The organism is Planctomonas deserti, assembly GCF_003067705.1.
Classification (GTDB): Bacteria; Actinomycetota; Actinomycetes; order Actinomycetales; family Microbacteriaceae; genus Planctomonas; species Planctomonas deserti.
Window position 1 is genome coordinate 627,013 of sequence record NZ_QANL01000001.1, and the last position, 225,416, is coordinate 852,428.

210 protein-coding genes and 1 tRNA gene (1 of these 211 running past the window's edge) are annotated in these 225,416 nt (G+C 71.9%); 98 read left to right on the forward strand and 113 right to left on the reverse strand.

What is annotated here, in order from left to right; genetic code table 11:
• Positions 1–30 precede the first annotated feature (30 nt).
• The 11 genes from DAI20_RS02860 (at position 31) to DAI20_RS02910 (ending at position 11,877) form a co-directional block, all read left to right on the forward strand.
• Positions 31–1,491 (forward strand): HNH endonuclease signature motif containing protein, encoded by a 1,461-nt coding sequence (locus DAI20_RS02860; protein WP_159084889.1) that lies wholly within the window; start codon positions 31–33, stop codon positions 1,489–1,491.
• Positions 1,492–2,407: 916 nt separating this feature from the next.
• Positions 2,408–2,647: a Flp family type IVb pilin gene (locus DAI20_RS02865; protein WP_108249049.1), complete on the forward strand. Its 240-nt coding sequence runs from the start codon at positions 2,408–2,410 to the stop codon at positions 2,645–2,647.
• Between the two features lie 161 nt (positions 2,648–2,808).
• Complete coding sequence (locus tag DAI20_RS02870; RefSeq protein WP_240605833.1) at positions 2,809–3,180, forward strand: TadE/TadG family type IV pilus assembly protein; 372 nt, start codon at positions 2,809–2,811, stop codon at positions 3,178–3,180.
• Positions 3,168–4,163, forward strand: a complete 996-nt coding sequence (locus DAI20_RS02875; protein ID WP_108249051.1) for a pilus assembly protein TadG-related protein — start codon at positions 3,168–3,170, stop codon at positions 4,161–4,163. The genes DAI20_RS02870 and DAI20_RS02875 overlap by 13 nt, the downstream gene beginning before the upstream one ends.
• A 9-nt stretch (positions 4,164–4,172) precedes the next feature.
• On the forward strand, positions 4,173–4,901 hold the full coding sequence (gene cpaB / locus DAI20_RS02880) for a Flp pilus assembly protein CpaB (RefSeq protein WP_108249052.1): 729 nt from the start codon (positions 4,173–4,175) through the stop codon (positions 4,899–4,901).
• Positions 4,898–6,091, forward strand: coding sequence for a CpaE/TadZ family protein (locus tag DAI20_RS02885; protein ID WP_108249053.1), 1,194 nt, complete (start codon positions 4,898–4,900; stop codon positions 6,089–6,091). Before cpaB ends, DAI20_RS02885 begins: the two co-directional genes overlap by 4 nt.
• Positions 6,088–7,596 (forward strand): TadA family conjugal transfer-associated ATPase, encoded by a 1,509-nt coding sequence (locus tag DAI20_RS02890; RefSeq protein WP_108249054.1) that lies wholly within the window; start codon positions 6,088–6,090, stop codon positions 7,594–7,596. The genes DAI20_RS02885 and DAI20_RS02890 overlap by 4 nt, the downstream gene beginning before the upstream one ends.
• On the forward strand, positions 7,584–8,525 hold the full coding sequence (locus DAI20_RS02895; RefSeq protein ID WP_240605834.1) for a type II secretion system F family protein: 942 nt from the start codon (positions 7,584–7,586) through the stop codon (positions 8,523–8,525). The genes DAI20_RS02890 and DAI20_RS02895 overlap by 13 nt, the downstream gene beginning before the upstream one ends.
• Positions 8,526–8,574: 49 nt before the next feature.
• Positions 8,575–9,453, forward strand: a complete 879-nt coding sequence (locus tag DAI20_RS02900; RefSeq protein WP_240605835.1) for a type II secretion system F family protein — start codon at positions 8,575–8,577, stop codon at positions 9,451–9,453.
• Between the two features lie 184 nt (positions 9,454–9,637).
• The gene (locus DAI20_RS02905) at positions 9,638–11,386 is read left to right on the forward strand and encodes a glycoside hydrolase family 15 protein (protein ID WP_240605923.1); all 1,749 of its coding nucleotides are present in this window, start codon (positions 9,638–9,640) and stop codon (positions 11,384–11,386) included.
• The gene (locus DAI20_RS02910; RefSeq protein WP_108249057.1) at positions 11,383–11,877 is read left to right on the forward strand and encodes a GrpB family protein; all 495 of its coding nucleotides are present in this window, start codon (positions 11,383–11,385) and stop codon (positions 11,875–11,877) included. Before DAI20_RS02905 ends, DAI20_RS02910 begins: the two co-directional genes overlap by 4 nt.
• A 46-nt stretch (positions 11,878–11,923) precedes the next feature.
• Here the strand turns inward: DAI20_RS02910 and DAI20_RS02915 are convergent, their stop codons facing one another.
• Positions 11,924–12,715: an SDR family oxidoreductase gene (locus DAI20_RS02915; RefSeq protein ID WP_205781369.1), complete on the reverse strand. Its 792-nt coding sequence runs from the start codon at positions 12,713–12,715 to the stop codon at positions 11,924–11,926.
• Between the two features lie 204 nt (positions 12,716–12,919).
• Here DAI20_RS02915 and DAI20_RS02920 point away from each other — a divergent pair, with 204 nt between their 5' ends.
• Positions 12,920–13,258: a YciI family protein gene (locus DAI20_RS02920; RefSeq protein ID WP_108249059.1), complete on the forward strand. Its 339-nt coding sequence runs from the start codon at positions 12,920–12,922 to the stop codon at positions 13,256–13,258.
• A 340-nt stretch (positions 13,259–13,598) separates the two neighbouring features.
• On the opposite strand, the gene DAI20_RS02925 is transcribed toward DAI20_RS02920, so the two are convergent.
• The gene (locus DAI20_RS02925) at positions 13,599–14,405 is read right to left on the reverse strand and encodes a sulfurtransferase (protein WP_108249060.1); all 807 of its coding nucleotides are present in this window, start codon (positions 14,403–14,405) and stop codon (positions 13,599–13,601) included.
• 69 nt (positions 14,406–14,474) lie between these two features.
• On the opposite strand from DAI20_RS02925, the gene DAI20_RS02930 reads away from it, so the two are divergent.
• Together DAI20_RS02930 and DAI20_RS02935 are read left to right on the forward strand one after the other, a co-directional pair.
• Positions 14,475–15,347: an exodeoxyribonuclease III gene (locus DAI20_RS02930; protein WP_108249061.1), complete on the forward strand. Its 873-nt coding sequence runs from the start codon at positions 14,475–14,477 to the stop codon at positions 15,345–15,347.
• Positions 15,348–15,388: 41 nt separating this feature from the next.
• A complete protein-coding gene (locus DAI20_RS02935; RefSeq protein WP_108249062.1) occupies positions 15,389–15,841 on the forward strand; it encodes a hypothetical protein in 453 nt (150 codons plus the stop codon).
• A gap of 35 nt (positions 15,842–15,876) precedes the next feature.
• Here DAI20_RS02935 and DAI20_RS02940 read toward each other — a convergent pair whose 3' ends face one another.
• The 3 genes from DAI20_RS02940 to DAI20_RS02950 form a co-directional block, all read right to left on the reverse strand.
• A complete protein-coding gene (locus tag DAI20_RS02940) occupies positions 15,877–16,548 on the reverse strand; it encodes a DUF6766 family protein (RefSeq protein ID WP_108249063.1) in 672 nt (223 codons plus the stop codon).
• Between the two features lie 172 nt (positions 16,549–16,720).
• Entirely contained in the window at positions 16,721–17,158 is a 438-nt protein-coding gene (locus tag DAI20_RS02945) for a hypothetical protein (protein ID WP_108249064.1), read from the reverse strand.
• A 45-nt stretch (positions 17,159–17,203) separates the two neighbouring features.
• A complete protein-coding gene (locus tag DAI20_RS02950) occupies positions 17,204–18,130 on the reverse strand; it encodes an AEC family transporter (protein ID WP_108249065.1) in 927 nt (308 codons plus the stop codon).
• Positions 18,131–18,275: 145 nt separating this feature from the next.
• Between DAI20_RS02950 and DAI20_RS02955 the strand changes: the two genes are divergently transcribed.
• The 7 genes from DAI20_RS02955 (at position 18,276) to DAI20_RS02985 (ending at position 24,676) form a co-directional block, all read left to right on the forward strand.
• A complete protein-coding gene (locus DAI20_RS02955; protein ID WP_108249066.1) occupies positions 18,276–19,091 on the forward strand; it encodes an alpha/beta fold hydrolase in 816 nt (271 codons plus the stop codon).
• Positions 19,092–19,107: 16 nt separating this feature from the next.
• Positions 19,108–19,869 carry an SGNH/GDSL hydrolase family protein gene (locus DAI20_RS02960; protein ID WP_108249067.1) on the forward strand — a complete coding sequence of 254 codons (762 nt, stop codon included), beginning with the start codon at positions 19,108–19,110 and terminating at the stop codon, positions 19,867–19,869.
• A gap of 153 nt (positions 19,870–20,022) precedes the next feature.
• Complete coding sequence (locus DAI20_RS02965) at positions 20,023–20,295, forward strand: hypothetical protein (RefSeq protein ID WP_108249068.1); 273 nt, start codon at positions 20,023–20,025, stop codon at positions 20,293–20,295.
• 135 nt (positions 20,296–20,430) lie between these two features.
• A complete protein-coding gene (locus tag DAI20_RS02970) occupies positions 20,431–21,840 on the forward strand; it encodes a DUF6421 family protein (RefSeq protein ID WP_108249069.1) in 1,410 nt (469 codons plus the stop codon).
• Entirely contained in the window at positions 21,837–22,484 is a 648-nt protein-coding gene (locus tag DAI20_RS02975; RefSeq protein ID WP_108249070.1) for an SDR family NAD(P)-dependent oxidoreductase, read from the forward strand. The genes DAI20_RS02970 and DAI20_RS02975 overlap by 4 nt, the downstream gene beginning before the upstream one ends.
• Before the next feature lie 43 nt (positions 22,485–22,527).
• Positions 22,528–23,619 (forward strand): threonine aldolase family protein, encoded by a 1,092-nt coding sequence (locus tag DAI20_RS02980; RefSeq protein ID WP_108249071.1) that lies wholly within the window; start codon positions 22,528–22,530, stop codon positions 23,617–23,619.
• A gap of 226 nt (positions 23,620–23,845) precedes the next feature.
• Entirely contained in the window at positions 23,846–24,676 is an 831-nt protein-coding gene (locus DAI20_RS02985; protein ID WP_108249072.1) for an oxidoreductase, read from the forward strand.
• Between the two features lie 72 nt (positions 24,677–24,748).
• Here DAI20_RS02985 and DAI20_RS02990 read toward each other — a convergent pair whose 3' ends face one another.
• Positions 24,749–26,911 (reverse strand): ATP-dependent Clp protease ATP-binding subunit, encoded by a 2,163-nt coding sequence (locus tag DAI20_RS02990; RefSeq protein WP_108249073.1) that lies wholly within the window; start codon positions 26,909–26,911, stop codon positions 24,749–24,751.
• A 254-nt stretch (positions 26,912–27,165) separates the two neighbouring features.
• Between DAI20_RS02990 and DAI20_RS02995 the strand changes: the two genes are divergently transcribed.
• Positions 27,166–27,918: a spermidine synthase gene (locus tag DAI20_RS02995; protein WP_108249074.1), complete on the forward strand. Its 753-nt coding sequence runs from the start codon at positions 27,166–27,168 to the stop codon at positions 27,916–27,918.
• A gap of 229 nt (positions 27,919–28,147) precedes the next feature.
• Here the strand turns inward: DAI20_RS02995 and DAI20_RS03000 are convergent, their stop codons facing one another.
• The 7 genes from DAI20_RS03000 to DAI20_RS03030 all read right to left on the reverse strand — a co-directional run bounded on the left by DAI20_RS03000 (position 28,148) and on the right by DAI20_RS03030 (position 37,416).
• Entirely contained in the window at positions 28,148–29,539 is a 1,392-nt protein-coding gene (locus tag DAI20_RS03000) for an LLM class flavin-dependent oxidoreductase (protein WP_108249075.1), read from the reverse strand.
• Positions 29,540–29,992: 453 nt separating this feature from the next.
• Positions 29,993–31,771, reverse strand: coding sequence for a DUF4832 domain-containing protein (locus DAI20_RS03005; protein ID WP_108249076.1), 1,779 nt, complete (start codon positions 31,769–31,771; stop codon positions 29,993–29,995).
• Positions 31,772–31,790: 19 nt separating this feature from the next.
• A complete protein-coding gene (locus DAI20_RS03010; RefSeq protein ID WP_240605836.1) occupies positions 31,791–32,720 on the reverse strand; it encodes a carbohydrate ABC transporter permease in 930 nt (309 codons plus the stop codon).
• The gene (locus DAI20_RS03015; RefSeq protein WP_159084890.1) at positions 32,713–33,585 is read right to left on the reverse strand and encodes a carbohydrate ABC transporter permease; all 873 of its coding nucleotides are present in this window, start codon (positions 33,583–33,585) and stop codon (positions 32,713–32,715) included. Before DAI20_RS03015 ends, DAI20_RS03010 begins: the two co-directional genes overlap by 8 nt.
• 129 nt (positions 33,586–33,714) lie before the next feature.
• On the reverse strand, positions 33,715–35,025 hold the full coding sequence (locus DAI20_RS03020; protein ID WP_108249078.1) for an ABC transporter substrate-binding protein: 1,311 nt from the start codon (positions 35,023–35,025) through the stop codon (positions 33,715–33,717).
• A complete protein-coding gene (locus tag DAI20_RS03025) occupies positions 35,022–36,242 on the reverse strand; it encodes a Gfo/Idh/MocA family protein (protein ID WP_108249698.1) in 1,221 nt (406 codons plus the stop codon). Before DAI20_RS03025 ends, DAI20_RS03020 begins: the two co-directional genes overlap by 4 nt.
• Before the next feature lie 379 nt (positions 36,243–36,621).
• Positions 36,622–37,416 (reverse strand): DeoR/GlpR family DNA-binding transcription regulator, encoded by a 795-nt coding sequence (locus DAI20_RS03030; protein ID WP_108249079.1) that lies wholly within the window; start codon positions 37,414–37,416, stop codon positions 36,622–36,624.
• Between the two features lie 144 nt (positions 37,417–37,560).
• On the opposite strand from DAI20_RS03030, the gene DAI20_RS03035 reads away from it, so the two are divergent.
• The 5 genes from DAI20_RS03035 to DAI20_RS03055 are packed head-to-tail and all read left to right on the forward strand — an operon-like array spanning position 37,561 to position 42,266.
• A complete protein-coding gene (locus DAI20_RS03035; RefSeq protein ID WP_108249080.1) occupies positions 37,561–38,439 on the forward strand; it encodes an SIS domain-containing protein in 879 nt (292 codons plus the stop codon).
• On the forward strand, positions 38,436–39,347 hold the full coding sequence (locus tag DAI20_RS03040; protein WP_205781328.1) for an ROK family protein: 912 nt from the start codon (positions 38,436–38,438) through the stop codon (positions 39,345–39,347). Before DAI20_RS03035 ends, DAI20_RS03040 begins: the two co-directional genes overlap by 4 nt.
• Positions 39,344–40,492: an N-acetylglucosamine-6-phosphate deacetylase gene (locus DAI20_RS03045; RefSeq protein WP_240605838.1), complete on the forward strand. Its 1,149-nt coding sequence runs from the start codon at positions 39,344–39,346 to the stop codon at positions 40,490–40,492. Before DAI20_RS03040 ends, DAI20_RS03045 begins: the two co-directional genes overlap by 4 nt.
• Positions 40,480–41,430 carry a 1-phosphofructokinase family hexose kinase gene (locus DAI20_RS03050; RefSeq protein ID WP_108249081.1) on the forward strand — a complete coding sequence of 317 codons (951 nt, stop codon included), beginning with the start codon at positions 40,480–40,482 and terminating at the stop codon, positions 41,428–41,430. Before DAI20_RS03045 ends, DAI20_RS03050 begins: the two co-directional genes overlap by 13 nt.
• 2 nt (positions 41,431–41,432) lie before the next feature.
• Positions 41,433–42,266 (forward strand): class II fructose-bisphosphate aldolase, encoded by an 834-nt coding sequence (locus tag DAI20_RS03055; protein ID WP_108249082.1) that lies wholly within the window; start codon positions 41,433–41,435, stop codon positions 42,264–42,266.
• A gap of 184 nt (positions 42,267–42,450) precedes the next feature.
• On the opposite strand, the gene DAI20_RS03060 is transcribed toward DAI20_RS03055, so the two are convergent.
• The 5 genes from DAI20_RS03060 to dnaK form a co-directional block, all read right to left on the reverse strand.
• Positions 42,451–43,221 carry a hypothetical protein gene (locus tag DAI20_RS03060; protein ID WP_108249083.1) on the reverse strand — a complete coding sequence of 257 codons (771 nt, stop codon included), beginning with the start codon at positions 43,219–43,221 and terminating at the stop codon, positions 42,451–42,453.
• A gap of 88 nt (positions 43,222–43,309) precedes the next feature.
• Positions 43,310–43,729 carry a heat shock protein transcriptional repressor HspR gene (locus DAI20_RS03065; protein WP_108249701.1) on the reverse strand — a complete coding sequence of 140 codons (420 nt, stop codon included), beginning with the start codon at positions 43,727–43,729 and terminating at the stop codon, positions 43,310–43,312.
• A 38-nt stretch (positions 43,730–43,767) separates the two neighbouring features.
• Positions 43,768–44,772, reverse strand: a complete 1,005-nt coding sequence (locus DAI20_RS03070) for a DnaJ C-terminal domain-containing protein (protein ID WP_108249084.1) — start codon at positions 44,770–44,772, stop codon at positions 43,768–43,770.
• The gene (locus tag DAI20_RS03075) at positions 44,765–45,391 is read right to left on the reverse strand and encodes a nucleotide exchange factor GrpE (protein WP_108249085.1); all 627 of its coding nucleotides are present in this window, start codon (positions 45,389–45,391) and stop codon (positions 44,765–44,767) included. The genes DAI20_RS03070 and DAI20_RS03075 overlap by 8 nt, the downstream gene beginning before the upstream one ends.
• Positions 45,392–45,393: 2 nt before the next feature.
• Positions 45,394–47,265 (reverse strand): molecular chaperone DnaK, encoded by a 1,872-nt coding sequence (dnaK, locus tag DAI20_RS03080; RefSeq protein ID WP_108249086.1) that lies wholly within the window; start codon positions 47,263–47,265, stop codon positions 45,394–45,396.
• A gap of 215 nt (positions 47,266–47,480) precedes the next feature.
• On the opposite strand from dnaK, the gene DAI20_RS03085 reads away from it, so the two are divergent.
• Positions 47,481–48,254, forward strand: coding sequence for an isocitrate lyase/PEP mutase family protein (locus DAI20_RS03085; RefSeq protein ID WP_108249087.1), 774 nt, complete (start codon positions 47,481–47,483; stop codon positions 48,252–48,254).
• 308 nt (positions 48,255–48,562) lie between these two features.
• Here the strand turns inward: DAI20_RS03085 and DAI20_RS03090 are convergent, their stop codons facing one another.
• From DAI20_RS03090 to DAI20_RS03100, 3 genes are all read right to left on the reverse strand, one after another.
• Complete coding sequence (locus DAI20_RS03090; protein ID WP_108249088.1) at positions 48,563–49,570, reverse strand: class I mannose-6-phosphate isomerase; 1,008 nt, start codon at positions 49,568–49,570, stop codon at positions 48,563–48,565.
• A gap of 263 nt (positions 49,571–49,833) precedes the next feature.
• Entirely contained in the window at positions 49,834–50,415 is a 582-nt protein-coding gene (locus DAI20_RS03095) for a TetR/AcrR family transcriptional regulator (protein WP_108249089.1), read from the reverse strand.
• Positions 50,408–51,214 carry an alpha/beta fold hydrolase gene (locus DAI20_RS03100; RefSeq protein ID WP_240605839.1) on the reverse strand — a complete coding sequence of 269 codons (807 nt, stop codon included), beginning with the start codon at positions 51,212–51,214 and terminating at the stop codon, positions 50,408–50,410. The genes DAI20_RS03095 and DAI20_RS03100 overlap by 8 nt, the downstream gene beginning before the upstream one ends.
• Before the next feature lie 80 nt (positions 51,215–51,294).
• On the opposite strand from DAI20_RS03100, the gene DAI20_RS03105 reads away from it, so the two are divergent.
• Complete coding sequence (locus DAI20_RS03105) at positions 51,295–52,707, forward strand: MFS transporter (protein ID WP_108249703.1); 1,413 nt, start codon at positions 51,295–51,297, stop codon at positions 52,705–52,707.
• 72 nt (positions 52,708–52,779) lie between these two features.
• Positions 52,780–53,229 (forward strand): winged helix DNA-binding protein, encoded by a 450-nt coding sequence (locus tag DAI20_RS03110; RefSeq protein WP_108249090.1) that lies wholly within the window; start codon positions 52,780–52,782, stop codon positions 53,227–53,229.
• Between the two features lie 294 nt (positions 53,230–53,523).
• Here DAI20_RS03110 and DAI20_RS03115 read toward each other — a convergent pair whose 3' ends face one another.
• The 10 genes from DAI20_RS03115 to DAI20_RS03160 all read right to left on the reverse strand — a co-directional run bounded on the left by DAI20_RS03115 (position 53,524) and on the right by DAI20_RS03160 (position 65,707).
• The gene (locus DAI20_RS03115) at positions 53,524–54,525 is read right to left on the reverse strand and encodes an LLM class flavin-dependent oxidoreductase (RefSeq protein ID WP_108249091.1); all 1,002 of its coding nucleotides are present in this window, start codon (positions 54,523–54,525) and stop codon (positions 53,524–53,526) included.
• Between the two features lie 68 nt (positions 54,526–54,593).
• Entirely contained in the window at positions 54,594–55,643 is a 1,050-nt protein-coding gene (locus DAI20_RS03120; RefSeq protein ID WP_108249092.1) for an NADPH:quinone reductase, read from the reverse strand.
• 189 nt (positions 55,644–55,832) lie between these two features.
• On the reverse strand, positions 55,833–56,975 hold the full coding sequence (locus DAI20_RS03125; RefSeq protein ID WP_108249093.1) for an FAD-dependent oxidoreductase: 1,143 nt from the start codon (positions 56,973–56,975) through the stop codon (positions 55,833–55,835).
• The gene (locus DAI20_RS03130; protein WP_108249704.1) at positions 56,972–58,525 is read right to left on the reverse strand and encodes a GMC family oxidoreductase; all 1,554 of its coding nucleotides are present in this window, start codon (positions 58,523–58,525) and stop codon (positions 56,972–56,974) included. Before DAI20_RS03130 ends, DAI20_RS03125 begins: the two co-directional genes overlap by 4 nt.
• Positions 58,501–60,606, reverse strand: coding sequence for a primary-amine oxidase (locus DAI20_RS03135; RefSeq protein WP_108249094.1), 2,106 nt, complete (start codon positions 60,604–60,606; stop codon positions 58,501–58,503). Before DAI20_RS03135 ends, DAI20_RS03130 begins: the two co-directional genes overlap by 25 nt.
• On the reverse strand, positions 60,603–62,090 hold the full coding sequence (locus tag DAI20_RS03140; protein ID WP_108249095.1) for an aldehyde dehydrogenase: 1,488 nt from the start codon (positions 62,088–62,090) through the stop codon (positions 60,603–60,605). The genes DAI20_RS03135 and DAI20_RS03140 overlap by 4 nt, the downstream gene beginning before the upstream one ends.
• Positions 62,087–63,280 (reverse strand): M20 family metallopeptidase, encoded by a 1,194-nt coding sequence (locus tag DAI20_RS03145; RefSeq protein ID WP_240605840.1) that lies wholly within the window; start codon positions 63,278–63,280, stop codon positions 62,087–62,089. Before DAI20_RS03145 ends, DAI20_RS03140 begins: the two co-directional genes overlap by 4 nt.
• Positions 63,280–63,954, reverse strand: a complete 675-nt coding sequence (locus DAI20_RS03150) for a DUF1028 domain-containing protein (RefSeq protein ID WP_108249096.1) — start codon at positions 63,952–63,954, stop codon at positions 63,280–63,282. Before DAI20_RS03150 ends, DAI20_RS03145 begins: the two co-directional genes overlap by 1 nt.
• On the reverse strand, positions 63,951–64,391 hold the full coding sequence (locus tag DAI20_RS03155) for a RidA family protein (protein WP_108249097.1): 441 nt from the start codon (positions 64,389–64,391) through the stop codon (positions 63,951–63,953). The genes DAI20_RS03150 and DAI20_RS03155 overlap by 4 nt, the downstream gene beginning before the upstream one ends.
• 8 nt (positions 64,392–64,399) lie before the next feature.
• The gene (locus DAI20_RS03160; protein ID WP_108249098.1) at positions 64,400–65,707 is read right to left on the reverse strand and encodes a flavin-containing monooxygenase; all 1,308 of its coding nucleotides are present in this window, start codon (positions 65,705–65,707) and stop codon (positions 64,400–64,402) included.
• A gap of 164 nt (positions 65,708–65,871) precedes the next feature.
• On the opposite strand from DAI20_RS03160, the gene DAI20_RS03165 reads away from it, so the two are divergent.
• Positions 65,872–67,023 (forward strand): LysR substrate-binding domain-containing protein, encoded by a 1,152-nt coding sequence (locus DAI20_RS03165; RefSeq protein ID WP_108249099.1) that lies wholly within the window; start codon positions 65,872–65,874, stop codon positions 67,021–67,023.
• Here DAI20_RS03165 and DAI20_RS03170 read toward each other — a convergent pair.
• A complete protein-coding gene (locus DAI20_RS03170; protein ID WP_108249100.1) occupies positions 67,008–68,642 on the reverse strand; it encodes an amidohydrolase in 1,635 nt (544 codons plus the stop codon). The genes DAI20_RS03165 and DAI20_RS03170 overlap by 16 nt on opposite strands.
• 377 nt (positions 68,643–69,019) lie before the next feature.
• Here DAI20_RS03170 and DAI20_RS03175 point away from each other — a divergent pair, with 377 nt between their 5' ends.
• The 4 genes from DAI20_RS03175 (at position 69,020) to DAI20_RS03190 (ending at position 72,513) form a co-directional block, all read left to right on the forward strand.
• A complete protein-coding gene (locus DAI20_RS03175) occupies positions 69,020–70,033 on the forward strand; it encodes an ABC transporter substrate-binding protein (RefSeq protein ID WP_159084891.1) in 1,014 nt (337 codons plus the stop codon).
• A gap of 11 nt (positions 70,034–70,044) precedes the next feature.
• Positions 70,045–70,899 carry an ABC transporter permease gene (locus DAI20_RS03180; protein WP_108249706.1) on the forward strand — a complete coding sequence of 285 codons (855 nt, stop codon included), beginning with the start codon at positions 70,045–70,047 and terminating at the stop codon, positions 70,897–70,899.
• On the forward strand, positions 70,896–71,663 hold the full coding sequence (locus DAI20_RS03185; protein WP_108249102.1) for an ABC transporter ATP-binding protein: 768 nt from the start codon (positions 70,896–70,898) through the stop codon (positions 71,661–71,663). The genes DAI20_RS03180 and DAI20_RS03185 overlap by 4 nt, the downstream gene beginning before the upstream one ends.
• 292 nt (positions 71,664–71,955) lie before the next feature.
• On the forward strand, positions 71,956–72,513 hold the full coding sequence (locus DAI20_RS03190; RefSeq protein WP_159084892.1) for a thermonuclease family protein: 558 nt from the start codon (positions 71,956–71,958) through the stop codon (positions 72,511–72,513).
• A gap of 257 nt (positions 72,514–72,770) precedes the next feature.
• Here DAI20_RS03190 and DAI20_RS03195 read toward each other — a convergent pair whose 3' ends face one another.
• Positions 72,771–73,817 carry an aldo/keto reductase gene (locus DAI20_RS03195; protein ID WP_108249104.1) on the reverse strand — a complete coding sequence of 349 codons (1,047 nt, stop codon included), beginning with the start codon at positions 73,815–73,817 and terminating at the stop codon, positions 72,771–72,773.
• 368 nt (positions 73,818–74,185) lie between these two features.
• Between DAI20_RS03195 and DAI20_RS03200 the strand changes: the two genes are divergently transcribed.
• A complete protein-coding gene (locus DAI20_RS03200) occupies positions 74,186–75,154 on the forward strand; it encodes an SDR family NAD(P)-dependent oxidoreductase (protein ID WP_159084893.1) in 969 nt (322 codons plus the stop codon).
• Positions 75,155–75,270: 116 nt separating this feature from the next.
• On the opposite strand, the gene DAI20_RS18385 is transcribed toward DAI20_RS03200, so the two are convergent.
• From DAI20_RS18385 to DAI20_RS03240, 8 genes are all read right to left on the reverse strand, one after another.
• Positions 75,271–75,882 carry a hypothetical protein gene (locus DAI20_RS18385; protein WP_159084894.1) on the reverse strand — a complete coding sequence of 204 codons (612 nt, stop codon included), beginning with the start codon at positions 75,880–75,882 and terminating at the stop codon, positions 75,271–75,273.
• Positions 75,883–76,289: 407 nt separating this feature from the next.
• Entirely contained in the window at positions 76,290–77,465 is a 1,176-nt protein-coding gene (locus DAI20_RS03210; RefSeq protein ID WP_108249107.1) for a zinc-dependent alcohol dehydrogenase, read from the reverse strand.
• A 63-nt stretch (positions 77,466–77,528) separates the two neighbouring features.
• The gene (locus DAI20_RS03215; protein WP_108249108.1) at positions 77,529–78,533 is read right to left on the reverse strand and encodes a prenyltransferase; all 1,005 of its coding nucleotides are present in this window, start codon (positions 78,531–78,533) and stop codon (positions 77,529–77,531) included.
• Positions 78,526–78,891 (reverse strand): lycopene cyclase domain-containing protein, encoded by a 366-nt coding sequence (locus DAI20_RS03220; RefSeq protein ID WP_108249109.1) that lies wholly within the window; start codon positions 78,889–78,891, stop codon positions 78,526–78,528. The genes DAI20_RS03215 and DAI20_RS03220 overlap by 8 nt, the downstream gene beginning before the upstream one ends.
• The gene (locus DAI20_RS03225; protein WP_108249110.1) at positions 78,888–79,232 is read right to left on the reverse strand and encodes a lycopene cyclase domain-containing protein; all 345 of its coding nucleotides are present in this window, start codon (positions 79,230–79,232) and stop codon (positions 78,888–78,890) included. The genes DAI20_RS03220 and DAI20_RS03225 overlap by 4 nt, the downstream gene beginning before the upstream one ends.
• Entirely contained in the window at positions 79,232–80,848 is a 1,617-nt protein-coding gene (gene crtI, locus DAI20_RS03230) for a phytoene desaturase family protein (protein WP_240605925.1), read from the reverse strand. Before crtI ends, DAI20_RS03225 begins: the two co-directional genes overlap by 1 nt.
• An 80-nt stretch (positions 80,849–80,928) precedes the next feature.
• Positions 80,929–82,017, reverse strand: coding sequence for a phytoene/squalene synthase family protein (locus tag DAI20_RS03235; protein ID WP_108249111.1), 1,089 nt, complete (start codon positions 82,015–82,017; stop codon positions 80,929–80,931).
• A complete protein-coding gene (locus DAI20_RS03240) occupies positions 82,017–83,087 on the reverse strand; it encodes a polyprenyl synthetase family protein (protein ID WP_240605841.1) in 1,071 nt (356 codons plus the stop codon). Before DAI20_RS03240 ends, DAI20_RS03235 begins: the two co-directional genes overlap by 1 nt.
• Before the next feature lie 54 nt (positions 83,088–83,141).
• Between DAI20_RS03240 and idi the strand changes: the two genes are divergently transcribed.
• Positions 83,142–83,678, forward strand: a complete 537-nt coding sequence (gene idi, locus DAI20_RS03245) for an isopentenyl-diphosphate Delta-isomerase (RefSeq protein ID WP_108249112.1) — start codon at positions 83,142–83,144, stop codon at positions 83,676–83,678.
• A 338-nt stretch (positions 83,679–84,016) separates the two neighbouring features.
• Here idi and DAI20_RS03250 read toward each other — a convergent pair whose 3' ends face one another.
• On the reverse strand, positions 84,017–84,814 hold the full coding sequence (locus DAI20_RS03250) for an SDR family NAD(P)-dependent oxidoreductase (protein WP_108249113.1): 798 nt from the start codon (positions 84,812–84,814) through the stop codon (positions 84,017–84,019).
• Between the two features lie 78 nt (positions 84,815–84,892).
• On the opposite strand from DAI20_RS03250, the gene DAI20_RS03255 reads away from it, so the two are divergent.
• Complete coding sequence (locus DAI20_RS03255) at positions 84,893–85,618, forward strand: SDR family oxidoreductase (RefSeq protein WP_108249114.1); 726 nt, start codon at positions 84,893–84,895, stop codon at positions 85,616–85,618.
• A 241-nt stretch (positions 85,619–85,859) separates the two neighbouring features.
• Here DAI20_RS03255 and dcd read toward each other — a convergent pair whose 3' ends face one another.
• Entirely contained in the window at positions 85,860–86,465 is a 606-nt protein-coding gene (gene dcd, locus DAI20_RS03260) for a dCTP deaminase (protein ID WP_108249115.1), read from the reverse strand.
• A gap of 43 nt (positions 86,466–86,508) precedes the next feature.
• Between dcd and DAI20_RS03265 the strand changes: the two genes are divergently transcribed.
• Positions 86,509–86,579: transfer RNA gene (locus DAI20_RS03265), tRNA-Gly, on the forward strand.
• 346 nt (positions 86,580–86,925) lie between these two features.
• Here the strand turns inward: DAI20_RS03265 and DAI20_RS03270 are convergent.
• From DAI20_RS03270 to DAI20_RS03295, 6 genes are read right to left on the reverse strand one after another with little or no spacing between them, the layout of a single operon-like run.
• On the reverse strand, positions 86,926–87,468 hold the full coding sequence (locus tag DAI20_RS03270) for a histidine phosphatase family protein (protein ID WP_159084895.1): 543 nt from the start codon (positions 87,466–87,468) through the stop codon (positions 86,926–86,928).
• A complete protein-coding gene (locus DAI20_RS03275) occupies positions 87,465–88,526 on the reverse strand; it encodes an ABC transporter ATP-binding protein (RefSeq protein WP_108249117.1) in 1,062 nt (353 codons plus the stop codon). The genes DAI20_RS03270 and DAI20_RS03275 overlap by 4 nt, the downstream gene beginning before the upstream one ends.
• A gap of 10 nt (positions 88,527–88,536) precedes the next feature.
• On the reverse strand, positions 88,537–90,219 hold the full coding sequence (locus tag DAI20_RS03280) for an ABC transporter permease (RefSeq protein ID WP_108249709.1): 1,683 nt from the start codon (positions 90,217–90,219) through the stop codon (positions 88,537–88,539).
• 8 nt (positions 90,220–90,227) lie between these two features.
• A complete protein-coding gene (locus DAI20_RS03285; protein ID WP_108249118.1) occupies positions 90,228–91,277 on the reverse strand; it encodes an ABC transporter substrate-binding protein in 1,050 nt (349 codons plus the stop codon).
• Positions 91,278–91,327: 50 nt separating this feature from the next.
• Complete coding sequence (locus DAI20_RS03290; RefSeq protein ID WP_108249119.1) at positions 91,328–92,149, reverse strand: metallophosphoesterase family protein; 822 nt, start codon at positions 92,147–92,149, stop codon at positions 91,328–91,330.
• On the reverse strand, positions 92,146–92,910 hold the full coding sequence (locus DAI20_RS03295; RefSeq protein ID WP_108249120.1) for a tyrosine-protein phosphatase: 765 nt from the start codon (positions 92,908–92,910) through the stop codon (positions 92,146–92,148). The genes DAI20_RS03290 and DAI20_RS03295 overlap by 4 nt, the downstream gene beginning before the upstream one ends.
• Before the next feature lie 396 nt (positions 92,911–93,306).
• On the opposite strand from DAI20_RS03295, the gene DAI20_RS19045 reads away from it, so the two are divergent.
• Entirely contained in the window at positions 93,307–93,441 is a 135-nt protein-coding gene (locus DAI20_RS19045) for a hypothetical protein (RefSeq protein ID WP_306766453.1), read from the forward strand.
• Between the two features lie 210 nt (positions 93,442–93,651).
• A complete protein-coding gene (locus tag DAI20_RS03305) occupies positions 93,652–94,548 on the forward strand; it encodes a DUF808 domain-containing protein (RefSeq protein WP_108249122.1) in 897 nt (298 codons plus the stop codon).
• Between the two features lie 77 nt (positions 94,549–94,625).
• Here DAI20_RS03305 and DAI20_RS03310 read toward each other — a convergent pair whose 3' ends face one another.
• The 3 genes from DAI20_RS03310 to DAI20_RS03320 are packed head-to-tail and all read right to left on the reverse strand — an operon-like array spanning position 94,626 to position 100,742.
• Complete coding sequence (locus tag DAI20_RS03310) at positions 94,626–95,456, reverse strand: MurR/RpiR family transcriptional regulator (RefSeq protein WP_108249123.1); 831 nt, start codon at positions 95,454–95,456, stop codon at positions 94,626–94,628.
• 19 nt (positions 95,457–95,475) lie between these two features.
• A complete protein-coding gene (locus DAI20_RS03315; protein ID WP_240605842.1) occupies positions 95,476–96,792 on the reverse strand; it encodes a M1 family metallopeptidase in 1,317 nt (438 codons plus the stop codon).
• Entirely contained in the window at positions 96,789–100,742 is a 3,954-nt protein-coding gene (locus DAI20_RS03320) for a Pls/PosA family non-ribosomal peptide synthetase (RefSeq protein WP_108249125.1), read from the reverse strand. Before DAI20_RS03320 ends, DAI20_RS03315 begins: the two co-directional genes overlap by 4 nt.
• 416 nt (positions 100,743–101,158) lie before the next feature.
• Here DAI20_RS03320 and DAI20_RS03325 point away from each other — a divergent pair, with 416 nt between their 5' ends.
• The 10 genes from DAI20_RS03325 (at position 101,159) to DAI20_RS03365 (ending at position 110,699) form a co-directional block, all read left to right on the forward strand.
• Entirely contained in the window at positions 101,159–102,292 is a 1,134-nt protein-coding gene (locus DAI20_RS03325) for an ABC transporter substrate-binding protein (RefSeq protein ID WP_108249710.1), read from the forward strand.
• A gap of 74 nt (positions 102,293–102,366) precedes the next feature.
• Positions 102,367–103,212 (forward strand): ABC transporter permease, encoded by an 846-nt coding sequence (locus DAI20_RS03330; RefSeq protein WP_108249711.1) that lies wholly within the window; start codon positions 102,367–102,369, stop codon positions 103,210–103,212.
• Positions 103,209–104,081 carry an ABC transporter permease gene (locus tag DAI20_RS03335; RefSeq protein WP_108249126.1) on the forward strand — a complete coding sequence of 291 codons (873 nt, stop codon included), beginning with the start codon at positions 103,209–103,211 and terminating at the stop codon, positions 104,079–104,081. The genes DAI20_RS03330 and DAI20_RS03335 overlap by 4 nt, the downstream gene beginning before the upstream one ends.
• A complete protein-coding gene (locus tag DAI20_RS03340; RefSeq protein ID WP_108249127.1) occupies positions 104,078–105,163 on the forward strand; it encodes an ABC transporter ATP-binding protein in 1,086 nt (361 codons plus the stop codon). Before DAI20_RS03335 ends, DAI20_RS03340 begins: the two co-directional genes overlap by 4 nt.
• A 332-nt stretch (positions 105,164–105,495) precedes the next feature.
• A complete protein-coding gene (locus DAI20_RS18390) occupies positions 105,496–105,765 on the forward strand; it encodes a hypothetical protein (RefSeq protein ID WP_159084896.1) in 270 nt (89 codons plus the stop codon).
• 275 nt (positions 105,766–106,040) lie between these two features.
• The gene (locus DAI20_RS03350) at positions 106,041–106,628 is read left to right on the forward strand and encodes a helix-turn-helix domain-containing protein (RefSeq protein ID WP_108249128.1); all 588 of its coding nucleotides are present in this window, start codon (positions 106,041–106,043) and stop codon (positions 106,626–106,628) included.
• Between the two features lie 8 nt (positions 106,629–106,636).
• Positions 106,637–107,368 (forward strand): B3/B4 domain-containing protein, encoded by a 732-nt coding sequence (locus tag DAI20_RS03355; protein WP_108249129.1) that lies wholly within the window; start codon positions 106,637–106,639, stop codon positions 107,366–107,368.
• Positions 107,369–107,595: 227 nt separating this feature from the next.
• On the forward strand, positions 107,596–108,237 hold the full coding sequence (locus tag DAI20_RS18395; protein ID WP_159084897.1) for a biliverdin-producing heme oxygenase: 642 nt from the start codon (positions 107,596–107,598) through the stop codon (positions 108,235–108,237).
• Complete coding sequence (locus tag DAI20_RS03360; RefSeq protein WP_159084898.1) at positions 108,234–110,231, forward strand: bifunctional diguanylate cyclase/phosphodiesterase; 1,998 nt, start codon at positions 108,234–108,236, stop codon at positions 110,229–110,231. The genes DAI20_RS18395 and DAI20_RS03360 overlap by 4 nt, the downstream gene beginning before the upstream one ends.
• A 186-nt stretch (positions 110,232–110,417) precedes the next feature.
• Complete coding sequence (locus DAI20_RS03365) at positions 110,418–110,699, forward strand: hypothetical protein (RefSeq protein ID WP_108249131.1); 282 nt, start codon at positions 110,418–110,420, stop codon at positions 110,697–110,699.
• A 78-nt stretch (positions 110,700–110,777) separates the two neighbouring features.
• Here DAI20_RS03365 and DAI20_RS03370 read toward each other — a convergent pair whose 3' ends face one another.
• From DAI20_RS03370 to DAI20_RS19130, 4 genes are all read right to left on the reverse strand, one after another.
• Positions 110,778–111,125 (reverse strand): DUF7882 family protein, encoded by a 348-nt coding sequence (locus DAI20_RS03370; RefSeq protein ID WP_108249132.1) that lies wholly within the window; start codon positions 111,123–111,125, stop codon positions 110,778–110,780.
• Between the two features lie 88 nt (positions 111,126–111,213).
• A complete protein-coding gene (locus DAI20_RS03375) occupies positions 111,214–112,083 on the reverse strand; it encodes a VOC family protein (RefSeq protein ID WP_240605843.1) in 870 nt (289 codons plus the stop codon).
• 64 nt (positions 112,084–112,147) lie between these two features.
• Entirely contained in the window at positions 112,148–112,909 is a 762-nt protein-coding gene (locus DAI20_RS03380) for a GTP cyclohydrolase II (protein WP_108249133.1), read from the reverse strand.
• 174 nt (positions 112,910–113,083) lie between these two features.
• Positions 113,084–113,248, reverse strand: coding sequence for a hypothetical protein (locus DAI20_RS19130; RefSeq protein ID WP_438501971.1), 165 nt, complete (start codon positions 113,246–113,248; stop codon positions 113,084–113,086).
• Positions 113,249–113,278: 30 nt separating this feature from the next.
• Here DAI20_RS19130 and DAI20_RS03385 point away from each other — a divergent pair, with 30 nt between their 5' ends.
• Together DAI20_RS03385 and DAI20_RS03390 are read left to right on the forward strand one after the other, a co-directional pair.
• Positions 113,279–115,216, forward strand: a complete 1,938-nt coding sequence (locus DAI20_RS03385) for a heavy metal translocating P-type ATPase (RefSeq protein ID WP_438501972.1) — start codon at positions 113,279–113,281, stop codon at positions 115,214–115,216.
• 48 nt (positions 115,217–115,264) lie between these two features.
• Positions 115,265–115,825, forward strand: coding sequence for a hypothetical protein (locus DAI20_RS03390; protein WP_108249135.1), 561 nt, complete (start codon positions 115,265–115,267; stop codon positions 115,823–115,825).
• 460 nt (positions 115,826–116,285) lie between these two features.
• On the opposite strand, the gene DAI20_RS03395 is transcribed toward DAI20_RS03390, so the two are convergent.
• The 3 genes from DAI20_RS03395 to DAI20_RS03405 all read right to left on the reverse strand — a co-directional run bounded on the left by DAI20_RS03395 (position 116,286) and on the right by DAI20_RS03405 (position 118,263).
• Positions 116,286–116,468 (reverse strand): antitoxin, encoded by a 183-nt coding sequence (locus DAI20_RS03395; protein WP_108249136.1) that lies wholly within the window; start codon positions 116,466–116,468, stop codon positions 116,286–116,288.
• Between the two features lie 78 nt (positions 116,469–116,546).
• Positions 116,547–117,650 carry a zinc-ribbon domain-containing protein gene (locus tag DAI20_RS03400; RefSeq protein WP_108249137.1) on the reverse strand — a complete coding sequence of 368 codons (1,104 nt, stop codon included), beginning with the start codon at positions 117,648–117,650 and terminating at the stop codon, positions 116,547–116,549.
• A 55-nt stretch (positions 117,651–117,705) separates the two neighbouring features.
• Positions 117,706–118,263 carry a TetR family transcriptional regulator gene (locus DAI20_RS03405; protein WP_168927658.1) on the reverse strand — a complete coding sequence of 186 codons (558 nt, stop codon included), beginning with the start codon at positions 118,261–118,263 and terminating at the stop codon, positions 117,706–117,708.
• A 76-nt stretch (positions 118,264–118,339) separates the two neighbouring features.
• On the opposite strand from DAI20_RS03405, the gene DAI20_RS03410 reads away from it, so the two are divergent.
• Positions 118,340–119,404 carry an SDR family NAD(P)-dependent oxidoreductase gene (locus DAI20_RS03410; protein WP_240605844.1) on the forward strand — a complete coding sequence of 355 codons (1,065 nt, stop codon included), beginning with the start codon at positions 118,340–118,342 and terminating at the stop codon, positions 119,402–119,404.
• A gap of 51 nt (positions 119,405–119,455) precedes the next feature.
• Here the strand turns inward: DAI20_RS03410 and DAI20_RS03415 are convergent, their stop codons facing one another.
• Together DAI20_RS03415 and DAI20_RS03420 are read right to left on the reverse strand one after the other, a co-directional pair.
• Positions 119,456–120,613, reverse strand: a complete 1,158-nt coding sequence (locus tag DAI20_RS03415; RefSeq protein WP_159084899.1) for a low temperature requirement protein A — start codon at positions 120,611–120,613, stop codon at positions 119,456–119,458.
• Between the two features lie 213 nt (positions 120,614–120,826).
• Positions 120,827–121,894, reverse strand: a complete 1,068-nt coding sequence (locus DAI20_RS03420; protein ID WP_240605845.1) for an NAD(P)-dependent alcohol dehydrogenase — start codon at positions 121,892–121,894, stop codon at positions 120,827–120,829.
• A 120-nt stretch (positions 121,895–122,014) separates the two neighbouring features.
• On the opposite strand from DAI20_RS03420, the gene DAI20_RS03425 reads away from it, so the two are divergent.
• The 3 genes from DAI20_RS03425 (at position 122,015) to DAI20_RS03430 (ending at position 124,618) form a co-directional block, all read left to right on the forward strand.
• The gene (locus DAI20_RS03425; protein ID WP_108249139.1) at positions 122,015–122,716 is read left to right on the forward strand and encodes a TetR/AcrR family transcriptional regulator C-terminal domain-containing protein; all 702 of its coding nucleotides are present in this window, start codon (positions 122,015–122,017) and stop codon (positions 122,714–122,716) included.
• Between the two features lie 186 nt (positions 122,717–122,902).
• The gene (locus tag DAI20_RS19050; protein ID WP_306766454.1) at positions 122,903–123,034 is read left to right on the forward strand and encodes a hypothetical protein; all 132 of its coding nucleotides are present in this window, start codon (positions 122,903–122,905) and stop codon (positions 123,032–123,034) included.
• A 192-nt stretch (positions 123,035–123,226) separates the two neighbouring features.
• On the forward strand, positions 123,227–124,618 hold the full coding sequence (locus tag DAI20_RS03430; protein WP_108249140.1) for an HNH endonuclease signature motif containing protein: 1,392 nt from the start codon (positions 123,227–123,229) through the stop codon (positions 124,616–124,618).
• A 115-nt stretch (positions 124,619–124,733) separates the two neighbouring features.
• On the opposite strand, the gene DAI20_RS03435 is transcribed toward DAI20_RS03430, so the two are convergent.
• Entirely contained in the window at positions 124,734–125,273 is a 540-nt protein-coding gene (locus DAI20_RS03435; RefSeq protein WP_108249141.1) for a TetR/AcrR family transcriptional regulator, read from the reverse strand.
• 69 nt (positions 125,274–125,342) lie between these two features.
• On the opposite strand from DAI20_RS03435, the gene DAI20_RS03440 reads away from it, so the two are divergent.
• From DAI20_RS03440 to DAI20_RS03450, 3 genes are all read left to right on the forward strand, one after another.
• The gene (locus tag DAI20_RS03440) at positions 125,343–126,431 is read left to right on the forward strand and encodes an FAD-dependent monooxygenase (RefSeq protein ID WP_108249142.1); all 1,089 of its coding nucleotides are present in this window, start codon (positions 125,343–125,345) and stop codon (positions 126,429–126,431) included.
• Positions 126,432–126,549: 118 nt separating this feature from the next.
• A complete protein-coding gene (locus DAI20_RS03445; protein WP_108249143.1) occupies positions 126,550–128,025 on the forward strand; it encodes a mannitol dehydrogenase family protein in 1,476 nt (491 codons plus the stop codon).
• Positions 128,026–128,258: 233 nt separating this feature from the next.
• A complete protein-coding gene (locus DAI20_RS03450) occupies positions 128,259–129,494 on the forward strand; it encodes a PP2C family protein-serine/threonine phosphatase (protein WP_159084900.1) in 1,236 nt (411 codons plus the stop codon).
• A 75-nt stretch (positions 129,495–129,569) separates the two neighbouring features.
• Here DAI20_RS03450 and DAI20_RS03455 read toward each other — a convergent pair whose 3' ends face one another.
• The 7 genes from DAI20_RS03455 to nirD all read right to left on the reverse strand — a co-directional run bounded on the left by DAI20_RS03455 (position 129,570) and on the right by nirD (position 137,773).
• Positions 129,570–130,610 carry a LacI family DNA-binding transcriptional regulator gene (locus DAI20_RS03455; protein ID WP_240605846.1) on the reverse strand — a complete coding sequence of 347 codons (1,041 nt, stop codon included), beginning with the start codon at positions 130,608–130,610 and terminating at the stop codon, positions 129,570–129,572.
• 87 nt (positions 130,611–130,697) lie between these two features.
• Positions 130,698–131,540, reverse strand: a complete 843-nt coding sequence (locus tag DAI20_RS03460) for a carbohydrate ABC transporter permease (RefSeq protein WP_108249145.1) — start codon at positions 131,538–131,540, stop codon at positions 130,698–130,700.
• Positions 131,537–132,484, reverse strand: coding sequence for a carbohydrate ABC transporter permease (locus DAI20_RS03465; RefSeq protein ID WP_108249146.1), 948 nt, complete (start codon positions 132,482–132,484; stop codon positions 131,537–131,539). Before DAI20_RS03465 ends, DAI20_RS03460 begins: the two co-directional genes overlap by 4 nt.
• 57 nt (positions 132,485–132,541) lie before the next feature.
• Positions 132,542–133,819, reverse strand: a complete 1,278-nt coding sequence (locus DAI20_RS03470; protein WP_108249147.1) for an ABC transporter substrate-binding protein — start codon at positions 133,817–133,819, stop codon at positions 132,542–132,544.
• 165 nt (positions 133,820–133,984) lie between these two features.
• On the reverse strand, positions 133,985–135,901 hold the full coding sequence (locus DAI20_RS03475; RefSeq protein ID WP_108249717.1) for a glycoside hydrolase family 127 protein: 1,917 nt from the start codon (positions 135,899–135,901) through the stop codon (positions 133,985–133,987).
• A 706-nt stretch (positions 135,902–136,607) separates the two neighbouring features.
• Entirely contained in the window at positions 136,608–137,408 is an 801-nt protein-coding gene (locus tag DAI20_RS03480) for a sirohydrochlorin chelatase (RefSeq protein ID WP_306766455.1), read from the reverse strand.
• A complete protein-coding gene (gene nirD / locus DAI20_RS03485) occupies positions 137,405–137,773 on the reverse strand; it encodes a nitrite reductase small subunit NirD (RefSeq protein ID WP_108249148.1) in 369 nt (122 codons plus the stop codon). Before nirD ends, DAI20_RS03480 begins: the two co-directional genes overlap by 4 nt.
• Positions 137,774–137,995: 222 nt before the next feature.
• On the opposite strand from nirD, the gene nirB reads away from it, so the two are divergent.
• The 3 genes from nirB to DAI20_RS03500 are packed head-to-tail and all read left to right on the forward strand — an operon-like array spanning position 137,996 to position 142,541.
• Positions 137,996–140,623 (forward strand): nitrite reductase large subunit NirB, encoded by a 2,628-nt coding sequence (nirB, locus tag DAI20_RS03490; protein WP_108249149.1) that lies wholly within the window; start codon positions 137,996–137,998, stop codon positions 140,621–140,623.
• Entirely contained in the window at positions 140,620–141,408 is a 789-nt protein-coding gene (gene cobA, locus DAI20_RS03495; RefSeq protein WP_108249150.1) for a uroporphyrinogen-III C-methyltransferase, read from the forward strand. Before nirB ends, cobA begins: the two co-directional genes overlap by 4 nt.
• Positions 141,405–142,541, forward strand: a complete 1,137-nt coding sequence (locus DAI20_RS03500; RefSeq protein WP_108249151.1) for a uroporphyrinogen-III synthase — start codon at positions 141,405–141,407, stop codon at positions 142,539–142,541. Before cobA ends, DAI20_RS03500 begins: the two co-directional genes overlap by 4 nt.
• Here the strand turns inward: DAI20_RS03500 and DAI20_RS03505 are convergent.
• The 5 genes from DAI20_RS03505 to DAI20_RS03525 are packed head-to-tail and all read right to left on the reverse strand — an operon-like array spanning position 142,538 to position 147,695.
• Positions 142,538–143,317 (reverse strand): ABC transporter ATP-binding protein, encoded by a 780-nt coding sequence (locus DAI20_RS03505; protein ID WP_108249152.1) that lies wholly within the window; start codon positions 143,315–143,317, stop codon positions 142,538–142,540. The two genes, DAI20_RS03500 and DAI20_RS03505, sit on opposite strands and share 4 nt — an antisense overlap.
• Positions 143,314–144,177 carry an ABC transporter ATP-binding protein gene (locus tag DAI20_RS03510; RefSeq protein WP_168927666.1) on the reverse strand — a complete coding sequence of 288 codons (864 nt, stop codon included), beginning with the start codon at positions 144,175–144,177 and terminating at the stop codon, positions 143,314–143,316. Before DAI20_RS03510 ends, DAI20_RS03505 begins: the two co-directional genes overlap by 4 nt.
• On the reverse strand, positions 144,174–145,049 hold the full coding sequence (locus DAI20_RS03515; protein WP_240605848.1) for an ABC transporter permease: 876 nt from the start codon (positions 145,047–145,049) through the stop codon (positions 144,174–144,176). The genes DAI20_RS03510 and DAI20_RS03515 overlap by 4 nt, the downstream gene beginning before the upstream one ends.
• Entirely contained in the window at positions 145,046–146,119 is a 1,074-nt protein-coding gene (locus DAI20_RS03520) for an ABC transporter permease (protein WP_240605849.1), read from the reverse strand. The genes DAI20_RS03515 and DAI20_RS03520 overlap by 4 nt, the downstream gene beginning before the upstream one ends.
• Positions 146,106–147,695, reverse strand: a complete 1,590-nt coding sequence (locus DAI20_RS03525; RefSeq protein ID WP_205781331.1) for an ABC transporter substrate-binding protein — start codon at positions 147,693–147,695, stop codon at positions 146,106–146,108. Before DAI20_RS03525 ends, DAI20_RS03520 begins: the two co-directional genes overlap by 14 nt.
• Before the next feature lie 175 nt (positions 147,696–147,870).
• On the opposite strand from DAI20_RS03525, the gene DAI20_RS03530 reads away from it, so the two are divergent.
• Positions 147,871–148,455: an Lrp/AsnC family transcriptional regulator gene (locus DAI20_RS03530; RefSeq protein WP_159084901.1), complete on the forward strand. Its 585-nt coding sequence runs from the start codon at positions 147,871–147,873 to the stop codon at positions 148,453–148,455.
• Here DAI20_RS03530 and DAI20_RS03535 read toward each other — a convergent pair.
• Both DAI20_RS03535 and DAI20_RS03540 read right to left on the reverse strand, forming a co-directional pair.
• The gene (locus tag DAI20_RS03535) at positions 148,424–148,801 is read right to left on the reverse strand and encodes an avidin-fold protein (RefSeq protein ID WP_240605850.1); all 378 of its coding nucleotides are present in this window, start codon (positions 148,799–148,801) and stop codon (positions 148,424–148,426) included. The two genes, DAI20_RS03530 and DAI20_RS03535, sit on opposite strands and share 32 nt — an antisense overlap.
• Before the next feature lie 113 nt (positions 148,802–148,914).
• Complete coding sequence (locus DAI20_RS03540) at positions 148,915–149,760, reverse strand: formate/nitrite transporter family protein (RefSeq protein ID WP_108249154.1); 846 nt, start codon at positions 149,758–149,760, stop codon at positions 148,915–148,917.
• Positions 149,761–149,969: 209 nt separating this feature from the next.
• Between DAI20_RS03540 and DAI20_RS03545 the strand changes: the two genes are divergently transcribed.
• Both DAI20_RS03545 and DAI20_RS03550 read left to right on the forward strand, forming a co-directional pair.
• Complete coding sequence (locus DAI20_RS03545) at positions 149,970–152,852, forward strand: helix-turn-helix transcriptional regulator (protein WP_108249155.1); 2,883 nt, start codon at positions 149,970–149,972, stop codon at positions 152,850–152,852.
• Positions 152,853–152,959: 107 nt separating this feature from the next.
• Positions 152,960–155,368 carry a PEP/pyruvate-binding domain-containing protein gene (locus tag DAI20_RS03550; RefSeq protein ID WP_108249156.1) on the forward strand — a complete coding sequence of 803 codons (2,409 nt, stop codon included), beginning with the start codon at positions 152,960–152,962 and terminating at the stop codon, positions 155,366–155,368.
• 28 nt (positions 155,369–155,396) lie between these two features.
• On the opposite strand, the gene DAI20_RS03555 is transcribed toward DAI20_RS03550, so the two are convergent.
• A complete protein-coding gene (locus tag DAI20_RS03555) occupies positions 155,397–157,049 on the reverse strand; it encodes a xylulokinase (protein WP_108249157.1) in 1,653 nt (550 codons plus the stop codon).
• 106 nt (positions 157,050–157,155) lie between these two features.
• Between DAI20_RS03555 and DAI20_RS03560 the strand changes: the two genes are divergently transcribed.
• Positions 157,156–157,803, forward strand: coding sequence for a dienelactone hydrolase family protein (locus DAI20_RS03560; RefSeq protein ID WP_108249158.1), 648 nt, complete (start codon positions 157,156–157,158; stop codon positions 157,801–157,803).
• 61 nt (positions 157,804–157,864) lie between these two features.
• Here DAI20_RS03560 and DAI20_RS03565 read toward each other — a convergent pair whose 3' ends face one another.
• Both DAI20_RS03565 and DAI20_RS03570 read right to left on the reverse strand, forming a co-directional pair.
• Positions 157,865–158,863, reverse strand: coding sequence for a M56 family metallopeptidase (locus DAI20_RS03565; protein ID WP_108249159.1), 999 nt, complete (start codon positions 158,861–158,863; stop codon positions 157,865–157,867).
• Between the two features lie 11 nt (positions 158,864–158,874).
• On the reverse strand, positions 158,875–159,231 hold the full coding sequence (locus DAI20_RS03570; RefSeq protein ID WP_108249160.1) for a BlaI/MecI/CopY family transcriptional regulator: 357 nt from the start codon (positions 159,229–159,231) through the stop codon (positions 158,875–158,877).
• Between the two features lie 139 nt (positions 159,232–159,370).
• Here DAI20_RS03570 and DAI20_RS03575 point away from each other — a divergent pair, with 139 nt between their 5' ends.
• From DAI20_RS03575 to DAI20_RS03605, 7 genes are all read left to right on the forward strand, one after another.
• Positions 159,371–160,936 (forward strand): cytochrome ubiquinol oxidase subunit I, encoded by a 1,566-nt coding sequence (locus tag DAI20_RS03575; RefSeq protein ID WP_108249161.1) that lies wholly within the window; start codon positions 159,371–159,373, stop codon positions 160,934–160,936.
• A gap of 37 nt (positions 160,937–160,973) precedes the next feature.
• Positions 160,974–162,020 (forward strand): cytochrome d ubiquinol oxidase subunit II, encoded by a 1,047-nt coding sequence (gene cydB / locus DAI20_RS03580; RefSeq protein ID WP_108249162.1) that lies wholly within the window; start codon positions 160,974–160,976, stop codon positions 162,018–162,020.
• Positions 162,017–165,544 (forward strand): thiol reductant ABC exporter subunit CydD, encoded by a 3,528-nt coding sequence (cydD, locus tag DAI20_RS03585; RefSeq protein WP_240605851.1) that lies wholly within the window; start codon positions 162,017–162,019, stop codon positions 165,542–165,544. Before cydB ends, cydD begins: the two co-directional genes overlap by 4 nt.
• A gap of 9 nt (positions 165,545–165,553) precedes the next feature.
• Positions 165,554–166,234: a FadR/GntR family transcriptional regulator gene (locus DAI20_RS03590; RefSeq protein ID WP_108249163.1), complete on the forward strand. Its 681-nt coding sequence runs from the start codon at positions 165,554–165,556 to the stop codon at positions 166,232–166,234.
• A gap of 317 nt (positions 166,235–166,551) precedes the next feature.
• Positions 166,552–167,568: a ribokinase gene (locus tag DAI20_RS03595; RefSeq protein WP_108249725.1), complete on the forward strand. Its 1,017-nt coding sequence runs from the start codon at positions 166,552–166,554 to the stop codon at positions 167,566–167,568.
• Positions 167,565–167,969, forward strand: coding sequence for a D-ribose pyranase (gene rbsD, locus DAI20_RS03600; RefSeq protein ID WP_108249164.1), 405 nt, complete (start codon positions 167,565–167,567; stop codon positions 167,967–167,969). Before DAI20_RS03595 ends, rbsD begins: the two co-directional genes overlap by 4 nt.
• 8 nt (positions 167,970–167,977) lie before the next feature.
• Positions 167,978–168,778 (forward strand): GntR family transcriptional regulator, encoded by an 801-nt coding sequence (locus tag DAI20_RS03605; RefSeq protein ID WP_240605852.1) that lies wholly within the window; start codon positions 167,978–167,980, stop codon positions 168,776–168,778.
• 7 nt (positions 168,779–168,785) lie between these two features.
• On the opposite strand, the gene DAI20_RS03610 is transcribed toward DAI20_RS03605, so the two are convergent.
• A complete protein-coding gene (locus tag DAI20_RS03610) occupies positions 168,786–170,297 on the reverse strand; it encodes a flavin-containing monooxygenase (RefSeq protein ID WP_108249166.1) in 1,512 nt (503 codons plus the stop codon).
• A gap of 305 nt (positions 170,298–170,602) precedes the next feature.
• On the opposite strand from DAI20_RS03610, the gene DAI20_RS03615 reads away from it, so the two are divergent.
• The 6 genes from DAI20_RS03615 to DAI20_RS03640 are packed head-to-tail and all read left to right on the forward strand — an operon-like array spanning position 170,603 to position 176,284.
• Positions 170,603–171,220 (forward strand): glucose-6-phosphate isomerase family protein, encoded by a 618-nt coding sequence (locus DAI20_RS03615; RefSeq protein ID WP_108249167.1) that lies wholly within the window; start codon positions 170,603–170,605, stop codon positions 171,218–171,220.
• Entirely contained in the window at positions 171,217–172,716 is a 1,500-nt protein-coding gene (gene xylB / locus DAI20_RS03620) for a xylulokinase (protein ID WP_108249168.1), read from the forward strand. The genes DAI20_RS03615 and xylB overlap by 4 nt, the downstream gene beginning before the upstream one ends.
• Positions 172,716–173,690: an NAD(P)-dependent oxidoreductase gene (locus DAI20_RS03625; RefSeq protein ID WP_108249169.1), complete on the forward strand. Its 975-nt coding sequence runs from the start codon at positions 172,716–172,718 to the stop codon at positions 173,688–173,690. The genes xylB and DAI20_RS03625 overlap by 1 nt, the downstream gene beginning before the upstream one ends.
• Positions 173,687–174,349, forward strand: coding sequence for a bifunctional 4-hydroxy-2-oxoglutarate aldolase/2-dehydro-3-deoxy-phosphogluconate aldolase (locus tag DAI20_RS03630; protein WP_108249170.1), 663 nt, complete (start codon positions 173,687–173,689; stop codon positions 174,347–174,349). Before DAI20_RS03625 ends, DAI20_RS03630 begins: the two co-directional genes overlap by 4 nt.
• Positions 174,346–175,290 (forward strand): shikimate dehydrogenase family protein, encoded by a 945-nt coding sequence (locus DAI20_RS03635; RefSeq protein ID WP_205781332.1) that lies wholly within the window; start codon positions 174,346–174,348, stop codon positions 175,288–175,290. Before DAI20_RS03630 ends, DAI20_RS03635 begins: the two co-directional genes overlap by 4 nt.
• A 31-nt stretch (positions 175,291–175,321) precedes the next feature.
• Positions 175,322–176,284 (forward strand): phosphotriesterase family protein, encoded by a 963-nt coding sequence (locus DAI20_RS03640; protein WP_108249172.1) that lies wholly within the window; start codon positions 175,322–175,324, stop codon positions 176,282–176,284.
• Positions 176,285–176,306: 22 nt separating this feature from the next.
• Here the strand turns inward: DAI20_RS03640 and DAI20_RS03645 are convergent, their stop codons facing one another.
• Both DAI20_RS03645 and DAI20_RS03650 read right to left on the reverse strand, forming a co-directional pair.
• Positions 176,307–177,200, reverse strand: coding sequence for a 5-oxoprolinase subunit C family protein (locus DAI20_RS03645; protein WP_108249173.1), 894 nt, complete (start codon positions 177,198–177,200; stop codon positions 176,307–176,309).
• Positions 177,197–177,856, reverse strand: a complete 660-nt coding sequence (locus DAI20_RS03650; RefSeq protein WP_108249174.1) for a 5-oxoprolinase subunit B family protein — start codon at positions 177,854–177,856, stop codon at positions 177,197–177,199. The genes DAI20_RS03645 and DAI20_RS03650 overlap by 4 nt, the downstream gene beginning before the upstream one ends.
• A gap of 63 nt (positions 177,857–177,919) precedes the next feature.
• Between DAI20_RS03650 and DAI20_RS03655 the strand changes: the two genes are divergently transcribed.
• On the forward strand, positions 177,920–178,963 hold the full coding sequence (locus DAI20_RS03655; protein WP_108249175.1) for an NAD(P)-dependent alcohol dehydrogenase: 1,044 nt from the start codon (positions 177,920–177,922) through the stop codon (positions 178,961–178,963).
• A 118-nt stretch (positions 178,964–179,081) separates the two neighbouring features.
• On the opposite strand, the gene DAI20_RS03660 is transcribed toward DAI20_RS03655, so the two are convergent.
• The 3 genes from DAI20_RS03660 to DAI20_RS03670 all read right to left on the reverse strand — a co-directional run bounded on the left by DAI20_RS03660 (position 179,082) and on the right by DAI20_RS03670 (position 182,828).
• On the reverse strand, positions 179,082–180,080 hold the full coding sequence (locus DAI20_RS03660) for an ABC transporter substrate-binding protein (protein WP_108249176.1): 999 nt from the start codon (positions 180,078–180,080) through the stop codon (positions 179,082–179,084).
• A 211-nt stretch (positions 180,081–180,291) separates the two neighbouring features.
• The gene (locus DAI20_RS03665) at positions 180,292–181,314 is read right to left on the reverse strand and encodes an ABC transporter permease (protein ID WP_108249177.1); all 1,023 of its coding nucleotides are present in this window, start codon (positions 181,312–181,314) and stop codon (positions 180,292–180,294) included.
• Positions 181,311–182,828, reverse strand: a complete 1,518-nt coding sequence (locus tag DAI20_RS03670) for a sugar ABC transporter ATP-binding protein (protein ID WP_168927667.1) — start codon at positions 182,826–182,828, stop codon at positions 181,311–181,313. The genes DAI20_RS03665 and DAI20_RS03670 overlap by 4 nt, the downstream gene beginning before the upstream one ends.
• A 220-nt stretch (positions 182,829–183,048) precedes the next feature.
• Between DAI20_RS03670 and DAI20_RS03675 the strand changes: the two genes are divergently transcribed.
• Positions 183,049–183,918, forward strand: coding sequence for a sugar phosphate isomerase/epimerase family protein (locus tag DAI20_RS03675; RefSeq protein ID WP_108249179.1), 870 nt, complete (start codon positions 183,049–183,051; stop codon positions 183,916–183,918).
• Positions 183,919–183,940: 22 nt separating this feature from the next.
• Here the strand turns inward: DAI20_RS03675 and DAI20_RS03680 are convergent, their stop codons facing one another.
• From DAI20_RS03680 to DAI20_RS03690, 3 genes are all read right to left on the reverse strand, one after another.
• Complete coding sequence (locus DAI20_RS03680) at positions 183,941–184,351, reverse strand: RbsD/FucU family protein (RefSeq protein WP_108249180.1); 411 nt, start codon at positions 184,349–184,351, stop codon at positions 183,941–183,943.
• A gap of 71 nt (positions 184,352–184,422) precedes the next feature.
• Positions 184,423–185,415 carry an aldo/keto reductase gene (locus tag DAI20_RS03685; RefSeq protein WP_108249181.1) on the reverse strand — a complete coding sequence of 331 codons (993 nt, stop codon included), beginning with the start codon at positions 185,413–185,415 and terminating at the stop codon, positions 184,423–184,425.
• On the reverse strand, positions 185,408–186,694 hold the full coding sequence (locus DAI20_RS03690; protein ID WP_108249182.1) for an L-fuconate dehydratase: 1,287 nt from the start codon (positions 186,692–186,694) through the stop codon (positions 185,408–185,410). Before DAI20_RS03690 ends, DAI20_RS03685 begins: the two co-directional genes overlap by 8 nt.
• A gap of 190 nt (positions 186,695–186,884) precedes the next feature.
• On the opposite strand from DAI20_RS03690, the gene DAI20_RS03695 reads away from it, so the two are divergent.
• A complete protein-coding gene (locus tag DAI20_RS03695; protein ID WP_108249183.1) occupies positions 186,885–187,745 on the forward strand; it encodes a fumarylacetoacetate hydrolase family protein in 861 nt (286 codons plus the stop codon).
• Positions 187,742–188,518: an SDR family NAD(P)-dependent oxidoreductase gene (locus DAI20_RS03700; protein ID WP_108249184.1), complete on the forward strand. Its 777-nt coding sequence runs from the start codon at positions 187,742–187,744 to the stop codon at positions 188,516–188,518. Before DAI20_RS03695 ends, DAI20_RS03700 begins: the two co-directional genes overlap by 4 nt.
• A 149-nt stretch (positions 188,519–188,667) precedes the next feature.
• On the opposite strand, the gene DAI20_RS03705 is transcribed toward DAI20_RS03700, so the two are convergent.
• Complete coding sequence (locus DAI20_RS03705) at positions 188,668–190,311, reverse strand: FAD-dependent monooxygenase (RefSeq protein ID WP_205781333.1); 1,644 nt, start codon at positions 190,309–190,311, stop codon at positions 188,668–188,670.
• 177 nt (positions 190,312–190,488) lie between these two features.
• Here DAI20_RS03705 and DAI20_RS03710 point away from each other — a divergent pair, with 177 nt between their 5' ends.
• The 3 genes from DAI20_RS03710 to DAI20_RS03720 all read left to right on the forward strand — a co-directional run bounded on the left by DAI20_RS03710 (position 190,489) and on the right by DAI20_RS03720 (position 191,982).
• A complete protein-coding gene (locus DAI20_RS03710; RefSeq protein ID WP_108249185.1) occupies positions 190,489–191,190 on the forward strand; it encodes an SOS response-associated peptidase in 702 nt (233 codons plus the stop codon).
• A 74-nt stretch (positions 191,191–191,264) separates the two neighbouring features.
• Positions 191,265–191,534 (forward strand): hypothetical protein, encoded by a 270-nt coding sequence (locus DAI20_RS03715; protein WP_108249186.1) that lies wholly within the window; start codon positions 191,265–191,267, stop codon positions 191,532–191,534.
• A gap of 28 nt (positions 191,535–191,562) precedes the next feature.
• Positions 191,563–191,982: a GNAT family acetyltransferase gene (locus tag DAI20_RS03720; RefSeq protein WP_108249187.1), complete on the forward strand. Its 420-nt coding sequence runs from the start codon at positions 191,563–191,565 to the stop codon at positions 191,980–191,982.
• 91 nt (positions 191,983–192,073) lie between these two features.
• Here the strand turns inward: DAI20_RS03720 and DAI20_RS03725 are convergent, their stop codons facing one another.
• Both DAI20_RS03725 and DAI20_RS03730 read right to left on the reverse strand, forming a co-directional pair.
• Positions 192,074–194,842: a glycoside hydrolase family 3 protein gene (locus DAI20_RS03725; RefSeq protein ID WP_108249188.1), complete on the reverse strand. Its 2,769-nt coding sequence runs from the start codon at positions 194,840–194,842 to the stop codon at positions 192,074–192,076.
• Positions 194,843–195,172: 330 nt separating this feature from the next.
• On the reverse strand, positions 195,173–195,691 hold the full coding sequence (locus DAI20_RS03730) for a DinB family protein (RefSeq protein ID WP_108249189.1): 519 nt from the start codon (positions 195,689–195,691) through the stop codon (positions 195,173–195,175).
• Between the two features lie 200 nt (positions 195,692–195,891).
• Here DAI20_RS03730 and DAI20_RS03735 point away from each other — a divergent pair, with 200 nt between their 5' ends.
• Both DAI20_RS03735 and DAI20_RS03740 read left to right on the forward strand, forming a co-directional pair.
• Positions 195,892–196,329 carry a DUF4383 domain-containing protein gene (locus DAI20_RS03735; RefSeq protein ID WP_108249727.1) on the forward strand — a complete coding sequence of 146 codons (438 nt, stop codon included), beginning with the start codon at positions 195,892–195,894 and terminating at the stop codon, positions 196,327–196,329.
• A gap of 103 nt (positions 196,330–196,432) precedes the next feature.
• Entirely contained in the window at positions 196,433–196,990 is a 558-nt protein-coding gene (locus tag DAI20_RS03740) for a hypothetical protein (RefSeq protein WP_108249190.1), read from the forward strand.
• Positions 196,991–197,102: 112 nt separating this feature from the next.
• Here DAI20_RS03740 and DAI20_RS03745 read toward each other — a convergent pair whose 3' ends face one another.
• A complete protein-coding gene (locus DAI20_RS03745) occupies positions 197,103–198,446 on the reverse strand; it encodes an ATP-dependent DNA helicase (RefSeq protein ID WP_108249191.1) in 1,344 nt (447 codons plus the stop codon).
• 146 nt (positions 198,447–198,592) lie between these two features.
• Between DAI20_RS03745 and DAI20_RS03750 the strand changes: the two genes are divergently transcribed.
• Complete coding sequence (locus tag DAI20_RS03750) at positions 198,593–199,612, forward strand: hypothetical protein (RefSeq protein ID WP_108249192.1); 1,020 nt, start codon at positions 198,593–198,595, stop codon at positions 199,610–199,612.
• A gap of 89 nt (positions 199,613–199,701) precedes the next feature.
• Here DAI20_RS03750 and DAI20_RS03755 read toward each other — a convergent pair whose 3' ends face one another.
• From DAI20_RS03755 to DAI20_RS03825, 15 genes are all read right to left on the reverse strand, one after another.
• Positions 199,702–201,669, reverse strand: a complete 1,968-nt coding sequence (locus tag DAI20_RS03755; protein ID WP_108249193.1) for a bifunctional copper resistance protein CopD/cytochrome c oxidase assembly protein — start codon at positions 201,667–201,669, stop codon at positions 199,702–199,704.
• Positions 201,670–201,925: 256 nt separating this feature from the next.
• Positions 201,926–202,213 (reverse strand): HU family DNA-binding protein, encoded by a 288-nt coding sequence (locus tag DAI20_RS03760; protein ID WP_108249194.1) that lies wholly within the window; start codon positions 202,211–202,213, stop codon positions 201,926–201,928.
• A gap of 105 nt (positions 202,214–202,318) precedes the next feature.
• Entirely contained in the window at positions 202,319–202,624 is a 306-nt protein-coding gene (gene rpsN / locus DAI20_RS03765; protein WP_108249195.1) for a 30S ribosomal protein S14, read from the reverse strand.
• Between the two features lie 2 nt (positions 202,625–202,626).
• Positions 202,627–202,794, reverse strand: coding sequence for a 50S ribosomal protein L33 (gene rpmG / locus DAI20_RS03770; protein WP_108249196.1), 168 nt, complete (start codon positions 202,792–202,794; stop codon positions 202,627–202,629).
• A complete protein-coding gene (gene rpmB, locus DAI20_RS03775; RefSeq protein ID WP_108249197.1) occupies positions 202,794–203,030 on the reverse strand; it encodes a 50S ribosomal protein L28 in 237 nt (78 codons plus the stop codon). The genes rpmG and rpmB overlap by 1 nt, the downstream gene beginning before the upstream one ends.
• A gap of 132 nt (positions 203,031–203,162) precedes the next feature.
• Positions 203,163–204,905 (reverse strand): BCCT family transporter, encoded by a 1,743-nt coding sequence (locus DAI20_RS03780; RefSeq protein ID WP_438501979.1) that lies wholly within the window; start codon positions 204,903–204,905, stop codon positions 203,163–203,165.
• A gap of 512 nt (positions 204,906–205,417) precedes the next feature.
• Complete coding sequence (locus DAI20_RS03785) at positions 205,418–205,816, reverse strand: Fur family transcriptional regulator (RefSeq protein ID WP_108249729.1); 399 nt, start codon at positions 205,814–205,816, stop codon at positions 205,418–205,420.
• Positions 205,813–206,613, reverse strand: a complete 801-nt coding sequence (locus DAI20_RS03790; protein WP_108249198.1) for a metal ABC transporter permease — start codon at positions 206,611–206,613, stop codon at positions 205,813–205,815. The genes DAI20_RS03785 and DAI20_RS03790 overlap by 4 nt, the downstream gene beginning before the upstream one ends.
• The gene (locus DAI20_RS03795; RefSeq protein ID WP_108249199.1) at positions 206,613–207,482 is read right to left on the reverse strand and encodes a metal ABC transporter permease; all 870 of its coding nucleotides are present in this window, start codon (positions 207,480–207,482) and stop codon (positions 206,613–206,615) included. The genes DAI20_RS03790 and DAI20_RS03795 overlap by 1 nt, the downstream gene beginning before the upstream one ends.
• The gene (locus tag DAI20_RS03800) at positions 207,472–208,236 is read right to left on the reverse strand and encodes a metal ABC transporter ATP-binding protein (RefSeq protein ID WP_108249200.1); all 765 of its coding nucleotides are present in this window, start codon (positions 208,234–208,236) and stop codon (positions 207,472–207,474) included. Before DAI20_RS03800 ends, DAI20_RS03795 begins: the two co-directional genes overlap by 11 nt.
• A complete protein-coding gene (locus DAI20_RS03805; protein WP_108249201.1) occupies positions 208,233–209,336 on the reverse strand; it encodes a metal ABC transporter substrate-binding protein in 1,104 nt (367 codons plus the stop codon). Before DAI20_RS03805 ends, DAI20_RS03800 begins: the two co-directional genes overlap by 4 nt.
• A 74-nt stretch (positions 209,337–209,410) precedes the next feature.
• Positions 209,411–210,895: a dihydrolipoamide acetyltransferase family protein gene (locus tag DAI20_RS03810; protein ID WP_108249202.1), complete on the reverse strand. Its 1,485-nt coding sequence runs from the start codon at positions 210,893–210,895 to the stop codon at positions 209,411–209,413.
• Positions 210,896–210,945: 50 nt separating this feature from the next.
• Positions 210,946–211,911 (reverse strand): alpha-ketoacid dehydrogenase subunit beta, encoded by a 966-nt coding sequence (locus DAI20_RS03815; protein ID WP_108249730.1) that lies wholly within the window; start codon positions 211,909–211,911, stop codon positions 210,946–210,948.
• A 107-nt stretch (positions 211,912–212,018) separates the two neighbouring features.
• Entirely contained in the window at positions 212,019–213,155 is a 1,137-nt protein-coding gene (locus tag DAI20_RS03820) for a thiamine pyrophosphate-dependent dehydrogenase E1 component subunit alpha (protein WP_108249203.1), read from the reverse strand.
• Positions 213,156–213,164: 9 nt separating this feature from the next.
• Entirely contained in the window at positions 213,165–214,268 is a 1,104-nt protein-coding gene (locus DAI20_RS03825) for a histidinol-phosphate transaminase (protein WP_240605854.1), read from the reverse strand.
• Positions 214,269–214,343: 75 nt separating this feature from the next.
• Between DAI20_RS03825 and DAI20_RS03830 the strand changes: the two genes are divergently transcribed.
• The gene (locus tag DAI20_RS03830; protein ID WP_108249205.1) at positions 214,344–214,745 is read left to right on the forward strand and encodes a phage holin family protein; all 402 of its coding nucleotides are present in this window, start codon (positions 214,344–214,346) and stop codon (positions 214,743–214,745) included.
• Complete coding sequence (locus tag DAI20_RS19135; protein ID WP_438501980.1) at positions 214,655–215,050, forward strand: pentapeptide repeat-containing protein; 396 nt, start codon at positions 214,655–214,657, stop codon at positions 215,048–215,050. Before DAI20_RS03830 ends, DAI20_RS19135 begins: the two co-directional genes overlap by 91 nt.
• Before the next feature lie 1,381 nt (positions 215,051–216,431).
• Here the strand turns inward: DAI20_RS19135 and DAI20_RS03840 are convergent.
• Positions 216,432–216,704: a hypothetical protein gene (locus DAI20_RS03840; RefSeq protein ID WP_108249207.1), complete on the reverse strand. Its 273-nt coding sequence runs from the start codon at positions 216,702–216,704 to the stop codon at positions 216,432–216,434.
• Positions 216,705–217,205: 501 nt separating this feature from the next.
• On the opposite strand from DAI20_RS03840, the gene purB reads away from it, so the two are divergent.
• Positions 217,206–218,591 carry an adenylosuccinate lyase gene (purB, locus tag DAI20_RS03845; protein WP_108249208.1) on the forward strand — a complete coding sequence of 462 codons (1,386 nt, stop codon included), beginning with the start codon at positions 217,206–217,208 and terminating at the stop codon, positions 218,589–218,591.
• Positions 218,592–218,686: 95 nt separating this feature from the next.
• Here the strand turns inward: purB and DAI20_RS03850 are convergent, their stop codons facing one another.
• The 5 genes from DAI20_RS03850 to DAI20_RS03870 all read right to left on the reverse strand — a co-directional run bounded on the left by DAI20_RS03850 (position 218,687) and on the right by DAI20_RS03870 (position 221,725).
• A complete protein-coding gene (locus DAI20_RS03850) occupies positions 218,687–218,965 on the reverse strand; it encodes a hypothetical protein (RefSeq protein ID WP_108249209.1) in 279 nt (92 codons plus the stop codon).
• A 2-nt stretch (positions 218,966–218,967) separates the two neighbouring features.
• The gene (locus DAI20_RS03855) at positions 218,968–219,591 is read right to left on the reverse strand and encodes a hypothetical protein (RefSeq protein ID WP_240605855.1); all 624 of its coding nucleotides are present in this window, start codon (positions 219,589–219,591) and stop codon (positions 218,968–218,970) included.
• A 153-nt stretch (positions 219,592–219,744) separates the two neighbouring features.
• Entirely contained in the window at positions 219,745–220,491 is a 747-nt protein-coding gene (locus DAI20_RS03860; RefSeq protein WP_108249211.1) for an anti-sigma factor family protein, read from the reverse strand.
• Positions 220,488–220,994, reverse strand: coding sequence for a sigma-70 family RNA polymerase sigma factor (locus tag DAI20_RS03865; protein ID WP_108249212.1), 507 nt, complete (start codon positions 220,992–220,994; stop codon positions 220,488–220,490). The genes DAI20_RS03860 and DAI20_RS03865 overlap by 4 nt, the downstream gene beginning before the upstream one ends.
• A 38-nt stretch (positions 220,995–221,032) precedes the next feature.
• On the reverse strand, positions 221,033–221,725 hold the full coding sequence (locus DAI20_RS03870) for a YceI family protein (RefSeq protein ID WP_108249213.1): 693 nt from the start codon (positions 221,723–221,725) through the stop codon (positions 221,033–221,035).
• Between the two features lie 244 nt (positions 221,726–221,969).
• On the opposite strand from DAI20_RS03870, the gene DAI20_RS03875 reads away from it, so the two are divergent.
• The 5 genes from DAI20_RS03875 to DAI20_RS18400 all read left to right on the forward strand — a co-directional run.
• The gene (locus DAI20_RS03875; RefSeq protein WP_108249214.1) at positions 221,970–222,500 is read left to right on the forward strand and encodes a COG4315 family predicted lipoprotein; all 531 of its coding nucleotides are present in this window, start codon (positions 221,970–221,972) and stop codon (positions 222,498–222,500) included.
• 122 nt (positions 222,501–222,622) lie between these two features.
• The gene (locus tag DAI20_RS03880) at positions 222,623–223,942 is read left to right on the forward strand and encodes an APC family permease (RefSeq protein WP_108249215.1); all 1,320 of its coding nucleotides are present in this window, start codon (positions 222,623–222,625) and stop codon (positions 223,940–223,942) included.
• Between the two features lie 2 nt (positions 223,943–223,944).
• Complete coding sequence (locus tag DAI20_RS03885) at positions 223,945–224,880, forward strand: NAD(P)/FAD-dependent oxidoreductase (RefSeq protein WP_240605856.1); 936 nt, start codon at positions 223,945–223,947, stop codon at positions 224,878–224,880.
• A gap of 9 nt (positions 224,881–224,889) precedes the next feature.
• A complete protein-coding gene (locus tag DAI20_RS03890; RefSeq protein WP_108249216.1) occupies positions 224,890–225,219 on the forward strand; it encodes an NIPSNAP family protein in 330 nt (109 codons plus the stop codon).
• A gap of 38 nt (positions 225,220–225,257) precedes the next feature.
• Positions 225,258–225,416 carry the 5' portion of a hypothetical protein gene (locus DAI20_RS18400; protein ID WP_159084902.1) on the forward strand. Its footprint extends 438 nt past the window's final position, so 159 of the gene's 597 nt are visible here — the first part of the coding sequence; it begins with the start codon at positions 225,258–225,260; its stop codon lies off the right edge, out of view.

Below are 225,416 nucleotides of genomic sequence, written 5' to 3' on the forward strand. Positions count from 1 at the left end.
AGAAACTTTCGACGTGCTAGAATGTGTGCTATGGCAACCCCGGCAGCGACGCTCCTCCGCACAGCGGACACCGTCGCGCGCCTGGGCGATTCCCCAGCAGCATTCACGCTCCTGCCGAAGCAGGACCTCCTCGACGCGCTGCACGCCATCTCCGACCTCCGACAGTCCTGCGACACCTTCTCCGCCTGGATCGCCGGCGAGTTGAATCGCCGCTCGGTGCCTGACCTCGGCTCAGCAGGGTTGGCGCAGCAGGAGGGTTACCGCACACCGCAGGCCATGGTGGAAGCGATCACCGGGACGACCAAGGGCGGTGCCGTCGCGATCGTGGAGGTGGGCAAGATGCTCGCCGAGACCGACGCCGTGGAGACCCTGCAGCGCGAGCACCCGGAGCTTCCCGCCCCTCCAACCCCGTGGCAGGCGCCGATCGCGCACGCGGTCACTGACGGAAAGGTGTCGATCGCGCAGGCGGACGCCATCCGAGCCGGCCTTGGGTTGCCGACGGACGCGGTGCCGGCCGAGGCCCTGTCGGAGGTGGCGCGAGAGCTGCTGGATGATGCGGCAACCCTCACGGCCGGTCAGTTGCACCGCCGAGCGAGGCAACTGCGCGACGACCTGAACGACACCGAAGTCGCCGACCGCGAGAAGGCACAACTCGACCAGCAGCACCTGAAGGCGTGGAAGCGCCCCGACGGCATGGTTGAGGGCAAGTTTCTCTACGCACCCGAACCGGGCGCCTTTCTCCTGTCGGTTCTGGATGAGTTGACGAATCCCCGGCGCGGGGGCCCTCGGTTCGTGAAGGAGGAGGACCGCGCCCGGATCGATGCGATCGTCAACGACCTGCGGTCAACCGAGCGCCTGGCCGCCGACGGGTTCCTCGAGCTGCTCCGCATCGGCGCCGACGCCGATCCCGGACAGGTCTTCGGAACGCGGCGGCCGGCGGTCCGGGTGATTGTCACGAAGGAGACGCTGGAATCCGGCGACGGCCACGGGTCGATCCAGGACACCGGCGAGGCCGTGAGCATCGCGACCATCCGCCGCGAGATCCGCTCGACGGGAACGGTCGCGGTGGTCCTGGACGACGACGGCCAATGCGTCAACGTCGGACGCGAACAGCGCCTCTTCACCGCACGGCAGCGCATCGGACTCGCGGTGAGGGATGGCGGCTGCATGTGGCCCGGCTGCGACCGACCACCGTCCTGGTGCGAAGCCCACCACATCAACCAGTGGAAACGCGACCACGGCAAGACCGACATCGCCGACGGCGTCCTGCTCTGCAAGCACCACCATCTGCTCCTTCACAACAACGGCTGGGACATCCGCCGAATCGGTGGCCGGTACCTGCTGCTCCCGCCGAGGTCGATTAGTCCAAATCGCGAGGCGCGGCACCTGGCGACGAAGAGCCGAGCGGTCCAGGAATGGGACGCCCGCCGACAGCGCCTCCGGACGCACGACCGAGACCGCTCCCCAGAACCGACTCCACCCAGCGGTTGATCCCCACGGTCCCTGAGCCTGTCGAAGGGACGCGACGGACACGGGACACCTTAGGTCGCTTCGACAAGCTCAGCGACCGTGTACGGAACGCACGCGGTCCTGGCGGCCGCACCGCCTGCATCCCGTCGCTGCTCGCGAAGCTCTCGGCAACGACCACCGCAGACCGACGGCACCACCTCGGTCCCTGAGCCCGTCGAAGGGACGCGACCTCGTCTCACGTCGCTTCGACAAGCTCAGCGACCGTGGACGGAACGCACGCCGACCTTGACGGCCGCACCATCCGAATCCCGTCGCTGCTCGCGAAGCTCTCGGCAACGACCACCGCAGACCGACGGCACCGCGTCGGTCCCTGAGCCCGTCGAAGGGACGACGCGCCTCACGGCGCTTCGACAGGCTCAGCGACCGTGTACGGAACGCCCGCGCTTCCCGGCGACCGCACCATCCGCATTCCGTCCGTGCTCGCGAAGCTCTCGGGAGCGACCACCGCAGATCGACCGCGCCACTCCGGTCCCTGAGCCTGTCGAAGGGACGCGACCGACACGGGGCGCCTCACGTCGCTTCGACAACCTCAGCGACCGTGAACGGAACGCCCGTCACCTCGGCGGCCGCACCGTCCGCATTCCGTCGTTGCTGGCAATGCCCCCCGGTACAGGCAGCGCGAAGCAGCGGCACCACCTCGCGCAAGGGCGCGGGGGCGGGTGAAAGGCCCCAGTTGGTGGGGCATCGGGGGGCGGTGAGCCCGAAAATCGGGGGCTTCAGGCACCCACCCCCCGAATACGGGCGTAGGAGGGCCGAGGGGCCGCTCCTAGTGTTACCAGCGTCGGCGCGACGCTCATCGGGGGATCAGCTTCTTATGGCGCGGCGACGGTGTTTCACCACTTTCTCTTTTCGCTTCCACTAGTCGAAGGATCTCTTCATGCTGCCTCTTTTCGTCACCCTTCAGTCCTACGTCGCCTCCGCGCGCAACCGCCTCTCCCGTGAGGAGACCGGCGCGACCGCGGTCGAGTACGGCCTGATCATCGGCCTCATCGCCGTCGCGATCATCGTCACGCTCGTCACCCTCGGCCCGCAGATCGCCGGCATGTTCACCAGCCTCAGCACCGAGATCGACCAGATCCCGGCCACGGGCGCCTCCACCGCTCCCACCACGCCGTAGCTCACCCGGGCCGCTCGTCGGCCAACCCAGCACCACCTAGCGGGCGGCGGTGTCGCGGCATCCCTCGCGGGATCCGCGGCACCGCCCCATCTTTTCCGCCGGCACACGTCCGGCTCCAGCACGAAACGCCAGCAGCACCGTCGGGGGACACCATGCGCAGGATGCGATCGGAACGCGGAGCCGTTGCCGTCGAGTTCGCCCTCGTGCTGCCCCTCCTCGTGGCCATGCTGCTCGGCATCATGGAGTTCGGCCTGATGTACAACGGCCAGGTGTCCGTGACCAACGCGGCGCGCGAGACCGCCCGCACGATGGCCGTCACCAACGACCCCGCGGCGGCACGCAACGCCGCCCGGGCCGCAACGCCCGGGCTCAACCCCGGCCTCACGAACGCCGAGATCCGGATCACGCCCGCCACCTGCACGCCGGGTGCGACGGCGCGCATCACCATCTCGCACCCGTTCGGCTCAGTCACCAAGTTCTTCGGCCCAGGCGTCACCCTCACCGGAAGGGCGGCCATGCGATGCGGCGGCTAATCACCCGCGCGAGGCGCGACGAGCGCGGCGCCGTGTCCGTCGTCGTGGCGGTGAGCATGGTCGCGCTGCTCGGCTTCGTGGCGATCACCGTCGACATCGGAGCCCTGTACGCAGAACGGGCCGAGCTCCAGAACGGAGCGGACGCCGCGGCCCTCGCGGTTGCTCAGGAATGCGCCGCGGCCAAGACCTGCACGAGCACCACGGCCGGCGCGCCATGGCTTACGAGCGCCGATACGACGGCCCGGTCCCTCGCCAACGCGAACGCGGTCGACGACGCCACGAACATCTCCTCCGTCACCTCCCCTGCCCCGGGATCGGTGCGGATAACGACCGGCACACGGGACGGCAGCAGCGGCGCGGGTGCCCTCGCCTACACCTTCGCCCCGATCCTCGGCATCGACACCGCCAACCCCACCGCCACCGCCACCGCGGCCTGGGGGAGCCCGGCCGCCGGCCCGGCCATGCTGCCGCTCGCCTTCGCCCCCTGCGAGTTCGCGCAGGGCAACGGCATCCGCGTCTTCCGCACCCACGGGGACCCGACGTGTTCGAGCACGAGCCCGTCCGGCCAAGTGCTGCCCGGCGGCTTCAGCTGGCTCGCCCACCCGAGCGGCACCTGCGCCGTCCGCGTCGACATCGCGGTCAACGCTCCCCTTCCAAGCGACAGCGGAAACGACTTCCCCGCCGGCTGCTCCGCCGTACTCAATTCGACCGCGATCGGGAAGACGCTGCTCCTCCCGGTGTACGTCGACAAGGGCGGCACCGGAAACAACGGCTGGTACAAGATCCGCGGCTGGGCCGCCTTCGAGCTGCTCGGCTGGAACTTCTCCGGCACCAGCCTCAACAACACCGCCTATACGAACGCGAAGTGCACCGGCAACTGCCGTGGCCTGATCGGCCGGTTCGTGAAGTACGTCTCGCTCGACGACCGATTCACCCGCGGCGGCCCCGACCTCGGCGCCTCCCTCGTCTCTCTCACCAAGTAGGACATCGCAATGAAGGTACGGATACTCGCAGGCCTCGCCGCCCTCGTCCTCGCCATCGCCGGCACCGCCGTGCTGGTCGGGTACGTCAAGGGCGCCGACGCGCGCGCGCGGCAGGGCGCGGCCATGTCCGAGGTCTTCGTCGTCTCGGCCGACGTGCCCGCCGGCACGCCGGGCGAGCAGCTCGGCGAGTATCTCGCCCGCAAGAAGGTGCCCGCGACCGACGTGACTCCCGGCGGGGTCACCGACCTCGGCACCCTGGCCGGCCGCGTCGCCGCTACGGCCCTGCTGCCCGGCGAGCAGCTGCTCGATGCGCGGTTCGTCGACCCGGCGTCGCTCGAGACGCCGGGCACCGTCGCGGCGCCGGAGGGCATGCACGAGGTGACCGTACAGCTCGGCCCCGACCGCGTGGTCGGCGGCCAGCTCACAGCGGGCGACACCGTCGGCGTCTTCGTGTCCTTCGACTCGGGCACCCCCAGCGGCGGGCCCGAGACCCACCTGCTGTTCCACAAGGTCCTCATCACCACCATCCAGGGCGCGCCGGTCGTCGACGAGACGGCCGCCGCCGGCGTCCCTCCCGTACCCGCCGGCTCCATGCTCGTCACTTTCGCCCAGTCGCCCGCCGACGCCGAGAAGACCGTGTTCGCGGCCCAGTTCGGCACCATCTGGCTCTCGAAGGAGAGCGCGGATGCGGACGAGGACGGCACCCGCGTCGTCACACAGAACGGATTCTTCTCATGAGCCGCTTCGTCCTCATCACCGACGACCCCGCCTTCGAGCAGCGCACCCGCGACGCCGTGGGCGGCGGCATCCGCGGCGAGCTGGTCGTGCGGCGCGACGTGCAGCTGCCCGAGGCGCCCGAGTGGATCCTCGACCAGGACGCCCGCGAGACCTGCGACGTGCTCGTGTTCGGTCCCGGCGTTCCGCTCGCGCAGGCCATGCGCCTCGCCGCGGTCTTCGACGTACAGCTGCCCGCGATCAGCCTCGTGCTGGCCGCGCCCGCCGACCCCGACCTCGCCCTCAGCGCGATGCGCTCCGGCGTGCGCGACATCGTGGACCCCGCGGCGAGCGTCGAGGACATCCGGGTGCTGCTCGAGCGCGCGGGCCAGGCCGCCGAGAACCGCCGCCGGAAGCCCGCCGACGACCAGGCGCCCGGCGCCGGTTCCGGCCGGATCATCACGGTCGCGTCGCCGAAGGGCGGCGTCGGCAAGACCACCATCGCCACCAATCTCGCCGTCGGCCTGGGGCGGCTCGCCCCGATGTCCACCGTGATCGTCGACCTGGACACGCAGTTCGGCGACGTGGCGACCGCGCTCGCGCTGCAGCCGGAGCACACGCTCGCGCAGGCGGTCAGCGGCGCCGCCGCGCAGGACCCGCTCGTCCTGAAGGCGTTCCTGACCGTGCACTCGAGTTCGATCTACGCGCTCTGCGCCCCGCACACGCCCGCCGAGGGCGACTCGATCACGGGCGAGCACGTCACGCGCCTGCTGACCCAGCTGGCGAGCGCGTTCACGTACGTCGTCGTCGACACGGCGCCCGGCCTCGGCGAGCAGACCCTCGCCGCCCTCGAGAAGGCGACGGATGCGGTGCTCGTCTGCGGCATGGACGTGTCGAGCGTCCGCGGCCTCCGCAAGGAGATCGAGGTGCTCAGCGAGTTGGGGCTGCTGCCGGAGAACCACCCGGTCGCGGTGAACCTCGCCGACAACGCGAGCGGCATCACGATCCGCGACATCGAGGCGACCGTCCGGAGGCCCGTCGACGTGGTCATCCCGCGCACCCGCGCCGCCGCGTACGCCACCAACAAGGGCGAGCCGGTGCTGATCGACAAGCCCCGCGACGGGGCGTCGCGCGCGCTCAAGGAGCTCATCACCTTCTTCGACCCGTCCGCTCCGGATCGGCGGCGCACCCACCGCAGGGCGGTGCTCCGATGAAGCTGTCCGAGCGGATCTCCGTCGCGCGCGGCGAGGCCCCGGCGGCCGCCGCCGTGGCGCCCGCCGCCTCCGCTGCTCCCGCGGGTGCGCCGGCCGCGCCGCGCCAGTCCGCCGTGACCGCGCTCCCCTCGATCTCCGCCGCGAGCCCTGCCTCCCCGGCAGCGGGTGCGGCACACGCCACCGCCGCCGCCGCGGTGCCGCACTCCTCGCAGTCCTCGGACGCGCTCTCCGGCCTGAAGCAGCGCGTGGGCGAGACCCTGTTCGAGCGCATGGGCGCCCGCGTGAACGACCCGAACCTCGGCGAGGGCGACCTGCTCGCGTCGGCGCGGGACATCCTCGCCGAGATCGTCGAGTCCGAGCGCGTGCCCCTCAGCTCAGAGGAGCGACAGCGCCTCGTGAAGGAGATCGGCGACGACGTGCTGGGCTACGGCCCGCTGCAGCCGCTCCTCGAGGACCCTGCGGTGACCGAGATCATGGTCAACGGGCCGGACTCCATCTTCATCGAGCGGAAGGGCCGGCTCACGCTGAGCGGCGCCCGCTTCCGCTCCGAGGACCACCTTCGCCAGGTCATCGAGAAGATCGTGACCCGGGTCGGTCGGCGCATCGACGAGTCGTCGCCGCTCGTGGATGCGCGGCTGGAGGACGGCTCTCGCGTGAACGCCGTCATCCCGCCCCTCGCGGTCAACGGCTCCTCGCTCACGATCCGCAAGTTCGCCGCCGACCCGCTGAAAGCGAGCGACCTCGTGGCGTTCGGCTCGATCTCCCCCGAGATGGCCGAGCTGCTCGACGCGTGCGTCAAGGCGCACCTCAACATCATCGTCTCCGGTGGCACCGGCACGGGCAAGACAACCCTGCTCAACGTGCTCTCCTCCTTCATCCCCGCCGGCGAGCGCATCATCACCATCGAGGATGCGGTGGAGCTGCAGCTGCAGCAGGACCACGTCGTGCGGCTCGAGAGCCGCCCCGCGAACATCGAGGGCAAGGGCGAGATCACGATCCGCGACCTGCTGAAGAACTCACTGCGGATGCGGCCCGACCGCATCGTCGTGGGCGAGTGCCGCAGCGGCGAGGCGCTCGACATGCTGCAGGCCATGAACACCGGCCACGACGGCTCGCTCTCCACCGTGCACGCGAACTCTCCGCGCGACGCGGTCTCCCGCCTCGAGACCCTCGTGCTCATGGCGGGCATGGACCTGCCGCTCCGGGCCATCCGGGAGCAGATCTCGTCCGCGGTCGACGTCATCGTGCAGCTCACCCGGCTGCGCGACGGGACCCGGCGCGTGACGCACGTCACCGAGGTCCACGGCATGGAGGGCGAGATCGTCACCCTGCAGGACGTGTTCGTGTTCGACTACGCGGCGGGCGTCGACGCCGACGGCCGGTTCCTCGGCAAGCCGCGCCCCACGGGCGTGCGGCCGCGGTTCACCGACCGGTTCGACGACCTCGGCATCACCCTCTCCCCGCGCGTCTTCGAGGTCGAGGGGAGCCGCACGTGGAACCCGTGACCCTCGTCGCCGGCCTGGTGCTGTGCTACCTCGCCCTCGCGCTGCTGACGGCCGCCGCGTTCGCGCCCGCCGTGCCGCGTCTCCCGCTGGACCGCCGGCGCCCGGATGTGGCGGCGCCGGACTCCGGGGTCAGCCGCTTCGCCAGCGCCACGACCGGCGCCGTGGCCGGCGCCCTGGCGTCGCGCCGGTGGGACCGCGCGCTGGCCTCCGCCCTCGACCAGGCCGGGGTGCGGAAGTCCCCCGCCGAGTTCGTCGTGCTCACCGCGTCGGCCGGTGCGGTCAACGTCCTCGTCGGGGTGCTGCTCGGCTCGCCCGGCCTCGCCCTCCTGCTCGCCCTGGCGACGCCGCTCGGCGCCGTGCTGCTGCTGCGGCTGCTCAAGGGCAGGCGCCAGCGGCAGTTCGCGGATCAGCTCGACGACACGCTCCAGCTCGTCGCTGGCGGCCTGCGCGCCGGGCACAGCCTGCTCCGCGCCGTCGACGCCGTGTCCCACGAGGCCGAGTCGCCCACCCGCGAGGAGTTCGCGCGCATCGTGAACGAGACCCGGCTGGGGCGTGACCTGAACGACGCGCTCGAAAACGTGGCCGCGCGCATGAAGAGCGAGGACTTCAGCTGGGTCGCCCAGGCGATCGGCATCCACCGCGAGGTGGGCGGCGACCTCGCCGAGGTGCTTGACCAGGTCGGCGCCACCATCCGCGAGCGCAACCAGCTGCGCCGCCAGGTGCAGGCGCTGAGCTCCGAGGGCAAGATGTCCGCCTACGTGCTCATGGCGCTGCCGTTCGTCGTCACGGGGATCCTGGCCATCACCAGCCCGACCTACATCGCCCAGTTCGGCCAGAGCCCGCTGGGCTTCGCGCTGATCGGCGTCGCCGTCGTCATGCTCACCGTCGGCGCCCTCTGGCTGCGCAAGGTCGTCAGCTTCTCGTTCTGACGCCGGCCCGTCGCCGCGCCCGCCCCCGACCCTCGACCCTGGAGATCCCGTGCCCCTGTACGTGCTGCTCGCCGCCGCCTGTGCCGCGCTCTCGATCCCGCTGCTCACGGTAGCGATGGTGGGCGGCGATCGTCGCGGCCAGCGGCGCATCCGGCAGAACCTCGCCGCGGGCCTCACCGCGCAGGGCGCCGGCCCCGCCGCCACGCAGAACCGGAACCTCCTTGCCCTGCTCGAGCGGCTGACCCTGCCGGCCAACCGGGCGAAGCTCGAGCGGCTGCACGCGCTCGCCGGCCGCCCCGCCGCGTGGTCGATGCGCCGCGTGCTTCTCGCCAAGCCGGCGCTCGCGATCGGCGTCGGCCTGTTCGGCCTCCTCCTGCTCGGCGCGCGGCCGGGCGGCCCGCTGCTCCTGCTCGTCGTCGCGGTCGTCGTGCTCGCGTACTTCGTGCCCGACCTGCTGCTCTACAGCCGCGGCATCGAGCGCCAAGCCGCCATCACGCTCGCCCTCCCGGACACGCTCGACCAGATGATGATCGCCGTCGAGGCGGGCCTGGGCTTCGAGGCGGCGATGAGCCGCGCCGGATCCAACGGCAAGGGCCCGCTCGCCGAGGAGCTCATCCGCACCCTGCAGGACATGCGCGTCGGGCTGTCCCGGCGAGACGCCTACCTGGCGCTCAGCGAGCGCACGAGCGTGCCCGACCTTCGAGCGTTCGTCCGCGCGGTCGTTCAGGCCGACGCGTACGGCATCTCGATCGCCGCCGTGCTGCGCACCCAGGCGAAGGAGATGCGCCTGAAGCGCCGACAGCGCGCGGAGGAGAAGGCCCTGCAGATCCCGGTGAAGGTGCTCTTCCCGCTCATGCTCTGCATCCTGCCGACGCTGTTCATCGCGGTGCTCGGCCCCACCGTCATCACCGTGACCACCTCCTTCTGAGGCTCCCGGGCCCCTCAGCTCGCTCAGAGCCCGCACACCGGGGCGCGGTTAGGTTGGAGGGGCGCCGCGCGCGACCGGCCGCGCCGCGGAGGGAGCACGCGTGACCAGGACGAACGCCCCGGCCGAACGACTCGCGGCCGACGAGCGCGGCGGATCGCTCTCCCGCACCGACGGGTACGCCGACCTGCGCGGCTACGCCGGCATCGGCGACGGACGCACCGTCGCCCTCGTCGCGCGCGACGGCAGCATCGACTGGTTCCCCATCCCCAGCCTCGACTCCCCGCCCGTCTTCGCGGCCCTGCTCGACGCCGAGCAGGGCGGCCGCATCACGATGGCGCCGACGGAGGAGTTCACGAGCACGCGCGAGTACGTGCCGGGCACGAACGTGCTCCGGACCACGTTCACGACGGATTCCGGAGTCGTCACGGTCACGGACGCCCTGGTCACCGGCGTCGCCGGCCGCCTGCCCTGGGCCGAGCTCGCCCGGCGCGTCGACGGCATCTCGGGCCGGGTCGAGATGGCCTGGTCGGTCGAGCCCGGTCAGGTGCTGCGCACGGTCATGCCCTGGGTGTCCGACACGCCGCACGGCGCCGTCATGCGGGTCGACGGGGTGACCCTCGCCCTCACCGGGTTCGAGCACGGGCCGCACGAGCCCGGAACGCACTCCCTCGCCGGCTCGTTCACGACGAGCGAGGGCTCGCGCTCCCTGGTGTGCGTCTCGGGAACGCTCCGGGAGCCCATCCACCTGCCGAACCCGTGGAACGTGGACCGCGGCATCGACCGCACCATCCGCAACTGGGGCGCCTGGTCCGAGGAGTTCTCCTTCGACGGCCCGTGGGCGGATGCCGTGCAGCGCAGCGCCCTCGCGCTGAAGCTGCTCATCCACAGCCCGAACGGCTCCATCGCGGCCGCGGCAACGACGTCGCTGCCCGAGGCGGTGGACGGGTCGAAGAACTGGGACTACCGGTACGCCTGGGTGCGCGACGTCGCCTACACGCTGCAGGCCCTCATCCGGTTCGGGCTGCGCGAGGAGACGCAGTCGGCCGTGTCCTGGCTGCTCAGCACCATCCGGCTGCACGGCCCGTCGCTGCAGGTGTTCTACGGGCTGGACGGCTCCCTGCCCGACGGCGCCCAGTATCCGGACGTGCCCGGCTGGCGCGGCAAGGGCCCGGTCGTGGTGGGCAACGATGCGCGGAACCAGCGGCAGCTGGGACCCTACGGCGACCTCTTCGACGTGATGCGGCTGTACGTGGGCCAGGGCAACGTGCTCGACACCGAGACCGCCAGGCTGCTGGCGAGCGTCGCCGATCAGGCCTGCGACGACTGGCAGAAGCCCGACGCGGGCATGTGGGAGCTCGAGACGGAGCGGCACTACACCTCGTCCAAGCTCGGCTGCTGGCAGGCGCTCGACTGCGCGGTGCAGCTCGCCAAGGAGGGCCAGATCCCCGGCGACCCCCGCCGCTGGGAGGTCGAGCGCGACGACATCGCGGCGTGGGTGCACGAGCACGGCTGGTCGGAAGAGCGGCAGAGCTACGTCATGTATCCCGGGTCCGACGCCCTCGACGCGTCGATCCTGTTGCACGCGCCCAGCGGATTCGACCGGGGCGAGCGCATGTCGAAGACCATCGACGCACTCGTCGCCGAGCTCGGCCGCGGTCCCCTGCTGTATCGCTACAGCGGCATGCAGAACGAGGAGGCGACCTTCGTCGCCTGCGGCTTCTGGGTCGCGGCGGCGCTCGCCTGCGTCGGACGCAGGGACGAGGCGAAGGCCGCGATGGACGAGCTCGTCGCGCTCGGCAACGACGTTGGCCTGTACGCCGAGATGATGGACGCGGACGACCTCTCGTTCGCCGGCAACCTGCCCCAGGGGCTCAGCCACCTCGCCCTCATGTACACCGCCATCCTCATCGGCGAGTTGGACGGCGAGGAGTGACCGAGGGGCTGCGGGCCTCCGACGACCTCCTCCCCTGGGCGGAGCGCATCCTGGCGGAGCAGCGGGACGCGCTGCGCGCCGCGGGCGTGCCGGGCGATCTCGTGCTCGTGGGCGGGAGCAGCGTGCCCGGCGCGCTGACCCGCGGCGACGTCGACCTGCACCTGCGCGTGGCGGCGGCGGATTTCGCCGCGGCGGTCGACGCGCTGCGGCGGACCCACACCATCGTGCATCCCGAGATCTGGGGCCCGACGCTGGCCGCCTTCGAGGCGGTCGACACGGCACTGCCGACCGGGATCGCCGTCACGCCGGTGGGGTCCGAGCACGACCTCCGCTTTCACCGCACCTGGGAGCTGCTGCGCGCCGACCCGGCCCTCGTCGAGGAGTACAACGCGGCGAAGCTGGCGGACGACGGGCCGGCCGGCGAGGGGTACGAGGACCGCAAGTCGGCGTTCTTCGACCGGGTGCTACGACTGTGGCCCGGGGCCGACTGACCCCGGGCCACGATCGTGGCGTCGCAGAACGGCGCCACCGCCTCGGCTAGAGGATCGGCTTGCCGCCCGTGACGGCGATGCGGGCGCCGGAGACGTAGCTCGCCTCGTCGCTCGCCAGCATCACGTAGACGGGGGCGAGCTCGGCTGGCTGACCGGCGCGGCCCATGGGCACCTGCTCGCCGAAGCTCGCCACCTTCTCCTCGGGCATCGTCGCCGGGATGAGCGGCGTCCAGATCGGTCCCGGAGCCACGCTGTTGGCACGGATGCCCTTCTCGGCCAGCATCTGCGCGAGCGACCCGGTCATGTTGGCGATGGCCGCCTTCGTGGCCGCGTACGGCAGCAGGTCCGGCGTCGGGGTGTCCGACTGCACGGAGCTCGAGCCGATGATGGATGCGCCCGGCTGCATGTGCGGCACGGCGGCCTTCACGAGGTGGAAGTAGGCGCTGAGGTTCACGGCGAGGGTGTAGTCCCACTCCTCGTCCGGGATCTCGTCGAGCGACTGGCGGCTCATCTGGAACGCCGCGTTGCTGACCAGGATGTCGATCTTGCCGAACTCCTTCACCGCGGTCGCGATGATCTCGCGGCAGTGCGCCGGGTCGGACAGGTCGCCGGACACGAGCACGGCCTTGCGGCCCGCGGCCTCGACCAGCGCCCGGGCCTCCTCGGCGTCCTCGTGCTCGTTCAGGTAGCTGATCAGCACGTCCGCGCCCTCTCGGGCGTAGGCGATGGCAACCGCCTTGCCGATGCCGCTGTCCGCGCCGGTGATGACGGCGGCCTTGCCCTCGAGGCGGCCGGAGCCCTTGTAGCTCTCCTCGCCGTGGTCGGGCTTCGGGGTCATCTCCTGCTCGCTGCCGGGAACGTCCTGTTGCTGGGGGGGCTGCTGAGTCACCGCATTCTCCTTCGATTCCGTACCGGGGCTTTCCCGCCTGTCGACGCTACGCCGGGACATTTCCGTTCGTGCGATGTCGAAAAGGGCTTGCGCCGATCGACGTATTGGTGAACGGGACGACATCCTGTTCACGAACCGATCGAGGAGGACCGGATGAAGTTTCTGTTGCTGGTGTGCACCGACCCGGAGGGCGAGGAGTACTCGCCCGAAGGCGACAACATCCAGGAGTGGGCGAGCGAAGGGCAGGAGCGCGGGCTGCTCGGCGAGGGCAACCGGCTGCGCCCGCCCGAGCACGCCAAGACCATCCGCAAGCGGGGCGGGAAGGTGATCGTGACGGACGGCCCGTTCGCCGAGACGAAGGAGTGGATCGCCGGCTTCGACGTGCTCGACTGCGCCTCGTTGGAGGAGGCGGTGGACTTTGCGTCCCGGCACCCGATGGCTCGGTTCGGGCGCCTCGAGGTGCGCGCGGTCTGGCCCCTCGGCGAGGACTAGCCGCCCCCGGTCGCTGAGTCCGCACGGTCGCTGGGCCTGCACGGTCGCTGAGCTCGCACGGTCGCTGAGCCTGTCGAAGCGCGTTGCGTCCCTTCGACGAGCTCAGGGACCGTAGGGACGGCTCGTCGAAGCGACGTCGCGTCCCTTCGACAAGCTCAGGGACCATGGGGACGGCTCAGGGACCGAGGGGACGGCCTGTCGAAGCGCGTTGCGTCCCTTCGACAAGCTCAGGGACCGTAGGGACGGCTCGTCGAAGCACGTTGCGTCCCTTCGACAAGCTCAGGGACCGTGGGGACGGCTCAGGGACCGTGGGGACGGCTCGGGACCGTGCCGCCGGGCGTCAGCCCAGTTCGGCCGGGCGATCCGTCGCGCCGTACTCCGACCAGGAGCCGGGGTAGAGCCGTCCCCGGCCGAGGCCGGCGTGCTCGAGCGTGAGGAGCGCGTGGCAGGCCGTGATGCCGGATCCGCAGTACGACACGACGCCCTCGGCGTCGCTCACCCCGACCGCCTCGAACCGCGCCCGCAACTCGTCGACGGGAAGGAGGCGGCCGTCGGTTCCGAGGTTCTCGCGGGTGGGGGCGCTGCGGGCGCCGGGGATGTGCCCGGGCCTCGGGTCCGCGGGGTTCGGCTCGCCGCGGTAGCGCTCGGCGGGCCGCGCGTCGAGCACGATGTTCCCGGCGTCGGCGGCGTCGTCCATCGTGGCGAGCCGGTCCTCGGGCCAGGGGCGCACGGAGAAGCCGCCCAGCTGCCACGTCGGCTCCGCGGTCTCGAGCTCGCCGTCGAAGGCCTGGATTCCGCCGTCGAGCAGGGCCGCCCGCCGGCCGGTGACGCGGAGCATCCAGACGAGGCGCGCGGCGATCACGCCACCGGCGTCGTCGTACGCGATCACCGTGTCGTCGTCGGAGATGCCGAGCGCCGCCATGCCGCGCGAGAACTGGTCGGGCGACGGGAGCGGATGCCTTCCCCCGCCGTTTCCCGGGGGGCCCGAGAGCCAGCGGTCGAGGTCCACGAAACGGGCGCCCGGGAGGTGGCCGCGCTCGTACTCGGCGCGGCCGGGCCGCCCGTCGAGGTACCAGCGCACGTCGGCGATCACGACCTCGCCGAGGTGTTCACGCAGCCAGACGGTGTCCACGACCGGAGGAATCATGAGGCAAGCGTAGGGCGCGGGCGGGCCCCGGCGACGGACGGGCGACACGTGCGAACTACCATGGGGGGCATGCGTGTCGCCACCTGGAACGTCAACTCCATCCGTAGCAGGGCGGCACGTGTCGTCGATTGGATGCTGCGCGACGACGTGGACGTGCTGGCCATGCAGGAGATCAAGTGCAAGCCGGAGCAGTTCCCGCTCGACCAGTTCCACGCCGCGGGCTACGAGGTGGAGCTGCACGGCTTCAGCCAGTGGAACGGCGTGGCGATCGCGAGCCGGCTGCCCATGGAGAACGTGCGCGTCGGGTTCCCGCACATGCCGGGCTTCGGCGTGGTGAAGCCCACCGCCGCCATGCCCGCGAGCGCGTTCGCACTCGACGAGAGCGGCCTGCCGCTCGAGGCCCGTGCCATCGGCGCAACGGTCAACGGCATCGACCTGTGGAGCCTGTACGTGCCCAACGGCCGGGAGCTGGGCGACCCCCACTACGACTACAAGCTGAACTGGCTCGCCCGGCTGCTCGACTCGGCGCAGGAGACGCTGAGCGCCACCCCGGACCTCCCGCTCGCCCTGATGGGCGACTGGAACATCGCGCCGCTCGACGAGGACGTCTGGGACATGGGCGCGTTCCAGGGGTCCACGCACGTCTCCGAACCGGAGCGCGCCGCGTTCCGCGCGTTCGAGACGATCGGCATGCGCGACGTCGTGCGCGACGCCGGCGTGCCCGGCTACACCTACTGGGACTACAAGCAGCTGCGCTTCCCGCGCAACGAGGGGATGCGGATCGACTTCATCCTCGGCTCGCCCGCCTTCGCCCGGCTCGTCACCGGTGCCCACATCGAGCGCAACGAGCGCAAGGGCGACGCCCCGAGCGACCACGTGCCGGTGGTCGTCGACCTCGACGTCGAGACCGAGCTCGACGACGACCGCCCCATGATCTTCTGATCGCCGCATCCGGCGCACCGCACCTCGAACAGGGTTCCAGCATGAGCGACATCCACGACCTCACCGGCCGACCGGGCAAGGACGGCGCCTTCCCGCGCGCCAGGGAGCCGAAGCGCCGCGCCCCGCTCGACCGCCGGGAGCTGCGGAACGCGGTCCTCGCGATGGTGGCGGGCGCCCTCGGCACGGGCATCCTGAGCGCGCTCGCTCTGCTGCTCCTGCTCGTCCAGGACGCGTGCACCATCTCCCGGACCGACTGCAGCGGCGGGATGTTCGTCGGCGGGTTCTTCCTCGCCCTCCTGATCCCGCCCCTCATCGCCGTCGCCGGCTTCGTCACGACAGCCGTGCTCCTGCAGCGGCGGCGGCCCCGCCCCTGGCGGATACCGCTCCTCGCGCTGGCCGCGTCCGCCGTGGTGTGGCTCGTCGGCGCGATCATCTGCTTCCTGAGCGTGCCGGGGTACGGCGTCGGCACCTGGCTCGGCAGCATCTTCCGCTGACGCTTGGGCCGCGCCGCCACCGCCCGGTCGCGCACTCAGGACTCGGTGCCGGTCTCCTCGTGCGGCGCGCCCACGGGCTTCGACTCCGGTGACCCGCGCTGGCGCAGGTACACCGAGAACACGGCCATGCTGCCGACCGCCAGGAACTCCGACTGCCAGTTCTGCAGCGTGCGGCTCCAGAAGTCCGGCGACACCGCGTACTCCGCCCAGGTGACCGGCGCCTCGAGCGAGGCGAGCTGCTCCTCGTTGAAGGACACCTGACCGGCGATCGACTGCGCGAGCCAGGACAGCACGAAGACGGCCAGCATCACGGCGACCAGGGAGTTCGAGTAGAGCGTGCGTCGCAGCCCTCCTGTGCGCGCCCAGGCGGGTGAGTCCGGGCGGGCGAATTCGCCGACCTGCGCGTCCTCGTCCGATCCGGGTCCCTCGTTGCCCGGCTCCTTCGACTCGGTCGAGCCCCTCTGCACGAACCAGACGGTGAGGAGGATGTAGAGCGCGAACTGCAGGTACTCCGACTGCCAGTTCTCCGCGACGTCGACGGCGAAGTTCGACGAGGTGACGTAGCTCAGCAGGGTCACCTCGGTGAGCCCGTCGCTCACCTGCTGCTCGTTGTAGACCGCGAAGCCCGTGAGGGCCTGCCCGGCGAGCGCGATGAGGAACAGCACGCCGAAGATGGTGCTGAGCGCGTGATCGCGGAGCCCCCTCATCGGTGCAGCACCCCGATCGTGATCACGTAGGCGAGGCCGAGCACGATGAATGTGAGCCAGGTGGTGAAGACGGCCCGCATCTCAGCCCCGCCGCGCTCTCAGCAGCCGGATCAGGCCGAGGGCGATAACCGCCACGAAGACGACATGCCACAGGTTGACCACCGTTCGCATCTCAGCCGCCCTTCACGGTGCAGTCGTATGGGCGCTCCGGCCGCGGCTCGCAGCCCGCGGCGGTGACCCGCCAGCCGCGCACGTCACCGTCCCCGTCGCCCACGAGGAAGAGGGTGTCGTTGTCCAGCTCCACGATCGCGCCCCGACCGAACGCCTCGGCGCGGAGGCCCTGCCCGCCGGAGGGAAGGCCCAGCTGAAGGACGGCGGCGTCGCAGGAGGTGTCCTCGCTCGACTCGATCTCCTCGACCGTGCCCGGAGCGAGCATTGCGCAGGCCTCCGTCGCGTTGCCCGCGTCGAGTGCCGCGGCGAACGCGACCGCCACGCCCTCGGCGGACGGCGCGTCGGGAGCCAGCGACGAGCAGCCGGCCAGCGCGGACGCGGCGACCGCCGCCAGCGCGACCAGTGCCGGTGATCCTCCCCGTCGGTACCCGTGGAACATGCGAAGACGCTACTCCGGCGCGCTTTTCGCGGCGCCGCCCGCCGATCAGCGCGGGGCGAGCAGGGCGGCGATGACGAGCAGCACCGGCACGGAGGCGACCGTCGAGAGCAGCACGGCGTCCCGGGCGATCACGACTCCGCGCTCGTAGCGGGCGGCGAAGTTGTAGATGTTCTGCGCGGTGGGCAGGGCGGCGAGCACCGTCGCCGCGAACACCTGCTCCGCGTCGAGCGCGAACACGAAGTGCGCGAAGACGTAGGCGATCACGGGCATGACGATCGACTTCAGCACGACCGCCGTGAGCACGTCCTTCCGGCCCGATCCGGCCTCGAGGGGCCGCTGGCCGTGCAGGCTCATGCCGAATGCCATGAGCACGAGCGGGATGGCCGCCCCGCCGATGAGCTCGAACGGCTCGAAGAACGCGTCCGGCAGGGGGATCCCCGTGAGCGCCACCAGGACGCCGAGGAGCGACGCGATGATCATCGGATTGCGCAGCGGCTGGGTGAGGAACCCCATCACCGACGCCTTGCCGCGCGTCGCCGTGTCGAGCGTCGTCAGGGTGATCGGGGCGAGCACCAGCAGCTGCAGCAGGAGCACGGGCGCGACGTACTGCGGGTCGCCGAGCACGTAGATGGCGACGGGGAGGCCGATGTTGTTGGCGTTCACGTAGCAGGCTGCGGCCGCGCCCACCGTGGTCTCCGGCACCGCGCGGCGGAACAGGAGCCGCGAGGCGAGCACGTACAGCAGGGCGGTGATCGCGACCGATATGGCGGCGCCGAGCAGGAACGCGGAGAACACGACGTGCAGGTCGGCCCGAGCGAGCACGGTGAACAGCAGGGCGGGCGTCGCGACGAAGAAGGCGAGCCGGTTCATCACGTACTGCGCGTTCGGGCCGGCGATGCCGAAGCGCCCGACGAGGAAGCCGACCAGGATGACGAAGCCGATGATGCCGAAGCCGATCAGCACTCCGGACATGGCTTTCTCCAGAGCGTTCGGCGGACGGCGGTACCCCCACTCTAGGAGACGATGCCGCACCGACCGGTTCGCGCCGGAACCGTGACCGGCCCGCCGCGTGCCGACGTCCGCGCGAGCGCCGCGGGCTGTCCCCTACGCTGTGGCCATGCCCACGCTCGACGTCGCAGGCGCCACCCTCTACTACGAGACCCACGGCCATGTGTCGGCGCCCGCGCTCCTGCTGATCCACGCGGGCGTCGCCTCGCTGCGCATGTGGGATGCGATCGTGCCGTCCCTCGAGGGGGATCACCATGTGATCCGCTTCGACACCCGGGGCTTCGGCGGCACCCGCACGGCCGACGGGCCGTACTCCGATCGCGACGACGCTCGGGCGCTGCTCGATCACCTCGGCGTGGCGGAGGCCACCGTGGTCGGCAACTCCCGTGGCGGCCGGATCGCCCTCGACCTCGCGCTCGAGACCCCCGAGCGGGTCTCCGGCCTCGTGCTGGTGGACGCCGCGATCGGCGGCTTCCCCGAGGTCGCGCTCACCGACGCGGAGCGGGAGCTCGCCGAGCGGATGGACGAGGCCGAGGACGAGCGCGACTGGCTGCGCCTCGCCGACCTCGAGGTGGAGTTCTGGTGCGTCGGCCCGGGGCGATCGGGCGACGACGTGGATCCGGCGTTCCTCCGCCTCGCCCACGAGCTGAACCGCGCCAATGCCGCGCACGCGACCGAGCAGCCCTCGCCCGTGCCCCTCGAGCCGCCCGCGTACGGCAGGCTCGGCGAACTCGACTTCCCCGCCCTCGTGACCGTCGGGGCCTTCGACGCCTCCCCCGCGCTCCGCTGGTTCGAGTACGCGCGGGACGGCATCCCGGGCGCCGAGCACGAGGTCTTCCCCGGCTCCGCGCACCTGCCGAGCCTCGAACAACCCGCGGAGTTCTCGGCGAGGCTGCGCGAGTGGCTCGGACTGCACGGGCTGTGAGGGGAGGGAGCGGCGAGTGACGAATGACACGGGCTTCCGGACGCGGGTGGCGTTGAGCTCCTGGCAGCGCGCCATCGTGCGCCCCCTCGTGTCGCTGTTCTACGGCGGCACGCTGCCGACCCGGCTCAGCTGGAGCACGGCCCCGGACGAGCCGGCGGGAGTGGTTCCGGGACCGGATCCCGATCGCGTGCTCGTCATCGGCGGGATCGCGGGGGCCGGGGTCGGCGTGCGCTCGCACAAGCTCGGCGTCGCCAGCACGCTCTCGCAGGCGCTCAGCCGCGCGAGCGGGCGGGGGGCCGAGTGGCGGAACGTCCCCATAGGCATGGGTCGCGTCGGGCAAACCGCGGCCGCCCTGCAGGAGCGCGTGGATCTGCGCCGGTACGACGTCATCGTCTTCTTCCCCGGGGTCTACGAGGCCCTGCACCTGTCGAGTCCCACCCGCTGGGCGCGCGAGTACGAGTCCGTGCTCCAGCACCTCACGGAGCACGCCGCCTCGGATGCGACGATCGTGACCTCCCCCGTGCCGCACGTGTCCGACCGCGTCAAGGTGCCCGCCATCATCCGCGCCTTCGTGCGCGAGCACACGCGGGTCCTCAACCTCGGGGCGGAGCGGATCGCCGCGCAGTACCCGGGTGTCGTGTTCACGGCGATGCCGGCGATCGACGCGCGGATGATGGCCGGCGACCTCTTCAGCTACGCGAAGCTCTACCGCATCTGGGGCAGCCACCTGGCCGCCCTGGTCGTCGAGGAGCGGGGTCTGCACACCGGACGGCAGTGAGCGCCGACACTCCGTCGATGCGGACCGGTTCCCGTCCATAATCCCTGATCGGCGCGGCGTCAAGCCTCTGTGTCGGTGGGTGCGAGCAGGATGGAATGGACTCAGTCGCGGTGTCGCTCGATGCTCCGACGCCCCCTCCAGAAAAGAAGCACCATGGACTCCGACATCTTCCGCACCCCGGCACTGCTGACCGACGTCGCCCTTGTCGCCCTCTCCCCGTCGGAGTGGCGCGTGACCAACCGGCGCATCGACGACGGCGACCCCTCAGGCCTCATCGGCTTCATCGAGCGCACGGGCGACGCGTACGAGGTGCTCCGGCTCGGATCGCCCCTCGACCGCTCCCGCTTCCCCACGCTCGAGGCGGCGCGTGCGGCGTTCGTGGGCGGTCCCGCATCGCGGGCGAACACGTCCAACCGCGCGGCATAGTTCCTCGGCGAAGAAACCGCGCGTCGAGCGGCGAAACGGCGCACCGATTCGCCGCGAACGGCAACAAAGCTGCGGATAGCCGTCGTTAGGCTCAGGGACGACCTGTCCCACGAGCACAACGATCGGAGGTTTCCCATGTCGCAGTCGACCGCCCAGGCCATTGTCGGAGAACCCGAGGTCCTCGAGGACGTGGCCGCCTCCCCGGCCTGGCTCGCTCTCAAGGCGGCGGCCACCGTGATGCAGGGCCTGCAGGCCGCCGACGGCTCGGTGCCGGACGCCGCCGATCACGGGCGTGCCGCCGAGCTCGTGGACGAGATCATCGTCGCCGTGCGTGGCCTCGCGCCCACGTTCCCCCACGACGCGGACTACCTCGACGCGCTCGTGGTCGACTTCGAGCGCTGGGCGGCGAGCGGGTTCGGGGTGCCCGACTTCCTCGACTCGCTCCAGGCCTTCCAGCCTCAGCTGCTGCGCGTCGACGGCCTGCGCCACCTCGTCGTGTTCCCGATGTTCACCCAGAACGGCAGCACGAGCCGCCACGTCGAGGCCGTGCTCGTCGAGGTCGTCTGGCCCGAGTTCGTCGCGGACCTCGAGCGCGGGGAGTACTCGAACGGCATGTTCGTGCCCGTGCGCTTCCTTGACTTCACGCCCGGCTACGACTCCAACTCCGCGGTGCTGTTCCCCGAGACCGTCGCGATGCGCGAGATCCCCTCGTTCACCTGGGGCGCGATCTTCGCCGACCGCGAGGCCGCCCGGTTCCGCCGCGTCGTGCGCGCGGCCGCGGACATCACCAAGCTCGACCTGCCCGAGGCCGCCGCGCGACTGCTCGACGACCAGGAACTCACGGAGCGCACCTTCGTGATGTGGGATCTCATCCACGACCGCACCCACATGCGCGGGGACCTGCCCTTCGATCCGTTCATGATCAAGCAGCGGATGCCGTTCTTCCTGTACTCGCTCGAGGAGCTGCGCTGCGACCTGACGGCCTTCCGCGAGTCGGTGCGGCTGGAGCGCGAGCTCTCGGCGGTTCCCGAGGACGAGCGCACGGACGAGCAGCGGGCGATCCTCGAGCACGCGCCGCTCGTGCAGTACGCGGTGATCTTCGACCGGATCTTCCGCTTCGCCATCACAGGCAGCCGCGTGCGCAACTACGACGGCCTCGGCGGGCAGCTGCTGTTCGCCTGGCTGCACCAGCACCACGTGCTGCACTGGACCGACACGCGCCTGACGATCGACTGGCCGGAGGTCGCCGACGTGGTCGTCGCCCTCGGGCGCGAGATCGAGGAGCTCTACTGGCGCTCCATCGACCGGCCGAAGACCGCGCACTGGCTCGCCGCCTACGCGCTCGTCGCCGGAACGCTTACGCCGCACCCCGCGTCCACGTGGGCCAAGGGCGTGGACGCGCTGCCGGTCGACGGTCCGCCCAAGGGGCTGACCGACCTCGTGCATCCGGACGAGTTCCCGCTCTCGATGTTCTACGAGGCGCTGGCCAAGAAGATGGGCGACACCATCGCGTCGACGTCCGGTATCACCGGCGCCGCCCCGTGAGCTCCGGGGTCGCCGGTCGGGTCGTCGTGATCGCCGGTGCGTCGAGCGCCGCGGGCCGGGCCGTCGCGGCGGCCCTGACCGCCGCCGGGGCGCGGGTGATCGCCGTCGGGTCGGATGCCGGGCGGCTCGCGGAGGTCGAGGCCGCGCGGCGCGAGGTGTGCGACCTGCGCGACTTCGATGCCGTGCTCGAGCTGGCCGAGCGCATCCGCGGCGAGGAGGGCGGGATCGACGGTCTCGTGCACCTCGTCGGTGGCTGGCGCGGCGGCAACGGTCTCGCCGGCCAGACCGACGACGACTGGGACTTCCTGCACGAGCGCATCCTCACGACGCTCCGGAACACGACGCGCGCCTTCGCAGACGACCTCGCGGCGTCCGAGGCGGGCCGGCTCGCCATCGTCTCCTCCACCGCGGCCCAGCGGCCCTACCCCGGCGGCGCGAACTACGCCACGGCGAAGCTCGCGGCCGAGACGTGGCTGCGGGCGGTCGATCGCGGATTCAGCAAGAGCGGCTCGCCGGCGCGCTCGACGATCTTCGTGGTCTCGACGCTCAACGGCCGCGAGGGGCTGCTCGCGGACGCCGTCGTGGGGCTGTGGTCGGAACTGCCGCAGCAGCGCATCGTGCTCGACGAGGGGCGCGGAGCGTGACCGCGGCACACGCGAGCGGACGCTCGGATGGGAGACTGAACCGGTGACCGACGCTCTGCAGACCCGCTCCCTCCGCCTCCACGACCCCGAGTACCGCGGCTTCGCCTCGGACAACTACGCGGGCGTGCATCCCGAGGTGCTCGAGGCCGTCGCAGCGGCGAACGGCGGGCACCAGGTCTCCTACGGCGAGGACGTCTACACCGAGCACCTGCACGAGGTGTTCGCCCAGCACTTCGGCGCCGGCGTGCAGGTCTTTCCGGTGTTCAACGGCACCGGCGCCAACGTGACGGCACTGCAGTCGATGCTCCCCCGCTGGGGAGCCGTCGTGTGCGCGCGCACGGCCCACATCAACACGGACGAGAACGGCGCGCCCGAGCGCATCGGCGGGCTGAAGCTGCTGCACGTTGAGACGCCGGACGGCAAGCTCACGCCCGGGCTCATCGACCAGGAGGCGTGGGGCTGGGGCGACGAGCACCGCGCCCAGCCGCTCGCGGTGAGCATCACGCAGACGACCGAGCTCGGCACGGCGTACTCGGCCGACGAGATCCGGGCCATCGCGGACCACGTGCACGAGCGGGGCATGCTGCTGCACATGGACGGCGCGCGCATCTCGAACGCCGCGGCCGCGCTCGACGCACCGTTCGGAGCCTTCACCACGGACGCGGGCGTCGACCTGCTGAGCTTCGGCGGCACGAAGAACGGCCTCCTGTTCGGCGAGGCCATCGTCGTGCTCAACCCGGCCGCGAGCGACGGGCTGCACTACCTCCGCAAGATGAACATGCAGCTCGCGTCGAAGATGCGGTTCGTGTCGGCGCAGCTCATCGCGCTGCTCTCCCCCGGCGCCGACGGGGAGCCGCTGTACCTGAGCTCCGCACGACATGCCAACGCGATGGCGCAGCGCCTGCGCGCGTCGCTCGAGGGCCTCGACGGCATCGAGTTCACCCAGGAGACGCAGTCGAACGGCGTGTTCGCGATCCTGCCGCCCGGGGTCGCGGACCGGCTCCGGCGGTCGTTCCGGTTCTACGACTGGGACGCGGCCCGCCGCGAGGTGCGCTGGATGTGCGCGTTCGACACGACGGAGGCCGACATCGACGCCTTCGCGGCCGCGGTGAAGGCGGAGCTCGCGGCCCTCTAGCCGCGGCGCACCCGCGGCCCGTCAACACGGGTCCCTGAACCTGTCGACACGTCCCTGAGCCTGCCCCTGCCCCTGCCCAGGCAGGAGGATTCTGCCCAGCTAAAAGCTGCGCACGAACCTTCTGCCTGGGCAGGAGCGTGGTGGGTCATCCATCCCGCAGGCCGCGCGCGGGGGCCGATCCTCGTACGGTGAGGGGACGGCACTTCACGAGGAAGCGGGAACACCCATGACCACCTGGCTCATCACCGGCTGCTCCACCGGACTCGGGCGCGCGCTCGCGGAGGCCGTGCTCGAGCACGGCGACAACGCGGTCGTGACCGCGCGCGACGTGTCGACCGTGCAGGACATCGCCGACGCGCACCCGGACTCGGCGCTGGCCGTCGCCCTCGACGTGACCGACGACGGCCAGGTCGCCGCCGCGGTCGCAGCGGCCGAGGAGCGTTTCGGCGCCGTCGACGTGCTGGTGAACAACGCCGGCTACGGCTATCGCGCCGCCGTCGAGGAGGGCGAGGACACCGCCGTGCAGCGGCTCTTCGACACGCACCTGTACGGCAGCGTCCGCACGATCAAGGCGGTGCTGCCCGGGATGCGCGCCCGCGGCTCCGGCACGATCGTGAACCTCTCGTCCATCGGCGCGCGCATCTCCCCCGAGGGCTCCGGCTACTACGCGGCGGTGAAGGCGGCGATCGAGTCGCTCACGCTGTCCCTGCGCAAGGAGGTCGCCCCACTCGGCATCACGGCCATGGTCGTGGAGCCCGGCGGATTCCGCACCGACTTCGCCGGGCGGTCGCTCACCCAGTCGGCCGAGCCCATCGCCGACTACGCGGACACCGCCGGGAAGCGCCGCAAGGAGAACGACACCGCGCACGGCACGCAAAAGGGCGACCCCGCGAAGGCGGCGGCCGCCCTGATCCGGGTCGTCGAGTCCGACGACGCGCCCTACATGCTGCTGCTCGGCAACGACGCGTCCGACGGCTTCCGCGCCGCCCTCGACGCGCTCCGCACCGAGGTCGACGCCTGGGAGTCCGTCAGCCGCAGCACCGACTTCGACGACTGATCGGGTGCAATGCGAAGCGCCCCGGGAGGAACCCGGGGCGCTTCGTTCGGCACGGGACACCCGGCGCGGCGGCTAGTCGACGAGCAGGGGCTCGAGGCGCGAGACCGTGAGGGTCTGGCCGTCCTCCGCCATGTCCACCCGGGCGGTGTCGCCGTCGTGGATCTCGCCCGCGAGCAGGGCGTTCGCGAGCCGGTCGTCGATCTCGTGCTGCATCAGGCGGCGCAGCGGCCGCGCCCCGTACACCGGGTCGTAGCCGCGCTCCGCGAGCCAACGCCTGGCGCTCGGCGTGACCGCAAGCTCGAGCCGGCGCTCGCCCAGGCGGCGGGTGAGCCGGTCGATGTAGAGCTCGACGATCTGGCCGAGGTCCTCCTCCGTGAGCGCCGAGAAGACGACGATGTCGTCGAGCCGGTTCACGAACTCGGGCTTGAACGCCTGCCGCACGAGCGCCTGCACCGCCTGCTCCTTCTGGTCGACCGTGGTGGTCGGGTCGACGAGCAGGTGCGAGCCGAGGTTCGAGGTGAGCACGAGGATCGTGTTGCGGAAGTCCACGGTGCGTCCCTGGCCGTCGGTGAGCCGGCCGTCGTCGAGCACCTGCAGCAGCACGTCGAAGACCTCCGGGTGCGCCTTCTCGACCTCGTCGAGCAGGATCACCGAGTACGGGCGCCGGCGCACGGCCTCGGTCAGCTGACCGCCCTGCTCGTAGCCGATGTATCCGGGGGGAGCGCCAACGAGGCGGGAGACCGAGAACTTCTCGCCGTACTCGCTCATGTCGATGCGGACCATGGCCTTCTCGTCGTCGAACAGGAACTCGGCGAGCGCCTTCGCGAGCTCCGTCTTGCCGACGCCGGTGGGCCCGAGGAAGAGGAAGGACCCGGTGGGCCGGTCGGGGTCGGAGAGTCCCGCCCGCGAGCGGCGCACCGCATCCGACACCGCCTTGACCGCCTTCCGCTGCCCGATGAGCCGCTTGCCGAGCTCGGCCTCGAGGTGCAGCAGCTTCTCGCTCTCGCCCCGGGTGAGCCGGTCGACCGGGATGCCGGTCCAGGCCGCGACGACGGACGCGATGTCCTCGTCGGTCACCTGGTCGTTCACCATGCGCGGCCCGTGCTCAGCCTGCTCCGCCTCCGCGAGGCTGCGCTCGATGCCGGGGATGGTCTCGTAGTTGAGCTTCGAGGCATCCTGGTAGCGGCCCTCGCGCATCGCCCGGTCGAGCTGGATGCGCGCCTCGTTGAGCTGCGTCTTCAGGTCGCCGACGCTGTTCAGCGACGACTTCTCCGCCTGCCAGCGCGCCTCGAGCTCGTCGAGCGCGGACTGGCGCTCGGCCATCGTGTCGCGCAGCTTCGCGAGCCGCTCGCGCGACGCGTCGTCCTTCTCCTTCTTGAGCGCGAGCTCCTCGAGCCGCATGCGGTCGAGGGCGCGCTTCAGCTCGTCGATCTCGACCGGCGAGGAGTCGATCTCCATCTTGAGCCGACTCGCGGCCTCGTCGATGAGGTCGATCGCCTTGTCCGGCAGCTGGCGGGCCGGAATGTAGCGGTTCGACAGCGCGGCGGCCGCGACGAGCGCGGAGTCCGCGATGGTGACCTTGTGGTGCGCCTCGTAGCGCTCCTTGAGGCCGCGCAGGATCGCGATGGTGTCCTCGACGGACGGCTCGCCGACGTAGACCTGCTGGAAGCGGCGCTCGAGAGCGGCATCCTTCTCGATGTACTCGCGGTACTCGTTGAGGGTGGTGGCGCCGATGAGGCGCAGCTCGCCGCGCGCGAGCATCGGCTTCAGCATGTTCGACGCCGCGACGGATCCCTCGCCGCCGCCCGCGCCCATCAGGGTGTGCAGCTCGTCGATGAACGTGATGACGCGGCCGTCGGAGTCGTTGATCTCCTTCAGCACGGCCTTCAGCCGCTCCTCGAACTCGCCGCGGTACTTGGCCCCGGCCACGAGGGCGGCGAGGTCGAGCGAGACGAGCTCCTTGCCCTTCAGGGAGTCGGCGACGTCGCCCGCGACGATGCGCTGCGCGAGCCCCTCGACGACGGCGGTCTTGCCGACGCCGGGCTCGCCGATGAGCACGGGGTTGTTCTTCGTGCGGCGCGTCAGCACCTGGCTGATGCGGCGGATCTCCGCGTCCCGGCCGATCACCGGGTCGAGCTTGCCGCTCCTCGCCACCTCGGTGAGGTTGACGCCGTACTGCTCCAGAGCGCTCTTCGAGTCCTCGCTGGTCGCCGGTGCACCCTGCATGTTTGCCATACTCGTTCGTCTCCTTGAGTTCCAAGAGTTGAGTCGATCTGACTCAAGTTTACGCCGCTTGCCTGTGCACCTCCAGTCCGCGCCGGCTCCCGGCCCTGCGAGTTCGCCCAAGGCGGACGCGGGAGGGGTGTGCGGGGGTTCCACGGCGCGTCCTAGGTGCGGCCCGGTGTCGGCCGGGCAGACGGCGGTAGCGTGGCGGGCTGGGCGGCGCGCTCGGCGGGCAGCGCGGGGCGGGAGGGCGGTAGCGTGGCGGGGTGATCGCCATCGAGCCGGACGAGTTCGTGGCGGGCGCGTACACCGTGAGCGTGAACGGGCACCTGCAGTCGCACGTGAACCTCGCCGATCCCGCGGACCTCTTCTTCGACTACGTGCGCAGGATGGGAGCCGTGCTCGACGCCGTCGCCGACCCCGGACAGCCGCTCACCGCCGTGCACCTCGGCGCCGGCGGGCTGACCCTGCCCCGCTACCTTGAGGCGACGCGGCCGGGATCCCGGCAGTACGTCATCGAGCACCGACCCGGACTCGTCGCGGAGGTGTTGGCCCGCCTGCCACTGCCCGCGGGTGCTCGCGTGACGCCGATGACCGGGGACGCCGGATCCGCCGCGACCCTGCTGCCCGCGGACGTCGTCGGCGCGGCCGACGTCGTGGTGAGCGACACCTACAGCGGCTCTCCGACCGCCGCCCGGCTGCGGTCGCCCGGGTACTACGGCTCGCTGCGATCCCTGCTCGCGCCCCGCGGCGTGCTGCTCGTGAACGTGCCCGTCGACGGCGACCCGCGCCCGGCCCGGGAGCAGGCCGCGATCCTCGAGGACGCCGGATTCGGCTCGGTCGCGCTGCTCACGGCGTCCGACGTGCTCGGCGGCGGCGAGGGCAACGTCGTGCTCGCCGCATCCCCGTCGCCCGACGTGCTCGCCGGCGACCGGCTCGCCCGCCTCCGCGCGGCCGGTCCGCATCCGGCGGCCGTCCTGGCGGGCGGTGAGCTCCGCGCCTGGGCCCGCCCCGCCTGATCCGGCGCGCTGGCGGCCGCACCTGATCCGCCGCACCTGATCGGCCGCGCCTGATCCGCCGCGCCGGCGGCCGCCCCTCGCCCGGGCGCTCCGTGCGCCCGCGCCACCACCGCCCCTGCCCAGGCAGAAGGATCGTGCGCAGCTTTGAAACTGGGCAGGATCCTCGTGCCTGGGCAGGGGCGGGATGGTGTCTCGGGCGGAGCGGGCGGGTCCGGTTGATCCGCGCGCGCTAGGCGGGGACCGCGCCCGCCCGGGCGCCGACGCGGTAGCGGGCGCCGCGGTGGTCGTCCGGCAGGCGGTCGCCGTTGCCGTGCAGCTTGTGGCGCAGGGTGCCCTCGACGTACTCGGTGGGGTACGCGCCACGGGCCTGGAGCGCGGGCACGACGAACTCGACGATGTCCTCGAACGTGCCCGGCGTGATGGCGTAGGCGAGGTTGAAGCCGTCGACGTCCGTCTCGTCCACCCACTCCTGCAGCTGATCCGCGACCTGCTCGCCCGAGCCCACGATGTGCGGGCCCATCCCGCCGACGCCGGCCCACGACGCGATGTCGCGTACGGTCCATTCCTTGCCGTCCGCCGCCGCCTGCTGGAACGCCTCGACCATCGACTGGATCGCGTTGCTCTTCACGTTGCCGATCGGCTCGTCGAGGTCGTACTGGGAGAGGTCGATGCCCATCCAGCCGGACATGAGCACCAGTCCGCCCTCGGTGCTGGCGTAGGAGGCGTAGTCCTCGTACTTGGCCTGCGCCTCCTCGGGGGTCGCGTCGGTAACGACGGTCATGAGCGTGTAGATGCGGGCCGCGTACCGGTCGCGGCCGGCGGCCTCGAGCGCATCCCGGATCTTTTTCACCGTCGCCTTGAGCAGCGTCTTCGTGGGCGACGCCACGAAGATCGCCTCGGCGTTCTCGGCCGCGAACGCGATGCCGCGCGAGGATGCGCCGGCCTGGAAGATCACGGGCGAGCGCTGCGGCGACGGCTCGGACACGTGGATGCCCGGCACGTCGAAGTGCTTGCCGTGGTGCTCGATGTGGTGCACCTTGTCCGGGTCGGTGAAGACCCCGGCCTCGCGGTCGCGCACGACCGCGTCGTCCTCCCACGAGCCCTCCCACAGCTTGTAGGTGACCTCGAGGTACTCGTCGGCGTGGTCGTAGCGATCGTCGTGCTCGAGCTGGTCCGCGGCGCCCATGTTGCGCGCGGCGGACGGCAGGTACCCGGTGACGACGTTCCAGCCGACGCGGCCGTTCGTCAGGTGGTCGAGCGTCGACATGCGCCGGGCGAAGGGGTACGGGTGCTCGTAGGCGGTGCCCGCCGTGATCCCGAAGCCGAGGTGCTCCGTGACGTAGGCCATCGCGGAGACCAGCAGCATCGGGTCGTTGACCGGCGTCTGCGTGCCCTGGCGGATGGTCGCGCGGTCGTCGCCGCCGTACACGTCGTACGTGCCGAGCACGTCGGCGATGAACAGGCCGTCGAACACGCCGCGCTCGAGCAGCTGGGCGAGCTCGGTCCAGTAGCGGAGGTCCTTGTAGCGCCAGGACTGGTCCTGCGGGTGACGCCACAGGCCGGGCGACTGGTGTCCGACGCAGTTCATGTCGAAGGCGTTGAGGCGGATCTGACGGGTCATGTGCGGTTCCTTCGCTGGGGTCGTACCAGCATCCGGATCCCCCGCGGACCCCGCAATGCACCCGCGTCACGCGGCGTCATCCGCGCCCGGGGGTGGGGGGGGTGAGGCGGGGGTGGGAGAGCGGCGGGGAGACGCAACTCAGCAAGTCCGCCCAGGCCCCTCGCGCAACTCAGCAAATCCGCCACGCCCGCACGCGCAACTGAGCAAATCCGCCCCGACAACTCGCGCAATTCAGCAGATTCCGGCCGAAACGCGGGCAGGTGGGCGCTTCCAACGGCGTGTCGCGTCAGATCTGCTGAATTGCGTTGAGGGCGTCATGCGGAGGGGAGGATGCGGAACCGCCGTGCCGGGGCAGGACTGGCGGGACGGGGACCTGCGGGCGGGAACGGCGGAACCCGGCGCCCTCAGGAGGGGGCGCCGGGCTCCGGTCGTGTTGCGGGATCCGCGGTCCGGCTACTCCATGAGGGAGGCGCGGCGGCGCAGCACCCGGCGGACCGCGACCAGCCCGAGACCGAGGAGCAACGCCGATCCTGCTGCGATGCCGCCGGCCAGCGTGCTCGCACCGTTGGATCCGGTGTAGGCGAGGTCCGTCGGACCGCCGTCGTCCGTCGCACCGCCGCCGTCGTCGGAGTCCGCGTCTCCGGGGTCCGCGTCACCCGCGGGCACGGACGGCGCGGGGGTGTCGGTCGGCGCGGGGCTCGCGTCCGGGGCGGGAACGGCCGGAGCGGTGGGAGACGGCGCGGGGGCCGGTGCCGGGTCCGTTGGCGCGGGGGCCGGATCCGTCGGCCTCGGGGGAACCGCGGCCGCCTCCACCGTGACCGACTGGCCGAGGTCGTTCAGCCCGGTCTCGGCATTCCAGGTGCCCACGTTCGCGGTCTGAATGGCGTACCGCGGGTCCGCCGCCGTGCCGGGGTCGGCCGCCGGCAGTGCCAGCGACGCCTCGTAGGTGCCCTCCGGCACCGCGTCAAGGGTTGCGGACAGGGTCGTGGTCGTTCCCGGCAGCCACGTGCGGGCGTCGCCGTTCTGCGCGAAGGGCACGACGTAGCTGCCGGTCTCCCCCTGCAGCACGAGGGCCGCAGGCCGAGGCGTGTAGGGCGCGGCCCAGCCGTCGTTGCGCACGTCGATGCTGATCGCCTCGGCGCCGCCGTCCGCGCCCGAGGTCACGGTACTGTCCTCGAGCACGAACCGGTAGCCGAGCCGCTTCGCCGTCTCCGCGAGCCCCTCCTCGCCCCAGCTGTTCAGCACGTCCTTGTTGTAGTCGCGGTTCAGGTAGCTGTAGTGGTAGCGGGCCAGCTCCGCGGATGCGCTCGGCCATTCCGATCGTGGCGGGTTGACGTTGCAGGTCTCGCCGCCGACCGGCACATAGAGGCTGTCCGCCTCGAGGTACTGCTGGTCGAGCTCGATGGGGTCGGAGAGGAACGTGCCCCAGTCGTCCGGCGCGGCGAGCAGGCAGTCGTTGTGGTGACCGACGCGCGCGATGTCCCCGCCGGCCGCGGCCTGCTCGGCGGTGATCGCGCCCTCGGCGCCCGTCGGCACGTCGAACAGCTTCTGCTTGGAGAGCATCGTGCGCACCTGCACGCCGCGGTCCGCGGGCAGCGCGTCGAGCAGCGCCTGGGTCACGGCCGAGCGGTTCGCCCAGTCCTCCTCGGTCACGACGCCCGGGTTCGCCGGATCCGCGACGAAGTGGTCCGTGTAGTAGCCCTCGCCCCAGAGGCCGATGAGACCGTTCTGCACGACGGGGAGGACGTCGGAATTCGCCTGCAGGATGGGCGCGAGCTGCTCGACGTGGGCGAGCACGACGTCGACGGGCGCGTCCCCGAAAGGCGGCTCGTAGGGCCACGCGCCGCCCTGCACGTAGGCGAAGCGGGTGATGATCGAGACCCCCGCCTCGCGGGCGGTGTCGTAGTCCGCCTGCACGAGCTGCAGGAACTCCGGGTCGAGCTCCGGGGTCGCGGCGAACTTCTCGAGGTAGAAGACCCGCAGGATCTGCGTGATGCCCTCGTCCCGGAACCCCTCGAGCGTCGCCCGGTCCAGCGGCGTGTAGCCGGACCCGTCCGCGCGGTAGTGCGTCTCCGTGTGGTGGTAGAAACCGCGCTGCGGGTTCGCGACGATCTCGTCGCTCGCCTCGTAGGTCACCGTGGACGAGTCGTGCTCGTCGGCGGCGGCCATCGGTGCCGCCGCGATCAGCGCGGTCGCACCGGCGATGGCGATTCCGGCGAAGGTCCGTCTCATTGTTTCTCCTTGTCGAGGGTCACTTGAGCCCGCTGGACGCGAGCCCGTCGATGACCCGGCGTTGCAGCACGATGAACAGAATCAGTACGGGCGCCATGGCGAGCAGGCTCGCGGCCATGACGACGGGGTAGTCGGTGGTGCGGTCGCCGATCAGCGTCGCGAGTCCGGCCGAGAGCGGCATCTTCTCGCTGAACGTGGTGACGACGAGCGGCCAGAGCAGCTCGTTCCACGACCAGAGCACGGTCGTGATCGCCAGCACGCTGATGCTCGGCATGGCGAGCGGAAGCATGACCTTCCAGAAGATCTGGAAGGGATTCGCTCCGTCGAGCCGTGCCGCCTCCTCCAGCTCGGCGGGCATCGCCAGGAACGCGGTGCGCATGAGGAAGGTGCCGAACGCGCTGAACAGGCCGGGGAGCACGAGGCCGCCGAGGCTGTCGAGCAGGCCGAAGCCCTGCACGAGCTGGTACTGCGAGAGCAGGTACACCTGCGACGGCACCATCAGGATCGACAGCACGAGCGCGAGCAGCAGTCCGCGGCCACGGAAGCGCATCCGGGCGAAGGCGTACCCCGCGAGCGTGCACAGCAGGATCTGCGCGACCGTGCGGATGACCGTGATGGTCACCGAGGTCTGCAGCTGACTGAGGAACGGCAACCGGTCGAACACCCGGGCGTAGTTGTCCCACTGCAGCTCGGCGGGCCAGAACACGGGCGTGACGCTCTGCACCTCGGTGTTCGTGGACAGCGACATGATGATCTGCCACACGAATGGGAACGCCATGAGGAGACCGCCGACGCCGAGCACGAGGTGCGCGACCACGTGGGATCCGCCCCGGCGGCCGCGGCGGGTGCGGGCGGTGCGCGCGGTGGTCGACGGGGCGCCGCGGCCGAGCACGGGGGCCGGAACGGAGTCGACCGTCCTCGTGCGCACGAAGGTCGTGCGGTCAGTCACCCTGCACCCACCGTTTCTGCAGCCGGAACTGGATCGCCGTGACGATGCCGATGATCAGGAAGATCACCATGGCGATCGCGGCGGCGTAGCCCTTGTCGTTGTTCACGAACCCCTCGCGGTAGAAGAAGTAGACGAGCGACATGCTCTTCGGCAGCACGGGGTTGCTGCTGCCGAGGATCGCGTAGAGCAGGTCGAAGAGCTGGAAGCTCGAGATCACGGTGATGATCGTGACGAAGAAGATGCTCGGCGTGAGGAGCGGCACCGTGATGGAGCGAAACTGGCGCCAGCGCGTGGCGCCGTCGAGCTCGGCGGCCTCGTACATCTCCGGCGGGATGTTCTTCAGCCCCGCGGCGAGCACGATCATCGAGAACCCGAGCGACGACCAGAGCCCCACAATGGCGACCGCGACGGTCGCGGCGCCGGGCGTGCTGATCCAGTACGGCCCGTCGATGCCCACGATCGCGAGCGCGTGGTTCAGCAGACCGAAGTCGCCGTTGAAGATGACGCGCCACACCATGGCGACCGCGGTCGGCATGGCGACGTAGGGCAGGAAGAACAGCACGCGGTACAGGCCGGCGAAGCGGAGGCCCGGGAGGTTCAGCAGGCTCGCGAGGTAGACGGCGATCGGGATGCCGAGCAGCACGATCGCCGTGTAGAGCAGGGTGTTGCCGAGCGAGAGGTAGAGCGCGGGGTCGGCGAACAGGGTGACGTAGTTCGCGAAGCCCGCGAAGGTCCAGCCGCCGAAGACGCCCCAGTCGGTGAGCGAGTAGAACGCCGTCTGCAGCACCGGCCAGAAGTAGAAGACCGAGATGCCCGCGACGAGCGGGGCGATGAAGAGCCAGGGCCAGATCCCGTCGCCGGCCATGCGGCGTCGTGGGTCGGGCCGGGTGCCGCCGGCCCCACTGTCCGGCGGGCTGCCGGGCCGGACCCGCGCCCCCCGCCCCCTGAGGGGCGAGGCGGGCGAGCCCGGCCGAGAAGACGTCGAGGTCACGGCCTATTCCTCGGCGAGCGCCGCGTCCATCTTCTCCGCGAGCTCCTCGGTGACCTCGGCCACCGGGCGCTCCCCGGCGAAGGCCTGCGGCAGCAGCTCCGCCTCCTCGGCGTTCCAGGCGGCGGAGTTCTTGCTCACCGGGAGCGGCTTGGCGTACTCGACGGAGTCGAGGAAGACCTGCAGGTTCGCGTCGGGCAGGGACTCGGTGAACGCGGACTGGGTGCCGGTGAAGGCGGGGATGACCGCGCCGGCGTCGCCCTGCTGCTGCTGCGCCTCCTCGCTCGCCAGGAAGACCTGCAGGGCCTGGGCGGCCTGCTTGTTCTTGGAGGCGGCGGACACGACGTTGGACACGCCGTGGATCACCGTGGCCTGCTCCTCGCCCGAGGGCAGGGGCAGCACGGTCACGTTCGCGGCGAGGTCCGTGTCGGTGATGGCCGAACGGAACCAGCTGCCGCCCCAGTACATGGCGAGCTTGCCCGAGGTGAACCACTGGTCGCCCGTGGTGTCGGTGAGCTGCTGGATGGAGGGCGATCCGCCGCTCGCGATGAGGTCGGTCCAGAACTGGATGCCCTCGGCCGCCTCGGGTGAGGCGTAGCCGGACGCGTCGCCGTCGATCACGGTGCCGCCGGCCTGGAAGATCGTGTTGTAGTAGGTGGTCTGGCCGTCCATGCCGCCCGCGCCGCCGTACACGCCCTCGGCCGAGAGGGCGGAGGAGATCTGGGCCGCGGTGTCCTGGAACTCCTGCCAGGTCCAGTCGCCCTCGGGCAGCGGAACGCCGGCCTGCTCGAACAGGGCCTTGTTCGCCCAGATGCCGATGGTGTCGAAGTCCTTCGGCACGCCGTACTGCACGTCGTCGATGTTGTAGAGGTCGACGAGCGCCTCGGGGTAGTTGCCGAGGTCGAGGTCGCCCGCGTCGACGGCACCCGTGATGGGCTCGATCTGGCCGTTCGAGGCGTACAGGCCGATGTTCGGGCCGTTCATCCAGAACAGGTCGGGGAGGGTGTCGCTCGACGCCTGGGTCTGCAGCTTCGTCCAGTACTCGGCGAACGGCGTGACGTTGACGGTCACGTCGATGTCCGGGTACTCCTCGTTGAAGGCCGCGATGTTCTCCTCGATGGCGGGAACCTGGTTCTGGTCCCACACGCCGTAGGTGATCTTCGCGGAGAGGTCGCTTTCTGGGGCGGCGTACTCGCCGGATCCACCGGCCGCCCCGCCGGAGCCGCCGCTGCAGCCGCTCAGGGCGAGCGCGAGGCCGACGGCGCCGGCGAGCACGGCGGCGCCGCGCCGCGCGGGAGTGGGGAACGAGGGGCTCATCGAGAGGTCCTTTCGGGGGCGGGGGTTGTCGCGCGGGAGAAGTGCTCGAGCACGTGGTCGGGCAGGTCGGGAACGGTGAAGGGGACGGATCCGGAGCGCAGCGACTCCGCGGCGAGCGACCCCGCGGCCACGGCCTCGCGCGCGGCGATCGGCGACACGACGGTCGGGGCGCCGTCGATCACGTGGTCGAGGAACTCGGTCATCGTGAGGAGGTCGGCGTCGGCGTGGCCGCTGGCGACGCCCTCGATCGGGTACTCGACGTCGCCGTCGGCCTGCCACTCGTGCCTGCGGTTCCAGACCTTGACGACGCCGCCGGCGGTGTCGCCGAAGTTCTCGAGCCGTCCCTCGGTGCCGATGACGGTGTAATTGCGCCAGTAGTCGGGGGTGAAGTGGCACTGCTGGTAGCTGGCCTGCACGCCGTTGTCGAGGGTCATCATCATCATGGAGACGTCCTCGACGTCGACCACTGGGTTCAGGCCGGTCTGGGACGCGGGCGGCCAGTTGTCGAACGAGAACCACTCGGGCATCGTCTCCCCGGAGCGGTCGCGACGGTCCGTGATGCCGCCGTAGACCATGAGGTCGCCCATGCCCACGACGCGGCGCGTGTACCCGGATGCGAGGTAGTGGACCACGTCGATGTCGTGGCTGGCCTTCTGCAGCAGCAGCGTGCCGGTCTTGCTGCGGTCGGCGTGCCAGTCCTTGAAGTAGTAGTCGCCGCCGTTGCCGACGAAGTGCCGAACCCAGACGGCCTTGACCTCGCCGATCTCGCCGCGCTCGATGATTTCGCGCATCGTCCGCACGACGCCGGAGTGCCGCATGTTGTGCCCGACGTACAGCGGGGTGCCGGTCTCGGCGGCGGTGGTCAGCACGCGGTCGGCGCCCTGCAGGTCGATGGCGAGCGGCTTCTCGAGGTAGACGGCGATGCCCGCGGTGAGCAGCTCGACCGCGATGGCCTCGTGGGTGTGGTCCGGCGTCGTGACGATGGCGGCCTGGATGCCGCCGGCGGCGATCAGCTCGGAGAGGTCGCCGTAGATGGCGGCATCGGGGAAGTTCTGCCGGCCGCGCTCCCGGCCGATCTCGGTCGTGTCCACGACGGCCACGACGCGCGCGCCCTCGCGGGCGGCGCTCACGTGCCGGCCGATGTAGCTGCGCGCACCTGCGCCGATCACCGCCACGGAGAGGCCGGGAGCGGCTGCGGCCGCCGTCGTGTCCGTCATCGGATCGTGGTCCACATCGTTGTGCATGCCGACATCCTGCAACAGTTGCGCGGATTTGTCACGTCTGGGCCTGAAATGAGCATGTCCAGACAGTAACGGCTGGATTCTGGTCCTCAACCGGATCACGTGATTGTTTTACGAGCCCGTAACACGGCGGCGGGCCGCGGGACCCGGTCGCGTCCCTTCGACAGGCTCAGGGACCGTGCGGGTCCCGTCCCGCGGGCCGCACGGCTTCGCACGGGCCTTCACGGTCGCCTCCACGGTCGCTGAGCGTGTCGAAGCGACGTTCCCGGCGCGGATCGCGTCCCTTCGACGGCTCAGGGACCGTGCGCGCAGACCCAAGGACCGTGCGCGGGCTCAGTGACCCGGCGGGCCCGGGTCAGGAGGGCTGGGCGACGAGGAGGCGGACGCCGGCGGCGGCGAGGTCCGCCGCGAAGTCGCGGGGAACGTCCTGGTCGGTGACGAGGATGTCCACGCGCGAGAGCGGGCAGATGCGGGCGAACGTCGTGCGCCCGATCTTCGTGGCGTCCGCGGCAATCACGAGCCGCCGGGCGACCGACGCGATTTCGCGGCTCGCCTCCGCCTCCCCCTCGTGCAGGGTCGTCGCGCCGAACGCCGCACTGAGGCCGTCGACGCCGAGGATGGCCGTGTCGATGCTGAAGTCGCGCAGCGATGCGCCGACCAGCGGGCCCACCAGTTCGTAGGACTGGCGGCGCGGGACACCGCCCGTGACGACGATCTTGACGTGCTCGCGCACCGACATCTCGTACGCGATGTTCAGTGCGTTCGTGACGATGGTGACGCCGGGAACGTCCGCATTCACCTGCAGCCGTTCGCTGCGCCCGAGCATCCGGGCCACCTCGCTCGTGGTCGTGCCGCCGTTCAGGCCCACGGACTCCCCTGGCGCGATGAGTTCGGCGACGGCGCGTGCGATCGCCACCTTGGCCTCCGCCTGCCGCGCGATCTTGTACTGCAGCGGCAGCTCGTAGCCGGAGCCGAGCGCGGAGGCGCCGCCGTGGGTGCGCGTGACGAGTCGCTGCTCGGCGAGGGTGTTCAGATCGCGGCGTACCGTGGCAGTGGAAACACCGAGCGCCTCACTCACCTCGGCGATGGAGACGTTGCCCCGTTCGCTCACGAGTTCGAGCACGACATTCAAGCGCTGTTGCTGGGTCATCCGAGCGGCCCGTCCTTCGATTGGTGGTTCATTTTGACACACGCCACCTTGCGTCCCGTGATTGATTCTGCTCAAATACGTTCAGATCGATCATTTTTGTTCCGATGTGCGCTCCGTAGCAGCACACCCAGCCGAAAGAAGCCGATGCAACCCACCTTCGTCGACGCCGAAATCGCGTCCCAGCCGGAGACGTGGCGCCGCGCCGCCGCACGTGCGCAGGGCGTCGCCCCCCAACTGCCTCAGCGGGGTGAGCGCGTCGCCGTCGTCGGCTGCGGCACCAGCTGGTTCATCGCCATGTCGTACGCAGTGCTGCGGGAGCAGGCCGGCCACGGCGTCACCGACGCCTTCGCGGGCAGCGAGTACCCGCGCGGCCGCGAGTACGACCGCGTGATGGCCCTCTCCCGCTCCGGCACCACGACGGAGATCGTGGAGCTGCTCACCGCGCTCTCCGGGACGCCGACGACGCTCATCACCGCCGTCGCCGACTCGCCGGCCGCGGGTGTCGCCGACGAGACGGTCGCGCTGCCGTTCGCCGACGAGCAGTCGGTCGTGCAGACCCGCTTCGCCACGTCCACCCTCGCGCTGCTCCGCGCCCACCTCGGCGAGGACGTCGAGACGCTGGCCGAGCAGGCCGAGGCCGCGCTCGAGATCCCCATCGACGACCTGCTCGAGGCGGAGCAGTGCAGCTTCGTCGGGCTCGGCTGGGCCGTCGGCCTCACCTACGAGGCCGCCCTCAAGACGCGCGAGGCCGCGCAGTTCTGGTCCGAGTCCTATCCGGCCATGGACTACCGCCACGGACCGATCGCCATCGCCCAGCCCGGCCGCCTGGTCTGGACCCTCGGCGCCGCCCCGACGGGACTCGCCGACGAGGTCGCGGAGACCGGTGCCCGCTTCGTCGCCCACGACCTCGACCCGCTGGCCGGCCTGATCGTGGCCCAGCGCTTCGCGGTCGGCCTGGCCAAGGCCCGCGGCCTCGACCCCGACAACCCACGCTCGCTCACCCGCTCGGTCATCCTGGCGTGACCCTCGGCACCCCCGCGGTGGCGTCGCCCGGCGGCACGCTGGGCATCGACGTCGGCGGCACCACCATCAAGGCGATCCGCGTGTCCGACGACGGACGGGTGCTCGCCGAGCAGCGCGCGCCGACGCCGAAGCCGGACCCGACGGGCGAGCGCGTGGCGGACGCCGTGGCGGAGGTCGTCTCCGCGCTCGGCGGCCACGACGGGTCGCCTGTCGGCGTCGTCGTGCCGGGCATCGTCGACGAGATCGCGGGGGTCGCGGTCCGGTCCGCGAACGTCGGCTTCGTGGATGCGCCGCTCCGGGCGCTGCTCGAGCAGAGGCTCGGCGTCCCCGTGGCGTTCGGGCAGGATGTGCGGGCCGGCGCCGTCGCCGAGCAGCGCTCCGGCGCGGGGCGCGGACTCACCGGCGGGGTCGCCTTCGTCGCCATCGGCACCGGGGTCGCCGCCGCGTTCCTGATCGACGGGCGGACGCTCGTCTCCGGCGGCTGGGCCGGCGAGATCGGTCAGCTCGTCCTCGGCGCCGGGGCGCATGCGGGCTCGCGCATGGAGGAGGTCGCCTCGGCGACCGCGACCGCCGCGCGGGCCGGTGAGCCCGACGCGCGCGCGGTTGCGCTGCGCGTGGCCGCCGGAGATGCCGACGCCGCGGCGGTCTGGGCCGACACGGTCGCCGTGCTGGCCGAGTCGCTGGCCGGGATGGTCTCCGTGCTCGGCGCCTCGACCATCATCCTCGGCGGTGGTCTCGCCCAGGCGGGCGCCCTGCTGCTGGATCCGCTGCGCGCCGACCTCGCGAGGCGGCTGACGCACCTGCGCATGCCGGTGCTCACGTCCGCCGAGCACGGCGACATCGCCGCGGCCCTCGGGGCCGCCCTCCTCGCTCGTGACCTGCGCGCCACCGCCGGGGTGATCGCGTGACCGATCGTGGGACTCCTGGCGTGGCCGGCGTGCTGCTCGGCATCGACCGCCTCATCGACGGCGCCGGCTACGACGGGCCGGCCTGGCTTCGCGTCGAGGACGGCGTCATCGCGGACCGCGGCGTCGGCACCGGAGCGGGCCCAGGGTATCCGCGCGTCGACGCCCGGCTCGGCACCGTGGTGCCGGGCTTCGTCGACGCTCACGTGCACGGCGCGGTGGGCGCCGACTTCGGCGCCGTGGGCGTCGATCCGCAGCCCGCCATCGACTTCCACGCGGCCGCGGGCAGCACCACCCTGCTCGCCTCGATCGCGACGAGCGAGCTCCCCCTCACCATCGCCCGGCTGCGCGAGCTCGCGCCGCTCGTCCGCGCCGGTCGCCTCGCGGGCGTCCACCTCGAAGGCCCCTTCCTGTGCCACGAGCGTCGTGGCGCCCACGACCCCGCGCTGCTCCGCGATCCCGACCCGGCGTCGGTCGACGCCCTCCTCGACGCGGCGGAGGGCACCCTCTCGATGATCACCATCGCGCCCGAGCTGCCCGGCGCTCTGGCCGCCATTGAGACGCTGGTGGCCGCGGGCGTCGTCGTCGCGCTCGGGCACACCGCCGCATCGGCCGATCAGATGCGCCGCGGCATCGACGCGGGCGCCACCGTCATCACCCACGTCTTCAACGGCATGCCGCCGATGCATCATCGCGCCCCCGGCCCCGTCGGCGTCGCGTTGACCGACGACCGCCTCACCGTCGAGGTGATCGGCGACGGGCACCACCTGGAGGACGAGGCGGTGGACGTGGTGCGCGGAAGCGCCGCGGGGCGCATGACCCTGGTCTCCGACGCCATGGCCGCGACGGGTCTGGGCGACGGCGTGTACGAGATGGGCGGCACGACCGTCGTCGTGACCGATGGCGTCGCCAATCTGGCCGACAACTCCTCCCTCGCCGGGAGCACGACCACGGTCGGCGGTTCCGTCGCCCGCCTCCTTCGCCGGGGAGCGGACGCCGCCGAGATCGCCTCGATCACGAGCATCCGGCCCGCCCTCGCGCTCGGGCTCGACGGCCACGCGCTCGCCATCGGTGCTCCCGCCGATCTCGTCGAGCTGGGCCCGGCGGGCGTCGCGAGGACCATGAGGGCGGGCACATGGCTCGGGTAGTCGTCCTCACGCCGAACCCCGCGGTCGACGTGACCTACGAGGTCGCCGAGCAGCGCATCGGCGAGACCGTGCGGGTCTCCGGGGTCACGCGGCGCCCCGGCGGCAAAGGCCTGAACGTCGTGGCGGTTCTGCGGCGGCTCGGCGTGCCCGCCGTCGCCCTGCAGCCGCTCGGCGGGGCCACCGGACGATGGATCGAGGAGTCCCTACGGGAAGCCGGGATCGACGCGGTCGTCGTTCCCGCCCCCGGGGACACCCGGACCACCGTCGCCGTCGTCGACGGGCGAACCCACCCGACGCTCTACGCGGAGCCCGGCGACGCCCTCCCCGAGACCACCTGGCGCGAGCTCGCGGACGCCGTTGCTCGGCTCTGCGAGCCCGGCGGATTCCTCATCGTGTCCGGCTCCTTCCCCCCGGGCACGGCACCCGAGCGGCTGGCGGCCGTCATCGGGGCCGGCCGGAACGCCGGTGCCCGGGTGATCGCCGACACGAGCGGCGACGCGCTTCTCGCCGCCGCGGACGCCGGTGCCGACATCGTCAAGCCCAACGAGGCCGAGGCTATGGAGGCGACCGCAACAGGCACCCTCGACGCCGCGGCCGCCGCGCTGCTGGACCGTGGGGCCGGGACCGTCGTGGTCTCCCGCGGCGCCGACGGGCTCGGCGCGCTCGAAGCCGACGGCTCGCGCCACCGCCAGCCCGCCGTCCCCGGCGTCCGGGGCAACCCGACCGGCGCCGGTGACGCCGCCACAGCGGGCCTCGTGGCCGCCCTGCACTCCGGCCTTCCGCTCGCCGAGGGCCTGCGCTGGGCATCCGTCGTCGGCGCGGCCGCCGTGCTCGCCCCGGTGGCGGGCAGCATCAACGTCGCCGACCTCCCCCCGCTCGCGGACCGGCTCCCCGCCGGGGACCGCCCGGCCCTTCCCCTTCCCATCCCCACGAGGTGACCATGACCAGCACATCGACTCTCGATCTCGTCGCGGAGGCGCGGAACGCCCGCACCGGACTCGGCGCCTTCAACGTGGTGCTCCTCGAGCACGCCGAGGCGATCGTCGCCGGCGCCGAGCGCGCCGGTCAGCCGGTCGTGCTCCAGATCAGCCAGAACTGCGCGCGCTACCACGGCACGTTCGAGCCCATCGCGCTGGCGAGCCTCGCCATCGCGCGCGCCGCATCCGTGCCCGCGATCGTGCACCTCGACCACGCCGAGGACGTCGCCCTCGTGCACGCCGCCGTGGACCTCGGGGTGCAGAGCGTCATGTTCGACGGCTCTCACCTCCCCTACGACGAGAACGTTGCGACGACCCGCGCCGTCGTCGAGCACTGCCACGCGCGCGGCGTGCTCGTGGAGGCGGAGCTCGGGGAGGTCGGCGGAAAGGACGGCGTCCACGCGCCCGGGGTGCGGACGGATCCGGGGGACGCCGCCGCCTTCGTGGCGGCCACCGGCGTCGACTCCCTCGCCGTCGCCGTGGGCACGTCGCACGCCATGACCTCGCGCGTCGCGTCGGTGGACCGTGACCTCGTCGCCGCCCTCGCGGCGGCAGTCCGAGTGCCGCTCGTGCTGCACGGCTCGTCCGGTCTCAGCGACGAGGAGCTGATGGGCGCCGTGCGCGCGGGCATGACGAAGATCAACATCTCGACCCACCTGAACGGGCTGTTCACGGCCGAGGTCCGGGCCGCGCTCGGGGCGGACGAGGCGCTTGTCGATCCGCGCAAGTACGTCGCACCCGCCCGCGCGGCGGTGGCGGACGAGGTGGAGCGCCTGCTCCGCCTCCTCGCCGCGTAGCCACCGGGTAGCGACAGTCGGATCCCGCACGTCCCCGAGCCACACGGTACCTGGGCCACACGGTCCCTGAGCCTGTCGAAGGGACGCTACCCGCCCGATCCACGGGCACGTCACGTCGCTTCGACGAGCTCAGCGACCGTGGGGAGGGCTCAGCGACCGTGGGAAGGCTCGGCGACCGTGGCGGCTACGCCGCGGGGGCGGGGCGGCGCAGGGCGTGTGCCATCCACCACCAGATGAGCGCGCCCACGACCGCGAACACCACGAGGGACACCACGAGACTCACGACCACGAGGGCGATGCCCGTGCCGAAGCCGACCGCGGACGCGTCCGGGACGGTGGCGCCCGGAGCGGGGAACAGGGAGGAGAGGGAGAGGGTCCCGACGACCTGACCGAGCACCGACAGCACGGACGACACGATCACGAGCGCCGGGATCGCGATGCCGACCGAGCTCCAGGTCACGGCCCACGGGCGCACGACGTCGTGCGCACGCAGGATCCAGAAGGACGTGAGGATGCCGAGCACGAGGATCACCAGCCCGAGGAGCCCTGCGCCGGCCAACCATGCCGGCGCGTTGACGGTCTCGAGCAGCTCGAACACTCCCCGCGCCTGCGGATCGATGCGCACGTCGTCGGCGCCCCGGGACGCGGCCGTCACCAAAGCGGAGAAGAAGGCGAGGATGACGCCGAGCACGATGGCGGCGAGGAGCATCGAGCCGCCGAGATTGACGAGGTTGAGCGACACGGCACCGGCGATGAAGGCGCCGCGCTTCTGCCGCGGCTGGAGCGGCGGCGCCGGCGGACGCGCGGGCACCGCCGCATGCTGCTGTCCACCGAAGGGCGGCCGGTTCTGCGGGTGCTGTCCGTACTGAGGCTGCCCGTACTGCGGGGGCTGCCCGTACTGCGGCTGCCCGTACTGGGGCGGTGTTCCCTGCGGGTGCTCCGGCGGCATCGTCATGTGCTCACCCTAGGAGCGAAGCGCGCCGGAATCATCCCGTCACCGCGTCGCATCGTCACGATCACGGGACCGCTTGCGCGAGCGGCGGCTACTCCTCGGGGAGGAGCGGCCGCCACACCACGATGTCGGTGGGCCGCTGGGCACGGGTGCCCGCGCGCAAGGAGATGACGTTGCCGTCACCGCGCGCCGCGAAGACGCGGCGACCGGGCCGGTTGAGCAGCTCGTCGGCCAGCGCGCCCTCCAGCTCGCGCACGCGGTGGCGCAGCGCGACGACCTCGTTCTCGAGCTGCAGGATGCGCGCGATGCCCTCGAGGCTCACGCCCTCGGCGCCGAGCCGGGCCACCTCGCGCAGCTGCAGGATGTCGCGCATCGAGTACCGGCGCGACTTCCCCGCGGTGCGGGTCGGGCTCACGAGGCCGAGACGGTCGTACTGGCGCAGCGTCTGGGGGTGCATGCCCGCGAGCTCGGCGGCGACGGAGATCCCGAACACGGGAGCGTTCTCGTCCATGGAACCGGTGTCGCTCATGATCCCCTCCGCCTTCCTCGTCAGACCGAACGGGCCCGTTCGATCAGGTCCGCCCGCGGGTTCTCCTGCGGTCCGCCGGTCAGGAACGCCTGCAGCGCCTCACGCTGGGCGTCCGTGAGCCGGCCGGGCACGGCGACCTCGATGCGCGCGAGCAGGTCGCCCTCGCCCTTCGCGGTCTTCACGCCCCTGCCCTTCACGCGCAGGATCTTTCCGCTCGACGTGCCGGGTGCCACCTTGAGTCGCACCGGGTCCCCGCCGAGCGTCGGCACCTCGATGGTCGCGCCGAGCGCGGCCTCCGCGAACGTCACGGGCACGTTGACCCGCAGATTCAAGCCGTCACGCTCGAAGACCGGGTGCTTGCGTACGGACACGGTGAGGATGAGATCGCCCGCTGCTCCGCCGTCGGGACTGGCCTGCCCCTTGCCGGGCACGCGGATCTTCTGACCGTCCGTGACGCCGGCCGGGATGCGCACGTTGATGGGCTTCCCGTCCGACGTCTGTAGGTGGACCGTGTCGCCCTTGGTCGCGGTGACGAAGTCGATCGTCGTGCTCGCCGTGACGTCGCGACCCGGCGTGGGTCCGCCGAAGCCGCGGAAGCCGCCCGAGGGCTGGCCGAAGCCGCCGCCCCCTCCGCCGCCGAACATGCCGCCGAGGATGTCCTCGAAGCTGCCGCCCTGCGGGTAGGAGGTGCGGCCGCCGCGGGAACCGCCGCCGAACATGCTGCCGAAGACGTCCTCGAAGCCACCGGTGCCGCCGCCCGCCCCCGAGGGGGCGCTGAACCGCGCGCCGGTTCCCATGGCGCGGATCTGGTCGTACTCGGCCCGCTGGGCGGAGTCGCTCAGCACCGAGTGCGCCTCGCTGATCTCCTTGAACCGCGCCTCGGCGGCAGCATCACCCGGATTCGCGTCCGGGTGATACTTCCGCGCGAGCTTGCGATAGGCCTTCTTCAGGTCGGCCTCGGACACGTCCTTGGGGACGCCGAGGACCTTGTAGAAGTCCTTGTCGAACCAGTCCTGACTAGCCATCTGCCGGCGTGTCCACTACCACCTTCGCTGCACGAAGCAGCGTCTCTCCGATGAAGTACCCGCTCTCCACGACGTCGGCGACCGTCTGCACGGTGACCTCGGGGTTGGGCTTCTGGAAGATCGCCTCGTGCACGGTCGGGTCGAAGGGGTCGCCCACGGTTCCGACAGCGGTGAGGCCGATGCGCTCGACCCCGGCCCGCAGCTTCTGAGCGATCGCGGTGAACGCGGAGCCCTCCGTGAGGTCGCCGTGCTTCTCCGCCCGGTCGAGGTCGTCGAGCACGGGCAGCAGGATCTTCACGACGTCGCCGACGGCGCGGGTGCGCTCGACCTCGCGGTTCGCCTCGGTGCGCTTGCGGTAGTTGGCGTACTCCGCCGTCACCCGCCGCAGGTCCTCGAGGTGCTCGTCCGTGGGGGCCCGCTTGGCCTCGGCCTCCGCCTGGAGGAGCGACTCGAGCTCCTCGTCCAGCTCGGTAGACGTCTCGACGTCGGGGCCCTCGGCCTCGACGAACTGGGCGTCGTCGACCGGCTGGCCGGTGGCCGGGTCCGGAGCCGTGGCCCCGGACCCGTCCTCGGCGCGACCGTCCTCGAACTCGTCGTTGTTGGACTTGTCGGTCGTCATGCTTACTTCCCGTCCCGGCTCTCGGCCTCGTCGTCCACGACCTCGGCGTCGACGATGTCCTCGTCGGAGCCCTCGGCCTGCGGCGCACCGTCGGTGGGCTGGGCGCCGGCGGCGGCGTCGGCCTGGCTGGAGGCGTAGATCGCCTGGCCCAGCTTGGACTGGCTTTCGTTCAGCTTGTCGAACGCGGTCTTGACCGCGTCGCTGTCCTCACCGGCGAGAGCGCTCTTCAGCGCGTCGACGTCGCCCTGCACCTCGGACTTGACGTCCTCGGGCAGCTTGTCCTCGTTCTCCTTGATGAGCTTGTCGATCGAGTAGGCGAGCTGCTCGGCGTTGTTGCGCACCTCGGCCTCCTCGCGGCGGCGCTTGTCCTCGGCGGCGTGCTCCTCGGCCTCGCGCACCATGCGCTCGATGTCCTCCTTCGCGAGCGAGGATCCGCCCGTGATGGTCATCGACTGCTCCTTGCCGGTGCCCTTGTCGCGGGCCGACACGTGCACGATGCCGTTGGCGTCGATGTCGAAGGTGACCTCGACCTGCGGGATGCCCCGAGGTGCCGGCGCGATGCCGGTGAGCTCGAAGGTGCCCAGGTTCTTGTTGTCGCGGGTGAACTCGCGCTCGCCCTGGAAGACCTGGATCGCGACGGACGGCTGGTTGTCGTCGGCCGTCGTGAAGGTCTCGCTGCGCTTGGTCGGGATGGCGGTGTTGCGCTCGATGAGCTTCGTCATGATGCCGCCCTTGGTCTCGATGCCGAGGCTCAGGGGGGTCACGTCGATGAGCAGCACGTCCTTGCGCTCACCCTTCAGCACGCCGGCCTGCAGGGCGGCGCCGACGGCGACGACCTCGTCCGGGTTCACGCCCTTGTTCGGGTCCTTGCCGCCGGTGAGCTTCTTCACGAGCTCGGCGACCGCGGGCATGCGGGTCGAGCCACCGACGAGCACCACGTGCGCGATGTCGTTGACGGAGACGCCGGCCTCGCGGATGACGTCCTCGAAGGGCTTGCGGGTGCGGTCGAGCAGGTCGCTCGTGAGCTCCTCGAACTTGGCGCGGCTGAGCGTCTCGTCGAGGTTCGCCGGGCCGGACTCGGTGAGGGAGAGGTACGGCAGCTGGATGCTGGCGCTCATCGAGGAGCTGAGCTCCTTCTTCGCCTGCTCGGAGGCCTCCTTGAGGCGCTGCAGGGCGATTTTGTCCTTCGAGACGTCGACTCCCGTCGAGTCCTTGAAGCGCTTGATCAGGTGCTGAACGATGCGCTGGTCCCAGTCGTCGCCACCGAGGCGGTTGTCACCGGCGGTCGCGCGGACCTGGATGGTGGAGAAGTCGTCGTCCTTGCCCACCTCGAGGAGGGAGACGTCGAAGGTTCCGCCACCGAGGTCGAAGACGAGGATGAGCTCGTCCTCCTTGCCCTTGTCGAGGCCGTACGCGAGGGCCGCGGCGGTGGGCTCGTTGATGATGCGCAGCACGTTGAGGCCCGAGATCTCACCGGCCTCCTTGGTGGCCTGGCGCTCGGCGTCGTTGAAGTACGCGGGCACGGTGATGACGGCGTCCGTCACGGTGTCGCCCAGGTACTGCTCGGCGTCGCGCTTGAGCTTGGCGAGGATGCGGGCCGAGATCTCCTGCGCGGTGTACTTCTTGCCGTCGATGTCCGTGGTCCAGTTGGTGCCCATGTGGCGCTTGACGGACGAGATGGTGCGGTCGACGTTGGTGACGTTCTGGCGCTTGGCGGTCTCACCGACGAGCACCTCGCCGTCCTTCGTGAACGCGACGACCGACGGGGTCGTGCGAGCGCCCTCGGCGTTCGCGATGACCGTCGGTTCTCCACCCTCGAGTACCGACACAACAGAGTTGGTGGTACCGAGGTCGATTCCTACTGCACGAGCCATATGCGTGTATCTCCTTGTTGAGCGAGCTTGTCCTGAGAAAGCCGGTGTAACGAAAGTCTTGTCGAGACTTGAGCCTCGATGACTCAAGTTTACTCCGGGCGGTTTCGGCGTCAAGTCGAGAGCGGAAAACTTGAGCGTTACCGGCTCAACTCCCACCGGCCTGCCAGGCATCCCCGATCCCGACGGGCGCGCGCCCCGCGCTCTAGGGTTGGGGCATGACAATCGAGTCCCGCGGGAGCGACCTGGTCGCCCTGCACTATGCGCCCGAGCTCCTCCAGGTCGTCAACGTCTGGGACGTCGTGTCGGCTACCGCCGTCGCGGCGCTGCCCGAGACCCGGGCGCTGGCGACGGCCAGCCACTCCATCGCCGCGACCTTCGGCTACGAGGACGGCGAGAACATCCCCCTCGACCTGCACCTCGACATGATCGCCCGCATCGTCTCCGCCGTCGACGTTCCCGTCTCCGCGGACCTCGAGGCCGGCTACGGGGACGCCGGAGAGACGATCCGCCGCGCCATCGGCGTCGGCGTCGTGGGCGCGAACCTCGAGGACCAGATGAAGCCGCTGGACGAGTCGCTCGCCTCTGTCGAGGCCGCGGTGAAGGCCGCTCAGGCCGAGGGCATCGAGTTCGCGCTGAACGCCCGCACCGACGCCTTCCTCCGCGCCGGGGACACGCCCGCCGAGGAGGTGCTGGCCGAGGCCATCGCCCGCGGGCGCGCGTACCTCGACGCCGGCGCGACCTGCGTGTTCGTGCCCGGGCTCCTCGACGAGCCCACCGTCACGCAGCTGGTCGAGGCGCTGGGGAAGCAGCGGATCAGCGTCATCGGCGTGCCCGGATCGCTCGCCCCGAAGACGTTCGAGGAGCTCGGCGTCGCCCGCATCTCCTACGGCCCGTGGACCCAGCGCGTCGCGCTGACCGCGCTGCAGGACGCGGCGACGACGCTCTACGCCGGCGGCGCGCTGCCGGAGGGAACCCGCCCCCTCAACTGAGCGCGGGCGGCGCCGTCCACGCTCGCGGGGCCACCACGGTCGCTGACGCTCCCACGGTCGCTGAGCCCCCACGGTCGCTGAGCCCCCACGGTCGCTGAGCTGCCAGGTCGCTGAGCTTGTCGAAGCGACGAAACGTCCCTTCGACAGGCTCAGGGACCGGGTGTTCCTGCGCTCGCGGGCGGACGCGAGTGCGTCCCTTCGACAGGCTCAGGGACCGTGTGTTCCTGCGCTCGCGGGCGGACGCGTGTGCGTCCCTTCGACAGGCTCAGAAACCGTGCGGACCGAGGGACCGTGCGGGCCGTGCGGCGCTAGGGGCGGGGCGGGCGGCAGCGGAGGATCGACGCCGTGCCGCTCACGCTCACCGCGCCGGCGGAGAACGGCAGCAGAAGGGTGTCACCCGCGGTGACCGTCGTCGCGGTTCCGCCGGCATCCGTGACGGTCCCCTCGCCCTCGAGCACGACGAGGATCGAGAAGCCCGGCTCCATCGTTCCGCTCGCGGCAGCACCCGTGTCGATGCGCTCCAGCCGGAAGTACTCGCCCGCGGCGGTCGGCAGCAGTGCGGCAGCACCCGCGCGGGTCACGACGCCGGCGACATCACCGTCGTCCCAGGCGCTGCGGTTCACGGCCTCGAGTGCGCGGTCGAAGCCGAGCGTGAGATGCCCCTCCTCGAGCCCGTCGACGTCGAAGCCGTCCCACTCGAGGAGGATGGAGAGGTCCTCGGGCTCCTGCACCTCGACGACGAACGTTCCCTCGCCCAGCGCGTGCGGGGTGCCCTGGGGCACGAACACGGTGTCCCCGGCGGACACCTCGACGACGTTGAGCGCGCCGAACAGCGCCTGGGTGTGCTGTGCGTCGACCCAGCGGTGCAGCACCTCGGCGGGCATCTCCTCGCGGAAGCCCACTCCCACGGATCCGCCGTCGACCACGTACCAGGCCTCCGCCTTGCCGTGCTTCCGGGAGAGCTCGCGCGCGGCGAAGTCGGTGCCCGGGTGCACGTGCACGGGCAGGCGCTGGCCGGCGTGCAGGAGCTTGACCAGCAGCATGGGGTCGTCGCCGTACCGGGCGACGTGCTCGTCCCCGAGCCAGGCGACGGGGTCGGCGGCGATGGCGTCGCGCAGCAGCGTGCCGTCGGGGAGGGTGCTCAACCCGAGCGAGTCCTCGCCGAACAGCGTCGTCGCCGACCCCACCCAGTCCTCGGGCACCCGCGCGTCGGGGCCGACCGGAGGCTGCCGCCGGAACCGCGCGATGCGATCGCCACCGAGGTAGAAGCGGTCCGGCGGCTGGTTCGGGCCCAGGGGGATGATCGGCAGCGTCATCCTCCGACGCTACCCGCGCCTTCCCCCGCCCGTCCCGCCTCCTCGGACACCCATCAAGCGCGCACACTCACATCCGGCCCGGTTCCGAATTCAGGCTCCACGGGGTCGGCCGAGTTCCGGATTCAGGCCCAGGTGCGACACGCCGCGTTTCGAGGCCTTCAGAAGCGGCGTGTCGCAGCACAGCCTGAATTGCGAACGCGGCAGCGCGGGCTGCGGGCACGGGTACCTGAATTGTGAACGCGGAACCGGGGAAGGTGGCGGGCCTACCCCTCCCCGGATGCGACGGGCCAGGCGCGCAGGCCCGCGTCGAGCGCCGTGACGAGGCGGTCGAAGGACGCGTCCGTCGACCGCGACAGCCCGAAGCCGCCCGAGCGCTCTATGTCGACGAAGCCGTGTAGCGCACTGCGGACCATGCGCGTGGCGTCGATCGCATCCTCGCCCTGGATGCCGTAGCCGCGGAGGATGGCGAAGATCGACCCGACCACGCGCTCCGCGACCTGGACGTGCTCGGGCTCATCGGGCAGGGGCGCCCGCTGCGTCGCGGGATACAGCCGCGGGCGCGCGACGGCATAGGCGCGGTAGGCCTCGGCGACGGCTCGGAGCGCATCCAGCCCGGCGCGCCCGGCGGCGGCGTCGCCGAGGGCGGCGCCCAGCTCCCGGGTCGCGACGACGGAGAGGCGGCGGTGCAGCGCGGCGATGCTCGGCACGTGCTTGTACAGGCTGGGAACCGCGACCCGCAGCCGGGCGGCGAGGGCGGCGAAGGTCAGGTCGTCCAGCCCCACCTCGTCGGCGAGCGCGGCCGCCTCGGCGGTGACGACGTCGGGCGAGAGGCCTGCCCTAGGCACGCGCGAACACCTGCGCGGCGAAGGCGACGAGCCGTGGGTTGACGACCTCGGGGGAGTCCGTCATCGGGTAGTGGCCGGAGTCCGGAACGAGCAGCAGGTCGCCCCGCAGCGCGTCCGCGACGAAGCGCCCCTCGCCGGCGGCGTCCTTCCAGTCCCGGTCGCGCTCGCCCATGACCACGAGCACGGGGCAGCTCACCCGCCCCAGCCTGGCCTCCGCGGGCGCGTGCGAGGTCTGCGCGGTGCGCTGGAACGAGCGCCAGTGGCCGCCGCGCCGGAAGCTCGCGGCCATCTCGGCACGGTGCTCGGCGAAGTCCGCCGGGCGGCCGCCCGGGAACAGGCCCCGGTAGTAGGCATCCCAGACGACCGGACCCCACGGCTTCAACAGCAGGGCCCGCATCACGGCGCCCATCGCCGCCCCTCCGGGCGGGTTGCGCACGAACGGGGCGAGCAGCGCGAGCCCGGCGACGGACGCGGGCGCCTCCGCAGCGGCGATCACGGCCGCGCCCGCCGCCATGGAGTTGCCGAGCACGAGCGCGGGTCCGCCGAGGTGCTCGACGAGGGCCAGGATGTCGTCGGCGAGCGCCGCGTCGTCGAAGGCGCCGAAGGTGTCGTCGCTCTCGCCGTGACCGCGCAGGTCAAGCGTCGCGACGCGGTGACCGGCCGCGACCAGGGCGGGAACCGTGAAGCGGTAGGCGGAGCGCAGCTCCCCCATCCCGGGAACGCAGACGACGAGGGGTCCGTCGCCGCGCAGGTTGTAGGCGAGGCGGCCGGTGCCGCGGTCAAGAAAGCGAGTGGTCATAGCAGTGAGGCTAATGACATTAGCCAAACGGCGCAAGAGGCGTTGCATCGCAGGGGGATGCGCGCCACTAGGTTGTGAGCATGAGGAACGCCTCGAGCCGTGATGCCGCGGCCGACCACTCCCCCACGCAGCCCGACCCGGCCCCGGTGCCGCGCGATCGCGTGCTGGCCTGGGCCCTGTGGGACTGGGGTTCCTCCGCCTTCAACGCCGTCGTCACCACGTTCGTTTTCAGCACCTACCTCGCCAGCACGCTCTTCGTGGACCAGAGCGTGCTCGACCTGGCAGGGGACGACGCTCGGGATCCCGCGCTCGTGCGCGCGCTCGCGGAGAACGCGACGGTCATCTCCACGGCGCTCGCGATCGTCGGCCTGCTCGTCGCAGCCGTCGCGCCCATCCTCGGCCAGCGCTCGGACGGCTCGGGTCGACGCAAGTTCTGGTTGCTCGTCAACACCGCGATCGTCGTGCTCTCCATGGTCGCGATGTTCGCGGTGTTGCCCGCTCCGCCCTACCTCTGGCTCGGCGCGCTGCTGCTCGCCGCCGGCAACCTCTTCTTCGAGTTCGCCAGCGTGAACTACAACGCGATGCTCGTTCAGGTCTCGACGCCGAAGAGCGTCGGCCGGGTGTCCGGCTTCGGCTGGGGCATGGGCTACGTCGGTGGGATCGTGCTGCTCGCGATCCTGCTCGCCCTCTTTCTCTTCAACGTCGGGGACCCCGCGACCCGTGGCGTGCTCGCCATCCCCACCGGCGCGGACGGCGGATCGCTCGACGTCCGCCTCGCCGTGCTCGTGGCCGCGCTCTGGTTCGGCGTCTTCGCTGTGCCGCTGATGCTGCGCGTGCCGGAGATCCCGCCTACGCGGCGCACGGAGCAGGTGGGCATCCTGCGCTCCTACGTGCTGCTCTACCGCACGGTGCGGGCGCTCGCGAAGCGCAGCCCCCAGGTGCTGCTGTTCCTCCTCGCGAGCGCGGTGTTCCGTGACGGGCTCGCGGCGGTCTTCACCTTCGGCGCGATCATCGCGGCTCAGGTGTTCGGCTTCACGTTCACCGAGGTGCTGCTGTTCGGCATCGCCGCCAACGTCGTCGCGGGCATCGGCACCTTCGTCGGCGGCGCCCTCGACGATCGGATCGGGGCGAAGAACGTCATCATCGGCTCGCTGATCTGCCTCGTGCTCGGCGGCGTCGGCGTGCTCCTGGTGGGTGACGCGAAGAGCGGGTTCTGGGTCACCGGCCTGTTCCTCTGCCTCTTCGTCGGCCCCATCCAGGCGGCCAGCCGGAGCTTCCTCGCGCGGATCACGCCGCCGGGACGCGAGGGCGAGATCTTCGGCCTGTACGCGACGACCGGCCGCGCCGTGAGCTTCCTCGCGCCGGCCCTGTTCGGCGTGGTCGTCTCGCTGACCGGCGACACCCGCTACGGCATCATCGGGATCGTCGCCGTGCTGCTCCTGGGGCTCACCCTGATGCTGCCGGTCAAGCCGCGACCCGCCGCGATCGACTAGGCCGCTTCGCGTCGGCCGCCGCTGCCGGGCCGGTGCTGTCGTTCGCCCGGGGCCGCGGCGTAGCATCGCAGCATGACGACGGTGAGACCCATCGGATTCTGGTTGAAGCTCGTCGATCGCCTGATCGACGACGGATTCGCGCGCACCCTCGAGGAGCACGGCGTCACGAGGCGGCAGTGGCAACTGCTCACGATCCTGGACGCGAACGCCGCGTCCGGCGAGCAGCTCTCAGCCGCCATCCGGCCGTTCCTGCAGGGCGAGGCCGCCGCGGCGGTGGACGCGGGCGAGCCCGCCACGGCCGAGGAGAACCTCGAGGAGCTCATGGAGAGCGACTGGGTGATGCTCGAGGGCGGGCTGTACGCGCTGACCGAGCGCGGCCGCACCCTGTACGAAAAGCTCCGCGTCGTGGTGACCGGGATCCGCGATCAGGTCTCCGAGGGCGTGAGCGAGGCGGACTACGCCACGACGCTGGTCACCCTGGAGCGCATGGCGACGAACCTGGGCTGGCGCGACAGCGACTAGGCCGCGGGATCCCCCGCGGCCCCTGCGCCCGTCGAAGGGACGGGACCTCCTACGGTCCCTGAGGCTGTCGAAGGGACGCGACGCACCCGCTGGGCGGACCCGGAACGTCGCTTCGACAAGCTCAGCGACCGTATGGCCCACGCCCCTGTGCGTGATGGGACCTTCCACGGTCCCTGAGCCTGTCGAAGGGACGGGGCGCAGCCACTCGACGTGACCCCGGAACGTCGCTTCGACAGGCTCAGCGACCGCATCCCGCAGCGACCGCATCCCCCCACGCCGCTGCGCGGGCGGCGGCTAGGCGGCGGGGGCGAGGCTCATCGCGTCCGCGGTGAGCTCGACCGAGCGGAGGCGGTCCGCCACCTCGAGGGACGCGTGCGCGACGATGACCTCGTCGGCCTTCGCCGTCTCGGCGAAGCGCTCGAGGAACGTGCGCACCTCGCCGGGCGTGCCCACGCCGGTGAAGCGCATCATGTTCGCCAGCTGCTGCCCCTGCGTGGTCAGCAGGAACGAGTCGATCTGCTCGTCCGTGTAGTCGGGCGTCGCCGGGCCGCGGGCGATCATGCTGCGCACCCGGGCGCGGCGCATGATCTCGAACTGGCGGATCGCATCCGACTCGTCCTCGGAGGCAATGACGTTCGCGCCGACGATCACGTAGGGCGCCTCGAGCTGCTCGGACGGGCGGAACTCGCGCCGGTATAGCGCTACGGCCTCGTACAGCGAGTCGGGCGCGAAGTGCGAGGCGAACGCGTAGGGGAGGCCGAGGGCGGCGGCGAGCTGGGCGCCGAACAGCGACGAACCGAGGATGTACAGCGGCACGTTCGTGCCGCCGCCCGGAACGGCCTGCACCCCGGGGACCCGCGATGCGCCACGCAGGTAGGCCTGCAGCTCGAGCACGTCCTCGGGGAAGCGGTCGGCCGACGCGTTGTCGCGGCGCAGCGCGCGCATGGTGGTCTGGTCACTGCCGGGCGCGCGGCCGAGGCCGAGGTCGATGCGGTCCGGGTACAGCGTCGCGAGGGTGCCGAACTGCTCCGCGATGGTCAGCGGCGCGTGGTTCGGCAGCATGATGCCGCCCGAGCCGAGGCGGATCGTCGAGGTGTGCTCGGCGATGTGCCCGATGAGCACGCTCGTGGCCGACGACGCGATGGTCGGCATGTTGTGGTGCTCGGCGTACCAGACCCGCCGGTATCCGCTCTTCTCCGCCGTCTGCGCCAACGCGACGCTGGCCGCGAAGCTCTCCCTCGCGGTGCTGCCGGGGGCGATGGGGGCGAGGTCGAGGATCGAGAGCGGGAGCGTCATGTTCTGGGGGCCTTCTTCGTTCGTTGAGTCTCTTGGGCGCCTGCGAGCGCACCTCAAGACGACAACGCTCAGGAGGCCGGGAACGTTCCCGCATCCGCCACATCGATGAGCACCTTGCCGACCGCACCCGCCTCGACCGCGGCGTGGGCGAGGGCGGTGTGCTCGAGGTCGAACCGGTGCAGCGGCAGGCCGGCGTCCTCGCCCACCCGCAGGGCCTCGTCCCGCAGCGCGGCCACGATGTCCTCGCCGGCCGCGGTGAGCGCCTCGGCGCCGACGGTGTAGAGCAGCAGGAACTGGTAGCGCACGTTGAGCGCGAAGTGCCGCCGCACGTCGAGCACCATCTGGTCCCCGCCGTTGTTCGCGTACACCGCGATACAGCCGCGGTTGCGGATCACGGCGGCGTTCAGTCCCGCGTTGACCGCCGGGGAGACCTCGACGACGAGGTCGACGCCGTCCGGAGCGACGGCACGGATGGCCTTCGCCGGGTCGCCCTCGCGGTAGTTCACCACGTGGTGCGCGCCCGCCGCGGTGGCGTGGCCCCCCTTCTCGGCCGAGCTGACGGTCGACACGACCGTGGCCCCCGCCCAGCGGGCGAGCTGGATGGCCGCGTTGCCCACGGCCCCCGCTCCCCCCGCGACGAGGACGGTCTTGCCCGCGAGCGCGCCGGGTGAGAGGCGGGACGGTCCGTCCTCGGCCACGGTGAGTGCGCGGTGGGCCGTGATGGCGGGCACGCCAAGGCTCGCTCCGATGTCGAAGCTCGCGTTCTCGGGCAGCGGGAACACCCGGTCGGCGGGGAGCACCGAGCACTCCTGCGCCGTGCCGCCCGCCGCGAGCTCGTGGGCGGCGAGCGCGAGCCAGACCCGGTCGCCGACCGCGACATCCGTCACGCCCGCGCCGACAGCGTCCACGACGCCCGAGCCGTCCTGGTTCGGCACCATGTCCGCGAAGGGCAGCTTCTGCTTCCCGGTGACGCCCTTGCGCGACTTCCAGTCGGTGGGGTTCACGCCGGACACGGCGATGCGCACCCGCACCTCCCCCGGGCCCGGCTCGGCCGGCTCCCGGTCGACAAGACGGAGCACCGAAGGCTCACCGGTCTCGCTGTAGATGATCGCCTTCATCGGTGTCTCCTTCGATCGCCCCTGCTGCGAGCATCACACACCCCGCGACCGCCGCACCACCACCGCGTGCCTCCGGGCGTCTTCCGGGAGAGCGTGCGTGTCCGGCTCGGGCGGGCGCCGGCAACGGTCGGTGCGTCCCTTCGAAGCGACGTTGCGTCCCTTCGACAGGCTCAGGGACCGTAGGGAGGGTCAGCCGAGGGTGAGGGAGTGGTGGCGCCACTCCGGGTCGTCCGTGGAGCGCGTGACGGAGAACCGGCGGATGTCCGCCTCGGGGTCGCGGTGCTCGGCCAGGTCCGCGAGCACCTCGCCGATCAACGCGGAGAACTTGAACCCCTCGCCGCAATCGCCGCAGGCGATCACGACGTTCTCGCCCAGCCGGTCGAGCACGAATCTTCCGTCGGGCGAGTCGGTCCACGAGCAGACCTGCGCCTGCACCACCGCGGTGGGCAGCGTCGGGATGTCCCGGCGCATCCGCTCCGCGGCGAGGCGGATCCCCTCCTCGTCCGGCGACCGGTCCGCGTCGTCGGACGCGTAGGGCCGTAGCGGCCGGTCGAGGCCCACCTTGTAGCCGAGGCCCGGGGTTGGCATCGCGTAGAGCACGGGCTCACCGCTTACGGCCCCGTCGATGAAGCACGGCAGGTCGTCCGTCGACCCGGGTCGCCCGGGCTCGCCGAAGGTGACGACCTGCTCCAGGTGCGGGCGTAGCGGCATCCGCAGCCCCACGGTCGCGAGGAGGGACTCGGACTCCGGGCCGGCCGCGAGCACCGCCCGGTCGAACGACTCCATGGCGCCGTCCTCGTAGGAGACGCGCACGCCGAACCCCGTGGGCTCGACGCCGAGCACCGCGCGGCCGAACTCGGCTCGTCCGCCGGCCGCGGTGAAGAGGTCCAGCTGCGCGGCGAGCATCTCCGCCGCGAGCACGACCCCGGCGTCCTCCTGCCACAGGGCTCCGCGGTCGTCGGGCCTGAGGCCCGGGAAGAACCGCCCCACGTCCTCCGCGGCCACCGTCGTGAACGGCACGTCGCACGCGGCGAGCGCCCCGGCGGCCGCGGCCAGGGAGGCGTCGTCGCGCCAGAGGAGCCCGCGGCGGAGGAACACGGTGCGGCCGGACCGCTCCTGCACCCGCTCCATGGCGTCGACGGAGAGCTGGGCGAGGCGCACGCGCGGCTCGTCGGGGTGCGTGAGCCGCCAGATCCGGGTCGGCCCGGACGAGGACGAGCGCGGGTTGCCCGGCCCGTACCGGTCGACGAGCACGACCTCGTGCCCACGCTGCGCGAGCTGCGCCGCGGCGGGCAGACCCCACGCCCCGGCACCGACGACCACGATCTTCATCGCTGCGGCTCCGCCTCCCGGATCAGGTCGACCGCGCGCTCGGCGACGGTCATGATGAGGCCCACCGGATTGAGGGCCGAGATGGTGGGGAAGACGGACGCGTCCACGACGCGGAGGCCGTCGATCCCGCGCACGCGCAGCTGCGGGTCGAGCACGGCCATGGGGTCGCCCTCGGCGCCCATCCGTGCCGTGCAGGACACGTGGTACACGGTCTGGTGCGTCGCGCGCAGGGCCTCCGAGAGCTCCTCGTCGCTCTGCACGTCCGGCCCGGGGAACACCTCGCGCACGAGGTGCGACCGGAATGGCTCCTGCTCCGCGACCTTCCGGGCGAGGCGGGCCCCGGCCACGAGCATCCGCTCGTCGCGGCCCTCCGGGTCGGTGAAGTAGCCGTAGTCGATGGACGGCGGGGCATCCGGCGACGCCGACGTGATCCAGACCCGCCCCCGGCTACGGGGCTTGGTGACGTTGGGCACGAGGGACACATTATTCGCCGGCAGCGCGACTCCGCGCCGCTCCGCGTGCACGCCCCACGTCTCGAGCGGGATGTGGGTGGACACGTCGGGCACCGTGCTGCCGGGATCGATGGTCGTGACGTAGCCGGCGTCCCACCCGGTGGCGCTGATGTCCGGCCGGTCGCTCCTGGCCTCCCAGATCACGAGCCCCTCCGCGTGATCCTGCAGGTTCTCACCGACGCCGGGCAGGTCGAGCAGCACGGGCACGCCGGCGGCCTCGAGCACGGCCCGCGGCCCGATGCCCGAGCGCATCAGCAGCGCGGGACTGTCGATCGCGCCGCAGCTGACGATGACCTCGCGCCGCGCCCGCAGTTCCGTTGCGCTCCCGTCCGCGCCGCGGAGCACGACGCCGACCGAGCGCCCGCCCTCGATGAGCAGGCGCTCGACGAGCGAGCCGAGCACGACCGACAGGTTCTCCCTGTCCTCGGCGCCGGCCCGGAGGTACGTGCGCGAGGTCGACGAGCGGAGGTTGGTGTCCGGCTCGTAGCCGATTTCGAAGTAGCCGGCCCCTGCCGTGAACTCGGCGTCGTTCCAGGACTCGCGCACCGGCACGTCCAGCGCGGCGGCGGCCGAGTCGATGACGTCCTGCAGGTACGGGTTCCGGTCCTGCGGCGGGATCGGGGTGATCGGCGCCTGCAGCCGGTCGTAGTACGGGTTGATCGTCTCGTAGTCCCAGCCCTCGGCGCCGAGCGCGACCCACTCGTCGAGGTCGCCACGCAGCGGTCGCCAGGTGATCATCGTGTTCGCGGTGGAGCAGCCGCCGAGGATCCGCAGGCGTGCCAGCCGGATGTGCGAGTTGCCCCGCGCCTGCTCGACGCTGCGGTAGTCGAGGTCGTACTCGCCCTCGAGCATCTCGGCCCAGCGGCGGATGGACAGCGCGCGCGGCTCGTTCTCGTCGCTCGGCCCCGCCTCGACGAGCGCGACCGTCACGCCGGGATCCTCGCTCAGCCGGGCGGCGAGGATGCACCCCGCCGTGCCGCCGCCGACGATCAGGTAGTCGACGGGGCCCGCGGTCACCGGTGCGCCGTGTGCGAGCATGCGCACCCTCCCGAGGTCGAGCAGCAGGACGAGGACGCGGGCCCGGACTCCGGGCCCGGCAGGCCCGCCCCACCGGTCGCGGCGGGCGGGTGGCAGGGCGTGCTCTCCGCCACGGGCCGGGGCGCGTCGAGCGCGGGGTTCCGGTCGAAGAACCCGTGCGGCACGAGGGCGAAGCCGGCGGAGTCGACGGGCATGACCGGCCAGTCCTCGGGCCTCGGGTAGTGGGTGAGCCCGAACGTGTGCCACAGTACGATGTCCTGGCCGTCGAGGTCGCGGTCCTGCTTCACCCAGCTGTCGATGGCGTTCCAGCCGTCGTTCTGGTTCACCAGCGCGCCGGAGGGGAACCGCTCCGCGGGGTCGTAGCGCGTCACCCACAGGTCCTTCGTGGTGAACGCGGCTCGCCGGGCGATCGACGACGCCGGGTCGGCGAGCAGGCCCGGCAGCCCCTCCGGCCGGAGGATGTACGACACCGGCTTGCCCACGCGGTTCGTCACGCCCGGGTTCAGCACCTGCCAGGCCCGGCCGAGCTTGTTGTCGGCCTCGCGGGCGCTCTTGCTCTCCCGCGCGATGCGGGTCGCCTTGAGGGTGAAGCCGTTGCCGTACGGGTTCGCCGGCCCCATCGGCACCCGCACCGACTCGAGCTCGTCGACCGCGTTCGCGGTGCCGTCCACGCTCATGTCGAGGCGCGCGGAGAAGAGGTGCTGGTGGTACGGGGCGCCGATGCCGGGCGCCACCTCGCTCGCCCACGGGTACTCGGTCCCGTCCTCCAGGGGGCCGGGGTAGGCCGAGGCGAAGACGACGCCCGTCGCCTTGCACTCGAACTCGATCTTCCCGTCGAGGTAGAGGTACCAGTAGAAGCCGTAGTCGTAGTTGCCGACCGTGATGAAGAACGAGACGACGAGCCTGCGGTTGCGCCGCACGTCGGTGGAGCCGTAGTACGCATCCGTGTGCTTCCAGAGGATGGACGCGTCCTCCTCGTGCATGCAGATGGCGTTGGGGATGGTGCGGGGGTTGCCGAACGAGTCCGACAGGATCGCGTCGAAGTACGTGATGTCGCCGAGGCAGTCGCAGCCGAGCGCGAGCGGGTTCGCCTCCTTGCCGAGCGAGTACTCGCCCGCGTCGAAGTAGTTCTGCCAGAACCGCACCGGGCTGGGGTCGCCGTAGGGCACGACCATCTCGGCGATGGAGGCGCGGTAGACGACGGGGCGCAGCCGGTCGCCGTCTACCACCCCGATCTGGTGCAGCACGAGGCCCTCGACCGGGGTGAAGCCGATCCGGAACCGCCACTTCTCCCACGCCACCTCGTCGCCGTCGACCGTGAAGCTCGGCCCCTCCGGCTGGGTGATGACGATGGGCTTCTGCGTCGCCGAGGGCGGCGGTAGCTCCTCGTCGAGGTGGAAGTTGTGCCGCTCGCGCGGGATCTCGAACAGGCGGTCGTCGATCAGCTCGGTGACCTCTCCGGTGATGAGGTCGAGGTAGGCGACGACCCCGTCCACCGGGTGCGCCCAGGCGTTGTCGCGCTCGTCGAGCTGCAGGAACGCGAGGCAGCGCACGATGCGGCGGCCCTCCTCGCCCGGGATCTCGAAGTGGCCCGCGGAGAGCGCGGAGATGCGCACGAGCCGCATGTCCTCGATGCCGCGCCTGCGCATCGCGGCCTGCCAGCCGTCGTGCGCCCAGAGAAGCTCCTCGACCCGGTCGAACTCCTCGAGCAGGATGGGCGGTTGGCCCTCCCGCTCGACGTCCACGGGCCGGGCGGAGACGACGGCCGCCGCGTCGAGGTCGACGACGGCCTCGGTCGTCTCCCCGGTTCCCCGGTGCAGCAGCAGAGTCTGCACGGTGCGCGGGATCCGGCGTCCCGCCAGCACGTCGGCCTTGTGCGGCTCGACGAGGTCGACCAGGGCGAAGGCGGTCGCGTCGGACGCGACGCCGGCGGTGCGCAGGATCTCGCGGTTCGCGGCGATCTCCGCCGCGCTCAGGCGGGCGAGGGGGTGGGCCGCGGCGTACGGCCCGGAGGACGCGGACGCGGGGGCGGATGCCGATGACACGGATGCGGATGACGCGGATGCGATGTGCGGGGTCATGCGCCGGCGAACCAGGTCGTCTTCAGGGCGGTGAACTTGTCGAGCGCGTGCAGCGACAGGTCGCGGCCGTAGCCCGACTGCTTGACCCCGCCGAACGGCGTCGTCACGTCGAGCGCGTCGACCGTGTTCACCGACACGGTGCCCACGTGCAGGGCGGGCGCGACCCGCTGGGCGCGGCTCAGGCTGTCAGTGAAGATCGAGGCGGCGAGCCCGTACTCGCTGGCGTTGGCGAGCGCCACCGCCTCCCGCTCCGTGCGGAACGCGGTGACGGCGAGGAGCGGACCGAAGACCTCCTCGCGGGCGAGCGTGGCATCCGGAGCGACCTCGATGAACGCCGTGGGCTGCACGTAGTACCCGCCCGACTCCTCGAGCAGTCGGCTCCCGCCGAACGCGAGCGTCGCCTCGGCACGGCCGACGTCCACGTAGCCGAGGACGCGGTCGAGCTGCCGCTCGCTGATCAGCGGTCCCATGGTGCTCGCGGGGTCGAGCGGATCACCGACGCGGAGGGCGGTGACCCGCTCGGCGATCCTCGTCATCAGGTCATCGGCGACGGACTCCTCGACGAGCAGGCGCGAGTTGGCTGAGCAGACCTGGCCGGAGCAGGCATAGATGCCCGCGACGGCCCGGTCCGCGACACGGTCGAGGTCGGCGGCGTCCGCGAACACGAGGTTCGCGCTCTTGCCGCCGCACTCGAGCCAGACCTGCTTCATGTTGGAGGCGCCGGCGTAGGAGAGGAACATCTTGCCCACCGCGGTCGAGCCGGTGAAGGCGATCGCGTCGACGTCCGGGTGCTCGCCGAGCGCGCGGCCGGCCTCCTCGCCGTAGCCGGGCACGACGTTCAGTACGCCGTCCGGCAGGCCCGCCTCGGCGGCGAGCTCGGCGAGGCGGAGCGCTGACAGCGGCGACTCCTCCGCGGGCTTGAGCACGACGCTGTTGCCGGCGGCCAGGGCGGGCGCGAGCTTCCAGATCGCCATCTCGAGCGGGTAGTTCCAGGGCACGACGGCACCGATCACGCCGAGGGGCTCCCGGGTGACGATCGCGAGGTCGCCCGCCGCGGTCGGGGCGACCTCGCCGTAGAGCTTGTCGACGGCCTCCGCGTACCACTGCAGGATGGCGGCGCTGCCCGGGATGTCGATCGTGGAGGTGTCCGAGATGAGCTTGCCGCCGTCGAGGGTGTCGAGGAGTGCGAGCTCGTCCGCGTGCTCGCGGATCCTGTCGGCAAGCGCGAGCAGCACGGACTTCCTGTGCGCCGGCGCCGAGCGCGACCACGCACCCGACTCGAATGCCCGCCGGGCGGCGGCGACGGCGCGGTCCACGTCGACGGCCCTGCCCCTCGCGACGCGGGCGAGCACGAGGCCGTTCGCCGGGTTCACGGTGTCGAACTCGTCGCCGTCCGCGGCGTCGACGAAGGCACCGTCGATGAATGCGTGCCGCCGGGGCTCGACGTTCCGGGCGAGCTGCTGCCAGTGGGTGAGTGTGCTCATCGGTCCTCCTGGGACGGGGTGGTCGAGCGGGTCGGGGCGCCTGCGACGGCGTCGGCGATGGTCTGGGCGAGCAGCACGGCCCCGTCGACCACCGCGGCGTCGCCGGCCGGGCGGACCGCGGCCGCCGCGAACTCCGGCTGGTGATTGACGGCGGGCAGCGAGTTTATGGAGAGGTAGGGATGGATCGCGCGGATCCGCTGCGACACGTTGCCCATGTCGGTCGACGCCGTGTTCATGCCGGGCGGGTTCCGCTCCTCAGCATCCATGTCGCGGCCGAGCGCGGCGGCGTTCGCGGCGAACAGGCCCACGAGTTCCTCGTCGTTGCGGAACTCGGCGTAGCGCGGGCTGGTCTCCACGAGCTCCCAGTCGCAGCCGGACGCGAGCGCGCCCGCGGCGAAGCAGTTCCGCACCCGGTCGAAGGCGTCGTCGAGGTCGGCGAGCGTCTCGGCGCGCACGTACCAGGAGCCCCGGGCGAGGTCGGGGATCGCGTTCGGAGCCGTGCCGGCCTGGGTCACGATGCCGTGCACGCGCACGGAGGGGGGAAGCTGCTGACGGAGCAGCCCGATCGCGACCTGGGCGACGGTGAACGCGTCCGCGGCGTTGCGGCCGAGGTGCGGGTAGGCGCCCGCGTGCGCGGTCTTGCCCCGGTACGTCACGTCGAAGTGCGCGACCGCGCGAGGGCGCGCGTGCGCGGCGTCGGCGGGGCCCGGGTGCACCATGGCGGCGAGCGCGAGGCCGTCGAACACCCCGTGCTCGAGCAGCGGGATCTTGCCTCCGCCGCCCTCCTCGGCGGGCGTGCCGATCACCCGCACGGTGATCCCGAGCTCGTCCGCGAGGGGTGCGAGCGCCGCGGCGGCGCCCACCGACGCCGCGGCGATGATGTTGTGCCCGCAGGCGTGGCCGAGGCCGGGCAGCGCGTCGTACTCCGCGACGAGCCCCACGACCGTCGGCCCGGATCCGGCCTCCGCGATGAAGGCGGTCGGCAGCCCGGCGGGTCCCCGCTGCACCGAGAACCCGCGGTCCTCGAGCACCCCGGCGAGGTGCTCGGCCGAGCCACGCTCCTGCCAGGCCGTCTCCGGGTGCGCGTGCAGCCAGTGGCTGACCGCGAGCAGGCCGTCGCGGTCGGCGACCACCGACTCGCGGATGCGCGCCTTCAGCTCCGCGGGGGCCTGAGCCTGCGGGAACGGCACTAGAGGTCCCCCGGCACGCCGTAGGAGGGCGCCTCCTCGGGGTGCACGGCGCGCGTCAGGTACGCCTGCTTCTGGGGCAGCCAGAGCTCGAGGAGGCGGGCGAGCTCCGCCGCGGGGTCCTCCGCGTCGTCCACCCGCAGGTCCGTCACCCGCCAGGACGCATCCTCGACGACGGCGAGGCCCGCCGACCGCACGGGGCCCTCCTCGCCGCCGGCGGCGACCGCGCCGAGGAAGCCGTCGAGCAGGCGGCCCTCGAGGGTGTCCGCGTCGCTGGCCGCGTACGCGTCGACCATCGCCTGCAGCACGTGCTCCCCCGCGAGCATGTTCCCGGCGGCGACCGCCTGGTCGCCCACCGCGGTGCCGAAGATGCCGAGCGCGCGGGATCCCGAGTGGTGCGCGACGCGCCCCGCGTCGTCCACGACGGTGAGCTGCCGGAAGTCGATGGCGGGGTCGGCGCGGACGGCGGCGGCGAGCGCCTCCTCCGCGGTGGACCCGCCGGCGAGCGCGTCGAGAACCAGTGGCCCCAACGCGGGGTTGGTGACGTTCTGCGACGCGACCGCGCCGACGCCGGGCCTCAGGTGCAGGCAGCGCGACGCCACGGCGGGGCTGGACGAACTGACGACCATGCCGAACGCGCCGGTCCGTGGGTCGCGCGCCGCGAGCGAGAAGGTCATGCGCCCGCTCCCCCGGTGCCCGCTCCTGCGCTCAGGACCGCGGTGGCGTCGATCTCCACGAGCCACTCGGGCCGGGCGAGCGCGCTGACGACGATCCCGGTGGACACCGGGTGGACGCCCTTCAGCCACCCGCCCATGACCCGGTACACGGGCTCACGGAAGCGCACGTCGGTGAGGTAGACGACGACCTTGACGATGTCGTCGAGCGAGCTTCCCGCCTCGCGGAGCAGCAGGTCGATGTTCGCCATCGCCTTCTCGGCCTGGGCCTCGACGTCGCCGATTCCGACGCTCTCCCGGGTGTCGAGGTCCTGCCCGATCTGCCCGCGCAGGTACACGACGCCACCGGCCACGACGGCCTGGCAGAGGTCGTTGTCGAGCTTCTGCTCCGGGTAGGTGTCCTTGGTGTTGAAGGGGCGGATGCGCGTGTGCGTTGTCATCGCTCGGGTCACCTTCCGGAGAGGGTCGTGTCGGACATCATGGGCGGGTCCGCCGGGGCGGAGGTGCGGACGGACGTGTGGGCGAGGTACCCGCGCTGGATGGCGATGTGGTCGGCGATGTACTTCGCGTCGTGCCACACGCCCCAGATGAAGCTCGATCCCCGCCGGGACTGCCATGGCAGGCCGAGGAAGTAGATGCCGGGTTCCTCGGACACGCCGCGGCGGTGCCTCGGCCTGCCCCGCTCGTCGAACGCGTCGACGTGCAACCAGCTGTAGTCGGCGACGAAGCCCGTGGCCCAGATGATGGAGGTGACGCCGGCCTCGGCGAGGTCGAGCTCGAGCACCGGCGACGTCACGCACTCGGGGTCGGGCCCGAGCACATGGGCCTCGGGCTCCTCGGGGAGGTCGAGCCCGTTGCGCTCCACGTACGCGTCGGCCTCGGCGAGCAGCGACAGGTAGTTGGCGTCGCCGTTCGCGATGTTGGTCGCGAGGTCGGGGGCGAAGCGCAGGACGCCGTCCTCGTAGGCGGAGGCGCGGCCGACGAGGGTGATGCCGCTCGCCGCGAGCTCGCGGAAGTCGACGGTGTGCCCGCCGCGCGCGCCGCTGACGGCGATGGTGACGTGCTCAGCGCCCTGCGGCGGCGTGACGGCGTCCCACTTGCCGAGCACGCCGAGCCACCAGACGAAGTCGCGGCCTCGGTAAGCGCGCGGGGGCCGGTCGTGCGGGCCCACCGCGAGGCAGACCTCGCGCCCGGAGGCCCGGATCTCCGCGGCGATCTGGACGCCGGACGATCCCGCGCCGACCACGAGCACCGCGCCCGCCGGCAGCTGACCCGGATTGCGGTAGCCGCTCGAGTGCAGCTGCTGGACGCCGCGCGCCTCGGCGGCGAGGGGCGGGATCACGGGCTTCTGGAAGGGGCCCGTCGCCGCGACGACGTAGCGGGCGTCGATGGTCCCGCTCGTCGTCTCGACCCGGAAGCCGGGCCGGCCGTCGAGCTTGCGGACGGAGGTGACCTCGGTGCCGCACCGGATGGGCGCGGCGATCCTGTCGGCGTAGGCGGCGAAGTAGTCGGCCACCTGGTCCTTCGTGGGGAAGGCATCCGGCGAGATGCCGGGGAAGTCGAGGCCGGGGAAGCGGTCGTGCCAGGCGGGGCCGTTGGCCACCAGGGAGTCCCAGCGCTCGGACCGCCAGCGCTCCGCGATGCGGCCGCGCTCCAGCACGAGGTGCGGCGCACCGATGGCGCTCAGGTGCTCGCTCATCGCCACGCCGGCCTGGCCGGCGCCGATGACGAGGACTTCGATCTCCGAGCTCGACATGCCTTCTCCGTTTCCGACGCATCCGGGTGTCCACCACCCGCCCACCCTCCCGGCGGCCGCTCCCCCTCGGGGCGGGCCGCCGGCTGCGGCGTCGGGTCCAGTGTTCGGCGCCGTTCTTCGGGTATGCAAATAGCCGCAGAAGCGGTCCCGCATCGGAAAATCAGATGCAACGGGCGGGCAACTTCACCGAAACACATGCGAAACACGCGGACCGCAGACTGAACCCCATCAACCGCCGGGAGGTGTCCGTGCGCCCGTCCTCGAGCCGTGACCTATCGCTCACTCAGCTGCGCTACTTCGTCGCGGCCGCCGAGTGGGAGAGCATGACCGACGCCGCGGCCTCGCTCTACGTCGCGCAGTCCGCCGTGTCGACGTCCATCGCGAACCTCGAGGACTCCCTCGGCACCCAGCTGTTCATCCGCCGCCGGGCCAAGGGCCTGCTGCTCACGGCGAGTGGTCAGGAGCTGCTCACCCGGGCCCGCGACATCCTGGCCGCCATCGACGACGCGGTCGACGTGCTGCGCCCGGACACCATCAGCGGCAGGCTCGAGGCGGCCTGCTTCTCCACCCTCGCGCCGTTCTATCTGCCGGAGATCCTGCACGGCATGAGCACGCGGTTCCCCGAGCTGGAGCTGCAGATCCGGGATCTCAGCGCCGACGAGATCAACGAGGCGATCAGCACCCGCGCCATCGAGGTCGCCCTCACCTACGACCTCGGCCTCGACCCCTCGATCGTCCGCGAGCGGCTCGCCTCCGTGCCCGTCTACGCGGCGGTCGCGCTGGACCATCCGCTCGCCGCTCGCACCGAGGTGCACCTGCACGAGCTCGTCGAGGAGCCGATGGTGCTGCTCGACCTGCCCGTGAGCCGGGACTACTTCCTCCGTGCCTTCACCGGCCTCGGTCTCACGCCGATGGTCCGGCACCGGTTCGGCAGCTTCGAGGCGGTGCGGTCGATGGTCGCCCGCGGCCACGGGTTCACGCTGCTGAACCAGAAGCCGGTCGGCGACTACACCTACGACGGCGGACGCCTGCACACGCTGCGGGTGATCGACGAGTGCCCGGGCATGGAGATCGTCATCGCGAGCGCCAGCGGGCCGGGTGCGCTCAGCCGCAAGGCCAGGGTGTTCGCCGAGCAGTGCCGGCGCACCCTGCGCGCGGCCGGCCACGCCCTCGAGGAGGCCGAGGGGACCGGGTACGACGCGGAGGCGGGGCCGGACCAGGCGGACCGGGGAGAGCAGGCGAACCCGGCGCACCCCGCAGGTCCCGCGCCGGCGCAGCCCGCGCAGCCCGCGCCCGCCGGTTACGTCGCCGCGTAGACGCTGCTCCCGCCCACCCACGTCTGCCGCACCCGCGCGGCCCCGAGGGCGTCGACCGAGCTGATGTCCCGGTCCAGCCAGACGAGGTCGGCGGCGAGGCCGGGGGCCAGCCGCCCGGTCTCCCGCTCCAGCCGGTTCACGTAGGCGGCACCGGTGAGGTAGGCGTCGAGCGCGGTGCCGTAGTCCAGCGCCTCGGCCCGCTCCAGCGGCACCGTGCAGGCATCCGCGCCGACCGCGTGCACGTCCTCCCGCGGCGCCGTGCGGGTCACCGCCGTGTAGACGGACCAGAGCGGATTCGGGTCGGTGACGGGCCAGTCGCTGCCGCCCACCAGCCGTGCGCCCGCGGCATGCAGGCTCCGGAACGGGAAGTGCCGGCCCTCGCGGTCCGCGCCGAGCAGCGGCAGTTTGCGGGTCAGGATCTCCTCGTCCCGGCGCGCCCACAGGGCGGTGACGTTGGCGCTCACGTCGAGCTCGGCGAACCGGGGCGCGTCGGCGGGGTCGACAAGGTCGAGGTGCGCGATGTGGTGCCGGTTGCCCCGCTCGCCGTGGGCGGCACGCGTCGCGGCGACGGCGTCGAGGCAGTCCCGCACGGCACGGTCACCGACCGCGTGGTAGTGGATCTGGAAGTCCTCGGCGTCGAGCCTGCGGCTGAGCTCGGCCAGGACGTCGGGCTCGAGGAAGGCAATGCCCCGGTCCTCGCCGCGGCCGCAGTACGGGTCGAGGAGCGCGGCCGTGCCGTTCTCGACCATGCCGTCCTGCATCACCTTCACGGTGCCCGCGTCGAACCAGCCGGTCCGCCTCGCCCGTTCCCGCCGCTCGAGGAGGTCGTCGATCTGCTCGACCCCGCGGCCGCGGTCCCACCAGAGCGCGGCGATCACCCGCCCGGTCAGCTCCCCGGCACGGGCGAGGCCCTCGTAGACCGGGAACGCGTCGGGGCCGAGGTCGCTCTCTCCCACGGCGGCGTCCTGCCAGGCGGTGATGCCGACCGCGTGCATCCGGTGCTGCGCCGCGAGCAGCGCCCGGCGGGAGAACTCGCCGGTGCGCTCGGGCAGGATCGACGACAGGAGCCCCACGGCGCCGTCGATGAGCATGCCCGTCGGGGTGCCGTCCGCCTCGCGGAGGATGCGCCCGTCGGCCGGGTCCGGGGTGGCGGGGGAGATGCCCGCGCGGTCGAGCGCGACCGTGTTGACCCATGCCCCGTGGAAGTCGTGACTCAGCAGGACGATCGGCCGGTCCGGCACGACGGCGTCGAGCAGCTCGGCGCGGGGGAAGCCGCCCTCGAACACGTCCCCGAACCAGCACGCGCCCTCCAGCACCTCGTCGTCCGGATGGGCGGCGCTGTACGCGGCGATGATGCGCAGGTACTCGTCGCGGTCGTGCACCGCGGACAGGTCGATGCCGAGGAGGCTCGAGCCGGCGAAGAGCGGATGCACATGGGCATCCTGGAGGCCGGGCAGCAGGGTGCCGCCCTCGAGGTCGACGACGTCGCCGCCGGTCGCACCGAGTTCGTCGTCGCCCAGCGTGACCGCGACGATGCGATCGCCGTCGACCGCGAGCGAGCCGCGCTCGAAGCGCCCGTCGCCCAGGTAGAGCAGTCCGTTGCGGAAGACGGTCGGCATGGGGGGCCTTCTCTCAGCTGTCGCCGGCTTTTCGCGGCGGGCCCTCAGTGTCCGAGCCGTTCGCGGGCGAATGCAAATTGCGACGGATGCTTCGCCGAATCACGAAAAGGGATGCAGAAGTGCGTTTACTTCTCGGAAACACATCCGACACGGATAGGGCCAGGAAGTGGAAGAAATAGCGGCCGCGAACGGGAATGCCGGATGGCTTTCGTTTCGCATATGTTTCATGGATATTTCTGCCGAATTGCATCACTTTTCCTGATGCAGGAGGCCTTTCCGCGGAATTTGCTTCCCAGCCATTCTGGCCCGAGTTTGGGGGTACACCAGCACGTTTGTGGCGGCGCCATCCGGTCGCCGCGGAACGAAAGGACCCCCACATGTCGCGACTCACTGGCCCGGGCGCACGAGCGGCCGCCGTCGCCTCCCTCGCCGTCGCCGCGCTCGGACTCACGGCCTGCTCCGGCGGCGCCGCAGGCAGCGCGGCAGCCGGCGGATCCGCCGAGAGCGGCGACAGCGTCACGATGGCCACCCAGCCGTGGCTCGGCTACGGCCCCTGGTACATCGCGGAGGAGAAGGGCTACTTCGAGGACGAGGGTGTGGATGTCACCATCACGAACTTCGAGACCGACTCCGACATGAACGCCGCGTTCGCCTCCGGCCGCATCGACATGGCCAACGTCGCGACGCACACCGCGCTGAAGATGATCGAGGCCGGCATGGAGGTGAAGATCGTCCTCCTCGAGGACGCGTCCCTCACCGCCGACGCGATCCTCGGTGACTCCACCATCACCTCCGTCGCCGACCTCAAGGGCAAGAAGGTCGCATTCGAGGAGGGCTCGGTGAGCAACCTTCTGCTCGGCTACGCGCTCGAGCAGGAGGGCCTCTCGCTCGACGACATCCAGCCGGTGCCGATGTCGCCGGCCGACGCAGGCTCGGCCCTCATCGCGGGCCAGGTGCCCGCCGCCGTCACCTACGAGCCCTACATCTCGGAGGCCCGTAGCGCGAGCGACAGCTTCACGCCGATCTACACGGCCGCGGAGAACGAGGGCCTCATCAGCGACGTGCTCGTCGTCTCGACCGATGCGCTCGAGAACAAGAAGGACGCCATCCAGAAGGTCGTGGACGCGTGGGGGCCGTCCATCGACTTCTACGAGTCGGACACGGAGGAGGCGCGTGGAATCATCGCCGAGAACGTCGGCTCCGCGGCCGAGGACCTCGAGACCGCGTTCGACGGCGTGAAGTTCTTCGGGCTCGACGACAACGCCGAGCAGCTGGGTGGCAGCTACCTCGAGACCACGCTGCCGAGCGTGCAGGAGGTCGCGACCAAGATCGGCATCGCCGACGGCGGCACCGACCTCTCCTCGATCATCGACACCTCCTTCGTCGAGTGACCGCGATCAAGATGAGCACGGCACCTGTGCAGGGCGCGCCCACGGCTGACACTCCCGTCACCGCGGGTGCGCCCCCGCGCCGCCGATCGGTGGTCGCCCAGCCCCTCACCCGGGCGCAGTACCTGACGACGGCCGTGCTCGGCTTCCTCGGACTGCTCGCGATCTGGACGGCGATCACGCTGTCCGGCCTCGTGAACCCCCTGTTCCTCCCCTCCCCGCTCGCGGTGGCCAGTGCCCTCGCCGAGCAGGCGGCGAACGGTCAGCTCCTCGAGGACGTGACCGTGAGCACCTACCGGGTGATGTGCGGCTATCTCCTCGCGACCGTGATGGCGCTGCCCATCGGCCTGCTCGCGGGATCCTTCGCCCGGGTCGAGGCGGTCGTCGAGCCGATCATGGACTTCATCCGGTACATGCCGGTGGTCGCGTTCGTGCCGCTGACCATCCTCTGGGTGGGCACGGACGACGCGCAGAAGTTCCTCATCATCTGGCTCGGCACGTTCTTCCAGCAGGTGCTCATGGTCTCGGACGCCGTCCGCCAGGTGCCGTCGTCGTTCCGCAACCTCGGCGCCACCCTCGGGCTCAGCAGGCTGCAGATCCTCATCCGGATCGTCTTCCCGTCCTCGCTGCCGCGGGTGTGGGACGCCCTGCGCATCAGCCTCGGCTGGGCGTGGACCTGGCTCGTGGTCGCCGAGCTCGTGGCCGCGACCAGCGGCATGGGCTACCGGATCACCCAGGCCCAGCGCTTCCTCGCCACCGACGTCATCATCGGCTACGTGCTCGTGCTCGGCGTGCTCGGCCTGGTCTTCGACCAGCTCATGCGCGCCGGCGGCCGCAGCCTCTTCCGCTACCAGAAGGGTCGCTCATGACGCTCCTCACCGCACGCAAGGTCGAGGTGGCCAACGTCACCAAGCAGTTCGGCGAGGTGACCGCGCTCAGCGACATCAGCCTCACGCTCGGCCAGAACGAGTTCGTGTCCGTCGTCGGTGCCTCCGGCTGCGGCAAGAGCACCCTCCTGTCCGTGATCGCCGGTCTCGAGCCGCCGACGGCAGGATCCGCATCTCTCGGCGGCCACGTGCTCACGGGCCCGGGGCGCGACCGCGGGGTCGTGTTCCAGTCCGCCACACTGCTCCCCTGGCTGAGCGCGCTCGGCAACGTGGAGTTCGCCCTCCGCGGCGAGGAGGGCCTCACGAAGAAGCAGCGCATCGACCGGGCCCGCGAGGTGCTGGCCCAGGTGGGGCTCGACGGCTTCGAGGACAAGTTCCCGTCGCAGCTCTCCGGCGGCATGCAGCAACGCGTCGCGCTCGCCCGGTCCCTCTCGTACGGCCCCGAGGTCCTCCTCATGGACGAGCCGTTCGGCGCGCTGGACGCCCTGACCCGGCGCACGATGCAGGAGCTGCTCACCCAGGTGTGGGAGAAGCACCGGATGACCGTGATGCTCATCACCCACGACATCGAGGAGGCCGTCTTCACGTCCGACCGCGTGATCGTGATGACGCCGCGGCCCGGCCGCATCCGCGCGGAGATCCCCATCGAGCTCGACCGCCCGCGCCACGCGGACCTCATCGGCACGCCCGCGTTCCACTCGTACTACACGGAGATCCTCGCCCTCATCCACGAGCGCGGCCACTGACCCGGGCGCACGTGCGGGTGCGGGGCGGGTGCGGGGTGCGGGGTGTGTGGGTGCGTTGAACCCGCGCAGCAACGCAATTCAGCAGATCCTGACGAGCCCTCGGCGTGTCCGGCCTCACACCCGGCGTGTCGGCTGACATCTGCTGAGTTGCGCGAGGACCGACGCGGCATCTGCTGAGTTGCGCCCACACGGTCCCTGAGCTTGTCGAAGGGACGCATGCCGCGCAGCTCCCGACGCCCATCCGGTTCCTGCAGGCCGGCCGGACTGACCGCATCCGGCTACTCTCACTCGGGTGCGCCTTCCCCCTCCGACCGTCGCGCGGCGACGCCGATCCGCGGTGCTGCTGGTCGCGCTCGTGCCGCTCCTCGCGGCTTGCGTGCCAATGCTCGGATCGGAGGCCGGCGCATCCCCGTCGCCGTCCTCCGCAGCGGGACCGACGGCGGTCGTGGAGCGCGTCGTAGACGGGGATACCGTGATCGTCGACCTCGACGGCGAGCGCACGAGGGTGCGGCTGCTCAACGTCGACACGCCCGAGTCGGTCGCCGAGGACCGGCCCGTCGAGTGCCTGGGGCCGGAGGCGTCGGAGTTCCTGAAGGACCTGCTGCCCGAGGGGTCCGAGGTGACGCTCGCCTACGACGAGGAGCGCGTCGACCGGTACGACCGCACGCTCGCCACGGTGATGACGGACGACGGACGCAACGCGAGCGTGGAGCTGGCCCGCGCCGGCCTGGCGGAGGCGATCACGGTCGGGCCGAACGACCGCTTCCGTCCCGATGTGCAAGCCGCGATGGAGGAGGCTCAGCGCGCCGACCGCGGCCTCTGGGACCCGTCCGGCCCCTGCGCCCGCTGAGCCGCCCGCACCCGCGGCAGCCGCTGCCGGCCTGCCGCGCACTGACCTGCCGCCGTTCCCGATTCAGGATCTGTACCTCCGCCACCGTTCGCAATTCAGGCTCAGCTGCAACACGCCGCGTTTGAGGACCGTCGAAACGCAGCGTGTCGCAATGGGGCCTGAATTTGGAACCAGGCGGGGAGGGTCCGAGCGCCAGTCGAGCGAACCGACCGCGCCCCTGCACCCCCGGCCCCTACCGGCGGCGGGGCCCGCGATCCCTATCGGCGGCGGCGTCCCGGGCTGAGCCAGTAGTTCGCGAAGCCCGCGTCGTCCGGGTTCACGTTGGTGCCGGGCGGAACGATCTCGTCGATGGCGTCGAGGGTCGCGTCGTCGAGCTCGAGCGAGGCCGCCGCAAGCTGCGACTCCAGCTGCTCCATGGTGCGGGGGCCGATGATCGCGCTGGTCACGCCGGGGTGACGCAGCACGAACGCGATTGCCAGGTGCACGAGTGGCACGCCGAGGTCGTCGGCGAGGGCACCGAGCCTGTCCGCCGCGTCGAACTTCGCCTTGATGCCGGGCTTCGTGAGGTCGTAGCGGCCCGGATCGCGGTCGCTGCGGTGCGTCGTCGGCAGGTGCTGACCGGCGCGGAACTTGCCGCTCAGCCAGCCGCCGGCCAGCGGGCTCCACACGAGCGTCCCCATGTCGTGGCGATGCGTGGTCGGCAGCAGGTCGGCCTCGATGCCGCGCACGAGCATCGAGTAGGGCGGCTGCTCCGTCACGAATCGCTCGGTGCGGCGCTCACGGGCCGCCCACTGCGCCTCGACGACTTGCGAGGGCTGGAAGGTCGATGATCCGATGTACCGAACCTTGCCCTGGCGCACGAGGTCGTCGAGCGCGCCGAGGCTCTCCTCGATGTCCGTGTGCTCGTCCGGACGGTGCATCTGGTACAGGTCGATGTAGTCCGTGCCGAGGCGGCGGAGGGAGTCCTCGACGGAGCGGATGATCCAGCGGCGCGAACCGCCGCGGTAGTTCGGCTCCTGCTTCATGCCGTTGAAGAACTTGGTCGCGAGCACGATGTCGTCGCGCTTCCCGGACTGCGCGATCGCCTTGCCGACGATCGCCTCGGACTCGCCGAACGAGTAGATGTCGGCAGTGTCGATGAAGTTGATGCCCGCGTCAATGGCGCGGTGGATGACGCGGATCGAGTCGTCGTGGTCCTTGTTGCCCCAGTCCCCGAACATCATGGTGCCGAGGCAGAGTCGGCTCACCTCCACGCCGGTGCGGCCAAGGAAGGTGGTGGGCTGGTTCGTCGTCGAGTCCATCATGGGTTCGACGCTACGCCTGCGCCTGTGGGGGACGTCCCGCCGCAGGGTGTGACGCCCGCTGCCCAGGCTCGAGCTCCGGCCCGAGCTCCGGCGGCCCCGAGGTCCGCCCCTGCCCAGGCAGGAGGTTCCTGCGCAGCTTCTAGCTGGGCGGGATCCTTCTGCCTGGGCAGGGTTTTTGCGGCTTCGGGGGCAGGATGCCTCTGCCTGGGCAGGTTCCATCGGCCTGCCAGGGCAAGTCCTTCTGCCAGGGCAGGATCCCTCTGCCTGGGCAGGAGCGGTGTGAGTGGTGGGGGTGCGCCGTGTCCCGCCGATCAGCGGGGCAGCCGGGTCGGGAGGTCGTTACGGTGAGACGGGACCGAGGAGGTCCTATGGGCAAGAAGAACCGCAGCAAGCATCCCGTCGTCGTCATCGTCGGTGCGTCGAGCGGAATCGGACAGGCGACCGCCCGGAAGTTCGCCAAGCGTGGCGGCAGGCTCGTGCTCGCCGGTCGCGGCGAGGAGGGCCTGGAGGCCGTGGCGGACGAGGTCCGCGGACTCGGCGCCGAGGTGCTCGCCGTACCGACCGACGTGCGCGACGAAGAGCAGGTGCAGGCCCTCGTGCGTGCCGCCGTCGAGCGCTTCGGCCGCATCGACGTCTGGGTCGGCAACGCGTCGGTGTTCAGCTACGGCACCTTCGAGGAGACGCCCTCGGATGTGTTCCGCGACCTCATCGAGACCGACCTGATCGGCCAGATTTCCGGCGCCCGCGCGGTGCTGCCCATCTTCCGGGCCCAGCGGTCCGGAGCGATAGTGTTCGTCGGCTCCGTCTACTCGAGGATCTCCACGCCGCTCGTGTCGGCGTACGTGACCTCGAAGTGGGGCCTGCTCGGCTTCGCCGAGGTGCTGCGCCAGGAGCTGCGCAAGGAGAAGGGCATCTCGGTCTCGACAGTCCTGCCCTCCACCATCGACACCCCCATCTACCAGCACACCGCCAACTACACGGGCGAGCGCATCCACCCGCTGCCGCCGATCGTGGCGCCGAGCCGGGTCGCCTCCACCATCGTGCGGCTGTCGCGCAAGCCTCGGCGCGAGGTCGTCGTCGGCCGGATCCAGGGCCTGATGGTGCCCTTCCACGCGACGACGCCCGGCCTGTACGAGAAGGTCGCCGCCCCCGCCATGGAACTGGTGGCCCTGCGAGGAGGGGACGAGCCGGACACGCGAGGCACCACCGCGGAGCCCGGCGCTCCCGTCGCGACCACAACGGGTGGCTGGCGCAAGGGCCGCGGAACCCGCCTCGTGCTCCTGGCGTCGGCGGCGTGGGTCATCTCGTCGGCCGTGCGCCGCTCCCGCGCGAGCTGAGGCCTTGAGCGAGTCACTCCTCTGAATGAGATTGCTCTCACGCCGGCGATCGGCCGTGAGCATAGCAATGGAGGTACGGACTGCGCCATCCCATCTGTGGGCGTTCGACGTACCGCTTAGGCCATTAGATCGCGAGCGAGACAACATGCGGTCAAGAAGCTCGCCGACTCCATACCCGCAGGAGGCTGCGCGACGTGAATCTCTCTGAACCCCGCAGGCTCATACAGCTGCTGGAATACCTCACGCCGGCAGTCGACCACGACGAATCGCCCACCAACGTGCAAACGAGCGCTCGCGATCACCTGCTTCGCCTCATCGAGTATCACCGAACCCGGAAGCTGACTCCTGCTGTAACGGTCACTCCGGGCAAGCTCAGCAATACTGTACGCACCCGTTGCATCAAGACTTATTCCGCCGGATAGCTTTTTCCGCTTGCTGTTACTCGCCTGGGAAAGGTCAAGAACAGTCATCCCGACAGTGAAGAAAGCAGGAACATCGATGCCTTCATCATCGGACGGAGTGATGAGCACATACGTACGGCTATGGCCGTGATTCTCGTATTTGTGGACATTTTCACGGGCGAAATGCTGCAGATGCTCCGATCTCGCGCATTCGAATGCTTCGAGCCGGGCGATGACCGCTTCTCGAAGAACGGAATATCGAGGGTCGTCTAGTTCAGCGAGAGCGAATACGTCGTAGATTATCCGTTCATCGAGCGAAGCGCTCACGCTTCCCGAAGGGTGCGAGTCACACAGTCTTGAAGTGCGTGAAGACGAGCGCTGAGAGCGTCAGGATCTCGAGGTCTCCTTGAGACGAACCCAGGAGAAGCGGTTAGCGGAACCCCCGATCGCTCCAGTGCGATCAGTTGCTCAACCCCCTCATCGGAGAGAACGTACGGACTACCTAACGCGGCAGAAGCCATCGATCCCACCTTCCATGCCCACGAGGAAATGCATTCGGTCAATCGTACCGGTATCTACGCCGCTCTGTACGTCCCTCGTTCGGGTGTCGCTGGGCGTGTTGCTCCTTGCAGCAAGCGGGCCGATGCATTCCGGCAGTCATGGACCGTGGTGCCGCGCGTAGAAGAGGGGGGCGGCACCGCGCGGTGCCGCCCCCCTCCCGTGTATCGCGTTCCCTACGGGACCAGGACGACCTTGATGCAGCCGTCCTCCTTCTTCTGGAAGATGTCGTACATCTCCGGCGCGCGGTCCAGCGGCACGCGGTGCGTCACGAGGTCCTCGACGCCCAGCGGGTCGGACGGGTCCTCGACGAGCGGCAGCAGGTCGTCGCGCCAGCGCTGCACGTTGCACTGGCCCATGCGCAGGGTGATCTGCTTGTCGAACATCGACTTCATCGGCATCGGGTCGGCCTCGCCGGCGTAGACGCCGCTCAGCGACACGGTCCCGCCGCGGCGCACGGCGTCGAGGGACGCGTGCAGCGCGGTGAGGCGGTCGATGCCGGCCTTGTCGAACACCTTCTTCGCGAGCTTGTCGGGCAGCAGGCCGGCCGCATTCTCGGCGAAGGCCGCACCCGGCGCGCCGTGGGCCTCCATGCCGACCGCATCCACGATCGAGTCGGGACCGCGGCCGTCGGTCATGGACTTCAGCACCTCGACGACGTCGTCCGTCAGGTCGATCGCCTCGACGCCGTGGCGCTCGGCCATCGCGCGGCGCTCGGGCACCGGGTCGACCGCGATGACGCGGTACCCCAGGTGCACGCCGATGCGGCTGGCGAACTGGCCGACGGGGCCGAGCCCCATCACGCCCAGGGTGCCGCCCTCCGGCACCTCCGCGTACTGAACGCCCTGCCACGCCGTCGGCAGGATGTCGCTGAGGAAGAGGTAGCGGTCGTCGGGCAGCTCGTGGCCGACCTTGGTCGCGTTGAAGTCGGCGAACGGGACCCGCAGCTTCTCCGCCTGACCGCCGGGCACGGATCCGTAGATCTCGGTGAAGCCGTACAGCGCGGCTCCCGACTCCTGGTCACGGTTCTGCGTGGTCTCGCACTGGGTGGTGAGCCCCCGGGTGCACATGTAGCAGGTGCCGCAGGCGATCACGAAGGGGATGACGACGCGGTCGCCCGGCTTCAGCGAGGTCACGCCCGCACCCACCTGCTCCACGATGCCCATGTTCTCGTGCCCGAGCACGTCGCCCTTCGCGAGGTACGGACCGAACACCTCGTAGAGGTGCAGGTCCGAGCCGCAGATCGCGGTGGATGTGATGCGGATCACGGCATCCGTCGGGTCCTGGATCACTGGATCCGGGACCTCCTCGACCGATACCTTCCGCTTTCCTTGCCAGGTGAGTGCCTTCATTCCACAGGTCTACGCCGACCGCGGCCGCGGTGCCGGGCCAAGCGCATACCGAGGAGGGAATGCTCAGGCGGCGAGTGCCCGCCACCACATCAGCAGCAGCGTCACCAGGAACCCGGTGAGGAAGTTGAGCCCGAGGAACCGCTTCCAGCCCGCGTTCGCCCGCTCGGCGTGCGCATCGGTCAGCGACAGGAACGGGGTGATCGCGAGCAGGTACGGCACCGCGAGCACGGCTCCGAGGGGGCCGGGCCAGTCGGTGAACAGCATGAGGATGCCGCTCAGGGCATACGCCCCGAACGCGAACCGCACGGTGGCGGCCGCTCCCAGCGCGGTCGCCACAGACGCGATGCCGCCCTCGCGATCCGCGTTGATGTCCTGCACGGCGCCGAACGCGTGGCTGGCCATGCCCCAGAGGAAGAACGCGGCAAGCAGGGCGACGAGCGGCGGCGTGACCGCGGCGCCCGCGAGCACCAGCCCGTAGACCGCCGGGCTGACGAAGTGGGTGCTCGACGTCACGGAGTCGACGAACGGGCGCTCCTTGAAGCGCAGGCCCGCGACGCTGTAGGCGAGCACGGCGAAGACGCTGATCGCGAGCACGAGCCAGGACAGCGGGGAGCCGACGACCACGAGGTAGACGAGGAACGGCACGTTCGTGATCGCGACCGCCAGCAGGGTCGGCCGGTGCAGCGACCGGTCGAGCACCGCCCCCTCGACGCCACCCTTGCGCGGGTTGCGCAGGTCGGACTCGTAGTCGAAGACGTCATTAATGCCGTACATAGCCAGGTTGTACGGGATAAGGAAGTAGAGGGTGCCGATGACCCACGTCGCGTCGATCTCCCGCGTGGTCATCAGGTAGGCGGCCGCGAACGGGAACGCCGTGTTCACCCAGGACAGCGGGCGGGACGACAGCAGGATGGTGCGCCACGCGCCGGCCCGGACCGGGGGACGCGTGCCCGAGCCGGAACCGCCGGACCCGGATCCCGAGCCGGAACCGACCGAGCCGGATCCAGAGCCGGAACCGGCAGCGCCCGATCCCGCCCCCGAGCGCCCGCGCGCGCCCGCGTCACCCATAGGACTCCAGCCCGGACCGGGATCGCCGGCGCAGCAGGTACCAGAGCGCGGGCAGCAGCACGAGCGCGGCCACCGAGTAGGCGAAGTCCTCAATCGGCGCGACGCCGACCTTGAAGCCGAGCAGCTTCTCCTCCGCGTACCCCACAAGGCCCACCTCGATCATGATGTTGTCGAAGATCGCCGTGGCGAGCAGCAGCGCGGCGATGGGCGCGCGGCGCCAGGAGAAGTACTCCGGGAAGTCGAACCGGCTGGTGCCGTAGGGCACGGCGTTCGCCTCCTGCTTCAGTAGGTAGCGCCACAGGACCCCGATGGCCGCGACCGGCACGAGGAAGAAGAGGTTCACCTCGAGGTAGCTCACGAGTTCGCCCTCTCCCTCGCGCGCGCCACGTGCTGATCGGCGATGCGGCCGCACCCGTTGACCATGTTCATCGTGAGGTAGCAGAGCAGGGTGAGGAAGAAGACCTCCTCCAGGGGTAGCTCGGGAGCGATCAGGATGCCCGTCATGATCTCGGTCTCACCGCGGAAGAACACGCCCTGACTGATGCCCGCGACGTCCCAGGCGAGGAAGAAGAGCACGCCCACCACGAGTACGATCGCCGCGTTCCGGGGGTCGCGCCAGAAGAACAGCTTCCACCGGTGGTCGATGAGCGCCATGCCGATCAGGCTCACGAGCAGTGCCGTGAGGTAGATCAGGCCCATCAGGCCGCCTTCGCCTGAGGTTCGTCGCCGCCCTCGGTCACGCCGGACCGCGGCGCGGGCGCGAGGGGCTCGGGCAGCGGGCCCGTCGAGACGTCGCCCCGCAGCCGCTTCACCAGGATCTCGGCGCTGATCAGGCACATCGGTAGTCCGATGCCCGGGATGGTCGATCCGCCGGCGTAGAACAGGCCGTCCACCTTCTTGCTGGCGTTGGCCGCCCGGAAGAACGCGCTCTGGGTGAGGATGTGCGCCGGGCCAAGCGCCGTGCCGCTCCACGAGTTCAGGTCGCCCGCGAAGTCGGCCGGACCTACGGTGCGACGCACCGTCACGCGGGACGCGAGGTCGGGGATCCCGGCCCACGTCGCGATCTGCTCGATGGCGCGGTCGGCGAGGCGCTCGACCTGCTCGTCGCCGGCTCCCTCGATTCCGCCCGCGCCGATGCCCGGGTCGGCCGGGATCGGCACGAGCACGAAGAGGTTCTCCGATCCCGCCGGCGCCACGGAGGCATCCGTCGCGCTCGGACGGCAGACGTAGAGCGATGCCGGGTCCGGCACCGACGTCGGCGCGCCGTTCTTCGCGAGGATCTGGGCGAAGTCGCCGTTCCAGTCCCGGGTGAAGAAGAGGGTGTGGTGCTCGAGCTCGGGTAGTTCGCCCTCGACGCCGAGCATCACCAGGAGGGCGCTCGGTCCGGCGAGGCGGCCACGCCAGTACTCCTCGGGGTAGGTCTGCAGCGCGTACGGCAGCAGCGTCGTCTCGGTGTGGTGCAGGTCGGCGGCGGACACCACGATGTCCGCCTCGATCAGGCCCGTGCCGCCGTCCGCGTCCCGGTACTCGACGCCGCGGACGACCGCCCGCCCGTCCTTCGCCGGCTCGGTGTCGATGCCGGTCACGGGGGTGCCGGTGCGGATGACGACGCCCTCGGCCCGCGCGAGGTCGGCGATCGACTCGATGACGCGGCTGAACCCGCCCTGTGGGTAGAGCACGCCGTCCTCGAGGTCGAGGTGGCTCATCAGGTGATACATGCTCGGCGTGAGGAACGGCGACGAGCCGAGGAACACGGCGGGATAGCCGAGGATCTGGCGGAGGCGGTGGTCCTTCACGTACCGGCCGGCGAAGCGGTCGAGCGGCTCGAGCAGCAGCCGGGCGAGCCGCGGGGTGCGGCGCAGCACGTCCCGCACGATCAGCGGGGTGTAGGACTCGAACGATGTGTAGAGGAAGCGCTTCTTGGCCATCTCGTACGTGTCGCGCGCGGAGTCGAGGTAGCGCGCCATCCGGGCACCGGCGCCGGGCTCCACAGACTCGAACAGGGCGAGGTTGTCCTCGCGGTTGTCCGCGACGTCGAGGGGCTCGGCCTCGTCCTCGAAATAGACGCGGTAGCCGGGCGCGAGGCGGGTGAGGTCGAGCTGCTCGTCCGCGCTCGTGCCGAGCAGCCTGTAGAAGTGGTCGAACACCTCGGGCATCAGGTACCAGCTGGGACCGGTGTCGAAGCGGAACCCGTCGCGCTCCCAGGTGCCGGCCCGGCCGCCCACCGCATCCCGGCCCTCGAGCAGGGTCACGTCGTGCCCGTCCCGGGCGAGCAGGGCGGCGGATGCCAGCCCGGCGATGCCGCCGCCGATCACGACGATGCGCTTCGGCTCCGCACCGGGCGCGGTCGTGCGCCTGCCGCCGAGCGCGCGGCGCCCGGGTCCCCATGACCAGCTCACGCGCTCTGCCCCTCGCTCGGTCGGATGTCCGACGACCGGCTCTCGGTCGACCGGTGATCGTTGGCGCCGCGGACGTTGGTGCTGCGGTTGTCGGCGCCGCGGTCCCGGGAGTTGCGCCCGCGCGACGGAACGGCGGGAGCCCCGACGCCTGCCGACCGCGGCGTGCGCCCCACCGCGGCTTCAGCCGCGAGCCGGAGCTTCACCGGATTCGGCACGCGCACCCGCGAGGTCGCGATCTGCTGCGCCGGGGTCTCCCGGAGCCGGACCGCGAGCTCCGTGAAGAGGGACTGGGCGAGCGCGACGGCGCGGCGACTCGACGCGGGCAGGCGCGGCAGGGTCGCCGCGGAGACCCGCAGGTCGTCGTCGATGTCGTCGAGCAGACGGTTCTTGTCGTGCTCGTCGAAGGACGCCACGTCCACCCCTGGGAAATAGGAGCGCCCGAGCGCCCGGTAGTCCGCCGCGAGATCGCGGAGGAAGTTGACCTTCTGGAAGGCGGCGCCGAGGTGGCGCGCGCCGTCGATGAGCGCGGGGTCCGGCTCCGGGTGCGCCACGGCCGCACCCGACGCGGCGTAGGAGCCGGGGGCGAGGGACCCGGCGCGCTCGGCGCCGCGCTCGTCGAGCAGGAACGCGCGCAGGCACATCAGCCCGACCACCTCGGCCGAGCCGTAGACGTAGGCGTCGAAGCTCTCGGCGGTGTGCGGTTCCGGCGAGAGGTCGCGGCGCATGGAGGCGAAGAAGGGGGCGACCAGCTCGCGGCCGAAGCCGGCCGAACGGGCGGTCAGCGCGAACGCGTGCACGACGAGGTTGGTGCTGTAGCCGCGCTCGACCGCCGAATGGGTCTCCCGCTCCAGGTCGTCGAGCAGCCGCGAGATCTCGTCGTGGGGCACCTGCGCACCGGCGGCCACGCCGTCCACGATCTCGTCGGCGATCCGCACGAGGGCGTAGATGTTCTCCACGTGCACGCGGATGTCGGCCCGGAGCAGGCGCGACGCGAGGCCGAAGGAGGTCGAGTACCGGCGGATGACGACGGAGGCGGTCTCGTGCGCGACGCGGTCGTAGAGAGAGAGGTCGGTCTGCTCGGCCATTAGCGCACCCGCCGCAGCACGGCGTCGACCACGGGCTCGAGCTCGTGGCGCAGCCCTTCCGGGACGGCCGGGTCGGCCAGCCGATCCAGTGCCGCCTGGGCGCGGTCGCGGGCCAGCGAGGTGGCGAAGTCCTTCGCCCCGCAGGACTCGAGCACGGAGCGCACGAGCGCCGCCTCTCCCCTGCTGAGGTCCATCTTGCCGACGAGCCCGGAGATCTCGCGCCACTCTGACGTGCCCGCCGCATAGGCGATGAGGACGGTGCGCTTGCCCTCCCGGAGGTCGCCGAGCGTGGTCTTGCCGGTCTCCTCCTCGTTGCCGAAGACGCCGAGCAGATCGTCAACCACCTGGTAGGCGACGCCGATGTCGTGGCCGAACTGACCGAGCATCGTGACCACGTCCTCGTCCGCCCCCGCGAGCACGGCCCCGGCCTGCAGCGGCCCCTCGAAGGAGTAGACCGCGGTCTTCAGGCGCTCCATGGCGAGGATCTCGTCGACCTCGGGCACGTCGGCCTTGAGCGACAGCTCGACGTCCATGAGCTCGCCCGCGGCCGAGGCGAACACCGCGTCGTCCAGGATCTCCAGCAGGCGCGACCGGATGCTGTCCTCGACCCCGCTTCGGTCGATGAGCCGATAGGAGCTGGTGAGGGCGAGGTCGCCGGCGATGACCGCAGCAGACATCCCGCGGTGCTCGGCGAGCGGCAGCGGGATGCCCGCGGTCGTCGCGATGTCCCGGTAGCTGCCGGAGATGTTGGGGTTGCCGCGTCTCGTGAAGTCGCGGTCGATCACGTCGTCGTGCACGATGAGCGCGGTGTGCAGCAGCTCGAAGGCGGCGCCGACATACACGGCTGCCTCGGGGTCCCGTCCCCCGAGCGCGCGATACGCGGCGAGCACCATGCGGGGGCGGAATCGCTTGCCGCCGGATGCGTTGGCCTGCAGCGTTCCCCAGAGCTTCTCGTATTCGACCCCGTGCTGGGCGGCGCGGGCCCTGGCTAGGCTGAAAAAGCGTTCGAGCACGGCGTCGACCTGGTCCAGTCTCTCCGTCGAGATGGCGTTCAGGTTAGGAGCGTCCACCTGGCGAATCTAACATTGGGCAGCACGCTGATTATCCGAGAAAGGTGGGATTGGGTGCCTCAAGAACTCGTGGTGCTGCTGGCCGACGACGGCACGCCCATCGGCACGGCCGACAAGGCGACCGTGCACGACACCGACACCCCGCTGCACCTGGCGTTCTCGTGCCACATCTTCGACCCGTCCGGCCGGGTGCTCGTCACCCGCCGCGCCATCTCGAAGCTGACCTGGCCCGGCGTCTGGACCAACTCCTTCTGCGGCCATCCGGGCCCGGGCGAGAGCATCGACGACGCCGTCCACCGCCGGGCGGAGCAGGAGCTCGGCATCCAGCTCGACTCGCTCACGCTGGCCCTGCCGGACTTCCGCTACCGGGCGGTGGACGCCTCCGGAATCGTCGAGCACGAGATCTGCCCGGTCTACGTCGCGACGACGCCGGACCCGCTCGACGCCCGCCCGCACGAGGTGATGGACGCGCGGTGGGTCGACCCGGGGTCGCTGCTCACCTCGATCGAGGCGACGCCGTGGGCCTTCAGCCCGTGGTTGACGCTGCAGCTCCCCCTCCTGGTGCCGTCGGCGGCCGCCGCCGGGGCCTGACCCGTGGGTCGCTGACCCGCTACGGTCCCTGAGCTCGCCGAAGGGACGCGAGACAGGGAACGTCGCTTCGACAGGCTCAGCGACCGTGATGAGGTGCGCGCGCCGCCACCATACGGTCCCTGAGCTCGCCGAAGGGATGAAAGACAGGGAACGTCGCTTCGACAGGCTCAGCGACCGTGACGACGTCCGCCCACCGCCACCACACGGTCCCTGAACTCGTCGAAGGAACGCGAGACAGGGAACGTCGCTTCGACAGGCTCAGCGACCGTAACGACGTCCGCCCGCCGCCACCACACGGTCCCTGAGCTTGTCGAAGGGACGGAGGCCGCCCCCGGAACTCAGCGGTCGAGCCGCGCGCGCTCGTAGGCCCGCGAGGGGATCTGCGTCACGAGCTTGCCGCCGCTCACGTCGACGACCGTGCCCGTGATGTAGCGGGACGCGTCGCTGGCGAGGAAGAGGAGCAGGTCCGCGACCTCCGCCGCGTCGCCCCAGCGGCGCAGGGTCAGGGTGTCGAGTAGACGGTTCTGCGCGGCCTCGGGCATGTCGGCGAAACCGTTCATCGCGGTGGGGATCATGCCGGGCGCGTACGCGTTGACCGTCACGTCCCAGGGTCCGAGCTCCCCCGCGAGCACCTTGGTGAACTGCACGACGGCCGCCTTGGATGCCGCGTAGGCGGCGCTGCCGACGCTCGGGATGATCGCCGCGAACGACGCGGCGTTGATGATCCGCCCGTGGTCGCTCTTCTTGAGGTACGGGATGGCGGCCTGGCACACCCGGAACACGCCGGTGACGTTGACGTCGAAGCAGCGCTGCCACGCCGCCTCGTCGATGTCCTCGACCGCGCCCTCGACGTTGATACCCGCGTTGTTGATGACGACATCGATGCCACCGAAGCGCTCGCCGACCGCGGCGAGCGCGTCCCGCACGGACTGTCCGTCGGTCACATCGGCGGCGAAGCCCGCGGCCGTCCCACCCGCGGCGGTCAGCTCGGCCGCGACCTGCTCCACGGCGTCCACGGCGATGTCCAGCGCCGCCACGGTGGCACCCGCCCCGCTGAAGCGCTCGGCGACGACCCTGCCGATGCCGCGCCCCGCGCCGGTGATGACGACGACGCGCCCCTCGAGTCCCCAGTCCATCGGACGTCCTTTCCTCTTGCATGCCATCATGCCGAGTAACGGGTGCCGAGGTCCGGACGCGCGGGAGGGATCAGGAGAATGAGCGATTTCCGAGTGCTCTGGGTGACCGGTGGCGGCAGCGGGATGGGGCGCGCGTCCGCGATCGCGGCTGCCGAGGCGGGCTGGAAGGTCGCCGTGTCAGGTCGGCGTGCATCCGCCGTGCAAGACACGGTGGACCGCATCCGCTCGGCGGGGGGCACCGCGCTTGACGTGCCGGCCGACGTGCGGGATACCGCGTCGCTGCGCGCGGCGCACGAGCGGATCGTCGGGGAGTGGGGGCCGGTGACCGGTCTCGTGCTCGCGGCGGGGCTCAACACGCCGCAGCGGAACTGGAACGACCAGTCGATCGACGAGTTCGCCACGATCGTCGACACCAATCTGACGAGCGTCGCCCGCACCGTCGACCTCGTGCTGCCCGGTATGCGGGAAGCGGGATCCGGGAACGTCGTGGTGGTGTCCTCCCGGTCGGCCTGGCGCTTCTCCCCCGGCTCGGGCGTCGCCTACATGTCGAGCAAAACGGCGCTCGGCGCGCTCGTCGCGTCCCTCAACGACCAGGAGGGCGCGAACGGCGTGAAGGCGTGCCACCTCTGCCCCGGCGACGTGGACACCGATTTCCTCTCCCTGCGGCCCGAGGTGCCGGACGCCGATCAGCGCCTGTCGATGCTCACCGAGGACGACGTCGCCCGCTCGGTGATGTTCGTGCTCGAGAGCCCGAAGCACGTGCGGATCGACGAGCTCGCGATCTCCCCGGTCGGCCAGCGCTAGGCGGTGTTCGCCCCTGCCTGTGCAGCGGCGTCCCCGCCTTACCCCGCCCCCGCATCCTGCCCAGGCAGCGGCATCCTGCGCCACCGTACCCCCGCACCCTGCCTAGGCAGCGGCATCCTGCCCAGCTTTACCCTGGGCAGGATGCCCGTGCCTGGGCAGGGGCGGGAGACAGGCGGGCAGTTGCGACGCGTGCCTGGGCAGGAGCGCGGGGGGGCGGGCGCCGCGAGGGCGGCGGGTGGAGCTACTCGGCGGGGCGGCCCGCATCCGTAACGGACACGTCGGTGTGCCGGAAGTTGAGGTACGAGCGCGAGGCCGTCGGGCCGCGCTGACCCTGGTAGCGGGAGGCGTACTCGCCGGACCCGTAGGGCCGCTCGGCGGGCGAGCTCAGCCGGAAAAAGCAGAGCTGACCGATCTTCATGCCCGGCCACAGCTTGATGGGCAGCGTCGCCACGTTGGACAGCTCCAGGGTGACGTGCCCGGAGAAGCCGGGGTCGATGAAGCCCGCGGTCGAGTGCGTCAGCAGGCCGAGACGGCCGAGCGAGCTCTTGCCCTCGAGGCGCGCGGCGACGTCGTCGGGCAGGGTCACGAGCTCGAACGTCGAGCCGAGCACGAACTCCCCCGGGTGAAGGATGAGCGGCTCATCCGGCGCCGACTCCACGAGCCGCGTGAGCTCGGGCTGGTTCTCGGCCGGGTCGATGTAGGGGTACTTGTGGTTGTCGAACAGCCGGAAGAAGCGGTCGAGCCGCACGTCGATGCTCGACGGCTGGAGCATCCCCGGGTCGTAGGGATCCAGCGCGATGCGCCCGGCGTCGAACTCGGCCTTGATGTCCCTGTCACTCAGCAGCACTGGTATAGCCTAGTTGTCGTGCCACACACGCCCCGTGGCGCGTGCGAGTGTAGTTCAATGGCAGAACTTCAGCTTCCCAAGCTGATAGCGCGGGTTCGATTCCCGTCACTCGCTCTGTAGTAGTCCCGCTCCTCGTCGGCGTTGCCCGAGCCTCCCTCCGGTCCCGTGCCTCTGCCCGGGCAGGAGCACCGTTTCCCCGCTGCTCCGCGCACCCCTGCCCAGGCAGGGGGTCTCTGCCCAGCTTTTACCTGGGCAGGATTCCTCTGCCTGGGCAGGGACAGGAGAGCGGGCGAGCCAGGATGGGTCTGCCCAGGCACGGGCGCTGTGCCCAGCCTTTACCTGCGCAGGATGCCTCTGCCTGGGCAGGGGGTAGGTGGGCAAAACGGGCGGGCGGGAGCTGCCCTCGGCATCCCGGGGCGCTCCCGCACCGCACCCGCACCCGCACCCGCCCGCCCCGCGCTCAGCGGGGGATGAGGCGGAACGCGCAGGTGCCGCGCTCGTCGCACTCCACCAGGACGATGTCGCCGTTCAGGATGCGTGGGAAGGGTGACCCCGTGATGGCCTCAATACCCGCCCGCAGGAACGCCCCGTGCCCGACGACGATGGTCGGCTCCGGGAGCGCGGCGAGCCGGCGCAGGGCGAGCCCGCTCCGCTCGGCCAGGCAGGCGGCCGACTCCGCCCCGGGGTAGCGGCCGTCCGGCCAGCGCTCGAACGCCTCGGCGACCGTGACCCCCTCCGCGACGCCGTAGTCGCGCTCGAGCAGGCAGGCGTCGGCAACCGGGGCGGGCGTGCCGAGCTCCGCGGCGATCAGGGCCGCGGTCTCCTGGGCGCGCACCAGGGGCGAGCACACGACGGACGTCCACGGGCGGGACGCGAGGGTCAGCGCCGCGGCCCGGGCCTGCCGGCGGCCGATGTCATCGAGCGGTCGGTCGGTGCGCCCCTGCAGGCGGCGCTCCAGGTTCCACGACGTGCGCCCGTGCCGCACAAGGGCGAGCGCGGTCACCGGGCGGCGGCGTAGGCGACGGCACGGCGTACGGCCACGTCGACGCGTGCGCCGACCGCGGGACGCTGGGTGCGGCTGTGGCAGCGCACGGTCATCCCGGCCCAGTCGAGCAACACGTCGTTGCCGTCCCGACCGAACAGCGAGGACACGACGGTCGCGGTGGCGGCGGACCCGGACTCCGCCCGCGTCGGCTCGATCTCCACGTCGCCGGGCAGGATCGCGATCTCACAGGCGCCGTGCTCCCGCGCGCCCTGTAGCCCCGACGCGGGGAGGCGGAGGGGATGACCGTCGGCCGCAAAGCCGGACGCGTCGCGCGAGCCGATCACCCGGGTCGCGTCGGACACGAAGCGGGCGACGAGGGCGGTCGCGGGACGCTCGACGAGCTCGGCCGGGGTCGCGACCTGCTGGATGCGCCCGCCGTCGAGCACCACGACCCGGTCGGCGAGTGCGAGGGCCTCGTCACGGTCGTGTGTGACGTGCAGCACCGTGAGGCCCATGCGGCGGGTCAGCGCCTGCAGCTCGATGCGGAGCCGATCGCGCAGGGGCTCGTCGAGCGCCGACAGCGCCTCGTCGAGCAGCAGGACGCGCGGCTCGCCGACGATGGCCCGGGCGAGGGCAACGCGCTGCCGCTGCCCGCCGGAGAGGGTGGCAGGATCGCGCCTGGCGTAGCCGTCGAGGCCCACGAGGTCGAGCACCTCGGCCACCCGCGCAGCTCGCTGTGCGCGCGGCATCCCGGCGCGACGGAGGGGGTACTCGACGTTCCGGCCCACGTTCCAGTGCGGCCACACGGCGTGCTGCTGGAAGACCATGCCGAGGCCGCGGGACTCGGGCGGCACGACCGTCTTGCCATCAGCCACCACGTCGGGGCCGATCCGCACGACCCCCGCCGTCGGCGCGAGGAAGCCCGCGACCGTGCGGAGGAGCGTCGTCTTCCCCGATCCGGAGGGACCGAGCAGCGCGACGAACTCGCCGTCGCCGACCCGGAGGTCGATGTCGGCGAGGCCCATCGCGCCCGAGGGGTAGCGCAGGCTGACGGAGTCGAGGGAGACGGATGCCACGGGCGGCCTTTCAGCGGGAGGATCGCGCGGCCAGGCCGAGGCCGGCCAGCCCGATCAGGGTGATGAGGAGCGAGAGCGCGGAGGCGGCGTTGTACGCGCCGGCCTGCTGCAGGTTGAAGATCGTCACGCCGAGCGTCTGCGCCCCGGGCGACAGCAGCAGCACCGAGAGCGTGAGCTCGCGGACCGCGGTGAGGGCGACGAGCACCGTGCCGGACAGGGCCGCCGGAACGGCCATCCGGAACGACACGTCGAGGAGGGCGCGGAACCGGCTGGCGCCGGACGCGCGGGCCGCCTCCTCCACGGTGAGCGGCGTCGCGGCGAGCGGGGCGGCGACGGCCTGCACCACGAGCGCCACGAAGGACGTGATGTAGGCGCACAGGATGAGCCACGGAGTGTTGAACAGCCCGATGCGGGGGGCGAGCACGAGCCACGCGACCGCGATGACGAGCCCGGGCACGGCCTGCGGCAGGATCGCGACGGCGCGCAGCAGGCCGTTGTCGCGTGCGCGGGTCCGGGTGACGAGCGTCCCGATCCCGAGGCCGAGGACGCCGCAGACGAGCCCCGCGAGCACGGCGAGCAGCACGGATGTCGTCGCCCCGGTCGCGGTGCCCTTGGCGGTGACGGCACGCACGACGTTGTCGAGCGTGAGGTTCTCGATCGCGAGCGGCACGCCCGGGGCGGGCAGCAGCGACTGGCTCAGCAGGGCGAGGAGCGGGAGCAGGGTCAGCGTGAGCACGAACGCCCAGGCGAGCACGGCCACGAGAAGGCGGCTGCGCCCGAGAGGCAGGCGTTGCGGCGTCGACGCCGACGAGTCCAGCTCCCACCGCCTGCGGGAGGCGAGGAGGTCGAGCACGAGGGCGCCCAACGCGATCACGAGCAGCACCGCGCCGATCGTCGCGACGACCTCGAGCGGCCGGTCCACCGTGCCCGACTGGATGTAGCGGTAGACGAGGGTCGAGAGGGTGACGTACCGCTCGGGGAGGCCGACGATCGACGGGATGCCGAAGTCGGCCAGGTTCGAGACCGCGATGAGGGTGAACGACGAGACGAGCGCGGGGCGCAGGAGCGGGACGGTCACGGTGCCGAGGGCCCGCACGGCCGACGCGCCGCCGATGCGCGCCGCGTGCTCCAGGTCGGCGGGCACCCGGCGCAGGGCGGCCGAGACCACGAGCATCGCGATGGGGTAGCTGTGCACGACCAGCAGGAAGACCACGCCGTGGCCGCCGTAGATGGTGCCGAGCGGGGCGCCGAACAGGTCGCGCCACCACAGATTGACCGGGCTGGTGGGTCCGGCGATGCCGATCCAGGCGATCGCTCCGACGAACGGCGGTACGAGCAGAGGGCTGAGCGCGAACAGCCGCAGGACGCGTCGGCCGGGCAGATCGGTGCGGTCGAGGAGCACGGCGAGACCCCCGCCGACGATGACCGCGCCGGCCGCGGACAGGGTCGCCGAGACGAGGCTGTTGATCGCGGCCTCGACCACGTCCCCCTGCAGGATCGTGGCGAGGTGATTGCCGCCGGCGGCCAGGACCAGGATCGTGCCGAGCGGCACGAGCACGAGCGCGAGGCACGCGGCCCACAGCAGCGCGCGGGTCAGCGAGACGCCGTCGATGCGGACGCGCGGCGCGCGGACGGGGCGTGCACCCTCACGGGCACGGCCGCGAACGGCCGCACCCGTGAGAACGCGCTGCATCGTGCTCACTACTGGAACAGGGAGTTGAACGTCGCGACGGCGTCGTCCTGCGTGCTGCGAATCTTCTCGAGGTCCGGCGAGAGCACGGTGATCTCGTCCATGGCCGGGGCTCCCTCGGGGGTGCCGACGTCGGAGCGCACGGGCAGGTACGACTGCTCGACGGCGAGCTCCTGGCCCGCCTTGCCGACCAGGAAGTCGACGAACGCCTGCGACGCCTCGGGCTCCTCGGTGTCGGCAAAAATGCCGGCAGGCTGGGACACGTAGGGCACGCCCTCGCTCGGGTAGGACACCGCGATGGGCGAGCCCTGCGCGGCGAGCTCGCGAACGAGGTAGTCCACGACGATGCCGACCGGCTGGGTGCCGGATGCGACGGCCTGCGACACGGGACCGTTGCTGTCCGCGATAACCGGCTCGTTCGCCGCGAGGTCGGTCAGCCAGCTCTCGCCGAGGGCGGGCTCGGCCAGCCACACGGCCGAGTTGTACGCGGCGGCGCCGGACACGTCGGGGTTCGGCATGACGATCTTGCCCGCGTACTCGGCGTCCGTGAGGTCCGCCCACGAGGTCGGCGCCTTCTCGATCGCCGCCGTGTTGTAGGCGATGACGGTCGGGATGATGCGGGTGCCTGTGTAGAAGCCCTCGGGATCGACGACGTCCGGGTTCAGCGCGTCGGCGTCCTTCGGCGTGTACGCCAGGAGGAGCTCCTCGGCGGCGTAGTCCTCAAAGGTCCCGGCGTCGGCGGCGAGCAGCACGTCCGCCTGCACGGCGCCGGCGGTGCGCTCGGACTCGATGCGCGCGGTCAGGTCGCCCGTGCCGGCCCGGAACACCTCGACGGTGATCTCGGGGTGCTCCTCGGTGAAGGCCGCGACGAGGGCGTCGGCCTTCTCCTGCGGCTCGGAGGTGTAGAGCGTGATGGTCGCGGGCTCCGCCGCCGCGTCGGCCTCGGTGCTCGTGGCCGTGCTGGACTCGGGCGCGGAGTTCGCGGCGCCGCTGCAGCCGGCGAGGAGGACGGTGGAGAGGGCGAACGCCGAGAGGGCGGTCGTTCTGGCGAGGCGGGGCATGGTGTCCTTTTGTGTTGTTTCGGTGGAACGAGGAACGGGGGAAGGAGAGGTCAGGCGGGCCGTGCGGCCGGGATGTCGCGCGCCGACGCCGCGGCGCGGGAGGAGAACAGGGGCTCGGGCGTGCGCATGCTCACCGACGTCACGCTCACGGCGTGAGGCGTGAGGTGGACGAGCGAGAACATCGCGGAGTCGTGTCCGCTCACGAACTCGGGTCCGGCGTTCATCACCTGGTGGTAGGCGAGCGACGGCCCGACGGAGACGAACACGTCGCGCACCGTCGCCGCGAGCGGGTGGTGGAAGTGGCCGGAGAGCACCAGGCGCACGTCCGTGCCCTCGAGCGCGTCGAGAAGGGCATCGGCGTTCTGCAGCCCCTGCTTCGCGAGGGCGGGCAGCGGGGAGCCGAGCGGCGCGTGGTGCAGCGCGACGACGGTTCCGCCGGGGTGCGGGGCGGCGAGCGCGTTCCGCAGCCAGCGCAACTGGTCCGCCGCGAGGAAGCGGCCGCTTGAGTCGAGCAGGATCACGCGCACGGGTCCGAGGTCGACGGCGCGGTGATGCCCGAGCGCGTGCCCGGGCAGCACACGCGCGGCTTCCGGCTCGTCGTGGTTGCCGAGCGTCGTGAGCACCGGGGCGCCGACGCGGTCGGCGAGCCGATCCAGGGCGCGGCCGAGCGCCGGGTAGGCGGAGGAGTGGCCGCGCTGGATGAGGTCCCCCGTGACGACGACGGCCTCCGGCGTGATGCCGGCCTCGACGAGGTAGGAGCCCACGAGTTCGAGCCGCTCGATGCCGTCGATCGCCCCGTAGAGCAGTTCGCCGCTCGTCGCGTGCACGTCGCTGACATGCACGATGGTGGTGCGCCCATCGGTCCGGGTCACGCGGCGTCCTCCTCGGCGTCGGCGCCGGACGCGACGGCGGCGCGGTCCCGGATGCGCGCGAACTGCTCCGGCGACATCCCGTGACGCAGGAGGTAGGCGTGCGGCCCGCCGAGCTCGTCGATCAGGTTCAGGGCGTGCCGCATCGCCTCAGCCGGGCTCTCCAGGTGGAGGCGCAGGGCGGACTCCAGGGCGGCACCGGTGACGCCGGAGTCGCGGAGGAGCGCCTCGACGTAGGGGCGCCGTGCGGCGTCGATGACCGCGCCGGAGAGCGCGTAGTCGGCGAGGATCTCCTCGCGGGGCATGCCGCCGAGCAACAGCGCGAGCGCGACGACGAGGCCGGTGCGGTCCTTGCCGACGGCGCAGTGGACCAGCACGGCACCCTCCGCGTCGGCGATGGCCCCCACGGCTGTCGCGATGGCGGATCCGCGCTCGCGCACGAGCGTCGAGTACACGTCCTCGATGTCGCCGGTGACGGGAGGGCCGCTCGCGGTCGCGTACAGCGGCACGTGCAGGACCTCGAAGCCGCCCGAGGTGGGCGAACCGCCCGAGGCGCCCGGCCGGTCCGGGCCCGCGGAGGCGGCCGCGGGGCTGCGCCGCTCGGTCGGGTCCCGCAGGTCGAGCACGAGGGTCACCCCGAGCTCGGCGAGGCGCTCACGCCCGGCCGGCGTCAGCCCGTCCAGCGAGCCGGAGCGGACCAGCCACACGGAGACGTCGCCGAAGGATCGCGCGTTGAGCACGCCGTCGATCTCGATGTCCGTCATTGTCGTCCTGCCTCCGCCGCGTCTCGTTCCAGCCGTTCCGTTCGATCCGGAACCTCGTTACGAAGCAGCGTGTGCGGGCGGGGTGAACGAACGGTTACGGCGAAGGAGCCGAGGCGGGAACGTTCGGAGCGGTCAATCTCAGTAACGCGGTCCGGGCCGGTCAGGGACAGCTCTGCCCTGGTTGGGCGGAGGATGCGGCTCGTCCCCGAGAGCGCACGAGCCTCGAAGGCCGATGCCCCCGAACGCACTCGACCGAAGAACTCGGCCTCAGGACGTGGCCACCAACGTTCGCGTCCCCATAGTGTGGAAATCATGTGGGAAGCAATCGGCTTCGTCTTCTTCGGCCTCGGTGCCGCTGCCGCAGCTGCCACCTCGTGGGCCTTCACTGCTGCTGGGGTGAGGAAGAACAGATACGGCATCGAGGGCGAGAACCTCCGGGCTCAGCCGAACAGGGTCGCCCTGACCGGCATGCTGTCCGCCGTGTTCCTCTTTCTCATCGGCGGCGTCTTCGTCGCGGTAGGTCAGTTGTGAATTACTGACCAGTACCTGCCCGGCAGCCGACGCCCATCGGACGCAGGACAAGCCTCTCCTGAGCATCGAATCGTGGACGACGATGAGCGCGAGGCCGGTGCGGGTGTCCGCTCCGCAGGCGGGATCCCGGGCAGCGGCGGGCGAACACGTTACCCTTGGCGGCACCCGCCACCGTCTCCGACGGTCGAATCACCCCTCTGAGGAGAACCCATGTCGGTCGGCCTGCTCGCCGTTGTAGATGACATACTCACCGCCGCGCTCAAGGCGAGCGCGAAGACCGCAGGGGTGGTCATCGACGACGCGGCCGTGACCCCGCAGTACGTGCAGGGACTGACCCCGGCCCGTGAGCTCCCGGTCGTGTTCCGGATCGCCCGCGGGAGCCTGATCAACAAGTTCTTCATCATCATCCCCCTCGCGCTCCTCCTCACGGCGTTCGCGCCCTGGGTGCTGCCGTACCTGCTGATCCTGGGCGGCGGCTTCCTCTGCTTCGAGGGCGCCGAGAAGGTGCTCGAGTGGTTCGGCTTCCACCATCACGCCGCGGACGACAGCGAGGTGCGGGACGAGAAGAAGCTGGTCTCGGGCGCCGTCCGCACCGACCTGATCCTCTCCACCGAGATCATGCTCATCGCGCTGTCCAGCCTCGACCCGAACCTCGGCATCTGGATGACGCTCGCCGCCCTGGCCGTCATCGGGCTCGGCATGACGGCGCTCGTGTACGGCGCGGTCGCGCTGCTGGTCAAGATCGACGACATCGGGTTGCACTACATGAGCCGCGAGTCGCCGAGGGCGCGCGCCATCGGCTCGGGCATCGTGAAGTCGATGCCCGCCGTGTTCCGGGTGATCAGCATCGTCGGAACGGTCGCCATGCTCTGGGTCGGCGGACACCTCGTGATCGCCAACCTCGCCGAGACGTTCTGGCACGGCCCGTACGACCTGCTGCACGTCGTGACGCATGCGGTCGAGGCGGCCGGGCCGGTCATCGTGTGGCTCGCGGACACCGCCGTGTCCGCCGTGTTCGGCCTCGTGCTCGGCCTGATCATCGTCGGCGTCGTGCTCGGAGCCGGCCGCGTCCTCAAGCGGAACGAGCCGGCGCACGCCTCGCACTGACGCCTCGCACTGACGGCAGCGCGAGCCTCGCACCGACGCCAGGTCGACCGCGTGACTGACGCCGCTTGTTCGACGCGTCAGGCCTCCTCGGCGAGCGCATCCGCGACGACGTGCCTCATGTCCGTGACGGACGACCCCATGGCCTGGGCGAGCAGCGAGTGCACCGCCTGCAGGACGACGGAGTGGTTGAGCCGGCTGAGGAACGGGTCGACGCCGTGCGCTCCCCCGGCGGGCGGCGCGACGATGACGACGTCGGCGAGCCTCGCGAGCGGCGAGCGCGCGAAGCTCGTGATCACGACGACCCGGGCCCCGCGCGCCGCCGCGGCCCGGCACGCCGCGAGGGAGTGCGTGTTTGCGCCGGAGTAGCTGACGGCGAGGCAGACGTCGTCGGCGCCGAGGGAGTGGGCGACGAACTGCTGCGCGAGCACGTCCGTCGGCGCCTCGACCGAGCGGCCGAGCGTGCTGAACCGGAGGGCGGCGTCCTGGAGCGGCGGGGACGAGAAGCCGCTGCCCACGAGGACGAGCCGGTCGGCGTCGGCGAGCACGGCCACGGCGCGGGCGACGGCCGCGGGGTCGATGCTCTCCCGGCCGAGTCGGAGGGCGTCGATCGCGTCGTCGAAGACCGCGCCGACCGGGTCGCCCTCGCGATCATCCGGAAGCGCGGGCACCGAGCGCGCGAGCTCGAGGCGAAGGTGCTGGAAGCCCCGGAAGCCGAGGTTCTGGCAGGCCCGCACGACGGTCGCGGCCGATGTGGATGCCGCGGCGGCCAGCTCCGACGTCGACCAGTCGACGACCTCGTCGGGGCGCGCGAGGATGACCTGCGCGACCCTGCTCTCGCTCGGGCCCAGCCGCGCCGCCCCCGCCCGCAGCCGCGCCATCGCGGAGCTCTCCCCCCAGCCGCCGGTCATCGGTCCCCCCTGGCGCTTTTCACCGGGACAGCACCGGGCTTCCCGGCTTCGGCAGGCGGGGCAGGCGGGCCTCGAAGAGCCAGGGCAGGAAGAAGTCCCGATCGAGGCCGGACTCGGCGATGAAGTCGTCCGTGCTGACGGTGCCCTGCCTGTGCCCGGCGGTCCACCGCTGCAGCAGGGCGAAGAACGCGGCGTTGCCGAGGGTGAGCCGCACCGCGTGCACGGTCAGGGCGCCGCGCTTGTAGACCCGGTCGTCGAACATCGACGCCGCACCGGGGTCGCCGATCGCCAGGTCCTGGCCGAGGCGGGCGAGCCGGCTCCAGTGGCCGTGCGCGATGGCGTCCGCCGAGGGCCCGCCCCTGTGCTCCGACCACAGCCACTCCGCGTAGCAGGCGAGCCCCTCGTTCAGCCAGATGTGCCGCCACTGGCCCACCCCGACGCTGTTGCCGAACCACTGGTGTGCGAGCTCGTGGGCGACGAGCCGCTCCGCGGCGCCCGTGCCATCGGCGTGATTGGCTCCGAAGACGGCCATCGCCTGGGCCTCGATGGGGATCTCGAGCTCGTCCTCGGTCACGACCACGTGGTAGGTCTCGAACGGGTACGGGCCGAACACGCTCTCGAAGAAGGCGAGCATGCCCGGCACGGGCGCGAAGTCCTGCCGGACCCTCGCCTCGATCGACGCCGGGAAGGTGAGGAACGCGGCCGTCTCGCCGGCCGGCACGCTCTGGGTGCGGTAGCGGCCGATCTGCACGGTCGCGAGGTACGGCGCCGTGGGCGCCGGCTGCTCGTAGACCCAGGACCGCCGGCCGGACTGCTCGGTGCGCGAGACCAGCCTGCCGCTGCAGACGACGGTGTACGGGGCCTCGGCGGCGACCCGGATGCGGTACGCGGCCCGGTCGTCCGGCCGGTCGTTGCAGGGGAACCAGGTGGCGGATCCGGACGGCTGCGAGGCCACGAGCACGCCGTCGCTCAGCTCCTCCCAGCCCACCTCGCCCCAGTGCGTGCGCCGCGGCGCCGGCTGGCCGGCGTACTCGACGACGACCGTGAACCGGGCGCCCTCGGGAATGGGCTCGGGCGGGGTGACGGCGAGCGTGACCCCGCGCTGCGCGTGCCGCGTGTCCTTCCGGCCGTTCACGCGCACCGAGCTCGCGCGGAGCCCGGCGAGGGAGAGGTCGATGCGGCGCAGCGGCTCCCGCGCGACGGCGGTGATCGTCGCCGTGCCGCGCAGCCGGTTGCGGGCCACGCGGTAGTCGAGGTCGAGGTCGTAGTGCTCGACGCGGTAGGCGTCGGTCCCGACCTCGGGGGTGTAGGGGTCTCCTCGTTCCGCGTCCGTCACGGCCGGCCCGCGGCTTCCAGATCCTCCGTGGCGTAGGCACCGACGGTGACCTGACGCCATGGTCCGATCGGGTTCCCGCTCCACCGGCTGGCCTCGGGCACGAGCTCCCCGCGCATGACGAGCGACGCCGGGCCGACCGTGCCCTGCGCGGCGATGCGGGCGGCGGGCAGGATGACGCTGTGCGGACCGAGGGTGGCTCCGGCGTCGAGCGTTACGGTGTCCATGCTCATGATTCGATCATGGAACAGGTGGGTCTGGACGACGCAGCCCCGGTTCACGGTCGACGCGTCCCCCAGGGTGACGAGGTCCGCCTCGGGCAGCCAGTGGCTCTCGCACCAGACGCCGCGCCCGATCCGGGCGCCGAGGCTGCGCAGCCACCAGGCCAGCGCGGGCGTGCCGCCGGCGTACTGCGCGAACCAGGGGGCGGCGACCATCTCGGTGAAGACGTCCGAGACCTCGCTGCGCCAGATGAAGCTCGACCAGAGCGGATGCTCGCCCGCCCGCACGCGGCCGATGAGGATCCACTTCGCCGCCGTCGAGATCCCGGCGGCGACCGCCCCCGCGGCGAGCAGCACGACCCCGCTGAGGAGGACGGCGGCGCCCAGGCCCCAGGCGACCGTGATGGCCGCGAGCGAGCAGAGCACGGCGAGCCCGACGGCGCACGTGACCACGACCGGCACGAAACGGCCGAGCTCCCACAGGGCACGGGCGACGCGGAGCCGGGTGGGCGGAGCGAAGGTCCTGCTGAGGTCCCCCTCGTTCGCCGTCCGGCGCAGCCGGACCGGGGGCGAGCCGAGCCAGGACGAGCCTGCCTTCGCCTTCCGCGGCGCGGCCGACAGCACCGCGACCAGCCCGTCCTTCGGCACGCGGTGGCCGGGGCCGGCCATGCCGGAGTTGCCGAGGAACGCGCGGGCGCCGATCTCTGCGCGGGCGACTCGCATCCACCCGCCGCCGAGCTCGTAGGACGCGACGAGGGTGTCGTCCGCGAGGAACGCGCCGTCCTTCACGGTCGTCATCGCGGGGATGAGGAGCACGGTCGACGCCTCGACGTCACGGCCGATGGTCGCGCCGAGCCAGCGCAGCCAGACCGGGGTGAAGAGCCCCGAGTAGAGCGGGAAGAGCGCCGACCGCGCCAGGTCGAGCAGCCGCTCGGTGGTCCAGAGCTGCCAGCCGACCCTGCTGCGCACGGGGTGAGTGCCCTCCGTGACGCCGAGGCCGAGGAGCCGCACGATCACGACGACGAGGCCGGCGAGCACGACGCCGGCCACGAGCACCCCGGGCACGAGGCCGGCCAGGGAGCGCCACCAGAACTCGGCGAGGTCGGCCGAGCCCCGAGCCGCCGCGACCGCGACCGCGGCGCCGGAAGCCAGGGCGACGATGGGCAGGAGGGCGACCAGCACGGAGGACGCCGCGTACGCGTAGAGCCAGCGGGTGCGGCGGGGCGGCCGCGCCGTCGGCCACCACTCCCGGGCGCGGCCCTCACGGATGGCGGGGGAACCGGCCCAGCGCTGCCCGGCGGGAACCCGGCCGAACACCGCTGACCCGGGCGCGATCTCGGCGTTCTTGCCGATGCGGGTGCCGGGCAGGAGCGTGCTGCGGGCGCCGACGGTCGAGCCCGCGCCGATGCGGATCGCGCCGACCCGCACCGTGTCACCGTCGATCCAGTAGCCGGACAGGTCGACCTCCGGCTCCACCGCGGCGCCGCGCCCGATCCGGAGCATGCCGGTGACGGGCGGCAGGGTGTGCAGGTCCACGTCCTCCGCGATCTGGGCGCCGAGAGCGCGAGCGTAGTAGGTGATCCAGGGGGCGCCGGCCAGCCCGACGGCACCGACCTGCTGCCCGACCTGCTCGGCGAGCCAGAGGCGGAGGTGCCACGACCCGCCGCGCGGGTGGTTGCCGGGACGCAGGCCCGCGAGGAGGAGACGTGCCGCCACCACGGCGATGAGCATCCGGCCGAACGGGGTGGCGAACAGCACGAGCCCGACGCCGAGCAGCCACGGCGACACCGTGGGCAGGGCGTCGAACCCGCCGACCCCCGCGAGGATGCTCGAGGCGGTGAAGAGGTAGACCAGCCAGCGCAGGCCCTGGAGGATGAAGAGCGGGATGCCGAGCAGGGTCAGCGCCCACTGCGTCCTCAGCGGGGTCCGCCGGGCGGCAGGGCGGGCCGCCGTGACGGGACCGTCCGGAACCCTCGCCGCGAGCGCGTCCGCCATGGCGCCGAGCCGCGGGTGCGTGTAGACGTCGGCGAAGGTGAAGTTCGGGTCGATGGTGCGGATGCGGGCCACCAGCTGGGCCGCGGAGAGCGATCCGCCGCCCAGGTCGAAGAAGTTCGCGTCCTCGTCGTCGACGGTGATGCCGAGCACGGCCGTCCACATGTCGGCCATGCGCTGCAGCTCGGGCGGCAGCCCCCCGGCCTTGGCCTCGAGGCCGGGCAACGGCCAGGGCAGCGCGGCCCGGTCCACCTTGCCCGAGGTGCGGGTGGGCAGCTCGGCCACCGGGGCGAGCAGGGGCACGAGGGCGGCGGGCAGCTCGCTTCGCAGCCGGGCCACGGCGTCGTCTCGGTCCCAGGTCGCCGGGTCGGCGGGCACGAGGTAGCCGACGAGGATCTGATTGCCCGCGCCGGTCGTGCGCACCGTCGCCGCGGAGCCGGAGACGCCGGGCAGCGACTGGAGCGCGGCCTCGATCTCGCCGAGCTCGATGCGCCGCCCGCCGACCTTCACCTGGTCGTCCGCGCGGCCCTGGAAGAGCAGCCCGGCGCTCTCGTACCGCACGAGGTCGCCGCTGCGGTACGCGCGGTCCCAGCCGAGGCTCGGGAACGCCGCGTACTTCTCCGCGTCCTTCGCGGGGTCGAGGTACCGCGCGAGACCGACCCCGCCGATGATGAGCTCGCCCACCTCGCCCTCGCCGACCCGTCGGCCCTCCGCATCGACCACCGCGAGCATCCAGCCGTCGAGGGGCAGGCCGATGCGCACGGGCCCGCCACCGCCGAGCGTCGCCGCGCACGCGACCACGGTCGCCTCGGTCGGCCCGTACGTGTTCCAGACCTCGCGCCCGTCCGTCGCGAGCCGGTCGCCCAGCTCGGGCGGGACCGCCTCGCCGCCGAAGATCAGCATCCGCACGTTCTCGAGGGACTCCGCGGGCCACAGGGAGGCGAGCGTCGGCACGGTGGAGACGATGGTGATGCCGCGGGTCGTCAGCCAGGGACCGAGGTCCATGCCGCTGCGGACGAGGCTGCGCGGCGCCGGCACGAGGCAGGCCCCGTGGCGCCAGGCCAACCACATCTCCTCGCACGACGCGTCGAAGGCCACCGACAGCCCGGCGAGCACGCGGTCGCCGGGACCGATGGGCTCGTGCTGCAGGAAGAGGCCCGCCTCGGCGTCCACGAACGCGGCGGCGGAGCGGTGCGAGACGGCGACGCCCTTCGGCGTCCCGGTGGACCCCGAGGTGAAGATGATCCAGGCGTCGTCCCCGGGCAGCGGCGCGGCGGCGAGCGGCGCGGACGCCCCGGACGGGTGCGGCGCCGCGGCGGAGAAGAGATGCGTCGAGGATCCGCCTCCGTCGGCCGTGTACAGGCCGGAGCCGGTGATGGTGCCCGCGACGCCCGCCTCGCCGAACACCAGGTCGGCGCGCTCGTCCGGGTCGTCGGCGTCCACGGGCACGTACGCCGCCCCCGCGGCGAGGATCGCGAGGATGGCGATGTAGAGCTCGCGCGAGCCGGACGGCATCCGGACCCCCACCCGGTCCCCGCGGTCGATCCCCTCGGCGCGCAGGAGCGACGCCACCCCGATCACGCGGGCGAGGAGCTCGCTGTAGCTGAGCGCACCGGTCGCGTCGTCGATCGCGGACGCCTCCGGGTGCGACTCCGCCGTCGCCCGCAGGATGTCGACGAGCGTTCGGGGGGCCGCGGCGGCCCACGAGCGGTCGAGGACGCCCTGAGGGGAGTCGGTCATGGAACCTCCGAAGCTGACGAACGAGCACTCGTACCCTGGGGCGTCTCGGTGAACGGCGGGTGAATTCCTGAGCGGGCGCGCGGCCGGTGGCGCTGGGTCGCGCGTCGGTCGCGCTCAGTCGCGCTCCGGGTCGCGCCTGCCCAGGCAGAGGGATCCTGCCCAGCTTCTACCTGCGCACGATCCTCCTGCCTGGGCAGAGGTGAGAAGCGGGAGCGCGGGAGCGCCCGCCGCCGCATCCGGCCCGGTGGGTGACGCGGCGAACACCGACCGCTGAACATCCGATGAACCGCGGATTGCGATTGCGTCCGGGGCGTCCGAGCGGGGTTCCGGCCGCCTTCCGCCGCCCTAGTGTCAGAGCCGCCGACCGCCCGACCCGCGCCGTCGGCTGATGAACAAGACCACAGGAGGAACCCGTGATCGCTCTGCGCCCAGCCCTAGGGGCAGCCGCCCTTCTCACCCTGTCCGTGACGCTCGCCGGCTGCTCCTCGTCCGCGGCCACGCCCTCGGCGGATGCGGCCGGATCCGGCGGAGTCGACGCCGCCACCGCGACGAGCGCCGAGGACTTCGGCGGCTTCGACCAGCTGGTGGCCGCCGCGGAGGAGGAGGGCGAGCTCAACGTGATCGCCCTCCCCGAAACCTGGGCGAACTACGGCGAGATCATCTCGGCCTTCGAGGACGAGTACGACATCACGGTGAACTCCGCGGACCCGGACGTCTCCAGCGCCGAGGAGATCGCCGCCGCCGAGAACCTCAAGGGCCAGGACACCGCGCCGGACGTCTTCGACCTCGGCTCCGCCGTCGCCCTGGACAGCCTGGACTACTTCGCGCCGTACAAGGTGCAGACGTGGGACGACATCCCGGCCGACCACAAGGAGGAGTCGGGCAAGTGGGTCTACGACTACACGGGCCTGATGTCCATCGGCTACGACGCTGCGGCCGTGGACGAGCCGACGAGCCTGGACGACCTCCTGGGCGAGGGCTACAAGGGCAAGGTCGCCATCAACGGCGACCCGACGCAGGCGGGTGCCGCCGCCGCGGCCGTCCAGCTCGCGGCGCTGCAGAACGGCGGCTCGGCGGACGACATCGAGCCCGGCATCGACTTCTTCGCCGAGCTGAACGACGCGGGGAACTTCCTGCCGCTCGACCCGACGCCCGCCACCATCGCCTCGGGCGAGACCCCGGTCGTCTTCGACTGGAGCTACAACAACCTTGCCGCGGCGGAAACCGAGGGGCGCGACTGGAAGGTCACCGTGCTTCCCGGCACAGCCCTCGGCAGCTACTACAACCAGGCCATCAACGTCGACGCCCCGCACCCCGCGGCCGCCCGCCTCTGGCAGGAGTTCGTGATGAGCGACACCGTGCAGAACCTCTACCTCGAGGCGGGCGCCTACCCGGTGCGCCTCCAGGCGATGATGGAGGCCGGCACCGTCGACGAGGCCGCGCTCGAGGCCGTGGGCGAGCCCCCGGCCGACCTCGTGCAGTTCTCCACCGAGCAGACTGAGGCCGCGTCCGCGACGCTCGCCGAGTCCTGGGCCCAGGCCATCGGGTGAGTTCGGCAACCCTGATCGACGAGACGGCGCCCGCGACCACCCGGTCCGCGGGCGCCGTCCCCGCGCGCTCGCGAATGCGACTTCCCGCCTGGCTCGGGCTCACCCCGTTCGCCGCCTACGTGCTCGCCTTCCTGGCCGTGCCGTGCCTCCTCGCCCTGAGCAGCGGCTTCTTCGACGCGGACGGAGCGGTCACCCTCGAGAACCTCACGGTGCTCGGTGAGCCGGCCGTGCGGTCCGCCTTCCTCGCGTCATTCGCGGTGTCCGGCGTCACGGCCGTCGTCGGCGCGGTTGTCGGTGCCGCGGTCTGCTGGGGCCTCACCGCACTCCGGCCCGACGGCCCCGTGCGGAGCGTCATCGACTCCGTCAGCAGCGTGCTCGCCCAGTTCGGCGGCGTCATGCTCGCGTTCGCGTTCATCACCACGATCGGCATCCAGGGGCTCTTCACCCGCCTGCTGCTCGACACGTTCGGCATCGACATCTTCGCCGGCGGCGTGTGGCTCTACCAGGTGCCCGGCCTGCTGTTGCCGTACATCTACTTCCAGGTGCCGTTGATGGTCATCACGTTCATGCCCGCGGTCGCTGGCCTGAAGCCGCAGTGGTCGGAGGCGGTCGCCACCCTCGGCGGGACCTGGTGGAACCACCTCGTCTCCGTCGTGGTCCCGGTGCTCGCGCCGTCCTTCCTCGGCTGCCTCCTGCTGCTGTTCGCCAACGCGTTCTCCTCCTACGCGACCGCGGCGGCGCTGATCAGCCAGGGCGCGCAGATCGTCCCGCTGCAGATCCGCGCCGCGCTCGTGAGCGAGACCGTGCTCGGCCGGGCCAACGTGGCGGGCGCCCTCGCGCTCGGCATGGTCGTCGTCATGGCCGTGCTGATGGTGCTCTACTCGGCCCTCCAGCGCCGCACGGAGCGGTGGCAGCGATGAGCGTCGCGCTGCGCAGGCTGCTGCTCGCGGTCGTCGGCCTCGTCTTCCTGCTGCCCATCGTCGCGATGGTGGAGTTCACGCTGCGCAGCCCGTCCGGATCGGGCTACGGCCTCGATCACTGGGCGGCCATCCTGGACCCGGAGCGGGAGCGGAGCTACCGCAACCTCTTCGAGGGCGTCGCCAACTCGCTCACCCTCGCCGTGGTGACCGCCGCCCTCGTGCTGGTCCTCCTCGTGCCGACCATGGTGCTCGTGAGCCTGCGCTACCCGCGGCTGATGCGGGTGCTCGAGTTCGTCTGCATCGTCCCGATCACCGTGCCGGCCATCGTGCTCGTGGTCGGGCTCGCGCCGGTGTACGGCGTCGTCGTGCGCGTCGCGGGCGGCGGCACCTGGACCCTGGCCCTCGCCTACGGGGTCACCGTACTGCCGTTCGCTTTCCGGGCCCTCCAGACCGACCTGTCCGCGAGCAACCTCGCCACCCTCACCGAGGCGGCGCGCACCCTCGGGGCGAGCTGGCCGCGTGTGATGACGACCGTCATCGTTCCGACGCTGCGTCGCGGCATCCTCGCGGCGGCGTTCATCACGGTCGCCGTCGTACTCGGCGAGTACACCATCGCGTCCCTCCTCAACCGGGTGAACCTGCAGACCGCGCTCGTGCAGGTGTCGCGGAGCGATCCCTACGCGGCCGTCATCTTCGCGCTCCTCGCGCTTCTGTTCGCGTTCACCCTCCTCCTGCTGATCGGCCGCGTCGGCACCGCCCGCTCCCGCGGCGTCCTCCCCGCGTCCCCGGGCTCGGTATCCCCGGCCTCCGGGGCCGCGGCGTCCCCGGCCCCCGTGGCCCCGGCCCCCACCTCGAAAGCAGTCCGATGACCTCGTCCCCGCCCCTCGCCCCCGCCTCCCGCGCCGACGCCGCAGCCGCCCGGGGCGCCGGCGCCTCGGTGGAGCTCCGGTCCGTCGTCAAGCAGTACTCGGGGCACACCGCGCTGAACGGCGTCGACCTCACGCTGCGGCCGGGCGAACTGGTCGCGGTCCTCGGCCCGTCTGGATGCGGCAAGACCACGGCGCTCCGGGCGCTCGCGGGGCTGGAGCGGGTGACCGCGGGGAGCATCCTCGTGGACGGGGTCGACGTCGTCGACGTGCCGACCCACCGCAGGGACGTCGGCATGGTCTTCCAGTCGTACTCGCTGTTCCCCCACCTCACGGTGCGCCAGAACGTGGAGTTCGGGCTCCGGATGCGCTCGGTCGACCGACGCGAGCGGGGGGCGCGGGCCCGCGAGGCGCTCGAGCTCGTGGGACTGGCTTCGCTCGGGGAGCGGTACGCCCACCAGCTCTCCGGCGGGCAGCAGCAGCGCGTCGCCCTCGCCCGCGCCCTCGTGACCCAGCCTCGGGTCCTGCTCCTCGACGAGCCGCTCAGTGCGCTCGACGCCAAGGTGCGGGTGCAGTTGCGGGACGAGATCCGGCGCATCCAGCACGAGCTGAGCATCACGACGATGTTCGTCACCCACGACCAGGAGGAGGCGCTGGCCATTGCGGACCGCGTTGCCGTGATGCGGGACGGGCGGATCGAGCAGGTCGGCACGCCCGAGTCGCTCTACTCGGCACCGGAGACGGGGTTCGTCGCGCAGTTCGTTGGCGTGAGCAACCGCATCCCCGGCGAGGCCGCGGGCGGGCGGGCGCGCATTGCCGGAGCCGAGCTCCCGGTCGTCGGGACGCCGGCGGACGGGCCGGTCTGGGTGCTGGTGCGCCCGGAGAATATCGCGCTCGCGGATGTCGGCATCCCGGGCGTCGTCGAGGCGGTGATGTTCCTCGGCCCGGTGTGCCGGAGCACGGTCCGGCTCGCCGACGGCACGGTCGTCGAGGTGCAGCACCGCGTCGAGGAGCGGCGCCCCGTGGTGACGACCGTACACCTGCGGTTCGCGGCCGAGGCCGTCGCAGTCCTCCCCCGCGACTGACGCCCGCTGCTGGGTCGCGCGGCCCCGCCGCTCGGTCCGCTCGGTTCAACCTGCTCGCTCCTGCCCAGGCAGGAGCAACCTGTCCGCTCGGTCCACCCCTGGCCGCTCGGTCCGCCCCTGCCCAGGCAGGAGCATCGTGCCCAGCTTTACCCTGGGCAGGATGCCGGTGCCTGGGCAGGGGCGGGAGTGGGATCAGCACGGGGCGCCGCTGCCTGGGCAGGGGCGGGGGCAGGGGCAGGTAGGAAACCGTGGGAGAGAGCCGGCGCCGGGAGGTCGACGTGCCGTAACCGGCGGTTCACCCGGCGCGGGCGACGAGGGACAAGACTCTCGGCATGTCGATGTCCGAGCCTCTGCTGCCCCATTCCGCCCGCGACGACGAGAGGGTCGCCGCCGCCGAGCCCGGTGGTGAGGGCGCGCCCCTGCCCGGTGCCGACGAGGAGCCGGACGTCCTGCCCGACGCCGAGGAGCATGCCGCGGCCCAGAATGACGCGCCGGACGACGCCACCACAAGTGCGCGCCCGCGGCAGGATCCGCCCTTCCGCACGCCGGTTCGCGGGGACTCTCTGACCCCGGACCGGCGCGCGGCCGAGACCGGAGACTGACCCCGGGCACTCATCCGCGCCTGCTCGTCCGCCTGTTGCCGTCCGTCCCTAGCCCCTGCCCAGGCAGGGGGATCGTGCCCAGCTTCAAGCTGCGCAGGATCCTCGTGCCTGGGCAGAGGCGTGAGTGGGAGCAGCGCGGGGATACCGCTGCCTGGGCAGGGGCGCGAGTGGGAGCACCGCGGGGTGCCACCGCCTGGGCAGGGGCACGCGCGCGAGCCGCGCGCCTGGGCAGCGCGAGCAGGAACAGTGCACACGGCGCGCAGTAGAGTGCACTCATGACGAACGACACGGCCGCCCTCGCGTCGGCGATCGGCGCGCGGGTTCGCACCGAGCGGCAGGCGCGGCGCTGGACGCTCGATCAACTCGCGGAGGCCGCGGGCGTGAGCCGCCGCCTCGTCGTGAACGTCGAGCAGGGTGCGACGAACCCGAGCGTCGGCACGCTCCTGCGCATCGCCGAGGCGCTCGGGGTCGGGCTGCCCGACCTGGTCCAGTCCCCCGATCCCAAGCCGGTGAAGGTGACCCGCGACGGGGAGGGCGCCGTGCTGTGGACCGGCGAGAACGGCGGCCGCGCGGTACTCGTGGCCGGGACGACGCGGCCCGAGGTGTTCGAGCTGTGGGACTGGACCCTCGGCGCCGGCGACCGGCACCCGAGCGAGACGCACTCCCCCGGCACGAGGGAGCTCCTGCACGTGCGGGAGGGCTCCATCACGGTCGAGGTGGCGGAGCGTGCGGTCGAACTCGAGGCCGGCGACGCCCTCGAGTTCCCCGGTGACGTCGCCCACGTCTACGCCAATGCCGGCGCCGGGCCCGCGCGGTTCTCGCTGGCCGTCTTCGAGCCGGGCGTCGGCCCGGGAACCCGATAGGAGCGGATATGACCGACACTGGAGCCGCGCACGACTTTGTCGAGGCCGGACGCGTCGACGCCGCCGTCTTCGCCCTGCGTCCCGACTACCGGGCCGTGCTGCTCGCCGTCGAGGGCCTCGTGCCCGGCGGCAGCGACGAGGCGAGCGACGCGCTGCTGCGGCAAGCCGAGGATGCGGCGCGAGCGGCGCTCGAGGACCGGAAGGTGGAGGACATCCCGCACGTGGCGGCGTGGCGGGACGCCTACCGGGCGTTCGGCGCGAAGCCGCAGCGCACCCGGAACAGCCTCGAGGCGCTCCTGCGCCGCGCCGCCGCGGGTCTGCCCCGGGTGAACCGGCTCACCGACATCTACAACGCGGTCTCGGTGCTGCACCAGGTGCCCCTGGGCGGCGAGGATCTCGCGCACTACGCCGGGGCGCCGCGCCTGGTCCTCGCGACCGGCTCAGAGCCCTTCGACACCGTGGCGGACGGCGCCCCGGCCGTCGAGAGCCCCGAAGCCGGGGAGGTCGTGTGGTGCGACGACGCGGGTGTCACCTGCCGGCGCTGGAACTGGCGACAGGGGCGTCGCACCCCGCTCCGCGACGACACGACGTCGGCGCTGTTCATCCTCGACGCCCTCGAGCCGATGACGGATCAGGCGCTGCTCGCCGCCGCGGACGACCTCGCCGCCCACCTGACCCGGCTCGGACCCGACGTGAGGGTGGCTCGCCGGGTGCTCGCCGCGGAGTCCGCCCCCGCCTGAGGCCGCTTCGGCCGACTCGGCGTGCGCTCCGCGGACCCCCAGCACCCCCGCTTTGCGTGCACCGGGCTGGACCCGCGTTCCACCGGGGTGCTACACCGGAAGTAGGCTCGAAACTGCGCCGCTTCACCACGGTGCTCGGGCGCCGCCGGCGATGACAGAACGGCCCATCGGACACCGGCCCCGGAAGCGGGGCGGGGAACGGGCCCACCCGGGGGAAGGACATCGTCATGGCGGCTGCAGAGACCATCCGTGCGGAGGATGCGCCGAGGGCGCCGCGGGGCGATGCCGGAGGCCTGCCGGCCCGGCTCCGCCACGAGACCGCGTCCCTGCATGCGCAGGTCGAGGCCTCGACGGGGCTCCCTGGCTCCGTCCGGAGCCGCGCGGAGTACGTGACGCTCCTGCAGCGGCTGCACGGGTTCCACTCCGCGGTCGAGGCCCGGCTGGCGCACCCCGACTGGGCCGAGGGCTGGGCGCGACTGGGCATCGACCTCGTCGGTCACGGGCGCTCCACCCTCCTCGCCCAGGACCTCGGGCAGCTCGGGTCGGCCGTTCCGGCACGACCGGCCGTCCTGGGAGACATCGACAGCTTCCCGGGCGCCCTCGGGTGCCTCTACGTGACGGAGGGGTCCTCCCTCGGCGGGCGGATCATCGGTCCGGCCATCCGGGCGACCATCGGCGAGGTTCCGACCGGGTTCTTCGAGAGCGCCGGCCGGCAGCACCCCTCCCCGTGGCGAGCTCTCACCCAGGCTCTGCGCCGGTTCGGCGACGAGGGAGGGGATGCCGACGCCGTGATCGGCGGCGCCCGATCCACCTTCCTGGCCTTCGAGGCCCAGGTCGCGTCGACGCAGGCTCCGGCGGTGGCGCGATGACGACCCCCGCCGTCGCCATCACCGCCGCCGAGCGGATCCGCCTCGAGAGCTGCTCTCGTGAGAGCATCCGCAGGCCCGGACTCGTTCAACCGCACGGCGTGCTGCTCACCGTGGATCTCCACACCTGGGCCATCGCCCAGACGAGCGCGAGCTGCGCAGCCGTGCTCGGCCTGCAGCCGGAGAACCTGCTCGGCCTCCCCCTCTCGGACCTCCTGGGCGACGAAACGATCGACGCGCTGTCGGCGGCGCTGACCGGCAGGAACGGAGCGGCCAATCCGGTACCGGTCGAGGTAGGCGGACGCCGGTTCGACGGCATCGTTCATTTCGCGGACGGGGTCGTCGTGCTCGAGCTCGAGCCGGAGCTCGCCGCGGAGGGGTTCGCGACGCCGTCCATGGTCTACGCCGCGGTGAATCGGCTGGCCACTCTGCGGAGCCGGGAGGAGCTGTGGGCGGACGCGGCCGAGGAGCTCGCCGTGCTCACCGGCTTCGACCGTGTGATGATCTACCACTTCCACCCCGACGGGCACGGCCAGGTCGTCGCGGAGGTGCGCGCGGACGACTCGATGGAGCCGTACCTCGGGCTGCACTACCCGGCCTCGGACATCCCCGCCCAGGCCCGCGAGCTGTACCTGGCCAAGCTGTCCCGGACGATCTTCTCGACCTCGGACGCCCCGCAGCCGCTCGTCCCCGAGCAGAGCCCCGTCACCGGTGAGCCTCTCGACCTGAGCTCCGCCGAGCTGCGCAGCGTCTCGCCGCATCACCTCCAGTTCATGCGCAACATGGGCCAGGCCTCCACCCTGTCCTTCTCGCTCATCTTCAACGGTGAGCTGATCGGCATGATCACCTGCGCGCACCGCACGCCGCGACGGCTGCCGTTGACGCTTCGCCGCGGTCTCGAGGTGTTCAGCAACCAGGTGGCCCTGCAGCTGAGCGCGATGTCGGAGATCGCCCGGCTCACCCGCGACACGGAGCTGCGCGCGCTGCGCACCCGCCTCGTCGGCCAGTTCACGTCACACGACGACACCGTGCAGTCGCTCCTTCACGGAGAGGTGACGCTGCTCGACCTCGTTCCGGCGGCCGGCGCCGCGCTCTCGCACAACGGGATCCTCTCCACGGTGGGCAGCGTCCCCGACCTGCCCCGGATCGACCTGCTGCTCGAGCGGCTACGTTCCAGCGACCGGTTGCCCTTCGCCAGCGAGTCGCTCGCGCTCGAGCACCCGGACCTCGTGTCCGTCGTTCCCTCGGTCGCCGGCGCGGTGGTCGTGCCGTTCGGCGGACAGGGCGACTACCTCGCCTGGTTCCGCCCGGAGATCACCGAGACGACGAGGTGGCTGGGCGACCAGTCGGAGTCGAACCGCGACTCCATTCTCTCGCCCCGCAACTCCTTCTCCTCCTGGAGCGCGAGCGTGTCAGGGCGGGCCGAACCGTGGCGCGGCCTCGAGGTCGCGGCGATCGAGCTGGGCCGGGACCTGGACAGCGCGCTGATGCGCCAGGCCGAGTCCGCGCTGGCCCACCTCGGTCTGCACGACGCACTGACGGGGCTGCCCAACCGACGCCTGTTCACCGAGCGCCTCCAGCGCGCCCTCGCGGGCGATCCCCGCGGCGGCACCGTCGCCGTGATCTTCATCGACATCGACTCGTTCAAGGCGATCAACGACTCCCAGGGGCACGGCGGAGGCGACACGGTGCTGCAGCAGATCGCCGAGCGCATCTCCTCGGCGACGCGCGCCTCGGACACGCTCGCCCGCTTCGGCGGTGACGAGTTCGTGGTCCTCTGCGAGAACACGGGCCAGGACGGCGCGAGGAAGACGGCCGAGCGCGTGCTCGGGGCGCTCCTCGACCCCCTCGACATCGCCGGCCGGCCGCTCAGGGTGACGGCCTCGGTCGGGGTGGCGACGGCGACGCACGTCGACACCCCCGACAGTCTGCTGGGCCGCGCGGACTCCGCGATGTACCGGGCGAAGCGCTCCGGCAAGGACCGGGTGTCCGACTAGCGCGAACCGACCCCGCCATGGGGTGTGCGGCGCGTGCGGCGGAGCGTCTCCTCGCGTCCGGGCGCGTGATACCGCCTGAGGGCGCCGGTGGCTAGCCCTGCGGGCGAATCGCCGGATGCACGGAGCAGAGGATAGAACTGGTGACGTCCCCCGTTCGGGGGGTTCGCAAGTACAGGGAGTACCAGCATGTCCAACACCACCGATACCCACGCATCCAGGACGCTCGGGGTCGCCACGGAGACCAAAGCCTCCCTGAAGACCACCGAACTCTACGTGTTCATCGTCGTAGCGCTCGGCGTGCTCATCGCCTCCGCGGTCGTGGACGAGAACGAGGACGGGTCCGGCTTCGATGCCAACCACGCCTGGCTTTACGTCAGCATCCTCGCCGTCGGCTACATGATCAGCCGCGGTCTGGCCAAGTCCGGCAGCTACGACAGGGCCCGACTGAACGCCGACCACCGCAGCTGACGCACCACGTTCACGCGTAACCGCCCCGCTCACGCAGTGAGCGGGGCGGTTTTCCGTTGGTCTCGACGGCGGAGCGCGCTAGTTGAGCTTGGCGGGACCGGAGTCGGTATCGGCCTCTGTCGCATGCAGGTCGCCCTCGGGCGTCACGTAGAGGCCGGTCGCGGTGTTTGCGAGGACCGCGAGTCGCTCGAGCCACTCGCGGTTCACGGAGGGACGGCCGTTGCCGGCGAACTGGAAGTGCAGGTCCGTCGTGGGGTGGATCCAGATCATCGACCGGCCGCTGCCGCGATCCGACGAGGTCGCCCAGGACAGCAGGAACGCCTCCGATCGACGGAGCTTCCCGGTCATCACCAGCTGCAGGTGAGCGAGCACTCGGTCATCGAACTCGACCTCGAAACGTGCCGCTCCGTAATACAGCTTCCCCATCCGCCGCCCTCCTGGTGTTCTGCCTGCCGTGCGGCGATTCGCCACCCGGACTATTCTCCAGGATTCCAGCCGAGGTTCCCCTGGTGCTTCACTCGGCGGTTCGCACCTCGATAAGGTTCGCCCACGGGTCGTCGAACCGCACCGCGCGCCCGTCGTCGCGGGTCTCGACGCCGTAGTGTCGCATCCGCTCGGTGAGCGCGCCGAGGTCGTCGCCGGTCGGCACCTCGATGCGCACGAGACCGAGCCCGAGCGCCGGAGCCCGTCGTCCGGCGCCGCGGGAGTTCCAGACGTTCATCGCCATGTGGTGGTGGTAGCCGCCCGCGCTGACGAACAGCGCTTGGCCTCCCATGGCCGCGGTCGTCGAGAAGCCCAGCCGATCGACGTAGAACGCCCGGGCGCTCTCCACGTCGCCGACCGACAGGTGCACGTGCCCCACCCTGCCCGGCCGCGCGAGCGCGGCGTCGACGGCGGCCTCCGTGACGTTCTCCCGCAGGAAGCCGTTCGGATCGACGTACAGGCTGTCCATCTCGATGCGCCCGTGCGTCCACGACCACTCGGTCCGGTCGCGGTCCCAGTACAGCTCGACCCCGTTCCCCTCCGGGTCGGTCAGGTAGAACGCGATGCTCACCAGATGGTCAGCGCTGCCCGTGAAGGTGTTCGGGTACCGGGTGGCCACCGAGTACAGCGAGGCGGCGAGGTCGGCCTTGGTGTCGAAGAGGATCGCGGTGTGGAATAGCCCCGCCGAGCCGGGCGTGGCGTGCTTCAGCTCCGGAGCGTGCTCGAGGAGGACGATCGGCGTGCTGCCGCGACCGAGCACGGCGCGGCCGTTCTCCTGCGCGAGCAGCTCGAGCCGGATCCCGTCGCGATAGTAGGCGATCATCCGGTCGAGATCACCGACGCGCAGCGTGACGGCGCCCATGCCGGTGCTCGGCGCAAGGAGGTCGGTGGTGTCGGTCATGGTGTGTTCCCTGCTCGAGTGGATGGAATGCCGGTTAATGGCCGGTGGCGGCGTGGCCGGTGGATCAGCCGAGGATGAGGGTGTGGCCGGTGTGGTCGCGCTTGGCCTCGAGGTAGCGGGAGTTGGCCTCGGAGAGGTGCACGCCCGTGGGGACGCGCTCGGTGACGGTGACGCCGAACGCGTCGAGCTGGGCGGCCTTGTCCGGGTTGTTACTCAGCAGCCGGATGCTGTCCACGCCCACGGCCCGGAGCATCTGGGCCGCCGCGCGGTAGTCCCGCTCGTCCTCGCCGCGGCCGAGGGCGCGGTTCGCCTCGTACGTGTCGAGGCCGGCGTCCTGCAGGGCATACGCGTCGAGCTTGGCGTACAGGCCGATGCCGCGACCCTCCTGGCGGAGGTACAGCAGGAATCCGCCCGCCTCCGTGATGCGCTCGACCGCCTCACGCAACTGAGGGCCGCAGTCGCAGCGCTCGGAACCGAACACGTCGCCGGTCAGGCACTCGCTGTGCGGGCGGACGAGGGGCGCCTGACCGCCGATCGCGGCCCGGGCGACCGCCCCTTCCCAGTCGCCGAGGCCGAGCATGAGGTGCTCCTGGCCGTCCACGAGGTCGCGGAAGGTGAATACCTCGGCCGTCGCGGCATACCCGTCGGGGAACCGCAGGGGCACCGTCACGCGGGTGCGCACGACGGCGATCGGAGCGACGGCCGCCTGCCCGGGCTCGATCGCCGCATCGATCACCGCAGCGGCGGGAGCCACGACGCCGGGGGTCGCCGGAGCGGGTCGGGTGCGGCCGAGGAAGCGGCGCGGAGCCAGGCAGTCGATCGTCATCGTGTCGTCCTTTTTGTTGAAGCGTAAAGCGATCGTACGTCTAGACGCTTGAAGCGTCAAGTAAAGTCTGACGCCCGCGCCTCCCCGCATCCGCCCCTCCGGTCGCCCATTGACCGGTACCCCTAGGGGGTATATATTACCGGCATGAACCGGCCACAGGACACGACGCATGAGTCACTCGCCCAAGACGCGATGGCGCACGGCGAGCACGACGGTCACGACCCCCACCGGGGTCACGAGCACGGAACCCACACCGCGCATGGGCACCCCGGGCACGGGCACGGCGGGCACGGGCACGGGCACGGCGGGCACGGCTCCCATGCCGGGCACGGCGACCACGTCGGTCAGTTCCGGCGCCTATTCTGGATCATGCTGGTGGTCGCGATCCCGGTCGTGGCATTCAGCCCGATGTTCGCGATGATCCTCGACTACTCCCTGCCCGACATTCCGGGCATCGAATGGGTCTCCCCCGCGCTCGGCACGGTCATGTACCTGTGGGGCGGCCGGCCGTTCCTCGTGGGCGCGGTCGGTGAGCTGCGGGTCGGCAAACCCGGCATGATGCTGCTCATCGCGCTCGCCATCACGGTGGCGTTCCTCGCGTCCTGGGCGGCGAACCTCGGCCTGATCGATCACGAGCTCGACTTCTGGTGGGAGCTCGCCCTGCTCATCGTGATCATGCTGCTCGGCCACTGGATCGAGATGCGCTCCCTCGCGCAGACGTCCTCCGCGCTCGACTCGCTCGCCGCGCTGCTGCCGGACGAGGCGGAGCGCGTCGAGGGGGACGAGGTCGTGATCGTGCCCCCGTCCTCGCTCCGCCTGGGCGACGTCGTGCTGGTGCGGCCCGGGGCGCGAGTGCCGGCCGACGGGGAGGTGCAGGGCGGCACGGCCGACGTGGACGAGTCGATGATCACCGGTGAGTCGCGGCCCGTCACCCGCACGATCGGCGACCCCGTCGTGGCGGGCACCGTCGCCACCGACTCCGCGCTGCGGGTGCGGGTGCGGGTGACCGCGGTGGGCGAGAACACCGCCCTCGCCGGCATCCAGCGTCTGGTGACCGAGGCGCAGAACTCGTCGTCCCGCGCTCAGCGGATCGCCGACACGGCGGCGGGCTGGCTGTTCTGGTTCGCGCTCGGCGTCGGCGCCATCACGGCGATCGCCTGGACGCTGCTGGGCAGCCCGAACGACGCCATCGTGCGCACCATCACGGTGCTCGTCATCGCGTGCCCGCACGCCCTCGGCCTCGCGATCCCCCTCGTGGTGTCCATCTCGACCGAGCGCGCCGCCAAGGCGGGCGTGCTGGTCAAGGACCGCCTGGCGCTGGAGAGCATGCGCACGGTGGATGCGGTGCTCTTCGACAAGACCGGCACGCTGACCCGCGGCGAGCCCGTGGTGACGCGCGTCGCCGCCGTCACCGGCACCGAGGACTCCCTGCTCGCCCTCGCGGCGGCCGTGGAGTCCGACAGTGAGCATCCGCTGGCCCGGGCCATCGTGGACGCGGCCGGCACCCGCGGCATCCCCGCCCCCCGCGCCGTCGACTTCCAGGCGTCGACCGCCGTCGGCGTCAGCGGCACCGTGGACGGCCGGCGGATCAGCGTCGGCGGGCCGGGCATGCTGCGCGAGCACGCGGCCGAGCCGCTCCCGGCCACCCGGCCGTGGCAGGACGAGGGCGCGATCATCCTGCACGTCCTCGCCGACGGACGGGTGATCGGCGCGATAGGGCTCGCGGACGAGGTGCGGCCGGAGTCGCGGCAGGCGGTGTCGGAGCTGCAGGCGAGGGGCGTGGAGGTCGTGATGATCACGGGTGACGCCGAGCAGGTGGCCCGCTCGGTCGCGGGGCAGCTCGGGATCTCCCGGGTGTTCGCCGGTGTGCGCCCCGAGGACAAGTCGGCGAAGGTGGCCGAGCTGCAGTCCGAGGGCCACCGGGTGGCGATGGTGGGCGATGGTGTGAACGACGCCCCGGCGCTGGCCCAGGCCGACGTCGGGATCGCGATCGGCGCGGGCACCGACGTCGCCATCGCGTCCGCCGGGGTCATCCTGGCTGGCGACGACCCGCGCGCCGTGCTCTCGGTCATCACCCTGTCCCGTGCCGCGTACCGGAAGATGAAGCAGAACCTCTGGTGGGCCGCCGGGTACAACCTCATCTCGGTGCCGCTCGCCGCCGGGGTGCTCGCCCCGTTCGGCTTCGTGCTGCCGATGGAGGTCGGCGCCCTGCTCATGTCGCTCTCCACCGTGGTGGTCGCCGTGAACGCCCAGCTCCTGCGCCGGCTGACCCTGGTGCCCGCGGAGGCCCGCCACTCGGCACAATAGAGGCAGGGGGCAGCACATGCGCAGAACTGCGGTGAACGGGTACGGGCCATGACGATCAGCATTCCGACCACGAGGGAGGCCGTGCGAGCGGTCTGGGCGCAGGGCGTGCCGGACTATCGCGCGGTCACGGACAGCGCCGCCGCCGACCGGGTCCTCAGCGGCCTCCTCCGCGCCGCGCTCGATCTGCTGATCTACCGCAAGCTCGCCGGCAGGCGGGACGCCATCCACATGGTGGGCGGCGACAGCGAGGGATACCGCAGGTACGCGGCGGCGAACGACCGCACGGCGGACGGCGCGGTCGTGCTCGCCCACGCCCTCGCCGAGGCCACTGAGGAGGCCCGCCTCTTCGGCGAGCTGTTCGGTGTCGCACCGCCGTTCGGCTCCTGCCGCATCGTCGTCCTCTCCGTCGAGGACGGGTGCGCCGTCAACCGGCTCGAGCTCGACCCGGAGAGCCGAGGCGGCGTGTCCTGGTACGGGCGCTTCGACAACGCGCTGTTCAGCGAGGTCGCCATCGGTTTCGCGCTCTTCGTCACCCACCTCGTCGCCAACGTGTTCGACGACGACGACGGCACGGAGACCTTCGAGGAGTCCTTCCAGTACGTCGTGTGACGCGGTCGCGGCATCACGGTCGCTGAGCCGCGATCACGGTCGCAGCACTGGCCGCCGGGCCGCCATCGCGGTCGCTGAGCTTGTCGAAGCGACGCGAGCCATGTTGCGTCCCTTCGACAAGCTCAGGGACCGTAGGAGGCGTCCCTTCGACAGGCCCAGCCGCCGCGGGGGCACCGAGCCCGGCACTTCCGCTCCGCGCCTCGATCAGCCGCCATCACGGTCGGGATCGGCACTTCCGCTCCGCGCCTCGATCAGCCGCCGCGGGGCAGCGAGCCGGCACTTCCGCTCCCCGCCTCGATCAGCCGCCATCACGGTCGCTGATCTCGTCGAAGCGACGCGAGCCGGGTTGCGTCCCTTCGACAGGCTCAGGGACCGTGGGGGGTCCTTCGACAGGCTCAGCCGCCGCTACATGGGGGAAGCGCCGGGGTGTGCGACCCCGGCGCTTCCGGACCGGAGGCCGTCAGCCGCCCAGCTTCTTGTCCGCCGCGTCCGTCGCTCCGTCGATCTTGTCGTCGGCCTTGCCGCCCGTCGCCGAGCTCGCCGCGTCTCCGGCCTTGTCCAGCCCAAGGTCCGTCGCCTTCTCGCCCGCGCCGCCGCTAGCCGCGTCCTTGGCCTTGTCGCCCAGCCCACCCAGATCAGCCATGTCGATTCCCTTCGTCGGGTCACCGGGCGCCCGTCGCTCGGTGCGTGACCGCAGTCTCGTCCGTGGACAGGCCCGCGCCTAGCCCTGCAGGGCCGGAATGTCCGTCGATTCATCGCGGGCGTAAGCGGAAACGAGAAGCTGCCCGCGGACGTCCGCCATACGGTCGAGGATCCGGTCGATGAGGGCGCCGGAGACGCCCGACGTCACGACGTCGTATGGCCCGATGGGCTGGAGCTTGCCGACCCGGATGCGGATCACCTCCCAGCCGACCGCGCGCAGCAGCCGGTCCTTCTTCCGGTCGACGGCCTCGCGCCGCCCCACGTGCTCGAGGCCGTCGCGCCCGACGGTGTCGTATTCGATGGCGACCTTGAGCTCCGGCAGGAGGATGTCCGGCCAGACCTCGACGTGGTGGAAGAAGGGTCGCGCGACCCGGACGGCGTTCGTGCTGAGGTCGATGTCGAGCCGGGCGGCAAGACGCTGCCGGAGGTCGGCCTCCGCGGCGGAGGCGGGTCTCGGTGCCCAGGTGCTCACGAATGCCTCGCCGACGGGCACCGCATCCGCGCCGGCGCGCGCGTGCCGACAGGTGATGCACCTGCGCCCCTCGATGATCTTCTCGATCGGGGACTCGTAGGTGCCGTGTCCCGCGGGGCACACCCAGGGGTACCGCGCCTCGGCCCGGGTCTCGACGGCGAGCGCGGCGCGGCGCCCGGGCGTGACGCGCTCGAGCAGCTCCTCGCGGGTGACCGGCGAGCTGTCCAGGCGCCGGCACAGCGCGCAGCGATCGGCGGCGTCGTCGGGCGAGATGCGCCGCGGATCGACCGGGTGGCCGCAGGCGTGCGGCGGGGTGCCCGGCGCCGGAGCGATGGGTGCCCGGCCCCGCACCGCCAGGGCGGCGCAGTCGGGACACCAGGTCGAGCGGCGACGGGAGCCCCCCGGCCGCTGCCGCTGCTCCTCCGGGGTCGCGGCGAAGCGGTGCCCCATGTCGCAGACCCACAGGAGCAGCACGTCGGCGGCGGGCGGGATCTGGGTGAGCGTGATGCCGTGGTTCAGATCCGGGTGGTACTGGCGGATGAGCACGGGGTACCGCGCCCAGTCGTCGCGGTACGTGCCCACGGCGTACGGCACCGCGACGCCCTTCGACCACTGGCGGCGGGCCCACCACTGGTCGACGCTCTCCGGCATGGCGGCAGCGTAGGCGAGGCCACCGACATCGGCCAGGGTCGGCGCGGTCGCCGCCTCAGCGGGGCGCGAAGGCGGCCCGGAACAGTGCCCGCGCCCGGTGCGCGATCGCGGCGCGATCCCCGACGGCGGAGCGCGGCAGCAGCACGCTCACCATCGAGATCGACAAGAGCACGTCCGCCACCTCGACGTGCCCGCCGATGCGCCCCGCGCCCTGATCCCGGGCGAGGATGACCTCGATCACGGCTGTGATCCGCGTGCGCAGGTGCTCCGCCCGGGGATCCTCGGCGGCCGCCGAGATCATGTCGATGAGGGCGATCGAGCCCATCGCCTGCTCGGTCACCGCGTCGAACAGGTCGCCGAGCGTGGCGTCACCGGTGGCCGCGAGCGCCTCCAGGTCCTCGATGTTCTCGTCGAACACGGCCAGGGCGAGAGCGATCCGGTCCGGGAAGTGCCGGTACAGGCTGCCCTGCCCGACACCGGCCCGGCGGGCGACCGCGCTGAGCGGGGCGGCGAAGCCGGACTCCGCGAACACCTCGCGGGCGGCCTCGATGAGCGCCCGCCGATTCTCAGGCCCCGCACTGGGTCCGCGATTGGCCCGGGCACTGTCTGACACCGGTGTAGCGTACAACCGGACAGAGTTGTCCGGTTGGCGAGGGACCCCGCGCCGACCACACAGAAAGGACGAACCCGTGACGAACACCCGCACTCCCCTCACCGCAGACTCGACGATCGGAACCTGGCTCGACGACCCCATCGGCGGCGCCGTGCTCGGCGCGCTCCTCGCGCAGGGCGGCCAGTCCGCGGAGGCGCTGCGCCCCGTGCGCGGCATGGCCCTCGGCCGCCTCGTGCAGGTGAGCCAGGGCGCCTTCAGCCAGGAGATGGTGGACGCCGTGGTGCGGCAGGCCGAGTCGGGTGAGCTGCCCGAGGGCTGGGAGGCGACGTCGGCTGCCGCGGACACCCCGGCTCCGTCGACCCCCGCCGCCCCGCGCCCCCAGTGGGTCGAGAAGGTGACCCACGGCCGCTTCACCGGCAAGACCGTGATCGTGACCGGGGCCGGCTCGGGCATCGGCCGCGCCACCGCGTCCCGGGTGGCGCGCGAGGGCGGCCGCGTGATTGCCGTCGACATCTCCCGCGAGCGCCTGGACGAGTTCGCGGCCGCGCTGCCCGACGCCGACATCGTCGTGGTCGACGGCGACATCACCGACGACGCCGCGGTGGCGGCCATCGTCGAGGCCGCCGGCGACCGGATCGACGCGCTCGCCAACGTCGCCGGGATCATGGACGACATGACGCCCGTGCACGAGGTCACGGACGCGGTGTGGGACCGGGTCTTCGCGATCAACGTGACCGGCACCATGAAGCTCATGCGCGCCGTCACCCCCGCGATGCTCGCCCGCGCCCAGGGGTCGATCGTCAACGTGGCGTCCGAGGCCGCGCTGCGCGGGTCCGCGGCGGGCGCCGCCTACACGGCGTCCAAGCACGCCGTCGCCGGTCTCACCAAGAGCAGCGCGTTCATGTACGGCCCGAGCGGCATCCGCGTGAACGCCGTCGCCCCCGGCCCGACCATCACGAACATCCAGGCCCGGTTCGCGTCCGAGCTCGGCGCTCAGCGCGTGCGCCTCGCCATGGCCGCGATGCCCGACGCGGTGGACGCGGATGCCCTCGCCGCGTCCATCACCTTCCTGCTGAGCGACGACGCCGTGAACATCAACGGCGTCATCCTGCCGTCGGACGGCGGCTGGTCGGTCGCGTAGGACGACCACCCCTCCCGGTCGCGCCGCTCGGTCAGTCGCCGGGCGACGCGATCAGGAGGCGGCCGGCGCGTGCTGAGAGGCGCGGATCTCGGCACGCGCCTCCGCGTACCGTCGGGTCTCGACGACGACGACCGCGGCCGTGACGAGCACCACGAGTCCGAGCGCCGCGAGAGCCGGGACGGCCGCTCCGACCGGCACGAGAGCGACGAGCACCGCCCCGCCGCCCATCCGCCAGACCTTCCAGTAGCCCGCGGTGCGCCGCCAGAACGCTCCGAGGCCGGCGAGGTACAGCGCCGTGCCGCCGAAGAGGGCGGCGGCGCCGAACAGGCCGAACGACTCGGCATCCTCGACGTGGTGCATGGCCTGCTCCACCCCGAGGGCGGAGATCACGATCCCCGCGATGATCAGGAAGTGCTGGAACGTGTAGGCATCCACGGCGAGCGAGGCGCGTGCGGAGCCCCGCAGCCGGGCGAGCGCGTGCTCGGCGGCGATGGCGACCATGTCGAAGTAGAGCCACCACAGCAGCACCGACAGGGCGATGGCGAAGACCGAGCCCAGCACGATCGGCGTGCTGATGGGCTCCTCGGCCACCCCGACGCCGATCGCCACAATCGACTCGCCGAGGGCGAGGATGACGATCAGCCCGTACCGCTCCGCCCAGTGCGCGGCCGAGTGGATGCGCCAGTTGCCCCGGCGGGACGTGAGGTAGGTGAAGCCGCAGTCGAGCACGAGCCCGACGAGCCACAGCCAGGTCTGAGCGGTGCCGCCGACGACCGCCCCGGCGAGGATGAAGACCGCGCCGAGCGCGAGCGCCCAGACGCTCACGAGCACCTGGCGGCGCAGCGGGCCGTCGTCGCCGGCCGCGCCCAGGTAGAGCACGAGGTGCGCGACCCGCACGACGATGTAGGCCACCGCGAGCACGAGCGGCGCGTGCAGCCCGCCGGGCAGGTCCTCGAAGGACTCCGGGATCACCAGGGCGACGAGGAACATCGACGCCATGGCAATGGACATGCCCGTGCGGACCAGGCCCTCGTCGACGAACGTCTGATTGCCGAGCCAGCTGTAGGAGGTCCACGACCACCACAGGATGCCGAGGATGATCAGCCCCTGCAGCACCCCCATCGCGGAGTGGGCGTGAGCCATGAACTCGGTCACCTGGGTGAGCGCGAAGACGAAGACGAGGTCGAAGAACAACTCGAACGTCGTCACGCGATGCCCCTCGTCGGATGTCCGGAAACGGGGGAGAACGGAGCGGAGGTCCCTCATCCGGCTCATTCTGGGCCACCCGCCGGAATCGGTGCAACGCGCGATGAGGCGACCGCGGCTGCCCGGGCGTCGTCGGCGAGCGGGACAGCGGATCGCACCGGCGATGAGGTCGCCGGATGAGGCGGCGGGGTTGGCTGGTGCGGTCGCCCGGCAGGATCAGACCGTGAGGACGACCTTTCCGCGGGCCCGACCCTCGAGGAGGTAGCGGATCGCCGCGGGCGCCTCCTCGAGGGGGAACGCTCGATCCACGGCCGGCGTCACGGCCCCGCCGCGAACGAGGTCGGCGAGGACCCGCAGGTCGGCGGCGTTCTCGCTCGCGACGAACGTGCCGAGCTTCTGCGGAACGAACAGGGACAGCGCCATGGCGCGCAGCTGGCGGTCGGTGCCGCCGAGCCAGCGCCCGCCGGTCTCGGACCCGACGATCACGAGGGTGCCAGTGCGGGTGAGCGCCCGGCGCAGGCGGCGGAGCGACGCATGCCCGCCGGTGTCGATGATCACGTCGTACCGCTCGCTCCCGTCCGAGAAGTCCTCGACGGCGTAGTCGATCACGCGGTCGGCGCCGAGCCCGGTAACGAGCGACGCCTTGCCCGCGCTGCTCACGCCCGTGACGTGTGCGCCGAACGCCTTGGCGATCTGCACGGCGAAGCTGCCGACCCCGCCCGACGCGCCGAGGACGAGTACCCGCTGCCCGGCCGTCACCCGCCCCTGGTCGCGCACCGCCTGGAGCGCCGTGAGCCCGGACACGGGCACGGCGGCGGCCTGCTGCGGGGTGAGCTCCACCGGCCGCGCCGCGAGCTTGGCCGCCGGGCAGAGGACATACTCGGCGAAGGATCCGGCGCCGATGCCGAACACCTCGTCGCCGGGCGCGAAGGCGTCGACGCCGGGTCCGACGGCCTCGACCCTGCCCGCTACGTCGGCGCCGCGGATCCGCGTCTTGGGCCGCCGGAGCCCGAAGCCGGCGAGGCGGATGGGGTAGGGCAGCCCGGTCAGAAGGTGCCACACCCCGCGGTCGGCGCCCGCGGCCGCGACGCGAACGAGGACCTCGCCGTCGGCCGGCACGGGCACCGGCACCGGCACCCGCTCTACCCGCAGCACGCGATCGGCCGGGCCGTACTCGTCCTGCACGACGGCCGTCATCGTGCGCGCGGGTGGCGCGACCGGAGCCCGGGTGGGGAGGCCGACCGGGAGTTCGGCGGGCCGTCGATTCTGCTGGTGCGTGGTCATCATCATCCTTACGTCGTAAGCCTTATGCTGTAAGGCGACCGTACGACTACGCCGTAAGGTTGTCAATGGGCGCACCGCGGATCCGCGGGGGACGCGGCAGGCGGCCCGAAGGGAGCAGCAATGGCGACGGCAACGGGACCGGCACGGCGGACCCCTCGGCGCCGGCAGACCGCCCAGGCCCGACGCGAGCGACTCACGCGGGAGCGGGTGCTGCAGAGCGCGATCGAGCTCGCCGACGCGTCGGGCATCGAGGCCCTGTCGATGCGACGGCTCGGTGAGGAGCTCGGCGTCGAGGCGATGTCGCTGTACACGCACGTGGCGAACAAGGACGACCTGCTCGCGGGCATGATCGACGCGGTGTTCGCCGAGATCACCCCGCCGTCGCTCGAGGCGCACTGGAAGACGGCGATGCGGGATCGCGCGCTGTCCGTGCGTGCGGCGCTGCTGCGGCATCCCTGGGCGACGGGGCTGATGGACGCGAACGCGGCGCCCGGGGAGGCGACGCTGCTGCATCACGACCTCGTCATCGGCTGCCTGCGCGGCGGGGGCTTCTCGTTCGCGATGACCGCCCACGCGTTCGCCGTGCTCGACGGGTACATCTACGGGTTCGCCCTGCAGGACCGCAGCCTGCCGTTCGAGACCCCGGAGGAGACGGGGGACCTCGCCCAGGAGATGCTGGCGCAGTTCCCCGCCGGGCGGTTCCCGCACCTCGCCGCATTCATGGTCGAGCACGTGCTGAAGCCGGGCTACGACTTCGGGGACGAGTTCGAGTTCGGCCTGGACCTCATTCTCGACGCGCTGGAGCGCCACCGGGAGGACTGAGGCCGCGCCGCGTGCGGCTCAGGGGAACGGCAGACCCGGCGGGGGAGATCGGCGGGCCTGGGGGGCCCGGGGGGCTGAGGTCGGCGGGGCGGTGGGAGCGCGCGCCGACGCAGGGAGCGGGCTTCGTGCGTACGCTCGGGTGTTCCACGCCGTTTCTCCGGCGATCGCCTACCCAGGGAGTCCACCGTGTTCGCTCGTTACATCCTTCCCGTGCTCCTGTCCTTCGCGGTCAAGCAGCTGCGCAAGCGCAACGTGCGCGGCGCAGCGAGCCCCACGAACCGCGGCCGCTCGCGCTCGCGTTCGCGCTTCCGCTTCTAGGACCGCAGCGCGCCGCACCCATACGGTCCCTGAGCCTGTCGAAGGGACGCAACCATCCGGTCCCTGAGCCCGTCGAAGGGACGCGCCGGACCCCGACACGCACCCGTCCTCCACAGTCGAGGTCAGCAAGAGGTTCTCCACAGAATCGATTGCTGACCAGCAAATGTCGGTGGTCGATGGGACCATTGCTTCATGAGCAGCACGGCCCTCCTCGACCTCGCGGGATCGGTTGCGGCCGCGCTCGCCGACCGTCCTGTCGACGGACTCGGGGACGAGGCCCTACTCGGGATCACCCGGCAGGTCGAGGCCCTTGGACGATCGGTTGACGCGCTCCGGGTCGCGATGGCGGGAGAGATCGCGGCTCGATCGAGGACCGAGGACGGACCAGCGGGGCTTGCGGCTCGGAAGGGCTGCCGCAGTGCGAACGAGCTGCTGCAGCGCCTCACGCAGGCGTCCAGTGCAAACACCGCCGCCCGCCTCACGTTGGCCGCGTTGACACGCCGAGGTACGACTCTCTCGGGCGCTCGGATGCCGGCGATGTTCGACCACGTCCGCGCCGCCCTCGAGACCGGCGACCTCGGCGTGGACGCGGCGCTTGCGCTGACGAAGAACCTCGCGCCGCTGCGGGACCGGGTGCACCCGGACGCGCTCGACGCGGCCGAGCGAGAGCTCGTGGCCGCGGCGACCGGTTCGTCGCCCGACAGCCACGTCGAGGCGTCGGCGGACGAGATCCGCATCCAGGCCTCCGTCTGGCGGGCGACCCTCGACCCCATCGGGCTCGAGCCCGATGAGGCGCACGCGATGGCCAAGCGCGGCTTCCGCCTCGGACCCGAACGCAACGGACTCGTCCCCGTGAGCGGCGGGCTGCTACCGGAGGCGGCGGGCCGGGTGAAGCGACTGTTCGACGCGTACCTCACCCCGACCACCGCGCCGGCCTTCCTCACCGACGAGGAACTCGCGGACAAGAACGCGGTCAAGGACCCGCGGACGAAGGACCAGCAGCGGCACGACGTCCTGATCGGCGTCCTGGACGCAATGGCCCGCAGCGGCGACACCCCGACCATCGGCGGGGCCGCGCCGACCGTGCTGGTCACGATGCGCGCGGAGGACCTCGAGACCGGCGGCGCAGGGTACGCGGACGGGGTCGAGTCCCCTCTGTCACCCACGACCGTCAAGCAGATGGTGTGCAGCGGCGGAACGCAGAAGGTGCTGATCGGCAGGAATGGTCGCATTCTGAAGCTCGGGTCGGCCGAACGGTGCTTCACGGCTCCGCAACGGCGGGCGATCACCGCCCGGGACGGCGGCTGTCGCATCCCGGGTTGCTCGATCCCGGCGGGGTGGTGCGAGGTGCACCACGTGATTCCGGCGGCGGAGGGTGGACCGACGCATCCGGACAACGGGGTGCTGCTGTGCTGGTTCCACCACAGAACGATCGACACGTCCGGTTGGGCGATCCGGATGCGGGCCGGAGCACCCGAGGTGCAGGCGCCGCCCTGGCTCGACCACACCCGCCGATGGCGACCGGCAACGAAGAGCCGAATCGCACTCGCCATGCGACTAGGCCGGCCCCACCACGGTCCCTGAGCCTCACCACGGTCCCTGAGCCCCAGCACGGTCCCTATGGGGAGTCCCTTCGACAGGCTCAGGGATCGCGAGGCACACCACTTCGACGGGCTCAGGGACCGTGCGGGGCGGCGGCTCAGCCGAGGAGGAGGGCGCGGATCGCGGTCGCCGTCGCATCGGGGTCCAGCGGCTCGTCTCGGCGCACCGTGAGCGCATGCAGGAGCAGGCCGTCGCCGTAGTCGGCCACGGCGCGGGCACGGCGGGCCGCGTCGGGCACGCCGAGCGCCTGCAGCCCCTGCTCGAGTCCGAGCGTGAGGCGGCGGTGTCCGGCGCTCACGGCATCCGGCCGGTCGAGCGAGAAGCTCAGCCGTGCCCGGGACAACGCCGCGTGCTCGCCCGCCAGCGCGAGAAGGGCGGCCGTCAGGCCGGCGACGATGTCGTCCACGGTCGCGGGAGCGGCATCCGGCCGCGCGGACTGCGTGAGCTCCAGATCGAGGTCCTCGAGGCGACCGAGCACCGCCTCCACCAGTGCGGCCCTGCTCCGGAAGTAGTTCGACGTCGTGCCGAGCGGCAGTTCGGCGGCGGCATCGACCGCCCGATGCGTGAGGCCCTTCAGACCCTGATCGGCCACGAGACCGAGCGCCGTCGACAGGATCTCGGTGCGGCGGTCCGGCATGCGTCGGAGTCTAACCGGCGGACCGACCCTCCTCTGGCGGCACTACTACAAACGTAGTACCGTGACGCCATGAGCACCGTCTCGATCATCGGCGGCGGCATCGCGGGTCTCGCGGTCGCCGCCCTCCTGGACCCGCGGCGCTTCGACGTCACCGTCTCCGAGCAGCGGGTCGAGCTGCCCGCGGTGGGCACGATGCTGGCCATGTGGCCGGGCGCGCAGCGGGCGCTCGACCGCATCGGCGCCCTCGACGAGGTGCGCGCGCGAGGCATCGGGCTCGCGTCCATGCGGCTGCGCAACGGCGCGGGCCTCGTGCTCGCCGCACCGGACGCGGACCTCGGCGTCATCGGGGTGTCGCGCGTGGACCTGCTCCGCGTCCTCGACGCCGCGGTTCCCGCATCCGTCGCCCGTGTGACCGAGCGCGTCACGGTGCCGCCGGCGAACGCAGACCTTGTGATCGGCGCCGACGGTGTGCACAGCGCGACCCGCCGCTCAACCTGGGGCGAGGCGACCCGCGCCCGCCTCACCCCCTACCTCGCCGTGCGCGGCCTCCTCGACCGCGAGCCCGAGCCCGAGACCTCCGGCGAGTACTGGGGCAAGGGCGACCTGTTCGGCATCGGCCCGGCCGCCGGCGGGCGCACCAACTGGTACGCGTCGTTCCGCTCGGACGCGGGAGCCTCGGGCATCCCGGTGACGGATGCGCTCGCCCTGACCGCCGCGCGGTACTCGGATCACGCTCCCGCCATCCGCCGGGTCCTCGCCGCGGCGACGCCGGAGACCTCTCTCGCCCAGCGGGTGTGGACGACCCCTCCCCTGCGCCGCTACACGCAGGGTTGGTACGGCCGAGGCCCGGTGGCGCTGATCGGCGACGCCGCCCACGCCATGACCCCCAACCTCGGCCGCGGCGCGTGCGAGGCGCTCGTCGACGCCGTCGCGCTGGCCGATCTGCTCAACAGCCGCCCGGTCGACGAGGCGCTGCGGGCGTACAACCGGGATCGGGTCCTCCGGACGCAGGCCCTCCGCGCGGCGTCGCGCGCGCTCATGGTCGTCGCCCTCGCCGGGCCGGCCCAGCCGACCCGGGACCTCCTCGCCCGGGCGCTCGGGCGGCGCTCCCGTGTGGCGGCGCGGGCGGCGGCGTTGGACGCGACACCGGTGCCCTGAGTCGCCGCACGCGGACAGCGCCCGCGTCCCGAGCAACGCACAAGGCACGCGGACGTGATGACGGGTCGCGGAGGAGTACCGTCGAGCACCACGGCCCGCGTCCAACGGAGGAACAGCCATGACAGTCCTGTCCGCATCGTCCGTCGACGGCTTCTCGGCCGTTCCTCGTCCCGAATACGACCGGGGGCGGGTGACGACGGGTATCGTGCACTTCGGCTTCGGCAACTTCCACCGTGCTCACCAGGCCATGTACATCGACGGGCTGCTCACGTCCGGCGACGGCTTCGAGTGGGGGATCTGCGGCGTCGGCGTGCTGCCGTCCGATGCGCGGATGCACGAGGTCATGCGGGCGCAGTCCGGGCTCTACACGCTCGTCGTCAAGCACCCGGACGGCGCCCTCGAGCCGCGCATCATCGGCTCGGTTACCGACTACCTCTTCGCGCCCGACGACCCCGAGGCGGTGCTCCGGGCACTGGTCGCGCCCGGAACGCGCATCGTGTCCCTCACCATCACCGAGGGCGGCTACAACACGGACCGGGTGACCGGCGAGTTCGACCTCCGCAACCCGCAGGTCGCGGCCGACCTGCAGCCGGGGGCGACCCCGCTCACCGTCTTCGGCCTCGTGGTGGAGGGGGCGAACCGCCGGCGGAAGGCCGGGCTCGCGCCGTTCACGGTCGTCTCCTGCGACAACATCCAGGGCAACGGCGACGTCGCCCGGGACAGCTTCGCGGCATTCGCGCGGGCGAAGGATCCCGCGCTCGGCGAGTGGTTCGCCGACACCGTCGCGTTCCCGAACTCGATGGTCGACCGGATCACGCCCGTCACGTCCGACGAGGAACGGGCCCTCGTCAGCGAGCGCTTCGGCATCGAGGACGCCTGGCCCGTCGTCTGCGAGCCCTTCGTGCAGTGGGTCCTCGAGGACCGCTTCACCGCCGGCCGCCCCGCCCTGGAGGACGTGGGCGTGCAGCTCGTCGACGACGTGCAGCCGTACGAGGCGATGAAGCTGCGGTTGCTGAACGCCAGTCACCAGGCGCTCGCCTACTTCGGCATGCTCCTCGGCCACCGCTACGCGCACGAGGCGGCCACGGATCCGCTCCTCCGCGACCTGGTCGACCGCTACATGCGGGAGGAGGCGGCGCCGACTCTCGGCCCGGTGCCGGGAGTCGATCTCGACGCGTACATGAGCACCCTCCTCGAGCGGTTCGCGAACCCGGAGATTCGGGACACCCTGGCCCGGCTGGGCACCGACGCCTCCGACCGCATCCCCAAGTTCCTGCTGCCCGTCGTTCGGGACTCCTTGGCAGCCGGCGGGAAGGTCGCCCTGTCGGCCGGGATCGTGGCCAGCTGGGCCCGCTTCGCGGAGGGCGCCGACGAGTCCGGGCGCCCGTTCGACGTCGCCGACCCGCTGCGCGAGTCTCTGGCCGAGCGGGCGCGTGCGCAGCGCAGCGATCCGCTCGCGTTCCTACGAAATCCGGAGATCTTCGGCTCGCTCGCCGAGGATGCGCGATTCAGCGGAGAGTTCCAGCGCACCCTCGCAGACCTGCACGACCACGGGGCGGCGCACGCATTGGAGTCGCTCCTCCGCCGCGCGTGACGGGAGCCGCCCGTCATCCGTCGCCCGGGAGCCCGGGAGCATGCGGCACAGCCCCCTCACGCGCCTCCTACTGGGGGCGCAGCACCGCTCCCAACACCGGTCGCAGTGTGATGCAATCGAGTGAGGCTAATGGAGGGTCAGTGAGCGCATCGGCTGGCAGGGCGCAGCGAACGCGATTCGCTCCTTCCGTGGACGTCCGGCGGTGGAGCGCGCGTCTCGACCGGATGCGGAGCGTGCCCCCGATCCTCAAGCAGATCCCGGTCGCCCTGCTCTTCGCGGCGGCGGTGCTGCTGACCCTGTCCGTGCCGTCGCTCGAGATGTCGAATCGCACGGGGTTCGTCACCTCCATCGGGGTGCTGGTCGGTGCCACCGCCCTGGCCGCGTGGTTCACGGTCTCGCCCTCGCTCGCCCGGTTCGCGATCCTCGTCCCGCTGCTCGACTTCGTCGCCGTGGGACTGCTCCGCTACGGCACCGGTGAGGGCCGCACGATCTTCGCGTCGCTCGTGATCCTCCCCGTCATCTGGCTCGCCTCCGAGCCCAAGCGCCGCCACATCCTCTACGCCTTCCTCGGCACGGTGCTGACGCTCACCATGCCGTTCCTGCTCGGGTCCCCGCTGGAGGGCAACATCAACGAGGTGCTGCGCGTGCTCTACAGCTCGACCGCCTTCGCCGGCGCCGCCGCCGTGGTGAACGAGCTGTCCCGCCTCGCGCAGCGACACCTGAACGACGTGCGGCGCCGCTCCGACGCGGCGGAGGAGGAGCTCGACCGGGCGGCCGCCGTGCAGCGGGCGCTGCTGCCGAAGTCCAGTGCCATCGCGGCCGGGTACGAGCTGGCCGGACTCTGCATCCCGACGAGGGGCGTCGGCGGTGACTTCTACGACTGGTACCGCACCGGGAACGGCTTTTCGCTGACCCTCGGCGACGTGATGGGCAAGGGTGTTGGCGCCGGCCTCATCGCCGCGACCGCGCGGGCCGTGGTGCGCAGCGCACGCGGGGACAGCGACCCCGCCGCCGCGCTCGCCCGGGCGTCGGACTGCCTCTCGAGCGATCTCGAGGACACGGGTGCCTTCGCGACCATGTTCCACGCGCGCATCGACGCCGGTTCGGGGCGGGTCGACTACTCCGACGCGGGCCACGGGCTGACCTTCCTGCTCCGTGCGGACGGCGGCCACGAGCGCCTGGTGTCGGACGACGTGCCGCTCGGCCTGGGACTCGGCGAGGCCTGGAGCACGATGACCCGCCAGCTCGAGCCCGGTGACATGATCGTCTGCTGCAGCGACGGCGTGCTCGACCTCTTCGAGGACGCGGTGAATCCGCTCGATCGCATCGCCGACCTGCTTGCCTCGCACCGGACCGCGGCCGGGGTCGTCGCCGCCGTGGATGCGCTGGTGCAGGGATCCGCGCTGCCGGACGACGTCACGGTCATCGCCGTCCGTCGCGATGAGGTGCCCGCGCTCGTTCCCGCCTGACGGGCACGAACCCGGCCGATCCGTCGATCCGCGATCCCGCGAGCGCGGCGTCGGCGTCGCTCGGCGAAGGCCGGCTCAGTGCTCCGCGGTCCCCGCCGTCTCGGCCGGTCCACCGGTGGACTCGCGGAGGACGAGGTCGAAGTCGGCGACGAACGGGTCCTGCCCCGGGACGTAGTCCGGCTCGGTGATGCGGCGGTGCAGCGCGAGCACCGCGGCCCGCGCGAGCGCATCCCGCCCCGGGGACACGGTGGTGAGCGATGGCGTCGAGAACCGCGCGTCCTCCGTGTCGTCGAAGCCGACCACGGCGATGTCCTCGGGCACCTTCAGCCCGCGGCGCAGGATGGCGCGCATGGCCCCGAGGGCGAGGGCGTCGTTGAGCGCGAACACCGCGTCGATGCGCTCGCCGGAGTCGAGGAGCCGGTCCATGGCCGCGGCGCCCTCGGGCCGGTGCCACCGCCCCGGCCCCACCATCAGGGATGACCGGGGTTGGATGCCCCCCGCGGCGAGCGCGTCGAGGTAGCCCTTCCGGCGCAGCGCGGCCCCGCGGGTCGGATTGGTCGCGTCGATGCCGATGAGCGCGATGTCGCGCCTGCCGAGGCTCACGAGGTGGTCGACCGCCGCGCGGGACCCCGCCTCGTTCGGCATGGTGACGTGGTCGACCTCGCCCTCGAGCACCCGCTCGCCCATCAGCACGAGCGGGAACCCGGTGTGGTACCGGTTCACGTCCTCGGGTCCCAGCTCGAGGGGCTCGTAGATGACCCCGTCGACGTTGCGGCCGCGCGAGCCCTCGAGCACCTCGATCTCGCGGTCGCGCCGCCCGCCCGTCGTCTCCACGAGCACGCCGAGGCCGAAGTCCTCGGCGACGCGGATGACCGACTGGGCCAGCTCCGCGAGATACGCCTGGTCGAGTTCGGCGATGGCGAGCATGATCATGCCCGTGCGACCCGAGCGGAGGTTCCGCGCGGCGACGTTCATGCGGTAGTCGAGCTCCGCGATCGCGGACTCGATGCGCCGGCGGGTGTCCTCCCGCATGTACGGGTAGTCGTTGTAGTAGTTCGACACGGTCTTCGTCGACACGCCCGCGAGCTTCGCGACGTCGCCCATCGTCACCGCCACGTCGTCCCGCCTCTCTCGCCCGCGTCGTTCATGCTAGCGGGGCCGTTCCGTGGCCCGGCCCCGCCGGCAGCGAGCAGGAGACCGGCGCTACTTGACGGACCCGCTCAGGAGGCCCGCGACGTAGTACTTCTGCAGCACGAGGTAGATGACGATGCACGGAATGACCGTGATGGCGACACCCGCCTGCATCAGCCCCCAGTCGACGGCGTTGTTCGTGCCGGCGGACAGGATGCCGAGGCTCACCGGCAGGGTGTACTGCGCCTGGTCGGTGATGAGGATCAGCGTCGCGAAGAACTCGTTCCACGCGGCGAAGAAGGCGAGCAGCGCCGTCGACACCACGCCGGGGAGCGCGACCGGCAGCATGATGCGCCACAGCGCGCCGAGGGTCGAGCTGCCGTCGATGAGTGCCGCCTCCTCCAACGTCGCCGGGATCGCCGCGAAGGAGTTGCGCATGAGGAAGATGCCGAGCGGCAGGTTGAAGGTGGCGATGACCAGCGACAGTCCGACGAGGTTGTTGGACAACCCGATGTCGCGCAGGACGAGGTAGAGCGGCGTGATGATGGCCTGGAACGGCACCATGAAGGTGATCAGCGTGACGAAGAACACGGCCTTGCTGCCCGGGAACGGCAGCCGGGAGAAGGCGTACCCGGCGAGCGTGCTGACCAGGACCGTGACCGCGGTCGCGAGCACGGACACGAATATCGAGTTCCCGAGGCTCGAGGCGACGCTGAGCCCGCCCGCGCCGTCCGCGAAGGACAGGAAGTCCTCGACCGAGATCTGCGACACCATGACCCAGAGCGGGTAGAGGAAGAGCACGGCGAGGCAGACGCTGATCACCCACCAGGCGACCCGCGGGAGCACCGGCTGGGTGCTTCGCGCCTCGGGACGGCGCGGCGCTGCGGAGATGGGCGTTGCGATGATTGCACTCATGAGTGGTCCGAATTCCGTAGGAGCAGCATCTGCACTGCGCTGACGAGTCCGAGCACGAGCATGAGCAGCAGCGACAGTGCCGCGCCGTAGCCGAGGTCGAACTGGATGAAGGACGTGCGGTAGATCTGGTACACCGCCGTGATGGTGGAGTTCGCCGGCCCGCCCGTGGTGAGGATGTAGAACTGGTCGAAGGCGAGCAGCGACCCGGCGACGGAGAACACGAGCACGAGGGCGAGCGTGGGGCGCAGCAGCGGCAGGGTCACGTGCTTGAACACCTGCCACCCGGTCGCACCGTCCATGCGCGCCGCCTCGTTCACCTCGACGGGGATGGACTGCAGGCCGGAGAGCAGCAGGAGCATCTGCAGGCCCGCGACCTTCCAGGTGACCATGCCGACGACGATGAGCAGGGCACCCCAGTAGTCCGCGAAGATGTTCTTCGCCGGGTCGACGAGCCCGAGCGAGCCGAGCAGCTGTGTCGTCGGCCCGACGTCGGACTGCCACATGAACAGCCAGAGGAAGCTGCCCGACGCGAGTCCGATGACCACGGGCAGGAAGTAAATGGTCTGGAAGAATCGCGCCGCACGCGTCCGGCGGCTGACGAGCAGGGCGAGGCCGAAGCCGACCACGAGCAGCAGCGGAGTGGTGAGCGCCGTGTAGACGAGCGTGAAGCCCACCGCGCGCAGGAACTCCGCGTCGGTGAACGCCTTCGCGTAGTTGTCCAGTCCGGCGAATTCCGCGGCGCCCAGCATCGGCCAGTCGAAGAACGACATGAAGACGGTGCGGGTGAGCGGCCAGAGGAAGAAGATGCCGAGCAGGGCGATGGCGGGCAGCGCGAGCAGGGCACCCGTGAGCTGCCTGCGGCGGCCGAGGCCCGTGCGGCGCCGGCGCGGCGAGGAGAGGGCCGCGGCGGCGGCCGGGGCGGGGGGAAGAAGCGTGCTGGTCATGGTCGACCTCCTGTCGGAGCGGGCGGGGGTGTCACCACCCCCGCCCGGCGTCCGTTCCTAGTCGTTCGCCTCGTCGAGAAGGGCCTGGGCGGCCTTCTGGGCCTTCTTCTGCGCGGCCTCGATGTCGCCGCCGAACACGGACTCCGCGATGAGCGTCGCCCAGATGCCGTTGTTGTCGTTGAACAGCTCGTTCTCGACCGTGCTGTAGGGCACGAAGCCCTTGGCAAGGGCGTCCGCGAACACCTGGTAGCGCGGGTCCTTCGGGATGTAGATGTCGTCGAGCAGATCCATGCGGATCGGGAGCACCGACGCGTCGGCGAGTTGCGTCTGCGCCTCCTCGCCCGTGGCCCACTCGAGGAACTCCCACGCGCCGTCGGGGTTCTTCGAGCCGGACGTGATGGACAGGTTGTCACCGCCGGCGAAGGAGGCGCTGCCGCCGTCCTTACCGGGGAGCGGCGTGACGCCGAAGTCGACCGTGCCCTCGGAGGCGAGGGTGCCGAGGAAGAACGTGCCGTCGCCCTTCATGCCGATCTTGCCCTCCTGGAACGGCGTGCCCGCGTTCGGGCCGTTGTCCGTCTGCACGAGCTCCGGCATGTCGCCGTTCGCCCACATGTCGCGGTAGAGCTGGAGCGCGTCGGTGACCTCCTGCGAGTCGAGCAGCGCCTTCGTGCCGTCCTCGTTGAGCACGTTGCCGCCGCTCGCCCAGATCAGCGGGGTCATGCTGAAGATGTTGCAGCCGCCGCAGGCGCCGGAGAACACGTAGCCGTACTTCCCGTCGCCCAGCGCGGAGATCCTCGCCGCGGCGTCCGCGATCTCCTGGTGCGTCTTCGGCGGCGCCTCGGGGTCGAGGCCGGCCTCGGCGAACAGCGTCTTGTTGTAGAACAGCACCGAGACGTCGCCGGTGAACGGCACCGAGTAGGTCTTGCCCTCGTACTGGCCCTGCGCGACGTGGGCCGGGCTCAGGTCGTCCGCGTAGTCGAGAGCCTCCACCTTGTCCGTGATGTCCGCCAGGGCGCCGACGGATGCGAAGTACGGAGTGAAGACGAGGTCGATGGACGCGATGTCGGGCGCGTTGTTGCCCGCGGCGGCCGTGCCGAGCTTCTGCACGAACTCGCCCGCGGGCACCAGGGTCACCTTGACCTTGGTGTCGTGCGACTTGTTGAAGGCGTCGGCCAGGGGCTTCATGATCGCCTCCTGGTAGTCACGCACCCAGAGGGTGACGGTGCCGCCGGCGGCCGCGTCGCCGCCGCCACCCCCGCCCGCGCATCCGGACAGGGCGACGGCCGTGGCTGCCGCCACGGACAGGGCGATGGTTCTCAGCGTCTTACGCCTCATTGCGTTCCTCTTTCACTGTGGTCACTGCTTCGGGCCGGCGGGCGCCGGCCGTGCCGTACTGCTTCGTTCGGTTGGTGCTGTGTCGTTGCGGTTGTTCCGCGGTGCCGATGCCGGTTCCGTCCGCCGGTGCGGCGTTGGACGTTGCACGGCGCGGTTGGGTCCCGGCTACGTCGTGGGCAGCCAGACCCGCATGCCCCCCTCGGACCGGTTGGCCCAGCGGAAGTAGGGGATGGTCTGCACGGCGAGGGGTTCGGCCGCGGCCGCGGCGGCTTCCGCCACCTCGGCCGCCGTGGGATAGGGGTTCGTGCCCGGGGCCGGGCGGCGGGCGCCGTCCGCGACGAGGATGGTCGGCGTGCCGAGGGTCTCGTCCACCGGGCCCAGCTCCAGCGTCGGGTTCGCCGGCACGAGCACGTCCTCGACGAGGAGGTCGGCGCCGAGGTCGGCCTGCTCGACGCAGTAGACGACGGGCCCACGGCTCACGGCGACGCAGCCGCGGGACGCGTCGAGGTACGGGTGCGGGCGGTGGGCCACGGGCGGCATGTCGAGCACGAGCTCGACGCGGGTGACCGCGGAGCCGGTGGGCAGCACGGCGTAGCCGGCCTCGACCCGGGGCTCGACGGCGGCCCCGTTCACGGCGACCGTGAACCCGGTCGCCCAGGCCGGCACCCGCAGGCGCAGCTCGCCCGCGAAGGCCGCGTCGAAGTCGATGCCGATGGTGCCGTCCCAGGGGTACGCGGTGTCGACGCGGGCGGTGGATCCGTCGGCGAGGCGGATGTCCCCGGCGGCGTAGAGGTGGAGCTGGAGGCCCTCCGTCGTGCTGGTCGCGACGTAGTGCTGCAGCGACGAGACGAGACGGGCGAGGTTCGGCGGGCAGCAGGCGCAGGAGTACCAGGTGAGCCGGCTCGACGGGGAGTCCTCGTCGTCTGAGCCGTGGCCGGTGCGCAGCTGCAGTGGGTTCGAGTAGAAGAAGGCGTCGCCGTCGATGTCCGTGGACACCGCGATGGCGTTGTAGAGGCCGCGCTCCATCTCGTCCGCGAAGCGCGACTCGCCCTGGATGAGGAGCATGCGCCAGTTCCACATGAAGTTCGCGATCGCGGCGCAGGTCTCGGAGTAGGCGCGGTCCGGCGGCAGCTCGAACGCGTCGCCGAAGGATTCGTCGCGGTGCCGCGAGCCGAGCCCGCCCGTGATGTACATCTTCTGCTCGTGCACGCTGCGCCACACCCGCTCGAGCGACTCGAGCAGCGCCTCGTCGCCGTTCTCGACGTAGGCGTCCGCCTCGCCGGCCGTCAGGTAGAGCTGGCGCACGGCGTGACCGGTGGCCTCGGTGACCTCCCGGACGGGCTCGTGGTCCTGGAAGTAGGGGTAGCCGAAGCGGTCGTGCCCGACGAGGCGGTTGCCGCGGAGGTCGATCATCCGCTGGGCGAGGTCGAGGTACTTCCGCTCCCCCGTGACCCGGTACACCTCGACGAGCGCCGTCTCGATCTCCGGGTGACCGCAAACCCCGTCGCGGCCCTCGGGCCCGAGCACGTCGTGCACGAGGTCGGCCATTCGCAGGCCGATCTCGAGGATGTCCCTGCGCCCGACCGTGCGGGCCCACGCTACGCCCGCCTGCAGCAGGTGGCCGAGGCAGTAGAGCTCGTGGCCCCAGCGCAGGTCCTGGAACCGGTCGTCGACCTTGACGGTCTGGTAGAAGGAGTTGAGGTAGCCGTCCGCGTCCTGCGCCCGGGTCAGCAGGTCGACCGTCGCGTCGACGAACGGAAGGAACTCCGACACGTCGGAGCGCGCCGCCTCCCAGCCGATGGCCTCGAGCGTCTTGTAGATGTCGGAGTCGCTGAAGTGGAAGCCGACGAAGTCGTCGGTGCTCTCACCCGTCACGCGGCGCATGTTGGGCAGGGCACCGGAGGTCTCGAGCTGCTCGATGCAGTGGCGGAGGGTGCTGGCGCGGTTCACGTGCTGCCACGCGCCGAGCATGCCCCCCTCGGCCAGGGAGACGTCGCCGAGGCCGAGCGGCGACAGCGTCACCCGGTCGGTGGCGGCGGGCGCGACGGGCCCGCTCAGGAAGTCGGACGAAACAGCGCTCATGAGCTTCTCCATTGAATGTGAGCGACGCGAGGGCCGCGGGCGGTTCTACATCGATGCACTACATCGATGTAGACACATCATGTACATCGATGAACGAAACGTCAAGTGGGACGTTGCGGGTCGCCGGGCGCGGCCGCCGTGGTCCCTGAGCTCGTCGAAGGGACGCGACATGCCTCACGTCGCTTCGACAGGCTCAGCGACCGTATCCTCCGTTTCCAACCGGAGGCGACCAATACGGTCCCTGAGCTTGTCGAAGGGACGAAACGTGCCTCACGTCGCTTCGACAGGCTCAGCGACCGTATCGAGATCACCCAAACCCGTCCGGGTCCCGCTGGCGGGCACTGTCCCGCCGTTGCGAGCCGGAGGCGACCAACACGGTCCCTGAGCTTGTCGAAGGGACGAAACGCGCCTCACGTCGCTTCGACAGGCTCAGCGACCGTATCCCTCAGCGCGATCCGGGCAACGGCGTCCGACGCAATTCAGCAGATCCGGATCGGCGGTCGGCGTGTCGGCTGTGCTGGACGGCGTGTCGGCCAGGTCTGCTGAATTACGTCCTCGACGGGACCAAATCTGCTGCATCGCGTCGGGTAGGACTGCGGATCTGCTGAATTACGTCCTCGACGGGACCGGATCTGCTGAGTTGCGTGGAGAACCCACCGACCGCGCAACCCACCGACTGCGCAGGCATCGAGCGCGGACTCCCTCCTCAGGCGCCGTCGACCGCGAGGAAGCGGTCGCGCACGATCTCGACGAGCTCCGCCGGCGGCTCCTCGCCGCGCACGAGGAGGGGGCGGGTCGCCAGGTCGGCTCCCGCGCGCCGGGCGAGCGTCGCGAAGTATCCCGGGGCGAGCAGGTAGGTGCTCACGACGACGCGGCGGCCGGGATGCGCGGCGCGGGCCGCCGCCACCGCGTCCTCGAGCCGCGGGGTCGCCGCGGAGATGAACGCGGCCTCGACGGGCCGGCCGATGCGCTCCCCGAGGCGGGCGGCCACGGTGCGGCAGTCCGCCACGGCGCGGGCGTCGCTCGACCCGGCCGCGCCGAGCACGACCACGTCGTCCTCGGTGACGCCTGCCTCGTCGAGCCGGCGCACGAGCACGTCGACGAGTCGGTCGTCGGGGCCGAGCGCCCGCGCGATCCTCGTCGGCCGCTCGGACGACGCCGCCTCGCGCACGAGGTCGACGTGCACGTGGTAGCCCGCCGAGAGCAGCAGCGGCACGATCACGGCCTCGGCGCCCTCATCCAGCGCGTCCAGGGATGCGGGCACGTCCGGTTGCTGCACGTCCACGAAGCCGCCGGCCACGTGCCTGCCGGGCATGCTGTCCGCGACCGCGTCCACGAGGGCGGCGACCGCCTCCTGCCCGGAGGCCGACGACGTGCCGTGGGAGACCGCGAGCAGGGTGGCTGTGCGGCGGCCGACGCGCGCACCGCGGGCGGCGAAGACCCGCGACCCCGGGAAGACCCGCGTCCCGAGGACCCGCGTGGCGAGGGCCTTCGTCCCGGCGATCACGGCGTCACCTCGACCTCGATGAACCCGCCCACGATGCGCGTGCGGAAGGTCTGCAGGAAGAGGCTCGGATCGGTGAAGCACTCCCCGGTGCCGAGGTCGTAGACCTGCTTGTGCAGGGGCGACGCGACGGTTGGCCGCTCGCCCTTCGAGCCCACGATGCCGCGCGCCATCACGTTCGCGCCGGCGTGCGGGTCGCGGTGTTCGACGGCGTAGACCTCGCCGGGCGCGAGGAGGAAGAGCGCGATCTGCTTCGCGCGGAGCAGCACGGCCTCACCCCAGGACGGCTCGAGGTCGTCGACGGCGCAGGCGCGCTCCCAGGCGGCATCCGAGGTGCTCCGTGCCGACGGCTCCATCGTCAACGTCATGGTGACTCCTTCCTCCACCGGGGCGACTCCCCGTGAACAGGACCCTAGGTGCGGCATGTTTCGGTTCCTGGCGCCTTTCGTTTCGGGGGCGTGAAACGCACCTCACACCGCTCGGGTGGCCGTGTGCGCCGCCCGTTACCCGGGGTTACACGCGGGAAACGGCGGGGTAACCGCGTCCCCGTACCGTTCGAAGTCAGCATCCGCGGCAGCACCGGAGGACACATGACGACACCTGAGAACGCCACGACGCGCATCCCCCGCACCGTGGTCGTGGTCGGCGGCGGACCGGCGGCCCACCGCCTCGTCGAGGCCCTGAGCGCCCGCGCGGAACCCGGCACGGTGCGCATCACCGTGCTCGCCGAAGAGGCGCACCGCCCGTACGACCGGGTGGCGCTCAGCCGGCGGCTGTACGCGGAGGACGAGGACCTGACGCTCGCCCCAGCGCTGTGGGAGCACCCGGACGTCACCCTCCGGCTCGGCGAGCGCGCCGTCTCGGTGGACCCGGCCACCCGCTCGGTGACCACGTCGACCGGGGACGTGCTGGCCTACGACGACCTCGTGCTCGCCACCGGATCCTCCGCCCCGGTGCCCGACATCGTCGGCAAGGAGCACGCCCTCGTCTACCGCACCATCGACGACGTGCAGCACCTGCGCACCGAGGTTCGGCGCCGCGCCGCGGAGCTGGGCCGCCCGGCCCGCGTGCTCGTCGCCGGCGGCGGGCTTCTCGGACTCGAGGCCGCGGGCGGAGTCGCCGCGCTCGGCGCGGATGCGGCCGTGGTGCACTCCGGGTCGTGGCTCATGTCGGCGCAACTCGACGAGGGCGCTGGGCAGGCCCTCGGGCGCCTCATCGCGGCGCAGGGCGTCACGCTGCACCTGGGCACGCGCCCGCGGGCGATCGTCACGGACGACGCCGGAGCGGTCACCGGCGTCACCTTCGCCAGCGCCCAGAGGACGCCGGCCGACCTCGTGGTCTTCGCCATCGGCATCACCCCGCGGGACGAGCTGGCCCGCGACGCCGGGCTCGAGCTCGGCCCCCGCGGCGGCGTCGCGATCGGCACGGAGTGCCGTTCGAGCGACCCGCACATCTGGGCCATCGGCGAGGTCGCCAGCTTCGACGGCCGCTGCGTAGGGCTCGTCGCGCCGGCGAACGCCATGGCCGAGGTGGTCGCGGACCGCCTGCTCGGCGGGGCCGCCGAGTTCACCACGGTGGACGATGCGACCAAGCTCAAGCTCTCCGGCGTCGAGGTCGCGAGCTTCGGCGACGCGCTCGCCACCGCCGAGAACGCGCTCGAGATTGTCTACGCCGACCCCGCCCGCGGGCTGTACCAGAAGATCGTGGTGTCCGACGACGCGAAGACGCTGCTCGGCGGCATGTTCGTCGGCGACGCCTCGCCGTACGCATCGCTGCGCCCGCTCGTCGGCAGCGCCCTTACGAGCGAACCCGCGGCCTACCTGTCGGCCGCCGGGGCAGAACCGCCCGCCGATGACGCCCTCCCCGACGCCGCGCTGGTCTGCTCCTGCAACAACGTGACCGTCGGGACCGTGCGGGATGCGGTCGTCGGCGCGCACGGCGACCACGGCGAGGCGTGCACCACCCTCGGGCCGCTGAAGGCCTGCACGCGCGCGGGCACCCAGTGCGGATCCTGCGTCCCGCTCGTGAAGAAGATCCTGGAGTCGGAGCTCGCGAAGGCCGGCGTCACCGTGTCCCGCGCGCTCTGCGAACACTTCTCGCTCTCCCGGCAGGAGCTGTTCGAGTCGGTGCGCGTGTTGCAGCTCACCTCGTTCGAGGAGATCCTCGCCCGCTTCGGCTCCGGCCGGGGCTGCGACGTCTGCAAGCCCGTTGTCGGCTCGATCCTCGCCACCCAGCAGGGCGAGTACATCCTGGACGGCGGCCGCGGCACCCTGCAGGACACGAACGACCGCGCCATGGCGAACATGCAGAAGGACGGCACGTACTCCGTCGTTCCGCGCATTCCGGGCGGCGAGATCTCGCCCGCCAAGCTGGCCGTGATCGCCCAGGTCGCCACGGACTTCGGCCTGTACACGAAGATCACCGGCGGGCAGCGCATCGACATGTTCGGCGCGCGGCTCGAGCAGCTTCCGGACATCTGGCGGCGCCTCGTCGACGCCGGATTCGAGTCCGGTCAGGCCTACGGGAAGGCCCTGCGCAACGTGAAGAGCTGCGTCGGGTCGACCTGGTGCCGCTTCGGCGTGCAGGACTCCGTGTCCATGGCCGTGAATCTGGAGCTGAGGTACCGTGGCCTGCGCGCGCCGCACAAGTTCAAGTTCGGCGTCTCCGGCTGCGCGCGGGAGTGCGCCGAGGCGAGGGGCAAGGACGTGGGGGTGATCGCCACGGACAAGGGGTGGAACATGTACGTCGGCGGTAACGGGGGCTTCCAGCCGACGCACGCCCAGCTGCTCGCGGGCGACCTGGACGACGAGACCCTCGTGCGCTACATCGACCGGTACCTCATGTACTACATCCGCACAGCGGACCGCCTGCAGCGCACGGCCCGCTGGATGGAGGACCTCGACGGCGGCCTCGACCACGTCCGCGACGTCGTGGTGCATGACTCGCTCGGCCTCGCGGAGGACCTCGAGGCGGCGATGGCGCGCCACGTCGACACGTACCAGGACGAGTGGGCGGCGACGCTCGCCGATCCCGAGCGCCTGCGCCGCTTCCGGTCCTTCGTGAACGCGCCCGCGACGCCGGATCCGACCGTGGCCCGGGTGCCGGAGCGCGACCAGTCCCGCCCGGCGACCGAGGAGGATCGGCGCGCGGGCGCCGTGCTCCTGTCCGGGGCGACCATCCCGGTGCGGGACGGCGCCGGCGGAGGGCGAGGCCGATGACCGGCGCCGGACGCAGGGGCTCCGTCACGCTGATCGGCGGCGGACCGGGGACCGAGGAGCTGCTCACGCTCGCCGGAGCCGCCGCCCTGCGAGACGCCGACGTCGTGCTGTTCGACCGGCTCGCCCCGCACGCCACGCTCGCGACCCTCGCGCCGAACGCCGAGCTCATCGATGTGGGCAAGAGGCCGCACCACCACCCGGTGAGCCAGTCGGACATCGAGGACCTGCTCGTCGCGCACGCCCTCGCCGGGGCGAACGTCGCCCGGTTGAAGGGCGGCGACCCCTACGTCTTCGGCCGGGGTGGCGAGGAGGTGGCCGCGTGTCGGCGGGCCGGCGTGCCGGTGCGGGTCATCCCCGGCGTGACCAGCGCGATCTCGGTGCCCGCCGCAGCGGGCATCCCCCTGACCCACCGGGGCGTCAGCAAGCTGTTCACCGTCGTCTCGGGTCACGAGCCGCTGACCGAGGTCGAGTACCGCAGCCTCGCCGGACTCGGCGGCACCATCGTCGTGCTCATGGGGGTCGGCACGCTGCCCGCCACGAGCTACGGCCTGCAGCGTGAGGGCATGTCGCCCCGCATGCCCGTCGCGATCGTGGAGCGGGGCTATTCGCCGCGGCAGCGGACGACGTTCGCCGACCTCGGCACCGTGGTCGAGGTCGCCGCGCAGGCGGCCGTGTCCTCACCCGCGGTGCTCGTGATCGGCGAGGTGGTGCGCCTGGCGCACGAGGGGGATGCGGAGGCGATCGGCGTGGTCCGCGACGGAGCGGCCCACGCTGCAGCAGGATGACGATCGTGACCGACAGCGCGCCCGTGCCGGGCTTCCGGGCGGACCAGCTCGAGGGGTTCCGGATCGGCGTGACGAGCGACCGCCGCAGCGAGGACCTCATCGACGCCCTCGAGCGCCGCGGCGGGACCGTGCTGCACGCGCCCACGCTGCGCATCGCGCACGCCGAGCACGACGAGCCGCTCATCGAGGACACCCGGGTGCTCATCGACGCCGCGCCTGACGTGCTGCTCGCCACCACCTCCTACGGCATCCGCCGCTGGTTCGAGGTGGCGGACTCCGCCGGGCTGGGACAGGAGCTCACCGACGCGCTGGCCGAGACCGACATCCTGGTGCGCGGCCCCAAGGCGCGCGGGGCGATCCGCGCGGCGGGCCTCGACGACGCGGGCATGAGCGACGAGGAGACCACGGCCTCCCTCGTCGACAAGACGCTCGCCGAGTACCCGCACGCGACGGCGGTCGCGGTGCAGCTGCACGGCCAGACCGACGAGCACCAGCTCTCCCGGCTGCGCGACGCCGGCGTGCGCGTGCTCACCGTCGCGCCCTACCGCTGGGTGTCGCCGGACGCGGCGGACGAGCGCGTTGGCCGCCTCATCGACGCCATCGTCGCGCGGCAGCTGGACGCCGTCACGTTCACGAGCGCGCCCGCCGTGCACGCCCTGTTCGGCGCCGCCGAGGCGCTCGGCCGCATCGAGCCGCTCCTCGACGCGATGCGCTCGGACGTGCTGTCGGCGGCCGTCGGACCCGTGACCGCCGCCCCGCTCGAGGCAGCGGGCATCCAGCCCATCCAGCCGCAGCGCTACCGGATGGGCGCCCTCATCCGCCTGGTCTGCGAGTACCTCGAGCAGAACCGGGTCCTCCGCGTGCAGACGCGGCAGGGCGACCTCGCCATCCGCGGGGCCTCCGTCGACATCGCCGGGCGCCGCATCCCGCTCTCCCCTGCCGCAGAGGCGCTCATGCGCGCGCTCGTCGCCGCGAACGGCGGGGTCGTGTCGCGGGCGGAGCTCGCCGCACTGCTGCCCGGCACGGTCGACGACCACGCCATGGAGGTGACGCTGAGCCGGCTCCGGCAGACCCTCGGCGTCCCCGGCCTCGTGCAGACCGTGGTGAAGCGCGGCTACCGCCTGGACGTCTAGCCCGGCAGGGTGCCGAGGCCGTCGACCTTCGGCACCGCCGCAAGCAGTCGCTGGGTGTACGGATGCTGGGGCGCGTCCCAGACGCCCGCCGCGGATCCCGTCTCCACGATCTCCCCGGCCCGCATCACGGCGACGTCGTCGGCGATGACCCGCACGATCGAGAGGTCATGGCTGATGAAGAGCAGGCCGGCCCCGGTGCGCACGGCCAGGTCGCGCATGAGCTCCGCCACCCGGGCCTGCAGGGAGGCGTCGAGCGAGGCGATCGGCTCGTCGCCGATGAGCAGGTCCGGCCCCGAGGCGATGGCCCGCGCGATGGCGATGCGCTGCCGCTGGCCGCCGGAGAACTCGTGCGGGTACCGCGTCGCCGCCGACCGCTCCAGCTCGACCTCGCCGAGCAGGCCGGCGACGGTCCAGGCGGAGCGGTCGGGGTTGATCCGCAGCCCGTCGGTGATCTGGCTGCCCACCGTGCGGCGGGGGTTCAGCGACGCGTACGGGTTCTGGAACACCATCTGGATGCGGAGGTCCTCGGCGTCGCGGCGGCGCAGCCCGAGCGGGCGCACCGGGCGGCCGTTGTGCAGCACACGGCCGTCGTCGAGGGGCACGAGGCCGCAAACGGCGCGGGCGATGGTGGACTTCCCGCAGCCGGACTCGCCCACGAGGCCGAGCACGGCGCCGCCCTCGAGCGTCAGGTCGACGCCGCGGACCGCCTCGATGCGTCCCCGGCCGGGCTGCCGGTACGAGATGCGGGCCCCCTCGATGCGCAGCAGTTCGGTCACGAGGGGTCCTTCCCGTCCGCGGGCCGGTGATGCTCGGGCAGCGCCGCAATGAGGGACCGCGTGTACTCGTGCTCGGGGGCGGTGATCACCTGGTGGCGCGTGCCCCGTTCGACGATGCGCCCGCCGCGCATGACGGCGATCGTGTCGGCGAGCGCCGACATCACGCCGAGGTCGTGGGTGACGAGCAGCACGCCGAGGCCGAGGTCGTCGCAGAGCCCGCGCAGCAGCCGGAGCACGCCGGCCTGCACCGTGACGTCGAGCGCGGTGGTGGGCTCGTCGGCGATGAGCACGGTCGGCCGGCACATGAGCGCGCTCGCGATGGCGATGCGCTGCAGCTGCCCGCCGGAGAACTGGTGCGGGTACTTCCGCAGCGCGGTGGCCGGGTCCGGCACCTGCACGAGGTCGAGGAGTTCGAGGGCGCGGTCGCGCGCATCCGCCTTCGACGCCCCGGTGTGCGCGCGGTAGTGGTCCGTGAGCTGGCGCTGGATGGAGAGCATGGGATGCAGGCTCGAGGTCGGGTCCTGGGAGATCATCGCGATGCGGTTGCCGCGCACGGCGTTCAGCCGCCGGGGCGACAGCTCGAGCAGCTCGGTCTCCCCGAAGCGGATGGACCCCGCGACGGATGCGCCCGCGGGCAGCAGGCCCATGACGGCCATGCCGGTCATGGTCTTGCCGGAGCCGGACTCGCCCGCGAGGCCGGTGACCTGCCCGGGCGACACGTCGAGGTCGATGCCGTTCAGCACCGTGCGCCGCGCGGAGCGGGGGCCGAGCTCGACGCGGAGGTCGCGGATGCGGACCGCGCCGTCGCCGGTCGGCCCGCTTCCGCTCCCGGCGAGGCCCCGTCGCGTGCTGTCGCTCACAGGGTCCCGCCCTTCACCGCGTCGGCCGTGCGGGGGTCGAGGGTGTCGCGCAGCACGTCGCCCAGCACGTTGAAGGCGAGCACGACGGTCATGATGCTGAGGCCGGGGGCCGCGGCGATCCACCAGGAGGCGAACTGCTGCACGCCGTCGCCCACCATGGCGCCCCACTCGGGCGTGGGCGGCACGGCGCCGAGGCCGAGGAACGACAGCCCGGACAGCAGGAGGATCGCGGTGCCGACGTCGAGCGTCGCGAGCACCACGACGGGCGCGGCGATGTTGGGGAGCACGTCCTTCGTCAGCGACGTGAACGGGCCGTTGCCGAGCAGGCGCCCGGCCACGACGTACTCGGTCTGGCGGGCGCTCAGCACGAGCGAACGGGTCACCCGGGCGTACGGCGGCCAGGACACGACGAGGATCGCGATGACCGCGTTGCCGAGGCTCGGGCCGAGGGACGCGGCGATCACCATGGCGAGGATGATCGTGGGGAACGCGAACACCAGGTCGGCGACGCGCATGATGACCTCGTCCAGCACGCGGCCGAAGTAGCCGGCGACGGCGCCGAGCACCGAGCCGATCAGCATCGAGGCGACGACGAGCATCAGGGCGATCGGGACGGAGACCCGGGCGCCGTGCAGTACACGGGACAGCACGTCGCGGCCCACCTGGTCCGTGCCGAACCAGTGCTCGGCGCTCGGCGGCTGCAGGCGGTCGAAGGCCTGGGACAGCGGACCGGCGGGGCTGAGCACCGGCGCGAGCACGATGACGACCAGCCAGAACGCGATGACGGCGATGGCCGCGATCGCGAGGGGCGTGCGCAGCGCGCGGGGCGTCGTGAAGCGCCGGCGGCGGAGCACCGGCATCGCGGCGGTCACGCGACCCTCACCCGCGGATCGATGACGCCGTAGAGCACGTCGACGAGGAGGTTCAGCAGGATGTAGACGACGCCGACGACCAGGCCCACGCCCATGATGGCCGGCAGGTCCAGGCGGGTCGCCGCGTTGTAGGAGTACTGGCCGATGCCGTTCCAGGAGAACACGTTCTCCACGAGCACGGTCCCCGAGAGCAGCGAGCCGAACGCGATGCCCATGACGGTGATGATCGGCACGAGCGAACCGCGGAGCACGTAGCCGAGCAGCACCGCCCGGCCTGGCAGGCCCTTGGCCCGCGCGGTGCGCACGTAGTCCTGGTCGAGGACCTCGAGCACGGCCGAGCGGGCGAAGCGGGTGAGCAGCCCGATCGTGTACAGGGCGAGCACCGACGCGGGCAGCACGAGGTGCGCCAGGGCGTCCGAGAACGCGACCATGTCGCCCGCGATCAGCGAGTCGACCGTGTAGAGGCCGGTCACCGTGGGCGGCGGGGTGAGGATGGCGGACAGCCGCCCGGAGCCGGGGAAGAGGCGCAGCTGGAAGAAGAACACGTAGTAGACGATCAGCGCGAGCCAGAACGACGGGATCGAGATGCCGATCGTCGATACCAGCCGGATGATCTGGTCGACAGCGCTGCGCCGCTTGAGCGCGGCGATCATGCCGAGGCCGACCCCGAGGATCGCGGACACGACGATGGCGCCGAGGGCCAGCTCGATGGTGGCGGGCACGGCCCGGCCGAGCTCGGCGGAGACCGCCTGCCGGGTCTGCTGCGAGGTGCCGAGGTCGCCCTGCACCAGGTTGCCGAGGAAGGTGACGTACTGCACGGGGAGCGGCTGGTCGAGGCCGGCACGCTCCCGGAACGCCTCGACGATCTCCGGGTTGGCCGCGGCCTGCTCTCCGAGCGACGCCTGCACGGGGTCAGCCGGCACGAGGTTGGTCAGCACGAAGGTGACGAGGGTCACCCCGACGAGCAGCAGCACGGTGACGGCCAGCCGGGCGGCGAGGTACCGCGCGAGGGGATGGACTCCCCGCCGCGCGGTACTCGCTATGGGCTGGACGCCGCTACTTCGTGGCACCGAGGTCGATCGTCCACACCGGGTTCAGCGCGACCGACGTGACCGACTTGGCCGTCGCCACGTTCTGGGCCGGCTGCAGCAGCGGGATGAACGGACCGGACTCGTTCTGGGCGACCTGCAGCTCCTCGTACGCGGCGGCGCGCTCGTCCCCGGTCGCGGCGCGCGCGGCGTCGGCGAGGGACTTCACGGCGGGATCCGCGTCCGCCGTCCAGCCGGCACGGAGGCCCACGAGCTCACCGGGGGTGAACGCGAGGTAGTTCGACGGGTCCGGGAAGTCGGGGCCCCAGTACCACAGGCCGATCTGCTCCGTGCCGTTGCGGTACGCGTCGAGCTCGGTGGCGACCGGGGCCGGGGCGAGCGACACGTTCACGCCGATCTCGGCGAGCTGGGCCTGCACGGACTCGGCGACGCTCTGCAGCGACAGGCCCTGCACGGTGATGTCGTTCGGGAAGTTCAGCTGGACCTCTTCGCCCGCGTAGCCGGACGCGGCGAGCGCCTCCTTGGCGGCCTCGACGTCCTGCTGGTTGCCCTGGTCTGCGGTGAGAGCGCCGTTGAAGAGCGACGGGATGAAGCCGCCGGGGCGAACGGAGCCCTCGCCGGCCAGGTCGACGATGGAGTCGTAGTCGATGCCGAGCTTGACCGCCCGGAGGAAGTCGGGGTTGCTCGTGACCGGGCTGACGCCCTCGCTCTGGTTGAGGAAGAGGAAGATCACGTAGCGCGAGGCGCCGGAGATCAGGGTGACGGCGTCCTCGTCGAGCCCCGCCGCCTGGTCGGGGTTCAGGTCGAGCGCGATCTGGGACTCGCCCGCCTGCACGTTGAGCTGCTGCGTCTCGCCCGGCACGTTGCGGAGCACGACCCGCTCGTAGGCCGGCGCGTCTCCGGAGTACTCGGGGTTGGCGGTGAACACGACCTCGGCGTTGGCGTCGTAGGAGTCGAGGATGTACGGGCCTGATCCGGCGGACGTGCCGTTCAGGAAGTCCTCCGCGGCGTCCGACGCGTCAGCCGATCCGCCGTTCTCCTCCACGACCTCCTGGTTGACGACGCTGAGCGCCGGGTTCGGCAGGATGAACGGCAGGGCGGGGTTCGGGGTCTCCGACGTGAGGGTCAGCGTCGTGTCCGAGGTCTTCTCGACGGTCACGCCCTCGAGCAGGAACGACGGGTTGCCCGCGATGCCCTGCACGCGCTGGAGGGAGAAGACGGCGTCGTCGACCGTGACCTCGGAGCCGTCCGAGAAGGTGTGGCCGGACTCCATGGTGAGCGTGAGGACACGGTCGTCCTCGCTCATCTCGAAGTCGGCGAGGCCGGCGACGGGCTCGGTGACGTCATCGCCCTCGAAGGTGAGGAGGGTCTCGTACAGCGCCTTCGCGACGATGGAGCCCGTGGTCTCGTACTCACGGTTGGGGTCTGCGGTGGCGAGGTCGAACGAGGCGTCGACGACGAGCGTGCCGTTCCCGCCGCCGCCCTGCTCGGCGCCGTTGGGGGTGTTCGGCGCGGTCGCCGCGCAGCCCGCGAGGACGAGCGCCCCCGCCGCGGTCATCGCCGCGACGGCGGCGACCCGGGAAATCGATGTGTGCACGGAGGGCTCCTCGGGTGGCGGGAAGAACGGTTTCCTAGAAAGTAGCCCTGAAATACGTCATCATCCAAAAGGGAACGCGATGAGTGCACAAAATGTCCTCCGCTCGCGCTTATCCGAGCCGTTTCTCCCAGGGAGGCGCGCCGGGTCAGGGTCCCGGCTGGACGATTGGAGGAACGTGCACCTCGACGACATACACGTGCGGATGCTCGAAGCGCTGCGCGAGGACGGGCGCGCCTCCATAGCGGCCCTCGCCGAACGGCTGAACATCTCCCGATCGAACGCGTACTCCCGCTACGAGGCTCTCGTGTCCGCAGGGGTGCTCCGCGGCGTCCACGCCGACGTCGATCCGGCGAGCGCCGGGCTCAGCGTCGCGGCGATGGTCTTCATCACGCTGCGCCAGTCGGAGTGGGCGGACTTCCGCTCGCGCCTCGGCGGGCTCGAGGAGCTGGAGTACTTCGCCGTCACAACGGGCGAGCACGACGCCATGCTCCTGGTGCGCGCGCCGGACGTCGCGGCGATCCACGACCTCGTCGCCACCCGGCTGGCCCAGTGGCCCTCCATCAAGGCCACCGAGACCGTGTTCCTCATGGACGAGGCCCGGTTCGATGTGTCGCTGCGGATGCGGCGCTCCACTGACGCGTCGCTCGACAACTCGGGCGAGCGCTTCGGGATGACCCGGTTCGTCCGCACCAGCGACGACCGGTCGCGCCGGCAGGGCGGCGGTCCGCTCAGCGGCTCGGCACCTCGCGACACACGCTGACGGCCGGTGATCCGTCGGGCGCGACGAAGTCCTCGACGAGTGTGACGATGCCCTCCTCGTCCCGCTCGATGCGCGACCGGGCCGACCCGCGGACCACGTCGCCCGACCGGCCGCGATGGACGAACGAGATGTCGATCGTGTCGAGCTCGCGCGTGCCGCAGAAGCGGCCGACATCCACCGTGTCGCCGGCGTAGTCGCCCCACAGCACGCCATCGGCCTCGTAGTAGGTGAAGCGGGTGGGCGAGTCCGGATCGACGCGGCTCGCGGTGGACGAGACCATGTCGAACACCTTCCGATCCAGGTCGATGTCGAGGCGCGCGGTCTCCGGATCGGGGGAAGTGCTCATCGCGCCAGTCTGGAACCCGCCCGCTCCCCGGTCAAACCGGCGCACCCCGCACGGTCGCGTGCCCGTTGCGTGAACGCACCCTGCACACGGTCCCTGAGCTTGTCGAAGGGACGTCACGCGGTCTTCAGGACCGCCCCGTCGACCGGCTCCGGCACCGTCATCGCGGTGCGGACCGGCGCACGACGGTGGGAGAGGTAGAGCAGGGCGGCGGTCAGCAGCACCCCGCCGACGAGATTGCCCGCGAGCACCGGGAGCTGGTTCCACGCCCACCAGTCGGCGAAGGACACGTCCGCGCCGAGCAGCATGCCGGCGGGGATCACGAACATGTTCACGACCGCGTGCTCGAAGCCGAGTGCGAAGAAGGTCGTCACCGGCAGCCACATGGCCACGACCTTGCCGCCTGTCGCCGTGGAGGTGAAGGCCAGCACTGCGCCGAGCGTGACCATCCAGTTGCAGAGGATCGCCTTGATGACCACGAGCGCCAGGCCCGACAGCCCGATCGCCTCATAGCCGGCGGTCTTGGCCTCCGCGACCGCGAGGATCTGACCGATCATCGGGTCCGAGGTGTCCGTGCCCATCCGGGTGATCACGGCGACGTACAGCAGGAGGTACCCGGCGCACCCGAGCAGGTGCCCGACGATCACGAGGCCGAAGTTCTTGAGCATCCCCCGCACCGTGGCGCGGCCCTCGAGCACGGCGAGCGGGATGAGCGCGAAGCTGCCGGTGACCAGCTCGAGGCCGAGCAGCACGATCATGACGAAGCCGACCGGGAACAGGATCGACCCCACGATGGGCAAGCCGGTCTGCAGGGTCGCGGTGAACGCGAAGGTGGTGGCGCAGCCGAGGATCGCCCCGGCGAACGCACCGCGGACGAGCATCTGGGTGGTGCTGAGCCGCGACTTCGCGGCGCCGGCCTCGATGGCGGCGTCGAGCACGGCGCTCGGGGAGACGTAGGACATGTGGCTGGCCTTCCGATCGGGGGACGTTCCCCCCGACGCTAGGCAACCTGCGATCCCGCCCCGTTGCGGCGTCGTAACCCTTCCGTAAACTCGTTCTCACCCGCCGCGGCGGGCGATGTGAGGCGGTGGGAGGGACGGGCGGGGCGAGCGGCGGCGAGTGGGCTCGCGGGCCACTCGTCGCAGGAGCTCGCCGGTGGCATTCTGTCGTCATGGACGGCGCCTCCCGGGCGCCGGGGTGCTCGCACACGCGCACGCTGGAGGGGCGCGGGAGCGAGATCCTCGCGTTGCAGCGCGCCCTCGACGAGGCCGTCGAGGGGCGGGGATCGGTCGTGCTCGTGACCGGTGAACCGGGCATCGGGAAGACCGCTCTTGCCGGGCACGCCCTCGCCGTTGCCCGCGACCGGGGCTTCCGGGTGCTCGCCGGGTCCGGCCATCCGCTTCTCGCGGAACTGGCCCTCGCGCCCGTCACGGAGGCACTCGAGGGTTCCTCGCCGACCGCACCGCTGCTCGACCCCCGGGCATGGGCCGAATCCGGTCCGCTCGCGCCGTCGGCCGCGATCCACGCACTGCGGTCGGCCATCGTGCCGTCGAAGGGCGACCCACCCGTCGCGCTGTTCCTCGACGATGCGGAGCACCTCGACGCGTTGAGCCTCGCGCTGGTGCACTCGCTGTCCCGCCGTGCGCCGCGCGTTCCGATGCTGCTCCTCCTCGCGTGCGGGCTCGACGGCGGACGGGCGATCCGAGCGATCGACACGGGAGCTCCGGTTCTGCGCCTGTCGCTCGATCGGCTGCCGGACGACGCGGTGCTTCGGATCCTGCATCCGGCACCCCCGCACGGCTCCGATTCCTCGGCGGGTCGTGTCGCCGACCACGATCGCGAGGCGCTCGACCGGGCTGCGGGCCTTCCCCTGTACGCGGTCGCGCTGTCGGACGGGGCGCCCGACGCTGGACACGCAGACGGGCCGGCGCGGCTACCCGTCCCCGTCCGGGACCTCATCGATCGGGAACGCGGACAGCTCGGCTCTCGGGCCAGCACCGTTCTCGACGTCCTCGCGCTGGCCCATCGGCCCCTCGACCTCGCGACCATGGCCGCGGCGTCGGGGTGGGACCGGGAGCGGGCGGGTGCCGCGGTCGAGGCACTGCTGCGTCGTGGCCCGGCGCGCGCCTGCCCGGACCTGCCGGCCGACCGCTACGTCGTCGCCCACCCGATGTACAGGGAGCACCTGATGGAGCGGCCGCCCTTCGTCCGCGCCGGCCTGCACGCGCGACTCGCCGGTGCCCTCGAGCGGGCGGGGGAACGCGCCGCCGCCGCCGAGCACTACCTGCTCGCCGGACCCGAGGTGGGCGGGGCGGGGTACGCGGCTGCAGCGATCGCCGCGGCGGAGCACGCGCAGCACGACGGCGGGCCAGGTGACGTCGTTCGATACCTGCGGCCCCTCACCGAGGTTCCCATCCCCGGCCTGGATCGAGCCCGCCTGGCGGAGGCGCTCGAAGCTCTCGGCACAGCCCACGCCCGGCTCGGGGACGCCTTCTCCGCGGACGGCGCCTGGCAGCGCGCCCTCACCCTCGCGGAGGAGTGCGACGACGCCGACCGTGCCGCCTCCGTCCGGTACCGCCTGATGATGGCGAGCATGCAGGCCGTCGACGTGGAACGGGTCGCTCGGGAGCTCACACCGGAGGATCCCGGCGACCCGGGGGTGTCCGACACCCTCCCGGTCATTCCGCCGACATCGCAGTCGACGTCCTCGACGGTCGAGAAGCTGGAGCGGGACCTCGCCGCCCTCGTCTGGGCCGGACGGTTCGGCGACATGCGGCACCTGCGAGCGGCGGCGGCGCAGGTGGTGCGAGCGGCCGGCGGGGACGACGACCCGCGCGGCCGGGGCGTCGAGGCGCTCGGGCTCACCGTCCTCCGGGTGCTCGACGGCGATATCGGCGACGCCCGCCGGCAGGCGACGCGCGCGGTCGCCGAGCTCGAGGACAGCGGATGGGCGGCGGGAGCGATGTCGGCCACCCGGATGCTCGCTCGGGTGGCCGTGCTGGGCGGGGACCTTCCCACGTCCCTCCGCCTGTCCCGCGAGTACCTCGATCTGGTGCTCAGGGACGGCGGGCCGTCGGAGGAGTGCATCGCGCGCACCTGGCTGGGGTTCGTCCACTACCTCCGCGGTGACCTCGACGAGGCGCAGGACCAGGCAACCACCGCGGACACCGTGGCGGCGGCATCCCGCTCGATGCGCTCCCGCGTGGCGGCCGGCCTCCTCTCGGCTCTGATCGCGGCGGAGCGCGGACGGACGGGCCGCGCACATGCCGGGCTCGCCGAGGCCGAACGCCTCTACCGGGGCGGCCTCGACCGGGACCGCGGCCTCGGCTCCTTCGCCGCCCTCGTTCGCTCGACCCTCGCCCTCCGCGCGGGCGAGCCCGGCCGGGTGGCGGACCCGGACCTCGGAGTCCTCGACTCGTTCCTGTTCCTCTTCTGCCTGCGAAGCGTGCACGCCGGCATAGCGGGCGCGATGGGGCACGACCCGACCCGCGCGGACCGTCAGGCCCGGTTCCTGCGCTCCCGGGGCCCGGACAGTCCGGTTCTCGACGCGTTCGCCGACCGCCTGTCCGGACTCTCCGCCGCGTCCGCCGGCCGGAGCGAGGAAGCCGTCGGCCTGCTTCGGGAGTCTGCGCGCCGTCTCGACGAGCTGGGGTTCCGCCTCCACGCCGCTCAGACGCATGTGGAGGCGGCGGAGTGCGCGGCCGAGGGTGAGCCGGCCGTCGCCCTCGCCGACGTCGAGCGGGCGCTCGCCGTGTTCGAGGCGCAGGGGGTCTCCTGGTGGACGGATCGCGCGCGCCGCCTGGCGCGTGCCCTGGGGCGCCACCCCGCCCGCCGCCGCGGCCCGGGTGACCCTCCACTGACGGCGAGGGAGTCCGAGATCGCCCGCCTTGTCGCCATCGGCCTGTCCAACGCCGCGATCGCGGGGCGTCTCTTCCTCAGCGAACGGACGGTCGAGACGCACCTGCGCCACATCTACGCGGCGCTGGGCGCGACATCGCGGATTGAGATCGCCCGCTGGGCCGAGGGCGACCACTCGGTGGGCACCCCGGGCTGAAGCCGCCCCTACGTACTGCCGTCCTCGTCGGACACCTCCGCCGGACCCGAGCGGAACTACGTGCCAGCGCGGATGACCCCGACTCGGCAGGAGGACACGATCGGGCCATGAGAACCATCAGCACCCTCGCCGACCTCCCCGCAGCGGAGGCGGCCACCTGGGGCGCGAAGGCCGCCCCGCTCGCCCGGCTCCTCGCCGCCGGCTACCCGGTTCCGCCCGGTGTGGTGCTCTCGGCGTCCGTCGAGCCGCCCAGCGACGACGAGCTCCGCGCTCTCGCGGATGCCGCCGCCCTCCTCGGTGATGCACCGGTCGCCGTGCGCTCGTCCTCGGTCAACGAGGACCAGCCGGACGAGTCCGCGGCCGGCCGGTACGTCACCGTCCTCGGGGTCCGCGGGCGAGATGCGGTGATGGCTGCCGCCCGAGCCTGCATAGCGTCCGCCGACGGGGCACCGATGGCGGTGTTCGTCCAGCGCCTCGTCGACGCGAGCGCGGCGGGGGTTGCCTTCAGCGTCGATCCCATCACCGGAGATTCCGGCACCGCTCTCGTCAACGCGGTGCCCGGCCTCGGCGATCGTCTGGTGTCCGGGGAGCTGACCCCGGACCAGTGGACGATTCGGGGGAACGACGCCCACGCCGCCGACGAGGACGTGACGGCGATCACCGCGGATCAGGCCCTGGGGATCGCCCGTCTCGCGCGACTGGTCGCGGCCGAGCGCGGCGCGCCCCAGGACATCGAGTGGGCGATCGAGGGCGACGACCGTCTCTTCCTCCTCCAGGCCCGGCCGATCACGACGCTCATCGAGCCCGTACCGATCCCGGTCGAACCCCCACCCGGCTACTGGGTGCGGGAGGACATGCACTGGTCGTCCCCGCCCACCCCGCTCAGCGTCTCGGTCTTCCGGATGACCGGCCCGCTGCGACGGATGACCGAGCTGTACGGGCTCATCCTCGACGGGCACATCCGGACCATCGGCGGCTGGGAGTACCTCGCGATGCTGCCGGTCGGCTTCGATCCGGACGCAGGCCGAGAGATGCCACCCGCGCCGCCGTCCTGGCTGATGCCGGCGCTGCTGCGGCTCGCGCCCAGCACGAGGAGGCGGCTCGCGGCCGCTCGCCGTGCCGAGCGCGACGACCTCGTGGGCCAGACCGTGCGGCGATGGCACGAGGAGTACCTGCCGCGCCAGCGCCGTCGCGTGGCCGACCTGCGCGATGTCGACCTGCCGGGCATGTCCGCCGCCGGGCTCGCCCGACATCTGCGGGAGTGCGACGCGTTCTTCAGCCGGTCGCTCGAAACGCACTACGAGGTCGTGATGGCCAACTTCACGGGAGTGGCGAACCTCGCGATGACCTGCACCGACCTGCTCGGCTGGGACGTCGAGCAGACGCTGCGGCTGGTCGTCGGAACCTCCCACACCACCTCGGATCCGGCTCGCGAGCTGGCCCGCATCGCGGCGCGTGCGACGGACGATGAGGAATTGCGCGCGGCCCTGCTCGACCACTCCCAGGTCTACGGAGTCCGGGCGCTGTCCGTCGAGCTGTCCGATCCGACGGTCGCCGAGATCCCCGGCCTGCTGGAGCGGGAGCTGCGGGACCAGCGCGGCTTCGACCCGGATGCCGAGGCCGAGTCGCATGCGGAGGTCCGCCGGGAGGCGGAGCGGGAGGCTCGGACGCGACTCAGCGGCGACCGCCTCGAGCGGTTCGACGCGGCGCTCGAACGGGGTCGCGCCACCTATCCCCTGCGTGACGAGAACGCGTTCTGGACTCTCGAGGCGCCGTTCGCCATCGTTCGGTACGCGGCGCTGGAGGCCGGGCTCCGGCTCGTGCGGGCCGCCGTGCTCGCGGCGGTGGACGACGTCTTCTACTGCACACTCGACGAGGTGCTCGAAGCGCTCGACGGGCTCGAGCAGCAGAACCGGAACAGTGCTGCCCGGCTCCGGCTCCGCCCGGCGGTGCGGCGACGCCGAGGCGAGCGGGCCTGGGCACTGGCGCACCCCGGCCCACCCAGCTACGGGCCGGAGCCGAGCGCTCCGCCGTCCCTCGACGCGCTGCCGAGGAGTGCCCGCGTGCCGTTGGAGGCGCTCCTGTTCTCCGTCGGGCACGTCGGGCAGGCCGAGCTCAGCTCGCGGAAAGCGCCGGAGCTGGCGGGCGTGCTGTCCGGCGTCGCGGCGTCAGCGGGCAGTTACACGGGTCCCGTGCGCATCGTGCGTTCCGAGGCTGATTTCGACCGCGTGAGGCGCGGCGACGTGCTGGTCTGTCCCACCACCCGGCCCTCCTGGTCGATCCTGTTCCCGGCGCTGGGCGCGCTGATCGCCGACGCCGGAGGAGCGCTGGCCCACCCGGCGATCATCGCCCGGGAGCACCGCATCCCGGCTGTGGTCGGCGTCGGCTGCGCGACGGCCGTACTCACCGACGACCAGGTGGTGACGGTGGACGGCTCCACCGGCACGGTGACGTACGACCCGGCCCCGAGCTCGGTGGCCGCCTCGCCCGCGGACAGCAGGGCCATGGCGGACTGACGCGTCCGCCGCCCTGCTGCCTCTGTCGCTACTCCGCGGTCTCAGCGGCGGACGCGGCGAGCGCCTGCACCGCGGTCCGCTCGACCGCGAGCCCGGCCCGGTAGGCGTCGAGGTACGCGGCGTAGCCCGCGACGTCCTGCGGGTCCGGCTGCACCGTCGTCGACTCGGCGACCGCGAAGACGCGCTCGCGCAGGTAGCTGCCGAGATCCATGTCGCCCGCCGAGGAGAGGTAGGAGGCCAGCACCGCGATACCCCACGCGCCGCCCTCGGACGCGCTCTCGCCGACCGTCACGGGCGCGCCGAGCGCTCCCGCGAGGAACCGCTGCGCGACCCCGGCCGTGCGGAACACGCCGCCGTGGGCGAACATCTCCTCGAGCGCGACGCCCTCGCTCTCCAGCACGCGCATGCCGAGGCTCAGCGTGCCGAACACGCCGTACAGCTGCGCGCGCATGAAGTTGGCGAGCGTGAACCGGCTCTCCGGCGTGCGCACGAAGAGCGGGCGGCCCTCGTCGAGGGCGGCGATGGGCTCGCCCGCGAGGTGGTTGTAGGCGAGCAGCCCGCCCGCGTCGGCGTCGCCCTCCAGCGCCTCGCGGAAGAGCGCCTCGAACACGGCGTCGTTGTCGAGCGGGACGCCGGCCGCGGAGGCGAAGCGGCCGAACAGCCCGACCCAGCCGGCGAGCTCGCTCGCCCCGTTGTTGCAGTGCACCATCGCGACGGCATCGCCGGCGGGGGTGGTCACGAGGTCGAGCTCCTCGTGCACGTTCTCGAGCGGGCGCTCGAGCACGACCATGGCGAAGATGCTCGTGCCGGCGCTGACGTTGCCCGTGCGCGGCGCGACGGCGTTGGTGGCCACCATGCCGGTGCCCGCGTCACCCTCCGGCGGGCACAGCTCGGCGCCCGGCTGCAGGGATCCGGTCGGGTCGAGGAGGGCGGCGCCCTCGGCGGTGAGCGTTCCGGCAGCCTGGCCGGCCACGAGCACCTCGGGCAGGAGCTCGGCGACCGGCAGCGCGAGCGCGGAGTCCGCGACGAGCCCGTCGTACCGGCCGAGCAGCGTCGCGTCGTAGTCCCTCGTCGCGGAGTCGATCGGGAACATGCCGGACGCGTCGCCGATGCCGATGACCCTGCGCCCGGTGAGCCGCCAGTGCACGTAACCGGCGAGGGTGGTCACGAAGCGCACCTCCGGCACGTGCGGCTCCTCGTCGAGGACCGCCTGGTGGAGGTGAGCGATCGACCAGCGGAGCGGGATGTTCGTGCCGAACAGGTCGGTGAGCTCGCCGGCCGCCCGGCCGGTGGTCGTGTTGCGCCAGGTGCGGAACGGCACCAGCAGCTGGTCGTCGGCGTCGAACGCGAGGTAGCCGTGCATCATGGCCGAGACGCCGATGGCGCCGAAGGACTCGGGCCGCACGCCGAAGCGCGCCTCCACGTCGGCGAGGAGGTTCGCGTACGCGTCCTGCAGGCCCGCCCACACGGCGTCGATGCTGTAGGTCCAGACCCGGTCCACGAACTGGTTCTCCCACTCATGGCTCCCCGTCGCGAGCACCGTCGCCGGGTCGTCGCCCACGAGGCACGCCTTGATGCGGGTCGATCCGAGCTCGATGCCGAGCGACGCGCGCCCCGAGAGGATGGCCTCGCGTCCCTGGTCGGAGCGTCCGGCGTCGTTCCCGTGCAGGGATGTGTCCATGTCGTATCTCTCGTGCTTCCTCTTCGAGCGTGCAGTACTCCGACTATGCCAGCGCACCGCGCGTGCCGTCGATCCGGCGCCCGCGGCGGGATGGTTGACTGACCGGGTGGGCACCATCGTTGACATCCCCTCCCCCGGCGTTCCGCTCGAGTTCGGACCCGCGGGGCGTCCGGCGATCGTGCTGGTGCACGACTGGTACGGGCGGCTGCCCTGGCTGGAGGCGTACGCGGACGGCCTGGTGCACGCGGGCTTCTCGGTGCTCGTCCCCGATCTCTACGACGGGCGGGCGACCGCCGACGAGGACTCCGCCGAGGAGCTGATGCGCGACCTCGACCTCGCCTTCGCCCTCTCCACCATCGCCGACAGCGTGCAGCAGGCGCGGGCGGCCGGAGCCCTGCGGGTGGGCCTGATCGGCTTCTCCCTGGGCGGCTGGCTCGCCCTTCTCGAGGGCCAGGCCGGCACCGTCGACGCCGTCGCGGCGTACTACGCCACCGTCGCGCCGGACGACCACGGCGTCGTTCCCTGCCCCGTGCTGCTCAACTTCGCCGAGGAGGACGAGTGGGGCGACGGGGAAGAGCCCGAGGAGTTCATCGGCCGCCTCAAGGAGCACGGCACGCCGGTCGTCTCCTACAGCTACCCGGGTACCGTCCACTCGTTCGCGAACGCGAGCATCCCCTCGAAGCTCTCCTCCCACGCCGCGGCGCTCGCCTTCGCCCGCACCGCCTCCTTCCTCAAGGCGCAGCTCATCGACTGACCGGTGCGACCGGTCCGGTCCTGAACGGTCCTGAATGGTCCGGAGCGGGATGGGCGCGCGGTCAGCCGACGAACCCGGGGGCGAAGAGGATCACGGTCGGCAGGGCCACCAGGGAGATGGCGCACAGCCACACGAGGGTGCGGGTCGCGGCGGGCAGGGGCGGCTCGCCGGAGAGCAGCCGGAGCACCCTCGCCCGCGTGTCGCTGGGGGCGGATGCCACCGGCAGGAGCGACCACGCGGAATCCGCGGCGCGCGGGGCCGAGCCTGCCGCCACCCCGCCGGATGCTGCCGATGCTGCCGCGCCCCCGCCCGCGTCGCCGGACACGAGCACGATCGCGGAGGCGAGGGCGTCGTCGGCGGCGCTCCGGCGGGCGTGGTCGTCCGCGAGCATCTCGACGAGCATGCCGACCTCGCGCATGGCGCGGGTCGCGATGGGGAACCAGGGCAGCGAGGTGCGCCAGGCGTCGAACGCGAGCAGCACCATGTAGTGCCGCTGGAGCAGGTGCGCCTTCTCGTGCTCGATCACCGCCTGCAACTGGTCCTCGTCGAGCAGGTCGACGAGCCCCGCGGAGAAGACGGTGACCGAGCGGAGGCCGCCCGGCAGGCAGTAGGCCACGGGCATCGGCGAGTCGAGCAGGCGGGTGTTCGGCCGGTCCGGAACGGGCGCGCTCAGCAGGGTGACGAGCCGCTCGTGCCTGCGCCGCTGGTGCTCGATGCGCACGATCGTGAGCACGAGGTTCAGCACGAGGTGACCGGCGAGCAGCACGCCCGCGCTCAGCGCGAACAGGTGCACGAGCGGAACGGACGGCGCCTCGCCGGCCGGTGCCGACGCCCGCGTGAACTGCGCGGCGGCGCCGACGAGATCCTGGCCGAACGGCGCGAGGCCGAACGCGACAAGCGAGCCGATCATGGAGAGGCCGCCCGCGAGCGCGATGGCCTGCCAGAGCACGAGCGCGGTGGCCGGGGCACGCGACGGCCACGCGGCTGCGCCGAGCAGGAGGGGCACGGGCCAGGCCAGCGCGAAGGCCAGCACGGCCAACGCGATGGAGACGGCGAGCACGGGGCCGGTGATCAGCGACCGAGCAGCTTGCGCAACGTCGCGGCCTCGGTGTCGCTCGCCTGCCCCACGAAGCGCTCGAGCACCGCGGTGCGGTCGGCGGCGGTGCCGAGCACCTCGTGCATGAGCTCCGCCATGTGGTCCTCGCGGCTGCGCGCCGCGAAGTAGTGGTGCGGCCGCGCGGACCGCTCCCGGGCCACGAACCGCTTCTTCTCGAGCCGTGACAGCACCGTGAGCACCGTCGTCGTGGCGAGGGACTTCGCACCGGGCAGAGCCGTGAGCCGGTCCTGCAGCTCGTTCGCCGTCAGGCGCTCGCCCGCGCTCCACAGGATGTCCATGACGGACCGTTCGAGCTCCCCGAGTGTCGACATCGCTCACCCCTTTCCTCGTGCCCGGCGCCCTCGTCCGGCGACTTCTACGGCCGTGTAGAAAACAGTTCTACAATCGTGTAGAAATGAGTTCTACCGCCGCGTAGAAAACTCTACCCGAAGCCTCGAGATCGGTGCACACGTGGATCCCCTGGAGATCGCCCGCTGGCAGTTCGGCATCACCACCGTCTACCACTTCTGGATGGTCCCGCTCACCCTCGGCCTCGGGCCGGTCGTGGCGATCTTCCAGACGGTGTGGGTGCGCACCGGCAACGAGCGCTACCTCCGGATGACCAAATTCTGGGGGAAGCTCTACCTCATCAACTTCATCCTCGGGGTGGCGACCGGCCTCGTCCAGGAGTTCCAGTTCGGCATGGCCTGGAGCGAGTACTCCCGGTTCGTGGGCGACGTGTTCGGGGCTCCGCTCGCCATGGAGGGCCTGCTCGCGTTCTTCTTCGAGTCCACGTTCCTCGGCCTGTGGATCTTCGGCTGGGACCGGCTGCCGAAGCGCGTGCACCTCGCCTGCCTGTGGGTCGCCGTGGCCGGCTCTGTCGCCTCGGCCTACTTCATCATCGTCGCCAACTCGTGGATGCAGCACCCCGTCGGCGTCGAGCTCGTGGACGGCAGGCCGGTCATGACGGACGTCTGGGCGGTACTCACGAACAACACGGCCGTCGCCGCCTACACGCACACCATCTTCGGCGCGCTGGGCGTCGGCGCCGCGTTCCTGATCGGGATCTCGTGGTACCAGCTCTGGCAGCGCAGGCGTGACGGCATCGACTCGGTTGACGCCGAGGGCCGCGTCGTCGTGGGCGAGGCGCCCGCCGTCCGCGGCCGCGACGCGGCCGACCACGGCGTGTGGATCACGTCGCTCCGCATCGGCGCGGTCGTGGCCATCGTCGGGTTCGGCGGCGTCGCGATCACCGGTGACCTGCAGGCGAAGCTGATGTTCGACCAGCAGCCCATGAAGATGGCCGCCGCGGAGGCGGCCTGCCAGACCGGCACCGCCTTCTCGGTGCTCGCCATCGGCGACGTCGGCGCGACCGACTGCGACGACGTCGTCGGGCTGATCGAGATCCCCGGGGTGCTGTCGTTCCTCGCCCACGGCGACTTCGACACGGAGATCAAGGGCGTCAACGACCTCATCCCCGAGTACCAGGAGGCGTACGGCACCCACCTCCCCGACGACCCGATGCTCGGCGAGCGCGCCGGCGACGAGATCACCTACGTGCCGCTCATGGCCGTCACCTACTGGGGCTTCCGGCTGATGATCGGCTTCGGCGCCCTCGCCGCGTTCGCCGCGGTCGTCGCGCTGTGGCTCACCCGCACGGGCACCGTGCCCCGGTCCAAGCGCATCATGCAGCTGGCCATCTTCGGCATCCTCGCGCCGTTCGCCGCGAACTCGGCGGGCTGGGTCTTCACCGAGATGGGCCGCCAGCCGTTCGTGGTGGCCCCGAACCCCAACCCCAGCGGCGTCGACGGCGTCTTCATGTTCACGGCGGCGGCCGTCTCCCCCAGCGCGACCGCGGGTGAACTGCTGTTCTCCCTCATCTCGCTCGGCACCGTCTACGGCGTGCTGATGGTGGTCGAGATCGTGCTCCTCACCCGCTTCGTGCGGGGTGGCGTCGCGGCGGCGATGCCGGACCTCCACCGCGAGGACGAGGACCACGACGCCTCCGACGGCGACGTGCTCGCCTTCGCCTACTGAGCTCCGCCAACCCACCCCGCCTACGAATAGGACCGCCATGGACGCGCTACCCACCGTCTGGTTCATCGCCATCTCCGTGCTGTGGATCGGGTACCTGCTGCTCGAGGGCTTCGACCTCGGCGTCGGCATGCACCTGCTCGTCACCGCCCGCTCGGACGGCCAGCGCCGCGTGATGCTCAACACCATCGGCCCGGTGTGGGACGGCAACGAGGTCTGGCTCATCACCGCCGGGGCGGCCACCTTCGCGGCCTTCCCGTTCTGGTACGCGTCGCTGTTCTCGGCGCTGTACCTGCCGCTCACGTTCGTGCTGCTCGGCCTCATCCTGCGCGCGGTCGCCATCGAGTACCGGGGCAAGGGCCACACGCGGCGGTGGACGCGCACCTGGGACCTCGCCCTCGCCGGCGGGTCCTTCGTGGCGGCGTTCGGCGTCGGCGCGATGCTGGCCCTCACGACCACGGGGCTGCCCCTCGACGAGAACGGCGACCGGATCGGCGGGCCCTTCGCCTGGTTCAGCGGCTACGCCGTGCTCGGCGGACTCGCTGTCGTCGGCTTCTGCCTCGTGCACGCCGCCGCCTTCCTCGGGCTGAAGTCGGACGGCGTCGTGCGCGAGCGCTCGGGAGTCTGGTTCCGGCGCTGGACCCCGCTCGCCCTGCTGCCGATCGTCGTCTGGGTGCTCGCCGTGCAGCTACGGACGGGATCCCCCCTCACCTGGGCCCTGGTGCTCGTGGCCGTCGCGGCCGTGCTGTGGGGCGTGAGCAGCGGACGCGCCGGGCGGGAGGGCCGCGCGTTCACGGGCGTCGCCCTGTTCCTGGTGGCCGGGGCCGCGTCGATCTTCGCGGCCGTGTATCCGGTCGTGCTGCCCTCGAGCATCAACCCCGCGTTCGACCTCACGGTCGACAACGCGTCCAGCGGGGCATACACGCTGATGGTCATGACCTGGGTCACCGCGTTCGGCCTGCCCCTGGTGCTCGCCTACCAGGGCTGGACCTACTGGGTCTTCCGGCGCCGGGTCAGCGAGCGGCACATCCCCGCCGCGCACGCGGTGGTCGCGGCCGTCGTGCCGCGCGACCGGGCCGCGGAGTGAGCGCCGACGTCCGCGGTCCGGTCGCCCGGCCGGTATCGTCGCCGCGCGGGATGCTCGCCGCGGGCTTCGGTCCGCACGGCCCGCGCACTCTCGCGGGGCTGACGGTCCTGTCCGCGCTCAAGGCCCTCGCGCTCGTCGCGCTGGCCGAGTCGATCGCCCGCGGGGTCGTGGCCGTCGTGTCGGGCGACGACGTCGCGCCCTGGATGCTCCTCGGCGCCGCCGCCGGGCTCGCCCGCGGCGCGGTCGCGTGGGCGATCCGGGTGCTGACGGCGCGCGCCGCGGTCGGTACCAAGCAGGCGACGCGCATCGCGCTCGCCGAGCGGTTGCTGGCGCCCGGCGGCCGCGCTGGCGCGTCCGTCGGCGACGTCACGACCCTCGCCACCCACGGGCTGGACGACCTCGACAAGTACTTCGCGACCGTCCTCCCCGCCCTGACCGGGGCCGCGGTCGTCCCGATCGCGGTCGGCCTGCGCGTGCTGTCCGTCGACTGGGTCAGCGCGCTGGTGCTCGTGCTCACCGTTCCGCTCATCCCCCTCTTCCTCGCCCTCATCGGCATGCACACGCAGGACCGCGTCGACGCGGCGTCCGGCGCGCTCGCCCGGCTCTCGGACCATCTCGTAGAGCTCGCGCGCGGGCTCCCCGTGCTCGTCGGGCTCGGCCGGGTCGAGGAGCAGACCGCGTTGCTCGCCCGGGTGTCCGACGACTACCGGCGCCGCACGATGCTGACCCTGCGCACCGCGTTCCTCTCCTCGCTCGCGCTGGAGCTCATCTCGACGATCTCCGTCGCCGTCGTCGCGGTCTTCGTCGGGCTGCGCCTCATCGACGGCAGCCTTCCGCTCGAGGTGGGCCTGCTCGCGCTGATCCTGGCGCCGGAGTGCTTCGGGCCGTTCCGCGACCTCGGCACGGCGTTCCACGCCTCGCAGGACGGGGTGACGGCGCTGGAGCGGGCGCGCGGGATCCTCGCCGAGCCGCCCGCCACCGCCCCGGCGCACCTCGACGCGGCGCCCGGCGCCCTCGCCGCCCGGGACCTGACGCTGCGGTACCCCGGCCGCCCGGTCGCCGCGCTCTCCCACCTGTCCTTCGAGGTCGGGCCCGGCACCGTCGCGGCCGTCACCGGGCCGAGCGGGAGCGGCAAGTCGACGCTCCTCGCCCTGCTCGCCGGCGGCGCCGATGGCACCGCGGAGGCCGAGGTCCGCGGTGCCCTGACCGTCGTGCCGCCCGAGCGCCTGGCCTCGGTGCCCCAGCACCCGCACACCGTCGGCGACACCGTCCTCGACGAGCTCCTGCTGTACGCCGTCCCCGGCCCCGCCGGTGCCGCCGCGGCGACCGACGCCCTGCGGGCGCTCGGCCTTGGTGCGCTCGTCGCCGCCGATCCCGCGCGCCTCAGCCCCGGCGAGCTCCGCCGGCTGGCGGTGGCCCGGGCGCTCGTGCGGGTCGAGGCGGGAGCCGACACCGTCGTCCTCGACGAGCCGACCGCGCACCTCGACGAGCGGAGCGCCGCCCTCGTGCGGGCGGCCATCGCCTCCCTCCGCGGACGCTGCACCGTGGTGCTCGCGTCGCACGACGCCGAGGTGCTCGCCCTGGCGACGCAGCGGATCCCGGTGCTCGGCGGCGCCGGTGCTGTCGACGACGGTGCGGTCGTCGTCGGCGCGGTCGTCGACGGCGCGGGGATCGCGGCCGGCGGGAAGACCGCGGCCGGCGAGGCGTCCTCGTGGGCGGGGACGGCGCCGGTGGCCCCGGTCGGGTTCGGGGGCTACATGATCGATTCCGCGCGCGACGCTGCGGCCGATGCCGATGCCGATACCGATGCCGAGCCGCGCGCGACGGCCCGGGAACTGGCCGCCCTGCTCGGCGACGTCGCCCGCCCGGCGGCCGGCCGCCTCGTCCTCGCCCTGATCTGCGGCGTGCTCGCGGCCCTGTTCGCGGTGGCGCTCACCACGGTGTCCGGCTGGCTCATCGTCCGGGCCAGCCAGCAGCCGGCGATCATGTACCTCCTCGTCGCGATCGTGGGCGTGCGGTTCTTCGGCATCGGACGGTCCGTGCTGCGCTACGCCGAGCGCCTCGCCACGCACGACGCCGTGTTCGCCTCGGTCACCCGGCTGCGGGTCCGGCTCTGGCGGGCCCTGGCGGCGCGGGGTCCGAGCGCCCGGCGGCTGCTGCGCGGCGGCACGGCGCTCGACTATCTGGTGACGACGGCGGACGAGGCCCGCGACCTCGCGCCGAGGGTTCTCCTGCCGCCGGTGGTCGGCATCCTGACCGGCGCCGCGTCGCTCGTCGGCGTAGCGCTGCTGCACGCTCCCGCGGTCCCCCTCCTCGCTGTCTGCCTCCTGCTCTGCCTCGGAATCGCCCCCGTCCTCGCGCTGGTCGCGGACAGGCGGGCGAGCGCCCACGCCCAGGCGTCCCGCTCGGCCATGACGCGCCGGTTCGCCGACGCCGCTGCTGCCGCGGCCGACCTCCGTGGCAACGCCGCGGGTCCCGCCGTTCTCGCGCGGCTCCGAGAGCTCGACCGCCGCGCCGCCGACTCCGGCCGGCGCAGCGCCTGGGCCCTGGGCCTCGGCAGCGCCCTCGTCGTCGCGGCCTGCTGCACAACAGCGGTCCTGATGCTCGCGGTGTGCGCGCCCGCCGTCGCGGCCGGGACCCTGCCCGCCGAGGTCACCGCGGTCCTCGTCCTGCTCCCGATCGCCCTGCTCGATCCCCTGCTCGCCGTGGTGGACGCCGTGCAGCAGGGGCCCGCGCTGTCCCGGGCGCTGGCCCGGCTGGCGCGCTTCACTCCCGCCGTCGGGTCCTCCACCCGCTCCGCCGGTGCGCGCACGGCCGCATCCGCGCCCGTCGACAGCCTCGCTCTCGAGGGTCTCGCCGCCCGGTGGCCCGAGGCCGACGACCGCGCGTTTCAGGGGGTGAACGCCTTCGTCCGCAGCGGCGAGTGGCTGGTCGTCACCGGCCCGTCCGGCTCCGGAAAGTCGACGCTCCTCACGGTGCTTCTCGGCCAGCTGGCGCCGAGCGCCGGGAGCTACCGGCTGGGCGGCGACGACACCGCCGACCTCGCCCCCGGGGTCGTGCGCAGGCACGTCGCCTGGTGCCCGCAGGAGGGGCACCTGTTCGACTCGTCGCTCCGCGCCAACCTGCTCCTCGCGCGGCCCCGAGAGAACGCGCCGGACGAGGACGAGCTGAGGGACGCCCTCACCCGCGCGGGACTCGGCCCCCTGCTGGCACAGCTGCCCGCCGGGCTGGACACCCGGCTCGGCTCGGAGGGGATCGCGCTCTCGGGCGGCGAGCGCCAGCGCGTCGCCGTGGCCCGCACGCTGCTGACCCGGGCCGACGTCGTCCTGCTCGACGAGCCGACCGCGCACCTCGACCGGCCCACGGCGGACGCGCTCCTCGCCGACCTGCGCTCCGCGCTCGCGGGCGTCGTGCCGGTGCTCGTGACGCACCACCCCGAGGACATCGGGGAGACGGACCGGCGCATCGATCTCGGCGCGGCGGCGCCCCGGCGGGACGAGGCTCTCGCGAGTGCCCAAAGGTAGGATGTCTGCATGGCGGTGACCGACGAGGCGATCCTCAAGATCAAGGAGATGATCCTCTCCGGCGAGCTCGGGCCCGGCGACCGTCTTCCCCCCGAGAAGGAGCTCAGCGAGCGCCTCGGGCTCTCCCGCAGCTCCATGCGCGAGGCCGTGAAGGCGCTCGAGGTCATCCGGGTGCTCGACGTGCGGCGCGGCGACGGCACGTTCGTCACGAGCCTCGAGCCGCGGCTGCTGCTCGAGGCGATGTCGTTCGTGGTCGACCTCCACGACGACTCCTCCGTGCTCGAGCTGTTCGCGGTGCGGCGCATCCTCGAGCCCGCCGCGGTCGCCCTCGCGGCCGCCCGCATCCCCGCGGAGGCGATCCGGGACCTCCGCGCGCGCATCGAGGCGGTCGGCGAGGGGTCGAGCGTCGAGGGGCTCGTGGACCACGACCTCGACTTCCACCGCGCGATCGTCGCGCAGGCCGGCAACGCGTACCTGTCGAGCCTCATCGACTCGCTCTCGGGCCACACCGTGCGGGCCCGGATCTGGCGCGGCCTGACCCAGGAGAATTCGGTCGACCGCACCCTGTCGGAGCACCGCGCCATCGTCGACGCGCTCGAGCGCCGGGACACCGAGCTGGCGCAGGCGCTCACGACCGTGCACATCTCGGGCGTCGAGCAGTGGCTGCGCGACGCGGCCGCCTCCGCCTGACCGCCGCGCCCGACCCCACCCCTGCCCCCGCCCCTGCAGGCCCGCCGCCCGACCCGGGCCGCCCGCCCTGCCCCCGCAAACCTGCCGCCCGACTCGCCCCTGCCCAGGCAGGAGCATCGTGCCCAGCTTCAACCCGGGCAGGAATCCGCTGCCTGGGCAGGAGCGCGGGAAGAGAGCGAGGCAGGGGCGACCGCGGGAAGGCGGGAGCAGCGGGGGACGGAGCTGGCTCCCGCCTGTCCGCTAATGTCATTACAGGCTGGACAGCGCCCGATCGAGTGGCGCGGAACTGGGCGCGGATGCGCCCGCGAAAGGCGACGATGACACAGACACAGGCGTCTGGAACCGGGTCGGGGAGCGTGCTCATCGTGGGCAGCGTCACCGCCGACCTCACCACCTTCTCCTCCCGCCTCCCCGCCCGCGGGGAGACCGTGCTCGGGGACGACTTCACCCTCGTGCTGGGCGGCAAGGGCGCGAACCAGGCCGTCGCGGCCGGGCTCGCCGGGGCGCGGACCGCCATGGTCGCGTGCGTCGGCACGGACCTCTTCTCCGACCTGGTGCGGGACGGGCTCCGCGACGCGGGCGTCAACACCGGCCACGTGCGGAGCGTTCCGGGACCCACCGGCATCGCGCACATCCGGGTCGATGCGTCCGGCGAGAACGACATCGTCATGGTGCCCCTGGCCAACGCCGCCCTCAGCGAGGCGCAGATCGACACGGCGTTCGACGAGCTCGGCGCCGACGCCCGGGTGCTGCTCACCCAGCTCGAGACGCCGTGGGCGCTCACCCAGTACGCCATCCGCCGCGCCCACGACCTCGGGCTGACCGTTGTGCTCGACCCGGCCCCCGCGGCGACGCTCGACGAGGGCATCTGGCCCCTCGTCGACATCGTGACGCCCAACGAGACGGAGGCCGGCATCCTCACCGGCATCAGCGTGACGGACGATGAGTCCGCCGTTGCGGCGGGGCGCTGGTTCACGGAGCGCGGCGCCCGGCACGCTCTCGTGACGCTCGCCGCGGCGGGCGCGGTGCTCGTCACGGCCGACGACGTCGTCCGCTTCCCCGCCATCCCGGCGACCGCGGTGGACACCACGGCGGCGGGCGACGCGTTCGCCGGATACCTCGGCGCGTCCCTCGCTCTCGGCCTCGACCTGCCGGAGGCCATCGCCCGGGCCGTGTCCGCCGGATCCCTTACCGTCACCAAGCGTGGCGCGTCCCCCAGCCTGCCGCACCGCGACGAGGTGGACGCCCTGCTCGCCGCGCACCGGTCGGCGACCGGGACCACCCCGACGGGGAACACCGCGAAGGACACCACCGCGAAGGAGAGCGTCTCGTGAGAAAGACCGCGACCACGATCAACCCCCAGCTGTCCCGGATCATCTCCGAGACCGGGCACACCGACCTCATCGTCGTCACCGACGCCGGTCTGCCCATCCCGCCCGGGTCCGAGCGCGTCGACCTCGCGTACCGCCCCGGTGCCCCCGCGTTCTTCGACGTGCTCGACACCGTGCTCGCGGAGCTCGTCGTCGAGGGCGCCACCGTCTCCGCCGAGGTGGAGGAGAAGAGCCCGCACGTGCTCGCCGCGCTGCGCGAACGGCTCGATCCGCTCGGCGTCTCCATCGAGCTCATCCCGCACGTCGAGTTCAAGCGGCGGACCCACGACGCCCGGGCGTTCGTGCGGTCGGGCGAGTTCACCCCCTACGCCAACGTGATTCTGCACGCCGGCGTCGCGTACTGACCACCACCGTGCCCGCGTCCCCCGCCGGCATCGACCGCCGAGCCCCGGTGCCGATGTACCACCAGCTCAAGCACCGGATCCTGCGCGACATCGCCGAGCAGGGCCTGCGGCCGGGCGACGTACTGCCGGGCGAGCACCGGCTGTGCGAGCAGTTCGGGGTCTCGCGGACCGTCGTGCGGCAGGCGCTCGCCCAGCTCGAGCACCAGGGCGCGATCGAGCGGGTCAAGGGCAAGGGCACCTTCGTCGCGCACCAGAAGACCCCCGAGAGCCTCGTGCACACGCTCACCGGCCTCTACGAGGAGGTCGCGGCGCGCGGCGGGCACGTGCACAGCCAGGTGCGCAGGCAGGAGCTCGCCCCAGCCGACGACGACGTGGCCGACGCGCTCGGCATCGCCCCGGGCGCGCCCGTCGTCGTGATCGAGCGGCTCCGGTTCGTCGACGGGGAGCCCTGGTCCTGGACGACCACCTACCTCCCCGAGGAGGTCGGATCCCTCGTGCTCGCCGAGGACCTGAGCGACCAGTCCCTGTACGCCCTGCTGGCCCGGCACGGCGTGCGGGCCGTGCGCGGTGTGCGCTCCGCCGAGGCCGCCTCGGCCGACGAGGAGCAGGGCGCCCTGCTCGACGTCGGCGCGGGGCAGGCGCTCCTGGTGCTGCGGAGCGTCGGCTACGACGAGCAGGACCGGCCGATGGAGTTCTTCGTGGCCCACCATCGCGGCGACCGCAGCCGCTTCGAGTTCCAGCTGAGCGCGTCCCCGGCGGACCAGAGCACGGCGGCGCTGCGCCACACCGGGCTCGCGCTGCCCCGCTGAGCCGGCGTCAGCGGCGGAACTCGAGGCCCTCGCTCTCAACCGCGCGTGCCCGCAGCAGCACGGTGTCGCGCAGGTAGTTCTGGTGCAGGCGCCACGGCGTGCGCGAGCCCTGCTTCGGCAGCAGGTGCGCGCTCCGGGCGATGTAGCCGGACTTCAGCGGGAGCAGCGGCCGGGCCGGGAACGCCGACGCCGTCTCGCGCGGCACCACGACGCGGTAGCCGCGACGGCGCATCCGGCGCAGCAGCCGCACGATGTGGTCGTTGACGAGGTCGATCTTGAGCGTCCACGACGCGTTCGTGTAGCCCATGGCGAACGCGAAGTTGGGCAGGCCGGACACCATCATGCCTTTGTACGCCGTGGCCCGGGAGAGGTCGACGTCCGCCCCGTCGACCGAGAAGGCGATGCCGCCGAAGAGCATGAGCTGGAATCCCGTCGCCGTCACGAGCACGTCGGCGGGGAGCTCTCGCCCGGAGGTGAGGCGCACCCCGGCGGGGGTGATCTCCGCGATCCCGTCGGTGACGATCTCTGCGGCGCCCGTGCGGATCGCGGCGAAGAAGTCGCCGTCCGGGGTCGCGCAGAGTCGCTCGTCCCACGGGTTGTACACCGGGGCGAGGTGCCGGTCGATGTCGAAGCCCGGCGGCAGCGCCCGCAGGGCGCGGCGGCGCAGCACTCGCTTGACCAGGCCGGGGACACGACGGGAGGCCTGGTAGATGACGATCCCGCTCAGGATGCTGCGCCAGCGGATCACCGCCATCGCGACGCGGCGAGGCGCCCCGCCGGACCATCGGCCGAGGACCCGTTCGACCGTGCGGTCCACCGCGGGCACGGCGGCGATGTACGTCGGGGAGCGCTGCAGCATGGTCACGTGAGCGCCGCGCTCGGCGAGCGCGGGAACGAGGGTCACGGCCGTCGCGCCGCTGCCGATCACGACGACCTCCCGCCCGCCGAGCCCGAGCTCCGCGGGCCAGTGCTGCGGGTGCACGAGGTCGCCGGCGAACGCGCCGATCCCGGGCAGGTCCGGCGTGTAGCCCTCGTCGTACCGGTAGTAGCCGGAGCACACGTAGAGGAAGCCGCAGGTGAACCGGACGGCCTCGCCGCCACCGTCGGCATCGTCGGTACCGTCTGCACCGCGGGCGGCGCCGGTCCCGGTGCGCTCGGCGGTAACGGTCCAGAGGGCATCGGCGGTCGACCACTCGGCGCGGGTCACGCGCAGGCCGTAGCGGATGTGCTCGACCACCCCGAACTCCTTGGCGGACTCGCGCACGTAGTCGAGGATCGCGCCCCCCGGCGCCAGCATCCGGGCGTCGGCCCAGGGACGGTCGCGGAAGCCGAGCGTGAACATGTCCGAGTCGGACCGGACGCCGGGATAGCGGAAGAGGTCCCAGGTGCCGCCGAGGGTGTCCCGCGCCTCGATCAGCGCGAACGAGGCGTCGGGCATATGCCGGGTCAGACGGATCGCCGCGCCGACCCCGGACAGCCCCGCGCCGACGATCAGAACATCGAGGTGCTCCGGCGTCATGCGTCCCGCGTCATTCAGACGGCTTGGTTCCCCGTGGCGACGCCCGCGATCTCGATCGCCTCGTCCCGCTCGGCGGGGCAGTGCGCGCAGGAGACGTGCCACAGGGGCGGCGTCTGACGCTCGGGGTCCCAGGTGACGGTGACAGGGTTCCCGCAATCCCGACATACATACATGCCCGAAACATACCCGCCCGCCCCTGGACGTGCGGCGGAAGGGACGCCGCGGGACTGCGGCCAACCTGTAATTACAGGTACTGTGGGAGCCGCGGCGCCGTGGCCGCAGGAAGACCGAGGGATTAGCCGATCGTGACCGAGTTCGCCACCCAGCCCGTGCCCCCGATGAGCATCCGCTTCGATGCGGGCGCCGCGACCCTGAGCCCCGAGGGGCCGACGCTGACCCGCCGGATGTCGGACCTCGAGGGCCTGTTCCGCGACGACGACGCCTGGCGGGCGGCGGTCGAGAACGGCGATCCGGTCGTCTACTCCGTCGTCTCCTCGCCCGTGCCGGAGCTCGACCGCGAGCTGCCGCAGTCCATCACAACCATCGAGCCGGGCAGCACCGGGGGTGAGTTCTGGATGACCAAGGGCCACCAGCACCCGAACCACCAGGGCGAGATCTACCTGGGCGTCGCCGGCGTCGGCGGGCTGCTGATGTTCGACGGCACGGACACCCGGTGGCTCGACATGGCGCCCGGCGTCATCGGCTACATCCCGCCGGGCTGGGCGCACCGCAGCATCAACGTCGGGAACGCCCCCTACTCCTTCCTCGCCGTCTACCCGGGAGCCGCCGGACACGACTACGGCTGGGTGCTCGAGCACGGCATGGGCCTCCGCGTCCTCGCCGCGGCGGACGGCCACCGCTTCGTCGACTACCACGGCGGGGACGAGCGCGGCGGAGACGAGCGCAGCGGGGAGCCGTCGTGATCGTCGCCCACGACCTCGGCACGACCGGCAACAAGGCGTCCCTGCACGAGGACGACGGCCGCATGCTCGCGTCCGCGACCGTGCACTACGGCGCCCGTTTCGCCGGCGGCGGGATCGCCGAGCAGGACCCCGAGGACTGGTGGAACGCCGTCGTCGAGGCGACCCGCTCCCTGCTCGCCGGCACGGGGACGGACCCCGGGGCCGTCACGGGCCTCGTCGTCAGCGGGCAGATGATGGGTGCCGTCCTGCTGGACGCGGACCACCGGCCGGTGCGACCGGCCATCATCTGGGCGGACACCCGCAGCGTTCCGCAGACCGAGCGACTGGAGGCGGCGATCGGGCAGGACCGTGCCTACGCCCTCCTCGGCCACCGCATCAACCCGACCTACTCGCTCGAGAAGATCATGTGGGTGCGCGACAACGAGCCCGACGTGTTCGCCCGCGTGCGCCACGTCTGCGTCGCGAAGGACTTCGTGGTGCAGCGGCTCACCGGGCGCCTGGCCACGGACCGCTCCGACGCGTCCGCGACGAACGCCTACGACCAGCGCGGCGGCGCGTGGTCGACCGAAATGCTGGACGCCGCGGGCATCGACCCGGGCCTGTTCCCGGAGGTGCTGGAGTCGACGGCCGTGGTGGGCACGCTGCTGCCGGCCGCCGCCGAGCTCCTCGGGCTTCCGGCGGCGACCCGGGTCGTGATGGGCGGCGGCGACGGACCCATCGCGGCAGTGGGCGCGGGCATCGTCGCCCCGGAGGACGGGGCATACGTGAGCCTCGGCACCTCCTCCTGGGTCTCCTTCGCGAGCGACCAGCCCGTGTACGACGCGGGCCGGCGCACCATGACGTTCGACAACGTCGTGCCGGGCAGCTTCGTGCCGACGGCGACGATGCAGGCCGGCGGGGCCGCCGTCTCCTGGATCGCCGAGCTCCTCGCCCCCCAGCCGACGGCGGCGTCGCTCGCCGCGCTCGTCGCAGACGCCTCGACCGCCGAGGGCGCGACGGGCGGCCTCTACTTCCTGCCCTACCTCCTCGGCGAGCGCTCGCCGCACTGGAACCCGGATGCGGCGGGCGCCTTCCTCGGGCTCGGCCGGCACCACGGCCGCGGGCACGTCACCCGGGCCGTGCTCGAGGGCGTGGCCTTCAACCTCTTCACCTGCATCCGCGCGTTCCGGGAGTCCGGCGCCGTGGTCGACCGGGTGGACGCCATCGGGGGCGGCGCGGCGAGCGACGTCTGGCTGCAGATCCTCGCGGACGTCTGGGGCGTGCCCGTGCGGCGGCGCACGGTCGTGGACGAGGCGAACAGCCTCGGCGCCGCGGTCACCGCGGCCGTCGGGCTCGGCCTGGTGAGCGACTTCGGCGCGGCCCGGCGGCTGTCCGAGGTGACCGCGGAGTTCACTCCCGAGGCGGGGCGGCACGAGGACTACCTCGGCAGGCACGAGCTCTTCACCGCCGGGTACGACGCGCTCGAGCCCTGGTTCGCGCGGCGGGCGGGGCGCTGATGGGCGTCGTCCTGGCCACGAGCCGCTCCTTCTCCTCGGGATCCGTCGACCTCGTCGCCCGGCTGGCCGGGGCCGGTCACTCGGTGCGGACCGGACCAGCCGACCACGACCTCGACGCGCTCCGGCCGCTGCTCGCCGACGCCGACGCCTGGATCGCCGGCACGGGTCCGGTGACGGCCGCGCACCTGGACGCGGCCCCGCGGCTGCGCGTCGTCGCCCGGTACGGCGTCGGCTACGAGGCGGTGGACGTGCCCGCGGCCACCGAGCGCGGCATCACCGTGACCAACACCCCGGGCGCGAACAGCGCCGCCGTCGCCGACCACGCGGTCGGCCTGATGCTCGCCGTGCTGCGCGGCATCCCCGAAGGCGACCGCCGGGTGCGCGCCGGGGAGTGGCGAGTGCTCAGGGGGCGCGAGCTCGGCTCGCTGCGCGTAGGTCTCGTCGGATTCGGCCGCATCGGCCGGGGCGTGGCCGCGCGGCTGTCGGGCTTCGCCGCTCGCATTGCCGTGCACGACCCCTGGGTGGGCGACGACGTGCTCGAGGCGATCGGCGCCGTCCGGCTCGACCTCGCCGCGCTCCCCGCCGAGTGCGACCTCGTGACGCTGCACTCCCCCGGCGGCGGCACCGTCGTCGATGCCCGCTGGCTCGCGGGCGCCCGCCCGGGACTCGTTCTCGTGAACACGGCCCGCCCCGACCTCGTCGACGAGGCGGCGGTCGCGGATGCGCTGCGCTCGGGCGCGCTCGCCGGATTCGCGGCGGACACCCTTGCCGGGGACACCCGCGGGGACGCATCCCCGCTGCTCGCCCCCGACCTCGCCGAGCGCGTCGTCGTCACGCCGCACTTCGGCGCGCAGACCGTAGAGGCGGTCGACGGCATGGGCGGCATGGCGGTCGACAATGTGCTCGCCGTGCTTGCGGGCGACGAGCCGCCCTTCCCCGTGCCGGGATCCCGACCATCGGAGCGAACCGCATGACCGACCACGTCCTCCTCCCCCTCGCCGCGACCCGCGTGCTCGCGGTCGTCCGCGCCCCGTCCGCGGACAGCGCCGTGCGCGCCGTCGACGCCCTCGTCGCCGGCGGCGTGACCGGGATCGAGATCACCTACTCGACGCCGGACGCCGCGTCCGCGCTCCGCCGTGTGGCGGACCGGCACGGCGACGCCATCCTCCTCGGTGCGGGCACGGTGACGACGCCGGAGCAGGCGGCACAGGCGGCCGACTCGGGGGCCCGTTTCCTCGTCAGCCCCGGGACGCGCCGCCGGCTCACCGAGGCCATGCGCGCCACGGGCCTGCTCGTGCTCACGGGGGCGCTCACTCCCAGCGAGGTGATGGCCGCCGTCGAGTACGGTGCCGACGTGGTCAAGATCTTCCCCGCGTCACTCGGCGGTCCGGCCTTCCTGCGTTCGCTGCGCGGGCCGTTCCCCGACGTCGCCCTGATGCCGACGGGCGGCGTCACGCCGGACAACCTCGGCGAGTGGCTGGATGCGGGTGCCATCGCGGTCGGCGCGGGCAGCGAGCTGGTGTCCACCGCGGACCTCGCCGCCGGACGCTACGACGAGGTCGAGCGTCGGGCCCGGCTCTTCGCCGCGGCGGCCGCGAGGGCGGACACGAGAGAGACGGGAGAACGCGCATGAGCGGGATGCACACCGACGGCTCGCACAGGAGCGACTACATGGGCTTCGTGGGCGTGACGACCGCCTCGTCGTCGATCATGCGGATCTTCCCCGCCTGGGCGCGCATCCTCGGCCTGCCGACGGATCAGCTCGTCGGGCACGACCTGCCGATCGACGCGACGCCGGAGCAGTACCGGGAGCTGGTCCAGCGCATCCGCGACGACCCCCATCACCTCGGCGCGCTGGTGACGACGCACAAGATGAACCTGTACGAGGCGGCTCACGACCTGTTCGACGAGCTCGACGGCTTCGCCGTGCTCTGCGGCGAGGTGTCGAGCATCTCGAAGCGGGACGGCAGGCTCATCGGGCACGCGAAGGACCCGATCACCGCCGGCCTCGCGGTCGAAGAGTTCCTGACCGTCGACCACTTCGCGAACACCGGCGGGCACGCCGTCTGCCTCGGCGCGGGCGGCGCAGGCACGGCGCTCACCTGGTACCTCACCGAGCGCTCCGACCGCCCCGGTCACATCACGGTCACCGACACCAGCCAGGAGCGCCTCGACCACCTCCGGGCCGTGCAGACCAGCCGCGGCACCCCCGCCGACCTGATCACCTACCTCCTCGCCCAGGACACCGAGGCGACCGCCAGGGCCCTGGCCGCGGCGCCGGAGGGCAGCCTCATCGTCAACGCGACGGGCCTCGGCAAGGACCGGCCGGGATCCCCGCTGCCGGCCGACGCCGTGTTCCCGCGCGGCGCCGTCGTGTGGGAGTTCAACTACCGCGGCACCCTCGAGTTCCTCGCCCAGGCGCGCGCGCAGGAGCAGGAGCGCGGCCTCACCGTCGTGGACGGCTGGCGCTACTTCCTGCACGGCTGGTCGCAGGTGATCGCGGAGATCTTCGACCTCGAGCTCACCTCGGACCGGCTTGACCAGCTCGCCGACGCCGCCGAGGTGGTCAGGTGATCGACGCCCGCAGCGCCCGAGCGGGCCGCGCGTGACCTTCGTCCGCACCGTCCTCGGCGACGTCGAGCCGGCGTCGCTCGGCAGGGTCGACTACCACGAGCACCTGTTCCAGGTGAGCCCGCTGCTGCCCGGCGACGAGCTCGACGACGAGACGGCGTCCGCAGACGAGGCGGGGCTGCTGGTCGGCAGCGGCTTCGACGCCATGGTCGACGCGACGCCCATCGGGCTGGGCCGGCGACCGGAGGCGGTGGCGCGCATCAGCCGCTCGGCCGCGCTCGCCGTCGTCGCGACGACCGGCGTGCACCGGGAGGCGCACTACCCCGAGGGCCACTGGCTGCGGGACGCGGGGGTGGAGCGACGGCTCGAGCTGTTCCTCGGCGACCTGCTCCGCGGCATGCCCGCCGTCGACGACCCGCCCTCCGGGTTCCCGGCTCCGGGACCGGCGGAGTACGGCGGCGCGCCCATCCGGGCGGGGCTGCTCAAGGCCGGCATCGGCTACTGGTCCATCAGCCCTTTCGAGCGCCGCACGCTCGACGCGGTGGGCGCCGCGGCCGCCGAGACCGGGGCGCCCGTCATGATCCACCTGGAGTTCTGCACCGCGGCGCACGAGGTGCTCGACCTGCTCGCCGCGGCGGGGGTGCCCGAGCACCGGGTGGCCCTCGCCCACGCGGATCGGGACCCGGACCCCGGCCTGCACCTCGACCTCGCCGCGCGCGGTGCGTGGCTCGGCTACGACGGCATGGCCCGGCCGCGCACGCGCAGCGACGCCGAGCTCCTCGCCCTCACCGAGGCCGTCGTCGCGGGCGGGGGCGGTAGCCGCATTCTGATCGGGGGCGACGTCGCGCGGCGCACCCGGTACGCCGCGTACGGCGGCATGCCGGGATTGGCATATCTCGGCACCCGCTACCTGCCGCGCCTTCGGGAGCGCGTCGGCGCCGAGGCGACGGAACGCATCCTCAGCCTCAATCCGCAGCGGTTCCTGACCTGGTCGTGACGCCCGCCCGTTCCGCTCCGGCCTAGCGGAAGCGCACCGCCTGCCCCGGGCGCAGCTGCGACGCGAGGCGCACGTCCACCCGGCGGACCACGCCGACGACCGGGTAGCCGCCCGTGACGGGATGGTCGGCGAGGAACAGGATGGGCAGCCCCGACGGCGGCACCTGCAACGCCCCCGTCACCACGCCCTCGCTCGGCAGCTCGTCGTCGCGGACGCGCTCGAGCGGCGGCCCGTCGAGCCGGACGCCCACCCGGTCGGCCTCGGCGGTGACGGTCCATGAGCGGGCCCGCAGCGCGTCCCAGGCCGAGGCGGCGAACCAGTCGAGGCGCGGCCCGGGAAGCACCCGCAGGGTCACCTCCCCCGCCGGCGGAGCGGATGCGGGCAGCAGGTCGAGCGGCGGTACGGGCCCGATCGGGTCCACGCCGCCGACGGGGACCACATCCCCGTCTCTCAGCGGTGCCGGGCCCAGCCCGGAAAGGGTGTCGGAGGACCGGGAGCCGAGTGTCGCGGGCACGCCGACGCCGCCGCGCACGGCGAGGTAGTAGCGCACGCCGTACTGGGCCGGCCCGATGGCGAGCGCCTCCCCCGCGTCGAGGCGGAACGCCGCGGTCCAGGGCGCGGGCCGGACCCCGCCCGGTCCCTGCACCTCGAGGGCGCCCGCGGCGCCGGTCACCGCGATCCACGTCGGCGCCGACGCGCGGAGCAGAGCGCCTCCGAGCAGCAGCTCGAGCACGGCCGAGGAGGGCCCGTTGCCGACGAGCCGGTTCGCCGCGGCCGCCGCGACGGGGTCGAGGGCGCCGGAGGCCGGCACCCCCAGCGCGGCCTGCCCCGGTCGGCCCGCGTCCTGGATCAGCAGCAGGGGTCCGGAGCGCTCAATGCGGAGCTCCCCCGCCGCGCCCCGTCCACCCGCGGTCACGACCCGACCTCCCGGAAACGCACGGAGACGCCGGGCACCAGCAGAGCAGCCGGCTCGGCGTCGGGGTCCCACAGCACCGCGTCGGTGCGCCCGATGAGCTGCCACCCGCCGGGCGACGGCCGCGGGTAGACGCCGCTGAACTCGCCCGCCAGCCCGACCGCGCCCGCGGGCACCAGGGGTCGCGGCGACGGCCGCCGGGGCACGGCGAGCGCGGCGCCGCGCGACACGAGGTAGCCGAAGCCGGGCGCGAACCCGCCGAACGCCACCGTCCAGGTGGCGCCGGTGTGCCGGCGGACGACGTCGCGCGGCGTCGTGCCGAGCAGCCGTGCCACCTCGTCCAGGTCCTCGCCGTCGTACCGGACGGGGATCTGGACCGTCCCCGCCGAGCCCGTGACGCCGGTTCCCGCCGCCGTGCCGGTTCGCGCCGCGGTGGCGGCCGGGGTGCCCGCGAGCCAGGCGCGCAGGGCGGCAAGCGGCAGGACATCCGAATCGCACGTGACGAGGATGCTGCGGGCGCCCGGCACGATGTCCAGCACCCCGGCCGGGGGCGAGGCCCGCAGCGCCGGGTAGAGGCGCAGGACGTCGTCGAGCGCGTCCAGGTCGACGAGCACGGCGGCGTCACCGCTCGGCAGGAGGCGCCGCCCGGCATTCGTCATGCGAGGCACGCTACCGGACCCCGTCCGCCGCACCCCAGGTGACCCCCGCATACGCTTGTCGGCATGAAGGCACTCCAGTACACGAAGGTCGGTTCCCACCCAGAGGTCGTCGAGATCGAGAAGCCGTCGCCCGGTCCGGGCCAGGTGCTCCTGAAGGTCACAGCGGCGGGAGTCTGCCACTCCGACGAATACGTGATGAGCCTCAGCGAGGAGGACTACACGGCCCAGGGCTATCCGCTTCCGCTGACCCTCGGTCACGAGGGCGCGGGCATCGTCGAGGAGCTCGGCGAGGGCGTCGAGCACCTCAGCGTCGGCGACGCGGTCGCGGTGTACGGCCCGTGGGGATGCGGCCGCTGCCACCAGTGCGCCCAGGGCAAGGAGAACTACTGCGTCAACGCCGCCGCCGAGGGCATCAAGCCGCCCGGGCTCGGCGCCCCCGGCTCCATGGCCGAGTACATGATCATCGACGACCCGCGGCACGTCGTGCCCCTCGGCGACCTCGACCCCGTGCAGAACGTGTCGCTCACCGACGCCGGCCTGACCCCGTACCACGCCATCAAGGCGTCGCTGCCGAAGCTCGGCGCCGGCACCTTCGCCGTCGTGATCGGCACGGGCGGCCTCGGTCACGTCGGCATCCAGATCCTCCGCGCCCTGTCCGGGGCACAGGTCATCGCGCTCGACATCTCGGAGGAGAAGCTCGACCTCGCCCGGCACGTGGGGGCGCACCACACGGTGATCAGCGACGAGAAGGCCGCTGCCGCCATCCGCGAGATCACCGGCGGCATCGGCGCCAACGCGGTCTTCGACTTCGTCGGCGCCAAGCCGACCATGGCGTTGGCCGCCTCCGTCGCCGCGTCCGAGGCGGACGTCACCATCGTGGGCATCGGCGGCGGAACGGTGGAGATCGGCTTCGGCAGGATCGCGTTCGACGCCGCCGTCCGGATCCCCTACTGGGGCAGCCGCGCGGAGCTCATCGAGGTGCTCGACCTCGCGCGCTCAGGCCAGGTGTCCGTCGAGACCCAGCGCTACTCGCTGGACGACGCCCCGGCGGCCTACGAGGCCCTCGCCGCCGGCGCGGTGCGGGGTCGCGCGGTCATCGTCCCGTAGAGAAGAACGCGCCAAAGCTCCGAGGCCGCAACCGTAACAAGCTCAGCGACCGAGAACACACGACGGAGCCCCTCGCCGATGGCGAGGGGCTCCGCTTCGTTCGTGTTGCGAAGCGGCGTTACTTGTAGAGGACGGCCGCGATCTCCTCGTCCTCCATGTTCTCCTTGTCGTACCAGAAGTACCCGGTGTCGATGACCTCGGGGGGCGTGTTGCCCTCGATGGCGTCGAACGCCGCCTGCACGGTCTGCTCACCGATGCCGATGGGGTTCTGGGTGATGGCGCCGGCCATGAGGCCGTTCGTGATGGCGTCGATCTGCGCCTGGCCGGAGTCGAAGCCGATCACGGTCAGCTCGCCCTCCTCGATGCCGAGCTCGCTCACCGCGTTCACGACACCGATGGCCGAGCCCTCGTTGGTGCCGTAGATGCCCTTGAGGTCCGGGTGGGCGGCGATCATGGCCTTGGCGATGTCCGCCGACTTGAGGTGGTCGCCGTCGCCGTACTGGATGTCGACGATCTCGATGTCGGGGTACTTCTCCTCGATCTGGTCGACGAAGCCGTCACGGCGCTCGACGCCGGTCGAGTTGATCTGGCTGTGACCGACGATCGCGACCTCGCCCTTCTCGCCGATGAGCTCCGCCATGTGGTCCGCCGCGAGCGCACCGGCGCCGAGGCTGTCGGTCTTCGCGATGCTGACCGGGTAGTCGCTGTTGCAGCCCGCGTCGAACTGCACGACGGGGATCTTGGCGCTCTCCGCGGCCTCCATGAGCGGGATGCAGGCCTCGGGATCGAGGGCCGCGTAGCCGATGGCGTCCGGCTTCTTGTCGATCGCCGACTGCAGCATGGTGAGCTGGTTGTCGACCTCGGTCTCGGACGCGGGGCCCTCGAACGTGATGTCGACGCCGAGCTCCTCCGCCTTGTTCTCCGCGCCCTCCTTGACGGCCTGCCAGAACTGGTGCTGGAAGCCCTTGGAGACGAGCGCGATGTACGGCTTGTCGCCGCTCGGCGCCTCCGCGCTGCCACCGCCGCCGCCGGAGGACCCGCCGCCGGCACACCCGGCGAGGGTGAGCGCTACCGCCGCGGCGCCCGCGAGAAGTGCTGCCTTCTTACGTGATGTCATCGAATAACTCCGTTGTTCGTTCGGTGGCCAGCAGTTCAGCTGACCCGGTTGTGCTGACTAGCGCGAGGGGCCGGATCGGGTGGGCAATCGAAAGGTGCAGGAGCGTTTTTCGGTGCTTCCGGGTGGAACCGATTCTGCAATCGGTAACGGGGAGGAACGGCCCGGCCTCTCTCAACGGCCGTTCCCCTGGTTCAGGGTCGGTGCTGCAGGGCTAGGAGGCGGACCTCCGCTGACGCAGCGAGTCGGTGAAGACCGCCACGAGGATCACGATGCCCACGACCACGTTCTGCCACTCCGTCTGGATGGACATGATGCGCAGGCCGTTGATGAGGACGCTCATGATGAGCGCGCCGATGAGCGTGCCCATGATGGAGCCGCGGCCGCCGAGCAGGCTCGTTCCGCCGATGATGACGGCGGCGATCGCCTGCAGCTCGTAGCCGACGCCCAGCTGGGGCTGCGCGGAGTCGAGGCGGGCGGCGATCACGACGCCGGCGATGCCGGTGAAGACGCCGGCCACCGTGTAGATCATGATCTTCCACTTGCGGGTGTTGACGCCGGAGAGCCGACTGGCCTCCTCGTTGCTACCGATGGCGAACGTGTACCGGCCGAGGATCGTCTTGCTCAGCATCAGGTAGGCCACGATGGCGAGCACGAACAGGATGAGCACGGCGTTCGGCAGGCCGGGGATCAGGGTGCCGAGCGCGATGTTCTTGAACCCGGTCACGCCGCTGAAGTAGATCGGGCGCACCCCGGAGATGACGAGCGCGAGGCCCTGGGCGATGAGCATCATCGCGAGGGTCGCGATGAACGGCGGCAGTTTCAGGATCGCGATGTTCACGCCGTTGACGAAGCCCATGAGCGCGCCGGTCGCGATGCCGCCGAGCACGCCGACGACGAGCGGCAGCTGGAGGTTCACGAGGAAGATGCCCGTCATCACCGCGGCGAGGGTCATGCCGGTGCCGATCGACAGGTCGATGCCGCCCGTGATGATCACGAAGGTGGTGCCGAGCGCGAGGATGCCGATGACCGCGGTCGACAGCAGGATCCCGGAGATGTTGCTCCAGGTGAAGAAGTTGTTGCTCGCGAAGGAGAAGAAGATGAGCAGCACCACGAGGGTGGCGAACGCGAGGGACTGCTGCAGCTGGGCCCGGAGGAAGCTGAGCGCGCCGCCGCCGCGCTGCGGCTCCGGGTTCTTGATCTCGGCCGGGGTCTCGGTGACAGGTGTTGCGTTCATCGCGATGAGTACTCTTTCTCGACGCCCATGCGGGTGGCGTGGTCCATGATCTTTGCCTGGCTCGCGTCCTCGTTCTCCAGGACACCGGTGATGCGGCCGTTGGCCATCACCACGATGCGGTGCGACAGTCGCAGCACCTCCGGCAGCTCGGAGGAGATCATGATGATCGACTTCCCCTGGGCCACCAGATCGTTCAGCAGTCGGTAGATCTCCTCCTTCGCCCCGACGTCGATCCCGCGGGTCGGCTCGTCGAAGATGAGGATGTCGCAGTCCCGCGCCAGCCACTTGGCGATGACGACCTTCTGCTGGTTGCCGCCGGACAGGTTCTTGGTCGTGGCCGCGATGGACGGGGTCTTGATGCGCAGCGACTTCACGTACTCGCGGGACTTCTGCTTGCCCTTGGGCGTGTGCACGAAGCCGAGCGCGTCGGTGTAGTCCCGCAGCGACGCGAGCAGGATGTTGCTGTTCACGTCCTGCTCGAGCAGCAGCCCGAGCAGCTTGCGGTCCTCGGAGAGGTAGCCGACGCCGTGCCGGACGGCGTCGGACGGTTGGGAGATGCGCACCTGCTTGCCGTTGATCTCGACCGTGCCGGAGTCGATGGGGTCGGCGCCGATGATGGCGCGGGCCACCTCGGTGCGTCCCGCGCCCATCAGGCCGGCGAAGCCGAGGATCTCGCCGCGACGCAGCTCGAAGCTCACGTCGTCGAGCAGGTGGCGCGTGCTGAGGCCCTGCACCCGCAGGACCACGTCGCCGCGGTGGCGGTCGCTGCTCGGCCGGGCCCCCTCTTCGAGGTGACGCCCGACCATCATGTCGATCACGCGGGTGATGTCGAGCTCGTGCTTCTCGAGCGAGCCGATGTACTGCCCGTCGCGCAGCACCGTCACCCGGTCGGCGATGCGGCGCAGCTCCTCCATGCGGTGGGAGATGTAGATGACGCCCGTGCCGCGCTGCTTCAGCCCCTCGATGAGGCGGAACAGCGTCTCCGTCTCGGACTCGGTGAGGGCCGAGGTCGGCTCGTCCATGATCAGCACCTTGGCGTCGAACGACAGCGCCTTGGCGATCTCGACCATCTGCTGCTTCGCGACGGTGAGGTTGCCCACGACCTCCCGCGGGTCGAGCGCGATGCCGAGGCGCTGCAGCAGCTCGGTCGCCTTTCGGTTGAGCGCGCGCTCCCGGAGGAACACCCCGCCCCGCGGCTCACGTCCGATGTATATGTTCTGCGCGATCGTCAGGTGCGGCATCAGGTTCATCTCCTGATGGATGATGCTGATGCCCAGCGTCTGCGCCGTCTTGGGGCTGTCGATGTCTACCTCGGCGCCCTCGAGCGAGATCGAGCCGGCGTCCTTCGTGTAGATCCCGGACAGGATCTTCATGAGGCTGGACTTTCCTGCGCCGTTCTCGCCCACGAGGGCCAGGACCTCGCCGCGGTTCAGCTCGAACTGAACGTCCTTCAGCGCTTGCACGCCGGGGAAGCTCTTGCTGATGCCGTGAACCGCCAACAACTGTGTCGGCACTCGATCACCTACTTCTTCGTAAGGAGAAACGGTCGGGATTCCGTCCGCATCGATCATGCCACGAAAAATCGGAAACGTCCGACCATTGACCGAATCGTGACCGACCGCCGCGCCAGTTGTACCTAAATGTATCTACCGGGTTCCGTTAGCACTAGTGTGAGCGAGCACTCCCGAGTGCGGAAGAAGAATTCACCGTCGAACCCTTCGGAAGGAGTCCGCCGTGCAGCTCGGCGTTCACGCCCTCGTCTTCACCGGCACGTTCGACCGGGCCGGACTGACCACCGCGGTCGAGAGCACCCGCGCGGCCGGCTTCGATCTGCTCGAGATCCCGCTCATGGATCCGTACGGCTTCGACCGGAAGCTCGCTGCCGGCCTCCTCGCCGACAACGGCCTCGCGGTCACGGCGTCGCTCGGGCTGAGCGACGCGACTGACCTCACCAGCGCGAACCCCGCCGCCGTCGAGGCGGGCGAGCGGATGCTCGAGGAGTGCCTCGACATCGTCGCGGCCATGGGCGGCCGGCACCTCTGCGGGGTGATCTACAGCGCCATGAAGAAGTACCTGGAGCCGCCGACGCAGGCGGGCCGCGCGTCGAGTGCGGCTGCGCTGGGGCGGCTCGCCGCGCGCGCGGCGGACCTCGGCATCACCCTCTCGCTCGAGGTCGTGAACCGGTACGAGACGAACCTGATGAACACCGGCCGGCAGGCGCTCGCGTTCCTGGACGAGATCGGCTCCGACGCCGTCCGGGTGCACCTCGACACGTACCACATGCACATCGAGGAGTCGGACATGTTCTCGCCCGTGCTCGACGTCGGCGACCGGCTGGGCTACGTGCACATCGGCGAGAGCCACCGTGGCTACCTCGGCTCCGGCACCGTCGACTTCGACCCGTTCTTCCGCGCGCTCGCGCGAGTGGGCTACGACGGGCCGGTCGTGTTCGAGTCCTTCTCCTCCGCGGTCGTCAACGACGACCTGAGCCGCGCGCTCGGCATCTGGCGCAACCTCTGGCAGGACTCCGACGACCTCGCCGCCCACGCGCAGCGGTTCATCCGCGACCACCTGCACGCGGTGGGCTCCATCGCGATGCACTGATCCGCGGAAGCGGGCCCGGCTATCAGCCGGTGACGATCCCCTTTCGCAGGAGGGCGTTGCCGTACTTCCGCGTCTCGCCCGTCCGCACGATGAGGTAGCCCTCGGCCGCGACGTCGTAGAAGGCGAACCGGTCGACGAAGCGCGCTTCGTCGAGCGCGATGCCGGCCGCCTCGAGCAGCTGGTGCTGCACGTCGAGCACCGTTCCGTCGGCCGAGGTCATCAGGTCGACCGCGGACACGTCGTCCAGCGGCAGGACGCTGCGGATCGCCGCGACGACCTCGGGCGCGGTCGTGCCGGGCAGCGTGACGAGGCGATCGGCCAGCCCGGCCGCCGGGAAGTGCGCGTCCACGATGACGACGGACTCCGAGTGCCCCATCTCGTCGAGGTGCTTGAGCAGGTCCCCGGTCAGGAGCGGGTTGATCCCCTGGAGCATGTGCGTTCCTTTCGTTTCCGGACGGGCTGACAGCGCGGGCGTCGACGCAGGCGTCGACGGGGACGACGGCGCTACTCGGGCAGCAGACCCTCGGCCACCAGGGTGGCCCAGAGCTCGTCCGGGATCGGCGCGTCGAACCGCTCGACGTTCTGCCGCAGCTGGTCCGGGCGACTGCCGCCGACGACGACGCTCACGACGGACGCCTCGCGCAGCGGATACTGCAGGGCCGCGGCCGGCAGGGAGACCCCGAACCCCCGGCACACGTCGGCGATGCGGAGCACGCGCTCGAACACGCCGGCCGGCACGCTCCCGTACTCGTAGCGGGCGTCCCGCGCCGGCTCGTCCCGGGCGAGCAGACCGGAGTTGAAGACCGAGGCGACCACGACGCCGACCCCGAGGGCGCGGCACACCGGAAGCACATGGGCGAGCGCGGGCTGCTCGGCGAGCGTGAAGCGCCCGGCGACCATGAGGAGGTCGAGGGCGCCCGTCTCGGCACAGGCGAGGAGCGCGTCGGCGTCCATCGAGCCCACGCCGACCCGGTCGGTCAGCCCGTCGTCCCGCAGGGCGGCGAGCGCCGGGACGGCCACCTCGACCCCGGTCCGGAGGTCGTGCCGCTCGGGGTCGTGCAGGTAGAGCACGTCGAAGCGGTCGAGTCCGGTGCGCTCGAGCGACTCCTCGACGCTCCGCCGGAGCCCCGAGGCCGACAGGTCCCACTCGCGCCGCAGGTCCGCGGGCACCGCGAAGTCGTGGGCGAGGTCGAGGCTTCCCGCGCCGCCCGGATTGGGCCGGAGCAGACGCCCGACCTTGGTGGACACGACGTACTCGCCCCGCGGCTTGGTGCGGAGGAACGCCCCGAGCCGCCGCTCCGACAGGCCGAGGCCGTAGTGCGGGGCGGTGTCGAAGTAGCGGATGCCCGCCTCCCACGCCGCCTCGAGCACCCCGTGGGCCTCGTCGTCGGAGAGCGCCCGGAACAGATTGCCCACATTCGCGGCGCCGTAGCCGAGCGGAGGGAGGGCCGCCGCAGTGCCGGCATCGGTCGCGACGAGCGTGGACGACTCAGACACCCGCCAGCACCTCGTACTCCGCCCGGCTGGCGGCGAGCATCTCGGTGCCGGCGCCCGGGGCTGTCGGCGCAACGTACGCGCCGTTCCGGATCTCGACGGGGGACACGAAGTGCTCGTGCAGGTGGTCGACGAACTCGATCACCCTCCCCTCCCGGGTGCCGGTCACGGCTACGAAGTCGAACATGGAGAGGTGCTGCACGGCCTCGCAGAGCCCCACCCCTCCCGCGTGCGGGCACACGGGGACGCCGAACTTCTTGGCGAGCAGCAGGATGGCGACGTTCTCGTTGACGCCGGCGACGCGCGTGGCGTCGATCTGCAGCACGGACAGCGCCTCCGCCTGGAGCAGCTGCTTGAAGATCACGCGGTTGGCCACGTGCTCGCCCGTGGCGACCGGGATGGGGGCGACGCCGCGCGCGATGGCGGCGTGGCCGAGGATGTCGTCCGGGCTCGTCGGCTCCTCGATCCAGGCGACGTCGAACTCGGCGAGCCGCGCCATCCACTCGATCGCCTCATCGACGCCCCAGCGCTGGTTCGCGTCCGTGGCGATGCGCACGTCGGGGCCGACGGTCTCGCGGGCGAGCCGCATCCGGCGCACGTCGTCCTCGATGCTGCCGCCGACCTTGAGCTTGATCATGTCGAAGCCGTCCGCCACCGCCTCGCGGGAGAGCCGCACGAGCTTCTCGTCGCTGTAGCCGAGCCAGCCCGGGGTCGTCGTGTACCCGGGGTAGCCGGTGGCGAGGAGCTCCGCCTCCCGCTCCTCGCGTCCCGGAACCGCGGCCCGCAGCAGCTCGAGCGCCTCGTCGGGCGTCAGGGCGTCGGTAAGGTAGCGGAAGTCGACGAGCTCGACGAGCTCCTCGGGCGACATCCGGCCGAGGAGCTGCCACAGCGGAAGGCCGGCGCGCTTGGCCTTGAGGTCCCACAGGGCGTTCACGACGGCCCCGATGGCCATGTGCATGACGCCCTTCTCGGGCCCGAGCCAGCGCAGCTGGGAGTCCCAGACGAACGAGCGCCACGTCGCGCCCATGTGCTCGAGGAGCTCCTCGACGCTCTTGCCCACGACGTGGTGCTCGAGCGCCTGGATGGCCGCCACCTGCACGTCGTTGCCGCGGCCGATGGTGAACACGAACCCGTGCCCCTCGAGGCCGTCGTCTGCGTCGGTGAGGATGCGCACGTACGCGGCGGAATAGTCGGGATCGAGGTTCATGGCGTCGGAACCATCGAGTGATTGGGAGGTGGGGAAACGCACGTCGCTGGTGTCCAGCGCGATGACGGTGCTCACGGATTGGGCCTCTCTGCTCAAGCAGTGCGAGCCTAGACATCGGATGTATAGGATGTCAATCACGACACCGTTTCTCCCCGAGCCGCGCCCCACCGCCGGTCGGTGCCGACGATAGTCTGATGTCCGCCCGGCCTCCGCGGGGAAGAACGCGCGGCCGGCTCCCCTTTCGCGACCACAAGGAAGTAGACGCATGAGATTCGCCCGCCTCGGCCCGGTCGGCCAGGAGACCCCCGTCGTGCTCGTCGACGGCACCTACTACGACGTCTCGTCGATCACGCCGGACATCGACGGTGCCTTCCTGTCCTCCGACGGGCCGGACGCGGTGCGCGCCGCCGTCGCCGCGGGGTCGCTGCAGGAGCTGACGGGTGCGGACGCGCTGCGGGTCGGAGCGCCCATCGCTCGCCCGAGCGCCGTCGTGTGCATCGGCATGAACTACGCCGCGCACGCTGCGGAGTCGGGCTCCGCCCCGCCCACGATCCCCATCCTGTTCCTGAAGACGCCCAACACCGTCGTCGGGCCGAACGACGCGGTCCAGATCCCGCGCGGCAGCGAGAAGACAGACTGGGAGGTCGAGCTCGGCGTCGTGATCGGCGCGCGTGCCTCCTACCTCGAATCGCCTGAGGAGAGCGCGGCGCACATCGCCGGGTACGTCGTGGCGAACGACGTCTCGGAGCGCGACTTCCAGCTGGCCGTGTCCGGCGGCCAGTGGTCGAAGGGGAAGTGCGCCCCCGGGTTCAACCCGACCGGGCCCGTGCTCGTGACGCCCGACGAGGTGGACCACAGCGCCCTGCGCCTGCGCAGCTGGGTGAACGGGGAGCCCCGCCAGGACTCGACGACGGAGGACATGATCTTCGGCGTCGACCACATCATCTGGCACCTCAGCCAGTACATGGCGCTCGAGCCCGGCGACCTCGTGCTCACGGGCACGCCCGAGGGCGTCGCCCTGTCCGGCCGCTTCCCCTACCTGGCGCCGGGCGACGTCGTCGAGATCGAGATCGACGGGCTCGGCCGCCAGCGTCAGGAGTTCGTCGGGTTCGGAGCCGGCCGATGACCGGGCAGGGCGAGTTCGACGGCCTCGTCGCGGTCGTGACCGGTGGTGCGTCCGGCATCGGTGCGGCCATCGCCGACCGGCTGGCCGAGGACGGCGCGAGCGTCGCGGTGCTCGACCTCAACGTCGACGCCGTGAACGCGGGCGCCGACGATGCCGGTGCGCGCTTCGGGGCGCGCGCGGACATCGGGGACGACGAGTCGGTGCGCGCCGCGATCGACGCGGTGGCCGAGCGCTTCGGCCGCATCGACATCCTGATCAACAACGCCGGCATCGGAGCCCAGGGCACGGTCGCGGACAACGACGACGACGAGTGGGCCCGCGTGTTCAACGTGAACGTGATCGGCACGGCCCGCGTCACCCGCGCCGCCCTGCCCTGGTTGCGGAAGTCCCCGTCCGCGGCGATCGTGAACACCTCGTCGGTCGCCGCGACGGCGGGCCTCCCCCAGCGCGCGCTCTACAGCGCGTCGAAGGGGGCGGTGCTCGCGCTCACCCGCGCGATGGCCGCCGACCACATCCGCGAGGGCATCCGGGTGAACTGCGTGAGCCCCGGAACGGCGGACACGCCCTGGGTCGCGCGGCTGCTCGACGCCGCAGAGGATCCGGCCGCCGAGCGCGCCGCCCTGAACGCGCGCCAGCCGCACGGCCGCCTGGTGTCTGCGGACGAGGTCGCGGGCGCCGTCGCCTACCTCGCGAGCCCCCGGTCGGGATCGACGACGGGCGTCTCCCTCGCGGTCGACGGCGGCATGCAGAACCTCCGCCTCCGACCCCAGTAGCCTCCCGGTCCTCCTCCCCCTCCCTTCCTCCCCCGTTCACGATTCAGGTTGTACGGCGACACGCCGCGTTTCGAGGTCCTGAGATGCGGCGTGTCGCAGCTGAGCCTGAATTCGGAACAGAGCGGGTGTGACTGCGGATGCGGTGCTGGTCAGCCGCGCACGGGGACCGGGAACGGCAGGGCGGCGGCGAAATCCGCGGCGGCCCGCTCCGGCGTCGCCGAGGCAGCGACGAAGCCGTCCGGGCGCACGAGGTAGAGCATCCCGTCTTCGAGCGGGGTGTTCCCGCGAAGCGCCAGCGCGTGCACCTCGAGCGGCAGCGAGTCCCGGATGCGGTCCAGCACGTCCGCCGGCACCGCGCCGTAGGCGTGCACCTGCCAGCGGAACGACGTGAGCGGCGCGTAGTTCTCGCCCGTCCACGGCAGCCGTCGGCCCACCACGCGGCCGCGCTTGCCGCCGGACGCCCGCTTCGCCTCGTCGCTCATCCAGTAGTGGATGCGCACCTGCGCCAGGTACTGGAAGAACCGGCCCGAGCCGCGCAGCCGGGGCAGCAGCCGGACCGCGACCGGGGCGGCGATGGCGGGGACGACGCGGCGGAGGATCAGCGCGATGCGCCGGTCGGACGTGACAACCGCGAACACCCGGTCGGTGCTGCGGACCAGCGTGCGGGCGACGGGCCGGCGCTCGGCCTCGTAGCGGTCGAGGTAGGAGTCCGGGGCGCCACGGCGCAGGACGTCCGCGAGCTTCGTCGCCAGGTTGTGGGCGTCCTGCAGCCCAGTGTTCATGCCCTGCGCCCCCACGGGCGAGTGCACGTGAGCGGCGTCCCCGGCGAGGAAGACCGGGCCGGACCGGAAGGCCGAGGCGACGCGGTGGTGCACCCGGTAGGTGGAGAACCATGCAGCCGATTCCATGGTGACGGAGAAGAGGCGCTCCAGCCGCGCGCGGACCCCCGCCTCCGTGAGTCCGCCCTGCGGCGTGTCCGCGTCGCGCACGATGCCGAGCACCCGCGCGCGACCGCCGTCGCCCATGGGGAACGTCAGCAGGAAGTCCTGCGGCCCCGGTCGCACGTTGATGGCGTCCTCCGCGAGGCCGCGGACGCCCACCCCGTCCGCGACGTAGAAGGTGTGCCGGTTGGTGATGCCCTCGAACCGGATGTCCGTGCTCTTGCGCACCGGAGACGACGCCCCGTCCGCCCCGACGCAGTATCGCGCCCGCACGCCGACCGCGCCGGCCGGCCCGGCGAGGTGCGCCACGACGCCGGTCCCCCCGTCCCCGTCCCCTCGCACGACGTCCAGCCGGTCGAGACCGTGGCGCCACAGGATCTCCCCGCCCAGGCCCTCGTATGCATCGGCGAGCATGCGCTCGTTCCGGCTCTGCTCGAGGACGTGGATGCGCGGGTACGGGCTGACGTCCGACCCGATGTCGCCGAGCCGCAGCCGGCCGAAGATCCGGCCGCCGTAGCCCGGAGCGAGGGCCTGCGCCGGCGTGCCCTCCCTGAGCACGCGGTCCACGACGCCGAGCTGCTCGTACACCTCCATCGTGCGCGCGTGCACCCCGAGCGCCCGGGACTCCCGCGTCGGCTCCGCCTTGCCGTCGACAAGCAGGCAGTCGACCCCCAGCCGGGCGAGCACCGTGGCGAGCATCAGCCCGGTCGGCCCCGCCCCGACCACGAGCACCTCGGTCTCGCGCGTCGTCGCGTCCTGGCCGTCGGCACCCGGGCTCTGCTGCTCGTCGGTGCCGCGCCGCGGGCCCTCGTCGTCGTCCATGCCGCCACCGTTCATCGCGCCACCGTCCATCGCGCCACCGTCCCTCGGACCGCCTTCGCCCGAACGCTACGCCCGCGACCCGGGCGCGATCAACGCCCGGCCACTCGCCCAGCCGAGCCCCCCAGCGCCGTCCCCCAGTGCCGTCCTCAGTGCCGTCCGCAGTGCCGTCCTTCGACGGCGTCGGACGGTGGGGGTACCGTCGGGAGCATGTGCGGCAGATTCGCGATGAACAAGGAGACGGACGACCTCATCAGCGAGTTCGTCGCCGCGGGCGGCGACGTCGCGGACTGGCGGCCGGTGTACAGCATCGCGCCGACGGATCCGGCACCGATCGTGCGCGAGCGCAGCCGCGGCGAGGAGACGATGCGCCAGGTGGACGTGGCCTCGTGGGGGCTGCGCCCCAGCTGGGCGAAGCCGGGGGGACCGTCGCCGATCAACGCCCGGCTGGAGTCCGTCGCCACGAACGGGATGTTCAAGGGCGCGTTCGCGTCGCAGCGGTGCATCGTGCCCATGCTCGGCTACTACGAGTGGGCGAAGGTCAGCGACGGCAAGCAGCCGTACTTCCTGCGCACGGACGCCGACCTGCTCGCCGCCGCCGGACTGTACACCGCGCGCAAGGAGGGCGACCGCTGGGCGCTCACCTTCACGATCATCACGCGGGAGGCCCGGGACGCGTCCGGCGAGGTGCACGACCGCATGCCCGTCTTCCTCACCGAGGACACCTGGGACTCCTGGCTCTCTCCGGCGAAGATCACCGACCCCACCGAGACGCTCGCGACGCTCGACCGCTCCTCGGTCGCCGTGGCGGCGACGATGTCCGGCTACCCCGTCGACCGCAAGGTCAACAGCGTGCAGAAGGTCGATCCCCTCGACCCCACCGTCATCGAACCGATCCGCCTCGCCGGCTGACGCGAGCGCTCCATCCGTCCCCCGCGCTCCCGGCGCTCCCGGCGCTCCCGGCGACCGGAGCGTACGGTGTCAGCATGACCACGCCAGACGAGAGCCTGCCCTACGCGGGCAGCGCCGAGCCCGCGTCCGAGCACGACCCGGAGCTCGCCGAGGAGTACGCCGAGTCCCTGAGCATCGATCCGACGCCGGACCAGGTCGACCACTACCGCGAGCTGATCGGCGACCCGGACCTGCCCGAGGACCCCGAGCTCCCGAGCGACCCCGACTTCCCGGGGGACCCTGAGACCATCGGCGACCCGGAGACCCCCGTCGATCCCGTCGCGCCCGGCGGACCCACCGAGTAGCGCCCGCTCGCTCTGGGAGCATGGACGGATGCAGATCCGTCCTTTCGCCACCCCCGACACCGAGACCGTCGTCGCCCTCTGGGACGCGTGCGGCCTCACCCGGCCCTGGAACGACCCACGGAAGGACATCGAGCGGAAGCTCGCCGTGCAGCCGGAGCTGTTCCTGGTCGGCGAGCGCGACGGCGAGCTCGTGGCCACGGCGATGGCCGGGTACGACGGGCACCGCGGCTGGGTCTACTACGTGGCGGTCGCGCCCGGACTGCAGCGCGGGGGTGTGGGCCGCGACCTGATGACCGAGGTCGAGAGGCGGCTGCACGCGCTCGGCTGCCCGAAGGTGAACATTCAGATCCGCTCGGACAACGGTCCCGCGTCCGCCTTCTACGAGCGCCTCGGGTATGCGCCGGACGGAGCGACCGGCATGGGCAAGCGGCTCATCCCCGACTCGTGACCCGGATCCCGATCCGGATCCTCGTCCGGCGGGACGCGGAAGGGGCCCGCATCCGGTGTGGATGCGGGCCCCTTCTGTCTGCGGTGCGGGGTCAGCGGATGGTGACCGTGCCCTGCTGACGGATGTCGCTCGACGAGGTGCCGACGTAGATCGGAACGGTGCCGGTCGGGGTCACCCACCTGTCCGCCGCGCTGTCCCAGTAGGAGAACGCGCGCGAGTCGAGCGGGATCGTGACCTTGGTCGACGCGCCCTTCGCGAGGTCGGTCTTGGCGTAGCCGGCCAGCTGGAGCGGGGAGGTCGCCACCGGGGTGGGCAGCGCGCCGATGTAGACCTGCACCGTCTCGGCGCCCGCGCGGGTGCCGGTGTTCTTCAGGTCGACGGTCACGCTCACGTCGGCGGTGCCGCCGTTCTTCACGGGCTTGCCGGTGACCTTCGTCTTCAGCGAGGAGTAGCCGAAGGTCGTGTAGCTGAGGCCGTGGCCGAAGGCGAACTGCGGCGTGATGCCCTCCGCGCGGTAGGCCCGGTAGCCGATGTTCACGCCGTCGGAGACGGTCGCGCTGCGGTTGATGCCCGGGAAGGACGCAGCGTCGGCGGTGGGGGTGGCGGAGTCAGCGGTCGCGAAGGTGACCGGCAGCTTGCCCGACGGGTTCACGTCGCCGAACAGCACGGAGGCGATGGCGTTGCCCTGCTCCTGTCCGCCGTACCAGGCCTCGACGACCGAGGGGACCTGGTTCAGCCACGGGGTGTTGACCGAGCCGCTCGTGGTGAGCACGACGACGGTGCGCGGGTTCGCCTTGGCGACGGCGCTGATCAGCGCGTCCTGCTCGTTGGCCAGGGTCAGGGTCGACTTGTCGCGACCCTCACCGACGTAGTCGCGGGCGACGACGACGGCCACATCGGACGCCTTGGCGGCGGCGACGGCCTGGGCCATGGCCGGCGTGACCAGGTTCGCGGGGTGCGTCCACGTCATGACGAGGTCCGCGGCGCTCTCCTGGTCGGCGTCGTACGCGTTGTTCACGTACTCGACCCGGAGGTCGTGCGCCTCGCCGGCGCGCAGCTGCAGAGCCGCTCCGGTGTCGGTGCGCACGGCGTGGGCGTCCGAGGCGTCGATGATCTCGCGACCGTCGAGGAAGAGCCGCGCGCTGCCGAAGCCGGTGAGCGACAGGGTGTACTCACCGGTCGTGGGGGCGGTGATGGTTCCGGTCCAGCGCGCCGAGAGCGGGCCGCCGAACTCGTAGCCGGGCACCTTCGGGACGGAGGAGCCGTAGAGGCCGCTCAGGGCGAGGAACCCGCCACTGAGGGCGATCTGGTCCTCGTTGCGCACGACGTTCGGGGTGCCGGAGCGGTCGGAGTTGAACCAGTACTCTGCGGTGACACCGGTCGCGGTGGGCTCGCCCTTGGGGGCGAGGACGGAGGACGGCACGGCCGCGCCGCTCAGGGTGTGCGCGGGTCCGACGGAGTCGGTTCCCTCCGCATAGGTGACCTTCACGCCGGCGCCCGCGCGGGCCTTGAGCGCGTCGAGCGGGGTGACGGAGTAGGTGGGCTTGACCACCGAGCTGCCGCCACCGACGGCGAGCGCGTCAGCGTCCGCGCCGATCACGGCGAGGGACTTGATGGATGACGACAGCGGCAGGAGCGGCGTCTTGGCGCCGGTCGCGGCGCCGTTCTTCAGCAGGACCGTGCCGGCCTCGGCGACCCGGCGGGCCACCGCGCCGTCCGCGGCCTCCGGAAGCGCCGTGACGGCGACCGGGGTGTCGAAGGATCCGAACTCGAACATGGTGCGCAGGACGCGGTGCACCTTGTCGTCGATGGTCGCCATGCTCACGCGTCCGGCCTTGACGGACTCGATCAGCGACTGGCCGAAGTAGTTGCCCGCGGGGAACTCGACGTCCAGGCCGCTGTTCGCCGCGAGGTCCGTGCTGTGCGCCGCCGCGTAGTCGGTCTGGATGAAGCCGGCGAAGCCGTAGTCCTTCTTGAGGATGTCGAACACCTCGGCGCTCTCGCAGGCGTAGACGTCGTTCACCCTGTTGAACGAGCACATCGCCGAGCCGACGCCGGCGTCGATGGCCGCCTCGATCGGAGCGAGGTACACCTCGCGCAGCGCGCGCTCGCTCACGTCGACGTTGCCGCCGTTGAGGCGGCTCGTCTCCTGCGTGTACGCCGCGGGGTGCTTCACGGTCGCGACGACGTCGTGCGACTGCACGGCCGTGATCTGGGCAGCGAGGAGATCGGAGACCAGGCGCGGCTCTTCACCGAGGGACTCGAACTGGCGGCCCCAGCGGGCGTCGCGGACGAGGTCGCCAGTGGGGCCGAGCAGGCCGTTCTGACCGGTGGCGCGGGTCTCGGTGCCGAGCACGTCGCCGTACGCCGTGGCGAGGGTGGTGTCCCAGGTCGCGCCGAGGGCGATCGGCGCCGGCAGGGCCGTGGCCTCTCCGCCGTTGGTGTTCGGGTTGGTGACACGCACGCCGGCGCCGGCGTCGGTGAGGAGCAGCGCCGGGATGCCGAGGCGGGGCAGCGGGGCGATGTAGAACGCGGTCTCACCGCTGTACTCGCCGTGCAGGCGGCTGACCTTCTCCTCGAGGGTCATCTGGGCGAGCAGGAGGTCGGCGCGCTGATCCGACGTCAGCTTGGTGTCCATCCAGGAGCCCTTGACGGGCTTGACGGCGCGCTGCTTGCCGGAACCGTTGGTGATGGCCTTGCGTGCGGCCTCGGCGTTGGCGGCGCGACCGGGTCCGGGGGTGGAGTCGGGCTCGGGCGCGGCCGTGGCGGAGATGCCGCCGCCGAGGGCGACGGAGAGGGCGAGGACGCCGGAGAGACCGGCGATTGCCGCCCGCCTTCCGGGTCTGGTGATTCTGGGCACGGTTGTCCGTTCACAAAGTGCATGGCCCGGGCAGGACTCCACGTTCCGTTCCGAGCGCGCGCGGATGCACGACGAGGATCGGGGGATCGCTCGACTCGCGGGGAGCCGGAGCGGGTCAGCAGGACTGAACACCGCGGAGAGATGCGGGCGTCACTGCCGGACCACAGGGGGGGAGGGGGTCACCCGGTCCAAAACCGGGCACGCGATAGGTGTTCGCGCCTGACGAGCTTAGGTCAGGTGCGGTTTCCATGCAAAAGCATCGCTGCGACCCGCAGCCCCCGCCCGCAGCCCCCGCACCACGGGACCGAAAAAGACCCGGCCCAGCCCGGCTCAGCCGTGGACGTCGTGCAGGTGGTGCACGGGGTCGTGCAGCAGGTACCGGCCGAGCGTCTCGACCGTGAATCTCGATCCGTCGCTGCGTAGGCCGGTGCGGCCGAGGGCGACGGTGGGCACGGCCGCGAACGCGTCCGAGAGCAGCCGGGCGGACGCCGTGAGCTCCGCCGCGACCTGCGCCGGATCCTGCTCGCCGTAGCGATCCTCCTCCGCGGTGGCGTCCTGGTCCCAGTTCTCGAACGCCGGGTCGTCCTCGGTGAGCATCAGCTGCAGGCGGGCGGCGAAGATGCGGTAGACGTCGCGTACGTGCGCGCCGTACTCGAGCGCGGACCAGGTCGAGTCGTCCGGCCGCGCGCGCACGTCGTCCCGCCCCAGCACGGCCGGCCAGCGCTGCGCGTTCTCGAGGAGCAGCCGGGGCAGCTCCTCGAAGGGGAACGCGGCGGCGTCGAAGCCGCACTCGGGGCAGGTGCGGGTGAGCACCCAGGTCCAGTCCTTCTGATCGGGCGTGATGGGCATGTCGCCACCCTAGGGACGGTTCGCGGGCGCGCACCACCGGCATCCGGCCACTTCTCCGCGGGGAACCGCCAGTGGCCCGTTCATATCGGTCAGGTAACCACTTGGCCGGTTGTGAGCACATTCCTCCAAACCGTTCTGCTCAGGGGTACGAATGAAGTGATGCGCGGAACGTCCTGCGCACGAACGGAGGCATGAGAACCATGAGTTACACCAACACCAACACCACAGCGCTCACCAGATCCCCCAACCGCATCGTCGCCGTGGCCTTCGGTGCCGTGTACGTGCTGGTCGGCCTGCTGGGCTTCTTCGCCACGAGCAACGTCGGCTTCATCTCCCCGGACGGCGGGCTGCTGCTCGGCATCTTCGAGGTCAACCCGCTGCACAACGTCGCCCACCTCCTCATCGGTGCCGCTCTGCTGATCGCGGGCCTGTCGAACGTGTCTGCCGCGAAGGGGACGAACACCACCATCGGTGCCGTCTACCTCGTGCTCGGCATCATCGGCTTCTTCATCGAGAACACCGCGGCCAACATCCTCGCCCTGAACACGGCCGACCACTTCCTGCACCTCCTCAGCGCTGTTGTGCTGCTGGCCGTCGGTCTGGGCGCCGACAAGTCCGCTCGCCGCGTCACCGCGTAGCAGCACCCGTTCGCGCATCAGCGCGACATCGACGGTGGGGCATGCCCCGCCGGAGATCCCGCACAACACGAGCCGCCGTAGAGAACGAGAGGAGCACCCCCGGATGACCGCGATCACCCGCACCTGGCTGGCCATGGCCGCCATCGCCGCAGGCCTGATCCACGTCGCCCTCGGCGCAGGCGCTCCTCTCGTCCTCGGGGTCCCCCTCGTCGCGATCGCCGTCGCGGAGATGGCGTGGGGCGCAGCAACGATCGTGAGGGACAGGACGCCGGTACCCACCGCAGCCCTGCTCGGCGCGCTCGCACCGATTGCCCTCTGGGCCGGTCTGATCACCGCGGCGAGTGTGAGCGGCACCCCGGAGCTGCTCGCGCCCCTGCCGTTCCTCGCCATGGGGTCGGCGACCCTCTTCTCCCTCTTCGTCGCCGGCGTGCTCGCCGTGCACCGCCGTCGGGCTTTGCGGGCGAGCGATCCCTCCGCCGCGACGGAGGCTGCGACGGCTCCACGCCAGGCGTCGGAACCCAGCGTCGGCCGGTACCTGCTCGGCGTGCTCGCCGGGGCCGCCGTGATGTCGGCCCTCACGACGCCCGCGCTCGCGAACACCCACGCCGGCCAGTCCGCGGTGCCGCACGGCACGTCGCACGGCGTGCACAGCGACCACTAGCGGGACCCGCGCCTGCACCGCCCCCTGCCCAGGCAGCGGGATCGTGCCCAGCTTCACGCTGCGCAGGATCCTCCTGCCCGGGCAGTTCCGCGTCAGCCGGGCCGGGCAACCCCTAGCTCGTCGCGGTCGCCGTCTCCGCCGCCGGTTCCCCGGCGGGATCCGGAGCCGACGCGGGACGCGGCACCCGGATGCGCGTCGCCTCGGACATGAAGCGCCGCACGTTGAGGTCCACGATGATGTCCGCCGGCCGCAGCGGACGCGTCAGGTACAGGCCGGACAGGTCGGTGATCCTGCTCAGCGCGACGTAGGTCTGCCCCGGGCTGAACACCCGCGAGCCGAGGTCGACGACCGCGCGGTCGTACGTCTTCCCCTGCGACTTGTGGATGGTGACGGCCCAGGCGAGGCGCAGCGGGAACTGGGTGAACTCCCCCACGACGTCCCGCCGCAGCTCCTTCGTTGTCGGCGAGTAGGAGTAGCGGTACTTCTCCCACGTCACGGGCTCGACCTCGTACTCGTCGCCGTCCACCTCGACGTACACGTTGGTGTCGATCTTCGTGACGGAGCCGACGCTGCCGTTCACCCAGCGCTGGTCGACGTCGTTGCGGAGGAACATGACCTGCGCGCCGACCTTCAGGTCGAGCTTCTCCTCGGCGGGGTAGGTGCGGCCGCCGAAGTCGCCGCTCACCTCCGCCGCCGCGGTCAGGCTGCGGCCGGGCAGTCGGCCGAGCGCCGCGGCGTTGATGCGGTTCACCGTGTCGTTGCGGGTGGCGAGCGTGATGGCGCCCTCTGCGGGCGCCGGCCGTGCCCCCATCTCGTTGAGCACGCCCGCGATCTCGGCGGTGACCCGGCCGTGGCGCACGGCGTTCAGCATCTCCTTGAACGCGTCCTCGTGCTGGCGGTGGATCTCGGTGAGCTCGTAGATCCGCAGCTCGGCGTCCCGCCAGACCTGCGCGTCGAAGAACCACATGGAGCGGTAACGGTCGGTGAAGTACGCGCGCTCGTCCGCATCCCCCGGCACGGGCGCGAGCTGGTACGGGTCGCCGAACAGCACGACCTGCACGCCGCCGAACGCCTCGTCCTTGCGCCTGCGGGCCTGCCGGAGGCTGCGGTCGATGGCGTCCAGCAGGTCGGCGTTGACCATGGATATCTCGTCGATCACCAGGGTGTCGATCGTGTTCAGGAGCTTGCGGAGCTCCTGCGTCTGCTCCAGCTCGTGGTCGGCGATGACCCCGATGGGCAGCTTGAAGAGCGAGTGGATCGTCTGCCCGCCGACGTTCAGGGCGGCGACGCCCGTCGGGGCGCAGATGACGACCTGCTTGTCGGTGTGCCAGGCGAGATGGCTGAGCAGCGTCGACTTCCCCGTACCCGCGCGTCCCGTGACGAAGATGTGGTCTCGCGTCTTCTCGATCGCCTCGAAGACGGCCGCCTGCTCGTAGGAGAGCGAGTGTGCGGGCACGTTCGGTCACTTTCGTCGGTACGGGGCGCGGATAAGGATGCCGGGGCGGATGCGGCGCGGGTCCGCCGGGACAGCGGCGAACGGGCACACTCACGATACCCGCCGATCGCGGGCCCTTCCCACGGCCACCGTAGGATGTCGGCGTGATGCGGGACACCGAGCGGGGGCTGGAGGGGATGCGTCGGGCGGTCCTCGGCTGGTCCCTCGCGTTCGTGCTGCTCCTCGCCGCGTTCGCCGGCACCGTCATCGCGCTCAACAGCACCGTCTACAGCGCGGGCGGGTTCGTGCGGTCGTACCTCGACGCGCTCGCCCGGCAGGACGGGCGGGCGGCGCTCGAGATGCCGGGCGTGACCGTGCCGGAGTCGGGCTCGCGCGCGCTGCTGAACGGCGTCGCCGTCGGCGAGCTCGAGGACGTCCGCATGCGGGGCGTGAGGACCGGTCCCGACGGCACCCGTTCCGTCGAGGTGGGCTACACCGCCGCGGGGGTGCCCGGCACGACGACGTTCGAGGTGCGGCCGACCGGAGCGCGCTTCCTGCTGTTCCGCACGTGGGAGTTCGCGGTCAGCCCGGTGTCCGAGCTCGACGTCACGGTGGCGCACGCGACCACGTTCACGGCCAACGGCGTCGCGGTCGACACGACCCTCGAGCCGCGCGCCCTCGAGGGCTCGGGCGGCGCGTCGTACCTCGTGTTCGCCCCGTCCGGCTACGCGGTCGCCCACGAGTCCCGTTACCTGTCCGCCGCCCCGGTGCCGGTGCTCGTCGACGGCGCGGGGGAGACCGTGCCGGTCACGGTGGCGCCGCGGCCCAACCGCGTGTTCCTCGACCAGGTGCAGAAGGAGCTGGACGCCTATCTCGCCGACTGCGCGGACCAGCGCGTCCTGCTTCCGGCGGGTTGCCCGTTCGGGCAGCGGATCCGCGACCGCATCGAGGGCGAGCCGCGGTGGTCGATCGCGTCCGCGCCGCAGGTCGCCCTGCAGCCGTTCAGCGCGGATCCCGCCGACCCGGCCTGGCTCGTTCCGGAGACGACGGGGGCGGCGCACATCGTCGTCGACGTGCGGTCGCTCTACGACGGCCGCGTCACCCGGCTCGACCAGGACGTGCCGTTCTCGGTGAGCTACCGCGTCGTCCCCCTGGCCGACGGCACCCTGCGGCTCGAGGCCCTGTAGCAGCAGGACCCCGTGCGCAGTTCAGGCTGTGCTGCGACACGAGCTTGAATCGTGGACAGGAGCAGGACCCCGCGCTCGAGCGCCTCGCGCTAGTCGTGCGAGGCGAGCTTCGCGAGCTGGCGGTTGTACTCGCCGAGGTCGGCGTCGCCGTCGCGGTCGGCCTTGCGGTCGAGGCGCTTGGACTCGCGGTCGTCGGTCCTGCTCCACATGATGGCGACTATGATCGCCAGGGCAACCGTCGGGATCTCGCCGACGCTCCAGGCGATGCCGCCGCCCACCCGCTGGTCCTCGAGCGCGCTGGTGCCCCAGCCCATGGCGCCGTACCAGTCGGCGAGCAGCAGCCCACTGCCGGTCATCAGCGAGAGGCCGAAGAACGCGTGGAAGGCCATGGTGCCGAGCAGCAGGAGCAGCCGCATCGGGTACGGCAGCCGCACCGGAGTCGGGTCGACGCCGATGAGGGCCTGCACGAAGAGGTAGCCGACGATGAGGAAGTGGACGATCATCCACTGGTGCCCGATGTGGTCGGTGGTCGCCCAGCTGAACAGGGGCGAGTAGTAGAACACGAGCAGCGAGCCGGCGAACAGCACGGCCGCCACGACCGGGTGCCCCACGACGGCGGCGAACTTCGAGTGCACGCCGAGCATCAACCACTCCCGCCCGCCCCGGCTGCCGTCCGTCCGCTTGCGGATGGTGCGCATCGCCAGGGTCACGGGCGCGGCGGGCACGAGGAAGAGCGGCACGACCATGCCGAGCGTCATGTGCGCCAGCATGTGCACGCTGAACAGGTAGCTCTCGTAGGCGTTCACGCCACCGTTCGTCACGTAGAACAGCAGCAGGATCCCCGCGACCCAGAGGACGGTGCGGTGCAGCGGCCAGGTGTCGCCGCGCCGCTTCAGCCGCCACACCGCGGCGAGGTAGAAGAAGATCGCGAAGCCGCAGAGCAGCACCCACATCAGGTCGACGTTCCACAGGGTCAGGTAGCGCGAGAACGTGGGCTCGGGCGGCAGCGGCGACCCCGTCAGGATCTCGGCGGGGGTCGCGCGGGCGAGGTCGGTCGCGGGCACCTCCTCCACCGGCGGCGCGGTGCGGCCGAGCGCCGCCGCTACACCGGAGGCGAGCCCCATGAACGCGAGCTCCACCGCGACGAGGGTCCAGAACGGGCGGTTGCCGCCGTCGGTGCTGCGCTCCACCCGTCGGATCATCGCCCGCCGCTGGGCGGCGCCGAACAGCCCGAGGGCGATCAGGGCGAACACCTTGAGCAGCACGAGCAGGCCGTACGGCGTGGCGAGACGGTCGAGCGAGCCGACGCGGATCTCGGCGCTGACGTATCCCGACGCGGCGACCACGACGAAGCAGACGAGCGCGACCGTCGAGTAGCGGGACAGCACGGCCGGGATACGATCCCCGCCGAGCGTGCTTCGCAGGAGCACGAGCACGAGCAGGCCGCCCAGCCACACGGCCGCGAACGCGAGGTGCAGCCCGAGCGCCGTGACCGCCGCGTCGTGGCTCTCGGTGCCGCCCGCGTGGCCCTGCTGCGCCATGGGCACGAGGCCGGCGATCGACAGCACGAACACGAAGGCGAGCGCGGTGAGGTTGCGGATCGCGAAGCACAGGACGGTCACGGCGGCGGCGATGAGCGCGGTGCCGAGCCAGGCCTGGCCGATGGAGGTCGACGTGAGGATCGCGCCGAGCGCGGTGCCGAAGTCGGGATCGAGCGAGACCGGGAGGTTGGTGACCTCGAGGAAGGTGAGGAAGCCCGTCGCCGCGGCCGCCACCGTCCACGCGGCGGCGGACGCGGCCGCGATGTCGAGGGCGCGTCCGAACTCCGGCCGCTTGGGCGTCAGGGCGAAGCAGGCGAGGAGCAGGGATCCGATGGTCACGGCCGCCGTCAGGTTGACGAGCATCTTCGCGACGGGAAGGCCGTAGCGGACGGCGGGTCCGGGGTCCTGCAGCGGGAGCGGGTTCGCGGCGCCGCCGATCGCGAGCGCGAGCAGGAGGGACGCGAAGGAGACCGCGAGGAGCAGGGCGGGACCCGCGACGCGAACGATTCTGGCCATGGCCCATCAAGACTACGGCGTGCGGCGGCGAGCTCCCTGGGCGCCGTCCAGCTATGAAACGGTGCGCGGCAGGAAATCGCGGCCACGCAGGTACGCGGCCCACCCGGTCCCTGAGCCTGTCGAAGGGACGCGCGCCAGCCTCTGAGAGCCGTCACGTCGCTTCGACAAGCTCAGCGACCGCAACTGACTCGCAGCGCGAGGAACACCAAAGAGGGGGGCGCCGATTCCGGCACCCCCCTCTTCGAAGAAAGCAGAACTACTTGACGGCAGCCTTCAGCTTGCTACCGGCCGAGATCTTGACACCCTTGCTTGCGGCGATGTCGATCGGCTCACCCGTCTGGGGGTTGCGGCCGGTGCGGGCGGCGCGTGCCGTCTGCTCGACCGTGATCCAGCCGGGGACGGTGACCTTGACGCCCTGGGCAACGTTGCTGGACAGCGTCGAGAACAGAGCGTCGAGCACGCCGTTGACGGCAGCCTGGCTCTGGCCGGACTCGGCCGCGACCGCGGCAACCAGCTCCGTGCGGTTGAGGGTGTTATCTGCCATTGGTTGTCCTCCTCGGACGAGAGAGCCGTTGAAAGGAACAGCCCTGTTGTTCTCTTGTCGAAAGCGGCCACTGAGGCCGAACGGTCGGGGTCGACCGCTCGTAACCTACCAGCTTGACTTGGTGATGCCCGGCAATTCTCCGCGGTGCGCCATGTCGCGGAAGCGCACGCGGGAGATGCCGAAGGCGCTGATGTGACCGCGGGGGCGACCGTCGACGGCGTCGCGGTTGCGCACGCGCACCGGCGAGGCGTTGCGGGGCAGCTTCTGCAGGCCGAGGCGGGCGGCCTCGCGGGACTCGTCGGTGCCGTTCGGGTCCACGAGGGCCTTCTTCAGCTCGAGACGCTTCGCGGCGTACCGCTCGACGACTACCTTGCGCTGCTCATTGCGCGCGATCTTGCTCTTCTTCGCCATGGTTAGCGCTCCTCACGGAAGTCGACGTGCTTGCGCACTACGGGGTCGTACTTCTTGAGCACGATGCGGTCGGGGTTGTTGCGACGGTTCTTGCGGGTCACGTAGGTGTACCCGGTGCCGGCCGTCGAACGGAGCTTGATGATCGGACGTACGTCCTGCTGCTTCGCCATTAGATCTTCACCCCACGCGCGAGAATGTCCTTGACCACGGACTCGATGCCGCGGGCGTCAATCACCTTGATCCCCTTGGCCGACAGCGTGAGGGTCACGTTACGACGGAGCGAGGGGACGTAGTACGTCTTCTTCTGCACGTTCGGGTCGAAGCGCCGCTTGGTGCGCCGGTGCGAGTGCGAGATGTTGTGACCGAAGCCGGGAACGGCTCCTGTCACCTGGCAGGTTGCTGCCATGGTTATCCTCCAGTACCGCAGAGCCGGATTGCTCTGCCCAAGATCTCTTGTCGGCACGCGCGGACCCACTTCACGATGGCGAGGAGTGGGATTGGCGTGCGATCCGCGAGGGAGAGGCCCTCACGGCCAACGTCATACATTACGGGGATTGATCGACGATGGCAACCCGCCGTCGACGTGCGGCTCGCCGGGCAGAGCCTCGGCGGGCTCCTCGGCGGGCGGGCGGGCGTCCACGGAGAGCTGGAAGTTGTCGCCGTGCTGCTCGACGCCCTGCACCACCGCGTCCTGCACCATCTCCACCGCGGCCTGGCGGCGCGCGATGAGCGGATCGGTGCGCAGGTCCTTGTAGAGCGCGAACGCGATGAGCAGCATGATCAGCACGAACGGCAGCGACGCGACGATCGTGAGGTTCTGCAAACCGGTCAGCGCCTCGGCGCCTCCCCCGCCGATGGCGAGCATGATGGCGGCGACCGCGCCCATGAGCACGCCCCAGAAGATGACGACGCCGCGAGCCGGCTCGATGGCGCCGCGTTGGGACAGCGTGCCCATCACGATGGAGGCGGAGTCCGCGCCCGAGACGAAGAAGATCGCGACGAGCACCATCACCAGCACCGAGCTGATGCCCGCGAGCGGGTAGTGCGCAAGGAGCTGGAACAGGGTCGCGTTCGAGTTGACCGCGCCGTCCACGGTCATCCCGCCGGAGTCGCGCTGGGCGTCGATCGCCGAGCCGCCGAAGATCGAGAACCAGATGAGGGCGACGATCGTCGGGACGAGCAGCACGCCCGTCACGAACTCGCGGATGGTGCGCCCCCGGCTGATGCGCGCGATGAACATGCCGACGAAGGGCGTCCAGGAGATCCACCACGCCCAGTAGAAGATGGTCCAGCTCGAGAGCCAGGTGCTCGTGTCCTCGCCGCCGGTGGCCGCCGTGCGGGACGCCATCTCCGCCATGTCGCCCAGATAGCCGCCGATGGTGGCGGGCAGCAGGTTCAGGATGAACAGGGTCGGCCCGACGAGGAACACAAAGGCGGCGAGCACGAGCGCGAGCACCATGTTGATGTTCGACAGCCACTGGATGCCGCGGGCGATGCCGGAGACGGCGGACGCCACGAACGCGACGGTGAGCACCGCGATGATGCCGATGAGCAGCGGCGCACCCAGCGAGTCGGACCAGCCGAGGAACTGCATGCCGGCACCGATCTGCGTCGCCCCGATGCCGAGGGACGCGGCGGAGCCGAACAGCGTCGCGAAGATCGCGAGCATGTCGATGACCTTGCCCGCCCAGCCCTCGCTCTTGCGGCCGAAGATCGGCCAGAAAAGGGAGGAGAACAGCTGGCGGCGCCCCTTGCGGTAGGTGCCGTAGGCGATGGCGATGCCGACGACCGCGTAGATGGCCCAGGGGTGCAGGCCCCAGTGGAACAGCGACGTCGCCATCGCCGTGCGCACGGCCTCCTGGCTCTCCGCCGCGGTGGTGCCGGGCGGCGGGGAGATGAAGAAGCTGAGCGGCTCGGCCGAGCCGAAGAACATGAGGCCGATGCCCATGCCGGCGCTGAACATCATCGCGATCCAGGACACCGTGCGGAACTGCGGCTCCTCCTCGTCCGCGCCGAGCTTGATGCGCCCGTACTTGCTGGCGGCGAGCCAGATAACGAAGACCACGAAGAAGCTGGCGGCGAGCACGAAGAGCCACCCGGTGTTCTCGATGACCCAGCCCTCGGCGGTCGACGAGACCGCACCGAGGCTCGGGGTGCTGACGAACCCCCAGATCACGAAGCCGACGGCGAGGGCGGCCGTGACGCCGAACACCGCGCGGTCGAGGCGCGGATGCTCGGGCGCGTACAGCTTCACGGAGCCGGCCTTGCGGGCCTGGAGCAGGCGGTGGCCGGAGTGGTCCGGTCGGCGCCTGCGTGGCGAGGCGGGGGCTTCAGGGCGTTTGGCGGCGCCGGGGAGGCGGTCACGCAAGGGGTGACGATGGCGGACGTTCAGGTGGTTCTGGGGCACAGCGGGAGCACTTCTTCCGTGACGATGGTGCGGCGGATCCGTGCAGTGCACGACCCGCCGATTCAGTAAAAAGCAACCCTCAAGGGTACCCGAGCATCCGGAAGGGCCTTCCACGCGCGTTCTGTGCGCCCCCTTGACCAGAGGATGCTCGCGCTCGGCGAGTTCCGCGCCCCCCTTGCGCGGCACGCCTTCTTGGTCCTTGAGCCCGTCGAAGGGACGCAACCCACACGGTCCCTGTGCCTGCCGAGGGGACGCAACCGGCACGGTCCCTGAGCCCGTCGAAGGGACGTGACGGACGCGGCTTACGTCGCTTCGACAAGCTCAGCGACCGAGAGGAGCTCACCGACCGGGGAGAGCTCAGCGACCCGGTGCGGGGCCCGCGGGCACTACTGCTCGGCGGCGGCCCGGGAGCAGGCGGCGCAGAGGCCGAAGACGTCGACGATGTGCTGGGGCTGCGTGAAGCCGTTCGCCGCGGCGACCGAGGTCGCCCAGGTCTCGACCGCGTCGGCCTCGATCTCGACGGTCAGGCCGCAATTGCGGCAGATGAGGTGGTGGTGGTGCCCGCCGCTCGTGCAGGCGCGGTAGAGCGCCTCGCCCTCCATCGACTGCAGGGAGTCCGCCTCGCCGCCGTCGGTGAGGTCCGACAGCGCCCGGTACACCGTGGCGAGCCCGATCGGCGAGCCGCCGTCGCGGAGCGTCGAGTGCAGGCTCTGCGCGCTGACGAAGCCGTCCGCGGTGACCAACGCCTCCCGCACGGCCTCGCGCTGCCACGTGTTCCTCTTCATCGCACCCACCGTAAGCCCTCTCGCCGGGTGAGAGCCGAGGCCAGCACGAAGATCGCGGCGGCGGTGAGCGCGATGGTCGCGCCCGCGCTCACGGCGAGCGCCCGGGACAGCAGCAGACCGCCGACGGCCGCGACGGCGCCCACGACGGGAGCGAGCACGAACAGCTGCGTCGAGGTGCGGACGACCAGGCGTGCCGCGGCCGCGGGGGCGGCGATCAGAGCGATGGCGAGGATCGATCCCACGGCGGGCATGGCCACGACGACGGTCGCGGTGATCAGCCCGAGGGTCAGCAGCTCGATGGGCCACTCCCGGTACCCGGCGGCGCGGAAGCCCGTGGAGTCGAAGGTCGAGAACACGATCTCCTTGCCCGCGAGCAGGAGCGTCGCGACGACGGCGACGAGCACTCCCCCGGCGAGGGCGATGTCGCCGACGGAGACGGTGAGGATGGAGCCGACGAGGAACGTGTCGACGTGGATGGGCAACGACGGGTTGAGCCCCTGCAGGAGAGCGCCGAGCGCGAAGCCGGCGGTCAGCACCAGCCCGGAGGCCACGGAGCCGCCCTGGCCGCGGACGCGGCCGAGCAGGGTCATGACGCCGACGAGGAGCACGGCGGCGACGGCCGCGCCGAGCAGCACGTTCACGCCGAGGAGCGCCGCCGCGACGCCGCCGGGGAAGGTGGCGTGGGTGAGCGCCTGGGTGAAGAACGTGCGCCTGCGCAGCACGACGAGGCTGCCCACCAGGCCGCTCAGCGAGCCGATGAGCAACGCCGCCAGCAGCGCCCGCTCGAAGTAGCCCATCAGGCGGCTACCGTTCCCCGCCGCCCGCGCAGGGCGCGCAGGGCGAGGGCGATGAGGTAGCCGACCACGAGGGCGGCGACGACGGTGGCACCGCTCGGCAGGCTGACGCCCGTGCTCACGGATGCGGCGAAGCTCGCGGACAGCCCGAGCCACGCCGCGAGGGCGGCCGTCGCGGCAGCGATCGGGAACAGGAGGATGAGCCGGCCGGTGAGCAGCCGGGCGATGGCGGCGGGGACGATCAGCACGGCGAGCACGAGGAGGTTGCCCACGGCACTCGACGCGGCGACCACGACGAGAGCGATGGCCACGTTGAGCACGAGGTCGAGGACGATCGGGCGGTAGCCCGCCGCGGCACTCCCGGTGGGGTCGAACGCGCGGAACACCTGCTCCTTGAGCGTCGCGAGCACGAGCGCGAGCGCGAGCACCGCGATCACGAGGGTCTGCGTCACCTCGCCCGCCGTGATGGTGAGGATGCGCCCGAAGAGCAGCGACTCCAGCTGCCCGCTGTAGTCGGACTGCCGGGACACCGCGAGCACGCCGATGCTGAACATGCCGGTCAGCACGATGGCGACCCCGGAGTCCGAGGCAACGGCCGCCCGGACCGCGACGGTCAGCAGCACGGCACCCACCACCGCGGCGACGACGGCGCCGACGAACAGGCCCGGCGTGCCGCCCAGCGCGAAGCCGATGGCGATCCCCGGGAAGACGGCGTGCACCAGGCCGTCGGTGGTGAACTCCAGGCCGCGCAGGTTCACGAGCACTCCGACGACGCCGGCCGCCACGGCGAGGACGAGCATCACGGCGAGCGCGCGGCCCATGAAGGGCAGCGCGAACGGGGCGAACAGCAGGTCGAACGGATCAGTGCCCATCGTGCCCCGGCGTGACGAACGTGTGCTGGTCCAGCTCGACCTGCACCTCCCGGAAGGTGCGCTGCACGTTCTCGAGGGTGAGCACGGCGTCCCGGTCGCCGAATGCGACCTGGCTGCCGTTGAGCAGCAGGACCCGGTCGCAGACGAGCCGCGCGAGCTCGAGATCGTGGGTCGAGACGAGGATCGCCACGCCGCGCTCCTTCAGAGCCTGAAGCGTCTCGATGAGGGCGTCGCGGTTGGTCTGGTCGAGGCCGTTGAAGGGCTCGTCGAGGAGCAGGAGGCGGGGGTTCGCGGCGATCGCGCGTGCGAGGAGGCCGCGCTGCTGCTGCCCGCCGCTCAGCGTGCCGAACCGGGCGCGGGCGCGCGAGGCGAGCCCGACGGTCTCGAGCGCGGTCGCCACGGCGGCGCGGTCGGCGCGTCGGGGTCCGCGCAGCCAGCCCATGGATCGGTACCGGCCCATGAGCACGACCTGCTCGAGCGAGACGGGGAACTCGGGGTCGAGGTCGTCCGCCTGCGGCAGGTAGCCGAGGCTGGAGCGGTCCGCCTGTGCGCGCGGCCGGTCGAGGATGTCCATCGTTCCGGCGAGCAGGGGCACCAGCCCGAGCACGCCTTTCAGCAACGTCGACTTCCCCGCGCCGTTCGGTCCGATGAGCGCCACCGCCTGCCCCGGTTCGACGTCGATGTCGACGCCGACCAGCGCCGGCGCGTGGCCGTAGCCGAACGCGCCGCCGCTGATCCGCAGGGCTGAGCTCACACCGCCTCGCTCACGGCGGCGGGAAGGTCGGGGGGCGTCGCGCCCCAGGACTCGACGAGCACGCGCACGTTGTGCACCTGGGATCCGACGTAGGTCGCGCCGTCGCTGCCGTCCGGCCCGAGGGAGTCGCCGTACAGCGCGTCGTCGCCGTCGTACACGGCGACGTCGGCCTCCTCGGCGATCGTGGCCGCGGCGCGCGGCGAGATGGAGGTCTCGGAGAACACCGCACGGGTGCCGGTGGCGCGGATGGCCGCCACGAGCTCGTCGATCTCGGCCGCGCTCGGCTCCGCGTTGTCGTCGAAACCGGGGAGCACGGATCCGACGTAGGTGATGCCGTAGCGCTCGACGAAGTAGCCGAAGGCGTCGTGGTTGGTCACCAGGAGGCGCTGCTCTGCGGGAACGGCATCGATGGCCGCCGCGCTCCACTCGTCCAGAGCCGTCAGGGTCGCGGTGTACCGCTCGGCGTTCTCGGCGATGGCGTCGGCGTCCGCCGCGGACGCACGCTCGAGGCCCTCCGCGATGGTGGCGACCATGGTCGCGGCGTTGCGCGGGTCGGTCCACACGTGGGGGTTGCCTGCCGCGTGGGCGTGCTCGTCCTCGTGCCCGGTCTCGGCCGTCTCGCCCGCGTGCTCGGCGTGCTCCTCCGCGGTCTCCCCCTCGTGCCCGGCCTCCTCGCCCGCGTGGTCGGCGTGCTCCTCGGCCGTCTCCCCCTCGTGGCCCGCCTCGTCAGCGGACAGCTCGATGCCCTCCGTCGCGACGATGGCCTCGCCGTCGAACCCGGAGGCCTCCACGGCGTCGTCCAGCCACTCCTCGAGGCCGGAGCCGCTCGACACGAGCACGTTCGCCTCACCCATGGCGAGCAGGTCGGCCGGCGTCGGCTCGAACGAGTGCGCGCTCTGGTTCGGCTGGATGAGCTGGGTCACGGTGGCGTCGTCGCCGACGAGAGCTCGCGTGAAGTCCGCGACCTGCGTCGTGGTGGCGACGACCCGGATCCCCGCGTCGGCCGGCTGCTCCCCCGCGGCCGGCTGGGTTCCGGCGCAGCCCGCCAGGGCGAGCAGGGCGGCGGCGGACAGGGCGAGGGCGGCGAAGGGGGATTTCACGCGCTCAACCTACGCGCAGTTGAGAATGATTGTCAAAATCAGCCGCTCGGTGTATGCGGTGCGATTCGCGGCCGTCAGTCGAGGAGCAGGGCGGGCTCCTCGAGCACGCTCGCCACGTCCGCCACGAACCGGCTCGCCACGTCGCCGTCCACGACCCGGTGGTCGAAGCTCGCGCCGACGGTCGTGACGAATCGCGGCCGCACCTCGCCGTCCACCACCCACGGCTTCTGCTTGATGGTGCCGAGCGCCACGATGGCGACCTCGCCCGGGTTCAGGATCGGCGTGCCCGTGTCCATGCCGAAGACGCCGATGTTGGTGAGCGTGATGGTGCCGTTCGCCATCTCGGCCGGGCTGGTCCTGCCGTCGCGCGCCGTGATGGTGAGCTGCTCGAGCGCCTGCGCGAGCTGCAGGAGCGACATCGACTGCGCCTCCTTGACGTTCGGCACGATGAGGCCGCGGGGCGTCGCGGCGGCGACGCCGAGGTTCACGTAGTGCCGCACGACGATCTCGGAGTCGCTCCAGGAGGAGTTGACGGTCGGGTTGCGCCGCACGGCCCAGATCATGGCCTTCGCCATGATGAGCAGCGGCGACACCTTGACGCCCGCGAAGTCCGTCGAGGTCTTCAGCCGCTTGACGAACTCCATCGTGCGGGTGGCGTCGACGTCCACGAACACGCTGACGTGCGGGGCGGAGAACTTGCTCGACACCATCGCCTGCGCGATGGCCTTGCGCACGCCCTTCACGGGGATGCGCTCCTCGCGCTCGGGCGACCACTCGGGCGTCTCGAGGTTCTTGAACACGCTCGCCTGCGACGCGTGGCGCACGACGTCGTCGCGGGTGATCTCGCCGAGCAGGCCGGTGGCGGTGACGGTCGCGAGGTCGACCGCGAGGTCCTTGGCGAGCTTGCGCACGGGCGGCTTCGCAATGATCGGGCCGACGGACTGGGCGAGCGGCACGGAGCGTGGCGTCGGCTGTCCCGCTCGGGGCGCGGTCGGCGCTGCGGGCGCGGGCCGCGTCGTCGGAGCGGCCGCACCGGCGGTGTCACTTCGGCGCCTGCGGGTCGCGGGGGCGCCGCTCCTGGTGCCGTAGCCCACGAGCACGGCCTGGGGCTTCTCGTCCGCCTCTCGGGAGACGCTCGCGGCGGCATCGGCTGCGGCGTCCTCCGCCTCGGTGGGGGCGGCCGGGGCGGGCTGCTCGTGGGGCACGCCCGCGACCACCGGGCCCGTCGCTGCCGAGGAGCCGGGGACCGCCATGGTGGCCTCGAGCGGCATGGCCGCCTGGGCGGGCGTCGCGAGCGGGGCCTCGACCCCGACGCGCGACTCCGACGAGATGGAGATGATCGGCGTTCCGACGTCGACCGTGTCACCCTCCTGCACGAGCAGCCCGGACACGGTGCCGGAGTACGGGGACGGCAGCTCGACGAGCGACTTCGCCGTCTCGATCTCCACGATGACCTGGTTGACGCTCACGGCGTCGCCGGGACCGACCTTCCACGACACGATCTCCGCCTCGGTCAGGCCCTCCCCGACGTCCGGGAGGTTGAACTGTGAATCGGTCATGGCAACTCCGGATGCTGTCGCGGTGGGGTTCGGGAAGGCGGGCGCCCTCGTCAGTAGGCGAGGGAGCGGTCGATCGCGTCGAGCACGCGGTCGGCGTCGGGGAGGTAGAGCGACTCGACCTTCGCGGGCGGGAAGGGCGCGTCGAATCCGGACACCCGCAGCACGGGCGCCTGGAGGGAGTAGAACGCCCGCTCGGTGACAGTCGCGGCGATCTCGGAGCCCACGCTCACGAAACCGGGGGCTTCCTGGGCCACCACGAGCCGGCCGGTCTTGTGCACGGACTCGAGGATCGGGCCGTAGTCGATGGGCGACAGCGACCGCAGGTCGATGACCTCGACGCTCGTGCCCTCCTGGGCGGCGATCTCGGCGGCCTGCAGGAGCATCGTCACCATGGCGCCGTGGCCCACGAGGGTGACCTCGGTGCCCGCGCGGGCCACGCGGCTCGCGTGCAGCGGCACGGGGTTGCCCGCGAGGCTCACCTCGCCCTTGGGCCAGTAGCGCGCCTTCGGCTCGAAGAACATCACCGGGTCGTCGCTCGCGATGGCCTCCTGGATCATCCAGTAGGCATCGTTCGGGGTGCTCGGGCTGACCACGCGGAGGCCGGCGGTGTGCGCGAAGTACGCCTCGGGGCTCTCCTGGTGGTGCTCGATGGCGCCGATGTGCCCGCCGTACGGCACGCGGATGACCACCGGCATGCTCACCGAGCCCTCGTGCCGGTTGGTGATCTTCGCGAGCTGGCTCGTGATCTGGTCGAAGCCGGGGTAGATGAACCCGTCGAACTGGATCTCGCACACCGGGCGGTAGCCGCGCATGGCGAGGCCGATGGCCGTGCCGATGATGCCGGACTCGGCGAGGGGCGTGTCGATGACGCGCTGCTCGCCGAACTCCTTCTGCAGCCCCTCGGTCACCCGGAAGACGCCGCCGAGCTTGCCGATGTCCTCGCCCATCAGCAGCACGCGGTCGTCGTCCTGCAGCGCCCTGCGGAGGCCCGCGTTCAGCGCGCGGCCGAGCGGCATGGTCTGGATGGAGTCGGCCGCCAGCTGTGCGGCATCCGCGTCGTGCGCCGCCTGTGTCGCCTGGCCGGTCGGCGCTGCCTCGCCGGTCTGTGCCGTCTGGATGTCGGTCATGCCCGCTCCCCCTCCACCGACGCCGACGCATCGTCGAAAGACGCCTCGTACTGCGCCAGCCACTCCCTCTGCTCCTCGATCACCGGGTGCGGCTCGGAGTAGACGTGGTCGAAGATCTTGCCCACGGGCGGGGTGCCGAGGGTCAGGGTACGGCGGCGGATGTCGGCGGCGAGGTCGGCCGCCTCCTCGCGCACGTCGCCGAAGAACGCGTCGTCGGCGCCGAGTCCGCGGAGGTAGGTCTCGAGCCGCAGGACCGGGTCGCGCTCGACCCAGGAGGCGAGCTCGTCGTCGGTGCGGTACTTGGTCGGGTCGTCGCTCGTGGTGTGCGCGCCGATGCGGTAGGTCAGGGCCTCGATGAAGCCGGGGCCGCGCCCGCTGCGCGCGTCGTCGAGGTACTTGGCCGTGACGGCGTAGCTCGCGAACACGTCGTTGCCGTCGATCTGCGTGCTGGGGATGCCGAATCCGCGGGGCCGCAGGTACAGCGGGACCCGGGACTGCGTGCTGACGGGCACCGAGATCGCCCAGTGGTTGTTCTGCAGGAAGAACACCTGCGGGGTCTGGAAGCTCGCCGCGAAGACCAGGGCCTCGCTGACGTCGCCCTGGCTCGTCGCGCCGTCGCCGAAGTAGACCATGACGGCGGTGTCGGTGTCGGGGTCCCCGGTGCCGACGGCGCCGTCGAACTTCACGCCCATGGCGTAGCCGGTGGCGTGCAGGGCCTGCGACCCGATCACGAGCGTGTAGAGGTGGAAGTTCGTCTCCTGCGGGTTCCAGCCGCCGTGCGTCGTGCCGCGCATCAGCTCGATGATGCCGAGCAGGTCGATGCCGCGGATCAGCCCGACGGCGTGCTCCCGGTAGGAGGGGAAGATGTGGTCCTGGGGACGGGACGCCCGGGCGGAGCCCACCTGTGCGCCCTCCTGGCCGGTGCTCGGCGGCCACAGGCCCATCTGGCCCTGGCGCTGCAGGTGCGTCGCCTCGGCGTCGAAGGCCCGGACCTGCGCCATGTCGGCGTAGAACTGCCGGTAGTCGGCCTCGGTGAGCTTCTCGAAGTAGGGCAGGAACTGCTCGGCGGAGGGGGTGGGCTCCAGCCTGCCCTCCGCGGAGAGCAGGGACACCGTCGTTTCGGATTCCGCCATTCGACTAACCTACCGGCGCCCCTCAGTGGTCCTCGTGAGGTTGCGGACAATGTCCTCCGATGCCTTTAGGAGTTTGTCGACAGACTCCTCCTCCCCGATGCTGACCCGGATGCCCTCCGGTGGGAAGGCGCGCACGACGACGCCGTGCTCGGCGAACACCTCTGCGGCCCGTGCCGTCGCCTCGCCCGTGGGCAGCCAGACGAAGTTGCCGTGCGCCTCCGGGACGGCCCAGCCCTGGTCGAGAAGCGCCTCGCGCACCCGGTCGCGGAGCAGCACGATGCGGTCGACGCGCTCGAGGAGCTCGGGCTCGCGGTCGAGCGAGGCGAGCGCCGCCTCGACCGCGACCGCCGTGACCGAGAGCGGGATCGCGGTCGACCGCGCCGCGTCGAGCACGCGGACCGGGCCGAGCGCGTAGCCGACCCGCAGCCCGGCGAGGCCGTACGCCTTGGAGAACGTGCGCAGCACCACGAGATTCGGGTACCGCGCGAGCAGCGGAACCCCGTTGACGGCCGCGGGGTCGCGCACGAACTCCGTGTACGCCTCGTCGAGGAGCACGAGGACGTCGGACGGGACGCGCTGCATGAGGTCGGCGAATTCGGCTGCGGTCACGATGGTGCCGGTCGGGTTGTTGGGGGTGCAGACCAGAACCACCCGGGTGCGCGGGGTCACGGCGGCGGCGAGCCCGGCGACGTCGAGGCTGCCGTCCGGCAGGTTCGGCACCCGCACGCCGGTCGCACCCGCGACCGTGACGAGCCCGGGGTACGCCTCGAAGGACCGCCACGGGTACACGACCTCGTCGCCCGCTCCCGCGGCGGCCTGGATGAACTGCGCGAGCAGCGACACCGATCCCGCCCCGACGTGCACCTCATCCGGCGTGACGCCGTAGCGCGCGGCGAGCGCCTCCCTGAGTGCGCCGGCCGTGGCGTCGGGGTAGCGGTTGATCGAGCGCACGCCGGCGATCGCCTCGAGCACGCCGGGCAGCGGCTCGAACGGGTTCTCGTTGGAGGAGAGCTTGTAGCTGTCATCGGATGCCGGGTTGCCCTGCCGGTACGCAGGGAGAGCGACGATCTCGGGCCGGAGGCGGACGGGTGGCTTGTCGTCGTGGGCACTCACGGCACCAGAGTCTATGCGGCGGGTGGGGCGCGGCTCCCGTGGTGGCGGGGGGAGGAGCGATGCCATAGTGGGCATATGCCGAAATTCCTGATCTCGACGGTCACGAACGCCATCGCGCTGTGGCTGACCACGCTGATCGTCGCCGGCACGCACGTCACCCCGTACGAGGAGGGCAACCCCCTCGCCGTCGTGCTCACGTACCTGCTGCTCGGCCTGCTGTTCGGCATCGTCAATGGCGTCATCGGCACGGCGATCAAGATCGTCGCGTTCCCGCTGTACCTCCTGACGCTCGGGCTCATCGCGCTCATCGTGAACGGGCTGCTGTTCCTCCTCGTCGCCTGGATCTCGGGCCTGCTCGGCTTCGGGCTGTCCGTCGACGGCTTCTGGTGGGGTGTGCTCGGGGCCCTGCTGATGGCGCTGTTCAGCTGGGTCATCGGCCTTGTCCTGCGCCCGCTCGCCCGCCGCGACCGGGACTGACCGAGTCCGCCTCCGTTCCCGACGCGACCGGGTTCCCCGGCGCCGGAGAGCTCTCCGGTGCAAGGTTCTCGGGTGCGGAGTTCTTTGGTGAGAACTTCTCCGGGGTGAGGTTCTCCGGCGTGAGCTTCTCCGGCGGCGCCGACGCGGTCCAGTCTGGCGTCAGCGGCGCGTCCGGTATGCGGTCCGCCCGCCAGAGCGACACCGTTCCCTGCTCGCGCTCGCCGAGGAAGCCCGTGAGCGTCGCCCGGAAGTCGCGGATCCGCTCCTCCTCGGAGTCGTCAAGCAGCGCAGCGGTCTCGGCGTAGCGGTCGAACCCGTGGGCCGCGAACAGCGTCGTGCCACCCTCGGCGAGCTCGGCCGCGACGGAGCGCCGGACCACGACCGCGTTCCCGCCGTCCTCCGCGGCGAGACCGTGACCGCCGAGCGCCGCGAGCACGTCCTCGCTGTGCTCGACCGACACCGCGGCGACGCCGTCGGGGACCCGGATCTGGCCGACCGGTGACCCCAGGGTGAGCACCCCGTCGACGGGGAATGTGCCCCGGTCCGCCACCTCCCGTGCCACGATCCCGCCGAGCGAGTAGCCGGCGAGCACGACGCGGTCGTCCGGGCCGACGCCCGCCTCCCGCATCGCCTGCTCGGTGGCGCGCACGGCGCCCGCGTCGGCGCCCGTCACCGTGCCGATGTCCGAGGTGACGTCCCACGGGTCGGCCGACGAGCGCGGCGACGCGTCCGCCGTGCCCGCGACGTAGACGACGAAGCGCCTGCCCTCGTCGCCGTCGCCGTACTGCTCGATCCGGATCTGCGCGCCCTCGGGTGCCGACCGCGGCACCCGCGCCGCGAGATCGGCGTACCCGCGTGGCGCGGCGACGGCTGCGGGGGTCGCGTGTGCGCCCGCGCGACCATCCGTCGCCACCGCCCCGACACCACTCGCGGTCGCGGTCGCGGTAGCCGTCGCCGTGCTCACCGGCCCTCCTGCCGCGGGTGCATCCGGCCCGTCCACAGGCAGGGGCACCCGGCGCACCGCCACCCAAGTCTCCCGCAGCAGCCCCGCCGCGCCGGCGGCGCCCGTGACCACCGCGCCCGCCAGAGGAAGGCCGACGTCGAGGCCCTCCTCGCCGAGCAGGTGGCGCGCCGCGGGCGGGGCGAGCACGACGCCGAGCCCGAAGTCGTCGACCGACGACACCGCGGTGCGGGTGAGCGATGCGACGAGGGCGTTGTTCACGACGGCGGGGTTGTCGCGCAGCCAGTCGCCGGCACCGCCGACCACGGCCCGCCCCTGCGGGGTCCCGATCGTCACGGCGCCCACGGCGAGCGCGAGGGCGACCGCCGGCCCGTGGGTGAGCACGATCCCGGGCAGCAGCATGCCCGCCCAGTAGGCAACCGCCTCCCCCGACGTCCTCTGCACGAGCGCGAGCGTCCGCTCGAGGGCGCCGTATCGCTCGGCGGAGAGACGCAACGCCCGCGCGAGACTCCCGCTCTCCTGGAGGGCGTCCGCGATGGCGCCGCGGGCCCAGGTCAGGTGGTTGGTGACCCTCGGGTCCACCTCCTCGACCAGCGGCCAGGACGCCAGGCGGTCCCGGCAGATCTCGAGCCCGTCCCGGACGTGCTCGAGATCCTGGGCGTGCTCGAGCAGTTCCTCGGTCGCCACGGCCGTCGAGCCGCCGCCGGAGACGACAAGGTCGTCGCTCACGCCTGCCTCTCCCGCCGGGCGAGGGCCGTGCCCGTCGCCGCGAGCGCGCCCTGCAGCTCGGCGGCGGCGCTCTCCAGGAGGTCCTCGACGCGCGTCAGCCGTTCGAGGTAGCGCCGCTGGGCACGCGACCGCCAGTACACCATGCCGCCGGTCGGCAGCACCCGCCGCAGCACGGACATCCGGGCCACGAGCCCGCCGAGCTCCTCGCGCTGGCGCCGCAGCAGCGCGGTCTCGTACTCCGTGCGGGCATCCACTACACCGTCGACCATCGCCGATCCTTTCGACCAGCCCATGGTGGCCGCAGCCCGCGCTCCGGCCGCCCGGCACCGGCAGGATGTGGGCCGCACCCTCGGCGGGGCGCGCTGTGCGGGAGCGGCCGGGCCCGCCGGTACTGGCGGGACCTGGGCTGCCGGGAGCCAAGACCTCAGTTGGCCACCGCCCTCCGGCCACCCTCTGCGCAATTCAGCAAATCTCCCTCGACACGCCGTGTCCGGGCGTCGACACGCCGAGCCTCGACCGGGATCTGCTGAGTTGCGTTCCTGACCGACGCCGATCTGCTGAATTACGGATCTGCTGAATTGCGTTCCTGCATGATCCCGGTGCGCATAGGACCGCATCAGGTCCGGACCCCTCGGGGCCGCACCCGAAAACCCCGAATCGACGCATCGCGAGGGGTTCGGCGGACTTGTTGAGAGAATTGTGCCCGCGTGCGCCCTCCCCTTCCGGCAGATCGAGCCGGAGCTGCGCCCGCGCGAGTAGGAGATCCCCGCATGACGTCCCTTCCTCCCCAGGTGCTCAGCCCGCTCGACGGGCGCTACTACCCCGCCGTGAGCGACCTCGGCGAGTACCTCTCGGAGGCCGGGCTGAACCGGGCGCGCGTGCAGGTGGAGGTCGAGTGGCTCCTCTACCTCACCGACCACTCGATGTTCGGGTCCGCACCGCTGTCCGCGGATCAGTCGGCCGCGCTGCGTGCCGTCGTCACCGACTTCGGCCAGGCCGAGATTGACGAGCTGGCCGCGCTCGAGGCCACCACCCGCCACGACGTGAAGGCCGTCGAGTACCTCGTGCGTCGCCGCCTCGACTCGCTCGGGCTCTCCGGCATCGCGGAGCTCACGCACTTCGCGTGCACGAGCGAGGACATCAACAACCTCTCCTACGCCATCGTCATCGAGTCGGCGGTCCGCGAGGTGTGGCTTCCCCGCGCACGCGCCGTACTCGACGCGCTGCGCACGCGGGCGGTCGAGTACCGGGCCGACGCGATGCTCTCCCGCACCCACGGCCAGCCCGCGACCCCCACGACGCTCGGCAAGGAGCTCGCCGTCTTCGTCTACCGCGTCGAGCGCCTGCTCGCCGAGGTCGAGGACGTCGAGTACCTGGGCAAGTTCAGCGGGGCCACCGGTACCTTCGCCGCCCACGTCGCCGCGGACTCGTCCGTCGACTGGCCCGCCGTGTCACGCGAGTTCGTGACGTCCCTGGGCCTCACCTGGAATCCCCTGACCACGCAGATCGAGCCGCACGACTGGCAGGCCCAGCTCTACGGCCGCATCGCCCACGTGAACCGCGTGCTGCACAACCTCTGCACGGACGTCTGGACCTACATCTCGCTCGGCTACTTCCGGCAGATCCCGCAGGCCGGCGCCACCGGCTCGTCCACGATGCCGCACAAGATCAACCCGATCCGCTTCGAGAACGCGGAGGCGAACCTCGAGCTGTCGAACGCCCTGCTCGACTCGCTCGCCGCGACGCTCGTGACCTCGCGACTGCAGCGCGACCTCACCGACTCCACGACGCAGCGCAACGTCGGCGTCGCGCTCGGCCACTCCGTGCTCGCGCTCGACAACATCCGTCGCGGGCTCGGCGAACTCGACGTGGACCGCGCCCTGCTGGCCACGGACCTCGACGGCAACTGGGAGATCCTCGGCGAGGCCATCCAGACCGTCATCCGGGCGGAGATCGTGGCCGGCCGCAGCTCGATCGCGGACCCGTACGCGGTGCTGAAGGAGCTCACCCGCGGCAAGCGGATCAGCGGCGAGGACCTGCGCGAGTTCGTGGCCGGCCTGGACATCGGCGACGACGCGAAGCAGCGCCTCCTCGCGCTCACCCCGGCGGGATACGCCGGGCTCGCGAGCGACCTCGTCGCGCACATCGAGCTCTAGCGGAGACGCGCCGCCACCCCTGAGGTGCCCGAATCGGTCCCGTTTTCGCCGGAAGGGGGACCGATTCCGGCACCTCACGGGAGGGCGAAGCGGGGTCAGACCCCGTGGCCGCGGCCGGTCCCGTCGTGGCCCGGGCCCTCGTGACGGTTCTGCTCCTCGATGTCCCCGAGCTCCGTGCGGTTCGGCTTCGTGGCGAGCGTGAGCATGGCGAGGCCGACGAGAGATCCGATGAAGGCGATGCCGAGCGCGATGCCCCCGTACTCGAGATTGCGGGTGCTCAGCAGCACGATGACGCCCGCGAACAGCGCGAGCACGAACGACAGGCCGACAAGTTCGAGGGGACGGAGCCGATCGCGGCGGCTGGGTGAATCCATGGTCACTTCTCTCCTCTTGCGGCGGCCGCCTCGGCCGGGGCCCACTTCAGGGACAGCGCCGCGATGATCAGGTAGACGCCGAGCAGGGCGCCGTACGCTCCGAGCAGCCCGACGCCGAGCACGGATGCGGTCACGGCGCCGTCCACGCCGTCCGCCGCGGTGAAGGCCTCCGCGTAGTCCGGGGGCACGAGCAGGAACACGAGCGCGAGCAGGGCGGTGGCGGCGCCGACGGTCAGCCAGTCCTTCGCGGCCGCGACCCTGCCGCGGCTCCGCAGGCCGGCGTAGAGCTCGAGGAAGCCGGTGACCGCCGCCCACACGCTCACGAGGTACAGGTAGAACAGGAGCCCCGCGGACGAGCCGATCAGGGCCGCGAGGCCGACGACGACGGAGACCGCCCCGTGCACGAGGAACAGCGATCGCAGCCGGCGGTCCGTCAGGCTTGCGGCCGTGAGGGCCGCGGTGACGAGGCCCGAGAGCAGCGCGAACGCGCCGAACACCGTGAGTCCGAACTGGGGCGAGTGGCCTGCCGTGAACGTGGTGACCGCCGCGAGAGCGAGGGCCAGGACGGCCCGGGCGAGTGGAACCCGCCAGTAGTTCACCCCGGGCGCGACGATGCCAGACGACACGGCACGACCTCTTCTCATTGCGTGCCCCAAGCCTACCGGCTGGTCCCTGAGCGCCAGGACGAGCCCCGAACCGAGCCCCAAGACCCCACCACCTCACACACGGCAGAACCCTGAGCGGCAGAACGAGCTCTGGGCTCCCCAGCCGATCCCGGGTCAGAGCTCGGCGCGCACCAGCGGAGCGTCGGAGTCGGCCGAGCGGATCTCGATGCTGCGGATCTCCGGCGTCGGCACGCTGGTCGACGCGGCCAGCCCACCGGCCCGCGGCCCCGTCGCCCGCCAGGACGCCACGACCCTCTCCGCGCCGGACGCATCCGTCACGACGAGGTCGTAGGAGGGCTGGTACCTGCTGTCCCAGGACTCGGCGTCGCCGTACTGGCAGGTCCAGTCGAACCGCGTGCCCCAGGCCTTCTCGGTCACCGAGAGGTCGGCTGTCATCACGGCGTCGCCGACGGGCTGCATGGCGATCACCGGCGCCGGAAGCGCCGACCCGGCGGGAGTGCTTGTTGCGGCGGGCCCGGCGCTGTCGGCACCCGGCGAGAGGGACGTGCCGAAGACGAAGCCACCGGCCAGCAGCGCGGCGGCGAGCGCTCCAACGCCCGCCACCGCGCGCCGGCGCGCGCGCCTCCTCGATACGGTTGCACCCGCTGCGAGCCGCTGCACGATTCCGGGCTCGTGCGGACGGTCTCGCAGGGTGTCGTCGTCGAAGGCGGGCGCCAGGGTGAGCGCCTCCTCCGTCGGCAACCGACCGAGGATGCCCGGCATGCCGGCGAGCTCGGCGACCGCGGCTGCGCAGTGCGGACACTCGGCGATGTGGCGCTCGAATGTCCGTCGCTGCTCGCCGCTCAGGCCGCCGAGCACGTAAGCGGCGTCCCAGTCGCGGAACGGATCCGTTGCTGTCACTGGGTCACACCTCTCTCCTGCAGTGCCAGGCGCATCGCGCGAAGTGCGTAATGCAGCCGTGACTTCACCGTGCCCTCGGGCACGTCCTCTCGCCGGGCGATCTCCGCGACGGTCTGGCCTAGGTAGTAGGCGCTGACCACCGCCGTCCGGTGTTCCACGGACAGCGAGGCGAGCGCGTCCGCGATGAGCCAGGCGTCGAGCACCGGCCCCGTCATGTCCTCCCCGACCGACTCGGGCAGTCGGTCGGTCGGGAACTCATGGGTGTGCCGCGCGCTGCGGCGATCGTCGATCACGAGGTTCCGTGCCACCGTGAACAGCCACGCCCGGGCGGCCTCGTCGCTCTGCTCGAGGATGGCCGGGCGGCGCCACGCTCGCAGCAGCGCCTCCTGCACGACGTCCTGCGCGAGCCCATGGTCACGGGTGAGCCGAAGGACGTAGCGGAAGAGCGCAGGACCGTGCGCGTCGTGCAGCGCCCGGAGCAGCTCCGCCTGATCGTCCGACATCTCACCCGTCCCGTGGCCCGATCGACTCGTACCCGCGGTCAGTCCTGCTCGACGTTGAGCAGGAACTCGACGAAGCCCTCATCCTCGACCTCGACGAAGCCGAGGCTCGGCGCCTCGACGCCGTAGTCCTCGAAGGTGATGGGGATGCTGCCGCTCACCTGACCGCCGGTCGATGTGAGCACAGCCTCGAGCTCCGCCGTCACCTCCCGGGTCACCCCGTGGAGGGTGAGCTCACCCGTCGCCTCGAACTCCTGGGGCTCGCCCGCGACCGGTTCCTCGGCCGTCACCGGCTCGGTGAGCGTGAATGTGGCCTCCGGGAACTTCGACACCTCCAGCGCGACGTCGCGGAAGTAGATGTCGCGCGGCGGCTCCGTCGTGGCGATGCTCGCGACGTCCACGGTGACGGTCGCCTGGGTGAGGGTCAGGCCGTCCGCGGTCAGCGAGCCGGTGACCTCCTCCGTGCGGCCCGTGACGGTGACGTCATTGCCCTGCAACACCTCGTTCACGCGATAGCCCGCGTACGAGCCCTCGACGACGGACCAGGTGCCGGACAGCTTCTCCAGGTCGACGGCGGTCTGCGCGCCGGGAGCGACCCGGTCGAGCGAGGGCGGCGCATCCACGACGCTGGCTGCATAAGTCGCGTAGAGCCCGGGCCCGAACGTCAGGGCGGCCCCGCCGAGCACGACGGCGCCTGCCCCGATCCCGATCAGGATCTTCGATTTCTTCCTCACGACGCCTCCTCGGCTCCTACCGCCTCTACCGGGTGCAACGAGACAGGCGGGGTCGAGGTTCATCGTCCAGGGAAAAAACCTCGCTGTCGATTCGGGTGGCCGGCCGAGCGGGCTCCGAGCGCCCTCGGCGGGTGAGCAATCGACAGTTTTTCCGCACCCGGTGTGAACGATCCGGCCCGCCGCCTCGTTCTTCCCGGTACGGACCCGCTGACCGCGAGCCCTCCCCACTGAAGAAGAAGGAATCATGAACAGCTCACTGCGGATCCCTCTGGCCGGCGCGGCCATCGTGGTCCTCGCCCTGGCCGGCTGCGCAACGTCCTCCGGCTCGACCGCACCCGAACCCTCGGCGTCGGAGTCGGAGTCCGCCGCCCCGGAGCCGACGGAGTCGGAGACGCCCGCGGCGGCGATGGCCGAACTCACGACCGCGGACAGCCCGCTCGGCGAGATCATCGTCGACGCGGACGGGATGACCGCCTACTACTTCGACAAGGACGTGCCCGACTCCGGATCGAGCTCGTGCTCGGGCGACTGCGCCGTCGCCTGGCCCTCGATCACGAGCGAGACAACGACGCCGGTCGTCGACGAGGGGATCACCGCCTCCGTCGGCACGATCACCGGCGTGGCCGGGGAGACGCAGATCACGGTGAACGGCCTTCCGGTCTATCTGTTCCAGAAGGACGCCGCCCCCGGCGATGTCAACGGCCAGGGCGTCGGCGACGTGTGGTGGGTCATCACCCCTGACGGCACGAAGATCACGGATCCGCTGCCCCAGTAACGGCCGAGCGAAGTCGCTCGACCAGGCATACGGTCGTAGGGGCGCAGGCGGGTGGATCCTCGGGATCCGCCCGCCCTCCCGCCGCGTCGCCAGCCGGGCGACGGCATCGACCGGAAGGCACCATGACGACCACCGAGGAGAAGCGCCCCGCTCTGCGCCGCGCCATCACCGGCCCCCTGCTCTACTTCTTCATCCTCGGCGACGTGCTCGGCGCCGGCGTGTACGCCCTCATCGGCGTGATCGCCGGGGAGGTCGGCGGCGCGGTGTGGGCTCCCATGCTGCTCGCGCTCGGGATGGCCCTGCTCACCGCGTCCTCGTACGCGGAGCTCGTGACGAAATACCCCAAGGCGGGCGGCGCAGCGGTGTTCGCGGAGCGGGCCTTCAAGCGGCCGATCGTGTCCTTCCTCGTCGGCTTCTCGATGCTCGCCGCGGGGCTCACGAGCGCTGCGGCTCTCGCCCTCGCGTTCGGCGGCGACTACCTCGGCACCTTCATCGACGTGCCGGCGCCCCTCGCCGCGGTGGTGTTCCTCGCGCTCGTTGCGCTGGTGAACGCCCGGGGCATCAGGGAGTCGATGGGCGCCAACACGGTCATGACCATCATCGAGACCTCGGGACTCGTGATCGTGATCGTGCTCGTCGCCATCCTGCTCGGCGGCGGGGGCGGAGAGCCCGCTCGCGTGCTCGAGTTCGAGCCGGACGTGAACCCCCTGGTCGCCACGTTCGGCGCGGCCATCATCGCCTTCTACTCGTTCGTGGGCTTCGAGGTCTCCGCCAACGTCGCGGAGGAGATGAAGAACCCCGCGAAGATCTACCCCCGGGCGCTCTTCGCCGCCCTCAGCACGGCGGCCTTCGTCTACCTGCTGATCGGCATCGCGTCCACCATCACGCTCCCGCCCGCGCAGCTCGGCGAGTCGAGCGCGCCGCTGCTCGACGTCGTGCGGGCGACGGGCGTGGGACTGCCCCCGCAGGTGTTCAGCGCGATCGCCCTCGTCGCGGTGGCCAACGGCGCCCTGCTCGCGATGATCATGGCCAGCCGCCTGACCTACGGCATGGCCGACAGCGGACTCCTGCCCGGCGTGTTCACCCGCGTGCTGCCCGGCCGACGCACCCCCTGGGTCGCCATCGTGACGACCACCGCGGTCGCCATGCTGCTCACCCTGAGCGGCGGCGTCGAGGTGCTCGCGGAGACCGTCGTGCTCCTGCTGCTGTTCGTGTTCCTCAGCGTCAACGTCGCCGTCCTCGTGCTGCGCAAGGACCACGTCGAGCACGAGCACTTCCGCACCCCGAGGGTTCTGCCGTACCTGGCCATCGTGTCCTGCCTCGTACTGCTCAGCCAGCAGAGCGGCGAGGTGTGGCTGCGCGGTCTGATCCTCATCGCGGTCGGCGTCGCGCTGTACGGGATCGCCGCCCTCGCTCGATCCAAGCGGACCCCGCGAGGCTGACGGTGTACGACGTCGTCGTGATCGGCGGCGGCGGCGCGGGGCTCAGCGCGGCGCTCACTCTCGCCCGCTCACGGCGGACGGTGCTCGTCGTCGACGACGGCAGCCCGAGGAACGCCGCGGCCGAGGGCATCCACGGCCTCCTGACCCGCGACGGCATGGACCCGGTCGAGTTCGTCCGCGTCGCCCGCGCGGAGATCGAGTCGTACGGGACGACCTTCCGCGAGGGACGGGCGGAGGGGGTGTCCGGGAACCGGGAGTACGGCTTTTCGGTGACCCTCGACGACGGCGACCGGGTCGAGGCGCGCAGGCTGATCGTGGCGACCGGACTGCTCGACGAGCTGCCCGAGATCGCGGGTGTCGCCGCGCGCTGGGGAAGGGACGTGCTGCACTGTCCGTACTGTCACGGCTGGGAGACGCGGGAGCGGGCCCTCGCGGTCATCGCCACCGCGCCCGCCGCGTGGCATCAGGCGCTGCTGCTGCGTTCCTGGAGCGATGACGTGACCCTGCTGCTCAACGACGCGTTCGAGCCGACCGAGGAGCAGTGGGACCTGCTCACGGCCCGCGGCGTCCGGGTCGTGCGGGGCGGCGTCGCCTCGGTTCAGGTCTCGGACGACGCACTGAGCGGTGTGCTGCTCGACGACGGCCGGTCGGTGCCCTGCCGGGCCGCCTTCCTCGGTCCACGGGTCCGAGCACGCTCCGAGCTCCTGGCGGACATCGGCGTGACGACCGCCAGCCATCCGGACGGGCTGTTCGAGCACATCGAGTCCGAGGGCGCGGGCGAGACCTCCGTACCCGGCATCTGGGTGGCCGGCAACATCACGGACATCACCGCGCTGGTCGTCACCGCCATGGCGGACGGCAGCCGGGCCGCCATCGCGGTGGACACCGACCTGATGCTCGCGGACGCACAGGCCGCGGCCCGGCGCGCTCGTGAGTAGCGTTGCACGGTGAGCAACAGGGTCTTCGAGCTACGCACCTACCACACGCCCCCCGGCGCCCTCCCCGCCCTCGAGGCGCGGTTCCGGGAGCACACCACGGCGCTGTTCGAGCGGCACGGGCTGGAGATCGTCGCGTTCTTCACCCCCGCCGACCAGGCGAACACTCTCGTATACCTGCTCGCGTTCGAGAGCCGCGAGGCGGCGGACACGGCATGGACCGCGTTCCGGGCCGACCCCGAGTGGGTGGCGGCCAAGGCGGCGTCCGAGGCCGACGGTCCCATCGTCGAGCGCATCGAGTCGGTGTTCCTGCACCCCACGGACTACTCGCCGCTGCGCTGACGACGGGATCGACGCCTCCCGCTCTCTAAGCTCGGGGCGTGGGGAAAAAGTCATTCGCATCCGTCGTCCTGTCCGCTCTCGCCCTGGTGACCGTCACCGGGTGCAGCCCGACCACTCCGGAGCCGACCGTGACTCCGACGCGTTCGGCGTCGGCCGAGCCGAGCCCGACCGCCGGCTCGACAGCCGAACCGACCGAC

What these genes read in the sequence shown, in the direction of transcription:
- DAI20_RS02860 (WP_159084889.1), top strand. Translation starts at nt 31, where the DNA reads ATGGCAACCCCGGCAGCGACGCTCCTCCGCACAGCGGACACCGTCGCG.
- DAI20_RS02865 (WP_108249049.1), top strand. Translation starts at nt 2,408, where the DNA reads ATGCTGCCTCTTTTCGTCACCCTTCAGTCCTACGTCGCCTCCGCGCGC.
- DAI20_RS02870 (WP_240605833.1), top strand. Translation starts at nt 2,809, where the DNA reads ATGCGATCGGAACGCGGAGCCGTTGCCGTCGAGTTCGCCCTCGTGCTG.
- DAI20_RS02875 (WP_108249051.1), top strand. Translation starts at nt 3,168, where the DNA reads ATGCGGCGGCTAATCACCCGCGCGAGGCGCGACGAGCGCGGCGCCGTG.
- cpaB (WP_108249052.1), top strand. Translation starts at nt 4,173, where the DNA reads ATGAAGGTACGGATACTCGCAGGCCTCGCCGCCCTCGTCCTCGCCATC.
- DAI20_RS02885 (WP_108249053.1), top strand. Translation starts at nt 4,898, where the DNA reads ATGAGCCGCTTCGTCCTCATCACCGACGACCCCGCCTTCGAGCAGCGC.
- DAI20_RS02890 (WP_108249054.1), top strand. Translation starts at nt 6,088, where the DNA reads ATGAAGCTGTCCGAGCGGATCTCCGTCGCGCGCGGCGAGGCCCCGGCG.
- DAI20_RS02915 (WP_205781369.1), bottom strand. Translation starts at nt 12,715, where the DNA reads ATGACCCCGAAGCCCGACCACGGCGAGGAGAGCTACAAGGGCTCCGGC.
- DAI20_RS02920 (WP_108249059.1), top strand. Translation starts at nt 12,920, where the DNA reads ATGAAGTTTCTGTTGCTGGTGTGCACCGACCCGGAGGGCGAGGAGTAC.
- DAI20_RS02925 (WP_108249060.1), bottom strand. Translation starts at nt 14,405, where the DNA reads ATGATTCCTCCGGTCGTGGACACCGTCTGGCTGCGTGAACACCTCGGC.
- DAI20_RS02930 (WP_108249061.1), top strand. Translation starts at nt 14,475, where the DNA reads ATGCGTGTCGCCACCTGGAACGTCAACTCCATCCGTAGCAGGGCGGCA.
- DAI20_RS02935 (WP_108249062.1), top strand. Translation starts at nt 15,389, where the DNA reads ATGAGCGACATCCACGACCTCACCGGCCGACCGGGCAAGGACGGCGCC.
- DAI20_RS02940 (WP_108249063.1), bottom strand. Translation starts at nt 16,548, where the DNA reads ATGAGGGGGCTCCGCGATCACGCGCTCAGCACCATCTTCGGCGTGCTG.
- DAI20_RS02945 (WP_108249064.1), bottom strand. Translation starts at nt 17,158, where the DNA reads ATGTTCCACGGGTACCGACGGGGAGGATCACCGGCACTGGTCGCGCTG.
- DAI20_RS02950 (WP_108249065.1), bottom strand. Translation starts at nt 18,130, where the DNA reads ATGTCCGGAGTGCTGATCGGCTTCGGCATCATCGGCTTCGTCATCCTG.
- DAI20_RS02955 (WP_108249066.1), top strand. Translation starts at nt 18,276, where the DNA reads ATGCCCACGCTCGACGTCGCAGGCGCCACCCTCTACTACGAGACCCAC.
- DAI20_RS02965 (WP_108249068.1), top strand. Translation starts at nt 20,023, where the DNA reads ATGGACTCCGACATCTTCCGCACCCCGGCACTGCTGACCGACGTCGCC.
- DAI20_RS02970 (WP_108249069.1), top strand. Translation starts at nt 20,431, where the DNA reads ATGTCGCAGTCGACCGCCCAGGCCATTGTCGGAGAACCCGAGGTCCTC.
- DAI20_RS02985 (WP_108249072.1), top strand. Translation starts at nt 23,846, where the DNA reads ATGACCACCTGGCTCATCACCGGCTGCTCCACCGGACTCGGGCGCGCG.
- DAI20_RS02990 (WP_108249073.1), bottom strand. Translation starts at nt 26,911, where the DNA reads ATGGCAAACATGCAGGGTGCACCGGCGACCAGCGAGGACTCGAAGAGC.
- DAI20_RS03000 (WP_108249075.1), bottom strand. Translation starts at nt 29,539, where the DNA reads ATGACCCGTCAGATCCGCCTCAACGCCTTCGACATGAACTGCGTCGGA.
- DAI20_RS03005 (WP_108249076.1), bottom strand. Translation starts at nt 31,771, where the DNA reads ATGAGACGGACCTTCGCCGGAATCGCCATCGCCGGTGCGACCGCGCTG.
- DAI20_RS03015 (WP_159084890.1), bottom strand. Translation starts at nt 33,585, where the DNA reads ATGGCCGGCGACGGGATCTGGCCCTGGCTCTTCATCGCCCCGCTCGTC.
- DAI20_RS03020 (WP_108249078.1), bottom strand. Translation starts at nt 35,025, where the DNA reads ATGAGCCCCTCGTTCCCCACTCCCGCGCGGCGCGGCGCCGCCGTGCTC.
- DAI20_RS03025 (WP_108249698.1), bottom strand. Translation starts at nt 36,242, where the DNA reads ATGACGGACACGACGGCGGCCGCAGCCGCTCCCGGCCTCTCCGTGGCG.
- DAI20_RS03030 (WP_108249079.1), bottom strand. Translation starts at nt 37,416, where the DNA reads ATGACCCAGCAACAGCGCTTGAATGTCGTGCTCGAACTCGTGAGCGAA.
- DAI20_RS03035 (WP_108249080.1), top strand. Translation starts at nt 37,561, where the DNA reads ATGCAACCCACCTTCGTCGACGCCGAAATCGCGTCCCAGCCGGAGACG.
- DAI20_RS03050 (WP_108249081.1), top strand. Translation starts at nt 40,480, where the DNA reads ATGGCTCGGGTAGTCGTCCTCACGCCGAACCCCGCGGTCGACGTGACC.
- DAI20_RS03055 (WP_108249082.1), top strand. Translation starts at nt 41,433, where the DNA reads ATGACCAGCACATCGACTCTCGATCTCGTCGCGGAGGCGCGGAACGCC.
- DAI20_RS03060 (WP_108249083.1), bottom strand. Translation starts at nt 43,221, where the DNA reads ATGACGATGCCGCCGGAGCACCCGCAGGGAACACCGCCCCAGTACGGG.
- DAI20_RS03065 (WP_108249701.1), bottom strand. Translation starts at nt 43,729, where the DNA reads ATGGACGAGAACGCTCCCGTGTTCGGGATCTCCGTCGCCGCCGAGCTC.
- DAI20_RS03070 (WP_108249084.1), bottom strand. Translation starts at nt 44,772, where the DNA reads ATGGCTAGTCAGGACTGGTTCGACAAGGACTTCTACAAGGTCCTCGGC.
- DAI20_RS03075 (WP_108249085.1), bottom strand. Translation starts at nt 45,391, where the DNA reads ATGACGACCGACAAGTCCAACAACGACGAGTTCGAGGACGGTCGCGCC.
- dnaK (WP_108249086.1), bottom strand. Translation starts at nt 47,265, where the DNA reads ATGGCTCGTGCAGTAGGAATCGACCTCGGTACCACCAACTCTGTTGTG.
- DAI20_RS03085 (WP_108249087.1), top strand. Translation starts at nt 47,481, where the DNA reads ATGACAATCGAGTCCCGCGGGAGCGACCTGGTCGCCCTGCACTATGCG.
- DAI20_RS03090 (WP_108249088.1), bottom strand. Translation starts at nt 49,570, where the DNA reads ATGACGCTGCCGATCATCCCCCTGGGCCCGAACCAGCCGCCGGACCGC.
- DAI20_RS03100 (WP_240605839.1), bottom strand. Translation starts at nt 51,214, where the DNA reads ATGACCACTCGCTTTCTTGACCGCGGCACCGGCCGCCTCGCCTACAAC.
- DAI20_RS03105 (WP_108249703.1), top strand. Translation starts at nt 51,295, where the DNA reads ATGAGGAACGCCTCGAGCCGTGATGCCGCGGCCGACCACTCCCCCACG.
- DAI20_RS03110 (WP_108249090.1), top strand. Translation starts at nt 52,780, where the DNA reads ATGACGACGGTGAGACCCATCGGATTCTGGTTGAAGCTCGTCGATCGC.
- DAI20_RS03115 (WP_108249091.1), bottom strand. Translation starts at nt 54,525, where the DNA reads ATGACGCTCCCGCTCTCGATCCTCGACCTCGCCCCCATCGCCCCCGGC.
- DAI20_RS03120 (WP_108249092.1), bottom strand. Translation starts at nt 55,643, where the DNA reads ATGAAGGCGATCATCTACAGCGAGACCGGTGAGCCTTCGGTGCTCCGT.
- DAI20_RS03125 (WP_108249093.1), bottom strand. Translation starts at nt 56,975, where the DNA reads ATGAAGATCGTGGTCGTCGGTGCCGGGGCGTGGGGTCTGCCCGCCGCG.
- DAI20_RS03130 (WP_108249704.1), bottom strand. Translation starts at nt 58,525, where the DNA reads ATGCTCGCACACGGCGCACCGGTGACCGCGGGCCCCGTCGACTACCTG.
- DAI20_RS03135 (WP_108249094.1), bottom strand. Translation starts at nt 60,606, where the DNA reads ATGACCCCGCACATCGCATCCGCGTCATCCGCATCCGTGTCATCGGCA.
- DAI20_RS03140 (WP_108249095.1), bottom strand. Translation starts at nt 62,090, where the DNA reads ATGAGCACACTCACCCACTGGCAGCAGCTCGCCCGGAACGTCGAGCCC.
- DAI20_RS03150 (WP_108249096.1), bottom strand. Translation starts at nt 63,954, where the DNA reads ATGACCTTCTCGCTCGCGGCGCGCGACCCACGGACCGGCGCGTTCGGC.
- DAI20_RS03155 (WP_108249097.1), bottom strand. Translation starts at nt 64,391, where the DNA reads ATGACAACGCACACGCGCATCCGCCCCTTCAACACCAAGGACACCTAC.
- DAI20_RS03160 (WP_108249098.1), bottom strand. Translation starts at nt 65,707, where the DNA reads ATGTCGAGCTCGGAGATCGAAGTCCTCGTCATCGGCGCCGGCCAGGCC.
- DAI20_RS03165 (WP_108249099.1), top strand. Translation starts at nt 65,872, where the DNA reads ATGCAACGGGCGGGCAACTTCACCGAAACACATGCGAAACACGCGGAC.
- DAI20_RS03170 (WP_108249100.1), bottom strand. Translation starts at nt 68,642, where the DNA reads ATGCCGACCGTCTTCCGCAACGGACTGCTCTACCTGGGCGACGGGCGC.
- DAI20_RS03175 (WP_159084891.1), top strand. Translation starts at nt 69,020, where the DNA reads ATGTCGCGACTCACTGGCCCGGGCGCACGAGCGGCCGCCGTCGCCTCC.
- DAI20_RS03180 (WP_108249706.1), top strand. Translation starts at nt 70,045, where the DNA reads ATGAGCACGGCACCTGTGCAGGGCGCGCCCACGGCTGACACTCCCGTC.
- DAI20_RS03185 (WP_108249102.1), top strand. Translation starts at nt 70,896, where the DNA reads ATGACGCTCCTCACCGCACGCAAGGTCGAGGTGGCCAACGTCACCAAG.
- DAI20_RS03195 (WP_108249104.1), bottom strand. Translation starts at nt 73,817, where the DNA reads ATGATGGACTCGACGACGAACCAGCCCACCACCTTCCTTGGCCGCACC.
- DAI20_RS03200 (WP_159084893.1), top strand. Translation starts at nt 74,186, where the DNA reads ATGGGCAAGAAGAACCGCAGCAAGCATCCCGTCGTCGTCATCGTCGGT.
- DAI20_RS03210 (WP_108249107.1), bottom strand. Translation starts at nt 77,465, where the DNA reads ATGAAGGCACTCACCTGGCAAGGAAAGCGGAAGGTATCGGTCGAGGAG.
- DAI20_RS03215 (WP_108249108.1), bottom strand. Translation starts at nt 78,533, where the DNA reads ATGGGTGACGCGGGCGCGCGCGGGCGCTCGGGGGCGGGATCGGGCGCT.
- DAI20_RS03225 (WP_108249110.1), bottom strand. Translation starts at nt 79,232, where the DNA reads ATGGGCCTGATCTACCTCACGGCACTGCTCGTGAGCCTGATCGGCATG.
- DAI20_RS03235 (WP_108249111.1), bottom strand. Translation starts at nt 82,017, where the DNA reads ATGGCCGAGCAGACCGACCTCTCTCTCTACGACCGCGTCGCGCACGAG.
- DAI20_RS03250 (WP_108249113.1), bottom strand. Translation starts at nt 84,814, where the DNA reads ATGGACTGGGGACTCGAGGGGCGCGTCGTCGTCATCACCGGCGCGGGG.
- DAI20_RS03255 (WP_108249114.1), top strand. Translation starts at nt 84,893, where the DNA reads ATGAGCGATTTCCGAGTGCTCTGGGTGACCGGTGGCGGCAGCGGGATG.
- DAI20_RS03280 (WP_108249709.1), bottom strand. Translation starts at nt 90,219, where the DNA reads ATGCAGCGCGTTCTCACGGGTGCGGCCGTTCGCGGCCGTGCCCGTGAG.
- DAI20_RS03285 (WP_108249118.1), bottom strand. Translation starts at nt 91,277, where the DNA reads ATGCCCCGCCTCGCCAGAACGACCGCCCTCTCGGCGTTCGCCCTCTCC.
- DAI20_RS03295 (WP_108249120.1), bottom strand. Translation starts at nt 92,910, where the DNA reads ATGACGGACATCGAGATCGACGGCGTGCTCAACGCGCGATCCTTCGGC.
- DAI20_RS03305 (WP_108249122.1), top strand. Translation starts at nt 93,652, where the DNA reads ATGTCGGTCGGCCTGCTCGCCGTTGTAGATGACATACTCACCGCCGCG.
- DAI20_RS03310 (WP_108249123.1), bottom strand. Translation starts at nt 95,456, where the DNA reads ATGACCGGCGGCTGGGGGGAGAGCTCCGCGATGGCGCGGCTGCGGGCG.
- DAI20_RS03320 (WP_108249125.1), bottom strand. Translation starts at nt 100,742, where the DNA reads ATGACCGACTCCCCTCAGGGCGTCCTCGACCGCTCGTGGGCCGCCGCG.
- DAI20_RS03330 (WP_108249711.1), top strand. Translation starts at nt 102,367, where the DNA reads ATGCGACTTCCCGCCTGGCTCGGGCTCACCCCGTTCGCCGCCTACGTG.
- DAI20_RS03335 (WP_108249126.1), top strand. Translation starts at nt 103,209, where the DNA reads ATGAGCGTCGCGCTGCGCAGGCTGCTGCTCGCGGTCGTCGGCCTCGTC.
- DAI20_RS03340 (WP_108249127.1), top strand. Translation starts at nt 104,078, where the DNA reads ATGACCTCGTCCCCGCCCCTCGCCCCCGCCTCCCGCGCCGACGCCGCA.
- DAI20_RS18390 (WP_159084896.1), top strand. Translation starts at nt 105,496, where the DNA reads ATGTCGATGTCCGAGCCTCTGCTGCCCCATTCCGCCCGCGACGACGAG.
- DAI20_RS03350 (WP_108249128.1), top strand. Translation starts at nt 106,041, where the DNA reads ATGACGAACGACACGGCCGCCCTCGCGTCGGCGATCGGCGCGCGGGTT.
- DAI20_RS03355 (WP_108249129.1), top strand. Translation starts at nt 106,637, where the DNA reads ATGACCGACACTGGAGCCGCGCACGACTTTGTCGAGGCCGGACGCGTC.
- DAI20_RS18395 (WP_159084897.1), top strand. Translation starts at nt 107,596, where the DNA reads ATGGCGGCTGCAGAGACCATCCGTGCGGAGGATGCGCCGAGGGCGCCG.
- DAI20_RS03360 (WP_159084898.1), top strand. Translation starts at nt 108,234, where the DNA reads ATGACGACCCCCGCCGTCGCCATCACCGCCGCCGAGCGGATCCGCCTC.
- DAI20_RS03365 (WP_108249131.1), top strand. Translation starts at nt 110,418, where the DNA reads ATGTCCAACACCACCGATACCCACGCATCCAGGACGCTCGGGGTCGCC.
- DAI20_RS03370 (WP_108249132.1), bottom strand. Translation starts at nt 111,125, where the DNA reads ATGGGGAAGCTGTATTACGGAGCGGCACGTTTCGAGGTCGAGTTCGAT.
- DAI20_RS03375 (WP_240605843.1), bottom strand. Translation starts at nt 112,083, where the DNA reads ATGACCGACACCACCGACCTCCTTGCGCCGAGCACCGGCATGGGCGCC.
- DAI20_RS03380 (WP_108249133.1), bottom strand. Translation starts at nt 112,909, where the DNA reads ATGACGATCGACTGCCTGGCTCCGCGCCGCTTCCTCGGCCGCACCCGA.
- DAI20_RS03385 (WP_438501972.1), top strand. Translation starts at nt 113,279, where the DNA reads ATGCTGGTGGTCGCGATCCCGGTCGTGGCATTCAGCCCGATGTTCGCG.
- DAI20_RS03390 (WP_108249135.1), top strand. Translation starts at nt 115,265, where the DNA reads ATGACGATCAGCATTCCGACCACGAGGGAGGCCGTGCGAGCGGTCTGG.
- DAI20_RS03395 (WP_108249136.1), bottom strand. Translation starts at nt 116,468, where the DNA reads ATGGCTGATCTGGGTGGGCTGGGCGACAAGGCCAAGGACGCGGCTAGC.
- DAI20_RS03400 (WP_108249137.1), bottom strand. Translation starts at nt 117,650, where the DNA reads ATGCCGGAGAGCGTCGACCAGTGGTGGGCCCGCCGCCAGTGGTCGAAG.
- DAI20_RS03420 (WP_240605845.1), bottom strand. Translation starts at nt 121,894, where the DNA reads ATGACCACGCACCAGCAGAATCGACGGCCCGCCGAACTCCCGGTCGGC.
- DAI20_RS03425 (WP_108249139.1), top strand. Translation starts at nt 122,015, where the DNA reads ATGGCGACGGCAACGGGACCGGCACGGCGGACCCCTCGGCGCCGGCAG.
- DAI20_RS03430 (WP_108249140.1), top strand. Translation starts at nt 123,227, where the DNA reads ATGAGCAGCACGGCCCTCCTCGACCTCGCGGGATCGGTTGCGGCCGCG.
- DAI20_RS03435 (WP_108249141.1), bottom strand. Translation starts at nt 125,273, where the DNA reads ATGCCGGACCGCCGCACCGAGATCCTGTCGACGGCGCTCGGTCTCGTG.
- DAI20_RS03440 (WP_108249142.1), top strand. Translation starts at nt 125,343, where the DNA reads ATGAGCACCGTCTCGATCATCGGCGGCGGCATCGCGGGTCTCGCGGTC.
- DAI20_RS03445 (WP_108249143.1), top strand. Translation starts at nt 126,550, where the DNA reads ATGACAGTCCTGTCCGCATCGTCCGTCGACGGCTTCTCGGCCGTTCCT.
- DAI20_RS03460 (WP_108249145.1), bottom strand. Translation starts at nt 131,540, where the DNA reads ATGAGTGCAATCATCGCAACGCCCATCTCCGCAGCGCCGCGCCGTCCC.
- DAI20_RS03465 (WP_108249146.1), bottom strand. Translation starts at nt 132,484, where the DNA reads ATGACCAGCACGCTTCTTCCCCCCGCCCCGGCCGCCGCCGCGGCCCTC.
- DAI20_RS03470 (WP_108249147.1), bottom strand. Translation starts at nt 133,819, where the DNA reads ATGAGGCGTAAGACGCTGAGAACCATCGCCCTGTCCGTGGCGGCAGCC.
- DAI20_RS03475 (WP_108249717.1), bottom strand. Translation starts at nt 135,901, where the DNA reads ATGAGCGCTGTTTCGTCCGACTTCCTGAGCGGGCCCGTCGCGCCCGCC.
- nirD (WP_108249148.1), bottom strand. Translation starts at nt 137,773, where the DNA reads ATGACGTTGACGATGGAGCCGTCGGCACGGAGCACCTCGGATGCCGCC.
- nirB (WP_108249149.1), top strand. Translation starts at nt 137,996, where the DNA reads ATGACGACACCTGAGAACGCCACGACGCGCATCCCCCGCACCGTGGTC.
- cobA (WP_108249150.1), top strand. Translation starts at nt 140,620, where the DNA reads ATGACCGGCGCCGGACGCAGGGGCTCCGTCACGCTGATCGGCGGCGGA.
- DAI20_RS03500 (WP_108249151.1), top strand. Translation starts at nt 141,405, where the DNA reads ATGACGATCGTGACCGACAGCGCGCCCGTGCCGGGCTTCCGGGCGGAC.
- DAI20_RS03535 (WP_240605850.1), bottom strand. Translation starts at nt 148,801, where the DNA reads ATGAGCACTTCCCCCGATCCGGAGACCGCGCGCCTCGACATCGACCTG.
- DAI20_RS03540 (WP_108249154.1), bottom strand. Translation starts at nt 149,760, where the DNA reads ATGTCCTACGTCTCCCCGAGCGCCGTGCTCGACGCCGCCATCGAGGCC.
- DAI20_RS03545 (WP_108249155.1), top strand. Translation starts at nt 149,970, where the DNA reads ATGGACGGCGCCTCCCGGGCGCCGGGGTGCTCGCACACGCGCACGCTG.
- DAI20_RS03550 (WP_108249156.1), top strand. Translation starts at nt 152,960, where the DNA reads ATGAGAACCATCAGCACCCTCGCCGACCTCCCCGCAGCGGAGGCGGCC.
- DAI20_RS03555 (WP_108249157.1), bottom strand. Translation starts at nt 157,049, where the DNA reads ATGGACACATCCCTGCACGGGAACGACGCCGGACGCTCCGACCAGGGA.
- DAI20_RS03570 (WP_108249160.1), bottom strand. Translation starts at nt 159,231, where the DNA reads ATGTCGACACTCGGGGAGCTCGAACGGTCCGTCATGGACATCCTGTGG.
- cydB (WP_108249162.1), top strand. Translation starts at nt 160,974, where the DNA reads ATGGACGCGCTACCCACCGTCTGGTTCATCGCCATCTCCGTGCTGTGG.
- DAI20_RS03590 (WP_108249163.1), top strand. Translation starts at nt 165,554, where the DNA reads ATGGCGGTGACCGACGAGGCGATCCTCAAGATCAAGGAGATGATCCTC.
- DAI20_RS03595 (WP_108249725.1), top strand. Translation starts at nt 166,552, where the DNA reads ATGACACAGACACAGGCGTCTGGAACCGGGTCGGGGAGCGTGCTCATC.
- DAI20_RS03610 (WP_108249166.1), bottom strand. Translation starts at nt 170,297, where the DNA reads ATGACGCCGGAGCACCTCGATGTTCTGATCGTCGGCGCGGGGCTGTCC.
- DAI20_RS03625 (WP_108249169.1), top strand. Translation starts at nt 172,716, where the DNA reads ATGGGCGTCGTCCTGGCCACGAGCCGCTCCTTCTCCTCGGGATCCGTC.
- DAI20_RS03630 (WP_108249170.1), top strand. Translation starts at nt 173,687, where the DNA reads ATGACCGACCACGTCCTCCTCCCCCTCGCCGCGACCCGCGTGCTCGCG.
- DAI20_RS03635 (WP_205781332.1), top strand. Translation starts at nt 174,346, where the DNA reads ATGAGCGGGATGCACACCGACGGCTCGCACAGGAGCGACTACATGGGC.
- DAI20_RS03650 (WP_108249174.1), bottom strand. Translation starts at nt 177,856, where the DNA reads ATGACGAATGCCGGGCGGCGCCTCCTGCCGAGCGGTGACGCCGCCGTG.
- DAI20_RS03655 (WP_108249175.1), top strand. Translation starts at nt 177,920, where the DNA reads ATGAAGGCACTCCAGTACACGAAGGTCGGTTCCCACCCAGAGGTCGTC.
- DAI20_RS03660 (WP_108249176.1), bottom strand. Translation starts at nt 180,080, where the DNA reads ATGACATCACGTAAGAAGGCAGCACTTCTCGCGGGCGCCGCGGCGGTA.
- DAI20_RS03665 (WP_108249177.1), bottom strand. Translation starts at nt 181,314, where the DNA reads ATGAACGCAACACCTGTCACCGAGACCCCGGCCGAGATCAAGAACCCG.
- DAI20_RS03680 (WP_108249180.1), bottom strand. Translation starts at nt 184,351, where the DNA reads ATGCTCCAGGGGATCAACCCGCTCCTGACCGGGGACCTGCTCAAGCAC.
- DAI20_RS03695 (WP_108249183.1), top strand. Translation starts at nt 186,885, where the DNA reads ATGAGATTCGCCCGCCTCGGCCCGGTCGGCCAGGAGACCCCCGTCGTG.
- DAI20_RS03700 (WP_108249184.1), top strand. Translation starts at nt 187,742, where the DNA reads ATGACCGGGCAGGGCGAGTTCGACGGCCTCGTCGCGGTCGTGACCGGT.
- DAI20_RS03705 (WP_205781333.1), bottom strand. Translation starts at nt 190,311, where the DNA reads ATGGACGGTGGCGCGATGAACGGTGGCGGCATGGACGACGACGAGGGC.
- DAI20_RS03710 (WP_108249185.1), top strand. Translation starts at nt 190,489, where the DNA reads ATGTGCGGCAGATTCGCGATGAACAAGGAGACGGACGACCTCATCAGC.
- DAI20_RS03715 (WP_108249186.1), top strand. Translation starts at nt 191,265, where the DNA reads ATGACCACGCCAGACGAGAGCCTGCCCTACGCGGGCAGCGCCGAGCCC.
- DAI20_RS03720 (WP_108249187.1), top strand. Translation starts at nt 191,563, where the DNA reads ATGCAGATCCGTCCTTTCGCCACCCCCGACACCGAGACCGTCGTCGCC.
- DAI20_RS03730 (WP_108249189.1), bottom strand. Translation starts at nt 195,691, where the DNA reads ATGCCCATCACGCCCGATCAGAAGGACTGGACCTGGGTGCTCACCCGC.
- DAI20_RS03735 (WP_108249727.1), top strand. Translation starts at nt 195,892, where the DNA reads ATGAGTTACACCAACACCAACACCACAGCGCTCACCAGATCCCCCAAC.
- DAI20_RS03740 (WP_108249190.1), top strand. Translation starts at nt 196,433, where the DNA reads ATGACCGCGATCACCCGCACCTGGCTGGCCATGGCCGCCATCGCCGCA.
- DAI20_RS03750 (WP_108249192.1), top strand. Translation starts at nt 198,593, where the DNA reads ATGCGGGACACCGAGCGGGGGCTGGAGGGGATGCGTCGGGCGGTCCTC.
- DAI20_RS03755 (WP_108249193.1), bottom strand. Translation starts at nt 201,669, where the DNA reads ATGGCCAGAATCGTTCGCGTCGCGGGTCCCGCCCTGCTCCTCGCGGTC.
- DAI20_RS03760 (WP_108249194.1), bottom strand. Translation starts at nt 202,213, where the DNA reads ATGGCAGATAACACCCTCAACCGCACGGAGCTGGTTGCCGCGGTCGCG.
- rpsN (WP_108249195.1), bottom strand. Translation starts at nt 202,624, where the DNA reads ATGGCGAAGAAGAGCAAGATCGCGCGCAATGAGCAGCGCAAGGTAGTC.
- rpmG (WP_108249196.1), bottom strand. Translation starts at nt 202,794, where the DNA reads ATGGCGAAGCAGCAGGACGTACGTCCGATCATCAAGCTCCGTTCGACG.
- rpmB (WP_108249197.1), bottom strand. Translation starts at nt 203,030, where the DNA reads ATGGCAGCAACCTGCCAGGTGACAGGAGCCGTTCCCGGCTTCGGTCAC.
- DAI20_RS03785 (WP_108249729.1), bottom strand. Translation starts at nt 205,816, where the DNA reads ATGAAGAGGAACACGTGGCAGCGCGAGGCCGTGCGGGAGGCGTTGGTC.
- DAI20_RS03790 (WP_108249198.1), bottom strand. Translation starts at nt 206,613, where the DNA reads ATGGGCTACTTCGAGCGGGCGCTGCTGGCGGCGTTGCTCATCGGCTCG.
- DAI20_RS03795 (WP_108249199.1), bottom strand. Translation starts at nt 207,482, where the DNA reads ATGGGCACTGATCCGTTCGACCTGCTGTTCGCCCCGTTCGCGCTGCCC.
- DAI20_RS03810 (WP_108249202.1), bottom strand. Translation starts at nt 210,895, where the DNA reads ATGACCGATTCACAGTTCAACCTCCCGGACGTCGGGGAGGGCCTGACC.
- DAI20_RS03815 (WP_108249730.1), bottom strand. Translation starts at nt 211,911, where the DNA reads ATGCCGCTCGGCCGCGCGCTGAACGCGGGCCTCCGCAGGGCGCTGCAG.
- DAI20_RS03820 (WP_108249203.1), bottom strand. Translation starts at nt 213,155, where the DNA reads ATGGCGGAATCCGAAACGACGGTGTCCCTGCTCTCCGCGGAGGGCAGG.
- DAI20_RS03830 (WP_108249205.1), top strand. Translation starts at nt 214,344, where the DNA reads ATGCCGAAATTCCTGATCTCGACGGTCACGAACGCCATCGCGCTGTGG.
- DAI20_RS03840 (WP_108249207.1), bottom strand. Translation starts at nt 216,704, where the DNA reads ATGGTCGACGGTGTAGTGGATGCCCGCACGGAGTACGAGACCGCGCTG.
- purB (WP_108249208.1), top strand. Translation starts at nt 217,206, where the DNA reads ATGACGTCCCTTCCTCCCCAGGTGCTCAGCCCGCTCGACGGGCGCTAC.
- DAI20_RS03850 (WP_108249209.1), bottom strand. Translation starts at nt 218,965, where the DNA reads ATGGATTCACCCAGCCGCCGCGATCGGCTCCGTCCCCTCGAACTTGTC.
- DAI20_RS03865 (WP_108249212.1), bottom strand. Translation starts at nt 220,994, where the DNA reads ATGTCGGACGATCAGGCGGAGCTGCTCCGGGCGCTGCACGACGCGCAC.
- DAI20_RS03875 (WP_108249214.1), top strand. Translation starts at nt 221,970, where the DNA reads ATGAACAGCTCACTGCGGATCCCTCTGGCCGGCGCGGCCATCGTGGTC.
- DAI20_RS03880 (WP_108249215.1), top strand. Translation starts at nt 222,623, where the DNA reads ATGACGACCACCGAGGAGAAGCGCCCCGCTCTGCGCCGCGCCATCACC.